This is a genomic window from Litorimonas cladophorae, assembly GCF_014652455.1.
Taxonomy (GTDB): Bacteria; Pseudomonadota; Alphaproteobacteria; order Caulobacterales; family Maricaulaceae; genus Litorimonas; species Litorimonas cladophorae.
Genome location: NZ_BMYV01000001.1, coordinates 1,437,736 through 1,640,783, shown reverse-complemented (window position 1 = coordinate 1,640,783; position 203,048 = coordinate 1,437,736). Strand labels below are relative to the sequence as shown.

The following is a 203,048-nucleotide window of genomic DNA, read 5'->3' as shown; positions in this document are numbered from 1 at the left end:
ATGGTGAAAATGGTACGATCACAGATACAATCGTGATCACCGTGACCAACCCGATCCCTGTGGCTCAAGACGATGCGATCTCCGCGTCTGAAGACGACACGCAAGCCATGGGCAGCGTGTTTGCTGGTAATGGCAACGGCCCAGATATCGACGTTGATGGCGACGATCTAAGCGTCGTCGAAGTTGATGGCGTTGCAGCCAACCTTGGACAGGCGATTGCTGGTTCAAATGGGGGGTTATTTACGATCAACCCTGATGGAACTTACGTGTTTGACGCCAATGGGGAATTCGAAGGATTAGATGTTGGCGAGAGTGCGACAACAAGCGTGACATATCTCGTTAGTGACGGCGAGGGCGGCACAGACACGGCCACCGTCACAATCACAGTGCAAGGTCAGAACGATGCCCCAGTGGTTATTGATCCAGCCAACCCTAACGCGGCCAATCCGACGATCCCAACGCAGATTGGAAATGATAGTGAGGCAATGCCCCCGCTAGATCTTTCAGACTACTTTGCAGATCCCGATGTGGAACGTACGTTCTTCGATCTAGAGGACGCGCCAAGTTGGTTGTCGGTCAATCCTTTCACGGGCGTTGTTACGGGTACGCCGCCGCTAGATGCGAGCCAAAATGGTCCGCTGAATAACGGCGTCTATCCTGTTACAGTTGTTGCCTCCGATCCAGACGGCGTTGAAACACGCGTTGTTGTGAACTTCACAATCGCCAATCCAGCGCCAATTGCACAGGACGACTTTGCAATAGTAAGTGAAAACGGCTCCGATGTTAGCGGCAATGTAATTTCATTAGATACGGGTAGTGGCATCGATAGTGATATTGACGGTGACCTATTGAGTGTTGCTGCGCTTGACGGAAATCCAGCACTAGTTGGAACCCCAACGGAAGGCTCCATTGGTGGTGAGTTCATTGTCAATTCAGATGGTTCCTACAGCTTCAGTCCGAATGGCGACTTTGAGTATCTTGCCGTCGGTGAAACGGCGACAACGACGTTGAGTTATTTGCTTACAGATGCAGATGGCGCCACGGATATGGCGGTCATCTCGGTCACAGTCGAAGGAGCAAATGATAGCCCGATTGCCGTTGATCCGACGCAGCCAGTTGGCCCTAATAACCCGGCTGATCCGTCCGATCCACAAGACCCGCGGGATCCGCCAGTTGACCCGCAAGACTACATCCCAGCTCAAACAGGTGCAGACGGTACACCGTTTACGCCAATCGATTTGACACCATATTTCGGTGATCCAGATGGAACGGACGCGATTACGCTTTCTATTGATCCGACCAGCTTGCCAGACGGTCTTGTCTTTGACGGAACAACTCTGTCGGGGACTCCGACGGCCGACGCCAGCCAAGGCGGGATAAGTGGTGTATATGATGTCACTGTAACAGCGACGGACCCCAGCGGCGCAACTTTTAGCACAGTTGTAGAAATCACGATCACAAATCCTGCGCCAATTGCGGCGGATGATGTTGAGATGACGGATGAAGATACCGTACTCTCCGACTCTGTCATGATCGACAACACTAACGGAGCTGACACTGATTTTGACGGTGATGTCTTAACCGTCGCCCAAGTCAACGGGATGCCGATCACATCTGGCGCAGTCATTACCCTTCCAAGTGGCGCGTTGCTTACGATGAATGCGGACGGGTCTTATGACTATGATCCGAATGGTCAGTTTGAAAATCTCGCCGGAGGAGAAACCAGAGATGATAGCTTCAGCTATCAGATCACAGACAGCCAAGGCGGGTTCTCCATTGCGACGGTAAATCTGACGGTTGAAGGCGTGAATGATGCGCCCATCGCAATCGATCCAACGCAGCCAGTCGGACCAATTGACCCAAGCGATCCATCCGATCCACAAGACCCACGTGATCCACCAGTGGACCCTCAGAACTACATCCCGGCGCAAATCGCTACGGATAGTGCCCCTGTGACGCCACTTGATCTCACACCTTACTTTGGTGATCCAGACGGAACGGACGCGCTGACATTGTCTCTCAACCCAGCTGATCTACCCGCGGGCCTCGTTTTTGACGGAACATCAATTTCAGGAACGCCAAGTTCTGATGCCAGCCAAGGCGGCAATGATGGGGTATATATCGTCGCTGTCACGGCGACTGACCCAAGTGGTGAGACGTTCACCACAAATGTGGTTTACACCCTGACAAACCCTGCGCCAGTTGCGGAAAATGACGTGATCACGACGGCGGAGGATACGCCTGTCACGGTCAACCTCATCACAAACAGTGATGTCGACATAGATGGTGATGTACTCATTGTGGACGCCGTCGCTTTGCCAGACGGAACGATCGTCCCAGTTGGCATCGCGACTGAAATTCCGCAGGGCACACTTACGGTCCTCGTTGATGGTACAGCAACATTTGAACCAGCTGCCGATCTATTCGGTCCCGTTGTCTTTGGATACACAGTTAGTGACGGACAGGGTGGAACAGATGTAGCGACAGTCACAATTAATGTGACACCCGTCAACGATACACCAATCGCGGTTGATCCGACCCAGCCGGTGGCTGAGCCCAACAACCCGAATTTCCCGACTGACCCAACAGCACCTTATGAACCGCCGGTTGATACGATGAACTATATCCCGGTACAGTCGGCTGAAGATGGCGCGCTAGTGACGCCGCTCGACCTGACACCATATTTCGGCGACCCAGATCCGATGGAAGTTTTGACGATTAGCCTAGATCCAGCAGATCTTCCTTCGGGCCTCATATTTGATCCTGCGACAGGAACAATTTCGGGTACGCCAACATCAGATGCGAGCCAAGGCGGTGATCCGCTGAACCCTGGTATTTATATCGTACCTGTGACCGTCACTGACCCAAGTGGTGAAACGTTCACCACCAATGTGACCTATAACCTTTCTAACCCTGCGCCAATTGCGCAGGCGGATGGAACGCTTCCTGTTGTGGAAGACGTATCGACTATTCTCGAGCTTATTGGGAATGATGTAGATGTTGATGGCGATGACCTGACGATCACCGAAATCAATGGGACACTGGTAATAGTTGGCGTGCCGACAACGCTTCCAAGCGGCGCGGTCGTGACGGTCATTGGTGATGGCACAGTTAATTATGAACCTGTGCCCGATTATAACGGTCCTGATGGTTTCACATATACGATCAGTGACGGCGAAGGCGGCACGGATACGGCGAGTGTCACGGTGGATGTAACGCCAGTGAACGACTCACCAATCGTAACATCTACTGTTCCTGGCCAAGCGGCTCTTCCACCGCAATCCAGCTTTGATGGCGATGAAATTAGCGTCTCGGTTTCGGGTCCTTTCTCCGATATCGATGGCGACGATCTAACGTTTACAGCAATGGGTCTGCCAATAGGCCTGGCGATAGATCCGGTCACAGGTGAAATTTCTGGCACACTGCCAGCAGGTGCCTCTGCGGATGGTCCCTATGTAGTAACCATCACTGGAACAGACCCAAGTGGCGAAGCCGTTTCAACGGACTTTACCTGGACTGTTGAGAACGTTAATCCAGAAGTTGTGGCACCACTAACGGACGTTGCGCTCCTTGACGGTGCGAATGTCTCTATCCCAACTGCAGCAAGCTTTGCTGACTCAGATGGTGATGCCGTAACTTACGCAGCGTCGGGTCTACCAACGGGTTTGAGCATTGATCCTGCGACAGGTGAAATTTTTGGCGTCGTTGACGGTTCTGCGTCACAATCAGGCCCATATAATGTGGCTGTTACAGCGACGGATTCACAAGGTGGGTCTGTAACTGATAGCTTTGCTGTCGACGTAGCCAATCAAGCGCCAGATGCGATTGATGATGCTCTGTCAGCGAATGAAGACGCCTCAATTACGGGTCACATAATCGCAGGAAGTGATGTCGACGTAGACGGCGATACATTGGTTGTCACTGAAGTTGACGGAGATCCGCTAAACCTAGGGCAAGCAATTGCTGGCACGAATGGCGGTCTCTTCACGATTGACAGCACAGGTGCTGTTATCTTCGACACGAATGGTGAATACGACGGCTTAGATGTCGGCGAAACGGTCACGACAAGCGTTACCTATGAAATCAGTGATGGCGAGGGTGGCACAGATAGTGCGACTGTAACTGTAACTGTCACAGGTACTAATGACGCGCCGATCACAACGGGCACATTTGGAACTCAAGCAAACTCAGACGGTACGGAGCAACTTCCGCTCGACACGAGTACGATCTTCTCTGATGTTGATGGTGAAGAGCTAACCTTCACGTCTGCTGATCTGCCGAATTGGATGTCACTTGATCCAGTTTCGGGAATCCTGACGGGAACACCGCCAGCGGATGCATCCCAAGGTGGGCCAAACGCGGATGGCGTCTATGTTGTAAATATTACAGCGACTGACCCAGACGGCGAAAGCGTCACAAGCCCAGTTGTCTACACTTTCTCGAACCTTATCCCAGATGCGATGAATGATGATTTAGAGTCTGACGAAGACACATCATTGTCCGGCAACATTCTGACATCCAATGATGTTGACGCGGATGGCGACGTCCTCACTGTCTCGGCGGTCGATGGAAATGCAATCAATGTCGGTCGGCCAGTTGAAGGCTCTCAAGGTGGTGAGTTTACAATTAACTCAGACGGTAGCTATGAATTCGACCCAACTGGAGATTTCAATGCTTTAGCGGCTGGAGAAATCGCCACGACAACGATTACTTACCAAGTGTCGGATGGCGAAGGCGGCACGGATGTTGCGTCTGTGACGGTAACGGTGACGGGAACGAATGATGGACCAATCGCGGTTGATCCGACGCAACCTGCGGGTTCGATTGGTGATCCAAATGTCCCTGTAGATCCACAGGATCCACATACGCCACCGCTTGATCCAAATAATTATATTCCAGCGCAAATAGCGAGTGACAACACGACCGTCGCACCGCTAGATCTGACACCATATTTCGGTGACCCAGATGGCTCCGATGCAGTGACACTTTCAATTGTTCCTGCTGACCTTCCGCCAGGACTTACGTTTGACGGGACGACAATTTCGGGCACACCGACTGCAAATGCTTCGCTATCGGGCAGAAATGGTGTCTTTGAAGTTCCAGTGACGGCGACAGATTCAATTGGTGAAACGTTCACAACGCTCGTGACCTACACTATTGAGAATATTGCGCCTGTCGTTGACGCGCCGATCGGACCTTTGACGGCCGTTGATAATGGCGTTGTTTCCATTGTACCTGCGATCTCTGATCCGGATGGCGACGCGCTGACTTATAGTGTGACAGGTTTGCCAACGGGTCTGAGCATTATTCCGAGCACTGGCGAAATCGTCGGAACTCTGGATAATTCAGCTAGCCAAGGCGGACCAAATGCCGACGGTGCCTACACAATCTCAGTGACCGCTGATGACGGTCAAGGCGGCACGGTCACGGATACATTCGAATTAAATATCTCGAATTCAGCACCTATTGCCGCGGATGATATGTTCACCGCAAATGAAGGTATGCTCTTAACCGGAACCGTCATTCTTGGCTCTGACACTGATATTGATCAGGATGAACTAACCGTATCCGAAGTGGCAGGTGACCCGGCCAATGTTGGTGCTCCTGTTGCAGGATCCAATGGAGGTCAATTCACAATCAATGCGGACGGTAGTTTGACCTTCGATCAGAACGGAGAATTCGAAGCGTTAGAAGTCGGTGAAACTGCGATCAGTACGATCACTTATACCATCAGTGACGGCGAGGGCGGTACAGATACGGCGACCGTCAGTGTGACCATTGAAGGCGCAAATGATGCACCTGTCATAACAGGACCACTTGTTGCGCAAAACGGCACAGATGGAACGCCTCTTACACCGCTCGATGCTTCGGTTGCTTTTACGGATATCGACGGTGAAACACTGACGTACTCAGCTATCGACCTTCCAGTTGGTCTGAACATCGATCCCGTAACAGGTGTTATTAGCGGCACGCCGTTGGCGAATGCTTCGCAGGGTGGTGCAAATGCTGATGGTGTCTATGTGGTGGAAATCATCGCGACAGATCCAGGCGGCGAGGACGTGTCGACATTTGTGACTTACACAATTGAAAACACAACTCCAGTTGCTGGCACGGATGTGTTCTCAACATTGGAAGACACACCGATTTCAGTGAATGTTATCACTGCAAGTGATGCAGACGCTGATGGTGACGCGTTGTCAGTTGATGCCGCAGCTCTGCCAAATGGAGATTTGTTACCAATCGGATCGCCGATTGACCTGCCAGAAGGGGAGTTGACCATTTGGGCTGACGGGACTGTTGAATTTGTCCCAACACGCGATTTCTATGGAACGCTTATCTTTGGCTACACGGTCTCGGATAGCCAAGGAGGTACCGATGTTGCGACAGTTACATTTGATGTAACACCTGTGAGTGATGTCCCGATCCCGGTTGATCCAACACAGCCCGCAGCTGAGCCGAACAACCCGAACTTCCCGACGGACCCAGATGCACCGTTTGCTCCGCCTGTTGACCCAGAAAACTACATCCCGGTTCAAACGGCGGCTGATGGTACACCGGTGGCACCAATTGACCTAACGCCATACTTTGGTTCACCCGATCCATTGGAAGAGCTGACAATCAGCGTTGATCCAGCTGACTTGCCAGAAGGTCTTGTCTTTGACCCAACAACCGGCGTCATTTCTGGCACACCAGTTCCAGCAGCAAGTCAAGGTGGCGATCCGCTAAACCCAGGTACTTACATCGTGCCTGTGACGGCGACAGATTCCGACGGTGAAACCTTCACGACAAACTTGACTTATATTCTTGGAAATCTTCCGCCGGTAGCTGGCGTTGATGCGAACCTGTCGGTCGTCGAAGATACACCAACGGTTCTTGACCTTATTGGGAACGACGTTGATTCAGATGGTGATGTTCTGACAATCACAGCGATCAATGGCACACCAATCACGGTTGACGTTCCGACGACATTGCCAAGCGGAGCAATTGTGACGCTAAACAGTGACGGCAGTGTCAGCTATGATCCTGTTGCGGACTACAATGGCCCAGACAGCTTCTCTTACACGATCAGTGATGGTGAAGGCGGAACGGATATAGCGACAGTCGCTCTTGATGTAACGCCTGTAAATGACGGTCCCGTCGTAACTCCAACAATTCCAGGCGACGCGGCTCTACCGCCACAGTTTAACGTTGATGGGGCAACGGTAAGTGTTCCGCTTGCTGGTCCGTTCTCGGACATTGATGATAACCCATTGACGTTCACCGCAACGGGTCTTCCAGACGGTCTGAGCATTGACCCCATCACTGGGATCGTTTCAGGTACGTTGTCAGCGAGTGCGTCCACGGATGGTCCTTACACTGTGATCGTAACCGCCATGGATACTGACGGCGAAACCGTCTCGACTGAGTTTGTCTGGACAGTTGAAAACATCACCCCAACAGTTGTGACCCCGCTTGCGGACGTAGCAGGGCTCGATGGCGGTGAAGTCTTCATCCCTACAGCAGACAATTTTGTTGATGGGGATGGTGATGCAGTTGCCTTCGCAGCCACAGGCCTTCCAGACGGATTGAGTATAGATCCCGAAACGGGCGTTATTTCAGGAACAATCGCCGGCTCCGCTTCGCAATCTGGTCCTTATACAGTAACCGTCACCGTTACCGACGCGCAGGGTGAAATTGCTGAGAGCACATTCGTGTTAAGTGTTGAAAACCCCGCTCCTGTCGTTTCTCAACCCATCATGCCAGTGACAGCTCCGGTTGTGGGCGAAAATGTGCTGATTGACGTGGGTGCCGCGACGCAAGACCCAGATGGAGACGCCGATCTCACATATAGTGCTGATGATTTACCACCAGGTCTTTCTATTGATCCGAAGACTGGCATTATTTCTGGTGTTCCAAAGGAACCACGGGCCGAGCCATATGTCTTTACGGTCACCGTTACAGACGGCGAAGGCGGCGTCACAGAAGTCGTGTTAAGCTTGCAGGTTAATGAAGACGGGTATGTTGAACCCATTGAACCTGAGTTGACGCTTCCTGATGTGGAGCTTGTCGACCCGTATGAGTTCCTTGAGGGTCAACCTATCGACCTTCAGCGCTACTTCCACGATCGAGCACTTGACGCTCGAGATGATCACGGTCGCATGTTCGGCGATCGAGATTTCCGCGGCGGTATGGTGATTGTCAATGTTCCAGGCATGGGCGAAGATTGCGCCTATATGGTTGTCGAGGCTGTTGCCAATGACCATAACGTGACAGTCTCGATGGGTTCCACATTCCCAATGGTTTGTGATGTGACTGTCAAGAGCTGGGACATTCGTATGGCGGACGGGTCTCAAGTTCCATCCTGGGTCGACTGGTCCAATGGTGCAGACTCTATGGATATAACTCGTCCATTAGATGCGGAAACAATCCGCCTGCAAGTTCGTGCATTGCTTGACAATGGACGAACGACATCGACGACTGTTGAAGTTGACCTTCGCACAGGAATCGTAACCCAAGTGGGTAACGCCTATGCTCAGGGACAAACCTTGCAACAACAAATGACCCTAGAAGCAATGGCATTGCGCGAACAGGTCGCGGAGGTAGATGTGGCACAGGATGCTCTACTCCGTGCGCTTGCTGGGTAATTCATGCTGTAAAACGAAAGTCTTCCGGCCGTTTTGGCCGGACATCGATTGACCCGCTCTTTTCCCCGAAAAGCAGTGGGCGCGACTTGACCGACGGCTCTTACGGGCTCGTCGGTCTTTTTTATCGTCGACCTGTCTCTAAGCCGAATAAGTTTGCAATGTGAACGACAATCATAAATCCGACGCTGATTGCCGCCAATGCAATAATCATCCAAGGTGGGCGAACGCTTCTGAATTCGGTTTTCTCTTTGAAATTTTGTCGAAAACCGAGAGCAACAAGACCGCCGCATATCGCTAAGGCAACAAAACTTAGGATCAAATCTTCGGAGTGGGACATGAGAAAAAGAGGTCTTTTCAATCGCTATCAAATTGGCGCGGCACCTATCACCCCTATCTGCAACACACCAGAGAAAGCTTGAGGCGAGGTCCCTATCGCAATTGGTGTGAGACTGATAAGCGCGAAAATTGTAGCTATCTTTCAAATGTTCTCTAAATGTTGCGCGGTGCTTGGGAGCGCAGCATTGATTTCCGTATCTTCGAGATCAAATTTGCTAATTCCGTGCCGGGTCTTGTGCCAATGAAAGCGCTGGCCGCGTAACTCTCTAAAGGCGCGGAAAAGGGGCCCGAATAGGAGTAGCCAGTAAACCGGCATAAACGCAGCAGCGCGAATAAGTTCTGGTTTCTTAGCACGATGAACACCCGCGGCCCCGATTAGACATCCAACACCCATCGAAAACCCGAACGTAAGACCGTAGGTCAGACTTACTTCAATTGGGAGGCCCACCCAAAAGAGTATCAAGCCAATTATCGGTAGGCCGATGACGACGGGGGTGTAAAATAGGACGGATACCAAAGTTAGTCCGAGCGTTACCTGTAGCGTGAAAAAGCGCAAAAAGCCTCGTATTCCGCCAGGCGCGAAGGGGCGGGCCATGTGAACATTCCAAGTTTGAATATACCCTTTCATCCAGCGCGCGCGTTGATACCGCCAGTCTCGAAATATTGATACGGCTTCTTCTTGAGTTGGCGGATGTATGAAACCAATTCTATGCCCGACCGCCGCCAATCGAAATGAAAGATCGGCATCTTCAGTCACGTTATGGGAATCCCACCCGCCGATTGCATCCAAGGGCGCGCGCCGCATATGATTGCTTGTACCGCCTAAAGGGAACGGCAGCCCAAGGCGGACGAGAAAAGGAACCCATACGTGAAAAAGGGCTGCATATTCCAATGCAAATTGGCGCGTAAGCCAGTTGTCGCCGTGGTTGAAGTAATCCAACGGAGCTTGAACCGCGGCCCAGTCTGGGCGGGTCCGAAAGGCTGAAACTGCGGCTAAAAGTTGATCTGGATGAGGCCGATCTTCCGCATCATATATGGTTACGAAGTCACCACCAGAGCTTTGGAGTGCAAAGTTGAGTGCACGCGGTTTAGTTTGTGGTGTGCCCTTCGGGACGATGACTTGTCGAAAGGCGCTGTGCCCATAATTCCGTATAGCTTTCGTGACGGCTTGCGTAGTGAAGGGGTCAACGCATTCGGTGATTAAGACGATCTCCAATTTGTCTGAAGGATACCTAAGTTGCGCTAACCCTCGCATAAGAGGGTCAACCATTTGTGCTTCATGAAACAAAGGCACGAGAACCGTGTATGGTGGAAGGTCATCGGATAAACTCGCGGCCCCGTAATCTTTCGGCTTTTTTGAAAAGATTGCGATAAGTCTCACAACGGCATAAATGGCGCTCAACCACGCCATGCCTGCGAATAGGCTTTTCACCGCTTCGCGCGGCGTGACGAACAGCCAGATCAAAAAAGCAATAATGAAAAGACATAGGATGCCATTGGATATTGGCCGTTGCGCAGGCTGATCCGCATGGCCAAGTTGACGTCGCTGACAACGCGCTTTCGACTGACCTTTCAGGTCATCGGATTTCATCCCCTAAACCCCATGAAAAAGCGTTAGGGTTGTAATAGAGGGACTGCAAGCAAAATCAGCCGGGCTGAAATCAGATCAATGGGATAGCTTTCCGGTCGCCCATTTTGCGGCATCGCGAACGACAGCGTCATCATGGATTTGATAAGCGGCAGCTATGTGCTTTAACGCAACGTCTTCACTGTTCCCGATGGCATAGAGCACGTTTCGCAGAAACCTGTTCCAACCGATGCGTTTGATCGGAGACCCTGCGAATTTTTTACGAAATCCCGCTTCCCCAAGAGCGGCAAGTTCTGCGAGGGAAGGGGCGTTTAAATCTTCCCGTGCTGCTAGTTTTGCTTCTTGCCCTCGTCTAGCAAATTTATTCCACGGGCAGACTGCGAGGCAGTCGTCGCACCCATAAATACGATTACCCATCGCCGCGCGAAGGGGCTCTTCTACTGGGCCAGAATGTTCAATGGTTAGGTAAGAAATGCAGCGGCGGGCATCTAATTTGTAAGGCGCAGGGAAAGCGTTCGTAGGACAGATATCAAGGCAGGCGCGACAAGACCCACAGTGATCGAGTTCTGGCGGGGTCGGCTTTAAGACGGCCGCGCTGAGTATTGAACCGATGAAGAGCCAAGATCCAAATTCTCGGCTCACTAGGTTCGTGTGCTTCCCTTGCCATCCCATACCGGCCGCCATGGCGAGCGGCTTTTCCATAAGCGGAGCGGTATCGACAAAAATTTTGACATCCTCCCCAGTGTCTCGTGCCAGCAGCCCTGCGAGCTCTTTAAGCCGCCCCTTCATAAGATCATGGTAATCACGCCCACGCGCATAGACCGAGATTGTACCGACGCCAGCTTGCCCGAGTGTCACCATTGGGTCGGTTTCGGGGCCGTAATTCATGCCAAGGACCACTGCCGATTTGGCTTCGGGCCAGAGGTTTTTTGGATGAGACCGGCGCATTTGGGTCTCGGCCAGCCACGCCATTGATCCATGGTGGCCTGCTTCAATGGCATGTCGCAAACCTTCGGCCGGCGCTATTCCGAACGTATCTAAATCCACAATAAAGGGTTGGGTGAACCCAAGTTTTACCGCACGTTGGGTTAAGGATTTTAGTGGGTTTGCCATGGGCCTATAGTGGCATGATAAGCGATTAAAAATCTAGGTCAGTGTAATGTCGCGGGGCGCGCAATCCGGGTTGGCGATCCCCCAACAGGCCGCGAAATGAGGGTCGCGATTTAATTTTTTGATACCAGTCTTTTAATACAGGACGGTCTCGCCATGGAATTTCACCCAAGAAATCCAAGCAAGATAGATGTGCCGCAGCTGAGATATCGCCAAGCGAGAACCGACGACCCGCTAGCCAATCCCGTTGTTCCAACAGCGTTGCGAGGTAGTCCAAATGGTCTGCCAAATAGGCCCGGCCTTCGCGCAGGACATCTGGATCTGGGGTTCCAGCGTCGTATTGCGATTGGGACAGGACAGCGCGTTCAACTTTTTCGGCCAAAATATAGGCATCCACTTCATCGGTGAATCGACCGTCGAACCACGCACAGAGACGACGGGCCTCCGCACGTTCAAATGGGTCTTCCGACAAGAGAGGGTGCCGCTTTGAGCCATCATTAGCATATTCTGTAATGGCACGGGCACCGCTGATGGTCAGGGTGCCATGCTGGGTGAGATCGACCAACACTGGCGGTGCACCTTCCGCGGTTAGGCTCAGAAATTCAGCATCGGGCGCCCATGGGTCGACGATGACCTCGCGTACCTTCAGCTTCTTCTCGGCGAGCGCAATGCGGCTCATGCGAGAAGGCGGGTGTAGGGGGAAATGATAAAGCGTCCGCATGCGGGCTTACCTTAGGCCCAACATGGCAAATGAAGCCTTAACGTGATTACGCTTTACTCGTGTGGAACCTGCTATTTCCATGAGCATGACCGCATCCCGCAGGGTGAGGGTGGATCAAGATATCTGCTGCCGGAAACGCCGCCATGATACGCCGTTCTGTGCCTAAGATTATTTCGTGGGCTTCAGCCAATGATAAAGTTTCGTCTAAGTCCAAACGCATTTGAATGTGCAGATGCGGCCCCGCCGCCCGTGTACGTAATTCTGTTACGGCTCGAACATGATTATCAGCCATCGCCAGGCGTTCTATTGAACGGCGCTCATCGGCGTTCAACTCACGATCCATCAACTGCCCCCAAGCTAATCGCGCGATTTGAACCGCTGTGAAAAGCAGCCAAATTGCCATTAATCCGCCAACAACGGCATCCGCCCATTTGAGCGAGGTATAGGTGGCAAGGGCAATGCCGATGATTACAAAAATATTGGCCAATAGATCTGCAATATAATGCGCGCGATCGCCTCGAACGGCGATGGAGCCTGTGGCGCGGATTGCCCAGCTTTGTGCAATAATTAGCCAGAGCGTCAGGGCGATAAAGAACATTAGGACCATTATCGCGGGACCGCTCTGCGAGACCGCATGTGTGTGTCCGACGTGGCCAATGACCTCTTGCAGTAGATGAAACGCGCCAACGACAATGAGGCAAACCTGGAATACAGCGGAAAAACTTTCGGCTTTCCCAAACCCAAATCGATATTCTGGATTGGGTTCGCGCGAGGCGAAACGCACCGCGACGAAACTGGCAATCGCGCCGAACATGTCCAGCATAGAATGTACGAGTGACGCTAAAACACCGACCGAGCCTGTTTCGCCCCAAAGAACGAATTTGCCGACAGCCATGAACAGGCCAAGACCGACCGCCAATGCCGTGATACGACGTGTGATAACGGCAGAGTCGTCGGGCCGCAGTCGTCCAGGACGTCCCCGTCGATTGGGCTGGTCAAAACGGTCATCCGTCGTCGCCGTTAGATCAGCATTGGATATGTCGCTATTTGCGCTCATTCCAGTGTTGTTATACCATAACTTTCTTAAAGGCGAGTTTGATTTTCTGCGCTTTCATCAAAGACATTGGAATGATTTACCCGTCGGCCTAGTGTAACCAGAAAAATGACACGGATTAACTGGGACACCCATCATGCGATTTTCGAAACTCCTATTGGCGGCCAGCGCCGCTGTTCTTATTTCGGCCTGCCAACCTGCTGCAGACGTCGTCTCTGAGGCCACAAATGCCACGGAAACAATTACGAAAGTCGATTCGCCGACCTCAGTTAATGCCATTCCACACGCCCAACTCCCAGATACGGTGACCCCAAAGGGCTATCGCGTGGATATGACCATTGATCCGCAACTTGATGGGATGACGGGTACCGTCGCCATTGATGTGAGCGTGAACGAGGCGTCCAGCCGCCTTTGGTTACATGCCAAAGAAATGACGGTGCCGTCTGCTCGGATTGATTATGCCGATGGATCATCCGTGCCGCTAACGTTCAACGCTGTGCCATTGGCTGATGCCCCATCGGGCATTGCCTATTTGACCGCTGATGCGGACATTCCAGCGGGTGAGGGTACAATAACGCTCGAGTATGAAACGCCATACAACCAAAATCTCAATTCAGCCTATCAAGTTCGTCGCGGGGAAGATGCCTATATCCTGACCCAATTTGAGCCGCTGGGCGCGCGCGAAGCCTTCCCAAGCTTTGATGAACCTAAATTCAAAGTGCCATTTACCCTCTCGATTACGGCGCCAACGGACCAAGTTGTCTATGCAAACACGCCTAAGACAGATGTTGCCGATAGTGGCGATGGATGGACCAGACATAGTTTTGCAACCACGCGCCCGTTGCCATCCTATTTGGTCGCATTCGGCGTTGGTCCTTATGACGTTGTAGACTTTGGTGAAATCCCGCCAAATTCTGTGCGGAAGACGCCACTCAAACTGCGCGGATTGACCGCCAAAGGATCGGGCGAACAGATTAAATATGGTCTGGCTGGCACAGAGCCTATTCTGACCGCGCTCGAAGAATATTTCGATATTCCGTATCCCTACGAAAAACTCGATTTGATTGCGGCCCCCGACTACGCCTTTGGCGCGATGGAAAATCCCGGCGCGATTGTTTATCGCGAATATCTCATGTTGCTGGATGAGAACGCCCCGCTCTCCCAGAAGCGCGCTTATAATGGCGTCCATTCGCATGAGTTGGCTCACCAATGGTTCGGTAACTTGGTTACGCCTGTCTGGTGGGAAGACATTTGGTTGAACGAAGCTTTCGCCACTTGGATGGGTAACAAAGGCACGTCACTCGCCTATCCCGATGGAAATTATGATCGCAATACGCTCAATAACGCTTTGGGTGCGATGAATATTGATACGCTTTCGACGACGCGCAAAGTGCGCGAACCGCTCGACCGCTCCGAAAACGTCATGGATCAATTTGATGGGATCACTTACCGCAAAGGCGGTGGAGTCTTGTCCATGTTTGAGAGCTTTGTCGGCGAAGAAAAATTCCGTGATGGCGTGCGCTTGCACATGAAACGCTACGCAGATGATGTCGCGACAGGTGATGATTTCTTTCAGTCGATTGCGGATGGATCGGGCAACCCCGATGTTGTTGACGCCATGAAGAGCTTTGTTGATCAGCCCGGACTGCCGCTCGTAAAAGCCGTGACCTACGTCGATAATGTCAAAGGCAGCGGGGCTGTCACAGGTATCAACTTGAGCCAGTCTCGATACGCGCCCTTGGGATCGAAAACGCAGCAAGGCCAATTTTGGCAAATCCCCGTTTGTGTTGGATATGGTCAGAATGGAACTATTGGGAAAAAATGTATCCTTCTTGATAAAAATGAAGCCGTATTGAAAATTGATGGCGAAATAGATTGGCTGACTTTGAACCAAGATGGCGCAGGTTATTATCGTTTCTCTCTCGACAGTGAAGGTTGGTCGAAGCTCGTTAAAAACTTGGATCAACTCAACACGCGCGAAGCCCTCACAGCACAAGATAGTCTGGTTGCAGCTTTCCGCGCTGGCAAAGTTGACGCCGATGTCTTCCTGGACGGCATGAGCGCTTTTGCTGCCCATCCTGAATATGATGTGGCGCGCGGATCGACCGCTTTGGTCGGATTTATGCGTAGCGAATTGCCGGAGAGCCGTGACGCACTCGCCGCCCATGTCGTTAAAACCTATAAGCCGCGCTATGAGCGCATTGTTGGCACAGACACAGTTGAAGGCAATTTGCTCGCCCCGACTTTGGCAAATCTTTTGGTCGGCACGGGTCAAGATAAAGAGATCCAAGCTCTGATGGTCAAAGGCGGATCTGAATATTTGGGGCTCAATGGGACTGCGGATAAATCGAAATTGGCGACCAATATGCTCGGCTTGGCGTTGCGTGAAACCATGCGCGACGTTGGTAAGCCGGCCTATGCGCCTTTGTTAGAGCTTGCGGCAAATGGGTCCTCGCTTGAAAAAGGGTCCGCAATTGGCGCGTTGGCCGCGACGCAAGATGAAGCCGTTTATGAGATGTTGCTGGCAGATGTCATCCTTTCTGAAGATAGCCCACTGACAGGGCGTCAGGTGGGTGGCGTGCTAAACGGTTTGCTCCGTTCAGATAAATTTGGTGAGCGGACGTGGGAATGGTTCAAAGCGAACCTGCCCGCCTATGTCGTCAAAGTCCCAGATGTCCGCAGAGGTGGCCTTCCAAGCGCAGGTGGTAATTTTTGTTCACTAGAACGTCGCGATGAAGTTCGCGAGTTTATGACAGCGAACGCGGCCCTCATGCCTGGATATGAGCGTAGCCTGATGCAAACTTTGGAGAGCATCGAACTCTGTGCGGCTTTGAAAGACGCCAAGGCCGACGATCTTGCAGCCGCATTAAAATCGCGAGGCTAGGGAACCTTTTGGGAACTGCGACGTTCTGACACCATAGACGTAAAAATGGAGTCATTCACATGGCAAATAATTCTGGTGGCGGAAAAGGCCTTTATCTGATCGTTGGCGGCCTTGTGGTTGCGGTTGCCGTTCTGGCCTACTTCCTGTTTGCGCCAAACGAACAACCCGACTTGGCGATTGATCTGAGTGACGGCATAAAAATCGAAACGAATTAGGTAAATAGAACCCGGCGAAAAATCGTCGGGTTTTTCGTTGGGCACGGGCATAGGCTTACAGCCCATCGCGGGAGCTGCTGCGGTCTGCGATGTCTTGAAAAGTCAGGACGTCCGCGTTGTCGGTCTCCGCGACGGAGTACCGAAATGAAAAATGTTTTACGCGAAGAATAACAACGCGGCGGTGTTTTGCGGATGGCGGCCGGAATTTATATCCTGTCGTTCCAGACAGTTCAGCTCACACCATCAGGTCCCGCTACACACGCATCACCATATGTAGATAGACACACCGTCTTACGAACCAGCCAGTCAATGATCACGAGCCTGTCCCGCATCCGAAAGAACTTAAGAACCTTATCATAGGTTTCGCAGTCGAGGATCATTCTCTTGAATTAAAATTCAAGGCTTTGAAAAATAACAATTAATTTTCACGATAAACGTGGACCGAAGCATGTCTCCACCCCGCAAAAATCGAACATGCGATCAAGCGGGATGAAATTCACTATTGTTCATGGCTACTCCGCCGCATCTTGCAGCGGAATTTCTAATCTGTTGAGCATTTCTTTTGGAATGACCTGCCAGAATTTCGACCTTACGAAATCCCATTCGAGGAGGATTTTCTTTGAAAATTCTGATCCCGTCTGAGCCGCGTGTTGACGGATCAAATCCAGACAGTCTTCCTCATAATGCTCGGATCCGAACCGTTGCCAAACGACGCTATCGGGGTTCACGGCTTTTTCGAACTCATCATGCTCATCATAAAGATAGGCCATGCCGCCCGTCATGCCTGCACCGAAATTATCGCCGACACTACCCAAGACCACAATCGTGCCGCCCGTCATATACTCGCACCCATTGGTGCCAAGGCCTTCGACGACGGCGTTCGCGCCAGAGTTCCGCACAGCAAAACGTTCGCCAGCGCGCCCCTCTGCCATGAGTGAACCTGCTGTTGCGCCATAGAGGCACGTGTTTCCGACGATGGCGGACTTATGCCGATCAATCGGTGAGCGGCCCTGTGGTCCGACAATAATTTCAGCACCCGACAAGCCTTTGCCGACATAATCATTGGCGTCACCATCGACGATGAGGCGGAGCCCCTTCATACCAAATGCGCCCAAAGACTGCCCCGCACTGCCGCGTAAACGAACCGTCAAATGTCCAGCCGGAAGGCCTTCTGCCCCAAACTTTTGGTAAATGTGAGAGCTTGTACGCGTTCCGACCGCGCGATGCGTATTTTGCACGGCATAAGTCAGGTGAGTTTTCTCGCCACGCTCAAATAATTGCGCTGCATCCGCTATGATTTGTGGGTCCAATGTATCTGGCACTTCAATGCGGTTTTGACGGCTATCAACAACGCGAAGGCTGTCGACTTGTGCCAAAACAGGGTTGAGATCCAGATCGTCTAGGTTCTCTGCACCCCGGCTTACCTGTGCCAATAAATCCGTGCGCCCGATGATTTCGTCTAACGTTTCAAAGCCTAATTCGGCGAGAATTTCACGCACTTCTTCCGCAATGAAGGTCATCAAGTTAATGACTTTCTCTGGGGTGCCTGTGAATTTCTCCCGCAACGCTGGGTCTTGAACGCACACACCGACAGGGCAGGTGTTGGAATGACATTGCCGCACCATAATGCAGCCCATCGCCACCAGTGACAATGTGCCAATGCCATATTCCTCTGCGCCCAACATGGCTGCAATGATGATATCGCGGCCCGTTTTTAGGCCGCCATCTGTGCGCAATGTGACTTTGTCGCGAAGGTTGTTCAGCGTCAAAACTTGATGCGCCTCGGACAGGCCCAGCTCCCACGGAATACCTGCGTATTTTAGCGAGGTATTGGGGGACGCGCCTGTTCCGCCATTATGACCCGCGATCAAAATTGTATCGGCTTTGGCCTTTGCCACGCCAGCTGCGATAGTCCCGACGCCAGAACTGGCGACGAGTTTCACGGCCACGCGCGCGGTTGGGTTAATCTGTTTTAGATCATAAATCAGCTGCGCCAAATCTTCGATGGAATAAATATCGTGATGTGGCGGTGGCGAGATCAATGTCACGCCAGGTGTCGCATTGCGGAATTTCGCAATTAATTCCGTGACTTTAAATCCAGGGAGTTGTCCGCCTTCGCCCGGCTTTGCACCTTGGGCAACTTTGATTTCAATCTCACGACATTGGTTCAGATATTCCGCCGTCACGCCAAATCGACCGGATGCGATCTGCTTCACCGCAGAGTTTGGGTTGTCACCATTGGGTAGCGGCTTATAGCGCGCACGGTCTTCGCCGCCTTCGCCAGACACGGATTTCGCGCCAATCCGGTTCATCGCAATGTTTAATGTTCCGTGGGCTTCGGGAGACAAGGCACCAAGTGACATACCGGGCGTACAGAACCGACGACGGATTTCATTGACGCTTTGGATACGGTTCATCGGCAGAGCTTTGCCCGCAGGTTTAAAGTCCAGAAGATCGCGAATTTGAATCGGGGGTTGGTTGTTCACGATCTCCGCATATTTGCGATAAAGTTCATAATCTTCACGCGTTGTCGCTTCTTGCAACATATGGATCATGTCCGCTTGATAGGCATGACGCTCACTTTTCGCGCGAACGCGGTAAAGACCACCCACAGGCAAACGCACGACGGAAGAGCCATAAGCGGCCTCATGTGCGTCCACAATTTTGATTTCCAGTCCTGCCAAGCCGATGCCGGAAATCCGGCTGCTCATGCCCGGGAAGTTTTCGCCGACAAGCGCGCGGGAAAGGCCAAGCGCCTCGAAATTATTCCCGCCGCGATAAGACGAAATGACTGAAATGCCATTTTTGGAAATGATCTTAAGCAGACCGCCTTCAATGGCCTTCTTATATTGCGCAACGGCCTCATCAGTCGACATGTCTAAAAGACCCCGACGAACACGATCAGACAGCGAGTCTTGCGCCATATAGGCGTTAACGGCCGTCGCGCCTGCGCCAATCAAAACCGCAAAATAATGGGTGTCTAAACATTCTGCCGAACGCACAAGGATTGAACAAGAAGACCGCAGGCCCTGTTCCACCAAATGGGTTTGCACCGCGCCAACGCAGAGAATGATTGGGGCTGCGGCTTTAGTCTCATTTGTGAACTCATCGGATAGCACGATGTTTTCGACGCCATCTTTTACAGCGTCTTCGGCCTCTTGTTTGATCCGCGCGAGGAGGGCTTTAAGCGTCCGTCCGCCCGAATTGCGAAGCGCCTCATCGGGGTTGAAGGTGCAGTCAATGACGCGCACTTTCTTCTTCCCAACCAATTTGACAAAGCGCTTATACATGCCTGTCGTCATGACAGGACTGTCCAAGACGAGCATTTCCTTAGTTTGGGTTCCAGCTTCCGCGAGAATGTTCCGCAAATTACGGAAGCGCGTTTTCAAGCCCATGACGCGTGTTTCGCGCAAAGGATCGATCGGGGGATTTGTAACTTGGCTGAAATTCTGACGGAAATAATGCGACAGCGGACGGTAAATGTCGGACAAGACAGCCAATGGCGTATCATCGCCCATGGACCCGATGGATTCTTTGCCCATTTCGGCCATAGGCGAAAGGATGAGCTCTAAATCTTCGAGCGTTTGACCGCATGACATCTGACGTCGAGCCAGGTCTTCGCCCTTTAGGCTCACGACTTCTGGGCCTATCAGTTTTTCATCCAAATTAACGGATTTCTCTAGCCACTTTTTATAAGGCCGCTTCGACGCTAGCTCATCAATGATTTCGGTGGAGTCATAGAAACGACCCTCTTCCAGATCGACAGCAATCATGCGGCCCGGTTTCAGGGCGCCACGTTTGACGATGTCGGCTTCATCCATCGGGCACATGCCAGTCTCTGATCCAACGGCAAGGATACCGTCTTTAGAGAGAGCATAACGGAGCGGGCGCAAACCATTGCGATCCAATCCTGCCATGACCCAACGTCCATCATAGGCGGCAAGGGCGGCAGGGCCATCCCACGGCTCCATCACGGCATTGCAATATTCGTAAAGCGAACGCCAGCTTTCGGGCATCAGGTCGCCGCGTTTGGAATAAGCCTCAGGGACAAGGAGTGTCTTCGCCATTGGCGCGCTTCGTCCAGCACGGACCAACAGTTCAAAAACGGCATCCAAGGCCGCAGAGTCTGAGCTACCGCTTTGGATCACAGGCTTCACATCATGGGCACGATCGGAGAAGGCGGAGGACGCCATCTTGATCTCATGACTCTTCATCAAATTGACGTTGGCCTTAAGCGTGTTGATCTCGCCATTATGAGCCAACATGCGGAATGGTTGCGCCAATTTCCAAGATGGAAATGTGTTCGTCGAGAAACGTTGATGATAGATCGCCGCGCGAGAAACGAAGCGCTCATCTTTTAGATCGGGATAAAAATTGTCGATGTCCTCAGCGAGGAACATGCCTTTGTAAATAATTGTCTGAACCGAAAGCGAACAAACATAAAAGCTGGGGATGGCGGCTTCGATCACACGTTTTTCGATGCGGCGACGCACAATATAAAGTTCCCGTTCTAACGTATTCCCTTTGCGACCCTTAGGGTCACGGAACATAACTTGCTCAATCGCGGGGCGGGTGGCGCGCGCCTTATCGCCAATGATTGACACATCAACAGGTACCTGCCGCCACCCATATATATAGAAGCCTTCTTTCAACAGTTCGGTTTCAACGATCGTCCGCGCGGCTTCTTGGGCTTTGAAATCTGTTCGCGGTAGGAAGATCATGCCAACAGCGATTTTTACATTTGCGGGTTTATGGCCCGTGCGTTCGACCTGAGCACGGAAAAATTCCTGCGGAATATCTAGGCGAATACCGGCACCATCGCCGGTTTTACCATCAGCATCCACTGCGCCGCGATGCCAAACATTCTTGAGGGCTTGGATGGATTTTTCAACCACATCGCGGCGGGCTGTACCGTCAACGGACGCGACAAGACCCACGCCGCAATTGGCATGTTCATGCGCGGGGTCATATGCATTCGCCGCGATAAGCGCGTCACGCTTGCGCGTATATTCAGAGAGCCAGTTAGACATTATTCGAATCCTATTAGGCTGGAATTTGGAATTAAAAACAGACGTTTTACAAACTCTGTTTTGCTTTCGAGGAGGCTGATGAATTGTTTGATTCTCTGCTCTTCGAATTCTTTAGACTCTGCCGGAAAGCACAGTTGGATAAGTTCATTGTCTATTGAGTTCAAAAGACCTTCGTCATGATCAATCATGGATTTGAATTTTGAAATTACCCGACGGTGGGTCATTTCGTTATTGTTGACAAAACGTCTCAGTTGTTTTGAGTAGTGATGTTCCCAACCAGTTGCATCATCTAACGATATACAAAGTGCTTCCGTGCTCTCTACGAGGTGTTTGATTGCGGTCATTCTGCCGCTTCCAGAACCGCAGCGCGCTCTAGCCCGCGCAGATATTTGTGCATGGCTTCGGCTGCGTCACGACCTTCGCGAATGGCCCAAACGACTAGACTTGCGCCACGTACGATATCACCCGCCGCGTAAACACCTGGCAGATTAGTCTCAAACGTCAGCGGGTTGACGCGAAGCGTGCCCCAGCGCGTCACGGTGAGTTGTGGCGAGAGCACCTTCATGTCTTCAGGTGTGAAGCCTAGGGCTTTGATCACAATATCTGCGTCGACATCAAATTCTTCGCCTGTGGTCTCTGGCGATTGACGGCCAGAAGCGTCTTTTGGTCCAAGGCGCATGCGATCCGTACGGACTTTGGTGGCGCGACCATTTTCATCATGGACGGCTTTGGGTGACGCGAGCCACTCGAATGTCACGCCTTCTTCCTGCGCGTTCGCGGTTTCACGACGCGAACCTGGCATATTAGCGTGGTCCCGACGGTAGAGGCAGGTTACGGATTCCGCTCCCTGACGCACAGCGGTGCGGACGCAATCCATAGCTGTGTCCCCGCCGCCGATGACGACGACTTTTTTACCTTTTGCGGGTTCTGGGCCAACATCATCGCCGAGGCCGCGGCGATTGCTATCGATCAGAAAGTCTAACGCTGGTGCGACGCCATCAGCACCGCCACCGGGAACAGATAAGTCACGCGCATTATAAACGCCTGTTGATATCAGAACCGCTTGATGCTTTTCGCGAAGTTTATCGAAGCTGATATCGACGCCCACATCACAGTTTAGAACAAATTCAATGCCGCCCTCTTCGAGACGTTTGATGCGACGGCCGACGATGGATTTATCGAGTTTAAAATTGGGAATGCCGTAAACCAGCAATCCGCCCGCGCGATCATGTCGATCATAGACCGTGACTTGCCAGCCTTGCTCACGCAATTGTTCAGCTGTGGCGAGGCCTGCTGGTCCTGCGCCGATAATACCAACGGATAAAGCGCGTTCACGTTTGGGTTTGATCGGTTCGATCCATCCTTCTTGCCACGCCGTGTCTGTCAGGAAGCGTTCAACAGACCCAATTGTCACTGTACCGTGGCCTGATTGTTCAATGACACAAGAGCCTTCGCAAAGTCGGTCTTGAGGACAGATACGGCCACAGATTTCCGGCATATTATTTGTGGCGTTAGATACTTCCCAAGCTTCCTTGGTACGGCCTTCAGCCGTAAGTTTCAGCCAATCCGGAATATTGTTCTGAAGTGGGCAGTGGTTTTGGCAGAAGGGAACGCCACACTGCGAACATCGCGAGGCTTGCTCTGCGGCTTTCTCACCAATGTAATCGCCATAAATCTCTAAATAGTCTTCATTCCGAACGTCCGCATCGCGCTTCAGAGGCATGTCGCGCTCCGTATTTACGAATTGCAACATCTTGCGCTTTTGAACGGGTTTCAGTTTCTTTTGCTTTTCAACCATGGCGGAGGGTCCCTCAAATCGAGCCCCGCCTATACAATGTGAAAAATGCATGCGCAAGATGCGACATTTTGTCCATTGGAGATACAATCTAGAAAAATATCTCCCACAAGATGTTGGAAAGTATGATTTTTTCTAGAAGGTCATATTTTTGCGTGTAATTCTCTCTGATTTGAAATCTACTTCGTCCACAGCGCATGTGAATTTTTATTCCTGATAATTTACTCAAAGTCGGATGTGCCCCAATAAAACCTTAACTCTCCCTCCATAAGCCCCGCATATGTCTTGGCTTCAACTGATCCTCCTGTCCCTCATTCAGGGACTGACCGAATTTCTCCCGATCAGCAGTTCGGCGCATCTGATTTTACCTGCTCAGATCCTAGGCTGGCCTGATCAGGGGCCACTGATTGATGTGATGGCGCATTTTGGATCACTCTTTGCTGTGCTTCTCTACTTCCGCAAAGACGTCGCCAGTATTCTCGGCGGTTTGGTCGATCTGTTGCAGCGAAAGTTGAATACGAATAGTGCGCTGGCATTGAACCTTATTCTTTCTACGCCGCCTGCGCTGCTGGCCGGGTTTCTTCTGGCGAGCCAAGGGTGGGATGATCTACTGCGCTCGCCTTTGATCATTGCATTTACGACGATCGTTTTTGGCGTTCTCCTTTGGGTGTCGGATGTCAAAGCCAAGTCTGACAAACCTGTCGAAGCCCTGACCTGGGGCGGGGCGGTGACGTTGGGTTTGGCGCAATCTCTGGCGCTGATCCCGGGTACCTCGCGCAGTGGCATCACCATGACGGCGGGGCGCGCCTTGGGTTTGTCCCGCGAAGCGGCGGCGCGCTTTTCCATGCTAATGAGCCTTCCCATCATTGGGGCAGGCGGCCTTTATGCGATGCTGAAGCTGATGAGTGCGGACGCGACAGAGCAAACGGCGACTTTGGGCAGTGGCCTTGTCGTGGCGCTATTGTCCTTTATGACCGCCTATGCTTGCATCGCCCTATTCATGAAGTGGGTCGGGCGGATCGGGTTTTTCCCCTTTATGGTCTATCGACTTTTCCTTGGCGCGGGCTTGCTCATCTGGATTTTCGCGTAGCTGGGCTGTCTGAGCCATTTGTAATGCTCTGAACGGAAGCGAAGGATTGCGAGACGGGGCGAGCATGATTAAACATCCTCTGGTGAAACGCTTTTTCCCTCTTCTCCTGTCGCTTTGTCTCTTTGCCTCTGTGGCCGCGCAAGAGCCGCCCCAGATCGACACCGCAGAACTTGACCGCCGCGCGGCTTTGCTGATGAACCAGCTGGAAATGACCGGCTTGGCGATGGCCGTTGTTGAAAACGGCAAGATCAGTTTCGCCAAAGGCTATGGCGAAGAACTCCGCGATAGTGGCCAGCTTGTCACCGCCGACACGGTCTTCCGCTGGGCCAGCGTGTCCAAAGGCGTCGCGGCCAATACGCTGCTCTCCGTCGTTGAAGACGGCCAGATCAGCTTGGCCGACACAGCCGAGTCCCTCGCGCCGTCGCTCAAACTGCCCGGCGAGACAGACCCGAACCTCGTCCATCTTCTGTCTCACCAGACGGGCATCGTACGCAATGCCTATGACAATCGCATCGAAGCGGGAAAGCCTGCCAAGCTCACCCGCACCGCGCTGAATGATTTGGGCGTGTTGTGCCAGCCGGGCACCTGCCACACCTATCAAAACGTCGCCTATGACGCGGCCGCCGAAATCATCGAAGCCCAAACGGGCCTACCCTATAAATCCATTGTTCAAACCCGCGTGTTTGACCCGCTGGGCATGGACAGTGCCTCTGTCACCCTCGAAGGCCTGACGCGGAGCAAACGCTGGGCGAGGCCGCATGGCCGATTTGGCAAGCGCATCAAATCCGTCAAGCCGACCTATTACCGCGTGCCGGCGGCGGCGGGGGTGAACTCCTCCGTGACCGACCTCGCCAAATGGATGAGCGCCCAATTCCCCGAACAAGGCCAAATCCCGATAGACCGTCTGGCGGCGATGCAAACCCCGATCATTCAGACACGGGGCGAACAACGCTTTCTCAACCGCCGCTTTGGCGATTTACAAAACGCGCATTACGGTCTGGGCTGGCGCGTCTATAATTATCATGGCCACAAAGTTGTTGGCCATCGCGGCGGTGTGGATGGCTACCGCGCGCTGGTCATGTTTGACCCCGAAAAACAAGCGGGCATCGCGCTGATGTGGAACAGCCCCCATTCGCGCCCAATCGGTCTGCAAATGGAATTCCTCGATCAGCTTTACGGCCTGCCCAAGCGCGATTGGTTGCGCTTGAAGGAAAGTAGTTAGCGTAACAGCACTTCCATCGCCTTCTCGGGTCCGCAGGATCTGGCAAGGCGAAGAGCGTCAAGACATTACTCTGGAAAATGATCGCGTTTAAAAGCGCGCGCTTGTTTGATGGCTAGCTCTTCTGATGCACCATCCCAACCGAAGTCATAAAGGCGCTGTCCTGAAGCATCGGAGTAGGACAGATGAATAAGACGTTTCTTGATACGCGCAGAAGCCCACTCAAAGTTCAAACCGTCTTTCGTTGTTGTGCCAACGAAGAGAGCAGAAACCAATCGTTCAATACGACGATTTATGTCTTCCCAAGATGTGTCATCTAAAAACCGATCTACAAAACTTTCGTAGGCTGAGCGTTCAAACTTGAAAATTCTATCATCTGAAAAGGTCCATGTGACGAATTTAGGGTTTCGTGATACGGTCACCAAAATATCGCTGCACCCCATGCATCCACACCCGCACCGCCCAATAGTGAGCTGGTTTTTTTGGCTCTCCGAAAACGTTTTGGAGAGAGCAACAGGGTCCAGACCCATCTGCCCTTTGCCCAAACAATCAATGTCATCGACAAGGATTTGAACTTCATGATCATTGGTCTCGGGGCAGGGAATTATGTTATAACGAATTGAATTCATCGTTCTTGTTTAGTGGCTCAATGGCGTTTTGTCTCGCCCAACCTCTCGACAAATCAAAGCCCGCCCCAATTCACCCCCCCCTAATCGAAACCAAAGGCCGTCCCGCCACCTTCGACGACGATATGTTCGGCTTTGATACTGGGGTCGCGCAGGTCTTCTGAATCGGCCAGCACGCGGGCGGTGAATCTGGCGCTGATCTCAGTTTCAATCTCGCGCAGCTCTGCCTCTTGGACGTCCTCTAATTCCCGTCGCGAGATTTCACGCGCACGGGCGGCTTCCAAGCTGGCGCGAAGTTCCATCTGCGTGAATTTGTGCGTCTCGGCTTTCAGGTGGCGCACATCCAGCGTCGGCGTAGAAATCTGATCTAGAATATCATCCGAGGCGTCCGATAGTGCGGCGAGGATCGACACGCCCCGCATGTAAAACCACCAATGATCACGCGCATGTTTGGTATCGAACCGGTTGCCAAAACCAGGACGATATTCCGCCACCGCCGCATGTGGGCAGGCTTTTTGTTCAAACTCAAAGGCGATGTCTTCCATATCTTCATCGCGCAAAACGGGTTGATCGGCATAATTCACAATGGGCCGCCCAAATTGATTAACCGACACTTTGTCGGGCGCATCGGCTTCGGCCTTGCGCGCTTTGGCGGCCTCAAGACGGAGCCTCTGCCGCGCAGATTTCACGGCAATACGACTTTGTGTGGAATTAAATGTTTTACGCATAATATGATTCCTGTGTTGCGTAGGTGGGTAGTGGGGATGACGTGTTAACTAAGGCCCACGCGCTTAGGCTCCGCCGCCATTCCGGCGCGAAGGATGCGTGTGGCATCCCGCAAATATGGAGGACGCCTGCGTGGCCGGTCCCTCGAAGGAGACCTAAGTGGTGTTGTGTTTTACGAGGAAGAAGCCACGCAGCAGTGTTTCACGTCTGGCGGCCTCACTTGATTGCTCCCGTTACAGGGAGTCAGGCACGCGCCAAACGGCCCCCGAGCGTTCGAACTACCAAACACCCATAGGCACACCGCCCTCTGGCACGGAAGAAAGGTCGACTCTCTCCTGTCCAATGTCCAAAGGAACGAGTTTAAACTACTCCCAAAAACGAAAGCGGGGAGCATTCTTTTTGAATCTACGGTTTCATGGGGGATTGCGGGCGGTGGAAGCGGGGAGAGATTATTTTTGAACGACTTTTTGAGGGCTTGAGTCACGCTCAACGTTCCGAAATCATCTGCGATGTTATATGTGCCGCCCGAAAATTTTATCTAATTTATAGGTGCCGTAACCAATTCATCACTGATGACATAGGCAAGACTTATGTCGACATTGCCACGACTCAGCGTTTCAAAGATTTGGCGTGGTGTCCTCCCAGACCGCAAGGTGGGGATGAGCGGTCAGGGAGGACAGCTGTCAATCGTTTGTCGCGGGCCGCGAGACACAATTGACATAAGGCGGCGCATGGGGGAGCCAGAGGCTACGCCGCACTCTCTGCAGAGGGCGCGCGATGCGCGCGAGGGTGACCTAGGCGGTCTGGGGTTGCGGTTGGACGAGGTAGTCGTGAAGGGCCAAGATCAATCCATCGGCAAGGCTAACGTCATAAGGCGAGACGTCTCGGATCGCGACTGAGTGCCAAAGCGAAAGCAGCTCTGAGGCTTCTGTAAGACTTGTGACCCTCATGTTACCAGCCAACTCCAGCAGGGTCTCTTGGCTTTTTAGCAGGCGATGGACCATCAGATCCGACGCGTCCGATTTATCATCATCGGGATGCACCTTTGCGAGCGTCGAAAGTTCAGCATCATATTGTTGGTAAATTTCATTGATATTGGCAATATATCCAGCTGGGTATCGCGTAGTTTCCTTTTTCATCCCGGTGAAGTTCATGGGTGTCTCCTGTGTTGAACAACTCAAACTCAACTTCGCAAATTTGGGGCCAAAGAAAAAATCTAATGTTTTCAATGCGTAAATGATCTGTTAACTCACAGATTTGGAAGACGACGCGCATTCTGCAAAGGCAGTTTTGCATTTTGCAAAAATCGGCGGTCAAAAACCGCGCTGGGGCCAGTTTGTGAATAACTGAAAATAACGGATTTTAGGCCATTTATCGCCCACTGGGGACACCGTTCTTAACCTCAGTTATTGAAAACCGCCTTCGAGTCACGTAACGGTATCGGATGATTTTAGAGCAGAACAATGTTCAGACCTATGGCAGCGGTGCGCGCACTTTGGTGTTTGCGCATGGCTATGGTTGTGACCAAAATATGTGGCGACCTGTGGCCGATGCGATGGCGGATCGTTACCGTGTTGTTCTGTTTGACTATATTGGGTTTGGACAGTCGGACCTCTCGGCTTATGCGTCTGACAAATATGCCACGTTGCAAGATTACGCGACGGATGTGATCAAGATTGCCCGCGAGTTGGAGCTACAAAATGCTGTCTTTGTCGGCCATTCCGTCAGCGCGATGATCGGGGCCTTGGCGAGCATTTCTGCGCCAGATTTGTTCGATGATCTGATCATGGTGGGGCCGTCGCCCTATTATATGAAAGATGGTGATTATAATGGCGGGTTCAGCCCGGCCGAGATCGAGGAAATGCTGGAGTTTCTGGATCACAATCATCTGGGCTGGTCCCAAGCCATGGCGCCCGCGATCATGGGCAATACCGATCGGCCAGAGCTGGGCGAGACGCTGACCAATAGTTTCTGCGCCACCGACCCGCAAGTCGCCCGCGATTTCGCCAAGGTGACGTTTCTCTCCGATTGCCGCGATAAATTGCCAGAGGTGAAGGCTCGAACCCTGATCCTGCAATGTGTCGATGACATCATCGCGCCCGAACATGTCGGGGCCTATGTCCACGCCAATATCGCAGGCAGTACGTTTAAAGTTCTGGACGCCTCTGGTCATTGCCCCAATCTCAGCGCGCCGCATCAGGTGACCGCCGCGATCGAAGCTTTCCTTTGAAATGAGTGCGCGGGCGGATCTTTTTGACCTCTTTAACGAAGCCCCGTGCGGCTTTATTTCCGTCTGTCCCAAAGGTTTAATTGTCAGGATTAATCGGACGCTGGCCGAATGGCTGGGCAAAACGCCCGAGGATTTGATGGACACGCCCTTCCGCGATTTGCTCAGCGTCGGCGGGCGGATGGCCTATGAAACGCATATTCGCCCGTTGCTTCGGATGCAGGGTTTTGTTCATGAGGTCAGCTTTGATCTGCTGGGCGCGGAAGAGACGCGCGTTCCCTTTATCGCCAATGTGTCTGAACGACGCGATGCTGATGGCGGGGTGCTCTCCTATCGATTTGCGCTGTTTAAATCTCAGGACAGGCGCCTGTATGAAAAGACGCTGCTGGAAGCGCGCAAAGCCGCCGAGGCCGAAGTCGAGCGCGAACGCCAAACCGCGCTGCTGCGGGATCAATTTATCGCAGTGCTGGGCCATGATCTGCGCAATCCACTTGCTGCGATTGTCAGCGGCATTCGGATTATGAAGCGCCGCTCGACCTTGACCGAGCGCGATATTATGATGCTCGACGAGATGACAAAAAGCGCGTGGCGGGCGGAACATTTGATCAAAGATGTCCTCGATCTGGCGCGCGGCACTTTGGGCGACGGTCTGGTCTTGCAATGCGAACTGGCGACCAATCTGCCAGAGGTGCTGGGCCAAGTTGTCGAAGAAATCCGCCTCGGCGCACCGGGACGCACCATCAATGCGGATTTGAACATAGACCGCCATGTCTTCTGCGACAGCGAGCGGGTCGGCCAGCTCCTCTCCAACCTGCTGGCCAATGCCATCACACATGGCGACCCCGCGCGCGAAATAAATGTCAGCGCCACGCTCGACGACGACCTGTTCACGCTCAGCGTTGAAAACTTTGGCGACCCGATCCCCGACGATTTGCGCGAGAACTTATTTCAGCCCTTCTTCCGCGGCAATGTGCGCGAACGCCGCGAAGGCTTGGGGCTGGGCCTGTTCATCGTCTCCGAAATCGGAAAAGCCCATGGCGGGCAAGTCGCGGTCGACTCCACCGATCAGGGCACGCGGTTCTACCTAAAAATGCCCCGCCTCGCCAAAGAGACCGCAGCGGAAGCCTAACCCGCTCCCAAACACCATTTCACCACGGCCTTCTGCGCGTGCAGCCTATTTTCGGCTTCGTCCCAGACGGCGCTTTGGGGGCCTTCTAGGACTTCTGTTGTCATTTCTTGTTCGCGGTAGGCGGGCAGGCAGTGGAGGAAGATGGCGTCGGGCGCGGCTTTGGCTAGGCGCGCGGCGTCGATTTGATAGGGCGTCAAGGCGGCGATCCGTTCGGCCTTATCTGTGTCGCCCATACTGACCCAGCAATCCGTGATCAGGGCGTTTGCGCCCTCGGCCGCGTCGTCGGGGGACAGGTCAAATTTGATCTTGGCGCCTTTGGCGATGGCGGCGTCAATCAGGCCGGCGGTTTTGGGGTTTTCATCCAAGCGGAAGCCTGCGGGGGAACTGATGCGCAGTTCATATCCAAAGGCGGGGGCGGCGTTGACGAAACTGGCGAGGACATTATTGCCATCCCCAATCCAGGCGAGTTTCGCCGTGGCGAGGTCTATGCCGCGCTCTTCGAGCGTTTGTAGGTCGGCCATGATCTGACACGGGTGATTATGATCGGACAGGCCATTGATGACAGGGACGTCGGCGTTGGCCGCGAAATCCGTGATGGTGGCGTGGGCGTTAGAGCGGATCATGACCGCATCGACAAAGCGGGACAACACATGGGCGGTGTCGGCAACGCTCTCGCCGCGGCCCAGCTGCATTTGATCTGCGCCCGCGACGATGGAACTGCCGCCCAGCTGTCGCATGCCTTGTTCGAATGAGAAGCGCGTGCGGGTCGAGGCTTTCTCGAAGATCATTGCGAGTGTGTGACCGTTCAGGGCGGGTTTGGGGTCGGTTGCGCCTTTGGGGAGGTCTTTCCTCGCGGCCTTCATCGCATGGGCATCATCCAAGATCGCGCGCAGTTGGACAGCGGGAATATCGGCAAGGGAGATGAAATGCGGCATGGGGACAGGCTCTTCGTCAAAACGAAGTGTTAGCCTATGTGGTGGGGGCGAGCAAGATAGGTTTGATTTATCGAGACCGCGCGCTAGAGCGGGCCATGATCAACGGATTAAAAATAGGGCTGGTGTGTTTTTTCGCGCTGTTTTTCGTACTCGCGGGGGTGATGCATTTCGTCAAGGTGGACGACTTTGCCGCGATTGTTCCGCCGCTGCTGCCTTTTCCCAAGCTGATCGTTTGGGTGACGGGCCTAATGGAAATCGCAATGGGCGTGATGCTGCTCTGCCCGCATTTTCGCGCCAATGTTGGCGTCGTGTTGGGCCTGTTTCTGCTGGCCGTTTTGCCCGCCAATATTTACATGGCGATGGCTGGAATTGGATTTGATGACGCTGTGGCCAGCCCCGCCGCGTTGTGGGGGCGTGTCGCCTTCCAATTCCCGCTGATCGCGGTGATTTATTGGTGCACCCGCCCAAGACAAGATGCGGTTTAGGCCGTGATCTGGGTCACGTCGGCCTGAGGCCTTTAACACGGATATCAAAAAGACGTCGGTTAAACCCCGCGCATCGGGATGCGCGAGGCTTTAAAAAATTTTGGCTTTCTATCCGCGATGTCCGCTGGGTTTGCCGCGTCCGCCGCTGCCGCCACGGGACCCGCCTTTGCCTTTCGGAGAACCGCTGGAGCCGGGTTTGCCACCCTTTGGACCCTTAGAGGGTCCGCGTCCGCCAAATTTATTTGGGGCAGGTTTGCGGGACTCTGAGGTTCCAACATGTTTCGGGGCGGGACGTTTGCCATCCGCGCTTCTGCCTTCGGGTTTTCGACCACGGGGTTCGGTGGCGGATGCGCCGCCAGACATTTTAGGTTTCCCACCACCGCGTGTTGGCGCCTTGCGAGAGCGGCCTTCGCGGGATGGTAAATCTTTCGCAGGTTTGTCCGCGAACGGCCCTTTTTGAGTTTTGTCAGATGGCATTGCGCGTGACGGATCACTGCGCCCTTCGGTTTGCGGGCGATTGCCGCGTCCATCTGTCTTTTTGGAATCCTTGCTGAAGCGTCCCTTTTTCTTGGACTTACCCCGACCTTTGCGCGCATCAGGCTGTGGCTTTTCTGGCGGGGGTAGGGCTTTACGAGCGCGTAGCTTTGTGACTTCTTCTGCCATATTGGTGGGGTTCTTGCCTTCGGGAATTTTCTCCTTCAGCAGCTTTTCAATATCGCGCAGATAATTTAGCTCATCCGTGTCTTTTTCCGTGGCAACCAAGCTGATCGCGATGCCGCTGGCGTTGGCGCGCGCGGTTCGGCCGATACGGTGAACATATTGCTCAGCCACATTGGGTAGCTCGAAGTTGAAGACGTGAGTAATGTCAGGAATGTCGATACCACGGGCCGCCACATCCGTCGCGACAAGCGTATTCACCGCGCCAGATTTAAACGCCTCGAGCGCACGCGTGCGCTGGTTCTGGTTTTTATTGCCATGGATCGCAACGGCCGGGATACCGACTTGCGCGAGTTTCTTAACAACGCGGTCCGCGCCATGCTTCGTACGGCAGAAGACGAGCGAACGTCCGACATTAGGTTGTAACAATTCAACGGCCAAGCGTTCCTGTTTGGATCCGCGCGACAGCTTATACATGATTTGCGTGACCTTATCCGCCGTGCGGTTGGCTGGCGTGACAGAGACATGGACAGGATCATCCAAAAATTGTTTAGATAGCTGTTTGATTTTCGGCGCGAGCGTCGCGGAGAAGAACAATGTCTGACGATCTTTTGGAATGACATTCACGATCTTCTTCAGCGCGTGAATAAAGCCCATGTCGAGCATTTGGTCAGCTTCATCGAGAATCAAGACTTCGACCTCATCCAAGCGAATGGCTTTACGGTCTAGGAGGTCGATAAGACGACCAGGCGTCGCAACAAGGACATCATTGCCACCTGACAGGCGTTTCATCTGGCGTGCAATCGGGACGCCGCCATAAACGATAGAAACCGAGAGGTTCATCATGTGACGTCCATAGTCACGGACAGCTTCGCCAATCTGGCTGGCCAATTCGCGGGTTGGGGCCAAGATCAGAACGCGCGCGCCCCGCTTTGGAGGTTCGCGGTCATCGGTGAAAATATGGTGGAGTGTTGGCAGGGTAAAACCAGCCGTCTTGCCTGTACCCGTCTGGGCAATGCCCATGACATCTTGGCCGTCCATTGCGGGCGGGATGGCTTGGGCTTGGATGGGGGTTGGCGTTGTGTGGCCCATATCGGCTAGGGCGCGGGCCAATGGCTCCGCCAGCTCGAGAGCGTCAAAATTCTTCATGTGGAGTTCCGTAAGTGTCTAACCGCAATCCTATGTCGCGGCGTGGAGGCTGCGCAGCATCGGGCCGGGCAGCATGTCAGACCTGTTACGGTCATCAATATATGTGCGGCGCGTAGGCCGCATCAGGGCAAACGTCAAGCGATTGGGTGAGTTTGGGTGATTGCAAAATTGGACGTTAACGGCTGTGTCGCGCGGCCTTGTCACGTTAACTAGACGGGTCGCCATTTGGCTCTTGTTTCCTTTTCAGACGCAAGCGGATGTCGTAGTTGAATTCCATTCTGCCGCAAATGGATCGGGGAACTTCCAAAATCATTCTCTGAAAATTCAAACGGCAAGTTCGAATTGGATGGAATTTAGTGACGCCATCAGCTTGAGGTTAAGAAACCGTTTGGCGTGTAATGACTATCGGTTCAGTTAACGTGACAAAGCCGTAGGACTATCTATTCGAAATTTGATAGTCGATTGGCTTGTAGGTGAAGTTGTTAGACTGCCCTGCCGAACAGGCTGTGAGCCCGACAAACATATCCATCTCTGACCGAAGCTTAAGGCAATCGCCAGGGCGGCTTTGCGGCGGTCTGACCTCAATTTTGCCAGTCTCGCTATCTACGTGCACATACATAAAGATGTTGAACGCTGTGTGGACATCATCTGGACCAAGTCCAAATTTTTCAACCGCTTTGCACAAATTACCAAAACATCCGTGGTGAGGGTCGTCGTCTCCGTATAATTTTCTGAACATTTCCGCAGAACAGGGCGTCAGGGTAAAATCATGTCGCCCGACGTCATCATGCACGATTGTCCACATGGGGTTACTTCTGTTAGAGTAGAGGATATCCTCTGTTGTGAGAAACATCCTACCAGCATAGTCGATGGAACGACCAGAGGATAGATATTCGCGAGGATCCGACAGATTATAGGATATCAAATCCGAAACCTGTTCTCCTTCGGGATCAATAATCGTCAATATCTGACCCGCTTTGATCAAAAACCCGTGGCCGCTGCGCGGTGAAATTCTTGTTGTCTCGCAGGCTGAATGTTGATTGCGCACTGATTAAACTCCTGCGTATTCTCGATTGAAAATTTGGGCTCAAAGCTCGGTTGAAAATGGGCACTTCCATTGCGCAGGATGAGCCTTTCCTGAGTACTGGCGGGCCTCGGAGCTATCCCCGAAATCATCTAGCATCGGATTTATCGACCCGTTAATCTCGAGTTCTCGCTTTCTAATGATTTCTTTCATCTTGTCATATCGTCCATCTGCGCGCAGTTTCTCGAACTGCAAGTTGGAATTAAAAACGAGTACCGGATACGGTGTACGTCTGGCATTACGGCTCGCTTTTCCGTGCATTCCGACTACGAAAAATGGGTGATTTGCAAGACTAAGGGAAAAGTGCGGACTATCTGGATCTTCAGAAACGTTCTCGTTCCATTTTAAGTCTAAGCCTGCGTCCATCTTGTGTAGCAATTTGAGTTGCTCCCAGAGCAAACCCTCGAAATGCTCTTCAGAAGACATCACTTCGCCATTAAAAACCGCAACAAATGAACGTATTCTCGCATCGTCTAAATCCAGCGTCCGCACATATTCCAATATATCTAAATGCAGTGTTGAGGTTGTGGCTTTATCCGCCAATTTTTCATAAACGCGAAAGCAAATATTATCTTGCGAGAGCGCGGCTTTAGCGCCCACACATGGGAATGATCGGTCCAGAACATAAGTCTGTATGTCTTTTATCGCCTTGAGTTTGGACGTGTCATAAAACGTTTCTGGCGAAACAGTCGACGTGATCGTGCGCTTGTCACATGAGGGCATTTAAGACTTTCTGGCGCGGGTCGGGCCGTAACTAGTCACGGCGGCTTGGTAGAGCATGTAGATGCAGCTACTCTTCTTCTTCCTGAGGTGATTTTGCTTTAGCTTCTGGCGTGATGTCAGTTAACGCATCATTTTGAAGCGCTTTCGAAGAAGCCATGGTCGTATTATTTGAGCTATCACGTGCCTCGCGCCAGGCTTCACTATTTCGCTTTGGGTTTTCCGACGAATCCATGTCATTTCCTTTCCAAACTTGCTTATTCTTGTAGTTTTAAAACTGCTGAGCGCCTGAAAAGTTCCAGTGTTTCAACTAAGAGTTAGAGGGACCAGAAAGGTTTTGTCAGGGGAACTAGGCGTCATTTTTTCGGGCAGGCCTTTTTGGCCCGAGTGGAAGCGGCTTTGTCACGTTAACGGAACCCTCCATCATTATGATGATTTCGGGAAATGTCTGAAAACTTGCTTTAACGTGACAAAGCCCCTTTGGCCTAGATTTGCGCCACGCGAAAGATTAAGCGCAATTGACCGTAGGAGGCTTGGTTTTGGACTTTTTTAATGGGCTGTTGAATGAGTTGACCTCTGGGGAACGCCCCGTGCTGAGCTTCCTCTTTTTTCTCAATATCGTTCTCTTGGTTTTATCGCGGCCGATTGTGAATCTGGTTGCCCCTAATCAAGACAATAAAACTCAGATTAAAATTGCGCAGTCTCTCAACATTCTCGTGCTCTTCTTTCAGATCGTAGACTTCGGTCTGCGACGAACTTTTGAAGAATATTCTGGCGGTTACCTCATCGATCTAGGTGTAAGCCTCATGGTTATTTATACTGGGGTCTTTTTCTATAGCGTCAGTGGAACCTATACGCGAAAGAGATTTGGTAAAAGCCGCGAGGTCGATAAGCAGACGATCTATTTAGAGACCTATAATTCCCGCCTCGTGAACATTGTCTTGCTTACAGTCATCGTGCTGACCGTTATTTATGGTCTGATCAAAATTTGGGGCGCAGATAGCCTGCTGGAAACCACCGGAATTTTTGGAATTTTTATTCTCTTTATGTCCTTTACCAGTTCCATCTGGGCGCCGGACATCGTCAGCGGTTTAATTATCCTCAATAGCGAAATGATCGTCGATGGAGACGTTGTGGTCGTGGAGGGTCACAAAGATGAGTTCATCGTCGCGCGCGTCACGCTGATCTATGTTGTCCTGTATGATGTGCGTAATAACCACCGAACCCTGTTGCGGAACACGCAATTTATCAAAGGCCGCATTGATAATTTCAGCCGCATCGCCAGTTCGGATGGCATCCGGCAGGCGCTCAGATATAATATTGGATACCCCGAAATGGGAGAAACCGCGGAGCTGCGAGAAGCCGCGCTCTTGTCATTCCGAAAAGACGTGGACGATATGTTCAAGCGGAGCTTTGATGCCTGCGCGATCAAAGATGATATAAAAATCAATCGCAATAAACCTTTTGAATGGCGGATGACAAATGCGGGGGATTACGCGCTTGAATATACGCTTTGGGCCTATCTGGACCGTATTCCTAATACCAAAGTGACCGCTACGATCCGCCGACATTTAATGGGCACGATGTATAAAATTAACGAGGCTGTTTATACGGCGTCCGTGATTGAAGGGGTGGAGTTATCAACGCCAGATTTGGTCACCGCAAAATTACAAACTCAGCAACCCGACGATCGTCGGGTGTAGAACTCGGCGTTCAAATTTCATTAACCCCAAATAGGTACCCAAACGTGTGGGATGGTTATCTAAACGTGTGTTGCTGCTTGTCGGCGGATTAAGCTTGTCGGGCTGTGTGGTTGACCCCGTGCCCTATGATCGGCCAGTTGCGCAAACTGCGGCCGAAATCAATTTCGTCAAATCGATTATGGACGCGGCGCAAACGCAATCCTCTGAAACAGGTCGCGAATTTTGCGGATATATTGGTCTCGATGCTGATGGAGAGTACGTTGCCACCCCGCCTAAACGCGGTCGCAAAAGCTCGTGCAAGCCAGATGACATTCCCGATGATTTCACGCAAATTGCCAGCTATCACACCCATGGGTCTTACTCCGAAGGTCATGACAGTGAGATACCCTCTGTCGAGGATATCGAAGCCGATATATATGAAGGCCATGACGGCTATATCGCGACACCGGGTGGACGGATCTGGTTTATCGACGGCTATAAGATGACCGCTAAAGTGCTGTGTGGAGAAAACTGCGTTCGCGCCGACGAAAATTATATTGCGGAGGTCGACCTAGATACAGGCCGCACCTATACGCTGGCGGAAATAGAACGTTTATTGGCCGCTGAGGATTAGGCGCGGGAAATCAAATTGCAGGGCTAATAGCGCTCGGCAGGAACAAAAATTTCTAGCATGTCGGCGTGAAAACTATCGCCCTGCAATTTTCCATTCCGATCAATCCACTGCACAGCCCATGCATCGCCATCGGGGCCTTTGACAGTCATTTTCGGGCTGCCAGATTTCAGACGGACAACTTGGCCAGTTTTAAGTTCACTCATGAGGGGCTCTTGGGTTTAGTTCGCATTTCGCGTTCCGTGTGGTCTTAGGCGCTCTCGCGGTGGATAGCCATCATCGGTAACAGACATCGCCGCCCCCATAATTTGACAGATCGAAAGCGGCGGGTTTATCGTTGAACGGGTGAAAGGGTGGGTCTACCAATGCTCCGTCTGAAACAAGTTAAACAAATTTTCTGGGCTTTGGGCTTTGGGCTGCTCTGCGGATGCGCTTCGATACCGTCTGGACCGCCGCCATCGTATTCAGATGATCTACTGAAATTGAACGAGACATTGTTTCGCGCCATGATCATAGATCAAGACCCCGCGCTTTTTACGGCCATAGCCGTTGAAGACTTTAGGGTACTCGCACCGGGGGGTGTGGTTGAAGGAAAAGCCCAGGCTATACAGGGATTACGCGCTTGGGATGTCGTGGATATCAAGATCATGAATCCACAAGTCGTGCGACACGGCAATATCGCAACGGTGATTAATCGCCTCGATATTGATGGGACGATGCAGCCAATTGGGCGCTGGGGCCCGCTGAAATCCATGCGAACATTTTCTTGGGAAGAAGGCGAGTGGCAACTCGTCTCTCACTCCCTAACCCCGTGTCTACCGAAGGCGGTTGAGCTTGGCCGATGTTAAGGAAGATGTCTTAGTTTCATGCGTTGAGGATAGGCCCGATAACCGTCAGCTTTTTAGGAATCATCCATCTTAAGTGCCGCAATAAAGGCTTCCTGTGGAATTTCCACGCGGCCGAATTGGCGCATCTTTTTCTTACCCTTTTTCTGCTTATCCAGCAGTTTGCGTTTCCGCGAGGCGTCGCCGCCATAGCATTTTGCCGTCACGTCTTTGCGCATGGCCGCGATGGTTTCGCGGGCAATGACCTTGCCGCCAATGGCAGCTTGGATTGGGATTTTGAACAAGTGACGCGGGATAAGGTCTTTCAGACGTTCGCACATCTGACGGCCACGGCTCTCCGCATTGCCCCTATGGACGAGCATGGACAGCGCATCGACGGGATCGCCGTTCACGAGGATCGACATCTTGACCAGATCGCCTTCTTTCAGACCAATCGCTTGGTAATCAAATGAGGCGTAACCTTTGGAGACGGATTTCAATCGGTCATAGAAATCAAACACGACCTCGTTGAGCGGCAACTCATATTCCACCATGGCGCGGCCATTGATGTAGTTTAGGGTCGTCTGAACACCGCGGCGATCTTGGCAAAGTTTCAAAATGCCGCCGAGATGGTCATCGGGGGTCATGATGGTCGCTTTAATCCAAGGTTCTTGGATGTGGTCGATTTGCATGACATCGGGCATGTCCGCAGGGTTATGCAGCTGGATCTCTGTGCCATCGCGCATGGCGAGCGTATAGACAACGGACGGCGCCGTTGTGATGAGGTCTAGATCAAATTCACGTTCCAGACGCTCTTGGATAATTTCCAAATGCAGGAGCCCCAAGAACCCGCAACGGAAGCCAAATCCGAGCGCGGCGGAGGTTTCCATCTCATAGCTGAAGCTCGCGTCGTTCAATCGCAAACGGCCCATGGCCGCGCGTAGGTCTTCGAAATCCGCTGCATCCACAGGGAAGATGCCACAGAACACAACGGGCTGTGCGGGCTTAAACCCATCCAGAGCGACGGGTGTCGGGCGTTTGTCTTCGGTAATCGTATCACCCACAGCGGCGTCGGCGACTTCTTTGATCGATCCCGTAAAGAATCCAATCTCGCCCGGACCGATGGATTTTACGTCGGTTGGTTTGGGCAGAAATGTCCCGACTTTGTCGACGGTGTAACTCGCGCCCGTGTTCATGGTCCGGATGCGCATGCCTTTTTTGATGGTGCCCTCAATGACGCGGAACAACACTACCACGCCCATATAGGTGTCATACCACGCGTCGACCAGCATGGCTTTCAACGGCGCGTCTGGGTCCTGTTGTGACGGAGGCGGCAAGCGTAGAGCAATGGCTTCAAGAACATCGGGAATACCGATGCCGGATTTGGCCGAACACTCGACGGCGTCCGATGTGTCGAGGCCGATAACATCTTCGATTTGTTGCTTTACGCGATCGGGTTCTGCGGCGGGCAGATCGATTTTGTTCAGGACCGTTACGATTTCGTGGTCATGCTCGATGGCTTGATAGACATTTGCAAGCGTTTGCGCTTCAACACCCTGCGAGGCGTCGACGACAAGAATGGAGCCTTCGCAGGCCGAAAGCGAACGCGAGACCTCATAGGCAAAGTCAACGTGACCTGGCGTATCCATCAGGTTCAAAATATAGGTTTTGCCGTCCTTAGCTGGATATTCAAGGCGCACGGTTTGGGCCTTGATCGTAATCCCACGCTCTTTTTCGATATCCATATTGTCCAGCACTTGCTCGGACATTTCACGGTCGGATAACCCGCCGCAATAGGAGATCAAACGGTCAGCCAAAGTGGACTTGCCGTGGTCAATATGGGCAACAATTGAGAAGTTGCGAATTAGGGACTGATCAGTAGGTTCGGACATGACCGCTATGTAGCGCGACACCGCAAAATAACAAGCGCGGTGCGCCGTCGCATGAAGGAGAAAGTGATGAGTTTTTGGACGCGAGTTTTCGGGCGCGGGGCTACGATATTGCCCGCAGACGGATCGGGCCAAACCGCCTCCTTTGAACCTAAAATTCCTCGAAAAACGACGGGGTTTAAACTCAACGCCGTCGATTGCGGCGATGAGTGGCCAAAAACATGGGATCGCCTACTAGCCCCTGGATGGGCTCTGGAGGGGCATTTCACGATGTGGGACGTTGCAAGTTTTGTCCGGGAGCAGCGGTTAGCTTACCCCGACGCGCATTTGTTCGCTGTTCTCGAAGATGTTCATCAGGCGTTTTACACGTCTGGTCACGCGTTAGAGCGCGATGGACTTGCCAATATTGAACCAGAAAAGACGCCGGGATTGCACCCCGCCTCCTTTGAGTCTTTTGCAGACGGCGAACCAGCTGAATTTATTGGTCTGTCTCATCCATCCGAATTTCCAATCCGACACGCAATGTTCATGGACTTCGTCGGAAAAAGCGCGGCAGGGGCTTGGCAAGGTCAATTGCACTGGAGCGACGGAAAACACGGGTGCCCCTCTATCGTCGGCGGCACACCAGAACGACCGGCAATTTCAGGCTGGGAGTGGGGTTGGGACAAGCGCAGTTACGTAATGCGCGTCCCAGCTAAAACGGCTGCCGAAGCGATCGCGGCGTTCCCAAATGGTTATTTTTACGGAGATCTCCAAGCTGATCAAAATTATCATTTAGCCAAGCATCTAGATGAAACCTTTGACCTTCGTATCTTTGGATTGGGCGCAACATATGCTGGGTATATGCGAGATACCCCCTTAAGCAAAAGCGAGGCATCTGCGTTAGGGGCAAATCTTGCGAAGCTTTATTCAAAAGCACCAGACGACGTGGCAAAGCAAATTGCCGACATCGTTTACGGCCAGCACACATTTTTTTTATCCTACGCAGATCGATAAAAAAAAGCGCGGCCTCTCTTCCAAGGGGGGAGAAGAGAGACCGCGCAACTGTCGCTTGGGGAAGCGTATCTTTCATACGCATCATTTATGCATTTGGTTCCCCATTGAGATCAAAACGGTCATTATTCATGACTTTTGTCCAAGCCGCGACGAAATCCTTCGCGAATTTCTCTTTATTGTCGTCTTGAGCATAGACTTCTGCATAGGCGCGAAGGATCGAATTTGATCCAAAGACGAGGTCTGCGCGCGTCGCTGTGAATTTGACCTTTCCAGTTTCTCGGTCGCGAAGCTCATATAGGTCATTGCCAACCGGGTGCCATGTGTTGCCCATATCGGTCAGGTTCACAAAATAATCGCTTGATAGCGAACCGACATTATCAGTGAAAACGCCATGGGCGTTGCCACCGTAATTGGCTCCAATGACGCGCATCCCGCCCAGCAGAACAGTCATGTCTGCGGCCGTCAGACCCATGAGTTGTGCGCGGTCGAGGAACATTTCATCCGCCACACCCGCATATTGATCTTTGGCGAAATTGCGGAAACCGTCAGCTTGAGGTTCGAGCACATCAAAACTTTCCGCATCCGTCATTTCTTGGGTTGCGTCGCCGCGTCCTGGTGTGAACGGTACGTCGACGTTAAACCCGCCAGCTTTTGCCACGGCTTCGACCCCGACATTACCCGCCAAGACGATGACGTCCGCAACAGACGCGCCTGTCTCGCTTGCAATCGGTTCAAGCGCGGAAAGCACGCGGCCCAAGCGAGCCGGCTCATTGCTTTCCCAGCTGCGCTGTGGGGCCAAGCGGATACGCGCACCATTGGCGCCGCCGCGTTTGTCAGAGCCGCGATATGTGCGTGCACTGTCCCAAGCTGTCGTAATCATTTCGACAGGGGTGAGGTCCGTCGCTTCGATCTTGGCTTTTACAGCCGCGACATCATAGGCGGTTGAGCCAGCAGGAATTGGATCTTGCCAAATTAAATCTTCTTCTGGCACCCATGGGCCGATGTAATTGGCTTTTGGTCCCATATCGCGATGGGTCAGTTTGAACCAAGCGCGAGCAAAGGTGTCGCGGAAATAGGCTTCATCGGCCATGAATTTTTCGCAGATTTCGCGGTAGATCGGGTCGACCTTCATCGCCATATCCGCGTCTGTCATGACGGGCATAGTTTTGGTCGTGCCGTCATCCGTATCGATTGGCATATCGATGTCTTCAATGTTGACCGGCTTCCATTGTTTCGCGCCAGCGGGGGAGGTCGTGAGTTCCCACTCGTGCCCGAAGAGCATATCGAAATAGCCCATGTCGAACTTGGTTGGCTCTGTCGTCCACGCGCCCTCTACACCTGATGTAATGTGGCCGCTTGGCTTGCCAGTGGAATTCGGGTTCATCCAGCCAAAGCCTTGGTCTTCAATGTTGCCGCCTTCGGGTTCGCGACCCAATGCACCAGCGTCGCCGTTTCCATGGGCTTTACCGACGGTGTGACCGCCAGCCGTGAGCGCAGCAGTTTCCTCGTCATTCATTGCCATACGGGCAAAGGTCACGCGGATGTGCTTTGCCGTGCGCGCTGGGTCGGGGTTTCCGTTCACGCCTTCGGGGTTCACATAGATAAGACCCATGTGGACGGCTGCCAGATTTGGACCAAGCGTATCTGCATCTTCAAGGTTTGCGTAGCGGTTTTCGGAAGGTGCAAGCCATTCTTTTTCCTCGCCCCAGTTTACATCAATTTCTGGTGCCCAGATATCTTCGCGACCAAAGGCAAAGCCATAAGTTTCAAGGCCCATATTTTCATAGGCAACGGTGCCGGCCAGCAGCATCAAATCGGCCCAAGAAATAGCATTGCCATATTTCTTTTTAATCGGCCATAAAAGGCGGCGGGCTTTGTCAAGATTGCCATTATCGGGCCAGCTGTTCAGCGGTGCGAAACGCAGGTTGCCTGTCGAACCGCCTCCGCGTCCATCGGACGTGCGATACGTACCAGCCGCGTGCCAAGACATGCGGATCATCAAGCCGCCATAATGTCCCCAATCGGCCGGCCACCAAGGTTGGCTGTCAGTCATCAGGGCGTGGAGGTCGGCTTTCAACGCGTCAAAATCCAGAGCTTTGACAGCCTCCTTATAATCAAAATCGGGGTCCATCGGATTGGAGCGCGCGCCATGTTGATGCAAAATTTCAACATTCAGGGCTTCTGGCCACCAGTCCTTCGTCGACGTTGAACGGCTGCTCGTTGCACTTCCGTGCATGACGGGGCATTTCCCGCCGGTATTGACTGTCATATCGTTCATAGTCTCTCTCCTTCAAAATATTGATACGGGATTTTTGTCCCTGAAGCTGGTCTTCGCCAGATTTGCACCCAAGATGAGGCGAAGTCATCGATTTGTCTAATTGATTGTTTTTATCATTATGATAGGCCTGACCTATGAATATTCGAGATCTCATTTATCTGCGGGCGATTGCACGTCACGGGCATTTTGGCAAAGCCGCAGAGAGTTGCAATGTCAGCCAGCCGACATTGTCTGTGCAATTGCAAAAATTAGAAGCCGACCTCGGTGTCACGTTAATTGAGCGAACAAAGCGCTCAGCCATGCTCACGCCCATCGGCGACCGCGTGTTAGGCCTCGCTGATGACGCCCTAGGTGCGGTCGATGCCATTCGCTCAATAACAGCCGAGGCGAGCGATCCATTTTCAGGACAATTTCGTTTTGGCTCAATCCCAACAATTTCGCCTTTCTTGGTTCCCGATGTCTTGCGGGCCTTAGGCGGAAGTTTCCCTCGCTTGCAGCTCGTGTTTCGCGAAAACATCACAGAGCGTTTGACGGAAGATCTTCTGAACGGAGACTTGGACGCCGCAATTCTGGCCACCCAACCCGAGACACCCCGCTTGATGGCGATTCCGCTTTATGATGAACCTTTGCTTGTCATTTATCCGATCGGACACGATCTGGGTGCGCTGGATCACCTTGATGTATCAGACCTCCCGCTGGACCAAATGATATTGCTCTCTGAAGGTCATTGTTTTCGAGACCAAGCTGTCGACCTCTGTCGTTTGAAAAGCCGCACCACTTTAGCGGAAACAAGTGTAACAAGTTTGGAAACGATTATTAGCTTGGTTGTCGCAGGGCAGGGAATTTCGATTGTACCCGCGTTGGCGCAAAGCTCAGGATGGCTTGACCGCCCAAACCTGGGTGTCAAATCTCTGCAAAATGCAAATGCAACACGCCAATTAAATCTCACCTTCCGTAAAACATCCCCACGACGCGCTCTGTTAAAGGCAGTAGCAGAACAAATGCACGCAGTTTTAAATTAAGGGCTCGGGCACATCAAAGTCTGTCAACTAGCCCCTTTTATTTATCAGTCATCTACATGACATTCGGCGAGGCATCGCGTACATTTAAATCCATGATTTATAGGTCGAAACAGGGACATGACTATTCTCGGTTTTCGGGATGGCGTCTCATAGCTCTGATCGCCGTCTATTTCGCATATGTGATTTGGTACACGAGTGTTGGGCCGTTTGGGCAACTCACCCGGATTGAAGGCTACACTTATCTGCAGGGTCGTGGATTTTATACAGGCGCAGATGCCGTCGCCGCGATAGACAGTCTGAGCGTTCTCGAACGTCGTTTAAAATATACGGCGCTAGGGTTAGATCTGATCTATATGTTTCTACAAACTTGGGTGTTTGAGGGGCTCATCGCTTTTGGACTATCCGCATTAGGTTTGATGAAGACCCGCTGGCGATGGTTGCTCATTCTGCCTATGGGTTTTTTGCTTTTTGATATGCTTGAAGACAGCGCATTAGCGCTTGTATTGGCTACATCCTCCGAATTTATCGGATCGGTAGCGGGTATATTTACGACTTTAAAGTTTGCATTTTTCTTACCCTTGATACCCATTTCACTGGGACTGGCAGGTGTCGGGAGTGTTGCCGCGATCTTGCGAAAAGGTAAGCCGTCAGGCTCGAGCAATTAACGCAACATTAACCACGATGGCCGACACCGTGACCATGTATAATCCAGCCAAAAACCTCCCAAAGCTCAACTTAACCACGGCAGCGCTGATCTTGATTTGTGCTGCTGCCTTAGCTCTCACGGGTTGCGCAAGTGCGCCGCAGAACAATCCCAACGGCTACCCGCAAGGCGAAGTGCCTCAAGCGCAGAGTAAGAGTAAAGGCGGCTATAATGAATCCGAACTTGCAGGTGCGATCTCTGATCATTTGGGCGTAACTGCAGAAAGCGCGGCCTCCACGATCGAACGCTTATTTAAGAAACAAGGCCGACCCGTCGGATATATCACAGGCGAGGAGGGTGGTGGCGCCCTAATCTTCGGTGCCAAATATGGTAAGGGGACGCTCTGGATGAAAGATGGTCGCACGATGCCTGTCTATTGGGCTGGCCCCACAGTTGGCGTAGATGCGGGCGCAGAAATCAGTCGTGTGTTTACATTGGTTTATGATCTGGATGATCCGGAAGATATCTTCCGTCGTTTCCCAGGTGTCGATGGCTCGGCCTTCCTCGTGGCCGGGATGGCTGTGCATTATCAACGTGCGAATGGAATCACCTTGGCGCCAGTTCGCGCGGGCGCAGGTGTTCGTCTTGGCGCAAATATCGGATACACCAGCTACACTCGCAAACGCGGGTACCTACCGATCTAGGTCTCTGGCGTTAGCCAACCTTCATATTTGCAAAGGCGTCCAAAGAGCGGCGCTTTTAAATCGACATGAAAGACAAACCGTCCTTGCCTGTCTTGTGTTTCAAAGACGTCGCCCCCCGGTCGTAAAACGCGCGGTAGCGGTAGTCCGAAAATGGACCAGCCTTGGGTTTCTATCCGTAAGTTTCCGCTTTCCTCTAAAATCGCCATATGTATCGCTATCGGGCCGAAGCGCTCCGTCACATGACGTGCCCATTTCTTTTTTCCGAGACTGTGGTGACTGCTAAAGGTTTTACCGCCGAAATTGCGAGTCCATGTTTCTCCGTTTTCCTTGGGGACGACGGTTACGCTGACCGGAACATTTCGACCGCTTTTGGGAAATCCAACGATAGCCGCAACGATATGCGATAATGGATTTCGCCCGCGTGTGACATCACATTCGCCGACAAAGACGCGTCCGTCGCCTGTACGGTGCATGTCGATTATTGAAGGATGTAGATCGCCATGAGCGGAGCCTAAAACCTGCTCATAGACGGGCAAGCTTTCGCTGTCGAATTGCAGGCCATAGGTAATGTCTAATTTGGAAAACTCGGGTGCCAGTTCTGGTAAGCCGATGATCTGATGTCCTGAATAGGCCCCCGCAACGGGCGTGACGCCTTCCGCCATTTGACGGATGAATGCGACAACGGGCAGGGCTGGTATGCGAGGGCCATGGTCGCCCTCAGCGACCAAATGCCAACTGGCGTCTCCGTCGGTATTCGAGGCGCGTACGACCATGCCACCGCGATCTATGCCAAAGCGAAATAGCCCGCGCGCGCGGTGGAAAATATCGGCGAAAGGTGTCAGTTTTGGAACGATACCTCGTGCAACGCCTTTGGATAAAATCACTAAAAGGCGATGCAGCCAGATGGGGCGCGTGCCTGCGCCTGTCCAAATATTCCGTAGAGCCGAAAAATCGGCACCTAAGACCACAGCGTCCGGCGCATCGGCCAAGGCGAAGGGCAAACGGGGCAAGGGTATCTTGCCTGGGACGCAGATCGTCTCGTTCCGAACTTCTGTCAGACCCGTTGTTTTTACAATTTTTCCACTGCGTAGAACGCTAACTTTATCCTGACCTGCATAATTTGCGACGGCGGCCACGACATTTCTACCCAGTTCCGCTTTGGGTGAAGGCGCAATCCCAATGGTAACATCGGTTGCGGGGCCAATGCGGGCTTCGATTTCCCGTAGGCCGATAGCGCTGAGAACAGGACAGGTCGATAGACCTGAGATGAGGGCAATGCCTGCTGTCTTGGCAGCTTTAGACTGCGCCAAAACCGCGGACACGAAGGCGCCATCATCTGAGATGTCTGCATAGGGGATGCCGTGTTTCAGGCAGTAATCTACGACGGGCGACCCGCCATAGGCTTGGAAAGGACCCGATGCGTCAACAATGAGATCAGGTTTGAAAGCTAAGTCCAACGCATTGCGATCCAGTTTCAACGGCGTGAGTGTCGTTGCACCTGATAGTTTCGCGCAGGCTGTTTCGGCTTTGTCCAAAGACCGACCCGCCAGAATAAGTTCCAATTCGGGTTCGTCTGACAAGCGCTCGGCCATGCCAAAGCCAAATGTCCCGTATCCGCCAATGATGAGGACTTTCATAGGAAACGGCTCTGCTCTTCTGCTGTGGGGATCATGCAAACCTCTCGCCGTCCGAACCAATTAAAGCGGTTGCGCGCGATAAAATCATACAGGGGGACGGCTAAGAATTTCGGTAAAATCCGACCCATGCCTGCCAGTTTCCACGGCCATCCTAAGTTTTCGAAAACGCCGAGCGAGGCGTCCCATTTGACTCGAACTTCACCATTCTCGATCAAAAGCACACTATCATAATCGCCAGCTTTCAATCCATAATGGACGTAAAGCGCTTCACCTAGCGGGCTTTGCGCGGGCAGAAAGCGAAAGTGCTCTTTGCGGTCTTTACGTAAAACAAACCGCATGAAGCCCGAACACATGACGCAATATCCGTCAAAGACAATGATCGCGCGATCATCCGAAAAATCAGGAACGCTGGGATCACTGCGATAACTATAGGGCGTCATGAAACTGCGTTAGCGTGTTTAGATAGCCGAGGCGACCACCGCGATTGCAATTCGGCATTGCAACAATGCTTCGCGTTTTAAGGTTAAACCTGCGGCAATCTTGGCACCGAATATTCTATTGCCCTAACCGCGCAAACGTCCGCCCGCTTTCATCACTTTGTCGATGATTTTGCTGCTGACGGCTTCGATGTCGGCGTCGGTGAGGGTGGCTGCTTTTGGTGTCAGCGTCACGTCGATCGCGAGGCTCTTGTGACCTTCGTCGACGCCCTTGCCGCGATACACATCAAACAGAGAGACCTCGCTGATGAGTTGCTTATCAGCGCCTTTGGCGGCTCGCAAAATATCACCTGACCGCACGTCCTCCGACACGATAAAGGCGAAGTCGCGATGGACAGGCATGAGGTCGGATAGGGTGAGCGCAGATTTGGCTTTCGACGCTGATTTTTTCTTCGGCGCAGGCAGATTATCAGGTGCGATCTCAAAAGCGACAACGCGTCCGTCAATGCCGAGCGATTTTAGAGCGCGTGGGTGAAGCTCGCCGAAACTGGCAAGAACGTTTTTCGGCCCTAAACGCAGGCTCGCAGACCGACCAGGATGCCAGTATGATCCAACAGCGTCCATAACTTGCAGATTGTCCGTATTCGCACCCATCGCGGCCAGTGCCGACATAACGTCCGCTTTGGCGGTCAGGGCTGTGATATCCACGGCACCGGCCCAATCACGGGACGGTTCAACGCGGCGCATGCCGGCCAAAGACAAAGATTGCTCATCTGGGGCTGTGCCTTGGAAGATTGGTCCGAGCTCGAACAGAGCGGCACCTGGGTAGCCTTGGTTAGCACTGCGTTGTCCCGCCAAGAGCAGATGAATTAAGGCGCTGGGGCGCATCCAGTTGAGGTCATTTGAAATCGGATTATCCAGCGCAAGATTGGCTTGGCCACCGTCAAACGCTTTGGCGTGATCTTCCAATACGAAAGACCAAGTGATCGCTTCGCTCAGACCCTGCAGAGCCAAAGCCCGGCGCGCCAGTCGGGTGCGATTTTGTGTCAGGGTTGCAGTTGGTTCACGACGACCGGGAAGGGGCGGTAAGCTAACAGCTTCGAGATTGTGGAAGCCGTGAATGCGCGCGATTTCCTCGACCAAATCTGCGCCGCCCACCGCATCGCGGCGGAAGCTCGGAACTGTGACGGTCCATGTCTCGCCTTTGACGACACCAAATCCGAGGTCAGTCAGGATCTTCTCCATCGCAAAATCGGACAGTTTGAGGCCCGTGAGGCGCTCAACCAAATCTGTGTTAAAATTCACATCAGCTGGCGTTGCCGGGATTTCACCGGCGACTTTGATGTCGCTTGGCTCGCCACCGCAAATATCCATGACGAGGCGTGTTGCCAGTTCAGCACCGTCAATCAGTCCACCTGTATCCACGCCACGCTCAAAACGATATTTGGCGTCGGAATTCACGCCCAAGCGTTTGGCCGTACGACGAATGGTAAGGGGATCGAAATAAGCGGATTCGATCAGAATATCCGTCGTGTTTTCGTCAACGCCCGTGCTTTCGCCACCAACAATCCCGCCGAGACCCAGAATGCCGGAAGTGTCTGTGATCGCGATATCTGAAGCAGATGCGGTGTATAATTTGTCGTCCAAGGCTTCGAACGTCTCGTCTTTGCCTCGGCGAACCATGATCGCACCTTGGACCTTGTTCAGGTCATAAAAATGTAAAGGCCGTGCACGATCATAAGTCACGAAGTTCGTGATATCGACGAGGGCAGAAATGGGACGCAGGCCAATAGATTTCAGTTGATCTTGCAACCACTGCGGTGACGGGCCGTTTTTAACACCGCGAACAATGCGACCAACGAAAGCTGGGCAGCCGTCCGTGTCTTCAATAGTGATCTCTTGATCGCAGGGGAATGTCCCCGCGACTGGCTCAATGGCAGGGGTAATTAATTCACCCAACCCCACAGCGGCGAGATCACGTGCGATCGAATTTACACCCAACCAATCTGGACGGTTCGGCGTGACTTCGAAATCAATGACAGGGTCATTGGCGCCCATCGCATCAGATATAGCTTGGCCGACAGGGAATTGGGACGGGTCCAGTTCGAGGATGCCGTCATGGTCATCGCCCATTTCCAACTCTTTGCCTGAACACATCATGCCCGAGCTTTCGACGCCGCGAATCTTGCGCGGCTTTTTATCCAGCGCGAAATCCAGACCCGGAATATAAGCGCCCAGCGGTGCGTATGCGACGGCGATACCTGCGCGCGCATTGGGTGCGCCGCACACGATTTGCTTGGGGCCATCCACCGTCTCGACTTGGCAGACTTGTAGCTTGTCGGCGTCGGGATGTTTCTCTGCGGAAATCACATGGGCAATCGTGAAAGCGGACAAGGCTTTTGCGGGATCGATGATTTCTTCGACTTCCAAACCCGCGAGCGTCATCGCCTCGGCGACCTCTTCGATCGTTGCATCTGTTTTCAGGTGGCGTTTCAGCCAAGACAGGGTGAATTTCATTTTCTTATGCTTCTTTATCTATCTTACGGCTTCAGGCGTTTCGCGGCAGTTTGGTCAATATAGGTTTGGAAATAATCGACCGGCGCATCTTTAATTCCACAATTATTAACCGGCGTCGGCAATTTGCGATCAAGATATTTGACGGTCCAGCAGTCTTCGAAAACCGAGCAATAGCAGACTTCCAAATCCAACCCGTCCAGAGGGGTGCCATATTCTCCGCGCAGATAGGCGCCAAGCTCTGACCCAGCCGCACCCATTCGGTAGCGGCGGGGTTCGACGCTGTCGCCAGCGCGTAGGAAACCTGCCGCATGCGTTACCATTGGCGCCGCGATGTTGCTGCGCATACGGCCATTCATAATGGCGTTTTCAAACACGCTTACCTCTTCGACGGGTTTGCCATTTTGGACGGGCACAACTTTTTGAATATGCGCGATGCCCGCACCGACATTATTAAGCCGGACAACGAAAGCCGAATTGCTTCGATCCGTGGCGTTTTCATAGCCCAGATCAATATCGATGATGGGCAGAACTGAGGCCTTCTGTGCTTCAAGCGCCATGCTTGTCTGCGCCCGGGCAACCAAAAGGGACAGGAACGCGATAAGGACGGCAATAATACCTGTCGTTAAACCAATGTCGATCCGTTTTAGGAGCGCAGCGGCGGGCTTATTCGACTCGTCGGATGATCCAGTAGGAATAGGCATTAGCTCAAACCTGTCGCCAAGTTTGCCTGTACCAGCGGGTCAAAACCGTAGTGGCTCAACCAGCGGGTGTCACTGGCGAACATATCGCGGAGGTCTGGCATGCCATATTTCAACATGGCGAGACGATCGACACCCATGCCGAAAGCGAATCCCTGATATTCATCTGGGTCTAAGCCGCAGGCCCGCAGAACATTCGGATGGACCATGCCGCAGCCGAGGATCTCCATCCATTTTTCGCCTTGGCCAATTTTGATCGCCGCGCCGTCGCGTTCATATCGTACATCCATCTCCGCGCTGGGCTCGGTGAAGGGGAAATGATGGGGGCGGAATTGGACGTCGACGTCTGTTTCGAAAAATGCGCTGACAAAATCCATGAGCACACCTTTGAGGTGACCCATGTGAATGCCTTTGTCGATAACCAGACCTTCAACCTGATGAAACATTGGCGTGTGAGTTTGGTCAGAATCAGAGCGGTAAGTGCGTCCTGGGGCGATGATACGGATCGGCGGCTTTTGGTTGATCATCGTACGAATTTGCACGGGTGATGTGTGCGTTCGCAAGACCTTCTCGCCATCTTCCAAGAAGAACGTATCGTGCATATCGCGCGCGGGATGGCCTGGCGGGAAATTCAACGCTGTAAAATTGTGGAAGTCATCTTCAATATCGGGACCTTCTGCGACCGAGAATCCCATATCGGAGAAAATCGCAGCCATTTCTTCCATGACTTGGCTCACAGGATGCAGCGTGCCGTTGGGTTTTCCAACAGGAAGCGTCATGTCCATCGTTTCAGAAGCGAGGGCGGCATCTAGTGCCGCATTTTCGAGATCCGTTTTTCTGGCGTCAACGGCGGCGTTGAGATCGGCTTTTAATCCGTTCAACGCAGGCCCCATGATCTTTTTCTCGTCAGGGCTCATTTTGCCCAGGCCCCGCATCATGAGGCTGACTTCACCTTTTTTACCGAGAGCGGCAACACGGATATCATCTAGCGCCGCGACGTCGCTGGCGGCAGAGATTTCGGCGAGTACGCGGGTGCGGACGGCTTCGAGATCAGCAGGGAGATCGGACATGGAAAGCGGCTTTCAAAAGCATAACGACTAAGCGGCGTCTTTTACGCTTCGGAGTTCCACGGTCAACCATAGAGGGCTGATGGAATGTGAGGTCAGGTCTCTCGTGCGAGAGCCACTAACCTTAGGATCTAAGTGTCTTTACGCTTGAGCGACTTCGCCACTTTGGTCGTTTTGTCAAATGTGGTGCGGCCGTTCGGAACCTTTATTGTCGGATCAATTTCGGGTTCGAGAACCACTTCGCGCTTTTTATACAGACCCGGCTCTGATGTCGCACGATTGAACCCAAAGTTCATTTGGCTCAAACTTTCGCCCTCGCCCAATATGAGGTAGCCATTTTCTTTCACCAAACCCGATAAGCCACGTAGAACGCGCACACGTGCAGGCGCAGAGTAGTGAGGCAGGCTGCCGCAGAACATCACAGCATGAAAGTCTTGCAGACTATCTAACTTCGAGAGCAAATGAATGTCTCTAAATTCGACTTGCTCTCGGATGCTGTCTTTAATGACCCAATCTGCATTATCGGGCTCGAAATATTTGACTAAATCTCGAATGGGCAGACCACGCTGTACATCGAAATGCGTGTAGCGTCCTTCGCGTGCGCGTTCCAGAGCTTGGCTGGGGTAATCGGCGCCGACGATGTCGACCTTCATACCCGCAAGTTCATCCCGCATCTGGTCTAAAACCATGGCCATGCCATAGGGCTCTTGACCAGAGGCGCAGCCAAAACTCAAAATACGGATGCGTCCGCCACCACGTTTATGATGCAAGTCGGGCAAGACGATTTCACGTAGGCGTTTGAACGCCGTCTTATCTTTGAAAAAATGCGTATCGCGTTCAGTTAGGGCAGAGACGACTTGAATGGCCAGACGAGAGCCACCGGTCTGGAACAGCTCATTCACCATGGCGTCCAGGCTTTCATACCCTTCGTCGCGCGCTAGCCGTGCAAGGCGAGTTTCGACCAAAAATGCGTGATTAGCGCCCAGGTTTATTCCTGCGAGCTCTAATGTTAGTCGGCGTAGCGCATCGTAATAGGTGGGAGCCAGAGAGAGCGCGCCGTGTCGGGCAGCTGCGCTCATACTAATCCTGCCAAGGCAAACTTCGACTCGATAATGTCAGAGTCAAAAGGCTTCATGATATATTCGTCGGCACCGGCGGCCAGAGCTTCAACGATACGGCTGACATCACGAACCGATGTGCAGAAAACAACTGTTGGTTCATCTCCACCCGGAAGCTCGCGGAGTTTTTTGACAAAATCAAAACCGTCCATGATCGGCATCGCCCAGTCGACTAAAATCGCATCGGGTAGTTCCATTAGGCATTTGTCTAAAGCGTCTTGGCCATTGATCGCCTCAATGGTTTCAAAGCCGAGGTCTTTAACAATTCTGCCCGCGACACGACGGATCATACGGCTGTCATCAACGATTAGACACGTTTTCATGACGCGGTCTCATGAAACGTGATTGGATCGAGCAAGGCGTCGAGCTGCGCACGAAGACCCTGTTCAGTTTCTGTGGTGATAAGGGGTTTCCGGCGCGGTGTTGCATTGGGAACGATCGCGACGCGCATCGCTGTTGTACCTGCCATGATATGCAGCTGTTCGCCCGCAAGGTTGATGTCGATATGCCCCACCCGATCATCTGTCAGGGCTTGACGAATGATTTGCGACAGGGCTTTTCCAATCCGATGGCGCAGGTCGTTGGCGACGCTCTCCGAAACGGTTCGCTCTCCCATGTCATATGACAAACTAATGGTGCGGTTGATGCTGCGAGCAACCGAAAGCGCATCTGCAATGACGTCACGCATCATCGCGTCGAGCGCGACATTTTCAGTCTCAATCGGGGTTGCGCTGACCAAGGCCCTGACGGGAGCGTGGACAGGTTCTGCTTCCGCTAAGGTCACTTCGGTTAGATCAAGTGGTAAATCAGATGGCCTTTCAGATGTGATGGACTCGAGAGCGACGTCTTCTACAGCCTCAATATCATCATCTAAGACGAATTCAGATTGCGCATCGACCTGTTTAAATGGCAACACGTCCGCATCTTGATGATTGTCTGCCGCAGGGTCTGCGGATCCGGAATCCAGTGAGTTAGACGCCCGCATCAGGCGTGAGAGGACATCTGCGCTGTCGGGGTCTGCCATCGGCAAAAGAGCGTTAAGAGTTTCCCGCGCAGTTTCCCATTTGTCTTTAACGCTCAAAGGCGCGCGCGCTGCGGGCTGCGATTGAGTGAGCAGATCATCTAGGCCGCGTGCATATTCCGTCACAAGTGACCCCAAAGTCTCAATCCGGCCAGAAAGGACATCATCAGTTTCATGATGCAGGGCCGTTAGAACATTTTGTGCGCCCATATATATATTGCGCGCGCGCAGGCGTTTTGCACCGCGCTGTACCGTCGTCATCATATTGATAACAACGGGCGCATCGGTTTTGGCACGCGGGTCTGGCATCTCAGCCAAAATGGCCAAACCGTCAGCCGCAGTGCGGGTGAACTTCTGTGCGAAATTTAGGTCGTCGCCCATGGATCAGATCTCGAATCAAACAGTATCGTTAGCTTTGAACGCAACCTGCCCCGAAAGGGTTAAGACAGGGTCAAGCGGAGACGAAAAATTGTACTGATTTTAGAGAATGATCTCGGTCGATCATTTGTGTTCAATGTGGATGCAAATTTACCGCGTGCCAAAGGCACCCCAAATTTGCGGATGAGGCTTTTCGAGCGTTTGCGGCCAAGGAAAAATCGGCCCTCTCTAAAGTTTCAAGGGCGCCGTTTCGAAGTCCTAGATGGTAGCCGCAAAATTGGCCGAGAAGGTGATCGCGTCTTCGGTGGCGGTGGCAGATACTGTGCCATTGGCATCGCGGGCGAGTAAGCTGGCATAAAGGGGTTGGATTGACCGTCCGTCAAATCCATCTTCTGGCGCTTTCCCAGCAATTGCGCGGGCGACGGCTTCATCCAAGCGCACTTTTGGGCCTTCACTGATGAGAGTGAAGTCAGCTCCCGAATCTGTTGTTGCGCCGCGACCCTTACGCGTGATGGTCACTTTGCCACCGCGTGGTGCAGCCTGAACCGCTAGCATCACAAGGTTCATAAGGATGCGGGCGCGGTCTTTGTCCACACCGTCAGTATCGATGTTCCAAACCAATTCGGGTTTGGCGTCTTGGAACATGTCATTCGTCAACGCCTTAATCTCCGCGGTTGGGATGACGCCGGGAGCAGAACCGGCAGCGCCGAAGGCTAATCGCAAAAATTTCAATTTTGCGGAGGCCTGACGTGAGGCCGTCCGCACCAAGACCATCGCATCATCATGCATGTCTAGATTGGATGGGTCATCGAGGATTTCGATGGCCGTTCCTAGCGCGCCAACAGGTGAGATCAGATCATGACAAATTCGCGCGCACAGAAGCGCCGAGAGGGACGTTGGCGTAAGCTTGGTGATCGTAGCAGACATAAAGCGTCCTAATGCAAGTGATTCGTGTGTCGCCTAAGTGTGAATCAGATGGGAAGTCGGCGCAAAGGGAAATGCCCGCGACAGGTTTGGCAAAAACCTCAGATCGTTAGCAATATGTTGCCAAGTTGCTACGCCTAAAGAAAAACCCCGCCAGTTTCCGGACGGGGTTCGCTATTCTCACCTACTTATCAGGCGTTACTTTTTCTTCCAAACGCCCGAGGCATCTTTGATATAAGTACCAGGTGCCGCTTTGAGAATTTGCTTCTCACCAGTTAACTGCGCGAAAATGGCGGTCTGCACATTTTGAGCGCGGGCCGCATTTGTGTAAACGGCTTTGCGCTGGATATTAATGTCCGCCATGGACGCACGTACTTTTTCAGAAGGCGAAGCGCCATCGACCACGTCAAGATAGCCGTTAATTTGCTCGCCGATTTCACCGCGTTTAATCGCAGCATCGACAACGGCTTTCGAGTCGCTGGTCTGAGCCTGTGTTGCCGGGGCGTAGGCTAAAGAGACCGCAGTGATACCGCCAGCAACGAGTGCCAGAGCGGCAACGCTACCAAATATTTTTTTCAATGTGGCCATAACAGCCTCCTTGAGTTTCGAGCTTTCAAACGCTCGGGGAGTTTCAGGCCTAAAATAGGTCTGGATTATTTGCGATCAAGTCCTCGACGTCCTTATCTAATCGGACGCGTATTACTTGATCAATATTGACATTAATATTGAACGTCATTGGCTCTTTCGAGGGTACGACCTGATGCTTAATTGTGCAGCCCGCAAGGGACCCAAGAGCCACTAAACAAATCAATACTGTCTGTTTCATGATATATCCTATCAAAAGTCAGCTGAACGTCGCATTAATGCGACACCCACGCAAGGTTCAGGCTGCACGCTGAGTGTAAGATGTTCAGTCAGCTCTTAACCTGCCGTGTAAGTTGCGCTAAGCCCGAACGACTTAACGGACTGGAGGATTATCCGTGGCTGAACTACTAACGGCGCAAGCGCTCTTTACCTTGCTTATGCTCATCCTATTACAAGCGGTGCTGGGCTTTGATAATTTGCTCTATATCGCAATTGAATCCAACAAGGTTGGAAATGAAGCGGACGCTAAAAAAGTGCGCAAATGGGGTATCGGCATTGCGGTCGCGTTGCGGATCGTTCTGTTGTTCCTCATTGTCAACTTGTTCACGCTACTCGCCGAGCCACTTTTTGGCTTCCATATTGAAAACATCTTTGAGGGCGAGTTCACGGCGCAAGCCCTGATCACGCTCGTGGGTGGCGGCTTTATCATCTATACGGCGATCAAAGAGATCCACCATCTTCTCCAAGTCGATCACATTGAGCATTCCGAAGGCGGCGGCAAACGCAGCGTCGCGGGTGCGATTGCTTTGATCGTTGCGATGAACCTCGTTTTTTCCGTCGATTCCATTCTCTCCGCTATGGCAATTGCAAGTGTCGATGCGTCCAATATCGTGGATTCCGCGGGCGCAACATTGGCGCAATTCTCTGGTGATGTGATGACTTGTAAACAGAACCTAATCGCCAATCCCGTTGTGGGCGCAATAGGGTGTGAACCCACCAAAACTTATCAAGTGCCCCTAATGGTGATTGCGATTTTGGTCTCTGGGCTGGGCATGATTTTGCTTGCAGACCGCGTGACGAACTTCCTGAAAAAGAACCGCATGTATCAGGTTTTAGGTCTGTTCATCTTGTTCCTCGTCGGGGTTCTGCTGGTCACTGAAGGCGCGCATCTGGCACATCTAAAAATCCTGGGCTTCCAGATTGACGCCATGAGCAAGTCTAGCTTCTACCTCGTTGTCTTTGTTTTGGTCGTGACCGACATTATCTCAAATCGCTATCAGAAACGCCTCTGGGCGCAGAAGCAGGCTGAGATTTTGGGCGGCGGCAATGAGACCGCTGGCCGAGAAGCGGTCGATGAGTGGAAAGCCACGCACTAACCTGATCTAGGGATCACGCGCGGTAATCCAAGTGATTAACCGATCCCGGTCGGGCAGACGTATTTGTCCGTAGCCGCGCGTGACCAAACCGTCGGCTTCCAAACGCCCCAGCGCTTTGGATAGCGACGTCCGTGAAAGACCCAGAGTCACAGCCAGATCCGACTGGCGCGTGTAAAACTGCGAGGTCTGTCCCGCTGTAGTCATCAGAATAACCAAAACCTTCGCGACCCGTTCCAACACGGGCAGGGAGCGCATCGCTTCAATCATCTCCAACAACACGTGACTGCGCACCAGAGCGGTCTTTATCAGGGCTTCCATCAAATCAGGCCGCGTCTCCCGCAGACGTAGGAAGCGCTCGCCGGGGAGTTGCCAGACCTCTGTCTCACCTTGGGCTATGATGTCATGTGTGCGCGGCAAGCCTGCGAACAGAGTAAATTCTCCGAAACTCTGCCCTGGCCCAAAGATCGAGGTGATCACAAAGGTTCCTTCGGTGCGGATAAGTCCCACACGCACAATACCCTGCCTGACGATCGACAGGCCTGGCTTTTCATCGCCACGGTTATGAATCAATGCGCCGTCAGCATATCGCATTTTGATGGCAGAAGCCTCAATCGCGCTTCGCGACTCCGCTGTGATCATGTCCATAAAGGGACGGGAAATTTCAGATAATCGATCCAGCATGTCACAGAATGTAAAATATTGGACAATCTTTACAAGCGACCTGCGTTAAGAAGAGGCTAAATCTGGCACGCTCCCCTTTAGACGGGGCGGCCGACCGAGCATCTCTGGGGAGAGGAACCACCACAATGAAACCTGAAATCATTGTCGTCTTATCAATATTCGTTGGATTTATTCTGCTTGAAGTCCTCTTCACGCGGTTTTTCCAAAAAGAGAAACAAGTCAAAGGAGACGGTTGGGTCGACACACTTTCGACCCTGATGCTGACCCTTATCACGCAGCCCTTTGTGGTCGCGTCAGGTTTTGCCTTGGGCGCGCTTCTCTTTCCGGGGCAAGCGGATGTTTTGAAAACTTGGCATTGGCTTCCAGTTCTGGGCCTCTTCCTCGTCTTTGACGATATGACCCAATATTGGTGGCATCGCATCACCCATGCGACGCCTTGGCTCTATAATCTTCATCGCCCGCATCATCAGGCAGAATATCTGTCCATTCGGATCGTTTATCGGAACAATATATTCTACTACTTCTTGATGCCGGGCCTCTGGTTCTCTGGCGTCTTAATTTATCTTGGCGGGGGCTGGGTTTATGCCTTCTATATCGTTGTGAAAATGACGGTAATCTATGGGGCGCATTCCGATATTCGATGGGACCGGGCGCTTTACAAAATCAAATGGTTGTCCCCCGTGATGTGGGTTGTGGAACGTACCATTTCCACATCTGCCACACATAGCGCCCATCACGGCAAACATGCGGCTGATGGCGTGACGCATTATAAAGGCAATTATGGGAATCTATTGTTCTTCTGGGACGTCCTTTTCGGGACAGCCAAAATTACACGTGAATATCCGCCTGAGTTCGGTGTCGAAAATCTACCTGAAACGAGCGTCGCAGAGCAATTGCTTTGGCCCGTCGTTCAGACAAAATGGTTCAGGAAAAAAGAAGAAATCGAAGTCGCAGAATAGAGGTTAGTCTAATTTGACTTCGGTCCAAATTTGTCCTTGGCAAATTGGACCGATACAGCCTTTGACTTCTAGCGATCCGTCGGCTTGGCGCTCAAGCTTGGATTTATACGACTTCCCGCTTTCGGCGTCATAAATTTTCCCGCTCGACCATTTGTCGGATTTTTCCTCAAAGCCCCAGAGCATCTTGGATCCTAACAAAGGTTTCTTTGCCAATTCGGGATCGGGGTTTTGATTATCCAGAAGGGCGCCTGCATCGGGCGCGACGACATGGACGAGCTTTCCGCAGGGCGTTCCATCGCCGCAATCGGTGATCTGTATAAGGGCCGTTCCGCCTCTGACCGTCCACAGGCCAAAGACGTCTTTGGGGTCGACCGTGGCTTCGGATGCGAAAGCGGATGACGAGAAAAGCGCGGTGACCGCGATGAAAATAAGCGGTCTCATTGGGCCATCAATCTCTGGAATAAGCGTTGTTCGATATAGCCGTCGGCAACCAAGCCATTGGCGGCTTGCCACGCACGGATGGCACGTCGGCTGTTGGGGCCAATTCGCCCATCAACGCCACCCGTTGAAAAGCCCAAATCAGTTAGCTTCTGTTGCATCGCCTTTTTATCTTCAAAGGAAATCGCGACGTCATCGCGCGGCCAATCCTGTTGGATGCCCGGTTTACGTTCCAGCGCATCTGCGAGGATGCTGATTCCCATGACATAGCTGGTGGAATTATTATAACGCCGGAGCACGTCGAAATTCTTGAACGTGAGGAATTTCGGTCCACGGGCGCCGCCTGGCGCAATAAGCTTCGCATCCAAAAATCCAGCGGACGCATTCCAGCGTTGTCCAGAAACTGGTTCGACGCCGATGGCGGTCCATTCATTGATCGTCTTTTTGCTGCCATCGGTGACAGAATAATCGAAATTGGCAGGCAACTTAACTTCGGTCATGACGGGCTCGCCTGTTCGCCAGCCCATGCGGGAGAGGTAATTGGCAGCGCTGCCCAGCGCGTCCCCTGGGTCGGTCCAAAGGTCTTTGTTCCCGTCGCTATAAAAATCGACAGCATAATCCCGGAAAGTCGTCGGAATGAATTGCGTCATTCCCATAGCTCCCGCCCAAGCCCCAACCAATTGTTCGCGTTGAACATCGCCAGAGGCCAAAAGATCTAACACCGCGAAAAGCTGTGTTTCGCCGAATTTCTGGCGACGCCCTTCAAAGGCAAATGTCGACAACGAATCGATGATGTCATGCCTGCCGAGAATACGACCATAGCTGGATTCCAACCCCCAGATTGCCGTCAAGACTTCGCGAGGGACACGGTAGCGGCTCTCAATCATGTCCAAAACGGGATCGGCCTCGGTCATCTTATCTTGGCCGCTCGAAATGCGCGCCTCACTGGCCGCATTATCGACATAGGACCAGACGGGCTTGGTAAACTCAGGCTGATTGGCGTCGCGTTCAAGCGCCAAAGGATTGATCTTGGCGGGCAGAATGATGGAGCGCACAAGCGCGGGGTCATAATTCTTGGCAATCGCACGCTCAATGAAGACCGTCTTCCAATTCGCGTAACGTTGGTCTTGCGTAAGCTCAATAGCTGGCGGGTCTCTGCGTTTCACAGGGTCAGATGCAGGCGTTTCGGCAGCCATTTCTGGTGTTGGAACCGGTTCCGCATCTGCGACGGGTGCATTCGCACATGAGGCCAAAAAGAGAGCCGTGGAGATGAGGAGTATATTTTTCATGGCTTTACCTTAACAAAACAGACCGCCTCCCGATAGACGTTAGAGTGTGACAATCCTGATAACATGGTTAAAGTGCGTTAGGATTTAGCACCTCCGTTCACGCGCCCGCGGCCACACATATCGCCCGCAGTTCTGGCGTTGACACCTTTGCGACTCCTCCGTATAGGCCGCGTTCAATTTAAAACCCTTTTGACGAAAGCCTTTGCCATGAAAGTTCGCAGCTCGCTGAAATCGCTAAAGGGCCGCCATCGTGATTGCCAAATCGTGCGTCGCAAGGGTCGTCTTTACGTGATCAACAAAACTGATCCTCGCTTTAAAGCCCGTCAAGGCTAAGCGATATTCATCAGACCCTTTATTGTCTGACTGAAAGTTTATAATGAGGCCTCTTGCCAGCGATGGCGAGGGGCCTCATTCTATTTAAGATGCGCATTCTTTTCACAGCCCTGTTTCTCGCTCTGCCGCTTGGCGCGATGGCGCAAGATGTGCCGTCCCAAGTTAGGCCTTCCCAAGACAGGCCAGCAGAAGACAGACCAATCCAAGACGGTCAGGATGACCGCTCTGCGATTATCCTCCCCGCACCCGATTCGCTGCCACCACCAGAGCCTTTGCCCGTTCCGCAAACGGACCCCCGCCAGCAACAGCTCGAACGCGCACCCGATACCCAACCCGATGTTCAAATCGACATTGCAGGAGAGGACATTGTCCCAGAGGCAATCGCGCCCGATTATTCGAAGCTTTCTCCGTCTGCTGAACGCACTGCGCGACTCGATGACCTATTCATCAAATTGGCAGAAACGGAAGACGAGCAAAGCGCAAATCTCGTTGCCGAAGAAATCTACGCGATCTGGACCGAGAGCGGCTCTGCCTCAGTGAACCTTCTCTTGCGTCGCGGATCTGACGCCGAGGCCAAAGGCCAACCCCAGCTCGCGCGGATTATGTATAATCACACCGTCGACCTCGCGCCCGAATTTGCCGAAGGCTGGGCGCGCTCGGCGCGTTTGGCGTTGACGCAAAAGAAGTATAATCGCGCCTTGAATGAAAGCCTCAAAACCCTCGCGTTAGAGCCGCGTCATTTCTACACGCTGTGGACAATGGGAAATGTGTTGGAAGTGTTGAACCGACCCGAAGAAGCGCTCGAAGCTTACCGCGAAGCCAATGCGCTCTATCCTGAACTGAAAGCCGTCAAAGACCGCCTCGCAGAACTGGATGCCGAGGTGAACGGCACTGCGTTTTAGGCAGAGCTCTGCCGCAGCAACAATACGCAGCCGTCCGAAAGACGTGCGACATCAGCTCCAAATGCAACATCCGACTAAGGATGATAGGGGAGTGTAGGCGCTGGCCTTATCAAACCTCGGAAGCTTTCGTTTCCTGTATCTCTTAGTTTCAGGTGTCGGAAAAACGGGATGTTCGCGTGGGTAGTCAGGCTCGGGCGGAAACCCAATAAAGTTATAGTTTTCGAGCCCAACTGACGTCTTTTGTCAGAAGAACCCCACGCGACGACGCCTTTTTCCAAGATTGGCCGAGCTACGCAGTCGAGGCGTAAACAGCTCACAATCCGCCACCCAGATTGACCGACATTACCCGATCTCTCCCAATGACAAGCGCNCAGCTCACAATCCGCCACCCAGATTGACCGACATTACCCGATCTCTCCCAATGACAAGCGCCGCTTCTTTCCGGTCCGTGCAATTCTGTTTTGCTTTAGGCAAATGAGTATCGAAAAATGGGCTAGCTTCGCCCAATCTTCGATTCCCAATAAACAGAACTGCACTTTGTCAATGTGCACATGACCGCCCGTTGAAAGAAGACCATCTTAAAATGCCACGCAAATGGGGGTGCGGGGATGCATGTCTTGAACTATTTTATACCGTTTTGAAAAAGCGTGACTTTCTCAGTCTGAGTCGGGCGTTAAGCGGGGAAAGAGTTTTGAAAAGACGGAATTCACCTCATCCCCTCCTTCGTCATTGCAAGGCTTGTCCTTGCAATCCACTCGTAACGACCTCTGGATGACAAGAACAAGTCTTGTGATGACGGGAAGAATAACAGAATTTTGAACTGCTCGGTTGTTAGTCGAGTGTCGCTAGTTGAACTCGCAGGCGATTTTAGGACGCTCAAGGGGTCCAATGTCATGAACCAATTATGTCGACAATTCCAACTTCGCAGAGGTCAATCAAAATCACTTGTATCAATATCGGGTCGAATGAGCCGCAAGTCATCAATAATTTCATGCCATCCGTTATGATATACAGTCCAAAATACGCTTTTACCTAATTTGTCTTTCAATTGTATGGTGTGATTGGCGTGGTACTTTGCCATCACAATGTCATTCCAGAAAATACTGTTCTTCTTTATGCTTACGCCAGATTTTGCACCACTTATGATTTCAGATGTCCAGCTTACAGACGTATCTATAAACTGTAGAAATGCTGTAAGTACAAGAAAGACAAGACCCATAATAGTAAAGCCAACCCCAGCTATAGGTTCCTCTGAAAACAAGTAAACGAACACTCCCAGAATAGTAAATGAAGCTCCGACTCCATAGATCAGCCAAAATAAAAATTTTGAGAGTTCAATATATTTTTCTCCGCTTTCCTGAAACTTAACTTTTGCCAGTTTTGACTTTCGGCCAAAGAATGCAGGAAACGCAGAAACAGTCGCGATGATTATTGCCGAAGTAAATACACTTGAGATTAACGCCATAAAGCACCTATTTAGAAACAGTGTAGTATATTTGTAAATTCTATAGTCGACAGAAAAACTAGTTTTACAGTCTTCTCTTATAAAGACCGAGCGGCCGTCTTTGGGCAGGTTAAGCCGCTAATCAATTTTCCACCAGCCGCCGGATGCTACTCACTCCTTCGGCAAATTCTCTTTGAAAAACCGCCTCGCATTTTCGCCCATGACCTTGCGGATGTTTTCCTTGTTCATGCCGCGACGCATGAGGGCGTCTGTGATGGCTGCGAGTTCGGATGTGTCGAGCGTGACCGTGACGGTGCCGTCATAATCAGACCCCAGCGCAACGGCGTCCGGCCCGAGCAACACAGCGGCGTCAATGATCGCGTCGGCAATCCCATCTGGCGTGATGTCACAAATCACGCCATCGAAATATCCAATCCCGATCAACCCGCCACGTGCTGCAATTTGCTGTAAAACATCATCGGGAAGATTGCGGTTTTTGGTTTTGGGACAGGAGGCTACGGTTCCGCCGTGACTGATGAAAATCGGGTCGGGCGTGAGCGCCAAGACGTCGCGGACTGTTTGTACGGAACTATGGGCAACATCGATGATGATGCCTTTTTCGCGCATTTCTAGAACGGCAACACGGCCAAAACCGCTAAGACCCGCTTGGCTGCGACCATGCAAAGACCCGCCCAATTCGTTATCGAAGAAATGATGGAGGCCCATGGCACGATAGCCTTCGCGGTATAGGCGGTGGATTTTCTCCAGATCGCCATGCAGCGGATGAGAGCCTTCCGTCAGAAGCAGCGCCAACACACGGTCGGTTTTATCCATATCGGCGGCCGTGCGAACGATATGAACTTCGCCTTTGCGTTCCAGTCTTTGTAAACGTTGGGCCTGATAGGCCGCGCGTTCGTAAAGCGAGTCCCACGTCCGCAATGGCCAAAATTGGGCTTGGACAAGCTGCGTGATTTGATCGGGCGCATTGGCATCATTGCCATCAAAATTTTGGCCCTTAGGCGATTTGGTGACCGCAGAGAAAATTTGAAACTCCACGCCGCCCTCGCGTAAACGTGGCAGATCCACATGGCCGCGGTCTTGGCGTTTAGCAGGATTGCGCCGCCACAACAGGCTGTCTGTGTGCAGATCGGCAATCCAAAGCTCATCATGCAGGGTTTGCGCCGCAGCGGACACGGGATAGGGATCATGCGGGATAACTGCATTCATCCGCGAGTCGATCTTTGGTCCCAAAATTTGGGTGAGATAAATAAATGCGGCCACGAAGAGGAGCGAGAACGCAATTGCGACCCATTTTAGAAAACGTTTCATTTCACGGAATCCTCTTTCGGGATGGGCAAGTTCCATCCAAAGTGTAGCGAGAGCGCCCGTACAATAAAGCAGATGGATGCGCCCAATGAAAGCGCGGCGAACTCGCCCCAGCCAAAGCTGCGCGCGGCCACAAATACCCCTGCGCCAATGATGGCGGCCGTGGCGTAAATATCTTTGCGCAAAAGAAGCGGTGTTTCATTGCAAACAACATCACGGATTAATCCGCCCGCCGTGGCCGTCATCGCGCCCATTAAAATACAAATGCCGGGACCGTAGCCAAGTGTGTAGGGCTTGGACGCGCCAACTACAGCGAAGAGCGCGAGGCCGCCCGCGTCAATCCATTTCAGACTGCGAATACGGGAGAGGCGATGGGGCGCGATAAAGGCCAAAATGCCCGCCAATGTCGGAATCCAAAGTATCTCGGGCTGGGTCAACCAAAAGACGGTTTGATCTAGCAAGATATCTCGCAACGTGCCGCCCCCGATTGCGGGCAAAAACGCAATGAGTATCACGCCGAGCAAATCAAATTTCTGACGTACGGCCATCAAGCCACCCGATAGGCCAAAGACGAACATGCCGAGGGCGTCAAAGCCAGAAAGAAAAAGTTCAGGGGTCATGGGTTTCCATATCGTCTAAATTTTGTGGCGTCCCGATTAAATCGCTTTGGCTTTGGGAAATGCGGCGATAGTGGAGGGCATGGATCACGCACTTCTTTTAATTGATTGGCAACTCGGGTTTGATGATGTGGCGCTGTGGGGCGGTGCGCGTAATAATCCCGACGCGGAAGGCAACGCGCTGAAACTTCTCATGGCGTGGCGCGCGGCAGGTCTGCCGATCTTCCACATCCGTCATGATAGTCAGTCCCCCGATAGTGCGTTGCGATTGGATAAGCCTAGTGGTGCTTTCAAGCCCGCGTTCGTTCCACGAGCTGGCGAGTTCGAGATCGTCAAACATGTGAATAGTAGTTTCATCGGAACGACGCTTGAAACCGATTTGCGAGAGCTTGGTGTCGGCAAATTGACCCTTGCTGGGCTGACGACGAACCACTGTGTGTCCACAACTGTGCGGATGGCGGGGAATTTAGGATTTGATGTGAATTTGGTCGGCGACGCCTGTGCGACATTTAATCGACGCGCGGCCGATGGAACGGTTTATCCCGCGCAGCTTGTCCACGATCTAAGCTTAGCCAATATTGATGGCGAGTTTTGCAAGGTTGTCAGTGTGGAGGCAGCGTTAGAGGCGATCTAACTTCGCCAACGCAGCGTGCAGGGCTTCACGGGGTGGACAAAAGGTTCGCCGGTCGCATTTGATTTCGCCCAGGCTTTTTTCAGCGCGTAATACCATTTGGCCTGAGTGTCGGCATCCTCGATCAACATCAGGCGCGGGTCATGTTTCAGGCCCTTTTGTTGTAGGTCAACCATATCCGAATCTTGCCGCAAAAATGTCCGCGCAAAGCCGCCCATCAACGGCGAGAGCAGTCGGAATGTCGGGTGATCGGTGAAAAACAACTGGCGAATTTCCGTGTGAGTTTCATCAATCGGGATGAGCGCCGTGTAGGATAAAACCTTGCGTTTGCCGATTGTGATTTCTTCGGTCCGAATAGCTGGCAAACGGAAGGTGATTTCCGTTACAGGTTTCCCGCCCAAGATTTTATAGGCGAATGAGTTCGAGGACGGTGAATGGGCCACCATGGCAAAGCCGCGTTCGCGCGGGGCGAAGTCCTTGGCTTTTTCATGCACGGACTTGGCCGAACGCCACCACCATTGACGATGGACATAGGGACCGTGGGCTGGGTCCATTAGGCCAATCACGGCGTGGTCAATATGGCAGCCTAATTTAACGCCATCATCTAAACTGGGTTTATCGCGCGGCAGATCGATTTGCGGCGGATCAATCTTGGGCGGGCGCGTATCTTTTGGATCAGACCGAAGATAGACCCAGATCAGCGGCCCTGCCTGGCGCACCTCATAGGTTCGCACAGAAATCCGTTCGACATCCATGTCTGAATCTTCGGGCAGGGCTGGGATGGATTTGCACTGCCCATCGCGCAGGCCAAAAGTCCAGCCGTGATAGGGGCATTCCACCGTGCCTGATTTCACACATCCTGCAGACAAAGGTGCAGCGCGATGCGGACAAATATCGCGAAGTGCGAAGACGGTATCGCCTTCGCGGGCCAACACAATCGGTTCGCCAGCAAGGCTAAAGGCTTTCACGCCATCGGGTTTGATATCACTGAGCAATCCAGCGAAATACCAGATGTCTTTGACAAAATGATTTGCGGCGTAAGCGTCCATAGGGGCCCCTATACTGCGCCCGCCGCGCCATTCAAGCCAAGAGACAGGCGATGAGACAAGACTTCGGCTGGGGTCGCGCCCCTTTCGCGCAGCGTTTGCAATGTCAAATCACGTGCAGATTTTGACAGCTTTCGCCCAGTGTCGTCGGTGATGAGGGGGTGATGATGATAGATTGGCGTATGCCAACCCATGAGGGTTTGAATCAGCACGTGCAGCGGCGTTTGGTCGATAAAATCTGCTCCACGCACGACATGGGTGACGCCTTGGATGTGGTCGTCATGCGTGACGGCGATATGATAACTGCATCCAATATCCCGCCGGGCAATGATGGGGTCAGGCCGGTCTGATGCCGCCCAATCCAAGAGGGACGGTCGCGCGTCGAGAGGGTTAAGTGCCATCAAATCGCCCGCATCCTTCAAATTCAAATAGGTAAGTGATTGATCACTTACGGTTTCCATCGCTCTGTCCAAATCTAGCCGAATTGTGAAAGGTAAGCTCGGCTTTGATTGGAGCGCTGCGGCCTGCAAGACACTTATGGTGACTAGGAAAGGATTTCTCCCTATCGAGTGAAGTGATTGCTCACTCCATCTTTCTAGGTCTTCACTTGAAAATTCAGGCGGATTGTTCCGATGGGTAAGGTGACCCGCTTTCAATTCGCTGCGGGTCAGTGTGCAGGGGTAAGCCAGGCCCTTATTCATCAAATCGCCGACCACGGCGGCGTAGTCCGCAAAATGCGCACTCTGGACTCGCGCAGGCTTTGGCCAATCATAGCCTAACCACGTCAAATCCTCATAAATCCCGTCCGTGAAGGCGGGGCGGCATCGCGTGTGATCAATATCCTCAATCCGCAGCAGCGCTGTCCCGTCATGCGTTTCCGCAAAGTCGAATACTGCGCTCGCAGCGCTCGCATGCCCAATATGCAACCGCCCCGTCGGGGAGGGTGCAAAGCGTGTTATGATCTCACGTGAGTTCATATGGCTTTTCTGCCTCTATGAACAAGTTTCGAACTTCGGCTGCCCCATATCCGTAGGGCCAAAAGGGAAGCGGTGAGGTGTTTTGAGTATGTAACCGTGTTCCAAGAATCCAATGGGTTTGGACAGACTTGATATCCGTCCATTCAAATACTGTCCAACCTTGTATCCCTCGTAACTCAACATGTGTGCCGTTAACCCGCACTCGCGTCCATGCAATCACGTAGCCTGCATAAGCAAAGAGAATTATAAAAGGTGGACCCAGCAAGAGAAAGAAGGTTCGATCGTCGCCTATGCCGCGCGCCGCGTTGAAGACCAGACCATTGAGCCCGATAACACCTAGCAGACAGAATGCCGCCATCGCCCAAGACATAAGACCAGGTTTTATCATGATCTTACCTTTATAATCGGGACTTGCTGGGCGGTAGGATAATCGCGCGTAGAGACTCCAAAGGAGCATCATCCCAAGGCCTATCCCTAGACCAAAAATGAGTACTTTGATGTCCAACTGATTACGTAACCCTATCGCCGCATCATCCCGCCCAGCAATCCGCGCAGCGCGTTGCGGCCCGCACGACGGAGCATCAGGCGGCCTTCGCGTTTTAATTCGCGCACAATGAGCGAGTCTTTTTTGCGACCGCGGGTTCGGGACCGAGAGCGGGAGGATGACGAGGAGCGTTTTTCCCGCTCTTTGCGTTTCTGTTCTGCCGCTTCTTCTTTGGCTTCTTTTTCCTCGGCCTCGCGTTCGGCCTTTTCTCGCTTCTCCGCTTTTTGTTCGAGATGCTCATAGGCGCTCTCGCGATCGACCATCTCTGTATATTTGTCCTTGAGCGGGGAGGCCGCGATGATGGCTTTGCGTTCAGGGTCTGTGGCGGGCCCAAGGCGGGAAGCTGGCGGACGGATCATCGTGCGACCCACAACGCTTGGCACGCCTTTGAGGTCGAGCGTCGAGACGAGCGCTTCACCAACGCCGAGATCCGTGATGACCTCTTCCGTGTCAAAAGCGGGATTTTCACGAAATGAACTCGCGGCGGCGCGGATGCTTTTTTGCTCTTTCGGCGTATAAGCGCGCAACGCATGTTGAATGCGATTGCCGAGCTGACCCAAAACGGAGTCGGGAATGTCGGCGGGGTTTTGCGTGACGAAATAAATCCCAACACCTTTGGAGCGGATCAATCGCGCGACTTGTTCAATTTTATCGATGAGCGCCTTTGGCGCGCCATCAAAGAGAAGATGGGCTTCGTCAAAGAAGAATATCATTTTCGGTTTGTCAGGGTTGCCGACCTCTGGAAGTTCTTCGAAGAGTTCAGAAAGCAGCCACAGCAAGAATGTCGAATAGAGATCAGGCGAATTTATCAATTCATCCGCAGCAAGGATGTTGACCACACCGCGTCCATTCTCATCCACCCGCATCAAATCTTCCAGCTCAAGCGCGGGTTCTGCAAAAAACTCTTCTGCCCCGGCGCGCTCTAATTTGAGTAGCTGACGTTGGATTGCGGCGACGGATTGGCTGGTGACATTTCCATATTCGCGGCTGATCTCGGCTTTATTATCGCTGATGAAGTTCAAGAGCGCGCGCAGATCCTTCATATCCAGCAGCAGCATCCCTTCATCATCGGCCAGCTCAAAGGCGATTGTGAGGATGCCTTCCTGTGTCTCGTTCAAGCCCATGAGACGTGACAAAAGCGTTGGCCCCATTTCCGAAATGGTTGTCCGTACGGGATGCCCATTTTTGCCGTAAAGGTCCCAAAATGTTGTCGGCATGGCTTCATAATCATATTCGCTCAAACCAATTTTCATGGCGCGCTGAAGCAATTTATCATGCAGCTTATGATCCACTGATCCCGCTTGGCTGACACCAGAAAGGTCGCCTTTTACGTCTGCGGCAAAGACGGGTACGCCAGCCTTGGAAAAACCCTCACACAGGATTTGAAGGGTCACCGTTTTACCCGTGCCTGTCGCACCCGCAATCAATCCATGGCGGTTGGCGAGCGGTAGCAGAAGATGATGCTTTTTGTCTTCATCATCGGTGCCGAGAAAAATACCGTTTTTCATCGTGGGACCTTCTTTCAATTTCGTGGATTTTGTTATGGGGTCGCGGCGTTCAATGCAATATAAGGAAGGAAAGTCGACTGAGGGAATATGATGATTACGACGACAGATACGACAATTCGGGCGACCTTATTGTTTTTGGCGGGTATGGCGCTGATTGGCTTGCTTTACACCACGCGCGATTTACTTGCGCCATTTGCCCTCGCGATTTTCGTCTGGTTGATTATTGATGCATTCGCGCAATGGATGGACGGTCTGTCACCGAAATTCCCCTATTGGTTGGCTCTGTCCATCGCGGTTTTAACGGTGGTTGCCCTCATGTTCGGGTTTACATTTGTTATCGTGGACACTGTCGGCGATGTGATCCGCGAATCCCCGAAATATGAAAAACGTCTCGGAGAGATTTTCGCCTATATCGCCGACAAAACAGGTCAGGAAAGTATGACTTGGGAGTCTATGGACGAAAACTTTAAACTTACCGATAAAATCACAGGTGGCCTTGGGGCTTTCGCTGCGACAGTTCAGGGCGTTGTGTCGGAATTCTTCCTTATCGCGCTTTACGTCGTGTTTTTGTTTGCGGCGCAGTCAACGTTTCCAAAGAAAATGGACGACCTATTTCCGAACGAAAAACGCCGCGGGCAAGCCGCAAAAGTTGGGGCGCGTATTCGGATATCAATTGAAAAATATCTGTCTGTTCAGACGATCATTTCCCTGATGCAAACGGTCATCTCTTATATCGGCATGACGGCTCTGGGCTTGGACAATGCGCTCTTCTGGGCGTTGGTTATCTTCGTTCTGAACTATATCCCGATTGTGGGTGGTTTGGCCGCCGTCGCCTTCCCCGTCATTTTCGCTCTGGTGCAATTTGACAGTCTGGGGCGGGTGGCCATTCTGGCGGGCGTATTATTTGGCGCTCAATTCGTCATCGGAAATACCATCCAGCCCAAGATGATGGGTGACAGTATGAACCTCTCGGCCTTAGTCGTGATCCTCGCGCTCTCTGTTTGGAGCGCGCTTTGGGGCGGGGTTGGGGCGTTTTTGTCTGCGCCGCTAACCGTGATCATCATGATTATTTTGGCACAATTTCCGACAACGCGTTGGATCGCAGTCTTGCTCTCTGCAGACGGGAACCCCGATATGGACGGTGATGGTATACCTGACGTGCCCGCGCCGACGCCATCGCTCTAGATATTTAGGCCTTATATATATTTGAGGATGCGGCCTGCGCCCCACCAGCAGGCCCACGCGATCAGAATGCCAGCGTAGCCATCGATGGCGTAATGCCAAGCGAGGTGGACTGAGCCGATCAAAATACACAGCGAGAATAGGGTCATCAACCATCCCGTAAAGCGGTTGATCCGAAAGCCAGCAAAGACGAACAGCGCTGCCGTGGCGTTGTGAATACTTGGCATCGCCGAAATCCCCTCTGGACCGCCAATACCGGGGGTTAAATAAGACGCCCGCAGCATATTTTGCGTATCGATAGCCCAAAGAGAATTTGTGGCGTCTAAGGCCAGCAGCTTCGCCATTTGCGCATCAAACGGATTATTGGTGGGATCAACCATGTCGTAAAAGGCTGGGCCCATGGAGGACCAAAGCGTTGCTAGAAATAAACCGCCAATGACCCAGCAGAGCATGAAGGCTAGTGTAAATTGACGTCCCCATTCGGCTTTCACGGGCATGGTATTTGCGGCTTTGGACGTCTCGGGTTTCGCCCAAGCGGCCATGACCCAGAACACGAAAATGATGTAGAACCAGAAATTATAGATAAAATTGATTGTGCGCGTCCCTGTCTCTGACCCAAAAATGGGGTCGAGCAAGCGCCAAGGATCTTGCCCAAAGTGCAGGGCCCGATCCAATTCCATGAACGCCACATCCCAGCTATAGGGATTTACGAAATGGATAAGCGGCTTGAGTTCAGAAAATCCACCAATTCCCAAGATCATCGCCGCGATAACAACAAGGATATTAGTTAAACGCGACATGTCCAAAAACCAGCCACGGAATTTGGTCAGCAGCGCCTGAAGTGGGCTTTCGGATTTTTCAAAAAGAACCACCTTCAAAACGGCAATGACCAAAGCGGCCCCACCCAAAACAGGCAGGATGTCCCGAAAGATCACAGTGAGATAATATCCAGTCCCGCCGCCTGTCGTGCGTCCAAAATATAGGTTCAGGACCTTTGCTAAGACCCATGTGAAAGCGGCGACGATTAATAGGGCACGATGGTCACGCAGGCTCTGGCCCAAGTGACGCGCGAAGTTTCCCGCCCAGCGCATTGGCTTTTTATCATCAGGCGTTGGGATCGTAGCGGAGTAAGACATGCCGAGGTGTTATCAGGAAACAGTCAAACTCTGGTTAAAGCCGTTTGGGGATTATATCCGACTACTCACCACACTGTGATGAAAGCGTTTGGTGTCTGTTCAGATATCGCGCGCTAAGAGGTGCTTATGACACATCCAACGCGCAATTTTTCAGCTCTCTCTTTGCCGGTGCTTCTCGCTGCCTTTGCCGCAACACCCGCCGTCGCAGGTGAAACTGCGGCCAACCCCACGCATGTGGTAGAGCTGTTCACCTCTCAGGGATGCTCCTCTTGCCCACCGGCCAACCGGTTCGTCACCAAACTTGCGGAAGATGCGAACACGCTCGTTTTGTCTTACGGTGTAACTTATTGGGACTATCTGGGTTGGACAGATACGTTTGGAGACCCAAAATTTACGATCCGCCAGAAAGATTATCGCGACGCCTTTGGTGCCGCTAACGTCTACACGCCGCAGATCGTGTTGGGCGGGTCTGCGCATAGTCCAAAATATTCAAAACGAGATGTGGCTGATATGGCATTGCCGACGGAAGGCGTGGGATTGCGTAGCTACGTGGAAGGGGATTCGGTTTGCTTCACGCATGATGCGAATAATCCGATCAAATTTGATATCGTGACATTTGTGCCAGGCGAACAAACCGTAAAAGTCGAGCGCGGAGAAAATGGTGGCCGTGTCATGAAGTTGACAAATGTGGTGACGGAAGTTGAGGAATGGACGTTAGACCGCGACCCTTGCTTCTTACCGCAACCAAATAAGGGTTATGCCGCGTTGATCCATGACGCTGTGTCGGCCCGCATATTAGACGCAGCTGTGGCGGTGAAGTAATAGGCCTTAAATTGACGACGGCCCAGATTCGTATCGCGGGGCTGAACGCGATAAGAACCAAGGCCGCTCTGATGAAGTCACCCCTAGGGATAGGGACCCCTCATCATGTCAACGTGGGAACGTTGTAAGGTGTCGCAGAAAAAACCAGACTTGACGTTTCGGGGGCTGGGGGGCTGATAAATAACCGACCCGCTTCCTCTGTCTCATCCTGCGACTACTCATTGGTAGGGGCGCTTTGGGGTCAAATATGGTCCCAATTGTGTCCTAAATGTGGCAGGTCGTTACAATACGGATAGGTCTTGGTCATCCCCACTGGTTCAGGCCGCCGCTTGCCAGATCACCTGTTGTGCCTATGATGGTTATATGAGCGAAGTCGTCCCCTTTCCATCCAGTTCCAGTTCGCCGCAAAAAGCGCCGTCGCAAGTCGCATTTGATCGCAAAGAGCTGTCGGCCATTCTCAACGTCTATGGACAGATGGTCAGTAAAGGAGACTGGAAAGATTACGCGATGGATTTTCTGCGGGATCGCGCGGTATTTTCGGTCTATCGTCGCGCCTCTGACCACGCGCTTTACCGTATCGAGAAGGTTCCAGCGTTACGCAAGAAACAGGGTCAATTCGCCGTGATTGCTCCGGGCGGATTGGTCTTGAAACGCGGGCATGATCTGCAGGCTGTGTTGAAAGTTTTCGACAAGGCCCGTTTTCGTAGCGTTTAATATTTTACGCGGGTGGTCCGACTTCAAACAAGTACAACAGCGTGCGTTGACGCCCTGAAAAATTATCATCTGAGATCAGATAAATCAGCGTTGCGTCGGAGCGATCAGAAACCACGGCGATACCCTCAAAATTGTCAACTTCCAAAGGCGGGGTCAGGCGAAATCTGATATTGGGGCCCGTCACAGTGTTACGGTTTCCGAGGTCTCGATCATAGGCGCGAAAGAGAAGATAACCTGCATCCGCGCCGACTAGTTTGAACCCGTCTTCCACCTCGACAAATTCAGCCTCCGTTCTGGCGATGCCATCGCTGTCGAAGGTCACGAGAGGGGCGCGTCCGTCGATAACGGTTTCATATCCTGCGCGCACGCGACCATCTGCGCCGAAATCTAGGGCTTCAGCGCCGTCATTGGCGGCGATACGCGCGCCGATCTTATCTTTTGGTAGACCTGCATAGGCCACACCTTTCGCGGCGACACCACACCGCCCGAAATCATAGGCCAAAATGCGGTGGTTCCGCTCAAAGGAAACATAAGCAAGCCCGTCGCGGTAAGCCAAACCTTCCGCATCGCCATCCGCTTTTCCTGTCAGAATTCTGCCCTCTGCATCGCGCAGCGGCATCATCGCCGCGTTCCCATCCGGCTTATTGTCTGCGAGTCCGATCGTGACCGCATATCCTTTGTCCGAAACCGCGAATAAATGGCCTGTATCTAAGATAGCGAGTCCTGAAAGACCGCCGAATTCAGGGTTTGTAGATGTTAAATGCCATCCGCCCTTAAACTTTACGTTTTCTGGAAGTGCGCTCCCTAATTCAGACGTCGTCCCTAACTTAACGCCGGTAACGGTGAGTGGGAGAGGAGACGCCTCATAACGGTCTGTATCGCTGTCACACGACAGAGTACGTAGCTGCGTCTCAGTCTGCGCATTGGCAACTGGGGCAGATGATTGGGGCGCGCAAGCGGCGAGAAGTATACCCGACCACATTGCGCCCCAATATTTCATGTTAAGCTGGAAGCGGTGCGGCAGGTCCAGCTAGGCCACTGCCACGTTTAGCCCCTTCACCGCGAGCCCCGTCCGTGTCTTTGGCAGGACAAAAGCTCAAAACCGATGCGCCCGCTGCGCGGAATTCTTGGCCCGGTTGAATGAACTCAAGGGTCCCGTCAGGTTTGCGTGCTAAGATCAGATCCAAATCATCGCCTCGATCTTTATACAAATCTTCAAGCGTATATTCGGGCGATAAATTTGTTGTCCGGAAGCGCCATCCGCCCCACCAGTCGCGTGTCAGCGCGTCAAAGCTTCGTCCTCGTGAGGTGAGCGTTCGGCCGCGCGATGTGAAGGCAATACCTTCTCCGCCGTCCTCGTCGCCTTCACGTGCGCCGACCTGGAAAACACGGTGACGTCCCAACTCAGGCGCGAATTCAACGCAGACGAGCGAGTTATACGCCTCATTCGGGGTGGCGGCGATCAAGATGTTGAAGCCGCTGTGATCCAAAGAGTAATCTGCGTTCTCCGAGAGCACTTCACCATAGAAAGTTTCGTGACCCTCAAGGCGTGCGCCGCGCAGGCGACGCCAGTTGGTATCGGCCACTGTCACCTTGATGTGCATCTCTTTGAGGGCCTTTGCGAGGCCGAGCGACCAAGGGTTGGCCCCGACGATCAAAACACCGTCTCCGTCGCCACTATCCAGTCCCAACATACGGGCAAGCGGACCGATAAAGAAGCCAGCGAATAAGACAGTCGCGAAGACCAAAGCAAACGCTAGGGGTACGAAAATCGCGCCATCATCCCGTCCTAAGGCTGTCATTTCAGCGGCGAACAAGCCCGCAACAGCCACCGCAACAATACCCCGTGGCGCGATGAGCGAGATCAAGAGGCTCTCTTTCCAAGACAGGCCAGACCACAAAGTTGACAGCATGACCGCCACTGGACGGACAACAAACATCATGGCCAGAACAAAGGCTGCAACGCCCCAATCTGAAACAAAAGCTTTCAAAATGGCGGGCGTCAAAGTCGCGGTCAGCATCACAAAGACGCCAGAGACCAAAATGATCGCGATGTTCTCTTTAAAACGACGCATCTCCACCATGGAGGCGAATTTCGTGTTGGCCATCGTCATGCCCAGCGCGGTTACGGCCAACAAGCCAGTTTCATCCGCCAGCGTATTCGCTAAGACATAGATGACGAGGACCCACGCGAGGACGACAGGGGCTTTCAAATATTCGGGTATGACGCCACGACGGAACGCCCATGCCATGCCGATGCCTGAGATGATTCCGACACCCGTACCCAAAATAGCCGCGAAGGCGATCTTCCCAAAGACCATGGCCATGCTGGCTTCCATCATCGTAATACGAATAAATTCGAATACGACGACGGCGAAAAGGGCACCTAGCGGATCATTGACGATGCCTTCCCATTTCAAGACGTTGGCTGGTTTTGACTGCAAATGGGCTTGCCGTAGTAGCGGCATGATAACCGTCGGGCCGGTCACAATAAACAATCCACCAACCATCGCTGCGAGGTCCCATTCTAGCCCTAGGATGTAATGGGCGGCGAGGGTGCCGAGGCCCCAAGCAATTGGTCCTGCTAAGATAACCATGCGGATAACGGCCTGTTTGGCGTCGCCCAAATCTTTGAATTTAAGGTTTAGCCCACCCTCAAATAAGATGATCGCCACAGCGATACCAATCATGGGACGATAAACGTCGCCAAAATCCACCTGTGGGTTGAGACGGAAATTCTCTAGGCCGTCATGCAGGAAGGTAGGAAGGGGTAGGCCCAAGATATACCCAACAAGTGGACCGAAGATGAGACCCGAAATTGCCATTAGAACAATTGCAGGACGTTGGAGCTTCCAAGCTAGCCATTGAGCGCCAATACCGAGTGCGCCGATAAGCGCGATTTTAAACGGAAGAACAGAGCCCTCATGATGGACGATGTCTCCGCCGCCCGCAAAAATCAGGTCGGCTAACATGGCTATCTCAAAAATCATATTTAACTCGTCATTCGGCGCGGACGTCGCCCGCCGGAAAAAATATACTTAGTAATTGGCTTAACTGATCTCGTCCGGCCAACCAAATTCAAATTGTTAGTTTATTCCGTTACGCGGTAGATATCGAAGCCAATTGCGGAGGTGCCATAGTCACCCTCGTCATACTGATCGACGCTGTCTTTGAAAAAGGAGAGAACGTGATTGTAGATTCGGTCGAAAAGTGGGGTCAGCTGCGATTCGTCTAACGGTAATTGTAGCCCCATCGCCCGCTCTTTCCCCACGGAAACCTTCATTTGATCGCCTTGCTTTTCACAGTGGATGACCAATCTCATGTAATCTTTATCTTGGGAAATACGGACCGCCAGCCCGAAGCTGATGGGTCTGAGGGGGAGGTAGCCTTTTCCAGAGACTGAGAAAGCGCCCGATTGGTAGTTTTGCGCTTCAAATGGACCTTCTGGTGGCACCAGATAGACACAAGGTTCATCCCCTTTGTTCAACCAAACACATAGGAGATCGCGCAGCGTCTCAGCAACTGAGCGAATTTGCGCGTAATTATCAAAGCTGCGGCGGCCATAAGTTTCTGCCGCATCCCATATATTAGAAAGGCGCGAATTCTCCACGGGCTTACTATGATGTTTCGTATGAAAAGGCGTTTCGGTCATAGAAGTCTTGTGGCGGGAAAAACGTTGAAGTCAATCATAGGGATGAGGCGAATTTTCAATAAAAACTTCTCCATATCGCACGCATGGCACATGATTTGTATCGCCTTCTCCACGATGTTTCATTCCGGGAGTGCGTCATGCGCGGATCAATTATAACGTTTACAGCCGTTGCGGCGATTGCCTTAAGCGGGTGTTCGCAAGTTTCAGGGTGGCTAAAGGGCGGTAAAAACGCGACCACGCAGCAGGCCGAGACGGATTTACGGACAACACCGACGCAATCTTATGCGTTTTCTAGCGGCGCCTATGACGTAGAGCTCTACGATACGACCGTCACTCAGACCAATTATTCGGGCTATGAAGTTGTTCTTTATACCAACCCGTCCTTGCAAATGAGCTCCTATGTTGTGACCGACCCACGGGACGCGGGGTTTGTGAAACTCAATGGCCCCTCAGAGAATTCAGATTGGCGCAATTGCGAAGCCCAGTCGAACGGATATCTCTATATTTCAGAATATGATTTTAGTCTTCAGCCTGAATTCGAAGTCTGTATGCGGAACAAGGGATATGTGCTGACGACTGAAGCGGGTGCTTATGCTGTAAATCCAATTAGTGCGAAAACTGCTGGACTGCGGGGATACTCCCAACCGTCCTTCTCTCCGTCTTCCTACGGCTACCCTTAGGTCGTCGTCTCAGTTTTTAAGATGGCTTCGAGTCCGTCGCGGTAACTTATATATTGCGGGGTCCAGCCTAATTCGCGGCGGGCCCTATCGGCATTAATGCGTTTGCACTCGGCGTAAAAGCTACGCGCCATTTTGGATACATCTGCATGATTAACGTCCACGCGCGGCGGTGGCGCCTGTTTCAGCAATCCTGCGGCATAGTCTAGGGCGTCTTGGGGCGGGGCAGGGTGCCCATCTGCCAGATTATATATAATCTGCGGGTTTGGTGTTTTCAGACTAAGATGAATTGCACTGATGATATCATCGACATGGATACGATTGACGACATGGCCCTCCTTGATCACGGCGCGGGCTGTACCTTCGCGGAGTTTGTCAAATGGTGCGCGTCCTGGTCCATAAATCCCGGCCAATCTGAAAATGTGAACGGGCCAAAGTGTTTCTACCCATGCCACCTCCGCCTCTGCGCGCGCGCGACCTCTTTCCAGGCTGGGTGTCGGCGCTTCGCCCTCAAAGGCCCAGCGGCCCTTGCGATCGCCATATACTGAGGTTGCCGATAAATATCCCACCCAATTTGCGGATGGGGTTAAATGCGCCAAGGCGTCAAGCGCCGGGTCATTACCATCTCTCATTGGCGGAATAGATGTTAAGATCATATCTGCGTTGACGAACGCCGTTTTCAGAGCCTCTGAGGCGGGCCCGTGAAAGGGTAGGCAGGTCACGTTGCGGAGGGGGGTCTCCCCTGAACGGGTCGTGACGGTGACGTCCCATCCGCGCTGGACCAGGTCTGGCGCAATGCGGCGGGCCACATATCCCGCACCCAAAAGCAGCGCAGATTGAGGCTTCTTAATGTGACGGCTCATTGTCGGTTCAGTTTCCTACGTTTATGCGTCGCCTCATGACACGTCTTCTTACCCATGTCGCGATCCTCTGCGCGCTTAGTACACCGAGTCTTGCTGCGGACTTAACAACCCAGTTTGATGCGCGACACAAGGCTTGCTTGGAATCTATCGCCGATGATGCGCAGGACGCTTACGAGCTTGGGCTACAGTGGCGGGATGAAGGCGGTGGCCGTCGCGCAAAACACTGCGTTGCAATGGCGCTATTTGCGCTAGGCCACGAAGATGAGGCCGCTTACCGGTTAGATGCATTGGCGTCTGGCGCCGATGGCGGGACCAATGAAACCCGCGTCAAACATTACGCAGAGGCTGCAAATTTTTGGCTGGCGGCCGAAGATGCCGAACGCGCCTACGCCTCTGCCACGGCAGGCCTAAAGCTTAAATATGATCATTTAGATTTACGTATCACGCGAGCGCGGGCTTATGCCATGTCGGGTCGCTATGATTATGCCGAAACTGATTTATCCTCCGTTTTGGCTCTCGACGCTGATCGCGCAGATGCCTTGCGTTACCGTGCGGATGCTCGCTTCCATCAAGACGACATTAAGGGAGCCCAGGCTGATGTGGAGGCTGCGCTTGATCTCGACCCCACGTCTGTGGAAACTGCTCTGCTACGTGGGGAAATTCGGGAGTTCGTTCGGTTGAAAGCTCTCGAGGCTCCAGATGAAGAATAACCCGCGTAATTAATTGCTAGACCCTTCTTGAGGCGCAAGTGTCTCGCTAAAGAACTCCAAAATTTGCCGATCTCGATGGATACGGTTTTCGGTTTGTCGGAACCCGTGTTTCTCGCCAGGGTATGTTTGAATCCGTAAATTATGCATATTCTTTTTCTGCATGGCATCCATCAATTTGATTGAATGTCGGAAGACCACGTTGTCATCTGCCATGCCGTGAATCAGGAGCACAGGTTCCGTCAATCCATCGATATATTTAAAGACGCTACCGTTTTCATAAGCCCCTTGGGTATAATTTTCAGAGCCAGGCGTTGGAACGCCGAGATATCGTTCCGTATAGGCCGTGTCATAGAGCGACCAATCCGTGACAGGTGCGCCAGAAACACCAGACGTGTAGAGGTCTGTTTGCGCGAGCATATGTAGGGTCATATATCCGCCATAGGACCATCCATATACGCCCATTTTTTCGGGATCGACGAAGGGCTGATTGGCTAACCACTGGGCGCCAACGGTTTGGTCTTCGACCTCGGTCTGGCCCATCGCGCGATACAGATGATCTTCGAAATCTTTTCCACGATTGGTTGCGCCGCGATTATCCAGCATGAAAACGACAAAGCCGTGGTGGGCTAGCATGTTGGCGAGCTGCTTCCGATTAAAGCCTCGACGCACACGCTGCACGCCCGGTCCGCCATAAACGATCGTCACCGCAGGGCGTTTCTCGCCCGCCTTCAAATCTGTTGGCTTGAACAGCATGTAATCCATTTTTGTGCCATCAGCCGCATCAAGCTGGCCATATTCTGGATTGATATGCGCGTCGAGATAAGGGGCGTAGGGATGATTTTCGTCCAGTGTATTTTCATTCAACCAAGCCAATGGTGTACCATCAGACTGAAAGGCCCGCAGCGTTGAGGGTCTATCATCATTCGTAAACGAGCCTAAATAACGGGAGCAATCATTGTTGAAACGTGCGCTGTGCTGGCCATCACCCTCTGTAATTTGCTCGACGTTTTGACCGCTTTCTTCCGATTGTGTGACCTTAAAAATGTGGTTTGATACGGGCGTTTCTGTCCAGCCGCTCACGAACAATGCGTCGTCCGTGCGGCAAAGTAGAGTGTTGGCGTTCAAGTTTTCGGGCGTCAGCGGGCGAATTTCACCTTCGGCATCTACGTTGAAAATCTGACGAAAATTATTGCGCTGTGCTGACCAAATCATGCCGCCGTCGGATGTTGGCTGCATTGAAGGACCAATGTTCAACCATGTGGAGGATGTCTCGTCGTAGAAAGGCGTTTTTTCTCCCGTCTGGGAATCGATCTTATAGATGCGATGCAATTTATGATCACGTGCCAACACGCCGACGAAAACTGTGCGATTGTCAGGGGCCCAGGCCACGCGGGTCAGGTAAATGTCGTCGCCCAAATCTCCATCATCATCTAGCGCCACCCAGCGGGTCTTCCCGCCGCGTGTTGAGACAAAACCAAGTTTAACTGTCGCGTTATCCGTACCGGCAAAGGGATAGCGTTGCGCAATGTTGGCGACACCATCAACACCGAAATCAAGACGGTTTTCAATCTCAATCGCGCTCTCATCAATTTGTGTATAGGCGATCATTTTCGCATCACCCGACATCCAATAACCCGTATCTCGGTCGAGTTCTTCCTGCACAACAAAGCTGGCCGTCGCGTTTCTAAGGGTCTCCGTCGCCCCGTCGGAGAGTTGGCGCTCTAGTCCTGTGCCTAGATCTTTGACGTAAAGCTCATTTCCACGGACATAGGCGACTTTGCTTCCGTCGCGGCTGACTTTAGGGTCTGTCTCAAACCCTTTCGTGGCCGTGACTTGGCGACTTTCCTTGGTCTCCAAATCATAGAGGTAAATATCGCCCCCTAATGGGAAAAGCAGAAGGCTTTCGCCAACCCAGCTATAGGACACGATGCCCTTGCCATATTCTCTGGCACGTTCGCGGCGGTTCTTTTCTCCTTCTGAAAGGACTTCTGGCCCCTCAAGTAAATCTGTCGAACTGACGAGCAAGCGGCCTTCGCCCGTTTCCAGATCATAGGCCCAAAGGTCTTGTTGCGCTGCGTCGTCTTCGCGCCCTTGCAGGACGGTGACGAACTGCCCGTTGGGGGCAATTTGCACACCAGATAATGTGGGTCCGCTCAAAGATGGCGAGCTGTTGATCCGTTCCGGCGTTAATCCGCCTGAAACCGGCGTCTTGCGAATATAGTTTTTAGGGCGCTGCTCCGCCTCAACCGCTTGTTGGGATTGCTCAACAGCTTCTTGCAGCGTTGCGCTCGGTTTTTCGGAGTTTTGACACCCCGCAAGAGAGAGCGGCAAGGCAGCGGAGAGAAGCAGGGAGGGGAGCCAATTTTTCATATGTCATATCTGCCCCTGCCGCCGCTGAAGTTCAAGCGATGTCTGGCCCTGCATCTGACTCTTTGAGGGGCCATTGCTCGATGTGGACTTCCCTTGGCGGGTCCTTCGGGTTACGGCAACGTCATGCCAGATTTGCGCCCAGTCTTTTTCGTGATCGGCCTGATGAGTGCCGCGCTGGGCATTCTGATGTTTATTCCAATGTTGGTTGATCTGTTTGATGAAGCCCGCGCTTGGCAAGCGTTTGGCATCGCGGGCGGTATCACAACCCTTTTCGGCACGCTTCTGGCGACCATCACCTATACGCCTAATCCGGACCTAAGAGCGCGGGGCGCATTTGTGTTGACGGTGTTTTCCTGGCTAACCCTTTCGATTCTTTCGGCTTTGCCGTTCCTCTTTGAACCCATCAACCTTTCCATCACCGATGCACTGTTTGAATCCACATCTGGTATAACAACGACGGGCGCGACGATTTTGACGGGTCTGGATGATATGCCGCGCGGCGTTCTGATGTGGCGTGCTCTGCTACAATGGATTGGGGGCGTGGGTATTATTGTCACCGCGATGGCGGTTCTGCCTATGTTGAAAGTTGGCGGGATGCAGTTGTTCCGCCTCGAGAGTTCAGACATGGGCGAGAAAATTCTGCCGCGTGCTGCCAGTTTAGCGATCGGGATTTCTCTGGTTTATCTTACGCTGACGCTCCTGTGTTTTGCTGGATATATGCTGACCGATATGAATTGGTTTGATGCCTTAGCGCATGCAATGACAACATTGGCCACGGGTGGCTATTCAACGTCAGATGCGTCAATGGGCGGCTTTATGGATAGCGGCGCTGATATTGTAGCTGTCGTCTTTATGATCGCAGGCGGCATGCCCTTCGGCATTTACCTGCTGATGACAACACGCGGAGATTGGGGCGCGCCGCTGCGTGACAGTCAGGTCAGGGCATTTTTGACCGTCATCACATGCTTAATCGCGATCATGACTTTATTCTTGCTTCTATCAGATCAGTTTGAGTTTAGCCGTGGGCTGCGCCTCGCGGCATTCAACACCGTTTCGATTGTGACGGGCACGGGATATGCCACCACGGATTATGCATCATGGGGCCCGTTTGCTGTTTCAGCCTTTTTTGCTTTCATGTTTATCGGAGGCTGCGCGGGGTCTACCGCCTGTTCGATCAAGATTTTTCGCTATCAGGTCGCTTTTGAAGCCTTGCGCAATTATTTGTTCAGAATGCCGCGTCAACATTCCGTTGTGCCCATGCGCTATGGTGGCAGGCCTTTGCCGCCATCAGTTGTCTACTCGGTGATGAGCTATTTCTTTGTCTTTTTTCTGACTTTTGTTGTCACAGCAATTTTGCTGTCTCTAATTGGATTAGACCCGATCACGGCTTGGTCGGGCGCGGGTAGTGCGGTGGCCAATGTTGGGCCTGGTTTGGGGGATATAATTGGACCTTCGGGCACCTACCAAGACCTCCCGGGCACGGCCAAATGGATACTTCTAACCGCGATGATTATTGGACGCCTTGAAATCGTCACCGCTCTGGTTCTGCTCACGCCCGCCTTCTGGCGCAGCTAGCAAGCAAAATCATTGCTCTCCGTAGTTACCTAGGCTTTGCCGATTTCGGTAAGGGGGAACTCGTAGTCTGTCGCGCAAAACTCGCAATTGGCGGAGATAATCCCGTCTTTGGCCATATCGTCGATGGCGGTCTGATCGAAACTCTTCAACGTATTCAGGAGACGTTTGCGTGAACATTGACATTTTGCCGCCACATCATTGCTCTCGACAAGTCGAACGCCATCTTCATGGAAGAGGCGATAGAGCAAGCGGTTTGTGGACAATTCGGGGTCGATAAGTTCTGCATCTGTCAGGGTTTTGAACAGCGTTTGCGCCGTTTCCCATGGCGGCGTTGCATCTGGACGTGCCGTGTCATCTGCAATTTTTTGAATCATAATGCCGCCACCTGTCCAGTGCGCGCCAGCTTCATCTACCGCTTGACCACAGGCGAGGTGAATTCGGGTCGGAACTTGCTCTGACTGATTGAAGTAATGTTCGGCGCATACAGATAAACTATCGCCATCAATCCCGGCCACACCCTGATATTGGTCCATATCTGGACCTTGGTCGATGGTCATCGAAAAAGTGCCTTTTCCCAAGAGGGCCTGTGCACCTGGCGTACGGTTATCCAATTCAATTTCTTTCAGTCTTGTCTCATCCCATCGCGCATAGCCCCGCACATGACCATCGGTCGTACAATCTGCCATGAGTAAGCTAACGGCGCCTTCATTTTTGCCGTGACATTGCACAACAATCCGTCCGTTGAACTTAAGGGATTGAGCGACAAGCGCGCCTGTCATCATCGCTTCGCCTAAGAGACGTGCAACGGAGTCAGGATAGCGGTCTTCACCGTTAGGGCGCAGCGCCTTTTCCAGCGCAGGTCCCAGTTTGATGGCGCGACCGCGCACAGGCTGATGGTCCAGTTGGAAGACCGTGACAGTGTCGACAGTGTTCGCGTCAAGTTCGGTGGGTGTATCTGAGGTCAGTTTGGTCATGAGCGGGCATGTGGGGCAGGTCGCGGCGATATGCAAGACATCACACTGTTATCGAAACTTCAGACAGCAAAAAACCCGCCCAGACCGTTTCGATTTTATACGAAAGGGCCCAGACGGGTTCTCTATATTTCTGGTATTAGGCTGGCGCTATGACTTGGCGAGAAGGTCGCGAATTTCAGCTAGCAACACTTCGTTGGCTGGCGGAGCCGCTGGAGCAGCTTCTTCTTCGGCTTTCTTAGTCTTGTTCATGCCTTTAATGATCATAAACATCACGAATGCGACGATTATGAATGAGATAAGCGCGGTAAGAAAATCACCGACATTCACGATAACCGCAGGTTCAACAACAGTGTCGCCGTCCATCACAGCTTCGGACATTGTGTACTTCAAGCTGGCCAGATCAATGCCGCCCAAGATTGGGCTGATCAATGGCATGAAGACGCCATCAATGAACGACTTTACAACCGTACCAAAGGCCGAGCCCATAACGAAGCCAACGGCCATATCGACAAGGTTGCCCTTCATCGCAAATTCTTTAAATTCTGAAATCATTCCCATGGTATTTTCCCTCAATGAAATTTCACCGAACCCCCGTTCGGCAATCGGGCACTAAGTCGCATGTTGACTAGGGTAACGTCAATGTAGTTAATCGATCCTTTCAATGTTGTTCATGTTCCGTGCAGAATAACGTCTCGCACTCGAAAGTGATGTCCTATGCAATTTCTCCACACGATGCTGCGCGTTTCTGATTTGGATGGGGCACTCGCATTTTATTGCGATGGCCTCGGTTTGGTCGAGACCCGACGTTATGAGAACGAGAAGGGTCGTTTTAGCCTAATCTTTCTGGCTGCACCTGCAGATGTTGAGCGTGCGAAAACAGACCAAGCCCCGCTTATCGAGCTGACCTATAATTGGCCTGCAGAAGACGGTACGACAGAGACGCTCACTGGGGGACGAAATTTTGGGCATTTGGCATATCGCGTTGAGGATATTTACGCGACTTGCGCGCATCTTCAATCGCAAGGTATCACGATTCTACGTCCTCCGCGCGACGGTCACATGGCCTTTGTCCGCAGCCCTGACGGGGCGTCCGTTGAGCTGTTGCAAACGGGCGAAAATCTTGCACCGCAAGAGCCGTGGGCGTCGATGGAAAATACGGGTGAGTGGTAGTCGCTTAGTTAAACGACAAATCGGATCGTTTGGGTTTATTTTTTAGAGGCCGCATCAATACGATGGCGCAGCTCTTTCCCTGTGCGGAAGAACGGGACGTGTTTGCTTGGCACTTGAACCGTTTCGCCTGTGCGAGGATTACGTCCTGCACGGGCTTTGCGTTCCCTTACGGAAAATGCGCCAAATCCGCGTAATTCGACGCGCGCGCCAGCTTCGAGGGTTTGCGTGATCGTCTCAAGCACGACGGCAACCAATCGTTCCATATCACGACGTGTTAGATGTTGATTTTCGGCGTGGAGGGTGTCGATGAGTTCGGATCTAAGCATGGGCTCTTTAATCAGGAGAGGCCTTGGGTCGTCAACGAAAAACCGTCCTGAATTGTTAGATAAGCATAAAAAAAAGCCCCCGTTACAGGGACTTTCATGGTTAATGAGGGCTTAATCTGTACCAAATTGATCCAAATTAAGCCGAGAAGGGGTAAGGCCCTAGTTGTCGCCTTTCAAAGCGGCGCCCAGGATATCGCCGAGGGACGCACCGGAGTCTGCTGACCCGTATTGCGAAACGGCTTCTTTTTCTTCCGCGATTTCCAGTGCCTTGATTGACAGCTGATAATCATTGCGAGCCCGGTTGGCGCGCGTGATCATGGCATCAACCTTGTCACCGACAGCGAAACGTTCCGGACGCTGCTCAGAGCGCTCACGGGACAGATCACCTTTACGGATGAAGGCTTTAACGTCGTTCTCTTCGCCAAAGGTAACGTCGAGGCCAGCAGGCTGAACATTGGTGACTGTACATGTGACAGTTGCACCGCGGTTGGCACCTGTTGCGCCAGCAGGCGCTGTGTCTTTGACCAATTGCTTGATGCCGAGAGAGATACGCTCTTTGTCGATATCGACTTCGAGGATCTTGGCTTCGACTTCGTCGCCTTTTTTGTAGTCAGCCAAAGCTTCTTCGCCGGACTTGTCCCAGGACAGGTCTGACAAATGCGCCATGCCGTCGATGTCGCCGTCCAGTCCAATGAACAGACCGAACTCTGTGATCGAGCGGACTTCGCCTTTGACAACGGAACCAAGTGGGAAACGGTCGGAGAAATCGTCCCAAGGGTTCGACTGAACCTGCTTGATACCAAGGGAGATGCGACGCTTCTCTTGATCGACGTCGAGAACTTCGACTTCGATTTGCTGAGATGTAGAGACGATCTTGCCTGGGTGGATGTTTTTCTTTGTCCAAGACATTTCGGACACGTGAACCAAACCTTCGACGCCTTCTTCCAGCTCGATGAATGCACCGTAATCGGCGATGTTCGTAACTGTACCTGTGTGGCGTGTACCTGGTGTGTATTTCGCAGCAGCTGCGTTCCACGGATCTTCCTGAAGCTGCTTCATGCCGAGGCTGATGCGTTGTGTTTCAGGGTTAATGCGGATGATCTTAACAGCAACCGTATCGCCAACGTTTAGAACCTGGCTTGGGTGGCTGACGCGGCGCCAAGACATGTCTGTAACATGCAAGAGGCCATCGATGCCGCCGAGGTCGACGAATGCGCCGTAATCTGTGATGTTCTTGACAACGCCGTCGCGTGTTTCGCCTTCTTTAAGTTGACCGACGAGTTCTGCACGTTGCTCTGCACGGCTCTCTTCGAGGATCGCACGGCGGGAAACAACGATGTTACCACGTGAGCGGTCCATCTTCAGAATCATGAACGGCTGTGTTTGACCCATCAAAGGACCAATGTCGCGAACTGGACGGATGTCGACTTGTGAACCAGGCAAGAAAGCATTGATGCCGCCGAGGTCAACTGTAAAGCCACCTTTAACGCGGCCAACGATTTCGCCGTTAACTGGCTCTTCGCCTTCGAAGAATTTGTGCATCTTGACCCAAGCTTCTTCGCGGCGCGCTTTATCGCGGGACAAAACGGCTTGGCCAAGGGCGTTTTCGATACGCTCAAGATAGATATCAACTGTATCGCCAACTTTAGGCATTGTGTCTTCGCCGGGAGTGAAGAATTCACGCGCGTCGATGCGGCCTTCAGTTTTTAGACCGATGTCAACAATGACAACGTCTTTTTCAATGCCAGTAACAAGGCCGGATACGACTTTGCCTTCTTGCATTGGGGAAGCCTCGATAGCAGCTTCGAACATGGATGCAAAATCATCCATTGTGGGGTTCATAGAATCGGACATGTAAGGGGTAGTCTCCAACAATAGGGTCCTGCCGATAGCGCATTCTTGCGACTACGGACTAGCTCGGCCAATCCGAGCGTAAAGAAATGACCTATGCGAAAGGTGGAGTGCCGATCTAAGAGGTCGCGCGGCCTATAGGGGAGGGCGGCCAAATAGGCAAGCTAACAACTGTATCCGAAGGATAGGATTTGTTCGCAGACTTGTTGCGGTCTCAACATATTCTCTAGAGTGGTAAATGCGAAAGCTCAGAGCTCATCAAGCGTTAGGGCTTGGCGGGCTTTGGGTATTTACGGACGATACGTTCGGACGCCGTAATGTTTTCAAATATTTCAGGAGAAATGTGTTTCTGATTTCCTGTGTGAAGCACGGATACATCGCCCGTTGTTTCGGCGATCACGGCAATGATTTGGTCGGTGTGGAAAACGTTAGCTTCTCTCAATTTGGCATATAGATCATCTTCAGAAATACGCGCCGCGCGCATCTGGTCCTGTTGAATTTCCGAGCCCACCATGATGACGCGTGGCGAATTACTCACGAGGGTTTCAAAGAAGTCCCATCTTTGCCTGACAGTTGCCATCAACATTTGGACCGCAAACACGAAAGATAGTGCCAAAAGACCCTGCGCAACGCTGGGATTTTCTGACATGATTATCCCGCCAAAGATCGAGCCAATTGAAACGGTGACGGCGAAGTCAAAGCCGCTCATTTTTGAAAAACTACGAACGCCGCTCAGTCGTGTTAAAACGACGAGACCGGCGTAGGCGAGAACAACCGTTAGAAAAATTACTGGAATTTTCTCCAGATCAACGGCGAGCCAATCTTTAAGCACTACGCTTTACCGCCATCAGTATTTTTACGAATAACTTTTTGTACGACGACCGTGATGAGTGCGGCTGTAATGGTGCGGGCTAAAAAACGCATTTGAAACTCCTTCGGACGCGCTCAATTTAAATGAGCGCGCCAAGCTACTATTGTTAAAATTAATGAGCCGCCATGTGAGCAGCGATAGATTTTTCGACATCATCTGTCGGTGAGTTGATCAAAGTTTTATCGATCTCAGCTAAGATTTTGTCTTGCACCTCTTTGTGGAGAAGCGGGCGGATTTCACCCAAAGTCTCTGGATCTGCCGTCAGGACCAAGTCGTTAAACTTACCGGCGTGCGCCATGGAATAGAGTCGCTCTGCAATCTGTTTGCTGAAGGTCGCTTCCATGGATTCTTGCGGCGAGCGCTCAGGTGGCGATTTACCCGATGGGCCTTCGCTGGCTAAGTCTTGCGGAAACCAGTCTTCCGTTTTCTTCAATCGATTTCCGTTGAAGCGAAAGAGTTTAGCTTCTTCACCTGTGGCGAGAATGACGAGTGTGTTTTGTGGAAGCGTTAAATCAGTCATGATTTACTCCTCTTCCTCGCCAGTATTTTGTGCGAGATTGTCTTGGGACTCGACATGTGGAGTGTCATCGCGGTGCAAGGCGCCTCTCTTTTTTTCAGACGATTTGAGGGGAACGTTTTTTTCGTCAGTCATGTGTCTCTCCTATATATTGGTACTTAATTAAGTCTCAGCCTCCCTCTTTGTTCCCATAATTATGTTCTCGACTTCATTCTCGGGCGGTTTTGATTCCCTGCCGCATTGCGGTGCGGTGATCGCGATGCTGACCATTACCGGATTGACGCATAAGGAAGCTTATAAAGACGTCGGCGTTGTGACCGTGATCATTCCCGTGATCGCGACTTTGGCCTCTATTGTCTTAGCGATGGTGACCTAAGCCAACCCGATAATCTGCCCGTCGTCATCAAGTCCGATGTCTAAGGCGGCGGGATGACGGGGCAGGCCCGGCATGCGCAAGATCGTGCCGCAGATCGCAACAACAAATCCCGCACCCGCGTTCAAAGTCGCGTCGCGAACCTCGACAATGTGATCGCATGTTGCGCCCAACTGAGTGGGGTCGGTAGAAAAGCTGGCTTGGGTCTTAGCGATACAGATCGGCAAATGTCCAAAGCCCATCTTCTCGATGGATTTGAAGGCCGCAGCGGCTTCCTTCGACACGGCGATATCTGTCGCACGGTATATTTTTTTGGCAACTTTTTGGACTTTTTCAGTGAGGCTGTCGCTGTCTTTATAGGTGAGTTTGAGATCAGTTTTCGGCGCGTCGAGGCGGGCTTGCACCGCGCGGGCTAAATCCTCTGCACCCGCACCGCCTTCGGCCCAGTGGCGAGAAATCACCATCTCTACATTTTCGGCATCGCAGGCTTTGCGCACCTCCTCAATTTCAGCGTTCGTATCGTGAACAAAATGGTTCAGCGCCACGACGGGGGTCAGTCCGAATGTCTTCATATTTTGAATATGTCGTTGCAGGTTCACGCAACCATCTCGGACGGCGTCGACATTCTCTTTCCCTAATTTGGTTTTCTTCACCCCGCCTTGCATTTTCATTGCGCGCACGGTGCAGACCAAGACCAGCGCATCAGGACGCAAACCTGTCTGGCGGCATTTAATATTGAGAAATTTCTCTGCGCCTAAGTCCGCTCCGAAACCGGCCTCGGTGACAACGACATCCGCGAGCTTTAGCGCAGCTTGCGTGGCGACGACGCTATTGCAGCCATGTGCAATATTGGCGAAAGGCCCGCCGTGGATAAAGGCCATATTTTGTTCGATGGTCTGGACAAGGTTGGGCTGAAACGCATCTTTGAGCAGGACTGTCACCGCGCCATCTGCGCCAAGGTCACGAACGGTTACGGGGGCTTTTTTACGTGTCTTTGCGATGATGATATCGCCAATGCGGGCTTGCAAATCCTTCAGATTCGTCGCGAGGCAGAAAATTGCCATAATTTCCGACGCGACCGTGATATCGAAACCATCTTCACGCACGACGCCCTCTGTCGGACCGCCCATGCCGATGGTGATATTGCGCAGGGCCCGATCATTCATATCAATCGCGCGACGCCAAGATATGCGGCGTGGGTCGATATCTAGCGCGTTACCCCATTGCAGATGATTATCCAGCATCGCGGAGATCAGGGCGTGAGCGGATGTAATGGCGTGAAAATCCCCATTAAAATGCAAATTGATATCTTCCATTGGAATGACTTGCGCGCGCCCACCGCCTGCCGCGCCGCCCTTCATGCCAAAGACGGGGCCGAGCGAGGGTTCGCGCAAACAGACCATGGTTTTAAGCCCGATACGGTTTAGGCCATCGGTCAAACCGACACTCGTCGTTGTCTTACCTTCACCCGCAGGCGTTGGTGTCACTGCGGTGACCAACACCAGTTTACCGCTGGGTTTGTTCGACAGTGATTGAATATAGTCGAAACCGAGTTTCGCTTTAAAATGTCCATAGGGCACCAGCGCTTTTGCTGGGATATCAAATTTTGTTTCCGCTAGCGGCACAATTGGTGCCATCACAGCCGCACGGGCTATGTCAATATCTGGCGCACCTGGCGCGGGCAAATTGTCATGTGTCATATGAAGATTTCGGCTATGGCGGTGAAATTTCGAATGACTGAAAATGACAGAGGCATCAAGTCTGCGAGATTAAATAGACGGGGACCACATTTTAAGCCTCCGGAAATCTCATTTGCTAATCACAAGTTTTGGCCATAGCGTCCACCTATGAGAGTTTTCCTATGACGAATATCGCAGCTGTCACATCAGAGGATGTCCCGACCCTCATCGAGGGTGGCGCTTTGCGGCCACAGCAATATTTAGACGCGGTTTCCGTTTTGCGCGATGGCGCATTTTGGAAAATATGGGCGATCCGCGCGCTTCTTGCGATCGCGGTTGGTCATATCCTCTCGGGTATCATCTTTTTCTTCGCGTTTAATTGGGACGACCTCTCTGGTATGGCGAAATTCGCGACAGTCGGCGGCGGGATATTAGCCTGCCTTCTGGCGTGGATAGTCGCGCGGCTTGACAGCCCGGCGGGCCAAGCCTTCGGGATTGGGGCGACTGTTCTGGTCGGCGTTATGTTTGCCGTTTTGGGTCAAGTCTATCAAACGCCTGCCTTGATCCACACACCTTTTGTTTTCTGGGCGATCTTGACGCTGCCCTTTGCATTGGCGTCACGTAATTTGGCGCATTGGGCGGTGTGGTTGGTTATTCTGACCGTTGCGGTCACGACATTTGCGAACTCAGGCTTACGTCTGGCGGGGAACCATTTCGCAGCCAATCTGCTTAACCTTGCCGTATCTGCGGGATGCATCTTAGGTCTAGGGGTGTTGGATAAATTCATCGCACCACGTCTGGCCTGGGCGCGAGCGGAGTGGTTCCGCGTTCTCTTGGTTTTAGGCGCGGTTGGGTTTGCATTCGTCGGATTTACAGAGAGTTTTTGGGATATGGATGATGGGCTTTGGCTCTTGGCCGTTGCTCTCATTATTGGCTTGGTGGCTTACCTGTATCAAATGAGACCTAGTCTCGCGACATTGGCGCTTGCAAGCTTTGGTCTCTTCATCCTTATCGCCCAGTTCGGGTTTAAGCTGTTTGAGGAGATCAGCGACGGTACAGGTATTTTTCTCCTCGTCTTTCTCTGGCTCGGCGGCTTAACGGTTGGCCTCGTCGCGGCGTTTCGCCATTTTGTGAAACGATTCAAAGCGCCCGCGAAGGCCCGATCAACCGACAGTGAAGACGAAGATGATGCACCTTTTGCTTTGGGGGTTGTCAATTTCGGCAATCAAACAGGGGCAGACCCTGCTTTGGTGTCTGAGGTATTGGCGCGGGAGGCAGAGCGTGATCAGCCTTGGTATATGGAAATGTTTCTCGCTATCGCAGGGGTCCTGACAGCCATTCTAGGCTCGCTCTTTTTCGGGTCATTTGTTGCCTTAATTATGGGGAACGCGGATGAATATATATTTGGTGTCGTTGGCGCGATCATTTTTGCTCTGGCCATTTTTCTCAGACGGCTGACGAAATCTCCTTATCCGCAGCATATCTTAAACACGATGATCATCGTTGGCGGGCTTCTGACGGCATTTGGATTTGGCATCTCCGTCCTGAGCTTCGATGCGACTGTCGGTATGCTCCTGTTCCTGAGTCTTATCGTTTTGGTATTAGTGCGGGACCGAATTCTGGAATTCATGTCGGCAGCAGCAATCATTACACTGATCGGAATCGAAGCCTATCACCTCAAAGTGCCAATGGTCGAAAGCCTGGTTTTGGTGATCGCGACTTGTGTCGGCGTTATCCTTTTGTCGCGGCCGATTGGCACCCGATTATACAAAGCTGCAGGAACGGCCTTGCTAATCGCGCCAGCTATTTTGGGAATTGCGCTGGTGCATATTCAGCGCTGGGACAGTCTCGCAGACGCGTCACGTTTCTCCGATGATTGGCCTGCGCGACTCATCAGTCTCGTCATTTTGCTCGGCGCTGTAATCTATCTAAATCGCGGTAAGGCAGTCGCGGATTTCAATCCGCCCGTGCTAGTCTTGGTGCCACTGGTTGTCGCGGCGGCTTGCGTGCCTTTGGGCGGGGCGTCGGCGTTGCTCTTGATCTTGACGGGTTATATTTTGGGCTCGCGGAGCTTGGCGCTGATCGGGACGGGGCTGCAAATCTACTTCCTGACCATGTTTTATTACGATCTGAGCTTGGATCTTCTGACGAAATCCATTGTGCTCTTCGTGTCGGGTCTTGTTTTCCTCGGCGTTTGGGTTTTCGTCAATCGTCGCGTGGAGGTCTTATCATGAGCATTTTACGTTACGGCTTGATTGGCCTGGGTGCGCTGGGCATTGCAGGCCTTTTTGGGAGCCAAATCCAAACGTTGGAAACCATCAAGATGGAAGGTGAAACTGTCTTGCTAGATCTTCGCCCCGTCGACCCGCGCGCGCTGATGATGGGGGATTTTATGGCCTTGGCTTATGCCGAAGAAGCTTCACGGGAGCTGCCGGATGATTTGCCGCCATCTGGACAATTTGTGCTGACGCTAGATGCAAAGAAAGTTGGCCGCTTTGCCCGGCTCGCAGACGAGCAAGCCTTAGAGAATGGGGAAATACGTATAAATTATATTCGGCAGCGCCGCGGCGTCACCTTTGGCGCGCCGCGATATTATTTCCAAAATGGTACCGCCGAAATCTATGAACAGGCCGATTACGGCATATTCCGTGTTTCCCCCTCAGGCCGTGCCATATTGGTCGGTCTGGCCGATGAGGACTTCAAAGAAATTAAGCCGCCGTCGCTTTAGGCGGTCTCGTTGGTCGGTCTCGCCAAATAGATCAGGGCGCGTGAGTTTTGCAGAAGGGCGTGTGCGGCAGCGTTTTCAATCTCTCGGCGTCGATTGGGTCGCCACAGGTCACGCAGTCACCAAAACTGCCATCCTTGATTCTACCAAGGGCAGCATCAATAGCGCGAATTTCGCTTTGAGCCATTTCATCAAGATCATCCAAGACCTCTAGATTGCTGACCTCTCCGCTATCCCCGTCAAAGGGCTCGTCGCCTGAGTGTTCAAATTGATCCTCAATATCCTCCGACTTACCTGTTAGATAAGCGCGGCGGTCCGTAAGAACTTTTTTAAAATGGGATAGATCAGTCATAAATACTCGCTTTCATATGTAGGAACGCGGGTCGGTCCATTTGGTTCAATTCGAAAGAACAGATTTGCGCTGCCTACTTCTCTACATAGTGAGCGTTAAGGGGCGAGTTATCAACATCATATCGACTCCGCTCTCGACTCGCTATCGCGGGGGAAAGCCCTTAAGTTGAGATTATGAAATTTGGCGATAATTTTCTGGAGGAGTTGAAAGCGCGCGTTCGCCCGTCTGACGTTGTCGGCCGCCATGTGAAGCTGAAACGTCAAGGCCGCGAATTTGCGGGTCTCTCGCCCTTTACGAATGAACGTACGCCCAGCTTTTTCGTCAATGATGAGAAGGGGTTTTACCACTGCTTTTCCAGTGGCAAACATGGGGATGCGATATCGTTTTTGATGGAAGTCGAAGGTCTGTCTTTTCCAGAGGCCGTCGAAACCCTTGCTGGAATGGCAGGCATGGAGATGCCGAAGGCTGACCCGCAAGCCGAGGCCCGCGCCGCGCGCAACAAAGAGACCATCTCTTGGATGGAGCGCGCACAGGAGTTTTTTGAGAAGACCCTCTATCGCACGGATGGCGCTGCCGCGCGCGACTACCTGACCAATCGTGGGCTAAGCAAAACGGCTGCTAAAGCTTTTGGCATGGGCTTCGCGCCCGATAACTTTTCCGCGTTGAAAGATGAGTTGATTGCTCAAGGCGCAATGCCAGCTCAGCTGATTGAAGCCGGCTTATTAGTGGAGCCTGAAGATCGTTCGCGCGATCCATGGGATCGGTTCCGCGATCGGATCATGTTCCCGATCCATGATGGTCGGGGGCGACTGGTGGCCTTTGGCGGACGAGCGATGGCCAAAGACGCGAAAGCGAAATATCTCAATAGTCCAGAAACGCCGATTTTCCAGAAGAGCAAGCTGCTCTATAATTACCACCGCGCGCGGCGGTCCTTTTCCGATCCGCAAAATTCTGCACGCGGGTTGATCGTTGCTGAAGGCTATATGGATGTCATCGCGCTCTCGCGGGCAGGGTTCACCCATGCCGTTGCGCCGATGGGCACGGCCCTGACCGAAGATCAGTTAGAACTGCTTTGGCGGGTCGGCCCTGAACCGATCCTTTGTTTTGATGGCGATAAAGCCGGCATCCGCGCGGCGTTTCGCTCGATTGAACGCGCGTTGCCGCTGCTCAAACCAGGTCAAAGCATTCGCTTCGCGATGCTGCCGGATGGGCAAGACCCAGACGACCTGATCCGCGCGTCGGGGCCACCCGCAATGCAACAGGTGTTAGATGCGGCCATTCCCCTGGTGGATATGCTCTGGCGGCGAGAGGTCGAAATCGAACGTCTCGACACGCCCGAAGCCAAGGCCGGCTTGAAATCACGGCTCTATAAGGCGCTGGAGGAAATCAAACATGGTGATGTCCAAGCCCTCTATAAAACCGAACTTCTCGCCCGTTTCGATGCTCAATTTGGCTGGCAAGCCAATCGGGGCAAACGAACGGGAGGAAAAAACACAGGCGAAATCAAAGCCAATAAATCCATGCAAATTGCATCCGCGCAAAAGCTGGCGTCAAATATGCGTGCAGAAACCACCTTAATGGGCGCAATTATTGAGTTTCCAGAGCTTTTAGAGCGCGTCGATGAGCGACTTTTTGAGCTTCAATTCACTCATGCGGCCTGCGCGGCGATACAACGGGGTGTATTGGATTGGTGGAGACAGACGAAAGCGGTTGAAAAGACTCACCTTCTTACACATATACAGGAACAAGGATTGGAACAGGACTACCGTGTTCTGTCCCGTCAGCGGCTCCTGATCAGGGCTGGGATGGGCGGCACGGACGCAACATTGGATGAACGCGCGGCACTCTGGAACGCCCAGGCCGACACCCTATTGGGACAAAATCCACATGAGGCTGACCTGAACGACACCCGCGCGCGATTGGTGGAAACCATATCGGGCGACAACTCGGACGGTATGCACCGTGCGATGCGGGCTTCGAAAGAAGCGCGCGATTAGGAAATTAACAGCCCTTTCGGCTCTGTGAGGATCACACAGAATCGACGGGGCTAACGTTATTTTAAGACCGTCTTTACCATAAGGCGGCCTTAACACGCGAAGGTGGCCAACACATGGGCAAAACTGCCGCGGCTGATAAAGCCCAATCGACTGAAGTCGGATCTGTCGTCAAACGACTGGATTTCGATAATATAGACGTAAAACGTATGATCGTGGAGGCCAAGAAATCTGGTCTGCTGCATACGGATGATCTCAATAAGCATATGAACATCGACGGCATCACTGCCGAAGAGATTGAAATCATTCTTGCACAACTCTCTGACATGGGCATTTCCGTCCATGACCAGAAAGACGAAGAAACGCTGGGGCCGAAAACCCTAGCGCGGACATCGACAACGGCTGTTAAAGGCGGGAACTCGAAAGAGGAACTCGACCGTACAGATGACCCCGTTCGCATGTATCTGCGCGAAATGGGCGTTGTTGAGCTGCTCTCGCGCGAAGGCGAGATTGCGATTGCAAAACGGATTGAAGCTGGCCGGACCACTATGATCCGGGGTTTGTGCGAAAGCGCGCTGACCTTTGAAGCGATCATGATCTGGCGCGAAGAGCTGGAAGAGGGCGAAATTCTCCTCCGCGACATCATTGATCTGGACACAACCTATAACCGTTCCATCGGTAATATTCAGGAAGACCGTTCGGCTTTGGCTGTCCGTCGTGAGAAAATCGAAAAAGGTGAGCTGGAAAAGCAAGAGGGCGATCTTGAGTCCCTTGCCGAAGAACGCAAAACTAAAATGCCCGAGCGGACCTATAAGCCGGGTGAAAAGCCCATCGATGATGATGAGGACGAAGAAGACGATAAGACAAATCTGTCCATGGCCGCGATGGAAGCGGCGCTCCGTGATACAATCATGGAGAAACTGGACCGGATTTCAGAAAACTTTGGACGCTTCCAGAAACTTCAGCAGATGCTCATCAATGCGCGTCTGAACGGCAAAAAGCTACGCAAGCCGCAAGCTGAAGAATATGACGCGATCCAAGAACAGATCATCGTCGAGATCAAAGACCTGCAACTCAACAACGCGCGTATCGATGCGCTGATTGATCAGCTCTACACGATCAACAAGCGTTTTATCTCTCTCGAAGGCAAGCTGATGCGTTTGGCCGATGGGAATGGTGTACCACGTGCAGACTTCTTGACCGCTTATTTGGGCAGTGAATTGAACCCGAATTGGGCTGACGAAATGGCAGGTCGTTCGGAAGCGTGGGATCGTTATCTCGCACGTGAACGTCGTTCGATTGACAAAATTCGCGCCGAAATTGGTGGACTAGCGCAAGAGACCGGCGTGCCTGTCGATGAGTTCCGTCGCATTGTCCAGAAAGTTCAAAAAGGCGAACGCGAAGCTCGCCAGGCCAAGAAGGAAATGGTCGAAGCGAACCTGCGTCTCGTGATTTCCATTGCGAAAAAATACACGAACCGCGGTCTGCAATTCCTCGATTTGATCCAAGAAGGTAACATCGGCTTGATGAAAGCCGTTGATAAATTCGAATATCGTCGCGGTTATAAATTCTCGACCTACGCAACCTGGTGGATTCGCCAAGCGATCACGCGGTCTATCGCGGACCAAGCGCGGACCATTCGTATTCCGGTCCATATGATCGAAACGATCAACAAAATCGTGCGGACGTCGCGTCAAATCCTTCATGAAATTGGCCGTGAACCAACGCCAGAAGAATTGGCGGCAAAGCTGTCCATGCCACTCGAAAAAGTGCGCAAGGTCATGAAAATTGCCAAAGAGCCTATCTCGCTCGAAACGCCAATCGGCGACGAGGAAGATAGCCAACTCGGTGACTTCATCGAAGACAGCAATGCAATCCTCCCGATTGAGGCGGCGATCCAATCCAACTTGCGTGAGACGACCACACGCGTTTTGGCGTCTCTGACCCCACGCGAAGAACGCGTCCTACGGATGCGCTTCGGTATCGGGATGAACACAGATCATACGCTCGAAGAAGTCGGCCAGCAGTTCTCGGTCACCCGCGAACGGATCAGACAGATCGAAGCCAAAGCGCTGCGGAAGCTCAAGCATCCAAGCCGCTCAAGGAAGCTACGGAGCTTCTTGGATCAGTAGAAAATCAAAAGCCTCGCTTCGGCGGGGCTTTTTTATGTCTCACAGTTTTTGATAGTTTGTTCTAAAACAGCCGTGTGGACGAAATCAGTGATGAGATGAAAGCAACCTCCGCCGATGTTTCTTGCATAGCCTGTTTGAAGACAATGTTCGAGTACTTGCTCCTTGTAGTTTTGCTCGAACGCCTTCGCACACTCCTTTTTGCTTCCAACCAATTTGTCGTAGGCTTGTTGGATAGCTAATCTTTGTGGTGAAGAGTATTCCATTCTTTTAATTCTTGGGTCATCCATCAGGTTTATGACTTCAGAGTTGGTGAGTTTATTAATAAAGCGGTCATGTTCATGGCTTAAGGCGCGGCCAAAAGTGAGCCTCACGAAGACCTCGTTTTCAATTTGATCATAGGCTTTGATTGTACGGGGACTCCCGACAAACCCTATGCCCACCGAATTGCCTTCAAATTCATCAATGTTTGCGCTACGATAATTTTTCCCATCATCTTCTTTGATTTCTTTTTTCTTCAATATGCCTCGATACTCTTCAGGGATGTCGCGGGTAAAAGATGAGCCATTCGCTGTGAAATATCGCAGGGGATAATACAGTCCGTTATATGCGGGTCTCAAAGCATGGGTTTCACCGAAATTCGCTTTTTCAAATGGTAGAACGAGTTCATTTCTGACGACATAAAAGCTTGCGATGTAGACTATTCCTAGAAGCGTAAAGCACCCTATTGCGAAAATAAATTTAGATAGGAAACGACGGAACATATTTTCATTTTAGAGAGCTTACCGTTCAGCGTCCAATTTTTTCCAACTCAACTACGGGAACTTCAATAGGTCTATGGCTCGCGCAATTACCGCTTCCCCCAAACCCCATATTCCGCCTAACGTCCCATCATGGAAATGCTTGTAGTTCTCGTTATCGTCGTCATCGGCGTGCTTGTCATTGGCTCTATTATGGGGATGACGGCGTCTGGGCGGATTACCAAGCTGGAGCGGCAGAATCTGAATTTGAATGAACGTATGAAACAGCTGGAAGCCGAGCGCGGGCAGCCCCGAACGGCTCCCGCACCTAAACCAGAAGCTTCGCCAGCCACCCGAAAACCTATTGCGACTCCCGAACGCAAAACCGCGTCTGTCGCGGCTACACAGGTTGCCTCCGTCAAACGTGCGCCAAAGCCAGTTCCCCCTAAACCCGAACCGAAACCCAAAAAACCGACGCGGAATCTCGAAGAGCTTATCGGTGGGCAGTGGTCCGTCTGGGTGGGTGGTTTGGCGCTTCTGGTTGGCGCAGTTTTGCTAATCCGATTCTCAATCGAGGCTGGGTTCTTCGGTCCCACAGCACGTATCGTAATGGCCCTCGGATTGGGTGCCCTTCTGCTGGTTGCGGGGGAGTGGTTGAAACGCTCCGACGAGAAGCTCTTAAAAGGCAAATTGGGTGAGGCGCAAAAGGCGCTGCAATCCAATGCGTCTATCCCGGGATTGCTCTCGGCTGTTGGCGTTTTCAGCCTGCTGGGCGCGACCTATGCGGCCCACGCGCTTTACGGTCTGATTCCGGCGGCGGTCGCCTTTATTGGTCTAGGCGTGATCTCGATTGCAGCCATGGGGCTGTCTCTGCGCCAAGGCCCGCTGCTGGCCGCCATTGGCTTGCTGGCGTCAATGGCGACGCCGCTGTTGATTCAGTCCGATCCCCCGAACTTTGTCGCATTGGTCGGATATTTACTCGTAATCGGGGTCGCCGCCTTGGGTGTCGCGCAGCGCACCAAATGGAGATGGCTCGCGACGGGAACGGTCTTTGGTTGGTTGGGCTGGTCGGCCATGTCGATGAAAGCCGCGACCAATGGGCAGATGGTCCTCTGGGCTATCTTTCTCGCAATTGGGTTTGGGGTCACGGTATGGTGGGCCGAACAGTCCAAGCCGCAAGTCATCCCCAAAGGCGAAGCCAGCCTCGCGCGGCTGGACTTACAGCCAGCATTGGCGCTGTTCTGGGGCGCTGTTGCGGCGCTGTTGGTGGCGAGTGTTGTTGACACCTTATACTTCCGTGATGATGTTTCACCGCTTTCAACATTGTTATTATCGTTCGCCACGATTGCGGCATTACTCGGTGCTGCCGTCGCTCTGAAACGCCAAGGCGCGCATCTATTGACGGCTGGCGTGCTCGCCATATTTTTGACGAGCTACGCGGATGATAATTTTCAGTATCTGATGTTCGGTTCTGCCGTGGCGATTGCGGTCTTACTTGCGTTACGAAAAGCACGCGACGCGGACAGCGAAGGTGAATTCGAAGACCTCGTGGGTCTTTGGCCTGCCGTTGCGGTTGCTCTCGGCCTGGGCAGTGTCGTCGCCTCTTATGTCGAAGGCCCAATGGATGGTGTCGACCGTATCCACGCCGTTTGGGCGTTAGGATATTCTGTGCTCTTCGCCGCCGCAGCGATCTATTTCCAAGCCAAATCACGGCCGCTGATTATGACGATAAGCCTCACTGTCGGCGCAGCACTAGCCTGGGCTTTCGCGGTCAGTGTCGCGTCCAACGGCCTGCCTGTTTCTCTTGGCTATGCCTTGGGCGCGATCATCGCCGTTCTGGCCATTTGGAAATTGCGTCTGTCTGGTGCGCGGTTGGCGTTGCTGGGATTGGTAGGGCTCGTCTTTGCCTATGCGTTCCTGATCCAGTTTCCTGACGGGGAAAGCCTATCAGCGCGGCCCGTGTTAAATGCGCTCTGGGTCTATCTCGCGCTACCCACGGCGATCTTGGGCGGGGCGGGCGCGATTTTGCATCGACGCGACGCTGTGTCCGACCACGACAAACTTCTTAACGGGATCATCGAAGCCGCAGCCCTCGCAGGCCTTGCACTCTTCGCGGTGTTCCAAATCCGCCACCTGTCAAATGGCGGCATTGTGTATGCCGAGAGCCTCGGATTTGCGGAACTGGGTCTGCAAGTTTCAACGGGTCTGTGTTTCACGCTCGCGGGATTGTCGAAACGTTTCGCCGGCAATGTCGTCCTGTCCAAAATGGCAGAAGTGATTTCCTACGTCACGCTTGCGATCTTCGGGCTGGGGTCCTTGTTGGGGCTGTCGCCTTTGTTCAATGACGGGCAAGTCGTGACTGGCAATATCGCCCTAAACTCTCTGACGACCGGCATGTTGGTGCCAACGGTTCTCCTCGGCCTCTGTGCCTGGCGCGCGCGCGGACGGCGACCCGATATCTATATCAATGCGTTGGGCGGATTGGCGCTAGCTGGGGCGATAAGTTGGATGACAGCCATGGTGCGCTTTGGGTTTAACGGCGCGGCGATCGACATTTTCGACATTGGGTTCAGCGATCTCGAGCTTTGGACGATCAGTGCCATCTGGCTCTTGGCGGGTATCGTGCTTTTAGCTCTGGGCGTTTGGAAGCAGGAACGCGCCCTGCGGATCGCCTCTGGAGTTATCATCATTGCGACAGTATTGAAAGCCTTCCTCATCGACATGGCAGGGCTGGAAGGCGTGTTGCGTGCGATGTCCTTTGTGGTGCTCGGTCTTGTCCTGATCGTGATCGGGCGCGCCTATCAGCGCTTTTGGTTAACCGATCGCGCGCAGGACCAACCAAACTAAATAGGCGACATAGGCGAGAACGAGCAACGCGCCTTCCCAACGTTTCAGTTCTTTGTGCGTCAGGGCCAAAATGAACATGGCGGCCGTCGCGGCGCAGAGGATGACCCCATCAAGAATGGAGAACCCACCAACGCTGAATGACATGGGGTGAACCAGCGCCGTGACGCCTAAAATGGCCAATCCGTTGAATACATTTGATCCCACAATATTGGCGAATGCGAGGTCATTTTCGCCGCGTAGGCTGGAAATGATCGCAGCCGTCGCTTCGGGCAGAGAGGTTCCGATACCCACAATTGTGATTCCGATAATGGCTTCGGATACCCCAAAACCGCGCGCGATGTCTGACGCGCCACGGATCAAGGCTTCTGCCCCTAAAACCAAAAGCACGATGCCACCTATTGCAAACAGAAGAGACATCGGGACAGATAATGGCTTGAGGATATCATCGACGACACTCGCCTCCAACTCGGCTTTCAGATCTGCGCGGATGGTCAATGTCATATAGACCACAAATGCCGCGATCAGAACAGCGCCGCCAAGCGGACTGATGCCACCAGCATAGATCCAATAGACCGCCGCCAAGGACCCAAAACTAACGAAGATTGCATCACGGGTGAGACCCCGCATGCGGATCACAATTGGTGAGATCAGGGTCGCGGCCCCCAAGATCATCAAGATATTCGAGATATTTGACCCGACGACATTCCCGAAGGCAATATCAGGCGCGCCCTTAGCCGCGGCGCCAAACGTCGCGACAAATTCAGGCATGGAGGTGCCAAAGCCTATCAGTGTGACGCCGATCAAGGCTTTGGACATGCCAAGGCGTGTCGCCAGCGCGACAGACCCTTTGACCAAAATATCGCCCCCAAAGACTAAGAGGGAAAGTCCGATGAGGACGAAAAGAATGCTCAAGTGGGTTAGCCTTTGTTCGGTTTGGCGGACTGTCTACGCCGCCAAAACCAACGTAGCGTGAACAGACCGGGAATGATGACAAAGATCATCCACGGTAACATGAACGCAACGAATGTAATGACCCCGGCAATGCCCTCGGACACGATACCGACAAAGTCTTTTATCGCTTCACCAATGGGCGAAACGGAACTGCGGCTGACCGCGACACGCTCGCTCGTATAGCTGATATTGACGACTGACATGGAGACGCGGGCGCGAAGCGCTTTCAGGTTTGCTGTGGCGCTTTCGATTTCGCCTTGGACTCGGGCCAACTCGCGTTCCAATGCCAATAAGTCAGGCAGTTTGGCATCGCGTGTCTCTAGCAAATTCTCAAGACGGGTGCGCAAGGTCGTCTGCGCCTTCAGCCGTGCGTCTGTATCAAGCATCGCGCGGGTGAGGTCTTCGACTGACGTGTTGGCATTTTCAATGCGACCATCGACGTCCGATACATCTTGCTTCAGGCCCGCGACAAATGTCTCCAACCATTTCGGTTCAGCGCGCAGGGACAGGTTCGCGCGGATATCCTCGTCAGAATAGCTATTGGTGCTGGAGCCTGTGATCTGGCACTTGGCCGGGCCTGCATCGCGGCAGACTTGCATATGCTTTTCTGAGGTCGCTTTGACAGACGCGGAGGGCATGACGAGGCCATAGGCGTATCGATAGGCGAGATAGACACCCGCTGGGTCAGCGCCGCTGTCGGGTTCATTAGGGGCAGAGGCTTTGCGTGAAAGCTGTGGAGGCGGCGGTGCGCCATTTGGGGCGAAGTCAGCTTCGGCCAAAACCATTGGAGCAGGAGCAACGAAATTTGGTCCATCTTCACACGCGGCGAGTAAACCTACTGCGGCTAGGAAAAAGAGAAAAGTTTTAAAACTAAATTTCACTATTCAATCTCCGTCACAGGCAGACCCAAACTTTTCACGGGTTCCATCTGCGTCGCGGCATCGCCGACGATCAAATATTGCATCGCGTCAGGATTGAGGTGTGTCGCAGCGATCCGTTTGAAATCTGCGAGCGTCATGGCCGCAATAGCCTTGGCGTTCTGCGCGCGGTAATCAGGCGCATAACCATAAGCATCAATCTCGCCCAAGACACCCAGCTTATCGCGCAAGGTTTCCGTCTTCAGCGCTTGTCCGCGCAGCAAGGCATCTTTCAATTCCGCGAGCTGGTCTTCTGTGGTTTCAGGCCCATGTTCGGACAAAATTTTACGGATCAGCTCCAGAGACTCTTTGGTGACATTTGTCCGCACGGATGAAGATACCGCAAATGTTCCATTCTCGCGACTGCCGTCAAAGCCAGAGCGAATACCGTAGGTGTAACCCTTTTCGACCCGCAATTGCGTGTTCAACTTCGACGTATAAATACCGCCGAGTGGGAAGTTCACCGCTTCCGCCAGAGGGTAATCCTTATCCGTCGCGGCCAAGGCCGGACGTGACAGGCGCAGAACGGATTGCTTGGCCCCAGGCACGTCATAGAAATAAATTTGCGCTTCCCCGACAGGCGTGAGGTCCGAACTGACGGCGGGCAGGGTTTTACCTGCACCTAGATCATCTAAATTAAACGCGCTTTCGACGCTGGCTTCTGTGTAATCACCCGCCACGCGAAGGGTTGCCCCATTGAGCGTATAATGGCCCGCGTGGAAGGCTTTCAAATCCTCCAGCGTGATCGCTTCTAAAGCGTCTGCCGATCCATATCCTGTGCCACCCGCGTGATGCAGGGGTGATGTGGAGCTGTAGCGCAGCTCCGCCAATTCGCGACGTGCGATGGAATTGGGATTGCCCTCGGATTGAGTGATGGCTTGGGCGACTTGGTTCTTGAGGGTTGCGAATTCCGCTGCATCCCACCGCGGTTCAAATGTCATCTCTTTGACAAGCGCCATGGTTGCATCGAAATTACGTGACAGCGTTGTGCCAGAAACAAAGGCGCCCGTATTGCCCGCGCTGATGTTAATGGTAGAGCCGAGCGCACCAATCGCTTCTTCCAACTCTGCCGTCGTTTTATTGACGGTGCCTTTGGACAACATATCTGCGGTCATGCCAGCCAGAGCGGGGGCGGTGATCGGATTACGAAGGTGCCCCGCATCCAAACGCAGGGTGAAATTAATGACAGGAATTTCGTCACTGGCGAGACCCAGAACATTTAATCCATTGTCATATTTAGTTTGCCAAATTGTTGGGGACGGCAGGTCATAGCCAGCGCCAAACGCTGGCTCGACTTTGCGATCAAAAGTCGACGGCGTCGGATTTTCAATGACGCGGGCGGCGGGGTCAAATTCTACTGCTGCGCCTTCACCTTCGACAATGACTTCTTCAACGACATCGGCTTTGGCGGAACCTTCAACGCCCAACGCAGGTTCGCCCTTGGGCACAAAGCTGGTAATCACGGCAGGCTTGTCTTTGATATAGGTCTCATAGACGCGCATGACATCGTCACGGGTGACGCCGCGATAGCCAGCAAGATCATCTTTATACGCGCCCGGATTATCGGTGAAGAGGTTATATTCGGACAGGGCGATAGCTTTGTTCAAGGCGCTGTCAAAATTCCCGTAAAAATCGACTTCGATTTTGGCTTTGATCCGATCCAAGTCTTTCTGCGGGATGCCCGTTTCCTCGAAACGTGCGAAGGCGGTGTCGATGGCGGGCATGAGCGCGTCCAAATCCGTACCCGCATTAGACGGCGCGATGAGGTAAAACTCGCCTGCAATTTCAGAGGTGTTCGAAAAAGCGCCAAGACCCGGAGAAAGTTTTTCTTCGTCGACCAATACTTCGTTGAATGGGGCTGTTTTGCCCTCGGTCAAATATGAGCTGAGCATTTCGAGCGCGTAGCTATCGGGGTGATATTGCTCGACTGTTGGCCAGACATGGGTCAGGCGCGGAACGGTCGCGAAATTATCTTCGTGGATCAACTTAATGTCGCTGTCGATTTTCCCCGGGCGCGGGGTGGCGGCACTGACGTCTTGGCCGCGTGGAATCTCGCCGAAATATTTTTCGACAAGGGTTTTGGCCTCGGCCACATCGAAATCACCGCTGATGGTAACGGTTACATTATTGGGGACGTACCACCGCGCGAAGAAGTCTTGCGTGTCCTTCAAGCTCGCGGCGTCCAAATCTTCCAACGACCCGATGACCTGCCAGTTATAGGGGTGATCGGTTGGATAGAGCGCTTTGCCGACGGCATACCAATTATGGCCATAGGGCGCATTATCGACGCGTTGGCGCTTCTCATTTTTGACGACTTGTTTTTCATTGTCGATAACGTCTTGGCTAACAGTTTTAATGAACCAGCCCAGCTTATCCGCTTCGGCCCAGATGACTTTTTCTAGCGCGTCTTTAGGCACGGCTTGGAAATATTGGGTCATATCATTGGTTGTGAAGCCATTCGTGCCTTCGCCGCCAATGCGTGTGTTCATTTCATCAAGCCCGCCATAGCCGAGGTTTTCAGAATCCAAAAACAGCAGATGCTCGAAGAGATGGGCAAATCCTGTGCGACCTTCCGTCTCGCGCGCGGAGCCAACATGGGCCGCGAGGTTGATCGCGACGACAGGGTCAGAACGGTCAACATGGAACACAACGTCGAGGCCATTGTCCAAGGTGATTTTCTCAAAGGCGAGGTCGAGCGCCGCTTCGGATTTGGCAGGCGCTGCGGTGTCCACACTCGCAGGCTGACAAGCGATCAACGCCAGCGGCGCCGCAAAACACAAAAGGCTATTTCGGAAATGTCTTTCTAAATTTTTGGGCAATGTCGATGTCATGAGTGGCTCCATGGATGTCGTGTGTTGGAAGCACGTTACCGAGAGCGCGAAGGAATTGTTAGTGTTTTGTGGCGAAGGCAAAAGTAAAATGGGGCATGGGACCGAACCCTAAGTGCGATAATCTGCGCAACAACATTTAGATAGATAGAAAATACCAAGTGGCCGGTAAGCCTCAATGCCTTTTTCGAGTCCAGTTAGTCCATAAATAGACTGCCCTTTTCTGCCTGTAATTTCGTCAGGGTGAGATATTGTTCGGCGTGTCGGAGTCGAAAATTTTCAAAGTTTCGCTGGCTTGCAGCTCATCTTATTGAGTTTGCCCTATTGTTTCTCTGAGCCGCCTCGGCTTTAAAACCGCTATGAAAGTTTATGTCATAATGGGTGTGGCCGGGTGCGGTAAAAGCACTGTCGGGCGTGAGGCAGCCAAACGCCTAAACATTCCTTTTTTAGAAGGCGATCACTTTCATCCAAAATCTAATATTAAGAAAATGAGCAGGGGGACTCCTTTAAACGATGAAGACCGTATGCCTTGGGTGGAGGCCATGATCCAAACTTGCCAAGGCACGGCATCAAAATCAGATGGGAAAGACGCCCCTATGATTTTAGCCTGTTCGGCACTCTCAAAAACCGTGCGCCAACGCCTGCGCGAAGGGCTCAATGAACGATGCCAATTCATTCACCTGCAAGGTGCTCAAGCTATGATAGAGCGTCGCCTTTCAGAGCGTAGTGGTCACTTTTTTAAAGCCGACTTATTGGCCTCTCAATTTGCAGCCTTAGACATGCCTCAACGTGCTATCACCCTAGATGTTTTTCAACCTGTAGACATTCTAGCTCAGCAGGTCTGCGATATTATCCAGTCAGAAGATCAAGCTGAATAGACACGCCATAACAAATCCTGTCAGGCCGACAACTGTCGACGCCACGGTCCAGGACTTTAACGTCTCTGCCTCTGTTTGACCCAGATAACGGTTCACAAGCCAGAAGCCACTATCATTGACATGGGAGAGCAAGCTCGCGCCCGAGGCTATGGCAATTACCAATATGGCTTTGTCGGGCGCGGATAGGTCGGCGCCGATCAATAAAGGCGCGGTTAAGCCCGCCCCAGTCAGCATGGCGACAGTTGCTGAGCCTTGCGCTACCCGCACAATCGCGGAGACTAGAAAGGCAAAGAGTAAGAGCGGGATGGAATTAGCCGTCATGACGGCGGCCAACTGCGCCCCAACGCCAGAGTCGATGAGAACCTGCTTCAATACACCGCCTGCGCCCGTGATCAAAATTACGACGCCAGCTGGCAGTAAAGCGCGGTTCATAATCTCTTGCAGTTTATCCAGCGGTATAGAGCGCGAAATGCCAAAAGCGATATAGGCATACCCCACGGCTATAATCAGTGCCGTAAAAGGATGCCCCAAAACTTGTAACGTCGACTTTATGGCGCCGTCCGCAAGTGCCTGGCCCGCAATAGTATTTCCAAGGATTAAGAAGAGCGGCAGCAAAATCGCAAAGATGGCATGCCAAAAATTTATGGGGGTTTCTGCCGCCATGGGCACCTCAGGCTCAGATGAGACAGCTGTATTTTTGTAGAACCGCGCCAGTACAGGCCCTGCCAATATCATGGCTGGCAAGCCCGCAGCTGAGCCTAGCAATATCACCCAGCCTAAATCTGCGCCCAGTAAATCCGCCACAGCAATGGGCCCCGGTGTCGGCGGAATGAAAGCATGTGTTACGGCAAGTCCGGCCAATAATGGCAGGGCGTAAACGAGCAATGCTTTTCCTGAATTTTTCGATAGTTTATGAATAACAGGTACGAGAATAATGAAAGCGACATCGAAGAAAACAGGGATTGCGATTAGAAATCCGACAAGCCCCAGCGCCCAAGGTGCCCGCTTATCTCCAAATCGTTTCAGCAAAGATTCCGACACAGCGCTTACCCCGCCAGCCGCCTCCAACAAGGCGCCAAACATTGCGCCAAGCCCAACCACGATCGCCACAAAGCCCAGCGTTCCGCCCATGCCCTTCTGCATCGATGAGATAACCTTCATCGGAGCCATGCCGACGGCTATGCCGATTAAAAGGCTCATCGCAATCAGAGCCAGAAAGGCAGGCAATTTAACACGGAGCACTAAGAACAGCAGTAGAGCCAGTCCCGCAACCGTGATCAAAAGCGGTATCATCGCATCCATTAAATCAGTCCCCGAAACACATATCCTGCTCTGACGGCCGGATTTTATAGCGTAAAAATACAGGTGTTCTGATTATAGGGGCAAAGCAGTTTTACAAGAGGGGGGTTACCCACGGAGATTTAGTTGAGAGACAGGTTAAAGCGGATGCCGTTGCAATTTGTGGGGAAGATAACTCCCCAGAAGCTGATATAGCTATCACAGGCGACCACGCGTTCAGCGCCGCTAGTCGCGCCTCTGCTCTGGTCTCTTTCTGCGGGCAGTCGTATGGAATAACTCGCAAAAGCGAAAGATGCATGACATATTAAAAAGGAACCGAGCGCGATTTAACTAATCAAACCGCCCGCGTTTTGCATCTTTATGTAGATCCGCCGCCGCAAAGACGCGTCCATTCATGACGCCGTAAACCCCAGCGGGGAGTAGTCGTGCGGCGACGATGGCCCCGCCGAGATTAAAATTCCCATCCGAACGTCCCAGTGACCAAGGCCGCATCGCGCCTGTCAACACGATCACCTTTTCGCTGTCGGGCCCTAAAGCGGCCGCCAGATATTGCGCCGTGATTTCCATCGTCCCTGTGCCATGGGTAATGACGAGGCGGTTTTCGGGCGCTGTTTTGACGGCTTTCAAAATCTGTGCACGGTTTTCGTCGGTCATATCCAGACTGTCGATTTGCATCAGATTTTTAAAACGGCTGATCTTCGTGCGTCCTTGCGCGAAAATATCTTGGACGCGCGTTGTGCCGTCGAGCACTAAACTTTCGGTCTGCGTATCATGCACCTTGTCCAGCGTCCCACCCGTGATGAGAACGCCGACAGGGGCGTTAGAGATTTGTGCCGACATTAATCGCTCCGAAAAATATAGCGTTTGCGAACGCCGCGAGCTGGGACGGTTTCGCCGTCTATAGTTTTGGGGTGAAACCGCGTACGCATGGCCGCGCGTTCGGCAGCGCGAACAAAGTCTTTTCCATAGCGTTCGGCTTCGACGGAAATAACCTCAGTCGAATCGACGCGGCCCTTTTCGTTAATATCGATCGCCAGTGTGACCACGGCCCCAACCTTGCGGCGCAGCGCCGCGCGGGGATAATTGGGGTCAACTTGTCGTCTGACTTCCGCCTCGATCACAACGGGTTCGCGGCTTGTTTCGACGACTTGAACGGTCGGTGGGCGGTAAATCGGGAAAGTTTCCGCCATGCGTGGTGGTGCGCCGGCCAAGACATCCGAAGGGACCGAATCGGAAATTGGACTGTCCCCCGCCTCCAAGGTGCGATCGGGTAGGGGGGCGGACGCCACGGCTTCATCGATGGCATCGCGTAGCGTGTCTAGCTCATCACCGCGTCCGCCTAGCAGGCTTCCGTTCCATATGGTTTCATAGGACAGCAAAGCGGCGTTCTTCTCTTCGGCCTCGGATCGCACATCATAGACCGCTCGCGTGACGCTTTCCCAATCCTGCTGTTCTGCCGCATTTATGACGTCCAATTGGTCCTGTATCGCGTCTTTTCGGTCTGTATCGGGATAGGTGCGCTGATAATCAATCAGGCGCGCACGGCGTAGGGCGGGCGTTGTTTCTCCCAATGCGGTCAAATAGGCCGCGCGCGATGCAGGTGTTTCGACGCTTTGTCCTGTGGACACACTCTGACCTGGACTGGCCAACCAGACGAGGAAAAAGACGAGCGCTGCCAAGATAGCCCCAATCAAAAAGGGCAAAATGGACACAGGTTTGCGTCCCGTGCGTTCCTCTTCTTCTGGATCGTCAATCATCTGATACATGCACGGGATTATAGGCGAGAAAATCGGGGGCGCTATTGAATTCCTGTCCTCTCATGCGCAGAACGTCAGCCATGACAGCTACAGCCCCCATAGATAAAAATTCCCACGTCGTTTTGGTCGATGGGTCCGCCTATATTTTCAGAGCGTTCCACGCATTGCCGCCTTTGACCCGTAAGACCGATGGCTTGCCGATTGGGGCAGTGGCAGGATTTTCGAACATGTTGTTCAAATTGATGGTCAATCAAAGCGATGAGGATCGACCCACGCATTTCGCCGTCATTTTCGATGCGTCGGGTAATACATTCCGAAATGAAATCTACGATCTTTATAAAGCCAACCGGAGTGCATTGCCTGAAGACCTGATCCCGCAATTCCCACTCACGCGTGAGGCGACACTTGCCTTTGGCGCGCCTTCGATTGAGATGACAGGGTATGAGGCGGATGATTTGATCGCAACTTATGCGCGGATTGCAGACGAAGCCGGCGCGCGCTGTACCATTATCAGCTCTGACAAAGACTTGATGCAGCTGGTGACGGAAAACGTGATCATGCGCGACCCGATGAAAAACAAAGACATCGGCATCAAGGAAGTGATCGAAAAATTCGGTGTTGAGCCAGCCCGCGTCATTGACGTCCAAGCTCTGGCTGGGGACAGCGTTGATAATATTCCAGGTGTGCCAGGTATTGGCGTGAAAACGGCTGTTTTGTTGCTCAATGAATATGGGCCTCTGGAAGAGCTGCTCGAACGGTCTGGCGAAATCCCGCAAAAGGGCCGTCGCGAAAAGATGCTCGCCAATAAAGATATGGCGCTGCTGTCCAAACAATTAGTGACACTCAAGACGGATATTGATCTGGAAGTCCCGCTTGAAGACTTGGCCGTGACCGATCCCGATGTGGATGTCTTATTTGATTTCCTCGAACGCATGACATTTCGCACGCTGACCGCTCGCGTTCGTGCGGCGCTGGGCGCAGGTGAAACAGACGGGTTGCGCAAGGATGATACGGCCCCCGATGCGGGTGCGCCAGCCGAATTGGACGCACCAAAAAATGTGAAATTTGACGCCGAAAAATATGTCTGCGTACAGGACGCCGCGACCTTACGGGAATGGGTCGACAAAGCGATGAAGGCTGGCGTTGTCGCCGTGGACTTGGAAACCAATAGCCTCGACTCAGCGGCCGCGAAAATGGTCGGAGTCTGCCTGTCCCATGCCGATAATGAAGCGTGTTATATTCCGCTAGGGCATGTCGGCGTTGGGAATTCCGCCGAAGGTGGTGATATGTTCGGGGCTGCCGCGCCAAAACAAATTCCGATGCAAGAGGCGCTCGATATACTCGAGCCCTTGCTGCATTCGCCCTCCGTGCTCAAAGTAGGGCAGAATTTTAAATATGATTTGGGCGTGTTTCAGCGCTATGAAGGCAATGGCAAAGCTCTCCATCCTGCGCCTTATGACGACACAATGTTGATTTCATATTGTTTGGAAACAGGTCTGCGTGGGCATGGCATGGACGCCATGTCAGAGCTTTATTTTGGGCACAAAGCCATCTCGTTCAAAGAGATCGCGGGAACGGGCAAGAGCCAAAAAACCTTTGATCAAATCGAATTAGATGTCGCGACGAAATATGCGGCCGAAGATGCGGATGTGACCCTACGCCTTTGGAAGTTTCTCAAGCCGAAACTAGCCGCAGCTGGTGTGGCAACGGCTTATGAGACGATGGATCGCCCTCTGCCTGCCGTTACGGCGCAAATGGAAAACAACGGTATCAAAGTCGATCGAACAGAACTCAACCGCCTTTCTGGTCTCTTCGCGCAAAAGATGGCGCAACTCGAAGACGAAGCCTACGAGATCGCAGGGACGAAATTCAACGTCGGATCGCCGAAGCAAATCGGTGAAATCCTCTTTGATAATATGGGGCTTGAAGGCGGTAAAAAAACCAAAACGGGCGCGTGGCAAACAGGTGTCGACGTGTTGGAAAAACTGGCCGATGAAGGTCAGGCCTTGCCACGGGTTATTTTGGATTGGCGTCAATATTCCAAATTGAAATCGACTTATACTGACGCGCTCGTCTCGCAAATCAATCCTGACACGGGCCGTGTACATACGTCCTATTCTTTGGCGGCCACGACAACAGGGCGCCTGAGTTCAAGCGACCCCAACTTGCAGAACATTCCAATTCGGACCGAAATGGGCCGTAAAATTCGGGACGCTTTTGTTGCCGAAACGGGACATGTTCTGGTGGCGGCGGATTACTCGCAAATTGAGCTTCGCATCCTCGCCCATGTCGCGGATTTGTCGACGATGAAGCAGGCCTTTGCCGATGGTGTTGATATTCACGCCCTGACGGCCAGCGAGATGTTTGGTGTTCCGCTATCGGAGATGACGCCCGAAATTCGTCGGAATGCCAAAGCGATTAACTTTGGGATTATTTACGGCATTTCAGCCTTTGGTCTGGCCAAAAACATTGGGATCAGCCGCGGTGAAGCCAGCGATTATATTAAAACCTATTTTGAAAAATTCCCAGGCATCAAAGCTTACATGGAAGAGGCAAAAGCCGAAGCCCGCGAATATGGATATATCACGACGATCTTAGGCCGAAAGTGCCACATCAAAGGTATTCGCGACAGCAACCAAATGTCACGGGCTTTCGCCGAACGCCAAGCGATCAACGCGCCAATCCAAGGTGCAGCCGCAGACATCATGCGTCGTGCCATGATCCGTATGCCAGAGGCGATCGAAGACGTGGAGGGCGCAAGGCTCCTCCTACAAGTGCATGATGAACTCGTGTTTGAAGTGCCAGAGGCCAAGGCCAATGCGCTCATCGATATCATCGTCCCCACCATGGAAAGCGCCCATAAACCCGCGATCGAAATGAGTGTACCGCTATTGGTAGAAGCCAAGGCCGCGAAGAATTGGAATGATGCGCATTGATAACGCTTGAAACACTCTTCGCACTCTGCACCCTTTGCGCATAATCTTTGGTGGTTCTGACTCTATATAGGAATCTAAGTCCTCAGTATTAGGGGCTAATCAGACTTGGTGTTTCACGATATGAAGTTACCGTATTCTATTTTAATTTCGGTTTTTATTTTGACTGGTTGTGCTCCAATGACTCAAAACGCATTCCCAACCCTCAACGGCAACCCGCCGCTCGTCATCGCCCATCGTGGGGCGTCTGGGGTTTTGCCTGAGCATACGATTGCCGCCTATCAACGCGCGATTGATATGGGGGCGGATTATATCGAGCCTGATTTGGTCATCACCAAAGACGGCGTATTGGTGGCGCGGCATGATCGGCATTTGTCGAAAACCACCGACATTGCCACACGGGCTGAATTTGCGGATCGCAAGCGTGAGGATGCTTATCACGACGGCATGGATTGGTTCATCGAGGATTTCACGCTGGCGGAGATTAAAACACTACGTGCCTTGCAGCCCCGCGCAGGACGTCCGACCAAATTTGACGGGCAATATGAAATCCCGACTTTTGAAGAAATTCTACGCTTGGCAAAACTGGCCAGTAAAACTACGGGTCGGCCGATCGGCATTTATCCTGAAACGAAACAACCCACGGCTTTCGCAGCCGCAGGTCTGCGTCATGATGAGGCGATGTTAGAAACGCTTTTGGCCTTTGGATATGAAGGTGCAGAAGCCCCCGTTTTTATTCAGTCTTTCGAGATGGGGAACCTGAAACGGTTGAACAGCCAGACTGACATTCGTCTGATCTATCTGACCGAAACGCGCCCTGACTTTGCGGAAACGGCTAAAATTGTTGACGGCATTGGCCCTTATAAAAAACTCCTGCTGACGGATGCGGGCGAAGACACGGGCTTCGTCGCCGCAGCTCACGCAGCGGGACTCGCTGTTCATCCTTGGACATTCCGCGATGATGCGCTCGATCCTAATTTTTCCGATATTGAGACAGAAATGAGCGCCTATTTCGCGCTGGGCGTGGACGGGGTGTTTTCCGATTTTCCCGACACAGCCATCCGCGTGAGAGATCAAAAATAGGCGTCACACCCTGTCACAGAATGTTACCCCGACCTTGCCCATAAGTTGTACATTGGGAAAAACAGGGGAATCAGTTGTCGCGTTTATTTAGCTTTAAAGTTTGTGCTGCGGTCGTCACGGCGCTCGCTCTGCCTTGTGTAGCTTCAGCGCAAAGTTATGACAGTGCTGCCTTTGCCCAACATGATGGTCTGGAAGTCCAAGCTTCAGTGACCTTCAAAATCCCGCTCGGATCCACTGATCGTCGGCGGATGTTGCATCAACCGCGTTTGGGGTTCGGTCTCAGCCTTGCGAAAAATGATTTCGACTCCCCAATGGGCCCGCTGGGAACAGATCGTCTGACAATTTTGGATGTTGGCGCCTATGGGTTTAGAACGCCAAGCTTGCAGCTCTCTGGACAAGAAATTTATGGCTCAACTTTCGTGGTCCTGAATGCGGATGAAACCGATGGCGAGATTAATACCGACGCAGATGATGCGGGGGGATCAGACACGGGGCTTATCCTGATCGCGGGGGCGGCAGTCGTCGCCTCATTAGGAACAATAGTTCTAATCAACGAAGCTGCGGACGATTTTAATGACTGTTTTCTTGTTTTTACAGATGTTCCTGACAAATGCCGTGATTGAATCCTGCTGGGGCACCCGCTAAAGCGTCGCCAATTACGCAACATTATAGGTGCCGCATGACTCAACTCATCCTCATCCGCCACGGTCAATCCCAGTGGAACTTGGAAAACCGCTTCACAGGATTCCACGATATTGGTTTGACAGAGAAGGGCGTGGCCGAAGCGATCAAAGCCGCCGAACTCATCAAAGCCGAAGGCATCATGTTGGACGTGGGTTTTACGAGTTTCCAAAAACGCGCGATCAAAACGCTCTGGCTGACGTTGGAGGGCATTGATCAAATGTATATTCCAGTCACGAAAAACTGGCTGTTGAACGAACGTCACTACGGCGCGCTGACGGGATTGAACAAACAAGAGACGCGCGACAAACATGGGGACGAGCAAGTCCATATCTGGCGTCGCAGCTTTGACGTGCCGCCGCCACAAATTGACGAAACCTCGGAATTCCATCCGTCGAAAGACCCAAAATATAAGCATATCGCGCCAGAGCTTCTGCCCACGGGTGAAAGCCTGAAAATGACATGCGAGCGTGTGCTGCCTTACTTTAACGACCAAATCGTTCCGCATTTGAAAGCAGGATCGAATGTTATGATTTCTGCGCATGGAAATTCTTTACGCGCCATTTTGAAATCTATTTTCGACGTGCCCGATGATAAAATCCCAGGCTTTGAATTCCCGACGGGTAACCCGCTGTTGATCGACATGAAGCCTGGCACATTGGACATCACCTCCGCGCGCTACATGGACGAAAGCCGCGCGAAGGAATTGCCAGACGTTGCGAACGTCTAGACTGGGTGTCTAACCCTGAACACTTTATGCGCCGCGCTCTCGCATTGGGGGCGGCGCAATCGGGGCGTACGGCGGAAAACCCCGCCGTGGGCTGCGTCATTGTCAAAGACGGTGAGATCGTCGGGGAGGGCGCAACCCAAGACGGAGGCCGCCCCCATGCCGAAACCGTCGCGTTGCAAGTCGCAGGCACCCAAGCGCGCGGCGCAGACGCCTATGTCACCCTCGAACCGTGTAGCCACTATGGACAAACCGCCCCTTGCGCCAATGCCTTGATCGACGCGGGTGTAGCTCGCTGCTTCATCGCCGTCGTCGATCCCGACCCAAGGGTCAATTGGCGCGGCGCGGCACTGCTCCAAGAAGCGGGCATCGATGTGCGGGTAGGGGTGTGTGAGACCGAAGCGGCCCAAGCGCATGCGGCGTTTTTTGCGCGGGTGCGAGAGTGAGTGGCGCGGGAGTAGTGTTTTCGGCAAGCCAGTAAAATGGCGGTTTTCTCAGAGTCTTAAACCGCCCAAAATAAGCCGCTCACTCAAGGCAATCATAACGCATTCACTTATTGCTCCTGTTTCTTTTTAAACAAGAACATGACGGCAATCATTATCACTGCGGAAACTGAGAAAAACATTACTGACTGAAAAAAGGTAGCGTGAGCAGACATTACGGATGCACTGTATTGCAAGAAGACGCTGGAACCTACTACGGATCCACTCATCCAAAAATTCTCCCCTTCTTTCTTCAACCTCAATACCAGCAATATTGTTAATAGAGGTATTAATCCCGCAAAGAACACAAGCCCTAGCAATAACTTTGGGAGTGAGATGCCTTCGCCCAGAGTAAGCAGAAACATCAATAACAGGACGACCAAATAAAAGCCTATCGCCATTCTGCCGATAAATGGTCTGCTGGTCATACCGTCAGAGCTATTTTTTGCCACATGGATCACCGATTTGCCAATCTGCTGATTTTGGGTTCCCATAGACAAGAAAGGTTACCAGCCCATAACAATCAAAAACTCGTTTCCGAGAGTGTTTTAAAATCGCTCAAAGTAAGCCACTCGATTCATCCCTTTACAGCTTTTAATGTCGCCATTTCTTGAATGGTCCACGTTATTGGAAAAACGAAACCTCTCCGTTTCAAACGCTTAGACCTAATTTAAAGAGAATGATCCCCGCTTCGAGAAGCTGTGGTAATTTACACGGGTTCTTTCGGACACGGGACAGGCGGGGCCTCGCTTGGTCTATGTATTGTTCGCAATATTATGACACTGTGCATTTTATCTTCGATAAATTGCATTGGCTGGTTCGGAGGACGGTGGGTCTGAGCGTTGGGTGGTGAGACATCCAGAGGTGCCGGGACTTTAGGAGTGAGAGCCGACCCGTCAGTCCAAGTGTCTGAACTCGGGGGTTTATGACTGGCCGCTTCTTCAAAAACCGCTGCCGCGTGGCGAGTTGGATTTTCAACCCGACTCCTGATCTTCGCGTAAAACAACATTTCTATTCTGGTATTCCATCGCGGATATCGACCACGCGGACTGTCCCTTTTCATGAGACATCGCACTTCGGCAGACTCCTAGATGAGCTGCGAACGATAGCGCTTGGGTTACGCACAGGCTTATCTCCATCCCATCACACCCAAAATCGCGCCGCTCCCTTGTCAGCGTCTCTCGCAGGTGAACATATTGCCGCAGAGTTCGACCTTGCGTTTTTGCTGCCACTAGATGTAGTAGATAGACGAGGGAAAAATAGCATATATCGCGCTTTTGGGGCGAAAATCTGCCATTTTCAAAAACTTAGCTGACGATGGTCCGTATTAAGACCAACACACAGATTCGAATCGCGGGAGATCGACATGGGTAAAATGGGTAATTTCGAGATGTCGCAGTCAGGTCTTCTGCTGCCGTCCACATCCTATAAGCCGTTTCGCTATCCGTGGGCCTATGATTTCTGGCAGAAACAACAGCAAGTCCATTGGATGCCTGAAGAGGTGCCATTGGGCGAAGATCTGAAAGATTGGTCTGTCACGCTCAACGATGTTGAGAAGAACCTGCTGACGCAAATTTTCCGTTTCTTCACCCAGTCCGATATCGAAGTCGGCGCGAATTACATGGAAAACTACATGCCGCTGTTTAAGCCAGTCGAAGTCCGCATGATGCTTGCCTCATTCTCAAATATGGAAACGATCCATATTGCGGCTTACGCTTTGCTACTCGAAACCATCGGCATGCCCGACAGCGAATTTTCGGCCTTCATGGAATATGAAGAGATGGCCGCGAAACATGATTACCTCGGTCAGTTTGGCGTAGAGACGGAAAAAGATATTCTAACCTCCATGGCGGTCTTTGGTGGTTTCACCGAAGGGCTACAGCTATTCGCGTCTTTTGCAATGTTGATGAACTTCCCGCGCTTGAACAAAATGAAGGGCATGGGCCAAATCGTAACCTGGTCTATCCGTGACGAAAGCCTGCATTGTGAAGGGATGATCAAACTCTTCCATACCTTCGCGGCGGAAACGGGCGCGCTGACGAAAGACGTCGCCGACAATATTATCGACTGCTGTAAAACGGTCGTGAAACTGGAAGATAAGTTCATCGAACTGGCGTTTGATATGGGTCCAGTTGAGGGCATGACATCCGAAGACATCAAGCAATATATTCGATATATTGCCGACTGGCGTTTGGGTCAGCTTGGCTTGCCGAAAATCTACGGTATCGAAGAGCATCCGCTGCCTTGGTTGACCGAAATCACCAATGGCGTCGAGCATGCGAACTTCTTTGAAGCACGCGCAACAGAATATGCCAAAGGCGCAACCGTGGGATCTTGGCATGGCGCAGAAGGCGTGTGGGATAAGTTCGCGGACATGCGGAACGCCCAGCCTCTCACGGCGGCTGAGTAAGCGCCGCCACGTTTGTTAGAACAGGACCTCGCCTTGGCGGGGTCTTTTTTATGGGGCTACAACCCCACATATTTATTCGGCAATGAGCGCCGCACCGTCAGAGTTTAGTTATGTCTCTCATTTCTTTTTCAGATCGCAATCACGACTTTGCGACGATCTATAATTTCAGGGATTTTGGTGGCTATGCGGGTCATGATGGGCGCGCCGTGAAAACCGGGCGGTTATTTCGTTCGGCGCATTTGGCGGCCTTATCTGATGAGGATCGCGGCGCAATTGGTGAGTTAGACATTAATTTGGTTGTCGATCTGCGTCATGCGCCTGAGCGTAAAAAACAGCCCTCGCGCTTCCCTGATCCCGCGCCACATGTGCATGAATATCCTGATGCACCTGAATCCTTAGACGCGAAAGTCGCGCCGCATGAGGCCTTTTTGGAGCATGAGCTCTACACCGCGGAAGACGCGCATGGCTATATGATGCGATCTTACACCACTCGTCCGCATGACGCGGGCTTTCAGAAAATATTCGGCGATACTTTGCGCTTCATGGCGCAACCCGACACCACAAAACCAGCCGGCGTGCTTGTGCATTGCGCGGCGGGGAAAGACCGGACCGGAACTTTATGCGCTTTGGTCCAAAGTGTGTTGGGTGTTTCGCGCGATGACATCATGGCCGATTACATGATGACGCTTGATGCGGTGAATATTGACAAAATTATCGGGCCTGCGGCGGAAATGTTCTCGCAGCGCTATGGTCGATCCATTGATGCCGAAGCGATCTGGCCGATGTTTGGCGTCTATCCAGAATTTCTTGAAGCCGCGTTGGATGGTATGATGGATGAAGCGGGCGGCACAGACACTTATGTCACAGAAACGCTCAAACTCACGCCAGCCGAGCTTGAGCGGATTAAGTCCCGCTATCTCGAAGGTTAAAGCCCCCAAAGGTTGTATCGACGTTAGCCGGGTGAAGCTGTTACCGAACAACTCACATCCGCATAAGTTGTCGCTGTGCAATCGACAAGGCTCCCCATGCCGTCTTGAAACTGTACCGACTCGGAACGTCGAGGCTTGAGAAGGAACGTCTCCGCAAGCGTAATATCCGAGTTAAAATATCGCAGCTTCAATGGCGTATATTCATAGGAGACCCGCGTCACCACGACACCTGATTTTTCGTTCAATAATTTGGAGTCCAATGTCGTTGCATCATAGGCCGTTAAGTTCCCAGAGGATTGGTTCAGACGGATGCGACCCCGAGACTCAGGGGCTCCAGCTGCTGTTGGTTTGATGAAGCTTTCCATGTCGATTGAAACGCTGCTGGCATCTGAAACGCCCATGACGCGCAGTGCGGCGGAAAGGACTTCTGCAATCTCACCGTCTCTTAATTCAGGTTGCTGGGTCGACAAATCCCCCACCACATTTGTGCTGTGAGAAATACGACGATCCATGCTGATTGCGGATGCGATTTCAGCCAGGCCAAAATACATACCGATCATCACAGGTGCAATGATTGCAAATTCGATTGCGGCAATTCCGCGATCGTCTTCACGGTAATGCCTCGACAATCTTCTCAAACGAGTGTTTTTGCCAGTCGTCTTAGACAGAATGGTTCTGAGGCTTGGTGCTTGAATATTTATCATGACTAAGGTGTCCCATCCGAAATTCTGGATTGTGTATTTGGGTCGCAAGTGCCGGAGGCTGGGAACGGCTCGTTTCTGAATGCCGTTGTCGACGTCATTGTGCGAACACCTGACCCCTTAGGATTATCAAGTCGGGTCAATACAGGGGGGAGGGCAAGTGGATAGTAAAACGTAGACCTTACGACCAACATATCGCCAGCTGCATTTGTATCGAATTGACCATTAGGCGTTTGAGGGATAGCGGCTTGACCCGTTTGCCCCGCTACGCGCTCTTCAGGCGCAGGCACAGCGGGGAGCGCGATGGTCATGAAACTGTCGCCCTGAATGACATCAACACGTACATTCTTCCAACAGGAGGCCATGCCCTTCATGTTTTCGCAAACAAGAGCTTTAAATTCGTCTTCACCGCCGCACGCTTGAAAGTTTCCAGTCCTTAAAACGCGCCCTGCTTCGGACGTGGCGTGCACCAAGGCGGAATTTACAAAAAAGACAATTGCGAGTTCAAGAATGCCGAAGAGTAACATGAAAAACGGGAGCGCAACGAATGCAAACTCGACGGCTGTTGCGCCGTCTTCGTCTTTCCGAAAGCGCGCGCCTAGTCGCAAAGACCAACGCTCGGCGCGTTGAATTATGTGATTAGAAAAAAAGGCCATTGTCCCACTCCATCGCCCTGACAAAATAAAGGGACCTAGAGCTGCATGATGTGCGTGCGAGTTCCCAATACTAGACAGTCTGGCCGACAGTTTAGGCTTTGGACCTTAACAAAAGGGCAAGTTTTCAGGTTAACAAAAGGTAAAAACCTAGTTTGGCATGCGAGATTGGGTCGCGGCAGGTGCCCCAGCGACTTCCCGCGAATATTGTTCGGAGCCTTCTTGAGGCGCTGAAGACGTTGACGACGTTGACGATCTAGAGCTGTTAAAAGCTGTGAATGCAGTCAGCTCTTCAGATTCCGCTGTATTCGTTCCAATAAACTCAGGAGCGTCGCCCAAGACAGGGGATGGCCCGCAATATGGAATACAGGAATATGTCTGTCGTGATGTGCCTTTGTAAAGGCGAACGCCATGGGCCGGCAGGGAATTCACAACCTGAACGTCGGCGTCCATCATCGTGTTGCCATTCCCATCCAAAATAATAAGGTTCGTTTCTCCATACCCACGACCGACGACAAATAAAAGGTCACTCGCTTGAACCGTGACATCCGCAATGCTGGGATTACCGATAATAATCGACGCCGCTGCACCCGGCAGACGTAAAATCTCTGTCTTGTTGATTTCTACCTTGTAACTCTGACTATCGCCCGCAAAGGCATGGCTTGGCAAGCACGCTGTGGCCAGGCCCAAGCCTGTAAGTAGAAGAAATGAATTTATAAGACGCATGGTCAACGGCTCCGCAAGGGATGGTTTGTAATAGGCCTAATGCAATGTGGTGAATGAAGCGTTTACGACCTCAGAAGTAAACGAAGGACAGCTGTGTCATTATATATAGCAGAAAAATTTCGCCGCTCGCTCCGGAAATCGGTGGTTTAAATGAACGCGGTATGAATGAGATGGCAAACGAAAGTTTAGAATTAATTCACCACGTCTCTCAACGGGGCGGTAATCCAACGTCCCTATAAGCAATCACATCGGGGATAACCCTGTAACTGAGGATTATCCTCTCTGAGTAACGAACGCATACGTGGGAGTAATGTTATGCAAAATCTAATTACACGCTTTATCGAAGACGAGTCCGGTGCAACTGCTATTGAATATGGCCTGATTGCTGCCCTTATCGCTGTTGGCATGATCGCTGGTGCGACATCCATCGGTACAAAAGTGAACACAAAGTTCAACGACATCGCCACAACAGTTTCGACTGGTACGGCTTCCGGAACAGCTGGTTAATCGACAAGCGCGTGATCTAACGACCACGCGCACTTGTTTGGCAGCCACCCGATCACTCGGGTGGCTGTATCATCGTCCTAAAACGACGATGAGTTTTATGAATTTTTTTATAAATCGAGATGGCCCTCATGTGCGGCGTTCTCTTTTTAAGTAACGAACGCATACGTGGGAGTAATGTTATGCAAAATCTAATTACACGCTTTATCGAAGACGAGTCCGGTGCAACTGCTATTGAATATGGCCTGATTGCTGCCCTTATCGCTGTTGGCATGATCGCTGGTGCGACATCTATCGGCACCAAAGTGAACACAAAGTTCAACGACATCGCCACAACAGTTTCGACTGGTACGGCGTCCGGTACAGCTGGTTAATCGACAAGCGCGTGATCTAACGACCACGCGCACTTGTTTGGCAGCCACCCGATCACTCGGGTGGCTGCATCATCAATTAATGCGATGATTTTTTAAGACATTCCTGTGTCTTAAATAATGATCGCATTCGCGGCGTTTAGGATTTTTCGGAGCTAGGATGACTAAAGGCATGCAAATATTTGCAGACTATCTCCGTAATGAAGACGGCGCCACCGCCATTGAGTATGGTTTGCTTGCCGCCCTTATCGGAATTGGTTTGATGGGCGGTGCCAAGGCATTTTCCGACTCGGTCAACGAAATGTTCTCTGATGTCGACTCAGAGCTTGTAATTGCATATACGCCGCCAGCTTCAGGTTAATTCGTTTAATTAAACCTGATATTAAGTCTCTTTGAGTATCGACGCCTAAAACACTTGGTGGATATTCATGACCTTTCTCTTACCAGCATTTCTCTTTTTCATATTTACTACGCCCCAGCTGATGGCGGCTCTGAATGATGCAAATGCAATGAAGATCCCAAATCGGATACCGTTGCTGGCGTTTGCAGGTTTTCTGTTGATGGTTCCGCTGACTTGGTCAGGGTTTCCTGTTTTATTCGAACATTTGACAGTTGGACTAGTTCTATTCGCTGCTGGCTTCGCGATGTTTGCCTTTGGTTGGATGGGCGGTGGCGATGCCAAGTTATTGGCCGCAACTGCATTCTGGTTTACTTGGCCTGACGTCTTTCTCTACATGATCTATACGGCTCTCTTCGGAGGCGTACTTACACTCTTCGTTATGGTTGGACGCCAATATATCCCTGTACGTGTTCTAACGACACAATGGGCGCAAACCATGTTTCGAGACGAAACCAAAATACCCTATGGACTGGCATTGGCGGCAGGAGCCATCTTGACACTGCCCAAAAGTGCAATCTTTCAGGCAGCTCTCGGGATGTAATCCCTCAACTATTCGGCCTGAATAAAGTTTTGAAACCGTGTCGCTGCTCCGTCAGCGGCGCGGTTTCTGTCATTTAAAACGGTACTCTGCGAGTGATATGAACACAGCCTAAACGAATAAACATAGGAAATTGAAGCTCGGCGTTAACTCTTTCCCAACTCCTCGGTTGTTATCCATTAACCATGCTTTTGTGTGTCCACCCGTATTTTGGGTTGGGATATGGCCGAAATGGCGAGGGGATATGGAAACCAAGAAGATTATCATTCTAGGCGCAATGGTTGTGATGGCCGGCGTTGTCTTCGTTGGGATAAACAACCTCAGCGCGCCCGCCGCTGCGCCCGTCCAAGCGGCTGCGACACCAGAAATTCAGATCCAAGAAGTTGAATATGTGCCTGTTCTTGCGATTGATGCGGACCTGAGTACGGGTCAACGCATTTCAGAAGAGATGCTGACGAGTATCAAGTGGCCTGCCGAAGCCCTGACGGCCAATTTGATAAACCTCAATGATATGCCTGATGCGAAGGCTGAATTCGTCAATTCACTTGCGCGTCAACCATTAGCACAGGGTGAGACCCTAAACCGTTCAAAAGTTATTATGGCCGGCGATAGCGGCGTTATGGCGGCGCTACTCGCGCCAGGTATGCGCGCTGTGACGACCCGAATCAGTGTTGATACAGCGGCAGGCGGATTTATTCAGCCTGGAGATCGCGTCGATATTATCATGCGCGAGACCTATACCGTTAGACGCGACAATAACGCCGGACAGGCCACCCAAAGCCGCGTCGAGCGCCAAAACCTCTTTATCGCACAAACATTGTTTGAAAACGTCAAAGTGCTCGCGATTGATCAGACCTTTACGACTGGCGCTGAGTCAGGGGCCGCAATTCCAGGTTCGACAGCGACCTTTGAGCTGTCACAATCCGACGCTGAACTTCTTCAAGAGGCCGAAGGGTATGGCGATATTTACCTCACACTTCGTGGAGCGAATGGTTCCGGGTATAAAGGACGTAGTGCCGCGCGCGTTGATCGCGACGATGTTGATACGACGCCGAGCACCTTGACTATCTACCGAAATGGACAGGCCACTCCGATTGCCCTGCAGCAGAAGAATTAGGTGGACGACATGATAATAACACTGACAGAACGCCTTCTTCGCCGGTCTCACTTGCGTAAAACAACAACAGCTCTCGCACTCGTCGCGTCGGTCGGATTGTTGTGTACACCGAGTTACGCAGGCACACGCTCATATTCTCATATGCAGAACACGGCCGCCCAAGTAAAAATTCAGGCCCCAGGAACAGGGCAAAACAGCCGTTCTATCGTGCTGCCTTACTCTAAATCGACAGTTATCGAACTTCCAGACAACGTAATGGATGTGATCGTGTCCAATCCCGATGTTGTTGAAGCCGTTGTGCACACATCGCGCCGGACAATGCTGATTGGTAAAGATGCCGGACAAACAAATGTGTATTTCTATGGCCATGACGGTCAAGAGCTTTTGAATGTCGATATTCGCGTCGAACGTGACATTGGTGGATTGCAGGACCTCATCGCCAAGAATGCCCCGAGCAGTCGGGTAGAGGTACAAGTTTTCAATTCCAATATTCTGCTGACAGGGGCCGTCCCCAACGCAGCCGCAGCAGATACTGTCGAAAAACTGGCCCGCATGTGGCTGGGCGCTGAAGGGCAGGGGGCTCAATCTGGTGAAATTGTGAATTTACTTGCCATTGAAGGCAAGGATCAGGTCATGTTGAAAGTCCGCATTGTTGAAATGCAGCGGTCAGTTACCAAGCAAATGGGCTTTGACCTTAGCGCTATTGGGGATCTTGGCGGAAGCACTGTGTCCCTTCTCAACAATGTGGGGCCAACGCTTGGCAGCGGTTTAAACGCAACTGGCACATATAATAATACCGGCGGTGGAGATTTGAACACGCTTTCAGGTGCGCTTCGCGCATTGGAAACAGTAGGCCTTGTTCGGACGCTGGCCGAACCTACTTTGACCGCCATTTCTGGCGAAACTGCGAATTTCTTAGCTGGGGGCGAAATTCCGCTCTTCTCTGGGTCTATTCGCGATGATCAAGGCAGACTGCAGCGATCATTTGAGTTCAAGCCGTTCGGGGTATCTCTGGGTTTCACACCAGTTGTACTCTCAGAAGGGCTAATTTCTCTGTCTATTAGTACAGAAGTCTCCGAACCAACCACCGAAAATGCATTTGTTTCAGAAGGCGGCGAAAGCGTTTTGGGTATTCGGGTTCGCCGGGCCAATACGGTTGTCGAAATGCCAGCGGGCGGAAGCCTCGTCATTGCGGGTCTCATTCGTGAAGAATCACGTTCGACCGTTGACGGCACCCCTGGCCTTAAAGATGTGCCTGGATTGGGCGCATTGTTCCGAGGCCGAGACAGCCGCACGACGCAAACCGAAGTTGTCATCATGGTAACGCCATATCTGGTCGACCCAACACATCCCGATAAGTTGCAGTCACCATTGGATGGATTTCAACCTGCGAATGATGTCGAGGGCTTGCTCATGGGCCGTCTGAACAAGGTTTACGCCGAAAATGGTCAGCCGAAAATCCAACAGAATTCACTGCCAGGGCCGTTCGGCCATGTGGTTGATTAAGCAAAGGGCGACGTGAAATGAAAAAAACAGTTCTTACAGCTTCCTGTTTAATTGCGCTGATTGGCGTGAGCGCTTGTGCGGCACCTTCCCACACGATGAAGCCTGCGCACTTGCGTAATGCGGTTCAAGTCGCCGAGTCGATAGAACGGCTTGAACTTTATACCCGTCCAAATGGAATGGAGCTTTCAGCACGAGATAAGTTGGCGGTTTCCCAATTCTTGGATGGATATGCACGTGCAGGTGACGGTCCACTCTATATTAATCGCCCGGCGAGCGCGATTTCAGGTTTGGGAACTCAACAAGCTGAATCCGTAATTCGCGGTCTTATGGCTCAGAACGGTATGAACCCGACGGCACTCCAGACAGGTCAATATAACTCCAAGCCAGGCGATCCGGCGCCTGTGGTCGTCTCTTATCGAACATTGCGCGCTATTCCTCAGGATTGTCGTACAATGGGAAGCCTTACGAACTCATTCTCTAATCAACCTCATAGCAATTTCGGTTGTTTCCACTCAGCTAATTTGGCGGCCATGGTCACTGACCCGCGGCAACTACTTGAGCCATATGCGAGCGGACAACCCAATGCGCAAAGACGCCAAGTTATTTACGACAAATACATCGAGGGCACGATCACCGCGGCCGCCGTTAATCCCGATCAAAAAGTCGGTGAGCAAAACTAGATCATGATGCGCATTATCCCTGAATCGAAGACGACGCTATGACACAGATGACACAGCCGAACCCATACATGCCACCCGCTTCGGGTCAGGCTCAGCAGCAGCCCCGGCCCGTTCCGATGCCACAGGTCGTGCCCCAGCCTGGGATGCCGCAAGGACAAATTCAGCCTGCGCCAGTGCCTCAAGCGCCTGCTTACGTGGTGGCGCCCACACCGCAACAAATGCAGCCGCATCAGGCTCAGCCACACATGCAACCGCAACCCTTGCCGCAAATGGCGATGCCTCAGTCAGCAATGCCGCAGGCTGCGCCGCAAAATGCTGGTTTTCCGACGCCAAATCCTCAGATGCTGGCTCAGCCAGAGCAAAATCCGATGGCAATGAACCCGATGTCATCTGCGCCAATCGCTCCGCCTGTTTATGCGCCGTTGGAAGATGCCACCCGCGACGTGGGTGAAAAACCGCTTCCTTCGATCTCGGTTCAGGCATTTTGTGACCGCCAGGAAACGGCGCATTGCATAAATGAGACAACGCGCGACTGGCGCATGCGTCGGACGAATGTCAAAATTTATATGGGCGGCTTGCCAGCAGCGATCGAATTCTATCACAAAGAGACAACGCCTTCCTTGATTTTGATCGAAAGCGGTATGCGAGGTGAAGAGCTATTTAATCAGCTCGAGCAACTCGCAAGCGTGTGCGATGAAGGCACGAAGGTCGTCATGATCGGCGCGGCGAATGATATTCGCCTATATCGTCAATTGATGGATAAAGGTGTGTCTGATTATCTTGTACCGCCGCTACATCCTCTGCACGTCATCCGATCTCTCGGCGAACTTTACGCTGATCCAGGCCAACCGTTTATTGGCCGTGTAGCGGCGTTTTTCGGTGCAAAAGGTGGAGTCGGATCGTCGGCGTTGGCCCATAACACAGCTTGGGTTCTGGCCGAAACGCTTGGCCAAGAAACTGCATTGGTCGATCTGGACGCCAGCTGGGGAACAACGGGTCTCGATTTTTCATATGATAATATGTCAGGTCTGGAGGAAGCCCTAGGCGAGCCTGATCGTTTGGACGAAACTCTCATGGATCGCATCATGATCCGCCATACGGCGAAACTTTCGATCCTTCCGACGTCCGGATCTTTGAATACCAAGCCCGTTATGAATCCAGAGAGCTATGAAGCTGTTGTAAATGCCGTACGCGGAATTTCTCCACTCTCGATCTTGGATATGCCGCACTACTGGTCGGATTGGACGACAAATGTTCTCACATCTGTCGACGACGTCGTTGTGACGGCTACGCCTGATTTGGCAGGTATGCGCAATGCGAAAAATCTGATCGATTTTCTAAAGGTTCAACGTCCGAACGATCCCGCGCCTATTTTGATTCTAAATTGCGTTGGGATGTCGCCAAAAACTGAGATTTCAGTCAAAGATTTCGGGGCGATGGTCGGTGCAGAACCCAATGTCGTCATCGGCTGGGATCCAGATAGCCATTTTGAAGCCACGAACGAGGGCAAAATGCTTTCCGAGGTGAAATCTGCACATCAAACTGTCCAAGGCTTACAGTTTTTAGCAAACCGCCTGCGCACAGGCTCGTTTGATCTGACCTCTAAAGGCGATGTGGCGCCGACGAAGAAAGGGCTTCTGTCCGTTGGTGGAAAGAAGGCTGAAAAATCGAGTGGCGGTAAATCTATGTTTTCTTTTTTGAAAAAGGGATAACCGCAGATGTTCGGTAAACGCTCAGACGTCGCAGCGGTAAAATCCCAGCCATCTGCGCCCGCGCCTAAAAAAGAAGTTACGCCAGATCCAAATGGGGTTTCGCAGACCAATTCTTCGGGTTCGCGTCGTAGTGACGAGCCGGGCGAGGAATATTACGAAACAAAAGCCACGATTTTTAACGCCCTTTTTGAGACCATCGACGTCTCTGCCCTTGCAGGTATGAACGCGGAAAAAGCGCGAGAAGAAATTCGGACTATCGTCGACGAAATTATTGCGATCCGAAATGTCCGCCTTTCCGTCAATGAGCAAAATCAGCTCATCACCGAAATCTGTGATGACATCTTAGGCTACGGTCCTCTTGAGCCATTATTGGCGCGTGACGACATTGCCGATATCATGGTCAATGGTGCCAAACACGTCTTTATCGAAACAAACGGTAAGATGATCAAAACAAATATCCGGTTCCGTGATAACACGCAGCTGATGAATATTTGTCAACGCATCGTTAGCCAAGTTGGCCGGCGTGTTGATGAAGCCAGCCCCATTTGTGACGCGCGTTTGTTGGATGGCTCACGTGTAAACGTGATTGCGCCGCCATTGTCGATTGATGGTCCCGCGCTCACGATCCGTAAGTTTAAGAAAGATAAGCTTCGCCTGAATGATTTGGTGAACTTTGGGTCTATTTCGCCCGCGGGCGCTAAAGTTCTTCAGATCATTGGTGCCTGTCAGTGTAATATTGTTATTTCTGGCGGTACGGGCTCGGGCAAAACGACACTTCTCAACGCGCTCACTGGTTTTATTCATCCAGACGAACGTATTATTACTTGCGAAGATGCGGCCGAATTGCAGCTGCAACAACCTCACGTCGTTCGCCTAGAAACACGTCCACCCAACCTCGAGGGGAAGGGTAAGATCACCATGGCGGACTTGGTGAAAAACTGCCTCCGGATGCGTCCAGAGCGGATTATTGTGGGTGAGGTCCGTGGGCCTGAAGCCTTTGATTTGCTGCAAGCTATGAACACGGGCCATGATGGCTCTATGGGTACGCTCCATGCTAACTCACCGCGTGAAGCCCTATCCCGTTTGGAATCTATGATTACAATGGGCGGGTTTTCGCTTCCTGCTAAGACGATCCGGGAAATGATCGTAGGTTCGGTCGACGTGATTGTTCAGGCAACGCGTCTTCGCGATGGGTCTCGGCGTATTACCCGTATTACCGAAGTGATCGGTATGGAAGGCGATGTCATCGTCACCCAAGATTTGATTGTCTACGAAATGGACGGCGAAGATGCGGACGGAAATATCATCGGCGAACATAAATCGACAGGTATTGCGCGTCCCGCGTTCTGGGATCGCGCGCGCTACTTTAACCTCGAAAAAGATCTGGCCGAAGCGCTGGACGAAGCTGGATCGTAAGATATGGATCAGCAAACCCTCATCGCGATTTGTGGCGTTGGTCTCGTCATCTGCGTTGGTCTCCTATTTATGGGCGGCGAGTCTTCCGGTGATGGGAAACGCGTTCGAGAGCTTGCGGGTAAAAAAACACTGGGCTCGAACATAAAAGAAAAGCTGAAGGTCGAAGATACAGGCGCACGTCGGAAACAGATTGAAGAAACATTAGGCAAGATCGAAGAACGCCAGAACGAAAAGCGCAAAAAAGCCAAATCGCTTGAAGCTCGTCTGGTACAAGCAGATTGGTCAACAAAACCGCAGACTTTTCTGATCATCTCACTCGGGATAGCGGTTGTTTCTGCGATCATCCCCTTTGTGCTCGGCTTAGACATCTTGAAATGCATCGGCCTTGGTTTTGTCGTTGGATTCGGTATTCCTCGATTTTTTCTGAACGCTGCGATCAACAAACGTCAGGCAAAATTCACGTCCCATTTTGCAGATGCGATGGACATCATCGTTCGGGGTGTGCGTACAGGTCTACCCCTGGGTGATTGCTTGAAAATCATCGCCCATGAAAGCCCAGCCCCGCTGGGGACAGAATTCCGTCGCGTTGTCGAAGGCGAAAGCTTGGGTATTCCCATCGAGGTCTGCCTTGAGCAGATGTACGAGCGTATGCCAATTTCAGAAGTTAACTTTTTTGCGACTGTTTTAAACATTCAAAAAACTACAGGTGGTAACCTCGGTGAGTCTTTAGCGAACCTCTCTTCGGTTCTGCGGGGGCGAAAAATTCTACGCGAAAAAATTAAAGCCCTTTCAGCCGAAGCGAAAGTGTCAGCTATCATTATCGGATCTTTGCCGATCGTCGTGATGCTACTCGTGACAGTGGCTAGTCCAGACTACATGACGGGCCTCTACACAACACCGACGGGTCAAAAGAATATGATGATCGGTGCAGTTATGATGGTCATGGGCACACTGATGATGCGCAAAATGATGAATTTCAAATTTTAGGGAGGCAGAAGATCAAACCATGAGTCCTGAATCCGCCGCCCTATTCCAAACCGCTGGCTCTGCTTTAATCGCAGTGCTGTTTTTGCTGTCCGTCTGGATTGTCGTCATGCCCATGTTAGAGGGCGACAAGAAAAAGAAGCGTATGGAGTCTGTCGCGACCGCGCGCGAATCCATGCGAAAGTCACGCTTGGACAACCTGCAAAATGAGGCCCGTTTGCGGTCCGACGGTCGGGGTATGGCCAAGAACTTTGTTGATAGGTTCAGCCTGGAAAAACTTCTGGAAGCTTCAGACCTCAAAGACAAACTAGCGCAAGCTGGTCTGCGTGGTCAGAAACCCATTTACGCCTTCTATATGACGCGATTGATCGCGCCTTTGGTTGGTGGTCTTATCGGTCTTATTTTCTTCGTCTTACTGAATCTGCCTGGATGGCAGCTTATGCAACGCGTTGCCATGACCATGGGTTTGCTTGCATTTGGCTATTACCTGCCCGGGATCATTGTCAAAAACAAAGCGGGTAAGCGATTGGCCTCGATTATGCCAGTTTTCCCTGATGCGTTGGACCTTCTACTGATTTGTGTGGAATCGGGTATGTCTGTCGAGTTGGCCTTCGGCAAAGTGGCTGAAGAAATGGGCGACTCTTCTGTTGAACTAGCAGAAGAATTTTCGCTCACGACCGCCGAACTTTCTTACCTCACATCACGTCGCATGGCCTATGAGAACCTTGCGCGTCGCAATAATCACCCTGGTATAAAAGCCGTTGCGACGGCGCTCGTTCAGGCAGAACGTTACGGTACGCCTTTGGGCGATACGCTAAGAACTATGGCGAGTGAAAACCGTCAATTGCGGGTCATGGCAGCGGAAAAAAAGGCAGCCGCTTTGCCAGCTAAACTGACCGTACCAATGATTTTGTTCTTCCTGCCCGTGTTGTTTATCGTAATTCTGACACCTGCAGCCCTGCGGATCGGCGAAGCTTTCCAATAACGGCGATATTAAAGATTAAAAAAGGCCGCCTCAGAAGGGCGGCCTTTTTTTATGCAATGAAAGATGGGGTTAAGTGAGTGTCGAAGCCTTAGCGTCGCCGACGGTTGGGTTCGCGACGTTCAACTTGTGGAGCACCTGCGAGCCCCCCTTGTTGAGGGTAGCTGCGCACCTGCGGCTGATGTTGGGGTTGGGGTTGTGCAGCAGAGGGGGCTGAATTGCCTCGAGTAGATTGACGCGCGGCCATGGCACGTGCGGCTTCTGAGGCTGAGGTAAAGGTTTTGCCATCTGCCGTGCCCGTGTGCATTCGTGCTTGTGGCACAGCTTGCATCGCTCCCGTTGCAACGGGAGCAGGATTAAAAGCGGGACGCGTTTGCGGGAAGCTCGGCGCTGCACGGCTCATGCCTGACAAACGTTGTGCTTCCTCCATTTTACCCTGCAACTGCAAAACCAAGATTAGGTTTTGGCGCACGCTGGATGATGCACCCGGTATTGTGCTGGCCTGACGTAACCACTTTTCCGCCGTCACTGCATCGCCCGCTAGAGCGTGGCTGAGACCAATATTTGCCATGACATTGGGGTCATTCGGTGTGATGCGCAGGGCGCGGTCATAATGTTGGCGGGCTTCGGCGTAACGTTCCTGTTGATCCAATGCCGCCCCCTTGAGCGACCAGAGGCGACCATAGGCGGGGGTGATGGCAAGGCCTTCGTCCAAAACAGGAATGGCGTCGACCGAACGTTCGCTGGCAATCAGGCCTGCTGCGAATTCTGCCAAGAGATAGGGATCGCGCGGATACAGGGCACGCGTCGTCTGCGTAATCTCAACAGCGCGTCCTGGGTTGCCTAATTTACGTACAGCCGCTGAGAGTTTAATGGCGGCCTCTAAGTCACCTGGATTGAGGTCATACTCGTTCGACCAGAATGCGGCTTGTGCGAAGAGTTCTTGAGTTTCGATGGCGTCGCGCATTTGACGGGTTGCTGGCATGTAACGATCGGGCGCAAGATCGGTTTTGATCTGCGTTTCTTGAGGGTTCATGGCGGGAGCAACAGAACAGGCGGAGCTGATGAGCGCCGTTCCGATCAACAGAACAGATAGGGGAAGCAGACGGTGGGTCATAATCGTTGATAGCCTCTCAAGGAGTCCTTTTTCCGAATGCGCTTTTGATTGCGCTTCGGATGGATTTCGTTAACAAATCTGAACGAAGAGGGTTAACGCTCCGTTAGCAAACCCTTAGGGATTGTCGATCCCGCGCCTGTTTTCGCATCCGCCTACAATAATAAAGGACTTTCATGTCTCAGACCGCCTCCAGCCCTTTCATTCATCATTCAGACTTGCCCAGCGAAGTTGTGCCTGTTGTAATCGATGTCATCACCCCTTCGACTTGGGAGCGATATGCCGAAGGCCTTTCTGAGGCCCAGCGGGTGTTCGCAGGAGAACGCCAGTTTATAGGTGAAACCGGGCAGCGTTTACGCCTGCCTGAAGCAGACGGCCGCGTGAAGAAAACACTTTTGGGCGTCGGCGAAAAGGACGAGTCCGGTGAAATGAGGATGGGCGCACTTTCTAATGCGTTGCCAGCCGGACACTACCAGTTCGGGCATTTACCGAGCGCATTTAATTCCCGCCTAGCCGCGATTGGCTGGGGCATGGGTGCCTATCGTTTTGATCGGTATCTGTCCGAGAAATCTGATCTTGCTGTTCTAGTCTTGGATGGCGATGACGCCGTTACAGCTGAAATAATCGCGACCGTTGAAGCGACGAAATTGTGCCGTGACCTGATCAATACGCCCGCCGGAGATATGGGCCCAATCGCACTCGGACAAGCTGCTGTTGATTTGGCCGAAAAATTTGGGGCTGAAGTAACGGCCGTCGTTGGGGACGATTTGCTGGAGCAGAATTATCCGATGATTCATGCCGTAGGGCGGGCCGCACATGAGGCACCTCGTCTGGTCGAAATTGAATGGGGCGACCCTTCGCATCCGCGTTTGGCTATTATAGGTAAAGGGATTACGTTTGATACGGGCGGCGTGAATATGAAATCTGCCTCGGGCGCGCGCCTCATGAAAAAAGATATGGGCGGCGCGGCACATGCCTTGGCATTGTCTCACCTCATCATGGCAACAAATTTACCTGTGCGCCTGCATTGTCTGTTGGCGATTGCGGAAAATGCTGTTTCAGCAAATGCCTATCGTCCGGGCGACATTCTACAATCCCGTATCGGCTTGACCGTCGAAATTGACAATACAGATGCTGAAGGTCGATTAGTGCTGGGCGATGCCTTGACGAAAGCGACAGAAAGCAACCCTGACTTTATGATTGATTTCGCGACGCTCACGGGTGCTGCGCGCGTGGCCCTTGGCCCGCACCTTCCGCCAATGTTCTGTAACCGCCCCGCACCCATCGAGGGTGTCGCGCGTCACGGCACCGCGCAACTCGACCCCGTCTGGAACATGCCGCTTTGGCAGCCTTATAACTCAATGTTGAGCTCGCCTATCGCGTCTTTAAAAAACTCAGGTGGTGGGTTTGCGGGCTCCATAACGGCTGCGCTTTTTCTGGAGCGTTTTGTGAAGAACACACCTTGGATGCATTTTGACACTTACGGCTGGAACCCAACACCACGCCCTGCTCATCCGAAGGGTGGTGATATGTATGGTGTGCGCGCAGTCTATGCTTGGCTAAAGGCGGGCGGGTTGAACGCGCGCCTGTCGGAGTAGCAGATAAAGTATGACGGCGCTGATCCCTGCGAAAAGCATCGAAATCGCAATCATGGTAAACTGAGTGTGGTTTGGCAAAAGCGCGACGATGATTTGGGCTGTGGGCCAAATACTGACATAAAGTGCTGGCGCGAGACGCGGGCAGCGCTGCAGAAATTGTGGCGCGTTATGCAAGAAACCAAAGCTGAGCGTGAGCCAGAAAGCGACACCTAAAATTTCTTGGGTGGCGCTCCACGGGAACCAAAGATGAAAGCCTGTCGCGGCTAATGCAATGGCTGCACTAGAGACTAAAATTCGGCGTTTGTTGAACCTTAAAGCGCTTTGCCAAACCAAAAGCGTGACTCCCACAAGATAGGCGTAACCCAGTCTAATGGCGGGCAAGAAAGGTTCGATTGTTGAGCCGAATGCTGCATTTGACACAGCATAGTCTACAATTCCGACATAGCTGGCGATAGCCGCAATGCAAAGAGTAAAAACGATCTTCGGGCTTTGGAGAATGCGCATTTTCCAGCCAATCAAGAACGCAATGTGGAGCAAAAACCCCCAGCGTAGCGTCCAAATCGCGCCTTGTAGCAAACACATATATTTGGCGTCATCCAATAAGCCGGGCATTTGACCGCCTGGATCTATGAGAAAGATCGTTTTGAAGAAATAGACCGTTAAATCAGCCATGCTCATGCGAACGGGCGCGTCTGGCAGGCACATGATTGGGTAGATGATAAGAACGCTGATAAGTGTCGCAGCGATCAAGGCGGGCCAAATACTCCAAATTCGCGAGACAAAGAACTCACGGACTGAACGCCCTTTTGACATTGAACGTGCCGCCAGAAATCCAGACAGAATAAATAGCATCTGGATGCCATACCAAGACGGATCATAGCCCCAGTGACGACCCATCTCCGCGTTCTGCGGGCCCAGTTGCATGGTAGACGCATATCCCAACCCAATGGCCGCAACGATCAATATACGAAGCGCCGCCAAACCATGTAATGGTACGGTATAAGGACGTCTCCGCGCCGCACTTAGGTCAGGGGTTGCCCCAATGGTGCTTTGTTCAACCCGCGTCATGAAGTGGGCGTAACAGAGAAATCTTAAAAATTTTGTTGGATTTGAGTCACTTGAGTCCTCTGATCACACGGTTACCTGCTCAGACTCTTGACCCATGAATCCAACACGTGCGATTCAGTGATTCGTAAACTTACATCACGATCAATTCTCAAGGAGTGCAGCGCCAATGTCCGCAACGGAAACTATATTTGCGCCCCGCCTTGTCGCAGTCACAGATTGTCCGCGCCCACAGCCTAAGAAGCCCTCCCGAGACCGACAATCACGCAAAGATAGTCTCGCGTTTTGGCACCGTGTGACGCTGCAAACGGTGCGGTCTGATGCGCCTGATTTATCCGCACGGCAATTGGCTATGCTGATGACCATATATCTTGAAGATGGTCCGCATACAGTACGGTCGCTGGCAAAACACCTAGACGTGACGAAGGCGGCGATCAGTCGCGCAACAGATAGTCTCTGCAAAATCGGATATATTGAGCGCAAACCTGATCACCGCGACAAGCGTTCCGTTATCTTGGCGCGGACATCTGCGGGCATTCATTTCCTATCTGAATTCGCAGATATCATTCAGTCTGAACGCAGCTAAGATAATCTTGGGTATGAAAACTGACCCGCGAACATTTCTGCCAGACGGAACCGTAACACAGACTTATTCTATAGTTTCGCCTTTTGCGGAGCTGATGACCAATGGCTCTATCGGCACGCAAGCTTTGTTTGGACAACGTTTCGACGTCATTACTAAGAGCGACGATAATGCGCATGGCGCGCTTTATTCTGTTCTATCTGGGGTGGATCGGGTCGATTACATTGGGTCATTGCCGATGGCGGATATTGCGCAGGGCAGTTTTACCCCAACACATATTGTACATGCGGTTGCGGCGACCGTTTTTCAAGCCGCCGACATTAAATCAAAACTCTTGGGGGCTTTGCCTCGAAATGCGACCATATTTGGTGAGACGGATGGTGATTTCGTTCGGGTCCAGCGCGTCGGATATGTCCACTGTCGCCATTTGCGTCGAATAGGGCAGGCGTCCGCGCGGTCTTTCGTTGATCACGCCATTGATATGCTCAATCTGCCTTATGTTTGGGGCGGCACTGGCGGTATCGGTGTCGATTGTTCGGGCCTTGTGCAAAGTGCCCTGGCCGCCGTCGGCGTCGACGCGCCACGCGATGCTGATCTACAGGAGGCAGAATTAGGGCGCGCTGTATCCTATGCAGACCGTCAAGTCGGTGACCTACTATATTGGCCGGGGCATGTCGGGATTGTTATAGAGGGCGACCAGCTGTTGCATGCCAATGCCTACCATATGTGCGTGGCCGTTGAACCCGTGGCCGAAGCCGTCAGCCGAATTGGTGAGGTTCGCACGGTCAAGCGTCTTTGAAACGCAAACGACCCGCATGAGGCGGGCCGTCTTGAATTCAATTTTCGTAAAACTTACTCGGTTGGTGTTTCAGTAGTCTCCGGCGTTGCCATATCCTCACTGACATCTTCAACGACCACTTCTTCTTGTGCCGCCGCAAATGCAGGTTCGGGGCGCGGAAGCGGAGATGGCGCTGCCAAGCGCAAATATTCAATCACGGCTGCGCGGTCAGCGTCTTTTTTGAGGCCCACAAAGTTCATCTTTGTGCCTTTCGCGTAGTCGCTTGGTTTTTTCAAGAACGCGTCAAGAGACTCATAATTCCAAATGCCGTCTTGACCCGATAGCGCGGCTGAGAAGCTGTAACCGGGATGAGCGGCTTTATCTGCACCGACGACCCCCCAAAGGGCTGGTCCAGTGCCATTCGCGCCGCCTTCATCTGCATTGTGGCAGGATTTGCATTTCTTAAAAACTTTTGCACCTTGGGTAGCATCCATCGCAGCAACCCAATCAGCTTGCGGGAAAGGAAGCGGGGCAGCGTCTTCAGCGGCCGCTTCTGGCAAGGCACCGACTTTATAAGCGATGACTTCATCATGACCACCGATCACGACGCCTGGCAATTTCATTAGAATCATCATGCCGAGTCCAGTTGCTAAAACAGCACCAGCAATTTTGTTGAAACCTAAATCGTCCATGACGAAATCCTGTCTTACGCGTGTCGTATTCAGAGTTCCTTTGGGGAACATCTATCATTCGGGGCTTTTCATATAAATATAGGCTGTAAATGCAAATAGAAAACACCTTGCGGCGTAGCGTCGCGACGGGTTTATACACGACTATCTGCGCTTATTGCGCATCCGCCGCGAACAGACAGGAATATTGTGCCAGAAATTGTCTATCAAGGAGAGCCGGGGGCCTATTCACATCTCGCGTGCTCACAGTTTTATCCGTCCCACACGCCTGTCGCCTGCGCAAGTTTTGCAAAAGCGTTTGATGCGGTACGATCTGGTCAAGCGGAGCTCGCGATGATTCCCGTTGAAAACACGGTCGCGGGGCGAGTCTCTGACATTTATCACCTCCTGCCCGAGGGTGGCTTACATATTGTGGGTGAGCGGTATTTTCCAGTTCACCACCAACTTTTGGGTCTTCCGGGAGCGCAATTGTCAGACATCAGGACGGCGCGCTCTCACCACATGGCGTTAGGCCAAGTTCGTAACTTTCTCAGCGCCAATAGCATCGATGCGGTGATTGACGTCGATACAGCGGGGGCGGCGCGCAAAGTTTCACAGGGGGAGAATAAAACAGTTGCCGCTGTCGCTTCGAGCCTGTCTGCAAAGATCTATGGACTAGATGTTTTAGCGTCAAATATTGAAGATGCTGACCATAATACGACCCGCTTTATCGCTCTGGCGGATGAACCAATCTTGCCGGCTGTGGATGTACCTAGCGTCAGCTCGTTTGTTTTTCGCGTGCGGTCCGTGCCATCGGCGCTGTACAAAGCACTAGGCGGTTTTGCCTCCAACGGTCTGAACTTAACAAAGCTCGAAAGTTACATGGTGGGTGGGTCGTTTAAGGCGGCACAATTTTACGCTGACGTCGAAGGCCATATCGACAGTCCCGCGATGAAAAACGCGCTCGAGGAGCTCGCATTCTTCTCTGAAAATATCACGCATCTTGGAACATATCCGATGGCTGACGCCCGTTTATTACACGATTGAGGCACCGCGTTGAGAAAGTTGCTGTTCTTACTGAAAGCCCCCATATGCTGCGCATGATGAAACGTCTTTTCTCAGCTCTGCTTGGTGCGGGGCTACTGTTCTCGCCGCTTGGGGCGTCCGCGGCCTCTGATGTCGTATACACGAATTGGCGGAATAATACCGCTGCGGACGGATATGACGTTGTGACGTTTTTTTCAGGCAAGCCGCAGCGCGGAAAGGCTGAGTTTTCGACTTTTTATGAGGGGGCCGACTGGGTCTTTTTTAGTCAAGCGAACAAAGACCTGTTTCTGACCAACCCAGAATTATTCGCGCCACAGTTCGGGGGATATTGCGCATGGGCTGTCGCTAAAGGGAAACTAGCTCCAGGTGACCCAGATTACTGGCATGTCGAAGACGGCCGCCTATACTTTAATTACAACGCGCGGATCAAAAGACTTTGGGATAGGCAACGTCAAAAATTTATCCGCAATGCCGACCAGCGCTGGCCTAGCCTTATTGCGGATTAAGCGGTTTCAGCCAGCCAATGCCGCAAAAGCTGATGCGCAATCGTCTGACGAGGTAAACGCATGAACGCGTCGCCGCGTTTTTCAAAAACCGCTAAAACTTCCTCACGCGTGAACCAGCGCGCGTCTTCTAACTCTTTTGGATCAATCGTGATGTCGGTGTTCACAGCCTCTAACATTATGCCCATCATAAGCTGCGCTGGGAATGGCCACGGCTGAGAGAAAACATATCTTGGATTCTTCGTTTTGATCCCAGCCTCTTCCAAGACTTCGCGCTGAGCCGCTTCTTCGATGCTTTCACCTGCGGAAATGAACCCAGCCAAAGCCGACATTGCACCGTCCGGCCAGCCTGCTCCCCGTCCGAGTAAGACGCGATCTCCGTCTGTGACCAACATAATCGCGACGGGGTTCACGCGGGGGAAACTCTCCGCCCCGCAGCCTGTACACAATTGTTTGATTCCGCCGCCACGCGCGACAGTTTTGTTCCCACATGCGACGCAATGCTGGTCAGTAAAATGCCAGGCAAAGAGAGACTTTGCCCGACCCGCCAACGCAAGGTCTGACGGCTTCAGATTTCCACCAATGCCACGCAGCGACACGTAATTCTCTATCGGCATGAATTCTTCGGGTTTGCCCACGCTAAAGGCAAAGATTGGACGATCCCCCTCTAACCCCAAGAATATGGGGCCAGGTGCCATGAGGTCATGGCCAACCAAATCCGACGGGTGAACGCGGTGAGGGCGTCCGCCATCCCCAATGCCGATTTGGCCCTTAAAGAACAATATGGCGCGCGCCGAGGTCTTCTGGAGCATGGCTTGTAATTCTTCGGGCTCGCGTTTTGTTTCTGCGAAATCAAGAACGTCACCTGCGAATGGAATCGGAAAATCAGCTTGGATATTTGTCATGGGGGTCGACATGGAACCTTACGCCGCTGAAATCAAATCGTAATTTAAGGCCTTATTTGTTCACGGTCTTGTCATCTAGGTGACAGCCTTTTCACAAACTGTGTGGTTTTTGACACGGTCGACGGTCTGTGTGCTTGTGTAACAGTGGCGCTGCCTTGTTTTGGCCTCAACTCGTGCAGATATGCCGACCCGTCACAAACAAAAGGATGACAAAATGAAATTTCTTAAACTCGTTTTGACTGCAACGGCTATTACAGGTTTTGCAGCGTCAGCTCAGGCTCAAGATACGGGCGTTTACGTGAACCTCGGCGCAGAAGCCGTAGAGTTCGACAGCTATAATATCACCGGTCGCTTAGGTTACCAGTTTACTGAAAACCTCTCTGTTGAAGGCCAAGGTAGCTTTGGCGTGGCTGATGATGAGGTGCTGGGTGTCGACATTGGTGTCGATAATAGTTTCGCAGCCTTCGCGCGGGGGTCTGTCCCGTTGAGCGAACAATTCAGTCTCTTCGCGCGTGGGGGTTACCATTTCACACAATTTGGCGCTGAAGGTCAGGGATTTGATGAGTCCTTGGACGTTGACGGATTTGCTTTTGGTGGCGGCGCTGAATTTATGTTTGATGGCATGAACGGCCTGCGTGCGGACGTTACGTTTTTCGATAGCTCTGACGATAGCATCAACGGCGTAGATTTTTCTGGAACGTCTGAAACTTATTCAATTGCTTACGTGCGTAAATTCTAAACGACACAGCAAATTTGAAACGTCGGCCCTGCTCCCTAATCGGGGGTGGGGCTTTTTTCTGCGCCCCCCACTTGTGTAGCGCCCCGTCAGAGACTACATCGCCCCTCGGAAGGTCGGCCTGGACGGAATCCTCGCCAACCCGGTCAGGGCGGGAACGCAGCAGCCGCAACGAGTTCTATTTTCGGGTCAGGATCCGGTCTTCCACTTTTCTCCAATTTTTAGATTTGCAGCCTGTCGGTCTTTTCCTATGGAAGACAGGATAAGGCTGTATGCGTTACGCAGCAGCTCTGCGGAGAGAGTGAAATGCGCAAATTCCTAATATTGTTGGCATTGATGTGGGCTCCATTGGCAATGGCCCAGACGGCCCCACAGGATGACGAAGTTCAATCCCGATTGAATGACATCTTCGACAGTACACGAGATCTTTCCGATGTAACTGCCACAGTTGAGAATGGTGTTATTACTTTATCGGGTGAGATTGCGAACTCTGAACTTGCGAAAGAGGCGGTTTCAATTGCTGATGCGCAGGCGGGCGCCGTATATGTTCAAGATCAAATTGATCGGGTGCTTGTTGCCAGTAATGATGTAAACTCGGCGCTCGAGAGCTTACAAAAAGATGCAACTGACATTTTCCAAGCTTTGCCGATTATTGGATTAGCGCTCCTTATTATCTTATTATTTATCTGGTTGGGCGGCATCGTAGCGCGCCGGGATAAGTTCTGGTCCCGCGTTGCAACGAACCCATTCTTGGGGGAGTTGTTAGCGCAAACCATCCGAGTTGTTCTCGGGATTGTCGGACTGATCATTGCGTTGAACCTTCTGGGCGCACAGGCGATGATCGCAACGATCTTGGGCGGCGCAGGGGTGGTGGGCATTGCGATTGGTTTTGCTGTCCGCGATACACTCGAAAACTACCTCGCCTCTATCATGTTGTCATTGCGTCAACCGTTTAGGGCTGGTGATCACGTCTTAATCGGAGATCGCGAAGGGAAAGTGATGCGACTGACAAGTCGTGCAACTATTCTGATGACGTTGGACGGAAATCACCTGCGAATTCCGAACTCGACAGTCTTTAAGGCGATTATCTTAAACTACACCACAAACCCCGAACGTCGCTTCGAATATGAACTGGGCATCGATGCCGCAGATGACCCTATCGCCGCTATCAAAGTGGGGCTTGATGTAATGGCTGAAAACCATTTTGTTTTGTCCGAACCGGCCCCATCGGCTATGATTTGTAACGTGGGTGACTCCAACATTGTGATCAAATATCTGGGATGGGTGGATCAAAAAAGCACCAGTTTTGGGAAGGCGCGTAGCCTTTCTATTCGGGCTGTTAAAGACGCCCTCGAAACACAAGGTTTCTCCCTACCTGAACCGATTTACAGGGTAAAACTCGATGGTGTGGAAGGCCCAACCTTTGAGGCCAAACCTGTCAAAAAGGCCAGCAAGCCTAAGGTTAGGGCTGAAAATGAGCATCTGATTGATGTTACCCCCGATGATGGGATCGATGAAAAGGTCGAGCAGGAACTCGCAGACTCTGGCGCTGATAACTTTTTAGACGATAGCAAACCCGTAGAATAGTTTAGCGTTGTTCGACTCTCATCCGCAGGGTTTTTTCTGGGCGCGTGGTTATCCGCATTAAGGGCCAAGGGTGGGGTTGGTCGTCAATCCAATTCAACCGAATGGTCTTAAACACAACGGCCATCATCACGGCGGCTTCTTGGAGGGCAAATCTTTGTCCAATGCAAACGCGGTGACCGACGCCAAAGGGGAGATAGTCAAATCGTCCGATTGCCTTTCCGCGTTCTGCCAGAAAGCGATCTGGATCAAAAGCGTCGGGGCGATCCCAGTGAGCGCGGTGTCGGTGTAATGACCATAAATTTATAAATGTGGTGGCCCCTTTCGGGATCATCTTCCCGTCAATTTCGTCATCGCTCAACGCCATGCGAGAGATAAGCGGAGCAGGTGGATAGAGACGCATGCCTTCATTGAAACAAGCCATCGCGAATGGAAGATGGTTAACCCAATCTTGGACGGGAAGGGCTCTATCTAGACTATCGATTTCGGCTTCAAAACGCGCACGCGCATTTTTATCTTGCGATAGCAAATAGCTGAGCCACGTGAGCGCGCGAGAGGTTGTTTCATGTCCCGCGCCTATAAAGGTCATGATTTGGTCTTCGACCTGATCATCAGAGAGATTCGCTCCATCATCGGTTTTTGTCGTTAGCAGTAATGTCAAAAAGTCCTGCGGAACGTCATCGCCCGCCTCTATGCGGCAACGTCGCAGATTAGAAACGTCGCGCACCTGTGCGCGCATGCGCGCGATCGCGCGACCACTGCCAATCTTTGTTAAACGAGGTAGCCATTTGGGCGCTTCAATCAGGTCGAGCGGATCGGGCTTTCCCAACACATTCATAAATGTAGCAATATCTTTCAGCGCGTCATCTAAATTGCCATCAATTTCACCCGAGAAGAGGGTTTCGGAGAGCACACCATAGGCCAATTTTAAGAACGCTTCGTCAGCTTCGATAACTTGACCGTCGGGAAAAACGTCGGGCAGCATGGCTTTTGTGACCCGACGCATAGGTTCAGGAAACTCACCAATGTGTCGTGGAGTGAAAATCGGAGAAAGCGCGCGTCTAGCTTTGCGCCATATTTCGCCCTCCGCCGCGATTAGCCCGTCTTTGAGAGCGGGCTTTAGAATAGATTGCCGCACGGGGTGCATCCCGTAATTTGCTGCATTTTCTATGAAGATATGCCGAATAGCCTCGGGAGACGTTACGACCACTACGGTCTGCCCCAATGCGTCGCTCATCACATCTTCCTCGGTCATTGAGGCCTTTGTCGTGGCATTAATTGGATTACGGCTCATCGCGATAATTGAATCGAACACGTCCATTTTGGACCACTCATCAAGCGGCTTGGGCATCGGAAAGGGAGCCGGCGGAACGAAAAATCCATCCTCCCACTTAGGATTCGGACGAAATTTATAATCGTGACGAGACATACTCACCTCCAGCGTGATCGACTCTAATGCTCGGTTATGTGCCGTCAATTTATCAAATTTGCATAGCCGCCCCCCGCTAAGCTGTGCGCAAGTTGACGAGTGTGCTTTCATTGAGAGCAGGGCTTGCTTATGTTGAAGGCTATGAACGATACGGCATCCATGTTTGGCGAAGAGGAATCCTACCAGGTTCTCGCGCGGAAATACCGACCTTCCACATTTGAGGACATGATTGGCCAAGACGCCATGGTCACGACCTTGAAAAATGCATTTGCTGCTAATCGCGTCGCGCATGCGTTTATGCTGACGGGTGTGCGGGGCATCGGAAAAACGACGACGGCCCGTCTTTTGGCGCGGGCGCTGAACTATGAGACCGATACAGTTAAGGGCCCTAGCGTCGATCTGTCCGAACGCGGTGAGCACTGCGAGTTGATCATGTCTAGCTCACACATGGATGTGTTGGAAATGGACGCTGCGTCGCGGACCGGCGTCGAAAACATGCGCGAGCTTCTAGACGGTGTACGTTATTCGCCTGCCACAGCCCGTTATAAAGTTTACATCATCGATGAGGTGCACATGTTGTCCGCGGGTGCGTTTAACGCCCTGTTGAAAACGCTGGAAGAGCCGCCCGATCATGCGAAATTTATTTTTGCGACAACGGAAATCCGCAAGGTTCCAATCACCGTGCTCTCGCGATGCCAACGATTTGATCTGCGTCGCGTGGAAGCGACAGTTCTAGCCGAACATTTGCGCGGCATTTGCGGCAAAGAACATGTGAAAATTTCTGATGAAGGCCTCGCGATGATCTCCCGCGCGGCTGAAGGCTCCGTGCGTGATGGCTTGTCACTATTGGACCAAGCGATTGTCCAAGCGGGCTTAGATGGCGACGAAGTCACGGGCGAGCAGGTCCGCACCATGCTTGGTTTGGCCGACCGTCTTCGCATTCTCGACCTATTTGCAATGGCGGCTCAGGGAGACACAAAGGGCGCATTATTGGAGATGCGGGCACAATATGATGATGGCGCTGACCCAGCCGTTGTGATGCGCGATTTGCTGGATGTGTGTCACGAGGTAAGCCGTGCTAAAACGCTAGGTGAACTAGCTGAATTTGAAATGGCTCCTGATCAAGCGCAGCGCATGCGCGAATTAGCGGAGACGCAATCTGTCGGACAACTAACGCGATTTTGGCAGGTTCTCAGCGCCGCCTATAATGATGTACGCCAAGCGCCAACGCCTTTGGCTGCTGCGGAAATGTCGCTGTTAAAATTAAGTTTAGCGGGGCAAATGCCACCGCCCGAATTGGCAGCCGCAATTATCGCGCAAGCGCGTAAAGACCAAGATGATGGTGGCCCAGGCTTACCAAGTATTTCGCCGGCTATCGGTGGTGGGTCTAACTTGGGCGGTTCTCCGGTATCGCACGCCGTGTCCACCCAAGCTGTATCAGAGCAGCCCAGTGGCGGTGCCTCGGCCATGATGGAAGCGCCCAAACCTGTCGTGCCAGACGCACCCGCTGTTGAGATCGGCAGCTTTGCTGAGTTCGTGAATGCCTTGCCAGACTCGCAAATAAAATTGAAATCCGATTTGGAACGCTATGTGCGCTTGGTCAATTTTAAGCGCGGCGCGATTAGCGTGAATATAACCGATCCCCGTCAAAACACGCTTATCGGTAAGATCGTCAAAGCCTTGCAAGACATGACAGGTGATCTTTGGATCGTATCTCCCTCTCAAGAGGAAGGTGAGGCCCCCTTAGCGCAACAACGGCGCTCTGCGGTAGCTGCCCAAGACGCGGAAGATCGGGCACACCCAGCTTTTTCACACCCCTTGATGAAAAATGCGACCGAGCTTTATATTCGGGATCGCGCAGAGAATGTTATTCACTCTGACTTCCCTCAAAAACAAAACGATTAGGATGACGCCATGAAAGACCTGATGGGTTTGATGAAACAAGCCAAAAACATGCAAAAGCAAATGGAGCTCGCTCAGTCGCAAGTTGCTGATCTCAGTGTGAAGGGTCGCTCTGGCGGCGGTCTTGTGACGGTCACTTTGGCGGGTGGTGGCAATATGCAAGGTCTCGAAATTGCCCCTTCGCTTTTGAATGGTGAAGAGAAAGAGGTTGTCGAAGACCTGATTGTGGCAGCCTATCAGGATGCCAAGGTCAAACTCGATCAAGCTCAGGCCGAAACCATGAAGTCAGCGATGGGAGACATCCAACTCCCGCCCGGCATGAAAATGCCGTTCTAATATGGATAGACGGCAAGTTTTTTCTCAAACGCTTGCACTTGGGGCGGGCGCGGCGGCCTTAACAGCCTGCGTCGCGCCACAGTCAGAGATTCTAACGGAGAGCCAACGACGCAGTCTTTTATCTGGTTTCGCGCTTAACGTTGAGAGCTGGTACACCGATCTTCCTTTCGAAGCGCGGTTCGACAAAGCGGCCGAAGACAACTTTTCCCATGTCGAATTTTGGTTCGTTGACAGTTGGGATCGCAAAGCCAGTGACCTCGCAAAATTGGCGCGCGATGCAGGGGTGAAAGTCGCCCAAATTGTCGGCGACAGCCCCGCATTAGCGAATCCCGACAGTCGTGCGGAGTTTATTGATAATTGCAAACGGGCTGTTGAAAACGCACGGATCCTAGACACAAAAATTGTGACGCTAACAGGGCATCAAAATGTTGAGGGCCTTTCAAAATCAGAGAGTTTGAAAGCATATGCCGCGCATATGGCCGCCGTCGCGCCGATATTTGAAGATGCAAAAATCTTTGCCGCGATAGAGCCGTTTAACCCCTATGATCACCCCGGCCACTTTATTTATGGCAGTGCGGACGCCGTTGAAATCGTGAACACACTACAGTCGCCCTTCGTGAAACTAAATTGGGATTTGTTTCACATGCAACGTCACGAAGGTGAGCTCATCGGAAATTTGAAGCGTCACGCAGACACCATCTGCTATGTTCAAATTGCAGATACTCCAGATAGAGGGCAGCCAGGTACCGGTGATGTGAATTACGTCAACGTTTTGAAACAAGTTCGTTCAGGCGGCTATTCAGGTCCGATCGGTCTTGAGCTTTGGGCCAAGGATAAAAACTTTGACCAAGCAATTGCCGATGTGCTGTCCATGCAGGCTCAGATGACAGACCTAACGTAGCGGCGCGTTCTTTAGCGCTGCTTCAACAGCGTAATACAGCGGCTTTGGTTCGTAATTGGCGTCATACAGGCCAGGGCGCTTCACAACACCATCTTCGCGTGGCCACCATGTCTCTAGCCAGCTGTGATTATCCGCCATGCCCCATGCTAGGATTTCCTTCACCTCTTTATAGTCCAACATCATATCCAGATAGGCTTTAGCGTAATCGGCCATGAGGCGGTCTCGTTGTTTGACGTTTGCGGGCAGACGCGTGTCGTTCACATCAAATTCTGAGAGAATAATGTCGTATCCCATACCGACAATTTCATCCATGAACGCTCGCCATTCGCGACGTTGAGGATCAGGAAACCCTTTCCCAACGGGGCCATCGCCCGTGCCAAGATGAGACTGCACACCGAAGGCATCAATCGGAACACCTTTGTTTCTAAAACCCTCCAATAGTTTCAAAACCCCAGTTCGGTGGTTTTCGTTGCCTGGCTCCCAGATCATATAATCATTGTAAACAAGCTGCGTGTCAGGTGCGAGTTTCCGCGCTTGATGGAAAGCGTAGTCGACAACGTCAGGGCCAAAATTTTGCGTGAAAACTGTCTCCCGCATTGTGCCCGTTGCGGGATCGATCGTTTCATTGACAACATCCCAACTGGAAATTTTTCTATCGTAATGGGTCAGCACAGTTTCGAAGTATTTATCTAGATAAGCTTTCATGCCTCGCTTTTTGTCCGCGCCCCAGTCCTGTTTAGGCATCCAGTTCGGTAGGAAATCATCGCGGTTCCAAAGTAAAACATGGCCTCGCATGGCCATGTCATTCTTTTGCGCGAAATCAACAATGGCGTCGCCGCGATCAAAGTCGAAACGTTGGCTTTCTCCGTTTATCACATAAATCTTATGCTCATTTTCCGCGACCAGAGATCCGCAATCTCGCCGAACAATATCGAGATAGCGATCATCCTTGAGGGCTCCCGAACTTATCGCGCTACCGAACCGTAAGCCTTTGGTTTGGGCAATTGCATTTAACCCGACAGGGGAGGTGGGCGCAGTCATATTCGTGGCCACAGTCCCACAACCCGCTAAGACGGCTGCGCTGCCCCCTAAAACCAGAGCTTTACGTCGTGAAATCTGCATGTCTTGATCCTCATTCTTCGTGATTTGGGTGTCATCTAACTCAAAAAGACAACGTTGTCATTAAGTTTTAGGTTTGACGATTTAATCTGTATGGATGACGGTGGTCGTGAAAAGGATGCGGATATGAAAAATATAACGAAACACCTTGGACCTGCGCTAATTTTGCTCATGGGGGCCTCGGTCACGGCGAACGCTGCCGATGTGCCTGCTGCTCCGGGTGCGCAGGCAATGTTTGACTATGGTTCTATCCATCATCCTATTCTCTCCAAAGGCGGTATGATCAGCGCGGAAGATGCAATAGCGGCCCAAGTCGGCGCGGATATTTTGGCGCGCGGTGGGAACGCCGTGGACGCCGCTGTTGCCGTTGGTTTTGCACTGGCCGTGACACATCCCGCGGCTGGCAACTTGGGCGGAGGTGGCTTCATGGTTGTCCATCTGAAAGAGACGGGGAAAACCATCACGCTCGACTTTCGCGAAATGGCACCAGCACGCGCTAATCGTGATATGTTTTTAGGCTCAGACGGGAATGTTGATAATCGGCAGGCGCAGTTCAGTCACGCCTCCGCAGGTGTTCCAGGGACCGTGATGGGCTTGTTAGAGGCGTTGAAAACTTACGGAACGATGTCGCGTCGCCAAGTTATGGGCCCCGCGATCAAACTGGCAGATAAGGGGTTTACCGTCAGCCCCGCCTTGGCGGCTGGCCTAGAGGATGCGCGGCCACGATTTGCAGCGGATGAGAGCTCTATTGAATATTTTGTCGGCATCAAAGCCAATCAAAATTGGCGACAAGCGGATCTAGCGAAAACCCTGCGACGCATCATGCGTGAGGGTGCAGACGGTTTCTATGCTGGCGAAACGGCGCAGCTCATCGCTGATGAAATGGCTGAAGGCGGAGGCCTCATCACCCTTGAAGACCTTGCCAATTACGAGACGGTGACGCGTGCGCCTGTCACTGGGACTTATCGAGGGTATGAGATCGCGGCGATGTCTCCGCCCTCTTCAGGCGGCGTACACATCGTGCAAATGCTCAATATTCTTGAGGGCTACGACCTCCGCGCCGATGGTCACAATTCGGCAGCCTATTTGCATAAATTGACCGAGAGTATGCGACGTGCCTATGCAGACCGATCCAAATATTTGGGGGACCCAGATTTTGTTGACGTCCCCGTCGAGGCGTTAACCGATAAAGCCTATGCCGCGCGCCTACGGGCCGGAATTAACTTGGACACGGCATCCAAATCTTCTGATATTTTGCCGGGATCTGATCTTGTGCCTGAACCCGTCAACACCACCCATTATTCAACAATGGACCGGTTGGGGAATGCGGTTTCTGTTACTTATACGCTGAATTTTTCCTATGGGTCGGGATATTCAGTGAATGGTGCTGGCTTCTTGCTCAATAACGAAATGGATGATTTTTCGGCCAAGCCTGGTTCGCCAAATGGATATGGACTAATTGGTGGTGAGGCCAATAAAATCGAGCCACGCAAACGTCCGCTGTCCTCCATGACGCCAATGATCGTGCTGAAAGACGGGGACGTTGTTTTGGCGACGGGCTCGCCTGGTGGGTCGACCATTATCACGGCCGTAATGCAAGTCGCGTTAAACGTGATGGAGTGGGAAATGAATCTTGCTGAAGCCACCAGCCAAGGACGTATTCATCATCAATGGCTGCCGGACCGTTTGGCGGTTGAGCCAACGATCAATACGGACACCATTCGGATTTTACGTGAAATGGGTCATGACATTGCCAACGGTCCAGATGGGTCGACTGCGCGTGTTATTCTGGGTCGCGTCAATTCTGTCGGGCAGGTCGAAGATGGGTATATCGCGGGCGCCTCCGATCCGCGCGGACCTAAATCTGCCGCCGTCGGTGTGGATTAGGACAGACCGCCGCATGACCCGCAACTCAGGCTAGCCTTGGTCGCGAAACGCCTTATATCCAGATCATGTCTAAGCATTCCGTCAGCCCCGAAATTGACCGCCTCATCAGCTTGCTTGCCAAGCTTCCAGGGCTCGGACCGCGTTCAGCGCGGCGGGCAGCCCTTGCGCTTTTAAAGAAACCGGAAGCGTTGATGAAACCCTTGGCGCTGGCCATGGGCGACGCCGCAGAAAATATTTCCACCTGTTCGACTTGTGGCAATGTCGACGCCTCCAACCCGTGTAATATCTGTGCAACACCAACGCGGGATAACACCACAATCTGTGTCGTTCAGGATGTATCTGATCTTTGGGCGATGGAGCGCGCGGGTGCGTTTCGCGGGCAATATCATGTTTTGGGCGGCACTTTGTCTGCGCTGGATGGTGTCCGGCCTGAGGATTTAAATATCGCAAATCTGATCCGCCGCGCCGGCGAAGGTCGTGTGGCGGAAGTTATTTTGGCCATGAATGCCACCGTCGATGGGCAGACAACGGCACATTACATTACCGATCATCTAGAGACAACGGGCGTGAAGGTATCACGTTTGGCGCATGGGGTCCCAGTTGGCGGAGAACTGGACTATCTGGATGATGGAACCATTACCGCGGCTATGAAGAGCCGACGACCGTTTTAGGGCGACACCCTATGCAACCGCTCGATCAATTTTGACGTGACAGATGACGGCCAAATTGAAATAGTCTGAGCATGAAAAACGTGTTTCAGAGTTTCCGCTTGACGCCCGCCGTTATCGCTCTGATTGCTATGAACCTCTTGCCTTTAATTGGGGTGTTTGGTTTTGGTTGGGACGCGGGCACAATTGTTTTTCTCTATTGGTTAGAGAATGTCGTGATTGGGCTCTTAAACATCCCAAAGATATTATCTTGCCGCGCCCAGCATCCAGATACGCCACCACCAGCGGCGCCAATTGCGGGCCGCTTTTCTGTGCCTGATTTGCCCGCATCGAAACGCCAACCCATAGGTGCGGCGATATTCCTCTGCGTGTTTTTTAGTTTCCACTACGGGATGTTCTGTTTCGGACATTATATGTTTTTGAAAACGACCTATCGGCAGCTGCCTGACTTTAGCGAGATGTTAAGCGCCCTAACAGGCACAGTATTATTCTGGTCTCTGCTGGGCCTAACTTTCAGTCACATAATTTCCATGGTTGTGAATTTTTATGGGAAGAAAGAATATGTTGGACGCTCGCCGAATGCCCAAATGTTCATGCCCTATTCGCGGATTATCCTGCTGCATGTGGTGATTATCCTCAGCGGCTTTGTGGCACTGGCGGCGGGGCAGGGGACGGCCACGATTCTATTGTTGGTCCTTTTCAAAATCGGATTTGATCTGGCCGCGCACACGGTCGAGCATGAAAAGATCGAGAGTTGGATAGCGCCAAAAGTGGGCTAGATTTCGTCTAAAATACTGCGGCCACGTTCGCGATGTCCGCACGTCCATTTCCATTTTTCGTGCAACCGCATTTTCCCGTTCGGAAGTATTTCAGGTGTGGTCTCGCACCACCCTGTCATCAACTCACCGTCTGGCGTGAGATGTTGATAGCGCATATTCAAAATACCATCGGCATCAACGCGCCCCAAAATCTGACCAAATCTGACCTCGCCGCCGGCATAGGTCGCGGTGACCATGTCTCCAATTTGCTCATATTTGAAAATCGTATCTCGACCCGTCTGTGATGAACTGGACGTTTCAACCGCGCGAAACAAGCGACCGCCATAATACATTAGATCTCTCCGCCTGAGAGTAATTTCAAAGTGGGTAGATCACTTTCGATGTCGGACGTAGCCGTTTCCGTGCTGTCAGTTTCAAACTCGACTTTTCCGATTTTTTTAGCGCGCGTTGTAATCTTACGCGCCGAGATTTGAATATCACTGATGTCTTGATCGGCTTGGCGAAAATGTTTCTGCAACCGGGCAACGCGTTCCCCAAGGCGTGCGACATCTTCAGACATGACCGAGACTTCACGTTTGATAAGGGCCGCGTTCTTTTGGATTTCAGCGTCATTCATCACAGCCTGCATCGTGTGGAGTGTCGCCATGAAGGTCGTCGGCGATACGACCACAACCCGCTGTGAAAAGCCTTTATCAATGACGTCATCAAAATGGCTATGCACCTCAGAGAAAATGGCATCGGACGGTAAAAACAGCAGCGCGAGTTCATAGGTCTCACCCTCAATTAAATATTTTCGCGAAATATCTTTGATATGGCGCAGGACGTCGGCCCGAAAATCGCTCTTGGCTGCCTTAGCTTCAAAGCTGCCTTCGGCTTCAACCATGCGACGCCAGCTTTCGAGCGGGAACTTACTATCCACCGCTACATCGCCATGACCCTCGGGCATATGGATTAACGCATCGACGCGCGTACCATTCGACAGCGTATGTTGAAAGGTAAACGCCCGTGTTGGGAGAAAGGCACGGATGAGGTCTTGCATCTGCTTTTCCCCAAAAGCGCCCCGCGCTTGCTTGTTTGATAGAACGGATTGCAGACTGGAGACTTCGCCTGCCAAGGCTTTGATGTTAGATTGGGCCTGATCGATGAGGCCAAGACGTTCATTGAGCTTCGAAAGGTTCTCACCCGTGCGTGTTTGCGCCAGCTCAAGCGACCGTCCCACACGATCAGAAACCCCTGCCAGCCGTGTGTCCAACACGTCAGCAAAATTAGCATCGCGGCGTTCGCTATCTTCGGCAAACTGCGAGAGGCGGCCTTGCAGGTTTGATTGCTCAGCCCGCATTTCGCCCAGATGCCGTCGCAGTTCCTGCGCTTCCGTAGAGCGCCCACGCCGCATGATGATGGCCGTGATGATAATCGCGACCAATACCAATAATGCTGCCAATAGGATTTCCGTAAGCGTGATCGATGCGCCCGAAAATTCAATAATGGGTTCCATCTTTGTTCTCCCTAGGGGAGAGCTGTGTCATATTTTTTCGGGGTTGGGAAGAGGGGCGTGAGAGAGGGGGTGTGGTTCGATACATTGGTGCTGCATTTGGTCAGGCGTCACAAGGTTTTCTACAAAACCGATCTTTTCTAAAAGACAGAGCACCCACCAGCCTGGATCGACCTCAAATCCCTTATGACCGATACGTGCACTCTCTGGGAAAGCATGGTGATTATTATGCCAGCATTCCCCAAATGTGATGAAGCCAAATAACGCCATAGGTCCAGGGACATTAAACCCTTGAACGCCATGTCCTTGGACATGGTAGTTGCGCGGACCTTGATTATGGGCAAACCATCCGATCAGCCAATGTCCCGTTATGGAGATAATAATGCGGCCGCTCACGCCCCATGCAACCCAACCCCAATCGCCGAAATAGAGCAGTACAATGGCGAGGGGTATCTGCTGAAGCCATGCGGTCCGCTGCAACCAAATCATGAACGGGTCCTCAGTTAACTTTTTGGGATAAACCATCCTGGGTCCCGCCATGAGATTCAGCTTGCAGTGAATTTGCCAGAGCCAATCTCGCCCCATTGTGCTATGTTGGGAAAAGAAGGCGTGGCAGTCATCTTGGCGTTGCGCCCAATCCCGCATGTCGTGGGCGCGCATCATGGTGAAGGGGCCGCCCAATCCAACCAATGTACCGAGATATACACCCAATCGTGTTAACCACAGAGGGCACTCGAAACTCTCGTGAATGAGTTGCCTGTGCATGCCAAGGCTATGCCCCCCACACAGGGTTAGGATCGCAAGTAAAATAAAGACTAGGACTGCGCCAAAGCTGAAATAAATACTACCGACCGTAACCCACATTAATAAATGGGCTAGGTACCAGAGCGATTTAGCAGGGTGCCAAACAACGTGACCCGAGACGGGGTCCGAACCCGTTGCGGAGATTACGCGGTCGTGAATATCACGCATCGTTTTCGCCAAGCTTATTCGGCTCTGGCACCTTCCCTATAATGTGCTCCAGCAGGTAATCTCCACTTTCGCGAATGGCGCGGCGTTGGAGGGGGCCGAAATACCAGGCGGGATCTAATTCGCGGCGATACCGAATGGTCAGGCTGACTTCCGTGGTCCCATCAGCCAGCGGGGTCATCTTGATCTTGGTCCCGTGAACCGTGAGGTAATGCGAGAAGTAGCTCGTATCTTTCGTCACTTCCGTTTCGACCAACAGCGGCTGAACCGTTTTCATATGCAGATGGGTTTCGCCCCTATGGACATTGGTAAAGCCCCATCGCCGATAGGTGAAATAGGCTTTGTGCGTCTGCCCCTGCGCAAAATTCGGCGCGTCAATGCGCTCAGGCAGCGGGAAGAGCGAGAGAAACTTGCTTCGTTTGGCATCTAAATGCACGGGTTGCGCCAGATTTGCGTGAATCTCCTCTGGGGTCAGATCGAGAACATGTGTGCGTGTGATCGACTCTTCACGCGGGAAGCTGGTTTGCTCTGTCAGGCCTTCGACAGATAGCACGATTATGATCAGCGGAACGAAGCTGGCCCGAAATACATCGCTTTGTTTGAGGCGGTCTGGGTCTTTGACGTCAGGCATGAAGAGGATCGCGAGCAACGCAAAAAATATATAAATGGGTGCGGCCATAATGACGCAAATAAAGCCTTCAAATAATAGTGCTGAACTGGCGAGCATGACGATAATTGTCGCTAATAAATGCCGTCCAATCCGTCGCGTCTTTGTCCACCCCTGCGGTTGCGGAACAAAAAGATAAAGGATGACACCAATGACATAAGGCACGAGGCAATAGAAAAACGACGTTGTGGCAAAGCGCGAGTCGAGCACCAAACGCGTGATCAAGGTGACCACGCCCAGAATAAGAAGGTAGCGAATCCAAATTGGCTTCGGCCCGCCCGTGAGGAGGTGTTTGAGGGTCATATTTTTTGCTCAGATTTCCTTATCGGTTCACTCCACGCGACGCGATAGCCATTCCAGCCTGCAAACATTCCGAGAGCCGTTAGCGCCATTAGCATAATCCAGCCGTCTCTCGTTGCGCCTTTTGTGTTGCCTGAAAAATCTTGGGGGAGCCAGAATATCAGAAAAGCAGCGATGATAAGGCCCGTTAGAGCGCCTATCAGCGCCCCGATATTCTGGTTCAACGTGAACAGATGCTTGCAAATCAACCACAAAGGTAAACTCACGATTGCGCATAAAATGAAAGCCGTCCCGCAACCGAGAAACAACGTTAAGAACCCCAGAACAAGAAGGTCTCCCAATGAAGCGATCCGTCCGAAGGCGAATGCGATACACAAGCAAAGAAGTGCGATGATCCAAACCGTTAATACGGCCGCGCACAATACATCAAAAAATCTTGGGTGGTCTTGCTGCTTATCGGTCATCTGACATCATCCCGAAACCACACGCGTTGATCCAGCAAGGTCCCGAACCATTTATGTTCGAGCCGTAAGGTGAAGACGAAGGAGTTATTCCCAAGTTCCTCGTGCCCTGCGCGCAAGACATTTGGCCCCATCCATTTTGGGAGGGTGAGGCGAATTTTTCGCTTTCGTCCCAAGCCAATATCCCAGAAGATATCTTTGGCGCGAAAGACGAGTTCTTCGCCTTCGACGAGCGGCACAAGGCTCATCCCGATACCTCGACCAATATGTTCTTCAATCCCCGTGTCGCCGATGAATTGTTTGGCGCTCTGAATAACTTGCGGGAAGGGGCGGCGATCATCTTGACGCGCATATTGGCGCATCCAAATCTGTCCACCGCTTGGGCTTTCAGTCACAGTTACAATCGCGGCAGCGCCCGCGTTCTGGGTGTCGAGCGGCAAAGGTGCGCCGACCATCTTCAGGGCTTTGTTGAGAAGGTGTCCCCATCGGTTCACGCGGTTATATTCAACATGTCCGCGATAGATCAAAGCGTCGCCAATCGCGACACGGCGGCCAAAGCGCTGGCGCACAGCAACTGGCAGTTTGCGCCAATCGGCGTCGGTAAAGAGTTGGCGAAACCGAAGATCGCCAATCGCGTTTGCGGGGTGCGGGGGCTGGCCCCAATGTTCATTCTCGAATTTGAAGGCGACCATTGTGTCGCTCCTACTGTCTTTTCGTCTATTCGGGTTTGGCCTTTAATTTTTGCGGCCAAGGTTCAGGACTTTCACCACGGCGTCGCCCATGGCGACGAGACGGGAAAGTGTTGAGGATGGAAGCGATGACATTTTATCATACCACCGGTCCATCGTCGCCGTGAATTCATGCATCTCTCTGAGACGTTTAATCTGTTCGTCACTGACTTTGGCATCACCTGCTGCCGCCGCAAGGCACTCTTCGAGAGTCGCGAGGGCAGGGTCAATCTCACGGGCTTTGCGGGCGGCCGCAATATGGCGGGCCACTTGCCAGACATCCGTTTCCGCAATGAAATGATCACGGCGGTCCCCTGGGATGGGATATCGTCGTACGAGTTTGAAGCCCAATAGCTCTTTTAAACTATTGCTGACATTACTGCGGGCGACGCCCAATTGTTGCTGAATGTCTTCGGCGTTGAGCGGGCGTTCGCTCATGTAGAGGAGCGCATGGATTTGCGCGACAGTACGGTTCACGCCCCAAGTGCCACCTAGATCGCCCCAATGTAGAACGAAGCGCTCCACGGCCTCAGGTAATTTAATATTGTCAGTAATTTCTGTCATAACAGAAATATGAGGAACGAGTGGTTGATTGTCAAGTCAGAACGCGGAATGCCAGCATGAAAAAAAGGTTTTCAAGTAATACTTCTTTAAACATGACGGTTAGCTCGCCTTTCATCTGGCTGTGGCATTGGGGCGCTGTGAGATTGCGACTAAAAATGCGCAAAGGGGCCTGGGGGCTTCTTTTGGCGGGCTGTGTATCAGTTCCGGCTCTGGCGGCGGTGGTCGACAGGCCCTTCTTCCGCGCGGGCGCAGTTGTCATCGTTTTCGGCGCTTCTGATTTTGAAGAAAATGGCGGTGTTGCGCCTGTGGTCTATGACTTTCACATGCTGGATGGATCGACTTCGGGGCAAGCCGCACCTGATTTAATCGTCGATGATGGTCGAGCCATCAATTTCAACTCGGGGCGGTACAATCCTATTCAAAGTGGCGAAAGCTCTGGCTGGGAATATCAAATTAACAACCCGACATTTGGCGGGGCCTTTCAATCGTCGGCGCCGCACCAAACGCTGGATGCAGATGACAGCTACACAGCATTTGGCTTAGATGATGGCACGGATATCGACCTTTTGGGCGGCGGTAATCGTGCTGCGCGATTTTACGTCGCGTCGAATGTCCCGTTTGACATTTTTGGCGAGGCGACAAATCTCACCGCGACTGGCGATTTCAGTTCGATGGACTACAGTAACATCCGCTATCGCTTAAGATATCAAGTCTCAGGTGGCGGTGGTGCCAATAGGTGGGGGCAAAGCGCTCAAGATCCTGCACCAAGCGGAAGTGGTGTAACCTATGGCGCAAATGGGACCCTCTACACGCTCAACGGACTTTCAGCGGGGCCAGTGAAAGTGTTTCAAGGTGAGCAACGTACAGCCCGTTTACCAGGGTCAATAATGGACCATGCTGTCGGTTTTCAATCCCGCTATAATTTGCGGGGATCTAGCATTAACGGCAATAATTACGATTTCTCGCAGGGTACAGGATCGATTGGTGCTGACGTCGTTTACACGATATACACGCCCTAAGCGTTTCAGCGTGCTGCATAAACCTGTGCCAAAGGCGCACAGGGCTAAAACGAAACTCACATCATAACCGTAATCAAGAATGTGCGAGGTTGCATCAGCAATCTTGGCTTTAGCTGGATTTCGACCATGACATTAATTCAAAGCTCCCCTACGCAGGATTACACGCCTCGCCAGACAAGGGAGAGGGCCATGACGAGTAAACAGACATCCAGAACGGGTGGGTTCGCCCCGTCCAAAAAATCGATAAGCGCGGCTAAGCGTGATGCGGCCTGGCTCAACTCAATCGCAAATCAGCAAGATGCCCGCGCTTTATCCGAGCTGTTTGAGGTCTATGGCCCAAAACTCAAAGGCTGGTTGATGGCGCGCGGTGTTGGAAATGGCACTGCTGAAGATATCGTCCAAGACGTCATGATCAAAGTTTGGACCAGCGCCCATATGTTCGACCCGGCCAAAGCCAGCTTCGCGACATGGGTTTACCGTATGACCCGGAACAAGTGGATCGACCATCAGCGTAAACATGGCCGGATGGACATCCGTGACCCTGAGCTGATGAAAGTTATTGCTGACGATGAAGTCCCTTCCGCCGAGGAAGACTTCATGACGCAGGAAAGCTCTGGCATCCTGCGCGAGCACATCGCCCGCCTGACAGAAGCGCAGCAAATGGCGATCCGTATGGCGTTTATTGAGTTTAAAACACATAAAGAGATTAGCGCCGAAACGGGGCTTCCATTGGGCACCGTAAAGACGCGCATTCGGTCTGCAATCAACGCGTTGAAATCAAGTATGGCTCGCCAACAGGAGAAACTCCTGTGAGCGGGCAAGTTCACGCTCTGGAAGTCGACGGCTTTGTGACCTCCAATGGCAGAGATGATGCGATTACGGATTTTGCAGCGGGGAACCTCTCGCCAGCGAAACATGCGGTTATGTCCTGCGTTATCGAATTAAATCCAAAGGCTGCGAAGAAAGCGGCGTTTGAGACAGACGTCGCGGCGACGATGATGTCGGACATTCGTCCCGTTCCCTTATCGCCACTTTTTATCGGCGAAACTTTGGCCAAATTGCCCGCTCGCGGGTCGCATACGCCAGCTGCAAATGACACGCCGCGCGAACGATGTGCGCCAAAACCTTTGCGCGATCTAATGGGCGGTCAAGGTCTGCGCGATATTGAATGGAAGTCGCTCGTTCCCGGTGTCGCTGTACATGATGTCCTCGGCAATCGACGAACCCGCGATGGAGACCGCCTGTATTTGCTACGTGCGAAGGGCGGTATTTCTATGCCGGTTCATTCACATAATGGCGAAGAATGGACACTTATTTTATCGGGCAGTTATCTCGCCGATGGTCGGATCTATTCCCGCGGCGATCTTCATATTGAAGATGAGACAACAGAACATGCCCCCCAAATCTCGGAAGGCGAAGATTGTATTTGTTTGGTGATGACGCAAGGGCCACTGAAAATGAAAAGCTGGCTGCCGCGGATCGTGCAGCAGGTTGTTGGCATCTAAGGGCCAACACCTTCAAATCTGAATTGAAGAACCGTCGCCCCTCTAAAGAGGCGACGTTTTTTTATGCGCCTAAAGGGCGGCCTTGACTGCGCGGAAACTCACCATGCGTTTCTCGCCCTCATGCCATAGGGCAAGTTTGACGCATTTCAGGCTATCTAAAAATGTTAGCCGTCCTACTGATTTTAACTCTGGGTGAGCCTTCAAAATTCGCGGTAATTGATAGAAAGGGATGCGCGCTGAAAGATGATGAACGTGGTGAACGCCAATATTGCCCGTGACCCACATCAACCATTTTGGTAGATCATAATAGGAGCTTCCCTGAAGGGCCGCGCTCTCACGATCCCAATCGCCCATGCGTGACCAATGGGTTTCGTCAAATTGATGCTGCACGTAAAACATCCAGACCCCGATAGAGGCCGCGACAAGGACGGTTGGAATTTGAATCAAGACGAACACTTTCCAACCCACAGCCCAGATCATTAGGCCATAAAGCGCTAGGATACCGACATTGGTGAGCAAGGCGCTCGCCCAAGGCTTCACGCCGTTTTTCATGGCGCCAATCGGCAATCGATTATGTAAGAAGAACACATAGGCTGGACCAACGCCAAACATCACGACAGGGTGCCGATACATCCGGTACTTGAGACGCGCCCATTTGGAGGCTGCTTTATATTCTTCCACCGTCATCGTGACGATATCATCTCCGACACCGCGTCGATCAAGATTCCCCGAAGCCGCGTGATGGAGCGCATGACCGCGTTTCCAATGGTCGTAAGGTGTCAGGGTCAAAATGCTGATACATCGCCCGACCCAATCATTGACCCGGCGATGGCTGAACATCGACTGATGTCCGCAATCATGCTGGATAATAAAGAGCCGAACAAGAAGCCCGCCAGCGGGAATGAAGCCTAGCACGCCCCAATACTGACCCGCCTGCACAAGCCCCCATATCCCTGCCCAAATGGCCAAAAAGGGGAGTAATGTAATTGCAATTTCTAAGACGGCGCGGCCATTTTCAGACGTGCGATATGGGGCGAGACGTTGGAACCAAGTCCGAGCAGTAGAAGGCATAAAATTCCTGGAACAATGTGTTTCCCCAGCCCTGGGCTGATTGGGTTAAAGCACAATGAATAGGGCGTGAAAAACAGGCTTCAAATGAACATAACTTCACGGTCTTGTGTGAGGCGCAAGAGCCACCCGATTAAGTGAAACTGCGACCCTAATTGAAGTGCCAAGCGCAAAGATCAACAGGATCGTTCGCAAATCAGGGTTTCAACAGAGCTATGAGGATGACACCTGCTCACCTTTCTTGTCGGCGAGGTTAGGTCTAACGCTACTTATCCATCAAATGCTCTGCCACCGCACGGTAGGCAGGTAAGCTGGTCGGGTCGAAATTTGCATTTCCGGCTAACGGATGAGATGCAAATCTGACGATAACCATTTCAGCCTTTGGATCGATATAAATCGTCTGACCATGAATGCCGCGGGCGGAAAATGCTCCATGGTCATTGTGGGACACCCACCATTGATTTCGGTAACTCCAATTTGGCAGCGTCTTATATCCAGCTTGCGAAAAGAGATCCTTATCGCCACCCGCGCGGATGTCTTCAATGATCGCCTTGGGCACGATTTGCCGGCCATTATATCGTCCACCGCGTCGCATCATTTCGCCAAAGCGAGCATGATCGCGCAGCGTGGTGTTAAGGCCACCCGCCGCAAATCCGGTGCCTTGGGAATCCACCATAATATAGGCATCTTGTTCTGCCCCAATCTTCTGCCAGATGCGTTCACTCAACATCTGTTCTGGCGGGGCGCCTGTGATACGGTGGATGATCCAGCCGATGACTTCCGTGTTTACGGACTCATAAGAGTAGGCGGCGCCGTGTTGACCCTCAGGTTTTAGAGTCTTGAGGAAATCGTGGTAGCTTTGTGGGCCTTCATAATCCTGCGGGGCCGGCAAAAACCCACCAGAATAAGCGAATTTAAAAACCTCGGCATTGGGATCCGTGTAATCCTCGGAATATGCGATACCCGTCGTCATATCGAGCGCTTGCTGTACGGTCGCGTTTTCAAAGGCAGTCCCCGCGAGTTCCGGCAAATACTCCGTGATATTTTTTGACGTATCTAACTTGCCGTCATGCGCGAGCATGGCCGCCATCGTTCCAAAATAGGATTTGGTTACAGAGAAAGAAATGTGAGGCTTCTCAGGCGCCGCCACGCCCAAATATCGCTCATAAACAACTCGGCCCTTGTGCAGTACCAAAATAGAGTCGGTGTAATTGACGGCTAATGACTCAGCCCAGCTCATCGGGTCGCCCCCGCCAAGTGGTGTGAACATGACGTCGTCAATATCTGAATCTAGGCGTGTGCGGAGCTTGGTCGGTCTATCAGCTCCGCGCCATATATTGCGCGTGGGGGCGAATTCACGCAGGTGCGAAAAAGACCAGCGTGTCTTTGGGAATGTGTAATGCCCGCCATCCGCGAATTCGATTTTTCTATCATCTGGAACAGGTGAACCTTGCATCCAGCCTATCACAAGTGGATCGGAGGCTTCAGGGCTAAGAGGTGCGGTTTGACCGAAAGCAGAGCTGCTAAGCGCGATCGCGATTAGGCTGGCCAAAATTGTCAGTGAGCGGCGCATGTGTTCCCCTAAGTTTTTGGGAACACTCTATGTCTGATACGCAGGATTTCAAGAGCGCTGGCATGAGGTCCTCAGGGGCCAAATCGCTCTCAGTTCGGCGTTAGCCAAAGGCATCGTAATGATGGGTGACCGCAATGGTGATCTGGCGAACAATATCCTTCGCACGATCAAGAGGCCTGATAACGTGGTCAGTGATATGGGCAAATCCACCTGAGGTAACAGGCGTGTCTGTTTTTTCAGACAAAGCTTTGGTCCATTCCATCGGCGCCGTTTTGGCGGGATAGCGGTCTCTCAAATCGTCCAAAATGTCGTTGATCTGGAAAGTTTGCATACGCTGTAATGCCGATAGACGGGATGTGGCTTCGTCTGAAATTACGGGGAGTTCTGCCATTGTGATCATCATTTTCATGATCATTGCCAGACGCAGTGCGTGCAAGATCATCAATGTATCATCAGGCGTGAAGTCTGCATCCTCATCACATTGTGCCAAGAACCGCAGGCTATCATATTGATCTAATCGTAAGCGGTTAGCCAAATCCATGATCTGCGAACGCCACGTAGAGGACTCCAGCGTTTCCGCAATGATAAGCGAGCGATTGGCCAACATAGGCTCTGCGCCCGAGAGGGCGCGGCTAATCCAGAACCCTGGATCAAAGAGACGACCATATCCTGTGAGGATTGACAGATTGGTTCGGCCCATTGTCGTAATCACGAGGTCAAAAATAGATTTTGCTCGCGCCGAGGAGGCATAGAGGGCTTCGAATTTCTCAGGATCAATACCGGCTGCGCGACCAACACCGTAAAAGATATTGGCGGGCGCGCCAAATTGCTGAAGGATCGCATTATGTGGGATTGCGCGGAGAAGACGGGGGTTGAACATGTCACCACCTGAACCCGGCTTGGCGCGTTTGGCCGCGCGGCTGCCCGTCGGGATCAGCATGTTTTGACCCAAACCGCCTAGGAGAGACACGTAATTCGGATCAGAATATAGCGCATCCTGTTCAGATCCGATCGTGCGATATACATCCCAAGAGAAATCCTTCTCAGTGTAGAATGGATCATCACTCGCTTTTGAGCGATCTGCATGTCGTCCACCAATCAGGGAGAAAACCGTCGCATCTGCGAGTTCGGGCGTCTGGAACCAAAGATATCCGTCACCGCCTTGAAAACTTGTCTCGTGGCAAAGATGGATATTGCGACGTTCAAATTGCGAAATCGCCCACGGGCTCATCGCGTAATCAAGTCGCTGGGCTATATTGCCGGGGTGTCCGCCACGACCAAGGCCTTCGCCATGCGTATTGAACACCAGCGCTGTTACACCGCTGACATTGTGGCGTTCCATTTCGCGGGCAAAGTGAGATTGTAGGCGTTCAATGGCGAGGGTTGCAGGGATTTGTCCCATAAACCGACCCGCGTCAGAAAAGCCTGTTTGGATGGCAAAGACACCGCGCGATTGGATATATTCGCGATAGACAGGGTTTTCGAGCATTTTGCTGATTATCCGACCACCATTATTCAGCGCATCGGCTGTTTCAAAGAGCGGCGAAATGTCCAACATGTCTGCGACGCCATAGCGGCGGGCCAAATACAAAACCGAGAGCGGAACAAGCGCGTCTTCGGTTTCAGCAATCAACAAGCGGATCGGAACTGAGGCATCGATGTATTTCTGGATCTGCGCAATCAGGATCATTTTCTCATGCGCAGTCGATTTCTCCAGCGCGAGAGAGGCGAAATTCACAGGTTGAACGTCAACAGATTTCGTCAATTCGGTTGCGCGATTTAGGACCGTGCGCGTGTCCGAACCATTCTCGGACAAACCAAAGATACCTTTGACGCCAGACATAACGTGCCGCGCGTTCAAGCGGAAATGGATGCGCGCAGTACCAAGACCGAAGGCTTTCATTTTCGCACGGAGGCAAACCAATTCCCGTTGGGTTTTTGCATCGGGCGCGCCCTGAATTGCGGATTCGAGTAGTGGGTCCAAGACTGCCAGATCTGTGAAACGGCGAGGCGATTGACGCGTTAAATTATTTGCGGCCGCTACCAGATTTTCTGGGTTGTCCAAATCTGTCTCAAACAGGTTTAAATCGCGTTCAGCGGAGGACAGGCCATCCCGGATGCGGTCTGACAAAGCGTCAATGGCGTCTTCAGAGGCGGCTTTAAAACCACCTTTACTTGCGATGCGAGCAGCTTCTTTGGCATATCGCGCTAGCTGGTCACGTTTTTCTGACAGACGCAGACGTAGGGCATCGCCCCAAGAGATGTCTGTTCGACCATCAATATCGTAGCCAACCCAGCTATAGGCATCGGCCAAATGTGGGGTCAGGCTCATCCATTGATTGGGAAAGTGTTTTGCGGCGACGTCGAGGACGGTCGCATTTAACTTATCCATTGCGCCTTGAATGCGGGCGAGGGTGTCTTGGGTGTCCTCGTGCTCCTCAATTAGGGTCGGTGCACGTTGGGGCAGGTAAGGGTGCGTCTTCAGCGTCTCAACGAAACCGTCGATTTTGCCAGCTTGGGACGAGGCAATACCGCCGAGCGTATTGCGAATATCCCGCGAGAGGGAAAATGTCGGATGAGCGGTTAAGACAATGCCTTGCCCAGGCTGCTCTGCCCAAGCCTTGAACGCGTCAAACCCCGCATCAGCGTGGGTCTCTGCAACGGCTTTGATACGATTTCGGAGACTGGCGAACCGATCTGCCCCCGCACGTTTGAGAAGGCGTTGGGCGCGTTCGATTGCGCCGTGATCAGACAGCGTTTTGACCAAGGCCTCCACGTCTTTGAACGCAACGCTGCGATCCTCGACGGCCTTTGAAATGTCATAGGCAAGTAACTTGACGGGATTCGCTTGCGGGTCAGAAACAACGGCGTTTTTATGGCCATTTAGCAAAGTCGTGAGCTTATCGTGCAGCTCTTGGGTCGTCATCCGTTTGATGGGGTAGGCCTCCGATTGAGAAACAGTTTAAAGGAATTTCGCCATGACCGCGGCGGTATCTAGCATACGGTTGGAGAAGCCCCATTCATTATCATACCAAGATAAGACGCGTACCATATTTTCACCCATGACAACAGTTTCTTCCAAAACAAGAGAGGTGGAATGTGGATCATGGTTGAAATCAATAGAAACCGTCTTGTCCGTAACAACTTGCAAGACGCCTTTTAGCGGACCTTCAGCTGCGGCGCGGAAGGCGGCGTTAATGGCGTCTACGTCAGCGGTTTTGTTGGAGTTTATGACAAGGTCGACCACAGACACATTAGGTGTCGGTACGCGGATCGCTTTACCGTCTAATTTGCCTTCTAATTCTGGCATGACAAGGCCGATCGCGGCGGCTGCACCCGTAGATGTCGGGATCATGGAAAGCGCGGCTGCGCGTCCACGGTTGAAATCTTTTCGATGAACGCCATCAAGTGTCGGCTGGTCACCCGTGTAAGAATGCACAGTGGTCATGAAGCCTTTTTCAATGCCAACAATATCGTTTAGAACTTTTGCGACAGGGGCGAGTGCGTTGGTGGTGCATGAGCCGTTGGAAACAACAATATCATCGGCCCCCAAGGTGTCGTGATTGACGCCAAAGACGATGGTTTTGTCCGCGCCTTTGCCCGGTGCGGAAATGAGAACGCGTTTTGCGCCCGCCGCAATATGTTTTGCAGCTGCATCACGAGCGGTGAAAATGCCCGTACATTCCAAAACGATATCGACTTTATTATCGGCCCAGTTTTGGTCTTCTAAGTTTCGTATGGCGGTAACTTGGATGTCTTCACCGCCCAAATTCAAACTGTTTTCAGAAAAGGTGATCGTGCCAGGAAAGCGCCCGTGGACTGAGTCATATTTAAGTAGGTGCGCAAGATTTTCTGTTGACGACAAATCGTTGATTGCAACCACTTGAAGGTCTTCACGACCTTGCTCGATCAGGGCGCGTAAAACATTACGACCAATACGGCCGAATCCATTGATAGCGAGACGTGTAGTCATTTCTGTCGATCCTATGTTCAATCTGTCAACAATATGGGCGTGACAGCGTTGTCATTCAAGTCATCTCGTCAGCCTTGAAGACGACATAGAGACATGGAATTCAGTTTTCCACTGAAAAAGCTATGGAAACGAAAAATTGTTGCAAAAAGTAGTTTGCGCGCGAAACAATATTCTATTTCACTCCTCAATGCGCGCTTACGCGTAGATACCTCATGTCAGACAATTCACAAATCCGTCCCGTAATTTTCGATCCAAAACTCCGGCTCAACCGCTCTGACGTTATCGCAAAGGTGCGTGATCTGTCACCCAATTTGGCCTCTGTTGACGACCAAGTATCACCGATTGTGGGGTCAAAAGCCGAAGCTTTGAAGCAGTTGGGGCGTCTCAATCCAGCCACTTATGGGAGAACGAGAAACCATTTGGACGGTGCGGTGACAGGTCTGTCCCCATTCGTTCGACACGGAGTGATCTCGACGGCGGACATTCGCGATCAGGCTCTGGGCCTGAACACACCCAAAGAAGCGGAAAAATTCATACAGCAACTCGCTTGGCGCGAATATTGGCAGAAATTATATCGCGAAAACCCAAACTATATTTGGAATGATGTTGAACCGTATAAAACAGGCTTTGACGCTGAGCATTACGCGGATGACCTCCCAGAAGATATTTCACAGGCTAAAACGGGCGTGGCTTGTATTGATCAATTTATCGCGGAACTTCTCACCACGGGATATATCCACAATCACGCGCGGCTCTATGTTGCGGCTTATGTCTGCCATTGGCGACGTGTGAAATGGCAGGCGGGGGCGCGGTTTTTTCTGATGCATTTGCTCGACGGGGACCCAGCGTCAAATAACCTGTCCTGGCAATGGGTCGCGAGCACGTTTTCTCACAAGCCGTATTTTTTCAATCTTGAGAATGTTGAGAAGTTTAGCGGGGACTCTGTCGATACGCGTTTTAAAACCAATAAAACTCTGGCCGGGAGCTATGAAGATATTTACGCGCGACTGTTCCCAAATTTGGAGCCCAAAACATGAGTGTAAATGACGGCATCATTTGGGTTCATGAGGACGCTATTAGCTTAGATCACCCCGTGGTGGCCGCCGCAGGCCCGGGCGCGCAGCCCATTTTTATCTGGGACAGCCATAATCATGACGCTCTGGGCTATTCGCTAAAACGTCGGGTGTTTATTTTTGAATGTGCGCTGGATTTAGACATTCCAATTTACGCGGGCACGCCAAAGTCGATCTTGCGTGAGGTGGCAAATGGCCGAGCCATATATGCCGCGCCTTCGCCAGACCCTTATATTGCGCATGTGCTTATCGATCTCCAAAAGGACCATGAGGTCGTGCCAGTCGACGCGAGGCCATTTGCTCGCATAGCGTCTGATGTCGATACGCGGCGGTTCTTTCGTTTCTGGAATCAAGCCAAAAAAACCGCCATGCTGTCGACGCAAGAGTTAGAAGCTAGCCAGAACACGTCGCGCGACGACGCTTAAAATCAGGGATAACATGAATATAGCTATTTTAGGCGCTGGCGTGGCGGGCCTGTCTGCGGCGCGCGAATTAAAAGCCGAAGGCGCAACCGTTACCATTTTCGACAAGTCCCGGGGTGTGGGTGGACGGATGTCGACCCGATATGCGGGCGACTGGGAATTCGATCACGGTGCACAATTCTTCACCATACAAGACGCAGATTTTAAATCGGAAATCGATCGCGCAATCGCGGCAGGCGTCGTTGCGCCGTGGCCTGCACGCGCAATGTATCTGAAAGCTGGCGCGTTAAGCGTCGATACGGGCCGTGCGCGTTTCGTGGCAATCCCCCGCATGAACAGTTTGCCAAAATATTGGGCGCAGGGCTTGGATATTCAACTGGGTCGCCGTGTCCGTCGCGTGGTCAATGGGCAGTCGTGGACATTGGAATTTGAAGACGGGTCTGCGCAAGCGGGTTTTGACGCCGTGATTTCGACTTTGCCACCCGCGCAAGCACAGCGCGTTTTGCCAGAAAATTTTCAGAAGATGCCAGCTGTGGTCGCGGCGGAAATGCATGTGTGTTTTTGTTTGATGATTGGTCTATCTGCGCCCGTTGACGTGGGGTGGGACACGTTACGCGTAAAGGATTCCCCGATTGACTGGATCGCCATGAACAATGCCAAGCCGGGACGGAATGCCAACTTGGGTGCAATTGTCGTTCACTCCGCACCAGAGTGGTCTGATCATCATGCGGAAGCGGATCGCGATTGGGTTCAGAAGGCCATGATAGATGCGGCTTCGACGGTGATTGGACAGGCGCTGGACACCGCGCCGCATATCGCGCTTCACCGTTGGCTCTATGCATCAAGCAAAGCCTCACCCGATGTGAACTGTCTCTCGGATGAGGCCCTGGTGGCCGCTGGCGATTGGTGTCTGGGTGGGCGCGTGCAGGGGGCATGGCTTTCCGGTCGGGCCGCGGCGCAAGATCTGCTGAAGGCCTAAAAATAGCCGTATATTAAAGGGCGCGTGAGGGTGGACGATAGGCGTCTTGCTGCCTATATGCCCGCTATGACCAAAGCTGAAATTTATACCCAAACTGCAAAAGAGATTGCGGCCGTCCTTGAGGGAGAGACCAATAATGTTGCGCGTATGGCGACGGTCTCTTGCTTGCTTTCCGAAGCCTTTGACGCCTATTTTTGGACAGGGTTTTACGTTGTCGATCCGTTGAAATCCGAAGAATTGGTTGTTGGCCCGTATCAAGGTACGTTGGGATGTTTGCGCATTCCGTTCGAGCGTGGGGTCTGCGGGGCTGCCGCGCGGACAGGTCAAACTCAAATCGTCGAAGATGTGCATGCCTTTTCAGGGCACATCGCTTGTGACGTCCGCAGTCGTAGCGAAATCGTCGTGCCAGTCTACGGTCCAGACGGGAATCTCTTCGCTGTCTTTGACGTCGATTCTACCGAAGTGGGCAGTTTCGACGCAGAGGATCAAGAGGGCTTAGAGGCGATTTTGAAGGGTATTATCCTTTAAACGAGGTCCGCAATTTTATCGAGTTTACCGCCGAGGGGTTGAGCTTTACGGTCTTCCTCTAAACGTCTTGCGATGGTTTCGAACACAGCCTCAACCGTGGTATCAGATTCGATATCGTCGTGGAGGCTTTCGGGCGCGAAGCCCGCTTTGATAATATCATCCAAAACCGCGACAAGTTTGTCCCAAAATCCTGTGTCGGAAAGAAAGACGATTGGCTTGTCGTGCAGGTTCAGGCGCTGCCAGCTCATGACTTCGATCACTTCTTCCAAAGTGCCCACTCCACCGGGAAGGACAACAAATGCGTCGGCGAGATCAAACATTCGAATTTTACGCGCATGCATGTCGTCCACAAACTCATGTTCAATACCTGGAATGGTGCGTTCGATTGCGTTGAGAAAATGGGGAATGATCCCGATGACTTTGGCGTCGCCATCTCGGGCAGCGCGCGCTGTTGCGCCCATCAGTCCTAATCCGCCGCCGCCATAGACAAGGCCGTGACCGCGCGCCGCGATCTCTTTGCCCAATTCGGTCGCCAAAAGAACGTGCGCTGGGTCTTCGCCAGGTGAAGATCCGCAGAACACGCAGATATTGAGTGATTTGGCGTCTGTCATTTTTACCGATTTCAGTTAAGGTTGTAATTTAACACTGCCTTTAGGAGATGAAATCCGTCTTGGGAACCTCATCAGAAACATCAGTCTCAAAAAAAATGCGGCCCCGGTATATTTGGATTGTGGTCGCTGCCCTCGTGCTGGCCATTGTTCTTTACGGCTTCATTCAAATCTCTGAGGGTGGTGACGATGAGGACAGACGGGTTATGATTGATCCAGCACCTGCGACAGGGGCAATGATCGGTGTGAAACCCGCCAGTTTTCTACAGATTAACGAGTTCCGTGACGGTGAATCTCAACGTCTCAGATTATCGGGTGAAGCCGAACCGGGCGCTGTTATAGTCCTGACCAATCGGGGGGAACGTCTGCGCCAAACACGGGTCAATGATTTGGGACAGTGGGGCGTGACCTTAAATATTGAAGACGGTCCGATGGTGCTTGAAGCGCAACTTTACGGTGGCGAAGATCGGCCCAGCGTCCGCTCCGAAGAAACGGTGTTTAGATTACCCGTTCCAGAGAGTGACGATATTGCGACTGCGAATTATACGACCCCAGCCCTCATTATGGTTACGGCCCCGGGCGGACCGTCCCGCGTGATCCAGTCGCCCTTTGGTGGGGCCCCAACGTCAGGGCCATTAAGCCTATCCGTGATCGATTATGACTTTAGAGGCGGCGTCATCATTACCGGTACGTCGTCAATTCCAGGGCGTGTGCGGATATATTCTCAAAATGCGGCAATTGGTGAAACGGGTATCGGCGTTGGCGGACGTTGGAATTACATTGCGGGTCGTATATTGCCGCGCGGACAACTTGAAATCCGCGCAGAATTAATCCCAGCCGCAGGTGCTTTAAATGCCCCGACCGAACCTATCTCTGTCTCTGTGCCGTTCAATTTTCTCCGGCCTTTGAGCGAAGACGAAACCGACGGAAGTGGCGCGCTCTCCGTCAATTTCGAACCGCTTCAATGGCAAGTTCGTCGCACGTTAATTGGCGGCGGTGGTCAATCAACGGTCATCTTTTCGCCCGACGCTGCCGAATAGGGTTTACTCCGCAGGACGAGTGACAGCGCCTTTGCTTGGTGCCGGGACGGGTCTCGATCGTTTACGCAATTTGGCGCGCAGTCGTCTGAACCGTCCCATCATCACAGTCGGCATTGCCAGCATGACAGGGGTGACGATCAGAGTGAGGATCGTGGCGAATCCAAGGCCACAGGCGACGACATAGGAAATCGGCGCCCAGATTTCTGAAGTACTCGAGCCTTTGGTCGAAAACTCACCTGTGAAAATATTGGCCTGCCAGCCCAAAATCAGTGGCATCAAGCCAACCACCGTCGTGAGCGTCGTCAGGAAGACGGGCCGCAGCCGTTGTGCGGCTGTTCGTACGGCCGCATCGACAGAGCCAAATCCATGTTCGCGCAAGCGTTGGTAGGCATCAATCAAGACAATATTATTGTTCACAACAATACCCGCCAGAGCGATAACGCCGGTGAGAGAGAGGATCATTGATATATAGGGGTAGAAAGCTAAGCCCAATAACACGCCGAAGACGCTCATAATTACGGCCGATAAGGTCAAGAAAACATGATAGAAGCTGTTAAATTGCAGCAATAATATGACGCCCATCATAAACAAAATTGCGAGCCCTGCGGCTTTAAAGAACTGAAGGGCTTCGTCATTTTCTTCCTGTTGTCCTAGGAACTTCGTTTGGACCGCAGATGAAAAGCCAGCCTCTTTGTCCAGCCATTCGCTTAACTCTGCGACTTGAACTTGAGTGGCATAGTCTTTGGCTGAGTTCGCTTGAACGATATAATAAGGCAGCAGATCTTTGCGTTCGATTTTACTCTGCTGCGGACGGGCCACACGTGTGGCGACGGCTGATAAGGGCAGCGCGCCTTGTGGCGTTTGTATCCGGAGCCGGTCCAATTCTGCGAGCGTGCGCGCTTCATCAGGATAGCGAATGCGGATATCGACTTCTTCATCCGCATCTAGCGGCCGATATCGCCCGACCAGCGTGCCGTCGGTGACGAAAGACAAGGCCGCGCCGATCGCGCCCACATCCAATCCTAAGCGGCCCGCCTCAGCGCGATCCACCACAAATTCCCATTCCACACCGGGAAGGGGCGTTGTGTCTTCAATCTCAATAATACCTTCTATGGAGGCGAGTTTGGCTTTCACCGCTTGGGTGGCTGCGCGCAGCTGTGCAGGATCTTCACTGCTGATCTGGATGCCGATATCTTTCCCGATGGGCGGTCCTTGGTCCACGGCTATGACTTCTGTATAAATACCAGGGATCCCAACAATTGCAGCTTCCAAATCATCGACGATGGCTTGGGTGCCGCGACGTTCATTGAAGGGCAGAAGTTCGGTGTAAACGCGCACAACCGTATCAGACGGGACATTTGATGGACCACTGATCCCTCCACTCCCGGACGCTCCCGCGCCCGTCACAGTGTAAACGGATTCGATGCCAGAAATATTTTGGATGCGGTTTTCAATGTCTTTCGCGAGGGTGAGATATTGCTCGGGTGTCGTATTCCCGCGAGACCGCGCGAGAATATAGAGCTGCTCACTTGGCGATTGCGTAAAAAACTCAACAGGTTTGGGCGGTGGTCCAGTCATCTTCGCGCTAAAAATACCGACGATTGCAACAGCCAGAACCACCATTCCCGTCATAACCAAGAGTGGGAAATGGATGATTTTCTGGATCATCTTCACATATAGGCCAATAAATCCTTTGGTGTCTGACGGATCGCCCTCCGCGCCCGACAAGGCAACAACATTCGCATTGATTGTTTTTTTGGGGCGAAAGCCAATTTTCGCGCCCAACGTGGGCAAGAAAATTAGCGCCATCAGCGTGGAGGCTGACAGAACGTAAATCATTGTGCGGGGGAAATAGCTCATGAATTTCCCAGTCGTGGATTCCCAGAATAGCAAGGGAATGAAGGCGGCAAGCGTCGTCGCTGTTGAACTCATAATCGGCCAGAACATACGCTCGCCCGACATTTTGAAAGCCTCAAGGCGGTCCATGCCTTCTTCCATTTTCCGGTCGGCAAATTCGACAATGACAATGGCGCTGTCGACCAGAACCCCCACGGATAGGATCAAGCCGAAGAGGATCATCATATTGATCGTTTCGCCCATGATCAAAAAGCCGAAAAAGGCGATCAAGAAACTCGACGGAATAGCCCAACCGACAAAGATCGCTGACCGCCAGCCCAAGGCGGCGATGCAAACGATAAAGACGAGTACAACGGCATTGATAATGGAGGCCGAGAGTTCCGACATCATATCCCGAATATAAACCGCGCGGGATTGGCTGTAGGTCACGTTAATTGTGCGCGGCCAATCGGGACGGGCGGTTTCCATGTCGACCAATTGTTGAACGAGTTCTGTCGCTTCGAGAATATTGACGCCTTGGCGTTTGCTGATCTCTAGGCTCAGGCTGGTTTGACCGTTAAATCGCGCGAGGGTGGTGGCGTCTTTATAGCCGCGGCGCACTTCGGCGATATCGCTCAATCGGACAATTGCGCCATTTTCGCCGCGCCGCACGACGAGGTCGCCCATGTCAGAGGGCGTCTCGATCAGGCCGGGTAATTTAATGTTGAAACGACCGCTATCCGTTTCCAATGCGCCGGCCGGAACCAGCTCATTATTCTGCGAAACGGCCCCCGCGATTTCGCCAAAGGTGATGCCGAGGCTTTCCGTTTTTGCGGGGTCAATAATGGCTTCCAGAACTTCGGTTCGTTCGCCACTAATCTTGGCTTCCAGAACGAGCGGGATCGCTTCTATTTTCCGTTGCAACATTTTGGCGCGACGTTGCAGTTCGCGCTCTGGAGCATCGCCCCATAAATTGACGGTGAGGATGGGGAGGGCGGAAAAACTGATCTCTTCGATAATGGGCTGACGGGCTTCGGCGGGAAATTCTGCGCGGGCGCGGTCAACTTTTTCCAAAACATCGGCCATGACGACATCTTCATCCACGCCAAGTTCAAATTCGAGCGTGACATAGGCCACATTGGTTGAGGCGACGCCGTCGATTTCTTTCAATCCCTCAATCGCCTTCAACTCTGTTTCAAGCGGGCGAACCAAGAGGCGTTCAGCGTCTTCGGGCGAAACACCGGGCAGCACAACGCGAATATTGATAATGGGAACAGGTACATCTGGTTCGGCGTCCATGGGCAGACTGCTCATAGCCAGCAGGCCACCGATAACGCAGACCAACATAATCCCCAGCGTCGTCCGCCAGTTGCGGATCGAGAAGCCGACGACCCCAGCGAGGCCCGATGCCGAAGGCGACATGTCTTTCGTGCTCATGCTCGGGCGCTCACTCTATGCCAGTCGAGGTATTGGCGGCGCGTCGCGGCGTCGGGTTTTCTGGAGACGTGTAATCTTCCTTGGCGTCAACCTCCATACCGACAGAGACAAAGTCCTGCCCCTCAACGATAATGCGCGTCACGTCGGGTAGGCCTGTGACCCAAATCCCATTTGGGGTTTCGTCAATTGTTTTGACCGAGGCAAAACGAACGATATTGCTCGCATCCAGATAGCGCACACCCACATCGCCACTATCGGCGAGCGTTAGGATACTGCTTGGGATTTGCTGGGCTGATGTCAGGCCTGACGTAATACGGACAGTCGCTGTCACGCCCGCTTTCAAACGATAATCTGAATTTGGAACATGCAGCTCGACGCGGAAAGTGCGCGTTGCAGGATCGGCTTTGGCTTCGATAAACTTAATTTCGCCCGTCACAGTTTGCCCAGTGGCAAGTTCGATCTGCGCGCTGTCGCCGATTTCGATTTTACCGATTTGGGTTTCGTTCAGTTGGACGTTCACCTTTAACGGCGACATGTCGACCAACAGACCACAGGACATGCCAGGAGAAAGAAAGTCACCGACTTGCGCGGATTGTCGCTCCCAAATTCCGTCAAATGGGGCGCGGATATTGATATTGTCGGCTTCGATTTCGGCCTGTTTCAACATGGCGCGTGCGCCATCCAATTGGGCTTCAAATGCGGTCACGCGGGAGCTGGATTGAAATCCCTTTTCGGCCAAAACACGCGCAGCATTTAAATCCGTTTCAATCGTGCGCAAATTGGCTTTGGCCTGATCAACCTGAGCAGCGCGGGCGTTGAGGTCTTGACGGCAGAGCGTCTGCCCCCGTTTCACGCGTTGACCCTCGCGCACAGAAACTTGCGCGACGAGGCCTGACGTTTCGGCTTTGACGGAGACTTCGCGATTGGCTTGTGTTTGTCCGTAAAGCTCCAACACGTTGGGATGTTCGGAGGCCCGGACGCTGCGAACCTGCACTGTGGGCATGGTGCGCTGGGCGTCGGCTTGGGCGGTTGCGGGGGTTGAAACGGGCAAAGGCGCCTCTTCGCCAAGGTTGTTGACGAGGAACCAAACGCCGCCCAAGAGCAATAGCGAACCCGCGATGATATAAGATGTGTTGAACTTCATGGTCTTCTTACGGCTTTCCTGCGCGGAGGGACTGTTCTGTAACAGCTTTCAGCTTGCATTTCGCCCCTTCAGATTTGCACATGCCGTCTTTCACAGCGCTTTGGCAACTGACAAAGGCGCAAACCTACCCGTCATGAATGTATGTGCGCAAAAAGTGAGCGTTATTCAGTCCTCTATGGTCGTTCAGACTTGCACTGCCGCGTCCCGTGACTAGGGTGGCTCTCTTAATATCGAGCAATTATGGGGGTTTACCTTGAGCGATATTCTAGATCAGTTGCAAGCGCGACGTGACGAGGCCAAATTGGGTGGCGGACAACGCCGCATTGATGGCCAACATGCCAAGGGGAAGTTGACGGCGCGAGAGCGTCTCGAACTGCTCCTCGACCCCGGTAGTTTCGAAGAATTCGACATGTTCGTCACGCACCGCTCCACCGATTTCGGCATGGAAAAGACCAAGATGGCAGGCGATGGCGTCGTCACGGGCTGGGGCACGATCAATGGCCGCAAGACATTTGTCTTTGCCCAAGACTTCACGGTCTTCGGCGGCTCGCTCTCTGAAACCCACGCCAAGAAAATCAACAAGGTCCAAGAGATGGCCATGCGCCACGGCGCGCCCATCATCGGCCTGCAAGATTCAGGCGGTGCGCGTATCCAAGAAGGCGTCGCGGCGCTGGCGGGTTATACCGATGTGTTCCAGAACAATATCCTCGCCTCTGGCGTCATCCCGCAAATCTCTGTCATCATGGGACCCTCGGCGGGCGGGGCGGTTTACTCGCCCGCGCTGACAGATTTCATCTTCATGGTCCGCGATAGCTCTTATATGTTCCTAACGGGACCCGATGTTCTGAAAACAGTCACCAATGAAGTCGTGACGGCCGAAGAACTGGGCGGGGCGAAAACCCATACGTCCAAATCCTCTGTCGCTGACGGCGCTTATGACAATGACATGCAAGCGCTGTCCGAAATCCGCCGTCTATTTGACTTCCTACCGCTGAACAATCGCAGCGGCTCGCCCGTGCGGCCCTTCTATGACGCGCATGACCGCATTGACGAGAGCCTCGACACGCTCGTCCCTGATAATCCGAACCTGCCCTATGATATGAAAGAGCTGGTCGTGAAGCTGGCGGATGAGGGCGACTTCTTTGAAATCCAAGAAGACTACGCCAAGAATATCCTCTGTGGCTTTATCCGTCTGGAAGGCCAAACCGTAGGCGTTGTGGCCAACCAACCGCTGGTGCTGGCGGGGTGCCTCGACAGTAACGCCTCACGCAAAGCCGCGCGCTTTATCCGCTTTTGTGATTGTTTCGAAATTCCTGTGCTGTCCCTTGTCGATGTGCCCGGATTTCTGCCCGGCACGGATCAGGAATATGGCGGCGTGATTAAACATGGCGCGAAATTGCTCTATGCTTACGGCGAAGCGACGGTTCCGAAAGTCACCGTTATCACGCGCAAAGCCTATGGCGGCGCCTATTGCGTGATGTCCCCGAAACATCTGCGCAATGATATCAACTATGCTTGGCCGACCGCGCAAATCGCCGTGATGGGCGCAAAGGGCGCAGTGGAAATCCTGCACCGCAAAGATTTGGACGATGCCGAGAAAACGGCGGAACATGTCGCGGATTATGAAGAGAAATTCCTCAGCCCGTTCCGCGCCGCCGAACGCGGCTATATCGACGAAGTCATCCAACCCCGCTCGACCCGAAAACGCATCTGCCGCGCACTGGCTCTGGCGAAGGATAAGAAGCTAGAAAACCCGTGGAAAAAGCATGGGAACTTACCGCTGTGAGGCAGTTTCTTTTCGCATTTTTGGTAGCGGTACTTCCGATGTTATTCTTTGGCACAGCCTCTGCAAAACAGGAAATTTATCAAGCTGCTCCCTTTAAAACCACTTACTGTTTCTTTGATGGTGAAGACTGTGAAGATTTACCAACGTACATCCGTGTTGTAACTACGCTTGAGAAGAACAAGGTCAGTGGTTTTAAGAAGAATGAGAAAATTTTATCAATCAAGTCAGTAGACCAAAAGGCGAGTTGGGAGAAAGATGAAATTTTGATTTTGAGAGAGAAATATAAGAAGAAGTATAAAAAAGCTCTTCGTGCTTATATTGAGTTTGCAGACCAAGCTTCGTCCCAAAAAAAGTTATTTCCCAGAAACAAAATTGCCAGTTTTAAATACGCTGGTAACTTTCAAACTTTTCGAACCTTTTCTCGATTTGAAGATGACCACTATTTAGTTATCACGTCTTCAACATCGCGAGTTGTATTTAATCAAAAAAACGCGGAGCTACTTCTTAATTTCCTAAATGATTGGGACTTCGAGGGCGAAATTCAGGCAACTAATTAGAATAAGTTATGACTAAAATCACAAAAATCCTAATCGCCAACCGGGGTGAAATTGCCTGCCGCGTTATTAAAACCGCGCGGAAAATGGGCATTAAAACTGTGGTTGGTGCCTAATCCATGACCCAAGATGGGCCTCGCGAAATCGGTAGCTATAACGCCCTCGAAAAACTCGGACGGGTTCGTTTGTCAGATAATTTTTTCATGCGGGAGTTTCTCTACTCCAGCATTGGGGATTGGTACGGCCTGCCCAATTATCCCGAAGACCCGCAGCTTGCTGTCGAGGCGGGGACGCGATTGTGCCAAGACCTACTTGAGCCGCTGAAAAAGAAATTCGGCCACGTTTCTATTCGTTCAGCTTATCGTTCGCCCACGGTCAACGCCAAGGGTGCAGCCAATAATAACCAGCATCAATGTTCCAGCAATGAAGCCTCAGCCGCCAATCACATATGGGATAGGCGGGACGCGGATGGAAATATGGGCGCTTGCGCGACGGTGCAAATTCCGTGGTTTATGGATAATTTCGGCGAAGGTCGAGACTGGACATCGTTGGCATGGTGGATTCATGATAACTTACCTTATCACAGTCAGTTCTATTTTCGCGATTGGGGTTCGTTGAACTTATGTTGGCGCGAGAACCCAGAGCGTTGGATAAAAAGTTACGTTGCGCCAAAGGGCATCTTAACGCGGCAAGATAGAGATAACTGGTCAGGCGACCATTCCGAACATTATTCTTGGATTGACGAGAAACTCAAATGACCAAAATCAAAAAAATCCTAATCGCCAACCGTGGTGAAATTGCGTGCCGTGTCATCAAAACCGCGCGGAAGATGGGCATTAAAACTGTGGCGGTTTATTCCGATGCGGATAAAAATGCACTGCATGTGCGGATGGCGGATGAGGCGGTTCATATTGGCCCGCCCGCTGTGAACCAATCCTATTTGGTGATGGAGAAAATCATCAAAGCCGTCGAGGATACGGGCGCGGACGCCGTCCATCCCGGCTATGGTTTCCTGTCGGAAAATCCTGAATTTGCGAAACTTCTGGCCAAGAAAAAGATCGCCTTTATCGGCCCCAACCCCCACGCGATTGTGTCGATGGGCGATAAGATCACGTCCAAGAAACTCGCCCAAGACGCAGGTGTGTCCTGCGTTCCGGGTCACATGGGCTTGATCGAAGACGCCGACGAAGCCGTCAAAATCGCAAATAAAGTCGGCTATCCCGTCATGATTAAAGCGTCAGCGGGCGGCGGTGGCAAAGGTATGCGTATCGCGTGGAATGACGAAGAAGCCCGTGAAGGCTTCCAATCCTCTAAGAACGAAGCCGCGACCAGCTTTGGCGATGATCGTATCTTTATCGAAAAATTCGTCACCCAACCCCGCCATATCGAAATCCAAGTCCTTGGCGACAAGCACGGCAATTGTATTTATCTGGGCGAGCGCGAATGTTCCATTCAGCGCCGCAACCAAAAAGTCATCGAAGAAGCCCCGTCGCCCTTCCTCGACGAAGAAACCCGCGCCGCTATGGGCGCAGAATCTGTGGCTCTGGCAAAGGCCGTGAATTACGATTCTGCGGGTACGGTTGAGTTTATCGTCGATGGTGACAAGAATTTCTACTTCCTCGAAATGAACACACGTTTGCAGGTCGAACATCCCGTCACGGAGTTGATCACGGGCGTGGACCTCGTCGAGCAAATGATCCGCTCGGCCCAAGGCGAGGAGCTCAACATGAGCCAAGACGATGTGACCCTCACGGGCTGGGCGCTCGAAAGCCGCATCTATGCCGAAGACCCCTATCGCAATTTCTTGCCCTCCATCGGACGCCTAAAGCGCTACCGTCCCCCTGCCGAGGGTAAGGTCGAGAGCGGTGCGATTGTGCGCAATGATACAGGCGTCTTTGAAGGCGGCGAAATCTCCATGTTCTACGATCCGATGATCGCCAAGCTCTGCACATGGGGCGATGATCGCGGTATCGCGATTGACGCGATGAAGGTCGCTTTGGATAATTTCGAACTCGACGGGATCGGGCATAACATCCCGTTCTTGCAAGCCGTTTACGATCATGACCGCTTCGCACGCGGCGATATTACAACGGCCTTCATCGCCGAAGAATATCCTGACGGATTTTTGGGCGCGCCAGAGAACGCAGGCCACACGCGTAAAATTGCGGCCGTCTGCGCGCTGATGCATGACATCAAAGAACACCGCGCCGCCCAGATCAGTGGCAGCTTGCCCAACCACGCCCGCCATGTTCCCGACGAATGGGCCGTCGCGGTGAAATCTCCCACGGGGGAAGATCGCACCTACTCCGCCGACATTAATGGCGATTCTGGCCTCCGCACCATCGTCATGAATGATGACAGTGATAAGGCCGCCTTGGAATTGGAAGTCGGATTGAACTGGCGTCCGGGCGAAGAAACTGTCCGTGCCTTTGTCGATAGCCGGGCGTTCACCTTCAAGGCGCGCGCGATTCCCGAAGGGTATCGTGTCTGGCATCGCGGCGTTATTTTTGATGTGGCGGTGCGTAATCCACGCGCGGCGGAACTCGCCAAGCTGATGCCGATTAAACTCGCGCCCGATACGTCCAACCTGCTGCTCTGCCCGATGCCGGGCGTTGTCGTCAGCGTCTTGGTCGAAGAAGGCCAAACCGTCGAAGACGGACAGGCGTTAGCCGTGGTCGAAGCCATGAAAATGGAAAACACCCTCCGCGCCGAAAGCCGCTGTGTCGTGTCCAAAGTGAACGCCTCCGCCGGCGATAATCTGGCCGTGGACGACGTCATCATGGAATTCGAAAAGCCGGAGTAGGGGGTGGAACTCTTTCCCGTCTTTACCTGATATTTATACGTTTATTTTCAGCGGCTTATGAAAATATCAAGAGTCTGATCCTCGTGTTCAAAACCCGTGATACCTTACACGGGTTCTTTCGGACATGGGACAGGCGGGGCCTCGCTTGCCGGTTCGGAGGACGGTGGGTCTGAGCATTGAATGGTGAGACATTTGACTGTGCCGGGACTTTAGGAGTGAGAGCCGACCGCTGGTTCCAAGTGTGCCAACTGCGGGGTTTATGACTGGCCGCTTCTTCAAAAACCGCTGCCGCGTGGCGAGTTGGCATTACAACCCAACTCCTGATTTTCGCGTAAAACAAAACTATTACTTTGGTATTCCATCGCGAATATCGACCACGCGGACTGTCCCACCTTACTGGACATCGCCTTTCGGCAGACGCCCCAAGACACGGGAGAGCGGCTGCGAGCGTTTCCGCATGTCTGGCCTTGCTATCCCTGCATGACCCCCCAAATCTCAAAACAAGTGGATAAGGTCAGGTTTCTTTCGGAACCGTGACAAAATATTGACTCTGGCGTTAAGGTTTGCTAAAGGTTCTCTATGCGGAAGACATTAAAATCCCTGAGCTTACCCAGGTTTATACGAATAGAGTCATAATCTTCACTATATTCGTTCCCTTGGTTTTAAATTCTTAATTTTAAAGTCTGGGTCCTACGTCTTCCATCCCTCTCAATTAGAAACCTTTAAAGGACATTATGCTTTACCTCGACAATCGCCCGCTAAACCCGACCCGTCGTCATGCTGCCAATGGACCTGATCGCTTTTATCAATGGCGAGGTTTCTTCGACGATAATACGGATTTGGACGATATCGTTCAGATCATCGAAAAGGAATTTAGCGCGGAGTCTGAGACGGATAATACGGATAGGTATTTCCTTCTGCCTGGGCGTTCCAATACGATCACGACACTCTGCGATAATGAGACGCTTGAAGTTCATACCATGATTTCAGCCCAAGGTCCGCTGGAGCAATGGGAACGCAGCGTAAAGACAACATTCCCCATGAAGCGGACAACCGCCTCCATTATCGGGACATATGTGCCGAAATTCCGCGGCTCTTGTTCTTCTGTCGCGGATGCGGCCAGCTTGACGGACGCCCTGTCCAAAAAGTCGCGTTATTACGAAGCCAATCTCAAGCGTCGTAAATTCCAGCGCAATGGTGTGTCTGCCGAGGTCGAAACGATTACGATCAATGGGAAAGAGAAAATCTCTATAGCCCTGCGGAGCGAAGACGCGACATCCTTGTCGCGCGAAGTTGATGCCTTGGGCCTCAAGGGGACTCCCAATGTGCATTTCGGAGCTTACCTCAACGATCTTTAGGCGGGTCTCCGACTAAATCCAGAAAAGTAAAATCAGGCGCGGCGTGTGACTTGCACGACCGCGCCTTATGTTTCAGATCAGTCCAATCATGCGCGAACCCGATCCGAAAATAATCAACGCTGCGGCTGCAATTCCCTTAGACGCCAAAACAGGGCTGCCGCCGTTACCTGCGGGCGTTGCGCCCTTTAAGCCGCCATTCCTGATGCGTCATCATATGGTGCAAACGATCTTGGCCAGTTTGAAATTCCGCAAACGCGGCCGAAACCCAATGGTCGATGCAGGCGAGGATATGATTCTCACTTGCGATGATGGTGTGCGCCTGAAGGGCAATTACTCGCGCCATCCCGATAATAAAGCCCTCGTGATCCTTTTACATGGTTGGGAAGGGTCTCAAGACAGCACATATGTCGTGACAGCGGGGCGTCGGGTTTATGAACGTGGAGCCTCCGTATTTCGGTTGAATTATCGCGATCACGGAGACAGCCACGATCTGAACGAAGGTTTGTTCTACTCGACCCTGTTCAACGAAGTTTTTGACGCGGTCAAACAGGCCGCCAAATTATCAGAAGGCGCGCCTGTTTATATCGTTGGGTTCTCTTTGGGAGGGAACTTCGCGTTGCGGATTGCGCGCTCCCTGCGTGATTTGACGATACATAACCTCAAGCATATTTTCGCCATCAGTCCCGTCGTCGACCCTTGGGGCGCCGCGCCATTGGTCGATCTGAATCCGATGTATCAACGGTATTTTCTGAAGAAATGGACGCGATCGTTGCGGAAAAAACAGGCTCTTTATCCGCATCTCTATGATTTTAAAGACCTCCTGGCGCAAAAGACGGTTCTAGGAATGACGGAAAGGCTGTTGCCAACCTATTCTGAGTTTCCGGATATGAAGTCCTATTTTGACTCTTACCGCGTGGATAAGCGTGATTTGGAAAATTGCCCCGTTCCGATTTCCCTTATCACAGCGGCGGATGACGGTATGATCCCCGTGGAAAATCTTTTGGGTTTGAAATTAAACCACAAAGCCCGACGCATAATTCACGCGCATGGCGGCCATAATGGATTTTTCCAATCTTTGATGGGCCCGACTTGGTATGATGATTACATTGAACTTGTCATGAAACAGAACGCATTATGATATTCTTATATATAATTTTGGCACTTTTTGCTCTATTCGTCGGCTTGGGCATTTATAGTCAAAAAGGCGAGGCACCAGGTTTGGAACATAAGCGATTAAAAGAGCTGGGCAGTAAGCCTAATGCCGTGTCTTCCGAGGCCGGAGTGCAGCCCGAAAGAGCGGTCGCGCCATTGCAAGCAAGTTTCAAAAATGTCGCCGATGCCATCGAGGCGACAGGTGGAACAATCACATCCCGCACCGAGAGTTATCTTTCCGCGACTTACATGAGCCGGATTTTTAAATTTGTGGATGATGTAGAAGTGCGCAGTGATGGGGATATTTGTCACATTCGCTCGGCCAGCCGCGTCGGCTACTCGGACAATGGCGTAAATCGAAAACGTGTCGAAAAGATCCGCACATATTTGCAATCGCCATCCTAAGTCCGCGCGTAGAAATATTACATCTCGCAATTAGGGCGTAGATTTCGAAGAAAGACAAAGCATGCCAGATCAGCACCTCAAGCCTAAGAAAGTCGATCACCCCCGATTGAAAGAACTTGTTCGGGAAATGCTGATTGCGCTGGGCGAAGATCCTGACCGCGAAGGTCTATTGGAAACGCCTCGGCGTATTGCGAATTTCTGGCGTGACTTCATTGAATATGATGCGGGCAAGCTGGACACGACCTTCGCCTCGGTTCGGCATAACCAAATGGTGGCCGTAACCGGTATGCGCGTTTGGTCGATGTGCGAACATCACATGCTCCCGTTCTGGTGCGATGTTTCGATCGCATATATTGCCGATGACAAAGTTTTAGGGCTGTCGAAATTCGCACGGATCGCACATAAAAATGCGCATGCTTTAAGTTTACAGGAAAAACTTGTCGCTGACATTGCGGATGACGTGATGGAAATATTGGGAACCAAAAACGTTGCGGTCATGGCCAAGGGCGAGCATCTTTGTATGACCATGCGTGGTATCCAAACACCACACCGTATGATTTCATCGGCACTCGATGGGCAGTTTTTGAAAGCCGAAACGCGGTCCGAGTTCTTTGACCTTGTAAATGCCAGCGAACGCTAAACGCCCAGTTTTTTTGTAGAGTATTGCCTTAGACACATCGATCTATACCCTGCAGGTTTTAGGAGCGAGATAATGACGAAACTGACTGGAAACTGTCTCTGCGGGGATGTGACATTCGTTGCGGATGGTGACATCACCATGCAGGGAAATTGTCATTGCACAGATTGCCGTCAGTCTGGCGGCGGCGCATTTGCGACATTAGTATTTATGAAAGTAGCAGATGTAGACATCTCGGGTGAAGTAAAGACGTTCAATCATGTTGTTGATAGCGGGAGCACCCTGACAAAGACCTTCTGTCCCCGATGCGGTTCTCAGCTTTTCACCTCCAATCAAGCCCGACCTGAATCAATTGGGATTCGAGCTGGTACTTTGAATGAGCATCAAGAAGTGAAGCCGCAGTTTAACGTCTATGCCAAGTCAAAAATGGATTGCACCCATCTTGATCCCAATATTCCAGCCTTTGACGGCATGCCTGGCTGATCAGGATTTGAGTAAAGCATCATAGGTTTCGCCGACGAATATTGGCGTGCCTGTCTCCATGATGTTCTCAATCCAATGTAGATCAGACCTCCCAATGGAGCGATGCGGCGCCCGCAAGATAACTTGACGGATACGGTTTGGGTGTCGTTTGATAGTATCGTGATACACCCTAGCATCGTGCTGGCCAGTATCGCCGATAAGAATAAATGTAAGTGAGGGATTGGCCGCTAAGATCGTGTCGATGGACCGGGTTTTACGGCTATGGTGGTTCTCATTGACCAGCTTTTGTTTGGATACGCCTAAATCTCGTAGAAATTTCGGTCCACGGATCAATCCCGCTCTATCGAAGATTTCAGAGAGGAAAGCATGTAAATTCCATGGCGAGGAGCTCACATAGAATACAGGATTTACTTCGTCGTGGAGCATTTCGACAAGAGCGACAGCGTCAGAAAAAACGAGCCTAGATTCCGCACTACCTGTCAATGAGTTCCAAAGATTCCGCAAAAGACTCCAAGTCTCCGTTTTGATCAAGGTGTCATCTATGTCCGAAATTATACCGAAATCCGCGTTTGGCGAGGGTAGCAGCGCCGTCAAAGCTGCGGGTGCATCGCCACCGTTAAAATAGCAGTCAAAGGAAACCCAGCCATAAACGTCGTCCGGCTTGGGGAGGTTCAGCGAAAAATAGCCTTCTTCATCTGTTACTGTTTCCTGCCCTTCGCATCGAACGGAGACATTCTCCAACTCTCGCGTATTGAAAAGCGCCGCCATCGATTTGAAATTCGTCCAAATCGTCGGGCTCAGTTTAGCGGGAGTTTTCCCTTTATCAGGGCGTCGGCTGAGCACACGACCGCGAACAACGATCTCGTCTGGTGTCGAATATCCGAAATAGGGGTCTATTTCCGCTGGGCCGAAAGTGCGCTTGGGATGGAGGACTTTTAGAGCCCGCCCGCAAGCGGCTGCGAATTCTGCAATGCGACCAATCATGGGCGACCTACCGACGTGTCTCAGTCAAGAATTTGGGTACTCAAAAAATCTAAGTGATTTCTCACGAAGACGCGAATATGTTGACGTGAGTTACACCGACTTTGGTGAGAAGATCAACATCCACGCCGAAATGGAATTCGCACTTTCCGTTGATCAGGCACCCTGACTTAATCGCATATTGACGACGTCTAAAACTTCTAAAACCGCATCTGGAATATTCGTGCCAGGTGGGAAGACGGCCTTGGCGCCCATATTTTTCAAGGTTTCAACATCTTCTGGTGGAATGACGCCACCAACAATTATCAGAATGTCGTCGCGTCCTTTGGCTTTCAGTGCGTCCCGTAATTCGGGGACAAGAGACAAATGCCCCGCCGCAAGTGAGCTCGCCGCAATAATGTCGACATCGGACGAAATGCCGAGGTCCGCCGCCTCTCCAGGTGTTTGGAATAGAGGGCCGATGACAACGTCGAAACCTATGTCAGAGAAGGCTGTCGCGACGACTTTCTGGCCGCGATCGTGACCGTCTTGTCCCATTTTTGCGATCAATATTTTAGGTTTGCGCCCCTCGAGCTCCGTGAAAGCGTCAATCCGAGATTTAGCGGCTTTAAAACTTGGGTTTTTATCATCAAACGCGCCTGAATAGACGCCTCGGACGCCCGCCGGCTTTGCAGAGAAACGCCCGTAAACTTTTTCTAATGCATCAGATATTTCACCAACTGTGGCCTTCTTGCGCGCCGCATCCACAGCTAGCGCGAGGAGGTTACCGTCTCCCGTATCTGCTGATTTCGTGAGGGCATCTAAAGCCTTCATCGTAGCTTGCGTATCTCGGTCAGCGCGGAGCTGTTTAAGTCGGGCTATTTGGCCCTGCCGCACAGCCGCGTTGTCTACTTTCAGAATGGGGATGTCGTCTTTTTCATCGGAGAGATATTTGTTCACGCCCACAACTGTTTGTCCGCCGCTATCGATTCTAGCTTGAATGCGCGCAGCAGACTCTTCGATACGGAGCTTTGGAATGCCGGCTTCAATCGCAGCGGCCATGCCGCCTAAAGCTTCTACTTCTTGTATCCGTGAGAGGGCCCGCGCCGCCAAATCATGCGTTAAGCGCTCGACGTAGTAACTGCCCGCCCATGGGTCGATTTGGGCGGTGTGCTTGCCTTCAGTTTGTAGGAAAATTTGCGTGTTTCGTGCAATCCGAGCTGAGAAATCCGTCGGTAAAGCGAGGGCCTCATCCAATGAGTTTGTGTGCAAAGATTGGGTGCCGCCATCAACCGCGGCCATAGCTTCGATATGGGTTCGGCCTACATTGTTAAAAACATCTTGTGCGGTTAGTGACCAGCCAGACGTTTGACAGTGTGTCCTTAGCATATTCGATTTTTGATTTGTCGGATTAAATTCACCAATCAATTGCGCCCAGAGCAATCGGGCCGCGCGAAGTTTTGCGACTTCCATGAAATAATTCATACCTACCGCCCAGAAGAAGGACAGGCGCGGGGCGAAACGGTCTATGTCCATACCTGCCGCGATACCTGTTCTGACATATTCGAGGCCGTCAGCGAGCGTATAGCCGAGCTCAATATCTGCCGAAGCTCCCGCTTCTTGCATGTGGTAGCCAGAGATCGAGATCGAATTGAACTTCGGCATATGCTGACTGGTATGGGCAAAAATATCGGAGATGATCCGCATACTTGGCTTGGGTGGATATATATATGTGTTCCGAACCATAAATTCCTTGAGAATGTCATTCTGTATGGTTCCTGCGAGTTTCTCCTGCGAAACGCCTTGCTCCTCTGCGGCTGCGATGTAGAGGGCGAGAACGGGTAGAACGGCACCATTCATGGTCATGGAAACGGACATTTTATCGAGCGGAATTTGGTCGAACAAAATGCGCATGTCATAGATGCTATCGATCGCGACCCCTGCCATACCGACGTCACCCGGTACACGCGGATGATTGCTATCGTAGCCGCGATGGGTAGCGAGATCGAACGCTACGGAAAGACCCTTCTGACCTGCGGCTAGGTTGCGTCTGTAGAAGGCATTAGAATCTTCGGCGGTTGAGAATCCTGCATATTGTCTGACCGTCCAGGGGCGCTGCACATACATGGTTGGATATGGTCCGCGCAGATAGGGGGCAAAACCCGGCTGGGTGTCCAAAAATGGAAGGCCGTCGATATCGTCCTTATTATAATGCGAACGTATATTAATGCCTTCTGGCGACTCCCAGCTGTCTCCGCCACGGGAGGTCCCTTGCGGTCTGCCAAGATCGAGTTTTGTGAAATCAGGGTAGGTCATGTGCGAACCTCCGGATCTTTGACATTCTTTGCGGGATGCAAAGTTATTCCAAGAAGGGGCTCACTTCGAGCTGCACGCGCCGCCTGAGAGGCGTGTAAGGCGGTATCGAATTCTCCGCTGTCCATGTAAGATCGAATACCACCTTTTTGCTCGATCATCTGAAATGCGCGCCACGCGGATTGAGCGAGGGCTTCCGTCATATGTTCGTGCCAATAACTGCCGTGCGCTGCATCGGCGACTTGGCCCAAGTGACTTTCTTCCATCATCATCAATTGCATGTTTCGGGCGATACGATGCGCGAAAGGCGTGGCCTCTCCCAATCCATCGGTGAAGGGCCGTGTCGTAATCATATCAGCCCCCCCGATAACAGATCCGAAACCTGCGCTCATGACGCGTAGAAGGTTGGTCCACGCATCCTGGGTTTGCATCATGCGCAATGAGGTTACGGCGCAGATTGGTATCGCTGACCCATCAATATCAAAGGCTTCTGTGATCCGCCTTGTCAGTCTGCGCGCAGCTCTTATTTTTGCGATGGTGAGGTGTGAGTCTCGATCGGACGCGATTTCGATTACCATGTGCTTGCACACCGTGTCAGTCCCATAGACGCGAATAGCATCTGCCAAATGGGCTGCAAGGCCTGCGAGCTCTTGAACATCGGTGCCGCCTTGCTCGTGGATATGACAAGCGGAAATTGTCATTAGCTTCCAGCCAGCGGGCGTTTGTCTTAAGGTGGCGTTGATTGCGGCTTCGTCATCAATTGGGTCCAAGCCCGCCCACACAGATGTTTCTTTGAGGGCCGCAATGGACAAAGCTTGGGTTAAACTGGACGCGTTTCCAGATTTGGGCGCAAACTGAATAGGCACGAGGTCTAGGTGAACACCCTCCAACAGTCGTTTTAGATCATTTCTATTTTTGAGCGCGTCGCCATTCTCGATCCGTATGGCACTTGCGCCACCTTTGAGGTTTTCCAAAAGTTGCGTGTTGGCATGATTGAGGTCGATGCCCCTGACCGGCGCTGTGATATGCCACTTGCGGCCTTCAAGTTTCGGCAGTGCAGTTCTCGCTAATGGCGCAAGGGAGGGCGGTAAATCCGTTGCACTCATCAGCGGTCCGCGCGCAATTCCATCCTCTGAATAGTGAATCAGGTCCTCAAAGGTGCCTGTTTTCAAGCCAGAGGTCACAGTCTTTTGCCACTCTGTGCGTTTGGCAGTGGCGAAATCAGATTTCAGCTTTAGGTCGGTCATGCTGACGTGTTTACGCGTTAGGTTGGCTGGTTCAACATCTTCCATCTAGCGGACCGAAAAAAGATCAATTTTATGTGTGTTCTTTATAAAGAACGATAAGTTCACTATATAGAATATTGAAACGCCTCGCGCACCCGTCTATGTGGCGCGCGGAATGTAAATTGAAGACGGAATTTATTACTATGTCTAATGCCCCAACAGAGGAAAAAGTGCTTTCGGTCGAGCATTTTACCGATCGACTTTTTGCTTTTTCGATCTCGCGACCTGCGTCTTTCCGTTTTCGGACAGGCGAGTTCATTATGATTGGTTTACCAAAGACAGAAGACCAAAAGCGCCCCATTATGAGAGCGTATTCCATCGCGTCTCCGGCTTGGGACGACAAGTTGGAATTTTATTCAATCAAAGTTGAGGATGGTCCGCTCACCTCCCGCCTTCAAAAAATTGAGATTGGCGATACCGTCTTGTTAGGCCGTAAACCCGTCGGAACTCTGGTGCTAGACGCCTTATTGCCGGGTAAGCGTCTGTGGATGTTTTCCACCGGAACAGGTTTCGCGCCCTTCGCGTCTCTGGTGCGCGACCCTGAAACATATGAGCGCTACGATGAAGTCATCGTCACGCATACCTGCCGTGAAGCGGGTGAGTTGGAATACTCCACCCGACTTGTGAATGATTTGATCAATGATCCATTAGTGGGCGAAATGGTCGTTCGTGAGGATGGTTCATCGCGTTTGAAGCTGATCACATCACTGACGCGCGAAGATCATCCGATCAAAGGCCGCATTACGACGCTACTTGAAACAGGCGAATTATTTGATGCGGCGGGTACGGCCCCACTTAACCCTGAGACGGACCGTGTAATGATTTGCGGTTCTAAAGATATGATCGATGATACAGCGAAGCTTGTCGAAGGCTTTGGCCTGACCGAAGGATCAAATTCTCAACCTGCCGAGTTTGTCGTTGAAAAGAGCTTTGTTGGCTAGTCGCCAAACTCGCCCAAGGTCAATAATGAAACGCGAATTCCGATCCCACCTTGGTTTCGGACTGCGTCATTACTGAAGTCATTTCTCGTGTAGAGCAGCTCGATAAGTGTACAGTCGTCTTCATAACGCAAACCTAGGCCTAGTGAGCGCGTTTTATCTGAATCAAGATCATGGTTGGCTTGGAACGATGTACTCCAGTTTTCCGAAAATCTGAGACGGATGTTCCCGGAAATTTCTTCAGGGGGCGCTCCCGGCGTTTCGATTAATTGCCGTGACGCATCATTTAGTTTGAAGTAGCGAGCGCCCGCACTCACCCATTTGGTTCTTAAGTTCAGCTGAGTGTCAATTCGCGTCAGGTCATTCGTGTCTTCATTATATCGCAGACGTGTTTGCGACTTGATTAAATTACCCAACTTAAGGGTGGCCTCGCCGACGATATCAGACTGTTTGCCCTCTAAACCAGAGCCCAGCAAAAAACCTCCGTCTTCATTCGAAAGACCATCAATTGCAGTCCCATTCGAACCTGAAGAGAAAGACTGCCCCGCGAAAATTTCGGCAGAACTTCTCTTGCCCCAACTTGCAGCGACGGATCCACCGACGTCAATGCGGGTGCCTTCCTGCCAAAAATCAAAACCAGAGGACTTGTTCGATTGCCATAAAAGGGCCCCGTCGAGATCCGCGTTCCCTGCGTCTTCTGACAAAACGAAACTATTCGTGTCTCCGACCGCAAATTCATCGAGTTTTGGGTCGCCAAAGCTTTGGGTGACCTGAATACGGGGCTCTAAGGTCCAGTTGACCTTGTCTCCGATTTTGATGAATGGATATCGGATGTCGACACCGCCTTGACCCAAAACCCGCGAAAATTGTGGGTCTTCAACATCTGGGGTGATATCGGAATCCGTACTGATCGCGATGTAATCCGTGCGGATATTTCCGAAGGGTTTGACTTCAATTCCGCCGGGCGCGACCCAGGTTTTGCTGTAGTCTAACCCAGCTGTCGCCCGCGTGTAATCTGAACCTGTTTCCCGTGTTAAGACTGTAACGTTGCTGGAGGCTTTGAGGCGGCCGCCAATTATGGGGTCGTTTATATAGTGTTTGAGTTCGATACGCGGCGCAAGGATAGGCAGGCGTCCATCGTCGGAGGTCGAGACAGAATAAGTCCCGTCATCCCGCTGAGTGATCCTATCGCGCAGATCCTGAAAACCGACTGTCGAAACGGTCACGGAAGTATTGTCGTTCTGCCCAATTACGAAGGCTTGCGACGTATTTCGAAGCGACTCGCCTTCATACAGGCCTTGGGTTTGACGTTGTTCGTCAAGACTATAGCGCGCTAGATAATTGTCATCAGTCGTAAATTGAAGTCCGAAACCGTAGGTCCAAAAATCCGATGGTGCAAAAAGCCCCTTTGCGAAGAAATGGCTGCGCCAGCGTTTACCAATGGGAGCGCCGTCTGGATTTCTAAATAATGACGCATCATCGAATGAATTACCGTTACGGTCGAAGGCGCTCCCATATGTGAAGCTGCCGTCGATTTCGATCCGTCCTGTATGAAATTGACGCGCAAATTGGTATTCCATCAAGGGATTAACTTTGCTGTACACCCGTGGCGTTATCGTCGCTTCCGTATAATCGTCGATTGCCCAGTAATAGGGTACGCGCGCGTTAAAACCGGTCGCTTCAGAATAACCTGCAAATGGTGTGAGAATACCACTCGCACGGTCTGCACTAGGATCCGGATGGGCCAAAAATGGCGTGTAAAATACGGGGAGGCCAAACAACTCAAACGTTGCATCGCGATATCGGACGGTCCGCGACTCGTCATCTTGGGTCACGCGCCGAGCTTTGATCCGCCAAGTGGGGTTGGGTTTCTCTGCGCAAACCTCACAGGCAGTGTAATAGGCGTTATAAAGTTCAACTTCGCCGTTTTTACCGCGTGCCACAAAACGAGCCGCTGTGACCGCGCCGCTGGGGAGGCGGGCAACAAAATCGGTCGCAGTACCCGCTTCAAGTTCATTCGAAAGCTCAAGCTTATCCGCATATTGAGAGCTGCCGTCAGCCTGGACCAATACCACATTGCCAGAGGCAATTACCTGACCTGTAGTCAAGTTATACACAACGCGATCTGCCCGTAATGTGCGGTCCTGATATCGGCCTTCGACACTGCCTTCGGCGGTGAGAATTTGAGTGGCTTCATCATTGGTAAGCGTATCTGCCTCCAAATAGATGATATCTGGATCTCGGAATGGACTGTCTGCAGCGAGTTTAAGATCACCATCCGCGCGCGTCACATTCCCAATTTGTGCCTGAGCTGGCGTTACCCATGCCAGGCCCATCACAACGGCCATGGGCGCTGCGGTTTTCAACCAAAGAATTTTCGAAGTAATTTTGGGCAATGTATCCCTGTCATCCAGTCTGCGCTCAACTCACTAGCGGCTCTAGCCGAGCACTGCGACGCGGTCCATTGGCTTTGCCGTGATTTTTTGCCTTAAGGCGATTAAATATCGCTCATTTACTTCTCTGGGGTGCCTATGAGCTACAAATCTGCTGGTAACTGAGAGTCAACGCGCGACTTATCCAAGCTTTGATCGCTCAACAGAGGCCATCAGCAAGTTCTAAAGCGCGGGATATCCAGCCCAACGTTTGACGGTTTTCATAACAAGGCTGGATTGAATGCGGCTGACATGCGGTAACGCCGCAATGGTACGGCGATAGATGCGTTCATAATCTGATGTATCCGGGGCTGCGACCTTTATCAGGTAGTCTGCCTGTCCAGTCATCAAATGACATTCTAAAACTTCGGGGCGTGACAGGGCTGCTTTCTCGAAAGCAGAGAGAATGGCCTCACTTTGGCCTTCCAATGTAACCTCGACATAGAACGTCATTGCAAAACCGAGTTTCTGACCATTTAAGCGAGCGGCATATCTTTCAATCAGGCCCTTGTCCTCTAGGAGGCCAATTCGCCGATGGCAGGCGGAGGGCGACAAACCCACTTTCTCTCCAATCACGGCAGAACTTTGCCTGCAGTTCATTTGAAGCTCATGCAGGATTTTACGGTCAATATCTGAGATACTCATAATTTTTATCAATTCTGGAATAGTTTTTCGGATAATATCCTGAAAATTATCGTTTAACCAAGTCGAAAACGTATAATTTCTCAAATAGAATAACGTATTGCCTTTCTGTTGCTGGTCTAAGGAGAGTCTCATGCGCATCGGTGTCCCAACGGAAATTAAATCGCAAGAATATCGCGTGGGCCTTACGCCCGAATCTGTATCCGAATTAGTGGCCGATGGTCATGAGATTTGGGTTGAAGCATCAGCTGGCGCCGGGATCGGAAGCCTAGATGAGCACTATGTCTCGGCAGGCGCTGTCATCAAGACTACTGCGGCAGAAATTTTTGCTGGTTGTGACATGATCGTTAAAGTGAAGGAGCCTCAGCCTGTTGAGTGCGCCATGCTGCGTCCGGGTCAAATTCTATATACTTACTTGCATTTGGCGCCAGACCCAGAGCAGACCCAAGCCTTGATCAAATCGGGCGCAATTTGCATCGCCTATGAGACTGTCACAGATGAAAGCGGAGAGCTGCCTCTGTTGAAGCCAATGAGCCAAGTCGCAGGCCGATTGGCAACGCAAGTGGGTGCCACGGCGCTTCAGAAACTTGGCGGTGGCCGCGGTGTGCTTCTCGGTGGCGTCCCAGGTGTGGCTTCTGGCAAAGTGGTGATTATTGGAGGCGGTGACGTCGGATATAATGCCGCGCTCATGGCGATCGGTATGCAAGCAGACGTTACGATTTTGGAGCGCTCTAACAAAGTGATGGAAAAGCTATCCTACGAATTCGGCAATCGCGCGCAAGTCCGCCGTTCAACGCCTGATGCTTTGGCAAGAATCATTCAGGATGCCGATCTTGTCATCGGAGCGGTTCTTATTCCAGGTGCAGCAGCGCCGAAGCTTTTGTCGCGGGATATGCTCTCGACCATGAAAGAGGGAGCGGTGCTTGTAGATGTCGCGATCGATCAAGGTGGGTGTTTCGAAACTTCGAAGGCCACAACACATGCTGACCCAACCTACATCGTTGACGGTGTGGTGCATTATTGCGTTGCGAATATGCCAGGCGCAGTGGCGCGGACATCAGCTTATGCCTTGAATGGTGCAACTTTGCCCTATGCCAAGCGGATTGCACGGATGGGATGGAAAGACGCAATGCGCGAGGACAAACACCTCCTCAATGGTTTGAACGTCTGCGAAGGTATGTTGACGATTGAAGCTGTCGCGGAAGCGCAAGGCCTAGACTGGGTCGACGCCAAGTCCGTTCTTTAGGTCGTTTCGAAGGAGTATTCGATCCAATGGTTATAGGTCTGCTCTGGCTGCAATAGGCAGTTCTGAGCAAAATTTATGTCATTGGGTCGATATTGAGGCTCTAGCGCGATGCCTGATCTCGGCACTGGTAAATGATCACCCGTGTAAATTTGCAGATCGGGAAGTGAGCTAGAGACATGGAGCGTCGTGCCGTTCGCGCTGACGCTGGCTTTTCCAATATTGACGTAATTGTCGTCGATCTGGACAGACCCCAATGCCAATGGTTGTCGAAAGTCAAAACGTGTCTGATTGAGCGGCATGGGCTGTGCCTTTTGGAGGACTGTGATTTCGGTCGATTCGGCGGAAAGCACGTGACCATCAATTCGACCTTTGCCGAGGAGGTTCCAATAGGGATGCCATGTCATATTTACGGGGGTTGGTTTCGTGGTTCGGGCCAACATTTCCAATCTAAGTGACATTTGCCCGACTATTATTCTGAGAGTTACGTCCAGCTCTCCTGGAAACCCGCCGTCTCCATCAGGCGAGATATGGTGTAGAACCAACGCGTTATCTTCAACAGACGTCGACCAAATCTGTGTCTCAAACCCCATCGGTCCACTGTGTAAATTTGCTTCGCCATCCGTTGCGGTAAGTTGAAATTTCGTTCCGTTGATGATCATTCTTGCGGGGGCTATACGATTTGCGTTCCGTCCGACAATTCCACCTAAATAATGAACGCCAGACACGTAAGGTTCCAATGTTCCGTAACCAAGCGTGACATTGCGCCCATCGGGTAAATAGAGAGCCTGCAATGTGGCGCCATAATTTAATATTGTCGCTGTGATTCCGTTCGGCAGGCCAAGTTCATAGGCGCTTATTTCCCGCCCATCTTGGGTCGTTCCAAAGTGTCGTTCATTTATCATCACCCCGCCATAACTTGCCAAATGCGATGCGCAAGCTATCAATAGCGAAAATGGAGGACCAAAATGAACGCGCAAACAGATAATAGCCCCAGCTCAGCACTCGACGCGATGTCTGGTTTTGATATTGCAGACCCCACGAAAATTGAGCGTTTAGAGGGCAAAGTCTCAGCGACAGAATGGCAAATTCGTAAAAATCTGGCGGCAACATATCGTCTGTGTGCGATGCACGGCTGGACAGACCTTGTTTTCACGCACATCTCTGCGAGATTGCCTGATGAAGATGGACAGCACCGTTTCTTGATCAATCCTTATGGGGTCATGTTTGATGAGATGACGGCCTCTGCGCTTGTGAAAATCGATGGAGAAGGCAAGGTCTGCCAAGAGACTCCCTATTTCATTAATCCCGCAGGTTTTACGATCCACTCAGCCGTTCATAATGCGCGGGCAGATGCCGGCTGCGTTATTCATGTCCATACACCTTACGGAATGGCGGTCAGCGCGCAGAAAAAAGGCCTGCGTCGTTACACTCAAATGTCGATGCAGGTTTATAACGACCTCGCGTATCACGATTACGAAGGTATCGCTTTGGAGCTCGAAGAGCGGGATCGGATTGTCGCAAACCTCGGCAGCAAATCCCTGTTGATGCTGAGAAATCACGGGACTCTCACGCTGGGACCAAGTTGTGGTACAGCTTTTCTTCGTATGTACTTCTTGGAGAATGCTTGCAAAGCGCAGATATTTGCGCAGAGCGTGGGAAGCGAAGACGCTTTGATTGAGGAACCCGCAGAAATGGGTGATCGTGTTTACGCTCAGGGCGCGGCCGCTTTTGTTCCCGGCATGGGGGATAATTTGGTCTGGCCTGGTTTGATGCGCAAACTCGCGCGCAATAATCCAGGTCATGAACATTGACACAGATTCTTTGGATTGGCTGATTTGAGGTTACCATTTAATGTTCTTAAAGTGACGTTTCATTGAGTTGACACTCCAAGATTATACTCTGATAGACCCGCCAGTTATGTGGGTGTAATTCCCCTGATATTATCTGCTGGAATATCATCCAGCGCTGTTAATGTTGACTCCATCACGTTTGATGACGTCATAAGATAGGTTTAACGCTTTGGCGGTATGGCAGTCTGCAATGAGTGCGAGGGGGAAGGATATGAAAATGAAAATTTTAAATACGGCTATAGTTTTGGGAGTTGCAGGCGTTGGCTTGACTTATTCGCAAGCGGCCTTTGCACAAGCAACTCCAGAAGTTGTGGATAGCTATCCTAAGCAACTTCTTAAAGAACGCGCAGAAGCCAGACGGCTGGCTGCCGAAGCGGCGCGACGAAATGCGGTCCCTGCACCAGTTGTTCAAATAACACCTGGAAGCTCACCAATGGGCATCGAAATGGTCGTTATTAATCCAGGTTACGGTAAATTGGGTTCGCCAAACTTTGAAAAAAAACGAGCTCGTTTTGAAAACCCCCTGCGTGACACCCAAATAAATTACGCCTTCGAAGTCAGCAAATTTGAAATTACATTTGACGATTGGGCCAAGTGTGTCAGCGACGGCGGCTGCGGTGGTTATAGACCTGATGATAAGGGTTGGGGTAAAGGTAAGCGCCCTGTCATTAACATAAGCTACAATGACGCACAGAAGTTCCTTTCTTGGTTAAACGGCAAGACAGGTGATACTTACCGTCTGCTTTCTGAAGCAGAGTGGGAATATGTGGCGCGCGCTGGACAACCAGATGCTCCATTTGGAACTGGCTATGAAATTAGCGCGAAGCTAGCAAACTTTGACGGAAAAGCGCCTTACGGCACGAGTCAAACAGGCCCGTATTTGAGGAAGACCCAGCCGGTGGGCCGTTATCCCGCTAACGCTTTTGGCGTTCACGATATGCACGGAAATGTTTACGAGTGGGTGGAAGACTGTTGGAACAAAGATCACAGCCGCGCAATTGGCGATGGGTCACCCCGCAAAGATGGTGACTGTAAATACCGCGTCATGAAAGGCGGCTCATGGGTCACCCACGGGTACCAAATGCGCGCCGCGGCTCGCGTTCGATATGTGACCGATTACCGTTATGATGACTATGGCATCCGCATTGCTCGTACCTTGAACTAACAAGTCTGAAGATCTTCGTTTTGGCGTTAAGGCGCCAAATCATTGCGCGACATGTGTCGATAGCTGTGATATCCGCTGCGTCATGACGAATACACTCAAAACAGATTACCTTGTTGTTGGTAGTGGTGCCGTTGGTATGGCCTTTGTCGATACGCTTTTGGATGAAAAGCCTGACGCCGACATCATTATGGTTGACCGTTTCGCCAAGCCTGGCGGTCACTGGAACTCAGCCTACCCTTTCGTAACACTTCACCAACCCAGCGCGTTTTACGGCGTTAACTCACGGGAATTAAGCCAAGGTCTGACGGATGAGACAGGCCTGAACAAAGGCTTAGGTGATTTGGCAACGGGAGCAGAAATTCTCGCTTACTTCGACTCTGTAATGCGCCAAAAATTTCTGGCATCGGGACGCGTTCGGTTTTTCCCACTTTCAGATTATCAGGGCGATGGCGTTTTTCAGCATAGCCTTACGGGAGCGAAAACTGACGTTGCGGCGGCGAAGATTGTCGACTGCACGCATCTGGATACGACCGTTCCGTCAACACATACGCCGAATTTCACAGTTGCAGATGACGTCAGGTTTATGCCCCTGAATAACCTGCCGTTGGTTAAAGACGCGCCATCTGGTTTCACCGTGGTCGGCGGCGGGAAGACGGGGATTGATGCCATTCTTTGGTTATTGGAAAATGCGGTTCCAGCCAAAAATATTCGCTGGATTAAGTCGCGAGATGCATGGCTTATTAATCGTAAAAACACCCAGCCTTTCCCTGAATTTTTCGAAGATAGCATTGGCAATCAAGCCAGTATGTTCGAAGCCATTGCGGGGGCGAATTCAAAAGCTGACATGTTCGATCGGCTTGAAGACTGCGGCTATTTTCTGCGCCTTGATACAACCGTTCGCCCGACCATGTTTCACGGCGCAACAATCAGCGAACCCGAATTAGCTGTATTGCGCACGGTTAAAGATGTTGTGCGCAAGGGGCGTGTCGCGTCAATCGATGCCAACACGATCACTTTTACGAATGGACGCACAGAACCCACGCTCGGGCATGTTATTGTCGATTGTTCGGCCAGTGCGATTAAGGACAATGTGATTAAGCCTGTGTTCCAAGATAATGTCATCACGCCGCAAACTGTACGGTCTTATCAGCCTGTGTTTTCTGGCGCGATGATTGCTTGGGTGGAGGCCCATGTTGACGGTGAAGCCAGCAAAAATGCGATGACAGGCGTGGTCCCGCTGCCGGATGATTTGGACGCTTTTGTGCGCATGACGGCTGCGAATATGATGAACCAAGCCTTGTGGGGGCAGAACAAAGCCCTGCGTAATTGGATGCGCAACTCGCGACTAGACGGGTTTTCCAAACTCGTGAGTGGCGTAAGCGAGGATGAAACCGAAAAGGTCGACATTCTTAAACGTCTTCGCGCAGCCGCTATGCCCGCAATGGCCAAGCTCCAGAGTTTCATGTAGCCTGTCGCGGTTGAGGTATCAAAACCTCGAAAACCCAAGGCTTGTGAGTCTCGACCTCTTGCGTGCTCTAGCAAATCTGCCCCCGCTAAAGCTTTGCCCGTGCGCGCGCCAAGATTGCGCCGTCGACATTGGCTTCTAATCTCTCGCGCAAGGCCCGTTTATCGGCATCATATTCATCCACCGCGCTCTCGCCAGATTTCAGGACCCAATAATACGCGTCTTCCAAATTCTGCGAGACCCCTTCGCCTTTAGCGAGGGTGAAAGCATAGAGGAATTGCCCCTCGGCATCGCCGCCTTCGGCAGATTTGCGGAACCATTCGGCGGCGGCTTCAATGGATTTTTCCGCGCCATAGCCTTGATACACTAACAGTCCATAATCCGCCATTGCCGCCGCATGTCCGCCCAGGGCCGCTTGGCGCAGCAGCGCAGCAGAGCGATCACTATCCGGCCGAATTTCGAAGTTTTCGGCATACATCACACCTGCAATATACGCGGCTTCGATATTCCCCGCTTTGGCGGCGGCTTCATAATGTTTCAGGGCTGTCTTTGGATCGCTCTCAAACAAACTATCACCCAAACGTTTCGTCGCTTCTGTGTCGAAGCTTTGTGAGGCTTGTTTCAATAATCGCTGCGATTCATCCGCGTCTGAACTGACGCCTTGGCCTGTTCGGTAGAGATCGGATAGGGCGCGCATAGCGTCTGTCCGACCCGCATCTGCGGCCCGCGTCAGATAAGACACGGCATCAGTTTTGGTCAGACCGCCTTGTCCGCGAATACCCATTTCACCCAAGGCGACAAGGGCGTCTGGATGGCCTTTGACGGTCGCTTTTTCATACCAACTGCGCGCGGCCATCATATCGGTCCGTCCGGCTTTGCCATAGCGCAAGATATATCCCGCCATGACGGCAGCATCTGAACTGCCTAAGTTTGCAGCTGTTTCTGACAGGCTAAGCGCCTCGGTAAAGCGACCGCTATTGAAAGCGGAGAGGGCGGCTTCGAAATTTGTTTCGATTTCCGCTGGATTGGACAGCGTCGGGGAGGCGTATGCGGTCAGAGAAACGGCTGGGGAGAATGTTCCGAACAGAGCGCAGACAAGCGTGATACTGCCGCGGCGGGCCCATCCGGATGGGACCAAACGCCCGAACATACCGCGATGAAATCCGCGCCCGCCGCAATCACGGCCTTCGCATTGTCCACTGTGATGCCGCCAATTGCGACGCTCGGTATCTCGACGGCTTCGTGCCACCATGTCAAAATCTCCAATTCCGCGCGGGCTTTAGGGTCCTTGGTCGGCGTTTCAAAAAACGCGCCAAAGGCCACATAATCCGCGCCGGCTTTTGCAGCTGCAAAGGCCAGTTCTTTTGAATTATGACAGGTCACGCCAAGAATGGCATCCCCGCCCAACACCTCCCGGGATGAATAATAGTCCATATCTTCTTGTCCGATATGGGCCCCATCGGCGCCGGTTTGTTCCACAAGATCGGGGCGATCATTCAAAATTACCTCGACCCCAGCCGCGTGGCACACCGCAGTGATAGCGGTTCCAGCCTGAACCAGCGCTGAATCCTCAATGTCTTTCAGACGGATTTGCAAACAGGCGACAGGCGCGGCCGCCAAGGTTGTCTTCAGGATTTCGCAAAAGGCGGGAACGTCCTCAATTGCGGGCGGGGTGAGCAGGTAAATTTGGCATGTTTCGATCATAGGGGCGTCGTAGCGAGGAACGGACAGGGATGCGAGAGGTTTGATGGGGCATCCGCATATCCGTACTATATATCAGGACGGGCTTGGGCGGTTCAGGCTTTGGACCTTTGCGCGCGCTCACGCGCTCTGGCCCTTTCCCGTCTCTCTCGCGCACGGTCTTGCTTTACCATCTTCGTCGTTTGGGCGGAAATTGATGCAAGCTTATTATAAGGATCGCGATCGCGTTCTTCACGGAGCTCATCCAAATAGAGGTCCATCATCACCTGATAAAAATCATGGGGCATACCCGCCTCGAATTCGGGCCGCTCGACGGGCGGGCGGGGCGCGGGAAGATCGCCTTGGGTCAGGGGCTGGCGGATTTGCAATTCACCATCGCCGGGCATCGGCGTGATATGGGGCAAAGCCAGTGTCTGCGTGTCCCATTCAAGACGGCGGAGCTTCACCTGTTCCGCCCGTACCTGAACGGCGAGGCGAAGATTGCGTAACTCCTGAAATGTGGAGAGATTGGCGGGTTTTGGACATCGGTGCGTGATGCGCGGCATGGGGCTTTCTCCAATACAAGAGTGGGGTGATAATGGGGGAGGCAAGAATGTAGGAGGCAGGGGGATATGGTTGCAGCCCATCTGGGAGCTGCTGGATATCACGCTTCGGGAAGTTAGGACTGCCCGCAGGGTCGGCACCCGCGACGGAATACCGAAGATAGAAATGTGTTTTACGCAAGTGCAAACCCTGCGGCAGCGGTTTTTGATATAACGGCCAGTCATAAACCCCAGAGTTGGCCCACTTGGAACCACTGGTCGGCTCTCATTATAAAAAGTCCGGCACAGGCCTCGGTGTCTAGTGCATTTCGCGAATGCGATTTGCACAACAAGGCTGCTCAACTCCACCGTCTTTCGAACCAGTAAGCGACGTCTCACCTGTCCCGTGTCCGAAAGAACCCTTGTAACTTATCATGGGTTTTTGAAGCGGGGATCAGTCTCTTATTTTTAGATGTAAGAGACTAAGATCGCAGGGTTTAATTAACTCAAAAACAGGGAAAGACTTTTTATTGGGGCATGTTCGCGAAGGCAATAAATCGGGTGATGTTGATGCTCGATTTTAACCTTTGATTCACCATACTCTCTACGGCGTCCCTCGATTAAGATAAAATAAAGCATGTTTGGTTGGAGGATATAAACTTACAGTCAGCTATATCCCCCGATGACGTGGCTGGACCTATTCTTTGAGGTTCACGGTCAACTTTGTGGGGTCTTGGAATGTTTAGAAAGTATTTGTCTAATACCGCTGGCAATGTCGGGATGATGTTCGCGGTTATCTCGGGAACGGTCGTAATAGGCGTCGGAGCTGCGATCGATATGTCGAGTGCGCTAAGCCAAAGAAACACAATGCAAAGCTTGTCCGATGCGGCCGTTCTGGCCGCGGTGACCTCTGGTGAAACAAAGTATGATAAGGTCAAGGCGTTTGTCGAACAAAGCTTAGCTGCTAATAATCAGAGAAATTGGGACATTGATTGGAAGCTTACCATTAAGGACGAAACGGCGACTGTTGAATTAGGTTCGATCTATAATACTCAATTAATGGGTTTTGTGGGTAAAAAAACAATGCCCATAGCCGCTGTGTCAGAAGCTAAATTTCCTGTAGAAATACCAATTAATATTTCGCTCGTATTGGACACAACGGATTCCATGGCGGGTGCCAACATGGATGGCCTGAAAGCCGCGTCAGCCGTATTGGTTGATATATTCAAAGAATTTGACGCGGATACACGTGTCGCCGTGGTGCCGTTTTCTGATTACGTCAATGTTGGCGTGTCGCGCAGATACGAAAATTGGATAACTGTGCCCCCAGATGAAACCATCAATGTGCCAGCGGGCAGCTGTTATATGCACCAACCCAGAACGTGCACAAGTTCCGAAACGATAACCGAGGATTATGTTCAGG

At 52.1% G+C, this 203,048-nt stretch carries 182 protein-coding genes, 1 other RNA gene and 2 pseudogenes (1 of these 185 running past the window's edge); 90 read left to right on the top strand and 95 right to left on the bottom strand.

Features of this window, described 5'->3' with window-relative positions; translation table 11 throughout:
* Positions 1-32 precede the first annotated feature (32 nt).
* Positions 33-8,624, top strand: coding sequence for an Ig-like domain-containing protein (locus tag IE073_RS07820; RefSeq protein ID WP_233349903.1), 8,592 nt, complete (start codon positions 33-35; stop codon positions 8,622-8,624).
* 121 nt (positions 8,625-8,745) lie between these two features.
* On the opposite strand, the gene IE073_RS07815 is transcribed toward IE073_RS07820, so the two are convergent.
* The 5 genes from IE073_RS07815 to IE073_RS07795 all read right to left on the bottom strand — a co-directional run bounded on the left by IE073_RS07815 (position 8,746) and on the right by IE073_RS07795 (position 13,436).
* Positions 8,746-8,961, bottom strand: a complete 216-nt coding sequence (locus IE073_RS07815) for a hypothetical protein (RefSeq protein WP_189583620.1) — start codon at positions 8,959-8,961, stop codon at positions 8,746-8,748.
* A gap of 141 nt (positions 8,962-9,102) precedes the next feature.
* On the bottom strand, positions 9,103-10,551 hold the full coding sequence (locus tag IE073_RS07810; RefSeq protein WP_189583617.1) for a glycosyltransferase family 2 protein: 1,449 nt from the start codon (positions 10,549-10,551) through the stop codon (positions 9,103-9,105).
* A 75-nt stretch (positions 10,552-10,626) separates the two neighbouring features.
* Complete coding sequence (gene queG, locus IE073_RS07805; RefSeq protein ID WP_189583614.1) at positions 10,627-11,661, bottom strand: tRNA epoxyqueuosine(34) reductase QueG; 1,035 nt, start codon at positions 11,659-11,661, stop codon at positions 10,627-10,629.
* A 25-nt stretch (positions 11,662-11,686) separates the two neighbouring features.
* Positions 11,687-12,379: a glutathione S-transferase family protein gene (locus tag IE073_RS07800; protein ID WP_189583611.1), complete on the bottom strand. Its 693-nt coding sequence runs from the start codon at positions 12,377-12,379 to the stop codon at positions 11,687-11,689.
* A gap of 46 nt (positions 12,380-12,425) precedes the next feature.
* A complete protein-coding gene (locus IE073_RS07795; RefSeq protein ID WP_189583608.1) occupies positions 12,426-13,436 on the bottom strand; it encodes a cation diffusion facilitator family transporter in 1,011 nt (336 codons plus the stop codon).
* A gap of 133 nt (positions 13,437-13,569) precedes the next feature.
* Between IE073_RS07795 and IE073_RS07790 the strand changes: the two genes are divergently transcribed.
* Both IE073_RS07790 and IE073_RS07785 read left to right on the top strand, forming a co-directional pair.
* Positions 13,570-16,317, top strand: coding sequence for a M1 family metallopeptidase (locus IE073_RS07790; protein ID WP_189583605.1), 2,748 nt, complete (start codon positions 13,570-13,572; stop codon positions 16,315-16,317).
* A gap of 59 nt (positions 16,318-16,376) precedes the next feature.
* Positions 16,377-16,532, top strand: a complete 156-nt coding sequence (locus tag IE073_RS07785) for a hypothetical protein (RefSeq protein WP_189583602.1) — start codon at positions 16,377-16,379, stop codon at positions 16,530-16,532.
* A 512-nt stretch (positions 16,533-17,044) separates the two neighbouring features.
* Here IE073_RS07785 and gltB read toward each other — a convergent pair.
* The 3 genes from gltB to IE073_RS07770 are packed head-to-tail and all read right to left on the bottom strand — an operon-like array spanning position 17,045 to position 23,360.
* Positions 17,045-21,562 carry a glutamate synthase large subunit gene (gltB, locus tag IE073_RS07780; protein WP_189583599.1) on the bottom strand — a complete coding sequence of 1,506 codons (4,518 nt, stop codon included), beginning with the start codon at positions 21,560-21,562 and terminating at the stop codon, positions 17,045-17,047.
* Positions 21,562-21,906 (bottom strand): hypothetical protein, encoded by a 345-nt coding sequence (locus tag IE073_RS07775; protein ID WP_189583596.1) that lies wholly within the window; start codon positions 21,904-21,906, stop codon positions 21,562-21,564. Before IE073_RS07775 ends, gltB begins: the two co-directional genes overlap by 1 nt.
* On the bottom strand, positions 21,903-23,360 hold the full coding sequence (locus IE073_RS07770; RefSeq protein ID WP_189583592.1) for an NAD(P)-dependent oxidoreductase: 1,458 nt from the start codon (positions 23,358-23,360) through the stop codon (positions 21,903-21,905). Before IE073_RS07770 ends, IE073_RS07775 begins: the two co-directional genes overlap by 4 nt.
* A gap of 277 nt (positions 23,361-23,637) precedes the next feature.
* On the opposite strand from IE073_RS07770, the gene IE073_RS07765 reads away from it, so the two are divergent.
* Together IE073_RS07765 and IE073_RS07760 are read left to right on the top strand one after the other, a co-directional pair.
* Positions 23,638-24,447 carry an undecaprenyl-diphosphate phosphatase gene (locus tag IE073_RS07765; protein ID WP_189583588.1) on the top strand — a complete coding sequence of 270 codons (810 nt, stop codon included), beginning with the start codon at positions 23,638-23,640 and terminating at the stop codon, positions 24,445-24,447.
* 64 nt (positions 24,448-24,511) lie between these two features.
* Positions 24,512-25,669, top strand: a complete 1,158-nt coding sequence (locus IE073_RS07760) for a serine hydrolase domain-containing protein (RefSeq protein ID WP_189583585.1) — start codon at positions 24,512-24,514, stop codon at positions 25,667-25,669.
* 65 nt (positions 25,670-25,734) lie between these two features.
* Here the strand turns inward: IE073_RS07760 and IE073_RS07755 are convergent, their stop codons facing one another.
* The 3 genes from IE073_RS07755 to IE073_RS07745 form a co-directional block, all read right to left on the bottom strand.
* Entirely contained in the window at positions 25,735-26,295 is a 561-nt protein-coding gene (locus tag IE073_RS07755; RefSeq protein WP_189583582.1) for a hypothetical protein, read from the bottom strand.
* Positions 26,296-26,375: 80 nt separating this feature from the next.
* On the bottom strand, positions 26,376-27,020 hold the full coding sequence (locus tag IE073_RS07750; protein WP_189583579.1) for a hypothetical protein: 645 nt from the start codon (positions 27,018-27,020) through the stop codon (positions 26,376-26,378).
* A gap of 792 nt (positions 27,021-27,812) precedes the next feature.
* Positions 27,813-28,172: a hypothetical protein gene (locus tag IE073_RS07745; RefSeq protein WP_189583576.1), complete on the bottom strand. Its 360-nt coding sequence runs from the start codon at positions 28,170-28,172 to the stop codon at positions 27,813-27,815.
* 290 nt (positions 28,173-28,462) lie between these two features.
* Between IE073_RS07745 and IE073_RS07740 the strand changes: the two genes are divergently transcribed.
* A complete protein-coding gene (locus tag IE073_RS07740) occupies positions 28,463-29,248 on the top strand; it encodes an alpha/beta fold hydrolase (protein ID WP_189583573.1) in 786 nt (261 codons plus the stop codon).
* Position 29,249: 1 nt separating this feature from the next.
* A complete protein-coding gene (locus IE073_RS07735) occupies positions 29,250-30,374 on the top strand; it encodes a PAS domain-containing sensor histidine kinase (protein WP_189583570.1) in 1,125 nt (374 codons plus the stop codon).
* Here the strand turns inward: IE073_RS07735 and argF are convergent.
* Positions 30,371-31,309, bottom strand: a complete 939-nt coding sequence (argF, locus tag IE073_RS07730) for an ornithine carbamoyltransferase (protein ID WP_189583567.1) — start codon at positions 31,307-31,309, stop codon at positions 30,371-30,373. The two genes, IE073_RS07735 and argF, sit on opposite strands and share 4 nt — an antisense overlap.
* 95 nt (positions 31,310-31,404) lie before the next feature.
* On the opposite strand from argF, the gene IE073_RS07725 reads away from it, so the two are divergent.
* Entirely contained in the window at positions 31,405-31,794 is a 390-nt protein-coding gene (locus IE073_RS07725) for a DoxX family protein (RefSeq protein ID WP_189583564.1), read from the top strand.
* A gap of 108 nt (positions 31,795-31,902) precedes the next feature.
* Here the strand turns inward: IE073_RS07725 and IE073_RS07720 are convergent, their stop codons facing one another.
* From IE073_RS07720 to IE073_RS07705, 4 genes are all read right to left on the bottom strand, one after another.
* Positions 31,903-33,600, bottom strand: coding sequence for a DEAD/DEAH box helicase (locus IE073_RS07720; protein WP_189583561.1), 1,698 nt, complete (start codon positions 33,598-33,600; stop codon positions 31,903-31,905).
* A gap of 436 nt (positions 33,601-34,036) precedes the next feature.
* Positions 34,037-34,648, bottom strand: a complete 612-nt coding sequence (locus IE073_RS07715; RefSeq protein ID WP_189583558.1) for a DUF1989 domain-containing protein — start codon at positions 34,646-34,648, stop codon at positions 34,037-34,039.
* 39 nt (positions 34,649-34,687) lie between these two features.
* The gene (gene gntA, locus IE073_RS07710; RefSeq protein WP_189583555.1) at positions 34,688-35,407 is read right to left on the bottom strand and encodes a guanitoxin biosynthesis heme-dependent pre-guanitoxin N-hydroxylase GntA; all 720 of its coding nucleotides are present in this window, start codon (positions 35,405-35,407) and stop codon (positions 34,688-34,690) included.
* A 67-nt stretch (positions 35,408-35,474) separates the two neighbouring features.
* Positions 35,475-35,639 carry a hypothetical protein gene (locus IE073_RS07705; RefSeq protein ID WP_189583551.1) on the bottom strand — a complete coding sequence of 55 codons (165 nt, stop codon included), beginning with the start codon at positions 35,637-35,639 and terminating at the stop codon, positions 35,475-35,477.
* Between the two features lie 304 nt (positions 35,640-35,943).
* Here IE073_RS07705 and IE073_RS07700 point away from each other — a divergent pair, with 304 nt between their 5' ends.
* Entirely contained in the window at positions 35,944-37,107 is a 1,164-nt protein-coding gene (locus IE073_RS07700; RefSeq protein WP_189583549.1) for a mechanosensitive ion channel domain-containing protein, read from the top strand.
* Between the two features lie 46 nt (positions 37,108-37,153).
* A complete protein-coding gene (locus IE073_RS07695; RefSeq protein ID WP_189583546.1) occupies positions 37,154-37,720 on the top strand; it encodes a DUF4329 domain-containing protein in 567 nt (188 codons plus the stop codon).
* Positions 37,721-37,743: 23 nt separating this feature from the next.
* Here IE073_RS07695 and IE073_RS07690 read toward each other — a convergent pair whose 3' ends face one another.
* Positions 37,744-37,923, bottom strand: coding sequence for a YodC family protein (locus IE073_RS07690; RefSeq protein ID WP_189583544.1), 180 nt, complete (start codon positions 37,921-37,923; stop codon positions 37,744-37,746).
* 159 nt (positions 37,924-38,082) lie between these two features.
* Between IE073_RS07690 and IE073_RS07685 the strand changes: the two genes are divergently transcribed.
* Complete coding sequence (locus IE073_RS07685) at positions 38,083-38,565, top strand: nuclear transport factor 2 family protein (protein ID WP_189583542.1); 483 nt, start codon at positions 38,083-38,085, stop codon at positions 38,563-38,565.
* A 53-nt stretch (positions 38,566-38,618) separates the two neighbouring features.
* Here IE073_RS07685 and lepA read toward each other — a convergent pair whose 3' ends face one another.
* Complete coding sequence (gene lepA, locus IE073_RS07680) at positions 38,619-40,433, bottom strand: translation elongation factor 4 (protein ID WP_189583540.1); 1,815 nt, start codon at positions 40,431-40,433, stop codon at positions 38,619-38,621.
* A gap of 66 nt (positions 40,434-40,499) precedes the next feature.
* Here lepA and IE073_RS07675 point away from each other — a divergent pair, with 66 nt between their 5' ends.
* The gene (locus tag IE073_RS07675) at positions 40,500-41,426 is read left to right on the top strand and encodes a hypothetical protein (RefSeq protein ID WP_189583537.1); all 927 of its coding nucleotides are present in this window, start codon (positions 40,500-40,502) and stop codon (positions 41,424-41,426) included.
* Between the two features lie 85 nt (positions 41,427-41,511).
* Here IE073_RS07675 and katG read toward each other — a convergent pair whose 3' ends face one another.
* A complete protein-coding gene (gene katG, locus IE073_RS07670) occupies positions 41,512-43,704 on the bottom strand; it encodes a catalase/peroxidase HPI (protein WP_189583535.1) in 2,193 nt (730 codons plus the stop codon).
* A 134-nt stretch (positions 43,705-43,838) separates the two neighbouring features.
* Between katG and IE073_RS07665 the strand changes: the two genes are divergently transcribed.
* The 3 genes from IE073_RS07665 to IE073_RS07655 all read left to right on the top strand — a co-directional run bounded on the left by IE073_RS07665 (position 43,839) and on the right by IE073_RS07655 (position 46,073).
* Complete coding sequence (locus tag IE073_RS07665; RefSeq protein ID WP_189583533.1) at positions 43,839-44,726, top strand: LysR substrate-binding domain-containing protein; 888 nt, start codon at positions 43,839-43,841, stop codon at positions 44,724-44,726.
* Between the two features lie 92 nt (positions 44,727-44,818).
* Complete coding sequence (locus IE073_RS07660; RefSeq protein ID WP_233349900.1) at positions 44,819-45,391, top strand: hypothetical protein; 573 nt, start codon at positions 44,819-44,821, stop codon at positions 45,389-45,391.
* A 16-nt stretch (positions 45,392-45,407) separates the two neighbouring features.
* On the top strand, positions 45,408-46,073 hold the full coding sequence (locus tag IE073_RS07655) for an EipA family protein (RefSeq protein ID WP_233349899.1): 666 nt from the start codon (positions 45,408-45,410) through the stop codon (positions 46,071-46,073).
* On the opposite strand, the gene IE073_RS07650 is transcribed toward IE073_RS07655, so the two are convergent.
* The 11 genes from IE073_RS07650 to IE073_RS07600 form a co-directional block, all read right to left on the bottom strand.
* On the bottom strand, positions 46,070-47,710 hold the full coding sequence (locus tag IE073_RS07650; protein ID WP_189583529.1) for a saccharopine dehydrogenase family protein: 1,641 nt from the start codon (positions 47,708-47,710) through the stop codon (positions 46,070-46,072). The genes IE073_RS07655 and IE073_RS07650 overlap by 4 nt on opposite strands.
* The gene (locus IE073_RS07645) at positions 47,707-48,150 is read right to left on the bottom strand and encodes a thiol-disulfide oxidoreductase DCC family protein (RefSeq protein ID WP_189583527.1); all 444 of its coding nucleotides are present in this window, start codon (positions 48,148-48,150) and stop codon (positions 47,707-47,709) included. Before IE073_RS07645 ends, IE073_RS07650 begins: the two co-directional genes overlap by 4 nt.
* 123 nt (positions 48,151-48,273) lie before the next feature.
* A complete protein-coding gene (gene pheT, locus IE073_RS07640) occupies positions 48,274-50,664 on the bottom strand; it encodes a phenylalanine--tRNA ligase subunit beta (protein ID WP_189583525.1) in 2,391 nt (796 codons plus the stop codon).
* 23 nt (positions 50,665-50,687) lie between these two features.
* Positions 50,688-51,365, bottom strand: coding sequence for a hypothetical protein (locus IE073_RS07635; RefSeq protein ID WP_189583523.1), 678 nt, complete (start codon positions 51,363-51,365; stop codon positions 50,688-50,690).
* Positions 51,365-52,432, bottom strand: coding sequence for a phenylalanine--tRNA ligase subunit alpha (pheS, locus tag IE073_RS07630; RefSeq protein WP_189583521.1), 1,068 nt, complete (start codon positions 52,430-52,432; stop codon positions 51,365-51,367). Before pheS ends, IE073_RS07635 begins: the two co-directional genes overlap by 1 nt.
* A 128-nt stretch (positions 52,433-52,560) precedes the next feature.
* The gene (locus IE073_RS07625) at positions 52,561-53,508 is read right to left on the bottom strand and encodes a CheR family methyltransferase (RefSeq protein WP_189583519.1); all 948 of its coding nucleotides are present in this window, start codon (positions 53,506-53,508) and stop codon (positions 52,561-52,563) included.
* Entirely contained in the window at positions 53,505-53,870 is a 366-nt protein-coding gene (locus IE073_RS07620; protein ID WP_189583517.1) for a response regulator, read from the bottom strand. Before IE073_RS07620 ends, IE073_RS07625 begins: the two co-directional genes overlap by 4 nt.
* The gene (locus IE073_RS07615) at positions 53,867-54,949 is read right to left on the bottom strand and encodes a hypothetical protein (protein ID WP_189583505.1); all 1,083 of its coding nucleotides are present in this window, start codon (positions 54,947-54,949) and stop codon (positions 53,867-53,869) included. Before IE073_RS07615 ends, IE073_RS07620 begins: the two co-directional genes overlap by 4 nt.
* A gap of 255 nt (positions 54,950-55,204) precedes the next feature.
* The gene (gene chpT, locus IE073_RS07610; protein WP_189583502.1) at positions 55,205-55,873 is read right to left on the bottom strand and encodes a histidine phosphotransferase ChpT; all 669 of its coding nucleotides are present in this window, start codon (positions 55,871-55,873) and stop codon (positions 55,205-55,207) included.
* A gap of 195 nt (positions 55,874-56,068) precedes the next feature.
* Complete coding sequence (locus IE073_RS07605; protein WP_189583499.1) at positions 56,069-56,458, bottom strand: YdbL family probable chaperone protein; 390 nt, start codon at positions 56,456-56,458, stop codon at positions 56,069-56,071.
* A 49-nt stretch (positions 56,459-56,507) separates the two neighbouring features.
* Positions 56,508-56,696: a YnbE family lipoprotein gene (locus IE073_RS07600; protein ID WP_189583497.1), complete on the bottom strand. Its 189-nt coding sequence runs from the start codon at positions 56,694-56,696 to the stop codon at positions 56,508-56,510.
* 154 nt (positions 56,697-56,850) lie between these two features.
* Here IE073_RS07600 and IE073_RS07595 point away from each other — a divergent pair, with 154 nt between their 5' ends.
* On the top strand, positions 56,851-57,831 hold the full coding sequence (locus tag IE073_RS07595; protein WP_233349897.1) for a TerC family protein: 981 nt from the start codon (positions 56,851-56,853) through the stop codon (positions 57,829-57,831).
* A gap of 6 nt (positions 57,832-57,837) precedes the next feature.
* On the opposite strand, the gene IE073_RS07590 is transcribed toward IE073_RS07595, so the two are convergent.
* Positions 57,838-58,512: a Crp/Fnr family transcriptional regulator gene (locus tag IE073_RS07590; RefSeq protein ID WP_189583494.1), complete on the bottom strand. Its 675-nt coding sequence runs from the start codon at positions 58,510-58,512 to the stop codon at positions 57,838-57,840.
* A 125-nt stretch (positions 58,513-58,637) separates the two neighbouring features.
* On the opposite strand from IE073_RS07590, the gene IE073_RS07585 reads away from it, so the two are divergent.
* Complete coding sequence (locus IE073_RS07585) at positions 58,638-59,471, top strand: sterol desaturase family protein (RefSeq protein WP_189583491.1); 834 nt, start codon at positions 58,638-58,640, stop codon at positions 59,469-59,471.
* A 3-nt stretch (positions 59,472-59,474) separates the two neighbouring features.
* Here IE073_RS07585 and IE073_RS07580 read toward each other — a convergent pair whose 3' ends face one another.
* Together IE073_RS07580 and IE073_RS07575 are read right to left on the bottom strand one after the other, a co-directional pair.
* A complete protein-coding gene (locus tag IE073_RS07580; protein WP_189583488.1) occupies positions 59,475-59,912 on the bottom strand; it encodes a DUF2147 domain-containing protein in 438 nt (145 codons plus the stop codon).
* Complete coding sequence (locus IE073_RS07575) at positions 59,909-61,198, bottom strand: lytic murein transglycosylase (RefSeq protein ID WP_189583485.1); 1,290 nt, start codon at positions 61,196-61,198, stop codon at positions 59,909-59,911. Before IE073_RS07575 ends, IE073_RS07580 begins: the two co-directional genes overlap by 4 nt.
* 207 nt (positions 61,199-61,405) lie before the next feature.
* Between IE073_RS07575 and ykgO the strand changes: the two genes are divergently transcribed.
* Entirely contained in the window at positions 61,406-61,531 is a 126-nt protein-coding gene (ykgO, locus tag IE073_RS07570; protein WP_189583482.1) for a type B 50S ribosomal protein L36, read from the top strand.
* Between the two features lie 89 nt (positions 61,532-61,620).
* A complete protein-coding gene (locus tag IE073_RS07565) occupies positions 61,621-62,433 on the top strand; it encodes a tetratricopeptide repeat protein (protein ID WP_189583480.1) in 813 nt (270 codons plus the stop codon).
* Between the two features lie 931 nt (positions 62,434-63,364).
* On the opposite strand, the gene IE073_RS07560 is transcribed toward IE073_RS07565, so the two are convergent.
* The 3 genes from IE073_RS07560 to IE073_RS07550 all read right to left on the bottom strand — a co-directional run bounded on the left by IE073_RS07560 (position 63,365) and on the right by IE073_RS07550 (position 65,823).
* Positions 63,365-63,898, bottom strand: coding sequence for a hypothetical protein (locus IE073_RS07560; protein WP_189583478.1), 534 nt, complete (start codon positions 63,896-63,898; stop codon positions 63,365-63,367).
* A gap of 150 nt (positions 63,899-64,048) precedes the next feature.
* Complete coding sequence (locus tag IE073_RS07555; RefSeq protein ID WP_189583476.1) at positions 64,049-65,206, bottom strand: dipeptidase; 1,158 nt, start codon at positions 65,204-65,206, stop codon at positions 64,049-64,051.
* Positions 65,203-65,823, bottom strand: coding sequence for a trimeric intracellular cation channel family protein (locus IE073_RS07550; RefSeq protein ID WP_189583474.1), 621 nt, complete (start codon positions 65,821-65,823; stop codon positions 65,203-65,205). The genes IE073_RS07555 and IE073_RS07550 overlap by 4 nt, the downstream gene beginning before the upstream one ends.
* Before the next feature lie 79 nt (positions 65,824-65,902).
* Between IE073_RS07550 and IE073_RS07545 the strand changes: the two genes are divergently transcribed.
* On the top strand, positions 65,903-66,454 hold the full coding sequence (locus tag IE073_RS07545) for a cysteine hydrolase family protein (RefSeq protein ID WP_189583472.1): 552 nt from the start codon (positions 65,903-65,905) through the stop codon (positions 66,452-66,454).
* Here IE073_RS07545 and IE073_RS07540 read toward each other — a convergent pair.
* From IE073_RS07540 to IE073_RS07525, 4 genes are all read right to left on the bottom strand, one after another.
* A complete protein-coding gene (locus IE073_RS07540; RefSeq protein WP_189583470.1) occupies positions 66,451-67,500 on the bottom strand; it encodes a Rieske 2Fe-2S domain-containing protein in 1,050 nt (349 codons plus the stop codon). The genes IE073_RS07545 and IE073_RS07540 overlap by 4 nt on opposite strands.
* Positions 67,501-67,508: 8 nt before the next feature.
* Positions 67,509-68,474, bottom strand: a complete 966-nt coding sequence (gluQRS, locus tag IE073_RS07535; RefSeq protein WP_189583466.1) for a tRNA glutamyl-Q(34) synthetase GluQRS — start codon at positions 68,472-68,474, stop codon at positions 67,509-67,511.
* Positions 68,461-68,862, bottom strand: a complete 402-nt coding sequence (locus IE073_RS07530; RefSeq protein WP_189583463.1) for a PH domain-containing protein — start codon at positions 68,860-68,862, stop codon at positions 68,461-68,463. The genes gluQRS and IE073_RS07530 overlap by 14 nt, the downstream gene beginning before the upstream one ends.
* Positions 68,863-68,993: 131 nt before the next feature.
* On the bottom strand, positions 68,994-70,526 hold the full coding sequence (locus IE073_RS07525; protein ID WP_189583460.1) for a helicase HerA-like domain-containing protein: 1,533 nt from the start codon (positions 70,524-70,526) through the stop codon (positions 68,994-68,996).
* 87 nt (positions 70,527-70,613) lie between these two features.
* Between IE073_RS07525 and IE073_RS07520 the strand changes: the two genes are divergently transcribed.
* A complete protein-coding gene (locus tag IE073_RS07520; RefSeq protein ID WP_189583456.1) occupies positions 70,614-71,711 on the top strand; it encodes an AI-2E family transporter in 1,098 nt (365 codons plus the stop codon).
* A gap of 11 nt (positions 71,712-71,722) precedes the next feature.
* Here IE073_RS07520 and IE073_RS07515 read toward each other — a convergent pair whose 3' ends face one another.
* Positions 71,723-72,844 carry a phosphatase PAP2 family protein gene (locus IE073_RS07515; RefSeq protein ID WP_189583453.1) on the bottom strand — a complete coding sequence of 374 codons (1,122 nt, stop codon included), beginning with the start codon at positions 72,842-72,844 and terminating at the stop codon, positions 71,723-71,725.
* A 126-nt stretch (positions 72,845-72,970) separates the two neighbouring features.
* Between IE073_RS07515 and IE073_RS07510 the strand changes: the two genes are divergently transcribed.
* Together IE073_RS07510 and IE073_RS07505 are read left to right on the top strand one after the other, a co-directional pair.
* Positions 72,971-73,666 carry a DUF1223 domain-containing protein gene (locus tag IE073_RS07510; RefSeq protein ID WP_189583450.1) on the top strand — a complete coding sequence of 232 codons (696 nt, stop codon included), beginning with the start codon at positions 72,971-72,973 and terminating at the stop codon, positions 73,664-73,666.
* A gap of 363 nt (positions 73,667-74,029) precedes the next feature.
* Positions 74,030-74,380 carry a DUF2794 domain-containing protein gene (locus IE073_RS07505; protein ID WP_189583448.1) on the top strand — a complete coding sequence of 117 codons (351 nt, stop codon included), beginning with the start codon at positions 74,030-74,032 and terminating at the stop codon, positions 74,378-74,380.
* 4 nt (positions 74,381-74,384) lie between these two features.
* Here the strand turns inward: IE073_RS07505 and IE073_RS07500 are convergent, their stop codons facing one another.
* The 3 genes from IE073_RS07500 to IE073_RS07490 form a co-directional block, all read right to left on the bottom strand.
* On the bottom strand, positions 74,385-75,380 hold the full coding sequence (locus tag IE073_RS07500) for an esterase-like activity of phytase family protein (protein WP_189583445.1): 996 nt from the start codon (positions 75,378-75,380) through the stop codon (positions 74,385-74,387).
* 1 nt (position 75,381) lies between these two features.
* The gene (locus IE073_RS07495; RefSeq protein WP_189583441.1) at positions 75,382-77,370 is read right to left on the bottom strand and encodes a cation:proton antiporter; all 1,989 of its coding nucleotides are present in this window, start codon (positions 77,368-77,370) and stop codon (positions 75,382-75,384) included.
* Between the two features lie 101 nt (positions 77,371-77,471).
* The gene (locus IE073_RS07490; RefSeq protein ID WP_189583437.1) at positions 77,472-78,032 is read right to left on the bottom strand and encodes a hypothetical protein; all 561 of its coding nucleotides are present in this window, start codon (positions 78,030-78,032) and stop codon (positions 77,472-77,474) included.
* A gap of 83 nt (positions 78,033-78,115) precedes the next feature.
* Here IE073_RS07490 and IE073_RS07485 point away from each other — a divergent pair, with 83 nt between their 5' ends.
* Entirely contained in the window at positions 78,116-78,712 is a 597-nt protein-coding gene (locus tag IE073_RS07485) for a hypothetical protein (protein WP_233349896.1), read from the top strand.
* Here IE073_RS07485 and IE073_RS07480 read toward each other — a convergent pair.
* On the bottom strand, positions 78,709-79,572 hold the full coding sequence (locus IE073_RS07480) for a Rossmann-fold NAD(P)-binding domain-containing protein (RefSeq protein WP_189583431.1): 864 nt from the start codon (positions 79,570-79,572) through the stop codon (positions 78,709-78,711). The two genes, IE073_RS07485 and IE073_RS07480, sit on opposite strands and share 4 nt — an antisense overlap.
* A 35-nt stretch (positions 79,573-79,607) precedes the next feature.
* Here IE073_RS07480 and IE073_RS07475 point away from each other — a divergent pair, with 35 nt between their 5' ends.
* The gene (locus IE073_RS07475) at positions 79,608-80,282 is read left to right on the top strand and encodes a tetratricopeptide repeat protein (RefSeq protein ID WP_189583428.1); all 675 of its coding nucleotides are present in this window, start codon (positions 79,608-79,610) and stop codon (positions 80,280-80,282) included.
* A 9-nt stretch (positions 80,283-80,291) separates the two neighbouring features.
* Here the strand turns inward: IE073_RS07475 and IE073_RS07470 are convergent, their stop codons facing one another.
* Positions 80,292-82,652, bottom strand: coding sequence for a DPP IV N-terminal domain-containing protein (locus IE073_RS07470; protein ID WP_189583425.1), 2,361 nt, complete (start codon positions 82,650-82,652; stop codon positions 80,292-80,294).
* A 123-nt stretch (positions 82,653-82,775) separates the two neighbouring features.
* On the opposite strand from IE073_RS07470, the gene IE073_RS07465 reads away from it, so the two are divergent.
* On the top strand, positions 82,776-84,227 hold the full coding sequence (locus tag IE073_RS07465) for a TrkH family potassium uptake protein (RefSeq protein ID WP_189583422.1): 1,452 nt from the start codon (positions 82,776-82,778) through the stop codon (positions 84,225-84,227).
* A 29-nt stretch (positions 84,228-84,256) separates the two neighbouring features.
* Here IE073_RS07465 and IE073_RS07460 read toward each other — a convergent pair whose 3' ends face one another.
* Positions 84,257-85,201 (bottom strand): Hsp33 family molecular chaperone HslO, encoded by a 945-nt coding sequence (locus IE073_RS07460; RefSeq protein WP_189583419.1) that lies wholly within the window; start codon positions 85,199-85,201, stop codon positions 84,257-84,259.
* A gap of 147 nt (positions 85,202-85,348) precedes the next feature.
* The gene (gene mscL, locus IE073_RS07455) at positions 85,349-85,759 is read right to left on the bottom strand and encodes a large-conductance mechanosensitive channel protein MscL (RefSeq protein ID WP_189583416.1); all 411 of its coding nucleotides are present in this window, start codon (positions 85,757-85,759) and stop codon (positions 85,349-85,351) included.
* 156 nt (positions 85,760-85,915) lie between these two features.
* On the opposite strand from mscL, the gene IE073_RS07450 reads away from it, so the two are divergent.
* Complete coding sequence (locus IE073_RS07450) at positions 85,916-86,371, top strand: VOC family protein (protein WP_189583413.1); 456 nt, start codon at positions 85,916-85,918, stop codon at positions 86,369-86,371.
* A gap of 35 nt (positions 86,372-86,406) precedes the next feature.
* Here the strand turns inward: IE073_RS07450 and IE073_RS07445 are convergent, their stop codons facing one another.
* The 5 genes from IE073_RS07445 to IE073_RS14210 form a co-directional block, all read right to left on the bottom strand.
* Positions 86,407-86,697 carry an integration host factor subunit beta gene (locus tag IE073_RS07445; RefSeq protein ID WP_189583410.1) on the bottom strand — a complete coding sequence of 97 codons (291 nt, stop codon included), beginning with the start codon at positions 86,695-86,697 and terminating at the stop codon, positions 86,407-86,409.
* A 159-nt stretch (positions 86,698-86,856) separates the two neighbouring features.
* Entirely contained in the window at positions 86,857-88,551 is a 1,695-nt protein-coding gene (rpsA, locus tag IE073_RS07440; protein ID WP_189583407.1) for a 30S ribosomal protein S1, read from the bottom strand.
* A 262-nt stretch (positions 88,552-88,813) separates the two neighbouring features.
* Positions 88,814-89,380, bottom strand: a complete 567-nt coding sequence (locus IE073_RS07435; RefSeq protein WP_189583404.1) for a DUF421 domain-containing protein — start codon at positions 89,378-89,380, stop codon at positions 88,814-88,816.
* A 151-nt stretch (positions 89,381-89,531) separates the two neighbouring features.
* Positions 89,532-89,939: a host attachment family protein gene (locus tag IE073_RS07430; RefSeq protein ID WP_189583401.1), complete on the bottom strand. Its 408-nt coding sequence runs from the start codon at positions 89,937-89,939 to the stop codon at positions 89,532-89,534.
* 3 nt (positions 89,940-89,942) lie between these two features.
* Positions 89,943-90,071 (bottom strand): hypothetical protein, encoded by a 129-nt coding sequence (locus IE073_RS14210; RefSeq protein WP_267905566.1) that lies wholly within the window; start codon positions 90,069-90,071, stop codon positions 89,943-89,945.
* Positions 90,072-90,138: 67 nt separating this feature from the next.
* Between IE073_RS14210 and IE073_RS07425 the strand changes: the two are divergent.
* Positions 90,139-90,312 (top strand): annotated as a pseudogene (locus IE073_RS07425) (GntP family permease); the annotation flags it as partial.
* On the opposite strand, the gene IE073_RS07420 reads toward IE073_RS07425, so the two are convergent.
* Complete coding sequence (locus IE073_RS07420; RefSeq protein WP_189583398.1) at positions 90,309-92,009, bottom strand: formate--tetrahydrofolate ligase; 1,701 nt, start codon at positions 92,007-92,009, stop codon at positions 90,309-90,311. The pseudogene IE073_RS07425 and the gene IE073_RS07420 sit on opposite strands and share 4 nt — an antisense overlap.
* A 161-nt stretch (positions 92,010-92,170) precedes the next feature.
* Here IE073_RS07420 and IE073_RS07415 point away from each other — a divergent pair, with 161 nt between their 5' ends.
* Together IE073_RS07415 and IE073_RS07410 are read left to right on the top strand one after the other, a co-directional pair.
* Complete coding sequence (locus tag IE073_RS07415) at positions 92,171-94,222, top strand: DUF2157 domain-containing protein (RefSeq protein WP_189583395.1); 2,052 nt, start codon at positions 92,171-92,173, stop codon at positions 94,220-94,222.
* Positions 94,219-94,716, top strand: coding sequence for a GDYXXLXY domain-containing protein (locus IE073_RS07410; RefSeq protein WP_189583392.1), 498 nt, complete (start codon positions 94,219-94,221; stop codon positions 94,714-94,716). Before IE073_RS07415 ends, IE073_RS07410 begins: the two co-directional genes overlap by 4 nt.
* A gap of 31 nt (positions 94,717-94,747) precedes the next feature.
* Here IE073_RS07410 and IE073_RS07405 read toward each other — a convergent pair whose 3' ends face one another.
* Complete coding sequence (locus tag IE073_RS07405) at positions 94,748-95,065, bottom strand: TraR/DksA family transcriptional regulator (RefSeq protein ID WP_189583391.1); 318 nt, start codon at positions 95,063-95,065, stop codon at positions 94,748-94,750.
* A 173-nt stretch (positions 95,066-95,238) separates the two neighbouring features.
* Between IE073_RS07405 and dnaG the strand changes: the two genes are divergently transcribed.
* Together dnaG and rpoD are read left to right on the top strand one after the other, a co-directional pair.
* Entirely contained in the window at positions 95,239-97,062 is a 1,824-nt protein-coding gene (gene dnaG / locus IE073_RS07400) for a DNA primase (protein WP_189583389.1), read from the top strand.
* Between the two features lie 113 nt (positions 97,063-97,175).
* Positions 97,176-99,191 carry an RNA polymerase sigma factor RpoD gene (rpoD, locus tag IE073_RS07395; RefSeq protein WP_189583387.1) on the top strand — a complete coding sequence of 672 codons (2,016 nt, stop codon included), beginning with the start codon at positions 97,176-97,178 and terminating at the stop codon, positions 99,189-99,191.
* 32 nt (positions 99,192-99,223) lie between these two features.
* Here rpoD and IE073_RS07390 read toward each other — a convergent pair whose 3' ends face one another.
* Positions 99,224-99,952, bottom strand: a complete 729-nt coding sequence (locus IE073_RS07390) for a hypothetical protein (protein WP_189583385.1) — start codon at positions 99,950-99,952, stop codon at positions 99,224-99,226.
* 129 nt (positions 99,953-100,081) lie between these two features.
* Between IE073_RS07390 and IE073_RS07385 the strand changes: the two genes are divergently transcribed.
* Positions 100,082-102,775, top strand: a complete 2,694-nt coding sequence (locus IE073_RS07385; RefSeq protein ID WP_189583383.1) for a DUF2339 domain-containing protein — start codon at positions 100,082-100,084, stop codon at positions 102,773-102,775.
* On the opposite strand, the gene IE073_RS07380 is transcribed toward IE073_RS07385, so the two are convergent.
* The 3 genes from IE073_RS07380 to IE073_RS07370 are packed head-to-tail and all read right to left on the bottom strand — an operon-like array spanning position 102,743 to position 107,474.
* Positions 102,743-103,687, bottom strand: a complete 945-nt coding sequence (locus tag IE073_RS07380) for a calcium/sodium antiporter (protein WP_189583381.1) — start codon at positions 103,685-103,687, stop codon at positions 102,743-102,745. The two genes, IE073_RS07385 and IE073_RS07380, sit on opposite strands and share 33 nt — an antisense overlap.
* A 5-nt stretch (positions 103,688-103,692) precedes the next feature.
* On the bottom strand, positions 103,693-104,607 hold the full coding sequence (locus tag IE073_RS07375; RefSeq protein WP_189583379.1) for a DUF4349 domain-containing protein: 915 nt from the start codon (positions 104,605-104,607) through the stop codon (positions 103,693-103,695).
* Entirely contained in the window at positions 104,607-107,474 is a 2,868-nt protein-coding gene (locus IE073_RS07370; RefSeq protein ID WP_189583376.1) for a M16 family metallopeptidase, read from the bottom strand. Before IE073_RS07370 ends, IE073_RS07375 begins: the two co-directional genes overlap by 1 nt.
* A 356-nt stretch (positions 107,475-107,830) precedes the next feature.
* On the opposite strand from IE073_RS07370, the gene IE073_RS07365 reads away from it, so the two are divergent.
* Complete coding sequence (locus tag IE073_RS07365; protein WP_189583374.1) at positions 107,831-108,349, top strand: gluconokinase; 519 nt, start codon at positions 107,831-107,833, stop codon at positions 108,347-108,349.
* Here IE073_RS07365 and IE073_RS07360 read toward each other — a convergent pair.
* From IE073_RS07360 to IE073_RS07350, 3 genes are all read right to left on the bottom strand, one after another.
* Entirely contained in the window at positions 108,329-109,651 is a 1,323-nt protein-coding gene (locus IE073_RS07360; RefSeq protein ID WP_189583372.1) for a GntP family permease, read from the bottom strand. The two genes, IE073_RS07365 and IE073_RS07360, sit on opposite strands and share 21 nt — an antisense overlap.
* Positions 109,652-109,978: 327 nt before the next feature.
* On the bottom strand, positions 109,979-110,488 hold the full coding sequence (locus IE073_RS07355; RefSeq protein WP_189583370.1) for an asparaginase domain-containing protein: 510 nt from the start codon (positions 110,486-110,488) through the stop codon (positions 109,979-109,981).
* Complete coding sequence (locus tag IE073_RS07350) at positions 110,488-111,414, bottom strand: energy transducer TonB (RefSeq protein WP_189583368.1); 927 nt, start codon at positions 111,412-111,414, stop codon at positions 110,488-110,490. Before IE073_RS07350 ends, IE073_RS07355 begins: the two co-directional genes overlap by 1 nt.
* A gap of 71 nt (positions 111,415-111,485) precedes the next feature.
* Here IE073_RS07350 and polA point away from each other — a divergent pair, with 71 nt between their 5' ends.
* From polA to ribD, 5 genes are all read left to right on the top strand, one after another.
* Positions 111,486-114,341, top strand: coding sequence for a DNA polymerase I (gene polA, locus IE073_RS07345; RefSeq protein ID WP_189583366.1), 2,856 nt, complete (start codon positions 111,486-111,488; stop codon positions 114,339-114,341).
* Between the two features lie 177 nt (positions 114,342-114,518).
* On the top strand, positions 114,519-115,421 hold the full coding sequence (locus tag IE073_RS07340) for a glycerophosphodiester phosphodiesterase family protein (RefSeq protein ID WP_189583364.1): 903 nt from the start codon (positions 114,519-114,521) through the stop codon (positions 115,419-115,421).
* Between the two features lie 74 nt (positions 115,422-115,495).
* Positions 115,496-116,044 carry a hypothetical protein gene (locus tag IE073_RS07335; RefSeq protein WP_189583360.1) on the top strand — a complete coding sequence of 183 codons (549 nt, stop codon included), beginning with the start codon at positions 115,496-115,498 and terminating at the stop codon, positions 116,042-116,044.
* 56 nt (positions 116,045-116,100) lie between these two features.
* Positions 116,101-116,832 carry a 2,3-diphosphoglycerate-dependent phosphoglycerate mutase gene (gpmA, locus tag IE073_RS07330; protein WP_189583357.1) on the top strand — a complete coding sequence of 244 codons (732 nt, stop codon included), beginning with the start codon at positions 116,101-116,103 and terminating at the stop codon, positions 116,830-116,832.
* Between the two features lie 5 nt (positions 116,833-116,837).
* Positions 116,838-117,275, top strand: coding sequence for a bifunctional diaminohydroxyphosphoribosylaminopyrimidine deaminase/5-amino-6-(5-phosphoribosylamino)uracil reductase RibD (gene ribD / locus IE073_RS07325; protein WP_233349894.1), 438 nt, complete (start codon positions 116,838-116,840; stop codon positions 117,273-117,275).
* Between the two features lie 107 nt (positions 117,276-117,382).
* Here the strand turns inward: ribD and IE073_RS07320 are convergent, their stop codons facing one another.
* Positions 117,383-117,805 (bottom strand): hypothetical protein, encoded by a 423-nt coding sequence (locus tag IE073_RS07320; protein ID WP_189583351.1) that lies wholly within the window; start codon positions 117,803-117,805, stop codon positions 117,383-117,385.
* An 881-nt stretch (positions 117,806-118,686) separates the two neighbouring features.
* On the opposite strand from IE073_RS07320, the gene IE073_RS07315 reads away from it, so the two are divergent.
* Both IE073_RS07315 and IE073_RS07310 read left to right on the top strand, forming a co-directional pair.
* Positions 118,687-119,721 (top strand): ribonucleotide-diphosphate reductase subunit beta, encoded by a 1,035-nt coding sequence (locus IE073_RS07315; RefSeq protein ID WP_189583911.1) that lies wholly within the window; start codon positions 118,687-118,689, stop codon positions 119,719-119,721.
* A 110-nt stretch (positions 119,722-119,831) separates the two neighbouring features.
* Complete coding sequence (locus IE073_RS07310; RefSeq protein WP_189583348.1) at positions 119,832-120,650, top strand: tyrosine-protein phosphatase; 819 nt, start codon at positions 119,832-119,834, stop codon at positions 120,648-120,650.
* A gap of 23 nt (positions 120,651-120,673) precedes the next feature.
* On the opposite strand, the gene IE073_RS07305 is transcribed toward IE073_RS07310, so the two are convergent.
* The 3 genes from IE073_RS07305 to IE073_RS07295 all read right to left on the bottom strand — a co-directional run bounded on the left by IE073_RS07305 (position 120,674) and on the right by IE073_RS07295 (position 122,730).
* Entirely contained in the window at positions 120,674-121,354 is a 681-nt protein-coding gene (locus IE073_RS07305) for a TadE/TadG family type IV pilus assembly protein (RefSeq protein ID WP_189583345.1), read from the bottom strand.
* Positions 121,355-121,356: 2 nt separating this feature from the next.
* Positions 121,357-122,007 (bottom strand): TadE/TadG family type IV pilus assembly protein, encoded by a 651-nt coding sequence (locus IE073_RS07300; RefSeq protein WP_189583343.1) that lies wholly within the window; start codon positions 122,005-122,007, stop codon positions 121,357-121,359.
* 147 nt (positions 122,008-122,154) lie between these two features.
* Positions 122,155-122,730: a pilus assembly protein N-terminal domain-containing protein gene (locus IE073_RS07295; protein ID WP_189583340.1), complete on the bottom strand. Its 576-nt coding sequence runs from the start codon at positions 122,728-122,730 to the stop codon at positions 122,155-122,157.
* A 315-nt stretch (positions 122,731-123,045) separates the two neighbouring features.
* Between IE073_RS07295 and IE073_RS07290 the strand changes: the two genes are divergently transcribed.
* The 11 genes from IE073_RS07290 to IE073_RS07240 all read left to right on the top strand — a co-directional run bounded on the left by IE073_RS07290 (position 123,046) and on the right by IE073_RS07240 (position 132,943).
* Complete coding sequence (locus IE073_RS07290; protein ID WP_189583337.1) at positions 123,046-123,237, top strand: Flp family type IVb pilin; 192 nt, start codon at positions 123,046-123,048, stop codon at positions 123,235-123,237.
* Between the two features lie 179 nt (positions 123,238-123,416).
* Entirely contained in the window at positions 123,417-123,608 is a 192-nt protein-coding gene (locus IE073_RS07285; RefSeq protein WP_189583337.1) for a Flp family type IVb pilin, read from the top strand.
* Between the two features lie 157 nt (positions 123,609-123,765).
* On the top strand, positions 123,766-123,966 hold the full coding sequence (locus IE073_RS07280; RefSeq protein ID WP_189583334.1) for a Flp family type IVb pilin: 201 nt from the start codon (positions 123,766-123,768) through the stop codon (positions 123,964-123,966).
* 67 nt (positions 123,967-124,033) lie between these two features.
* On the top strand, positions 124,034-124,546 hold the full coding sequence (locus IE073_RS07275; protein WP_189583331.1) for an A24 family peptidase: 513 nt from the start codon (positions 124,034-124,036) through the stop codon (positions 124,544-124,546).
* A 241-nt stretch (positions 124,547-124,787) separates the two neighbouring features.
* Positions 124,788-125,660: a Flp pilus assembly protein CpaB gene (gene cpaB / locus IE073_RS07270; RefSeq protein WP_189583328.1), complete on the top strand. Its 873-nt coding sequence runs from the start codon at positions 124,788-124,790 to the stop codon at positions 125,658-125,660.
* A gap of 9 nt (positions 125,661-125,669) precedes the next feature.
* Positions 125,670-127,166, top strand: coding sequence for a type II and III secretion system protein family protein (locus IE073_RS07265; RefSeq protein ID WP_189583325.1), 1,497 nt, complete (start codon positions 125,670-125,672; stop codon positions 127,164-127,166).
* A gap of 17 nt (positions 127,167-127,183) precedes the next feature.
* The gene (locus IE073_RS07260; protein ID WP_189583322.1) at positions 127,184-127,846 is read left to right on the top strand and encodes a CpaD family pilus assembly lipoprotein; all 663 of its coding nucleotides are present in this window, start codon (positions 127,184-127,186) and stop codon (positions 127,844-127,846) included.
* 38 nt (positions 127,847-127,884) lie between these two features.
* Positions 127,885-129,558, top strand: a complete 1,674-nt coding sequence (locus tag IE073_RS07255; RefSeq protein ID WP_189583319.1) for an AAA family ATPase — start codon at positions 127,885-127,887, stop codon at positions 129,556-129,558.
* Positions 129,559-129,564: 6 nt separating this feature from the next.
* The gene (locus IE073_RS07250; RefSeq protein WP_189583316.1) at positions 129,565-130,974 is read left to right on the top strand and encodes a TadA family conjugal transfer-associated ATPase; all 1,410 of its coding nucleotides are present in this window, start codon (positions 129,565-129,567) and stop codon (positions 130,972-130,974) included.
* 3 nt (positions 130,975-130,977) lie between these two features.
* Positions 130,978-131,961 (top strand): type II secretion system F family protein, encoded by a 984-nt coding sequence (locus IE073_RS07245; RefSeq protein WP_189583313.1) that lies wholly within the window; start codon positions 130,978-130,980, stop codon positions 131,959-131,961.
* A gap of 19 nt (positions 131,962-131,980) precedes the next feature.
* The gene (locus IE073_RS07240; RefSeq protein ID WP_189583310.1) at positions 131,981-132,943 is read left to right on the top strand and encodes a type II secretion system F family protein; all 963 of its coding nucleotides are present in this window, start codon (positions 131,981-131,983) and stop codon (positions 132,941-132,943) included.
* Positions 132,944-133,031: 88 nt separating this feature from the next.
* Here the strand turns inward: IE073_RS07240 and IE073_RS07235 are convergent, their stop codons facing one another.
* Positions 133,032-134,057 carry a tetratricopeptide repeat protein gene (locus IE073_RS07235; protein WP_189583307.1) on the bottom strand — a complete coding sequence of 342 codons (1,026 nt, stop codon included), beginning with the start codon at positions 134,055-134,057 and terminating at the stop codon, positions 133,032-133,034.
* A gap of 173 nt (positions 134,058-134,230) precedes the next feature.
* Here IE073_RS07235 and IE073_RS07230 point away from each other — a divergent pair, with 173 nt between their 5' ends.
* Positions 134,231-135,652 (top strand): leucyl aminopeptidase family protein, encoded by a 1,422-nt coding sequence (locus IE073_RS07230; protein WP_189583304.1) that lies wholly within the window; start codon positions 134,231-134,233, stop codon positions 135,650-135,652.
* On the opposite strand, the gene IE073_RS07225 is transcribed toward IE073_RS07230, so the two are convergent.
* Positions 135,614-136,720 (bottom strand): hypothetical protein, encoded by a 1,107-nt coding sequence (locus tag IE073_RS07225; protein ID WP_189583301.1) that lies wholly within the window; start codon positions 136,718-136,720, stop codon positions 135,614-135,616. The two genes, IE073_RS07230 and IE073_RS07225, sit on opposite strands and share 39 nt — an antisense overlap.
* A 166-nt stretch (positions 136,721-136,886) precedes the next feature.
* Between IE073_RS07225 and IE073_RS07220 the strand changes: the two genes are divergently transcribed.
* Positions 136,887-137,303 (top strand): MarR family transcriptional regulator, encoded by a 417-nt coding sequence (locus IE073_RS07220; protein WP_189583298.1) that lies wholly within the window; start codon positions 136,887-136,889, stop codon positions 137,301-137,303.
* Between the two features lie 13 nt (positions 137,304-137,316).
* Positions 137,317-138,099 carry a C40 family peptidase gene (locus IE073_RS07215; protein WP_189583295.1) on the top strand — a complete coding sequence of 261 codons (783 nt, stop codon included), beginning with the start codon at positions 137,317-137,319 and terminating at the stop codon, positions 138,097-138,099.
* Positions 138,100-138,152: 53 nt separating this feature from the next.
* Here the strand turns inward: IE073_RS07215 and IE073_RS07210 are convergent, their stop codons facing one another.
* Positions 138,153-138,770 (bottom strand): c-type cytochrome, encoded by a 618-nt coding sequence (locus IE073_RS07210; protein WP_189583292.1) that lies wholly within the window; start codon positions 138,768-138,770, stop codon positions 138,153-138,155.
* A 186-nt stretch (positions 138,771-138,956) separates the two neighbouring features.
* Here IE073_RS07210 and IE073_RS07205 point away from each other — a divergent pair, with 186 nt between their 5' ends.
* Both IE073_RS07205 and IE073_RS07200 read left to right on the top strand, forming a co-directional pair.
* Positions 138,957-139,793: a prephenate dehydratase gene (locus IE073_RS07205; protein ID WP_233349890.1), complete on the top strand. Its 837-nt coding sequence runs from the start codon at positions 138,957-138,959 to the stop codon at positions 139,791-139,793.
* Between the two features lie 56 nt (positions 139,794-139,849).
* Complete coding sequence (locus IE073_RS07200; RefSeq protein ID WP_189583906.1) at positions 139,850-140,299, top strand: YHS domain-containing (seleno)protein; 450 nt, start codon at positions 139,850-139,852, stop codon at positions 140,297-140,299.
* Here IE073_RS07200 and nudC read toward each other — a convergent pair.
* Positions 140,296-141,213, bottom strand: coding sequence for an NAD(+) diphosphatase (gene nudC / locus IE073_RS07195; RefSeq protein ID WP_189583289.1), 918 nt, complete (start codon positions 141,211-141,213; stop codon positions 140,296-140,298). The two genes, IE073_RS07200 and nudC, sit on opposite strands and share 4 nt — an antisense overlap.
* Positions 141,214-141,415: 202 nt before the next feature.
* Here nudC and IE073_RS07190 point away from each other — a divergent pair, with 202 nt between their 5' ends.
* The 3 genes from IE073_RS07190 (at position 141,416) to IE073_RS07180 (ending at position 143,524) form a co-directional block, all read left to right on the top strand.
* Entirely contained in the window at positions 141,416-141,940 is a 525-nt protein-coding gene (locus IE073_RS07190; protein WP_189583286.1) for a porin family protein, read from the top strand.
* A 107-nt stretch (positions 141,941-142,047) separates the two neighbouring features.
* An RNA gene (ffs, locus tag IE073_RS07185) (signal recognition particle sRNA small type) lies at positions 142,048-142,146 on the top strand.
* A 97-nt stretch (positions 142,147-142,243) separates the two neighbouring features.
* Positions 142,244-143,524 (top strand): mechanosensitive ion channel family protein, encoded by a 1,281-nt coding sequence (locus tag IE073_RS07180; RefSeq protein WP_189583283.1) that lies wholly within the window; start codon positions 142,244-142,246, stop codon positions 143,522-143,524.
* A gap of 1 nt (position 143,525) precedes the next feature.
* Here IE073_RS07180 and IE073_RS07175 read toward each other — a convergent pair whose 3' ends face one another.
* A complete protein-coding gene (locus IE073_RS07175) occupies positions 143,526-144,950 on the bottom strand; it encodes a cytochrome P450 (RefSeq protein WP_189583280.1) in 1,425 nt (474 codons plus the stop codon).
* A gap of 141 nt (positions 144,951-145,091) precedes the next feature.
* Here IE073_RS07175 and IE073_RS07170 point away from each other — a divergent pair, with 141 nt between their 5' ends.
* The 3 genes from IE073_RS07170 to IE073_RS07160 are packed head-to-tail and all read left to right on the top strand — an operon-like array spanning position 145,092 to position 148,089.
* A complete protein-coding gene (locus IE073_RS07170) occupies positions 145,092-146,855 on the top strand; it encodes a DNA polymerase III subunit gamma/tau (RefSeq protein WP_233349887.1) in 1,764 nt (587 codons plus the stop codon).
* A 9-nt stretch (positions 146,856-146,864) separates the two neighbouring features.
* Positions 146,865-147,188 (top strand): YbaB/EbfC family nucleoid-associated protein, encoded by a 324-nt coding sequence (locus tag IE073_RS07165; protein ID WP_189583277.1) that lies wholly within the window; start codon positions 146,865-146,867, stop codon positions 147,186-147,188.
* A gap of 1 nt (position 147,189) precedes the next feature.
* Positions 147,190-148,089 carry a TIM barrel protein gene (locus IE073_RS07160; protein WP_189583274.1) on the top strand — a complete coding sequence of 300 codons (900 nt, stop codon included), beginning with the start codon at positions 147,190-147,192 and terminating at the stop codon, positions 148,087-148,089.
* On the opposite strand, the gene IE073_RS07155 is transcribed toward IE073_RS07160, so the two are convergent.
* Entirely contained in the window at positions 148,081-149,211 is a 1,131-nt protein-coding gene (locus tag IE073_RS07155) for an endo-1,4-beta-xylanase (protein ID WP_189583271.1), read from the bottom strand. The genes IE073_RS07160 and IE073_RS07155 overlap by 9 nt on opposite strands.
* Before the next feature lie 123 nt (positions 149,212-149,334).
* On the opposite strand from IE073_RS07155, the gene ggt reads away from it, so the two are divergent.
* From ggt to IE073_RS07140, 3 genes are all read left to right on the top strand, one after another.
* On the top strand, positions 149,335-151,095 hold the full coding sequence (gene ggt / locus IE073_RS07150) for a gamma-glutamyltransferase (protein WP_189583269.1): 1,761 nt from the start codon (positions 149,335-149,337) through the stop codon (positions 151,093-151,095).
* A gap of 65 nt (positions 151,096-151,160) precedes the next feature.
* Positions 151,161-151,766, top strand: coding sequence for a recombination mediator RecR (gene recR / locus IE073_RS07145; protein ID WP_189583267.1), 606 nt, complete (start codon positions 151,161-151,163; stop codon positions 151,764-151,766).
* A 71-nt stretch (positions 151,767-151,837) separates the two neighbouring features.
* The gene (locus IE073_RS07140; RefSeq protein ID WP_189583265.1) at positions 151,838-152,542 is read left to right on the top strand and encodes a DUF6498-containing protein; all 705 of its coding nucleotides are present in this window, start codon (positions 151,838-151,840) and stop codon (positions 152,540-152,542) included.
* On the opposite strand, the gene IE073_RS07135 is transcribed toward IE073_RS07140, so the two are convergent.
* Genes IE073_RS07135 through IE073_RS07105 form a run of 7 tightly spaced genes read right to left on the bottom strand, consistent with a single transcriptional unit; the run spans position 152,539 to position 157,723 of the window.
* Complete coding sequence (locus IE073_RS07135; protein ID WP_189583263.1) at positions 152,539-152,874, bottom strand: avidin-fold protein; 336 nt, start codon at positions 152,872-152,874, stop codon at positions 152,539-152,541. The two genes, IE073_RS07140 and IE073_RS07135, sit on opposite strands and share 4 nt — an antisense overlap.
* A complete protein-coding gene (locus tag IE073_RS07130; protein WP_189583261.1) occupies positions 152,874-154,037 on the bottom strand; it encodes a DNA recombination protein RmuC in 1,164 nt (387 codons plus the stop codon). The genes IE073_RS07135 and IE073_RS07130 overlap by 1 nt, the downstream gene beginning before the upstream one ends.
* Positions 154,038-154,064: 27 nt before the next feature.
* A complete protein-coding gene (locus IE073_RS07125) occupies positions 154,065-155,006 on the bottom strand; it encodes an acyl-CoA desaturase (RefSeq protein ID WP_189583259.1) in 942 nt (313 codons plus the stop codon).
* A complete protein-coding gene (locus IE073_RS07120) occupies positions 154,999-155,973 on the bottom strand; it encodes an MFS transporter (RefSeq protein WP_189583256.1) in 975 nt (324 codons plus the stop codon). The genes IE073_RS07125 and IE073_RS07120 overlap by 8 nt, the downstream gene beginning before the upstream one ends.
* Complete coding sequence (locus tag IE073_RS07115; RefSeq protein WP_189583253.1) at positions 155,970-156,434, bottom strand: hypothetical protein; 465 nt, start codon at positions 156,432-156,434, stop codon at positions 155,970-155,972. The genes IE073_RS07120 and IE073_RS07115 overlap by 4 nt, the downstream gene beginning before the upstream one ends.
* A complete protein-coding gene (locus tag IE073_RS07110) occupies positions 156,431-157,123 on the bottom strand; it encodes a DUF4166 domain-containing protein (RefSeq protein WP_189583251.1) in 693 nt (230 codons plus the stop codon). The genes IE073_RS07115 and IE073_RS07110 overlap by 4 nt, the downstream gene beginning before the upstream one ends.
* A gap of 42 nt (positions 157,124-157,165) precedes the next feature.
* The gene (locus IE073_RS07105) at positions 157,166-157,723 is read right to left on the bottom strand and encodes a GbsR/MarR family transcriptional regulator (RefSeq protein WP_189583249.1); all 558 of its coding nucleotides are present in this window, start codon (positions 157,721-157,723) and stop codon (positions 157,166-157,168) included.
* Positions 157,724-157,878: 155 nt separating this feature from the next.
* Here IE073_RS07105 and IE073_RS07100 point away from each other — a divergent pair, with 155 nt between their 5' ends.
* The 3 genes from IE073_RS07100 to IE073_RS07090 all read left to right on the top strand — a co-directional run bounded on the left by IE073_RS07100 (position 157,879) and on the right by IE073_RS07090 (position 160,247).
* On the top strand, positions 157,879-158,742 hold the full coding sequence (locus IE073_RS07100; RefSeq protein WP_189583247.1) for a hypothetical protein: 864 nt from the start codon (positions 157,879-157,881) through the stop codon (positions 158,740-158,742).
* A 189-nt stretch (positions 158,743-158,931) separates the two neighbouring features.
* Positions 158,932-159,555 carry a sigma-70 family RNA polymerase sigma factor gene (locus IE073_RS07095; protein ID WP_189583245.1) on the top strand — a complete coding sequence of 208 codons (624 nt, stop codon included), beginning with the start codon at positions 158,932-158,934 and terminating at the stop codon, positions 159,553-159,555.
* On the top strand, positions 159,552-160,247 hold the full coding sequence (locus IE073_RS07090; protein WP_189583242.1) for a cupin domain-containing protein: 696 nt from the start codon (positions 159,552-159,554) through the stop codon (positions 160,245-160,247). The genes IE073_RS07095 and IE073_RS07090 overlap by 4 nt, the downstream gene beginning before the upstream one ends.
* Before the next feature lie 69 nt (positions 160,248-160,316).
* Here the strand turns inward: IE073_RS07090 and IE073_RS07085 are convergent, their stop codons facing one another.
* The 4 genes from IE073_RS07085 to gap form a co-directional block, all read right to left on the bottom strand.
* On the bottom strand, positions 160,317-161,318 hold the full coding sequence (locus tag IE073_RS07085; RefSeq protein WP_189583239.1) for a fatty acid desaturase: 1,002 nt from the start codon (positions 161,316-161,318) through the stop codon (positions 160,317-160,319).
* Between the two features lie 262 nt (positions 161,319-161,580).
* Positions 161,581-162,888, bottom strand: a complete 1,308-nt coding sequence (locus IE073_RS07080) for a serine hydrolase domain-containing protein (RefSeq protein ID WP_189583236.1) — start codon at positions 162,886-162,888, stop codon at positions 161,581-161,583.
* A gap of 100 nt (positions 162,889-162,988) precedes the next feature.
* Positions 162,989-165,814 (bottom strand): phosphoenolpyruvate carboxylase, encoded by a 2,826-nt coding sequence (locus IE073_RS07075; protein WP_233349886.1) that lies wholly within the window; start codon positions 165,812-165,814, stop codon positions 162,989-162,991.
* Between the two features lie 36 nt (positions 165,815-165,850).
* Positions 165,851-166,861, bottom strand: coding sequence for a type I glyceraldehyde-3-phosphate dehydrogenase (gene gap / locus IE073_RS07070; RefSeq protein ID WP_189583233.1), 1,011 nt, complete (start codon positions 166,859-166,861; stop codon positions 165,851-165,853).
* Between the two features lie 212 nt (positions 166,862-167,073).
* Between gap and IE073_RS07065 the strand changes: the two genes are divergently transcribed.
* From IE073_RS07065 to msrC, 4 genes are read left to right on the top strand one after another with little or no spacing between them, the layout of a single operon-like run.
* On the top strand, positions 167,074-167,898 hold the full coding sequence (locus IE073_RS07065) for an FAD-binding domain-containing protein (protein ID WP_189583230.1): 825 nt from the start codon (positions 167,074-167,076) through the stop codon (positions 167,896-167,898).
* Entirely contained in the window at positions 167,895-168,359 is a 465-nt protein-coding gene (locus IE073_RS07060) for a hypothetical protein (protein WP_189583227.1), read from the top strand. Before IE073_RS07065 ends, IE073_RS07060 begins: the two co-directional genes overlap by 4 nt.
* A gap of 13 nt (positions 168,360-168,372) precedes the next feature.
* Positions 168,373-169,335, top strand: coding sequence for an NAD(P)/FAD-dependent oxidoreductase (locus IE073_RS07055; RefSeq protein ID WP_189583224.1), 963 nt, complete (start codon positions 168,373-168,375; stop codon positions 169,333-169,335).
* A gap of 57 nt (positions 169,336-169,392) precedes the next feature.
* Entirely contained in the window at positions 169,393-169,863 is a 471-nt protein-coding gene (gene msrC, locus IE073_RS07050; RefSeq protein WP_189583221.1) for a free L-methionine (R)-S-oxide reductase MsrC, read from the top strand.
* On the opposite strand, the gene IE073_RS07045 is transcribed toward msrC, so the two are convergent.
* Positions 169,860-170,474: an LOG family protein gene (locus tag IE073_RS07045; protein WP_189583218.1), complete on the bottom strand. Its 615-nt coding sequence runs from the start codon at positions 170,472-170,474 to the stop codon at positions 169,860-169,862. The two genes, msrC and IE073_RS07045, sit on opposite strands and share 4 nt — an antisense overlap.
* A gap of 119 nt (positions 170,475-170,593) precedes the next feature.
* On the opposite strand from IE073_RS07045, the gene IE073_RS07040 reads away from it, so the two are divergent.
* A complete protein-coding gene (locus IE073_RS07040; RefSeq protein ID WP_233349885.1) occupies positions 170,594-171,511 on the top strand; it encodes a WxL domain-containing protein in 918 nt (305 codons plus the stop codon).
* 3 nt (positions 171,512-171,514) lie between these two features.
* Here IE073_RS07040 and IE073_RS07035 read toward each other — a convergent pair whose 3' ends face one another.
* Positions 171,515-174,784, bottom strand: coding sequence for an efflux RND transporter permease subunit (locus tag IE073_RS07035; protein ID WP_189583211.1), 3,270 nt, complete (start codon positions 174,782-174,784; stop codon positions 171,515-171,517).
* A gap of 10 nt (positions 174,785-174,794) precedes the next feature.
* On the bottom strand, positions 174,795-175,928 hold the full coding sequence (locus IE073_RS07030; RefSeq protein WP_189583209.1) for an efflux RND transporter periplasmic adaptor subunit: 1,134 nt from the start codon (positions 175,926-175,928) through the stop codon (positions 174,795-174,797).
* Positions 175,929-176,181: 253 nt separating this feature from the next.
* Between IE073_RS07030 and IE073_RS07025 the strand changes: the two genes are divergently transcribed.
* From IE073_RS07025 to IE073_RS06980, 10 genes and pseudogenes are all read left to right on the top strand, one after another.
* Positions 176,182-177,714 (top strand): acyl-CoA carboxylase subunit beta, encoded by a 1,533-nt coding sequence (locus IE073_RS07025; RefSeq protein WP_189583206.1) that lies wholly within the window; start codon positions 176,182-176,184, stop codon positions 177,712-177,714.
* Positions 177,684-178,271, top strand: a complete 588-nt coding sequence (locus tag IE073_RS07020; RefSeq protein ID WP_189583203.1) for a hypothetical protein — start codon at positions 177,684-177,686, stop codon at positions 178,269-178,271. Before IE073_RS07025 ends, IE073_RS07020 begins: the two co-directional genes overlap by 31 nt.
* An 8-nt stretch (positions 178,272-178,279) precedes the next feature.
* A pseudogene (locus IE073_RS07015) lies at positions 178,280-178,372 on the top strand (biotin carboxylase N-terminal domain-containing protein); the annotation flags it as partial.
* A 15-nt stretch (positions 178,373-178,387) separates the two neighbouring features.
* On the top strand, positions 178,388-179,026 hold the full coding sequence (locus IE073_RS07010) for a hypothetical protein (protein WP_189583200.1): 639 nt from the start codon (positions 178,388-178,390) through the stop codon (positions 179,024-179,026).
* On the top strand, positions 179,023-181,071 hold the full coding sequence (locus tag IE073_RS07005) for an acetyl-CoA carboxylase biotin carboxylase subunit (protein WP_189583197.1): 2,049 nt from the start codon (positions 179,023-179,025) through the stop codon (positions 181,069-181,071). The genes IE073_RS07010 and IE073_RS07005 overlap by 4 nt, the downstream gene beginning before the upstream one ends.
* Positions 181,072-181,805: 734 nt before the next feature.
* Positions 181,806-182,429 (top strand): hypothetical protein, encoded by a 624-nt coding sequence (locus IE073_RS07000; protein WP_189583194.1) that lies wholly within the window; start codon positions 181,806-181,808, stop codon positions 182,427-182,429.
* Positions 182,430-182,496: 67 nt separating this feature from the next.
* Positions 182,497-183,567 carry a YheT family hydrolase gene (locus tag IE073_RS06995; RefSeq protein ID WP_189583191.1) on the top strand — a complete coding sequence of 357 codons (1,071 nt, stop codon included), beginning with the start codon at positions 182,497-182,499 and terminating at the stop codon, positions 183,565-183,567.
* Positions 183,564-183,986 (top strand): DUF1499 domain-containing protein, encoded by a 423-nt coding sequence (locus IE073_RS06990; RefSeq protein WP_189583188.1) that lies wholly within the window; start codon positions 183,564-183,566, stop codon positions 183,984-183,986. The genes IE073_RS06995 and IE073_RS06990 overlap by 4 nt, the downstream gene beginning before the upstream one ends.
* Positions 183,987-184,047: 61 nt before the next feature.
* A complete protein-coding gene (gene folE, locus IE073_RS06985; RefSeq protein WP_189583186.1) occupies positions 184,048-184,626 on the top strand; it encodes a GTP cyclohydrolase I in 579 nt (192 codons plus the stop codon).
* A gap of 72 nt (positions 184,627-184,698) precedes the next feature.
* Positions 184,699-185,106 carry a GFA family protein gene (locus IE073_RS06980; protein ID WP_189583183.1) on the top strand — a complete coding sequence of 136 codons (408 nt, stop codon included), beginning with the start codon at positions 184,699-184,701 and terminating at the stop codon, positions 185,104-185,106.
* On the opposite strand, the gene IE073_RS06975 is transcribed toward IE073_RS06980, so the two are convergent.
* The 3 genes from IE073_RS06975 to IE073_RS06965 all read right to left on the bottom strand — a co-directional run bounded on the left by IE073_RS06975 (position 185,107) and on the right by IE073_RS06965 (position 189,626).
* On the bottom strand, positions 185,107-186,090 hold the full coding sequence (locus IE073_RS06975; RefSeq protein WP_189583180.1) for a phosphatase domain-containing protein: 984 nt from the start codon (positions 186,088-186,090) through the stop codon (positions 185,107-185,109).
* A gap of 153 nt (positions 186,091-186,243) precedes the next feature.
* A complete protein-coding gene (gene scpA / locus IE073_RS06970) occupies positions 186,244-188,382 on the bottom strand; it encodes a methylmalonyl-CoA mutase (protein ID WP_189583177.1) in 2,139 nt (712 codons plus the stop codon).
* Positions 188,379-189,626: a methylmalonyl-CoA mutase family protein gene (locus tag IE073_RS06965; protein ID WP_189583174.1), complete on the bottom strand. Its 1,248-nt coding sequence runs from the start codon at positions 189,624-189,626 to the stop codon at positions 188,379-188,381. The genes scpA and IE073_RS06965 overlap by 4 nt, the downstream gene beginning before the upstream one ends.
* 182 nt (positions 189,627-189,808) lie before the next feature.
* Between IE073_RS06965 and IE073_RS06960 the strand changes: the two genes are divergently transcribed.
* The gene (locus IE073_RS06960; protein ID WP_189583171.1) at positions 189,809-190,606 is read left to right on the top strand and encodes a ferredoxin--NADP reductase; all 798 of its coding nucleotides are present in this window, start codon (positions 189,809-189,811) and stop codon (positions 190,604-190,606) included.
* Here the strand turns inward: IE073_RS06960 and IE073_RS06955 are convergent.
* Positions 190,603-192,999 (bottom strand): LPS-assembly protein LptD, encoded by a 2,397-nt coding sequence (locus tag IE073_RS06955; RefSeq protein ID WP_189583169.1) that lies wholly within the window; start codon positions 192,997-192,999, stop codon positions 190,603-190,605. The genes IE073_RS06960 and IE073_RS06955 overlap by 4 nt on opposite strands.
* Before the next feature lie 219 nt (positions 193,000-193,218).
* Positions 193,219-193,812 carry an Lrp/AsnC family transcriptional regulator gene (locus tag IE073_RS06950; RefSeq protein WP_233349883.1) on the bottom strand — a complete coding sequence of 198 codons (594 nt, stop codon included), beginning with the start codon at positions 193,810-193,812 and terminating at the stop codon, positions 193,219-193,221.
* On the opposite strand from IE073_RS06950, the gene ald reads away from it, so the two are divergent.
* On the top strand, positions 193,811-194,923 hold the full coding sequence (gene ald / locus IE073_RS06945) for an alanine dehydrogenase (RefSeq protein WP_189583166.1): 1,113 nt from the start codon (positions 193,811-193,813) through the stop codon (positions 194,921-194,923). The two genes, IE073_RS06950 and ald, sit on opposite strands and share 2 nt — an antisense overlap.
* Here the strand turns inward: ald and IE073_RS06940 are convergent.
* Positions 194,920-195,825: an aldose epimerase family protein gene (locus IE073_RS06940; protein ID WP_189583163.1), complete on the bottom strand. Its 906-nt coding sequence runs from the start codon at positions 195,823-195,825 to the stop codon at positions 194,920-194,922. The two genes, ald and IE073_RS06940, sit on opposite strands and share 4 nt — an antisense overlap.
* 63 nt (positions 195,826-195,888) lie before the next feature.
* On the opposite strand from IE073_RS06940, the gene IE073_RS06935 reads away from it, so the two are divergent.
* The 3 genes from IE073_RS06935 to IE073_RS06925 all read left to right on the top strand — a co-directional run bounded on the left by IE073_RS06935 (position 195,889) and on the right by IE073_RS06925 (position 199,406).
* Positions 195,889-196,734: a class II aldolase/adducin family protein gene (locus IE073_RS06935; RefSeq protein ID WP_189583160.1), complete on the top strand. Its 846-nt coding sequence runs from the start codon at positions 195,889-195,891 to the stop codon at positions 196,732-196,734.
* 256 nt (positions 196,735-196,990) lie between these two features.
* The gene (locus tag IE073_RS06930) at positions 196,991-197,938 is read left to right on the top strand and encodes a formylglycine-generating enzyme family protein (protein ID WP_233349881.1); all 948 of its coding nucleotides are present in this window, start codon (positions 196,991-196,993) and stop codon (positions 197,936-197,938) included.
* Between the two features lie 82 nt (positions 197,939-198,020).
* Positions 198,021-199,406: an NAD(P)/FAD-dependent oxidoreductase gene (locus tag IE073_RS06925; protein ID WP_189583154.1), complete on the top strand. Its 1,386-nt coding sequence runs from the start codon at positions 198,021-198,023 to the stop codon at positions 199,404-199,406.
* 85 nt (positions 199,407-199,491) lie between these two features.
* Here IE073_RS06925 and IE073_RS06920 read toward each other — a convergent pair whose 3' ends face one another.
* The 3 genes from IE073_RS06920 to IE073_RS06910 form a co-directional block, all read right to left on the bottom strand.
* On the bottom strand, positions 199,492-200,553 hold the full coding sequence (locus IE073_RS06920) for a tetratricopeptide repeat protein (protein ID WP_189583151.1): 1,062 nt from the start codon (positions 200,551-200,553) through the stop codon (positions 199,492-199,494).
* Positions 200,457-201,107, bottom strand: coding sequence for a thiamine phosphate synthase (gene thiE / locus IE073_RS06915; RefSeq protein ID WP_189583148.1), 651 nt, complete (start codon positions 201,105-201,107; stop codon positions 200,457-200,459). The genes IE073_RS06920 and thiE overlap by 97 nt, the downstream gene beginning before the upstream one ends.
* A gap of 92 nt (positions 201,108-201,199) precedes the next feature.
* On the bottom strand, positions 201,200-201,649 hold the full coding sequence (locus IE073_RS06910; RefSeq protein ID WP_189583145.1) for a hypothetical protein: 450 nt from the start codon (positions 201,647-201,649) through the stop codon (positions 201,200-201,202).
* A gap of 714 nt (positions 201,650-202,363) precedes the next feature.
* Here IE073_RS06910 and IE073_RS06905 point away from each other — a divergent pair.
* On the top strand, positions 202,364-203,048 hold the 5' portion of the coding sequence (locus IE073_RS06905; protein ID WP_189583142.1) for a TadE/TadG family type IV pilus assembly protein. 677 nt of this gene lie beyond the right edge of the window; only the first 685 of its 1,362 coding nucleotides appear in the window; its start codon is at positions 202,364-202,366; its stop codon lies off the right edge, out of view.

Excerpts from the sequence above, each read along its gene's own strand:
- IE073_RS06925 (WP_189583154.1), top strand. The coding sequence starts at position 198,021 with ATGACGAATACACTCAAAACAGATTACCTTGTTGTTGGTAGTGGTGCC.
- IE073_RS07420 (WP_189583398.1), bottom strand. The coding sequence starts at position 92,009 with ATGACACATGACAATTTGCCCGCGCCAGGTGCGCCAGATATTGACATA.
- IE073_RS07095 (WP_189583245.1), top strand. The coding sequence starts at position 158,932 with ATGACGAGTAAACAGACATCCAGAACGGGTGGGTTCGCCCCGTCCAAA.
- IE073_RS06950 (WP_233349883.1), bottom strand. The coding sequence starts at position 193,812 with ATGAGACTCTCCTTAGACCAGCAACAGAAAGGCAATACGTTATTCTAT.
- IE073_RS07110 (WP_189583251.1), bottom strand. The coding sequence starts at position 157,123 with ATGGTCGCCTTCAAATTCGAGAATGAACATTGGGGCCAGCCCCCGCAC.
- thiE (WP_189583148.1), bottom strand. The coding sequence starts at position 201,107 with ATGATCGAAACATGCCAAATTTACCTGCTCACCCCGCCCGCAATTGAG.
- IE073_RS07495 (WP_189583441.1), bottom strand. The coding sequence starts at position 77,370 with ATGATTTTTGAGATAGCCATGTTAGCCGACCTGATTTTTGCGGGCGGC.
- IE073_RS07360 (WP_189583372.1), bottom strand. The coding sequence starts at position 109,651 with ATGGATGCGATGATACCGCTTTTGATCACGGTTGCGGGACTGGCTCTA.
- IE073_RS07200 (WP_189583906.1), top strand. The coding sequence starts at position 139,850 with ATGAAACGTCTTTTCTCAGCTCTGCTTGGTGCGGGGCTACTGTTCTCG.
- rpsA (WP_189583407.1), bottom strand. The coding sequence starts at position 88,551 with ATGTCCGATTCTATGAACCCCACAATGGATGATTTTGCATCCATGTTC.
- gpmA (WP_189583357.1), top strand. The coding sequence starts at position 116,101 with ATGACTCAACTCATCCTCATCCGCCACGGTCAATCCCAGTGGAACTTG.
- IE073_RS07580 (WP_189583488.1), bottom strand. The coding sequence starts at position 59,912 with ATGAGACCGCTTATTTTCATCGCGGTCACCGCGCTTTTCTCGTCATCC.
- IE073_RS07275 (WP_189583331.1), top strand. The coding sequence starts at position 124,034 with ATGACCTTTCTCTTACCAGCATTTCTCTTTTTCATATTTACTACGCCC.
- IE073_RS07280 (WP_189583334.1), top strand. The coding sequence starts at position 123,766 with ATGACTAAAGGCATGCAAATATTTGCAGACTATCTCCGTAATGAAGAC.
- IE073_RS07175 (WP_189583280.1), bottom strand. The coding sequence starts at position 144,950 with ATGTCTCGTCACGATTATAAATTTCGTCCGAATCCTAAGTGGGAGGAT.
- IE073_RS06910 (WP_189583145.1), bottom strand. The coding sequence starts at position 201,649 with ATGCCGCGCATCACGCACCGATGTCCAAAACCCGCCAATCTCTCCACA.
- folE (WP_189583186.1), top strand. The coding sequence starts at position 184,048 with ATGCCAGATCAGCACCTCAAGCCTAAGAAAGTCGATCACCCCCGATTG.
- IE073_RS07045 (WP_189583218.1), bottom strand. The coding sequence starts at position 170,474 with ATGACAGACGCCAAATCACTCAATATCTGCGTGTTCTGCGGATCTTCA.
- IE073_RS07485 (WP_233349896.1), top strand. The coding sequence starts at position 78,116 with ATGGCACATGATTTGTATCGCCTTCTCCACGATGTTTCATTCCGGGAG.
- IE073_RS07450 (WP_189583413.1), top strand. The coding sequence starts at position 85,916 with ATGCAATTTCTCCACACGATGCTGCGCGTTTCTGATTTGGATGGGGCA.
- IE073_RS07525 (WP_189583460.1), bottom strand. The coding sequence starts at position 70,526 with ATGAAAAACGGTATTTTTCTCGGCACCGATGATGAAGACAAAAAGCAT.
- IE073_RS07765 (WP_189583588.1), top strand. The coding sequence starts at position 23,638 with ATGTCTTGGCTTCAACTGATCCTCCTGTCCCTCATTCAGGGACTGACC.
- IE073_RS07430 (WP_189583401.1), bottom strand. The coding sequence starts at position 89,939 with ATGACTGATTTAACGCTTCCACAAAACACACTCGTCATTCTCGCCACA.
- gntA (WP_189583555.1), bottom strand. The coding sequence starts at position 35,407 with ATGCCCTCATGTGACAAGCGCACGATCACGTCGACTGTTTCGCCAGAA.
- IE073_RS07390 (WP_189583385.1), bottom strand. The coding sequence starts at position 99,952 with ATGTTCCGTCGTTTCCTATCTAAATTTATTTTCGCAATAGGGTGCTTT.
- IE073_RS07355 (WP_189583370.1), bottom strand. The coding sequence starts at position 110,488 with ATGTCGGCACAAATCTCTAACGCCCCTGTCGGCGTTCTCATCACGGGT.
- IE073_RS07540 (WP_189583470.1), bottom strand. The coding sequence starts at position 67,500 with ATGGACGCTTACGCCGCAAATCATTTTGTCAAAGACATCTGGTATTTC.
- IE073_RS07315 (WP_189583911.1), top strand. The coding sequence starts at position 118,687 with ATGGGTAATTTCGAGATGTCGCAGTCAGGTCTTCTGCTGCCGTCCACA.
- IE073_RS07800 (WP_189583611.1), bottom strand. The coding sequence starts at position 12,379 with ATGCGGACGCTTTATCATTTCCCCCTACACCCGCCTTCTCGCATGAGC.
- IE073_RS07170 (WP_233349887.1), top strand. The coding sequence starts at position 145,092 with ATGAACGATACGGCATCCATGTTTGGCGAAGAGGAATCCTACCAGGTT.
- ggt (WP_189583269.1), top strand. The coding sequence starts at position 149,335 with ATGAAAAATATAACGAAACACCTTGGACCTGCGCTAATTTTGCTCATG.
- IE073_RS07365 (WP_189583374.1), top strand. The coding sequence starts at position 107,831 with ATGAAAGTTTATGTCATAATGGGTGTGGCCGGGTGCGGTAAAAGCACT.
- IE073_RS06965 (WP_189583174.1), bottom strand. The coding sequence starts at position 189,626 with ATGACCGACCTAAAGCTGAAATCTGATTTCGCCACTGCCAAACGCACA.
- gltB (WP_189583599.1), bottom strand. The coding sequence starts at position 21,562 with ATGTCTAACTGGCTCTCTGAATATACGCGCAAGCGTGACGCGCTTATC.
- IE073_RS07445 (WP_189583410.1), bottom strand. The coding sequence starts at position 86,697 with ATGCTTAGATCCGAACTCATCGACACCCTCCACGCCGAAAATCAACAT.
- cpaB (WP_189583328.1), top strand. The coding sequence starts at position 124,788 with ATGGAAACCAAGAAGATTATCATTCTAGGCGCAATGGTTGTGATGGCC.
- IE073_RS07240 (WP_189583310.1), top strand. The coding sequence starts at position 131,981 with ATGAGTCCTGAATCCGCCGCCCTATTCCAAACCGCTGGCTCTGCTTTA.
- IE073_RS07140 (WP_189583265.1), top strand. The coding sequence starts at position 151,838 with ATGAAAAACGTGTTTCAGAGTTTCCGCTTGACGCCCGCCGTTATCGCT.
- IE073_RS07115 (WP_189583253.1), bottom strand. The coding sequence starts at position 156,434 with ATGACCGATAAGCAGCAAGACCACCCAAGATTTTTTGATGTATTGTGC.
- IE073_RS07740 (WP_189583573.1), top strand. The coding sequence starts at position 28,463 with ATGATTTTAGAGCAGAACAATGTTCAGACCTATGGCAGCGGTGCGCGC.
- IE073_RS06935 (WP_189583160.1), top strand. The coding sequence starts at position 195,889 with ATGAACGCGCAAACAGATAATAGCCCCAGCTCAGCACTCGACGCGATG.
- IE073_RS06930 (WP_233349881.1), top strand. The coding sequence starts at position 196,991 with ATGAAAATTTTAAATACGGCTATAGTTTTGGGAGTTGCAGGCGTTGGC.
- IE073_RS07085 (WP_189583239.1), bottom strand. The coding sequence starts at position 161,318 with ATGCCTTCTACTGCTCGGACTTGGTTCCAACGTCTCGCCCCATATCGC.
- IE073_RS07720 (WP_189583561.1), bottom strand. The coding sequence starts at position 33,600 with ATGAAGAATTTTGACGCTCTCGAGCTGGCGGAGCCATTGGCCCGCGCC.
- IE073_RS14210 (WP_267905566.1), bottom strand. The coding sequence starts at position 90,071 with ATGACTGACGAAAAAAACGTTCCCCTCAAATCGTCTGAAAAAAAGAGA.
- pheS (WP_189583521.1), bottom strand. The coding sequence starts at position 52,432 with ATGTCCGATCTCCCTGCTGATCTCGAAGCCGTCCGCACCCGCGTACTC.
- IE073_RS07590 (WP_189583494.1), bottom strand. The coding sequence starts at position 58,512 with ATGCTGGATCGATTATCTGAAATTTCCCGTCCCTTTATGGACATGATC.
- IE073_RS07620 (WP_189583517.1), bottom strand. The coding sequence starts at position 53,870 with ATGAAAACGTGTCTAATCGTTGATGACAGCCGTATGATCCGTCGTGTC.
- IE073_RS07160 (WP_189583274.1), top strand. The coding sequence starts at position 147,190 with ATGGATAGACGGCAAGTTTTTTCTCAAACGCTTGCACTTGGGGCGGGC.
- IE073_RS07075 (WP_233349886.1), bottom strand. The coding sequence starts at position 165,814 with ATGACGACCCAAGAGCTGCACGATAAGCTCACGACTTTGCTAAATGGC.
- IE073_RS07035 (WP_189583211.1), bottom strand. The coding sequence starts at position 174,784 with ATGAGCACGAAAGACATGTCGCCTTCGGCATCGGGCCTCGCTGGGGTC.
- IE073_RS07120 (WP_189583256.1), bottom strand. The coding sequence starts at position 155,973 with ATGACCCTCAAACACCTCCTCACGGGCGGGCCGAAGCCAATTTGGATT.
- mscL (WP_189583416.1), bottom strand. The coding sequence starts at position 85,759 with ATGGGAATGATTTCAGAATTTAAAGAATTTGCGATGAAGGGCAACCTT.
- IE073_RS07770 (WP_189583592.1), bottom strand. The coding sequence starts at position 23,360 with ATGGTTGAAAAGCAAAAGAAACTGAAACCCGTTCAAAAGCGCAAGATG.
- IE073_RS07215 (WP_189583295.1), top strand. The coding sequence starts at position 137,317 with ATGAAAACTGACCCGCGAACATTTCTGCCAGACGGAACCGTAACACAG.
- IE073_RS07560 (WP_189583478.1), bottom strand. The coding sequence starts at position 63,898 with ATGGCGTTAATCTCAAGTGTATTTACTTCGGCAATAATCATCGCGACT.
- IE073_RS07300 (WP_189583343.1), bottom strand. The coding sequence starts at position 122,007 with ATGGCCTTTTTTTCTAATCACATAATTCAACGCGCCGAGCGTTGGTCT.
- IE073_RS07475 (WP_189583428.1), top strand. The coding sequence starts at position 79,608 with ATGACACGTCTTCTTACCCATGTCGCGATCCTCTGCGCGCTTAGTACA.
- IE073_RS07675 (WP_189583537.1), top strand. The coding sequence starts at position 40,500 with ATGAGTTTTTGGACGCGAGTTTTCGGGCGCGGGGCTACGATATTGCCC.
- IE073_RS07320 (WP_189583351.1), bottom strand. The coding sequence starts at position 117,805 with ATGGGAACCCAAAATCAGCAGATTGGCAAATCGGTGATCCATGTGGCA.
- IE073_RS07210 (WP_189583292.1), bottom strand. The coding sequence starts at position 138,770 with ATGGACGATTTAGGTTTCAACAAAATTGCTGGTGCTGTTTTAGCAACT.
- IE073_RS07655 (WP_233349899.1), top strand. The coding sequence starts at position 45,408 with ATGGCCGACACCGTGACCATGTATAATCCAGCCAAAAACCTCCCAAAG.
- IE073_RS07285 (WP_189583337.1), top strand. The coding sequence starts at position 123,417 with ATGCAAAATCTAATTACACGCTTTATCGAAGACGAGTCCGGTGCAACT.
- IE073_RS07515 (WP_189583453.1), bottom strand. The coding sequence starts at position 72,844 with ATGTCTTACTCCGCTACGATCCCAACGCCTGATGATAAAAAGCCAATG.
- IE073_RS07735 (WP_189583570.1), top strand. The coding sequence starts at position 29,250 with ATGAGTGCGCGGGCGGATCTTTTTGACCTCTTTAACGAAGCCCCGTGC.
- rpoD (WP_189583387.1), top strand. The coding sequence starts at position 97,176 with ATGGGCAAAACTGCCGCGGCTGATAAAGCCCAATCGACTGAAGTCGGA.
- gluQRS (WP_189583466.1), bottom strand. The coding sequence starts at position 68,474 with ATGAACTCACGTGAGATCATAACACGCTTTGCACCCTCCCCGACGGGG.
- IE073_RS06980 (WP_189583183.1), top strand. The coding sequence starts at position 184,699 with ATGACGAAACTGACTGGAAACTGTCTCTGCGGGGATGTGACATTCGTT.
- IE073_RS07690 (WP_189583544.1), bottom strand. The coding sequence starts at position 37,923 with ATGAGTGAACTTAAAACTGGCCAAGTTGTCCGTCTGAAATCTGGCAGC.
- IE073_RS07190 (WP_189583286.1), top strand. The coding sequence starts at position 141,416 with ATGAAATTTCTTAAACTCGTTTTGACTGCAACGGCTATTACAGGTTTT.
- IE073_RS07745 (WP_189583576.1), bottom strand. The coding sequence starts at position 28,172 with ATGAACTTCACCGGGATGAAAAAGGAAACTACGCGATACCCAGCTGGA.
- IE073_RS07530 (WP_189583463.1), bottom strand. The coding sequence starts at position 68,862 with ATGATAAAACCTGGTCTTATGTCTTGGGCGATGGCGGCATTCTGTCTG.
- IE073_RS07305 (WP_189583345.1), bottom strand. The coding sequence starts at position 121,354 with ATGATAAATATTCAAGCACCAAGCCTCAGAACCATTCTGTCTAAGACG.
- chpT (WP_189583502.1), bottom strand. The coding sequence starts at position 55,873 with ATGTCTGCTACGATCACCAAGCTTACGCCAACGTCCCTCTCGGCGCTT.
- katG (WP_189583535.1), bottom strand. The coding sequence starts at position 43,704 with ATGAACGATATGACAGTCAATACCGGCGGGAAATGCCCCGTCATGCAC.
- IE073_RS07230 (WP_189583304.1), top strand. The coding sequence starts at position 134,231 with ATGTCTCAGACCGCCTCCAGCCCTTTCATTCATCATTCAGACTTGCCC.
- IE073_RS07565 (WP_189583480.1), top strand. The coding sequence starts at position 61,621 with ATGCGCATTCTTTTCACAGCCCTGTTTCTCGCTCTGCCGCTTGGCGCG.
- IE073_RS07810 (WP_189583617.1), bottom strand. The coding sequence starts at position 10,551 with ATGAAATCCGATGACCTGAAAGGTCAGTCGAAAGCGCGTTGTCAGCGA.
- IE073_RS07155 (WP_189583271.1), bottom strand. The coding sequence starts at position 149,211 with ATGCAGATTTCACGACGTAAAGCTCTGGTTTTAGGGGGCAGCGCAGCC.
- IE073_RS07055 (WP_189583224.1), top strand. The coding sequence starts at position 168,373 with ATGAATATAGCTATTTTAGGCGCTGGCGTGGCGGGCCTGTCTGCGGCG.
- IE073_RS07665 (WP_189583533.1), top strand. The coding sequence starts at position 43,839 with ATGAATATTCGAGATCTCATTTATCTGCGGGCGATTGCACGTCACGGG.
- IE073_RS07135 (WP_189583263.1), bottom strand. The coding sequence starts at position 152,874 with ATGTATTATGGCGGTCGCTTGTTTCGCGCGGTTGAAACGTCCAGTTCA.
- IE073_RS07790 (WP_189583605.1), top strand. The coding sequence starts at position 13,570 with ATGCGATTTTCGAAACTCCTATTGGCGGCCAGCGCCGCTGTTCTTATT.
- IE073_RS07585 (WP_189583491.1), top strand. The coding sequence starts at position 58,638 with ATGAAACCTGAAATCATTGTCGTCTTATCAATATTCGTTGGATTTATT.
- IE073_RS07250 (WP_189583316.1), top strand. The coding sequence starts at position 129,565 with ATGTTCGGTAAACGCTCAGACGTCGCAGCGGTAAAATCCCAGCCATCT.
- IE073_RS07465 (WP_189583422.1), top strand. The coding sequence starts at position 82,776 with ATGCCAGATTTGCGCCCAGTCTTTTTCGTGATCGGCCTGATGAGTGCC.
- IE073_RS07550 (WP_189583474.1), bottom strand. The coding sequence starts at position 65,823 with ATGACCCCTGAACTTTTTCTTTCTGGCTTTGACGCCCTCGGCATGTTC.
- IE073_RS07060 (WP_189583227.1), top strand. The coding sequence starts at position 167,895 with ATGAGTGTAAATGACGGCATCATTTGGGTTCATGAGGACGCTATTAGC.
- IE073_RS07100 (WP_189583247.1), top strand. The coding sequence starts at position 157,879 with ATGCGCAAAGGGGCCTGGGGGCTTCTTTTGGCGGGCTGTGTATCAGTT.
- IE073_RS07505 (WP_189583448.1), top strand. The coding sequence starts at position 74,030 with ATGAGCGAAGTCGTCCCCTTTCCATCCAGTTCCAGTTCGCCGCAAAAA.
- IE073_RS07755 (WP_189583582.1), bottom strand. The coding sequence starts at position 26,295 with ATGAATTCAATTCGTTATAACATAATTCCCTGCCCCGAGACCAATGAT.
- msrC (WP_189583221.1), top strand. The coding sequence starts at position 169,393 with ATGCCCGCTATGACCAAAGCTGAAATTTATACCCAAACTGCAAAAGAG.
- IE073_RS07340 (WP_189583364.1), top strand. The coding sequence starts at position 114,519 with ATGACTCAAAACGCATTCCCAACCCTCAACGGCAACCCGCCGCTCGTC.
- ykgO (WP_189583482.1), top strand. The coding sequence starts at position 61,406 with ATGAAAGTTCGCAGCTCGCTGAAATCGCTAAAGGGCCGCCATCGTGAT.
- dnaG (WP_189583389.1), top strand. The coding sequence starts at position 95,239 with ATGAAATTTGGCGATAATTTTCTGGAGGAGTTGAAAGCGCGCGTTCGC.
- IE073_RS07685 (WP_189583542.1), top strand. The coding sequence starts at position 38,083 with ATGCTCCGTCTGAAACAAGTTAAACAAATTTTCTGGGCTTTGGGCTTT.
- IE073_RS07510 (WP_189583450.1), top strand. The coding sequence starts at position 72,971 with ATGACACATCCAACGCGCAATTTTTCAGCTCTCTCTTTGCCGGTGCTT.
- IE073_RS07385 (WP_189583383.1), top strand. The coding sequence starts at position 100,082 with ATGGAAATGCTTGTAGTTCTCGTTATCGTCGTCATCGGCGTGCTTGTC.
- IE073_RS07795 (WP_189583608.1), bottom strand. The coding sequence starts at position 13,436 with ATGAGCGCAAATAGCGACATATCCAATGCTGATCTAACGGCGACGACG.
- IE073_RS07415 (WP_189583395.1), top strand. The coding sequence starts at position 92,171 with ATGACGAATATCGCAGCTGTCACATCAGAGGATGTCCCGACCCTCATC.
- IE073_RS07005 (WP_189583197.1), top strand. The coding sequence starts at position 179,023 with ATGACCAAAATCAAAAAAATCCTAATCGCCAACCGTGGTGAAATTGCG.
- IE073_RS07130 (WP_189583261.1), bottom strand. The coding sequence starts at position 154,037 with ATGGAACCCATTATTGAATTTTCGGGCGCATCGATCACGCTTACGGAA.
- IE073_RS06920 (WP_189583151.1), bottom strand. The coding sequence starts at position 200,553 with ATGTTCGGGCGTTTGGTCCCATCCGGATGGGCCCGCCGCGGCAGTATC.
- pheT (WP_189583525.1), bottom strand. The coding sequence starts at position 50,664 with ATGAAATTCACCCTGTCTTGGCTGAAACGCCACCTGAAAACAGATGCA.
- IE073_RS07605 (WP_189583499.1), bottom strand. The coding sequence starts at position 56,458 with ATGGCCACATTGAAAAAAATATTTGGTAGCGTTGCCGCTCTGGCACTC.
- ald (WP_189583166.1), top strand. The coding sequence starts at position 193,811 with ATGCGCATCGGTGTCCCAACGGAAATTAAATCGCAAGAATATCGCGTG.
- queG (WP_189583614.1), bottom strand. The coding sequence starts at position 11,661 with ATGGCAAACCCACTAAAATCCTTAACCCAACGTGCGGTAAAACTTGGG.
- IE073_RS07310 (WP_189583348.1), top strand. The coding sequence starts at position 119,832 with ATGTCTCTCATTTCTTTTTCAGATCGCAATCACGACTTTGCGACGATC.
- recR (WP_189583267.1), top strand. The coding sequence starts at position 151,161 with ATGTCTAAGCATTCCGTCAGCCCCGAAATTGACCGCCTCATCAGCTTG.
- IE073_RS07105 (WP_189583249.1), bottom strand. The coding sequence starts at position 157,723 with ATGACAGAAATTACTGACAATATTAAATTACCTGAGGCCGTGGAGCGC.
- polA (WP_189583366.1), top strand. The coding sequence starts at position 111,486 with ATGACAGCTACAGCCCCCATAGATAAAAATTCCCACGTCGTTTTGGTC.
- IE073_RS07575 (WP_189583485.1), bottom strand. The coding sequence starts at position 61,198 with ATGAAAAATATACTCCTCATCTCCACGGCTCTCTTTTTGGCCTCATGT.
- IE073_RS07000 (WP_189583194.1), top strand. The coding sequence starts at position 181,806 with ATGCTTTACCTCGACAATCGCCCGCTAAACCCGACCCGTCGTCATGCT.
- IE073_RS07775 (WP_189583596.1), bottom strand. The coding sequence starts at position 21,906 with ATGACCGCAATCAAACACCTCGTAGAGAGCACGGAAGCACTTTGTATA.
- IE073_RS07220 (WP_189583298.1), top strand. The coding sequence starts at position 136,887 with ATGTCCGCAACGGAAACTATATTTGCGCCCCGCCTTGTCGCAGTCACA.
- IE073_RS07625 (WP_189583519.1), bottom strand. The coding sequence starts at position 53,508 with ATGAGCGCAGCTGCCCGACACGGCGCGCTCTCTCTGGCTCCCACCTAT.
- IE073_RS07650 (WP_189583529.1), bottom strand. The coding sequence starts at position 47,710 with ATGAAAGTCCTCATCATTGGCGGATACGGGACATTTGGCTTTGGCATG.
- IE073_RS07010 (WP_189583200.1), top strand. The coding sequence starts at position 178,388 with ATGACCCAAGATGGGCCTCGCGAAATCGGTAGCTATAACGCCCTCGAA.
- IE073_RS07290 (WP_189583337.1), top strand. The coding sequence starts at position 123,046 with ATGCAAAATCTAATTACACGCTTTATCGAAGACGAGTCCGGTGCAACT.
- IE073_RS07490 (WP_189583437.1), bottom strand. The coding sequence starts at position 78,032 with ATGACCGAAACGCCTTTTCATACGAAACATCATAGTAAGCCCGTGGAG.
- IE073_RS07245 (WP_189583313.1), top strand. The coding sequence starts at position 130,978 with ATGGATCAGCAAACCCTCATCGCGATTTGTGGCGTTGGTCTCGTCATC.
- IE073_RS07405 (WP_189583391.1), bottom strand. The coding sequence starts at position 95,065 with ATGACTGATCTATCCCATTTTAAAAAAGTTCTTACGGACCGCCGCGCT.
- IE073_RS06990 (WP_189583188.1), top strand. The coding sequence starts at position 183,564 with ATGATATTCTTATATATAATTTTGGCACTTTTTGCTCTATTCGTCGGC.
- IE073_RS07235 (WP_189583307.1), bottom strand. The coding sequence starts at position 134,057 with ATGACCCACCGTCTGCTTCCCCTATCTGTTCTGTTGATCGGAACGGCG.
- IE073_RS07370 (WP_189583376.1), bottom strand. The coding sequence starts at position 107,474 with ATGACATCGACATTGCCCAAAAATTTAGAAAGACATTTCCGAAATAGC.
- IE073_RS07125 (WP_189583259.1), bottom strand. The coding sequence starts at position 155,006 with ATGCGTGATATTCACGACCGCGTAATCTCCGCAACGGGTTCGGACCCC.
- IE073_RS07030 (WP_189583209.1), bottom strand. The coding sequence starts at position 175,928 with ATGAAGTTCAACACATCTTATATCATCGCGGGTTCGCTATTGCTCTTG.
- IE073_RS07265 (WP_189583325.1), top strand. The coding sequence starts at position 125,670 with ATGATAATAACACTGACAGAACGCCTTCTTCGCCGGTCTCACTTGCGT.
- IE073_RS07600 (WP_189583497.1), bottom strand. The coding sequence starts at position 56,696 with ATGAAACAGACAGTATTGATTTGTTTAGTGGCTCTTGGGTCCCTTGCG.
- IE073_RS07555 (WP_189583476.1), bottom strand. The coding sequence starts at position 65,206 with ATGAAACGTTTTCTAAAATGGGTCGCAATTGCGTTCTCGCTCCTCTTC.
- IE073_RS07500 (WP_189583445.1), bottom strand. The coding sequence starts at position 75,380 with ATGAAATATTGGGGCGCAATGTGGTCGGGTATACTTCTCGCCGCTTGC.
- IE073_RS07815 (WP_189583620.1), bottom strand. The coding sequence starts at position 8,961 with ATGTCCCACTCCGAAGATTTGATCCTAAGTTTTGTTGCCTTAGCGATA.
- IE073_RS06995 (WP_189583191.1), top strand. The coding sequence starts at position 182,497 with ATGTTTCAGATCAGTCCAATCATGCGCGAACCCGATCCGAAAATAATC.
- IE073_RS07295 (WP_189583340.1), bottom strand. The coding sequence starts at position 122,730 with ATGCGTCTTATAAATTCATTTCTTCTACTTACAGGCTTGGGCCTGGCC.
- IE073_RS07705 (WP_189583551.1), bottom strand. The coding sequence starts at position 35,639 with ATGGATTCGTCGGAAAACCCAAAGCGAAATAGTGAAGCCTGGCGCGAG.
- IE073_RS07645 (WP_189583527.1), bottom strand. The coding sequence starts at position 48,150 with ATGACGCCCTATAGTTATCGCAGTGATCCCAGCGTTCCTGATTTTTCG.
- IE073_RS07615 (WP_189583505.1), bottom strand. The coding sequence starts at position 54,949 with ATGGGCGACGACCTAAATTTCGCACAGAAGTTCACCCGCACTGCGGCT.
- lepA (WP_189583540.1), bottom strand. The coding sequence starts at position 40,433 with ATGTCCGAACCTACTGATCAGTCCCTAATTCGCAACTTCTCAATTGTT.
- IE073_RS07785 (WP_189583602.1), top strand. The coding sequence starts at position 16,377 with ATGGCAAATAATTCTGGTGGCGGAAAAGGCCTTTATCTGATCGTTGGC.
- IE073_RS07480 (WP_189583431.1), bottom strand. The coding sequence starts at position 79,572 with ATGAGCCGTCACATTAAGAAGCCTCAATCTGCGCTGCTTTTGGGTGCG.
- IE073_RS07080 (WP_189583236.1), bottom strand. The coding sequence starts at position 162,888 with ATGCGCCGCTCACTGACAATTTTGGCCAGCCTAATCGCGATCGCGCTT.
- IE073_RS07460 (WP_189583419.1), bottom strand. The coding sequence starts at position 85,201 with ATGACCAAACTGACCTCAGATACACCCACCGAACTTGACGCGAACACT.
- IE073_RS07260 (WP_189583322.1), top strand. The coding sequence starts at position 127,184 with ATGAAAAAAACAGTTCTTACAGCTTCCTGTTTAATTGCGCTGATTGGC.
- IE073_RS07180 (WP_189583283.1), top strand. The coding sequence starts at position 142,244 with ATGCGCAAATTCCTAATATTGTTGGCATTGATGTGGGCTCCATTGGCA.
- IE073_RS07470 (WP_189583425.1), bottom strand. The coding sequence starts at position 82,652 with ATGAAAAATTGGCTCCCCTCCCTGCTTCTCTCCGCTGCCTTGCCGCTC.
- gap (WP_189583233.1), bottom strand. The coding sequence starts at position 166,861 with ATGACTACACGTCTCGCTATCAATGGATTCGGCCGTATTGGTCGTAAT.
- IE073_RS07520 (WP_189583456.1), top strand. The coding sequence starts at position 70,614 with ATGATGATTACGACGACAGATACGACAATTCGGGCGACCTTATTGTTT.
- IE073_RS07725 (WP_189583564.1), top strand. The coding sequence starts at position 31,405 with ATGATCAACGGATTAAAAATAGGGCTGGTGTGTTTTTTCGCGCTGTTT.
- IE073_RS07750 (WP_189583579.1), bottom strand. The coding sequence starts at position 27,020 with ATGCGTAAAACATTTAATTCCACACAAAGTCGTATTGCCGTGAAATCT.
- IE073_RS07410 (WP_189583392.1), top strand. The coding sequence starts at position 94,219 with ATGAGCATTTTACGTTACGGCTTGATTGGCCTGGGTGCGCTGGGCATT.
- scpA (WP_189583177.1), bottom strand. The coding sequence starts at position 188,382 with ATGACCTACCCTGATTTCACAAAACTCGATCTTGGCAGACCGCAAGGG.
- argF (WP_189583567.1), bottom strand. The coding sequence starts at position 31,309 with ATGCCGCATTTCATCTCCCTTGCCGATATTCCCGCTGTCCAACTGCGC.
- IE073_RS07255 (WP_189583319.1), top strand. The coding sequence starts at position 127,885 with ATGACACAGATGACACAGCCGAACCCATACATGCCACCCGCTTCGGGT.
- IE073_RS07635 (WP_189583523.1), bottom strand. The coding sequence starts at position 51,365 with ATGCCTATTCCTACTGGATCATCCGACGAGTCGAATAAGCCCGCCGCT.
- IE073_RS07760 (WP_189583585.1), top strand. The coding sequence starts at position 24,512 with ATGATTAAACATCCTCTGGTGAAACGCTTTTTCCCTCTTCTCCTGTCG.
- IE073_RS06940 (WP_189583163.1), bottom strand. The coding sequence starts at position 195,825 with ATGATAAATGAACGACACTTTGGAACGACCCAAGATGGGCGGGAAATA.
- IE073_RS07065 (WP_189583230.1), top strand. The coding sequence starts at position 167,074 with ATGTCAGACAATTCACAAATCCGTCCCGTAATTTTCGATCCAAAACTC.
- IE073_RS07165 (WP_189583277.1), top strand. The coding sequence starts at position 146,865 with ATGAAAGACCTGATGGGTTTGATGAAACAAGCCAAAAACATGCAAAAG.
- IE073_RS07350 (WP_189583368.1), bottom strand. The coding sequence starts at position 111,414 with ATGTATCAGATGATTGACGATCCAGAAGAAGAGGAACGCACGGGACGC.
- IE073_RS06960 (WP_189583171.1), top strand. The coding sequence starts at position 189,809 with ATGTCTAATGCCCCAACAGAGGAAAAAGTGCTTTCGGTCGAGCATTTT.
- IE073_RS06975 (WP_189583180.1), bottom strand. The coding sequence starts at position 186,090 with ATGATTGGTCGCATTGCAGAATTCGCAGCCGCTTGCGGGCGGGCTCTA.
- IE073_RS07225 (WP_189583301.1), bottom strand. The coding sequence starts at position 136,720 with ATGACGCGGGTTGAACAAAGCACCATTGGGGCAACCCCTGACCTAAGT.
- IE073_RS07545 (WP_189583472.1), top strand. The coding sequence starts at position 65,903 with ATGGATCACGCACTTCTTTTAATTGATTGGCAACTCGGGTTTGATGAT.
- IE073_RS07660 (WP_233349900.1), top strand. The coding sequence starts at position 44,819 with ATGATTTATAGGTCGAAACAGGGACATGACTATTCTCGGTTTTCGGGA.
- nudC (WP_189583289.1), bottom strand. The coding sequence starts at position 141,213 with ATGTCGACCCCCATGACAAATATCCAAGCTGATTTTCCGATTCCATTC.